General features: G+C 74.2%; 187 protein-coding genes and 4 pseudogenes (1 of these 191 cut by a window edge). 82 read left to right on the top strand and 109 right to left on the bottom strand.

Annotation, left to right across the window (positions count from 1 at the left end; translation table 11 throughout):
* The 5 genes and pseudogenes from ABD223_RS16515 to ABD223_RS16495 all read right to left on the bottom strand — a co-directional run.
* Window positions 1-314 carry the 5' portion of a hypothetical protein gene (locus tag ABD223_RS16515; RefSeq protein WP_344037125.1) on the bottom strand. It extends 328 nt beyond the left edge of the window, so 314 of the gene's 642 nt are visible here — the first part of the coding sequence; the start codon lies at window positions 312-314; its stop codon lies off the left edge, out of view.
* A complete protein-coding gene (locus tag ABD223_RS16510; RefSeq protein WP_344037124.1) occupies window positions 311-886 on the bottom strand; it encodes a pyridoxamine 5'-phosphate oxidase family protein in 576 nt (191 codons plus the stop codon). The genes ABD223_RS16515 and ABD223_RS16510 overlap by 4 nt, the downstream gene beginning before the upstream one ends.
* Window positions 887-1,091: 205 nt before the next feature.
* Window positions 1,092-1,436 carry a YciI family protein gene (locus tag ABD223_RS16505; RefSeq protein WP_344037274.1) on the bottom strand — a complete coding sequence of 115 codons (345 nt, stop codon included), beginning with the start codon at window positions 1,434-1,436 and terminating at the stop codon, window positions 1,092-1,094.
* Between the two features lie 105 nt (window positions 1,437-1,541).
* A pseudogene (locus ABD223_RS16500) lies at window positions 1,542-2,132 on the bottom strand (zinc-binding dehydrogenase); the annotation flags it as partial.
* A 3-nt stretch (window positions 2,133-2,135) separates the two neighbouring features.
* Window positions 2,136-2,480 (bottom strand): alcohol dehydrogenase catalytic domain-containing protein, encoded by a 345-nt coding sequence (locus ABD223_RS16495; protein WP_344037123.1) that lies wholly within the window; start codon window positions 2,478-2,480, stop codon window positions 2,136-2,138.
* A 77-nt stretch (window positions 2,481-2,557) separates the two neighbouring features.
* On the opposite strand from ABD223_RS16495, the gene ABD223_RS16490 reads away from it, so the two are divergent.
* Window positions 2,558-3,439, top strand: a complete 882-nt coding sequence (locus tag ABD223_RS16490; protein WP_344037122.1) for a hypothetical protein — start codon at window positions 2,558-2,560, stop codon at window positions 3,437-3,439.
* Between the two features lie 306 nt (window positions 3,440-3,745).
* Window positions 3,746-4,972 (top strand): hypothetical protein, encoded by a 1,227-nt coding sequence (locus ABD223_RS16485; RefSeq protein ID WP_344037121.1) that lies wholly within the window; start codon window positions 3,746-3,748, stop codon window positions 4,970-4,972.
* 70 nt (window positions 4,973-5,042) lie between these two features.
* On the opposite strand, the gene ABD223_RS16480 is transcribed toward ABD223_RS16485, so the two are convergent.
* Window positions 5,043-6,533 (bottom strand): carboxylesterase/lipase family protein, encoded by a 1,491-nt coding sequence (locus tag ABD223_RS16480; protein WP_344037120.1) that lies wholly within the window; start codon window positions 6,531-6,533, stop codon window positions 5,043-5,045.
* Between the two features lie 97 nt (window positions 6,534-6,630).
* On the opposite strand from ABD223_RS16480, the gene ABD223_RS16475 reads away from it, so the two are divergent.
* A complete protein-coding gene (locus tag ABD223_RS16475) occupies window positions 6,631-7,242 on the top strand; it encodes a TetR/AcrR family transcriptional regulator (protein ID WP_344037119.1) in 612 nt (203 codons plus the stop codon).
* Window positions 7,243-7,307: 65 nt separating this feature from the next.
* Here the strand turns inward: ABD223_RS16475 and ABD223_RS16470 are convergent, their stop codons facing one another.
* Both ABD223_RS16470 and ABD223_RS16465 read right to left on the bottom strand, forming a co-directional pair.
* On the bottom strand, window positions 7,308-7,763 hold the full coding sequence (locus tag ABD223_RS16470; protein WP_344037118.1) for a GNAT family N-acetyltransferase: 456 nt from the start codon (window positions 7,761-7,763) through the stop codon (window positions 7,308-7,310).
* A 144-nt stretch (window positions 7,764-7,907) separates the two neighbouring features.
* On the bottom strand, window positions 7,908-8,264 hold the full coding sequence (locus tag ABD223_RS16465; protein ID WP_344037117.1) for a MerR family transcriptional regulator: 357 nt from the start codon (window positions 8,262-8,264) through the stop codon (window positions 7,908-7,910).
* A gap of 52 nt (window positions 8,265-8,316) precedes the next feature.
* Here ABD223_RS16465 and ABD223_RS16460 point away from each other — a divergent pair, with 52 nt between their 5' ends.
* Window positions 8,317-9,153, top strand: a complete 837-nt coding sequence (locus ABD223_RS16460; RefSeq protein ID WP_344037116.1) for an NAD(P)-dependent oxidoreductase — start codon at window positions 8,317-8,319, stop codon at window positions 9,151-9,153.
* Here the strand turns inward: ABD223_RS16460 and ABD223_RS16455 are convergent.
* Window positions 9,121-10,278, bottom strand: coding sequence for a coiled-coil domain-containing protein (locus tag ABD223_RS16455; protein WP_344037115.1), 1,158 nt, complete (start codon window positions 10,276-10,278; stop codon window positions 9,121-9,123). The two genes, ABD223_RS16460 and ABD223_RS16455, sit on opposite strands and share 33 nt — an antisense overlap.
* 146 nt (window positions 10,279-10,424) lie before the next feature.
* Between ABD223_RS16455 and ABD223_RS16450 the strand changes: the two genes are divergently transcribed.
* Entirely contained in the window at window positions 10,425-11,669 is a 1,245-nt protein-coding gene (locus ABD223_RS16450; protein WP_344037114.1) for a tyrosine-type recombinase/integrase, read from the top strand.
* 62 nt (window positions 11,670-11,731) lie between these two features.
* Here the strand turns inward: ABD223_RS16450 and ABD223_RS16445 are convergent, their stop codons facing one another.
* The 8 genes from ABD223_RS16445 to ABD223_RS16410 all read right to left on the bottom strand — a co-directional run bounded on the left by ABD223_RS16445 (window position 11,732) and on the right by ABD223_RS16410 (window position 20,065).
* Complete coding sequence (locus ABD223_RS16445; protein WP_344037113.1) at window positions 11,732-12,205, bottom strand: hypothetical protein; 474 nt, start codon at window positions 12,203-12,205, stop codon at window positions 11,732-11,734.
* Between the two features lie 64 nt (window positions 12,206-12,269).
* Window positions 12,270-12,671 carry a hypothetical protein gene (locus ABD223_RS16440; protein ID WP_344037112.1) on the bottom strand — a complete coding sequence of 134 codons (402 nt, stop codon included), beginning with the start codon at window positions 12,669-12,671 and terminating at the stop codon, window positions 12,270-12,272.
* Window positions 12,672-12,721: 50 nt separating this feature from the next.
* Window positions 12,722-15,616, bottom strand: coding sequence for an AfsR/SARP family transcriptional regulator (locus ABD223_RS16435; RefSeq protein ID WP_344037111.1), 2,895 nt, complete (start codon window positions 15,614-15,616; stop codon window positions 12,722-12,724).
* A gap of 91 nt (window positions 15,617-15,707) precedes the next feature.
* Window positions 15,708-16,835: an FAD-dependent monooxygenase gene (locus ABD223_RS16430; protein ID WP_344037110.1), complete on the bottom strand. Its 1,128-nt coding sequence runs from the start codon at window positions 16,833-16,835 to the stop codon at window positions 15,708-15,710.
* Window positions 16,832-17,353 carry a TetR/AcrR family transcriptional regulator gene (locus tag ABD223_RS16425; RefSeq protein ID WP_344037109.1) on the bottom strand — a complete coding sequence of 174 codons (522 nt, stop codon included), beginning with the start codon at window positions 17,351-17,353 and terminating at the stop codon, window positions 16,832-16,834. Before ABD223_RS16425 ends, ABD223_RS16430 begins: the two co-directional genes overlap by 4 nt.
* On the bottom strand, window positions 17,350-17,913 hold the full coding sequence (locus ABD223_RS16420; protein ID WP_344037108.1) for a hypothetical protein: 564 nt from the start codon (window positions 17,911-17,913) through the stop codon (window positions 17,350-17,352). Before ABD223_RS16420 ends, ABD223_RS16425 begins: the two co-directional genes overlap by 4 nt.
* Window positions 17,910-18,641 carry a MerR family transcriptional regulator gene (locus ABD223_RS16415; RefSeq protein WP_344037107.1) on the bottom strand — a complete coding sequence of 244 codons (732 nt, stop codon included), beginning with the start codon at window positions 18,639-18,641 and terminating at the stop codon, window positions 17,910-17,912. Before ABD223_RS16415 ends, ABD223_RS16420 begins: the two co-directional genes overlap by 4 nt.
* Before the next feature lie 98 nt (window positions 18,642-18,739).
* Window positions 18,740-20,065, bottom strand: coding sequence for a serine hydroxymethyltransferase (locus tag ABD223_RS16410; protein WP_344037106.1), 1,326 nt, complete (start codon window positions 20,063-20,065; stop codon window positions 18,740-18,742).
* Window positions 20,066-20,140: 75 nt separating this feature from the next.
* Here ABD223_RS16410 and ABD223_RS16405 point away from each other — a divergent pair, with 75 nt between their 5' ends.
* Window positions 20,141-21,052, top strand: a complete 912-nt coding sequence (locus tag ABD223_RS16405) for a PucR family transcriptional regulator (RefSeq protein WP_344037105.1) — start codon at window positions 20,141-20,143, stop codon at window positions 21,050-21,052.
* A gap of 28 nt (window positions 21,053-21,080) precedes the next feature.
* Window positions 21,081-21,509 carry a MarR family winged helix-turn-helix transcriptional regulator gene (locus ABD223_RS16400; RefSeq protein WP_344037104.1) on the top strand — a complete coding sequence of 143 codons (429 nt, stop codon included), beginning with the start codon at window positions 21,081-21,083 and terminating at the stop codon, window positions 21,507-21,509.
* A 43-nt stretch (window positions 21,510-21,552) separates the two neighbouring features.
* On the opposite strand, the gene ABD223_RS16395 is transcribed toward ABD223_RS16400, so the two are convergent.
* From ABD223_RS16395 to ABD223_RS16375, 5 genes are all read right to left on the bottom strand, one after another.
* Window positions 21,553-22,839: a M20/M25/M40 family metallo-hydrolase gene (locus tag ABD223_RS16395; RefSeq protein ID WP_344037103.1), complete on the bottom strand. Its 1,287-nt coding sequence runs from the start codon at window positions 22,837-22,839 to the stop codon at window positions 21,553-21,555.
* Between the two features lie 183 nt (window positions 22,840-23,022).
* Window positions 23,023-25,308 carry an ATP-binding protein gene (locus ABD223_RS16390; protein ID WP_344037102.1) on the bottom strand — a complete coding sequence of 762 codons (2,286 nt, stop codon included), beginning with the start codon at window positions 25,306-25,308 and terminating at the stop codon, window positions 23,023-23,025.
* A gap of 622 nt (window positions 25,309-25,930) precedes the next feature.
* Complete coding sequence (locus ABD223_RS16385; RefSeq protein ID WP_344037101.1) at window positions 25,931-27,142, bottom strand: acyl-CoA dehydrogenase family protein; 1,212 nt, start codon at window positions 27,140-27,142, stop codon at window positions 25,931-25,933.
* On the bottom strand, window positions 27,142-28,272 hold the full coding sequence (locus ABD223_RS16380) for a phosphotransferase family protein (protein WP_344037100.1): 1,131 nt from the start codon (window positions 28,270-28,272) through the stop codon (window positions 27,142-27,144). Before ABD223_RS16380 ends, ABD223_RS16385 begins: the two co-directional genes overlap by 1 nt.
* On the bottom strand, window positions 28,269-28,910 hold the full coding sequence (locus ABD223_RS16375) for an HAD family hydrolase (protein WP_344037099.1): 642 nt from the start codon (window positions 28,908-28,910) through the stop codon (window positions 28,269-28,271). Before ABD223_RS16375 ends, ABD223_RS16380 begins: the two co-directional genes overlap by 4 nt.
* 320 nt (window positions 28,911-29,230) lie before the next feature.
* Between ABD223_RS16375 and ABD223_RS16370 the strand changes: the two genes are divergently transcribed.
* Window positions 29,231-30,058 (top strand): NmrA family NAD(P)-binding protein, encoded by an 828-nt coding sequence (locus ABD223_RS16370; RefSeq protein ID WP_344037098.1) that lies wholly within the window; start codon window positions 29,231-29,233, stop codon window positions 30,056-30,058.
* 98 nt (window positions 30,059-30,156) lie between these two features.
* Here the strand turns inward: ABD223_RS16370 and ABD223_RS16365 are convergent, their stop codons facing one another.
* Together ABD223_RS16365 and ABD223_RS16360 are read right to left on the bottom strand one after the other, a co-directional pair.
* On the bottom strand, window positions 30,157-30,726 hold the full coding sequence (locus ABD223_RS16365) for a DUF6886 family protein (RefSeq protein WP_344037097.1): 570 nt from the start codon (window positions 30,724-30,726) through the stop codon (window positions 30,157-30,159).
* A gap of 216 nt (window positions 30,727-30,942) precedes the next feature.
* Window positions 30,943-31,380 carry an Hsp20/alpha crystallin family protein gene (locus tag ABD223_RS16360; RefSeq protein WP_344037096.1) on the bottom strand — a complete coding sequence of 146 codons (438 nt, stop codon included), beginning with the start codon at window positions 31,378-31,380 and terminating at the stop codon, window positions 30,943-30,945.
* A 114-nt stretch (window positions 31,381-31,494) separates the two neighbouring features.
* On the opposite strand from ABD223_RS16360, the gene ABD223_RS16355 reads away from it, so the two are divergent.
* Window positions 31,495-32,067, top strand: coding sequence for a hypothetical protein (locus ABD223_RS16355; RefSeq protein WP_344037095.1), 573 nt, complete (start codon window positions 31,495-31,497; stop codon window positions 32,065-32,067).
* A 351-nt stretch (window positions 32,068-32,418) separates the two neighbouring features.
* Here ABD223_RS16355 and ABD223_RS16350 read toward each other — a convergent pair whose 3' ends face one another.
* The 4 genes from ABD223_RS16350 to ABD223_RS16335 all read right to left on the bottom strand — a co-directional run bounded on the left by ABD223_RS16350 (window position 32,419) and on the right by ABD223_RS16335 (window position 35,274).
* Window positions 32,419-33,720, bottom strand: coding sequence for a Vps62-related protein (locus tag ABD223_RS16350; protein WP_344037094.1), 1,302 nt, complete (start codon window positions 33,718-33,720; stop codon window positions 32,419-32,421).
* A 401-nt stretch (window positions 33,721-34,121) separates the two neighbouring features.
* Complete coding sequence (locus ABD223_RS16345) at window positions 34,122-34,628, bottom strand: hypothetical protein (protein ID WP_344037093.1); 507 nt, start codon at window positions 34,626-34,628, stop codon at window positions 34,122-34,124.
* On the bottom strand, window positions 34,625-34,828 hold the full coding sequence (locus ABD223_RS16340) for a hypothetical protein (protein ID WP_344037092.1): 204 nt from the start codon (window positions 34,826-34,828) through the stop codon (window positions 34,625-34,627). The genes ABD223_RS16345 and ABD223_RS16340 overlap by 4 nt, the downstream gene beginning before the upstream one ends.
* Window positions 34,801-35,274, bottom strand: coding sequence for a hypothetical protein (locus ABD223_RS16335; protein WP_344037091.1), 474 nt, complete (start codon window positions 35,272-35,274; stop codon window positions 34,801-34,803). Before ABD223_RS16335 ends, ABD223_RS16340 begins: the two co-directional genes overlap by 28 nt.
* A gap of 271 nt (window positions 35,275-35,545) precedes the next feature.
* Here ABD223_RS16335 and ABD223_RS16330 point away from each other — a divergent pair, with 271 nt between their 5' ends.
* Window positions 35,546-37,147, top strand: coding sequence for an outer membrane protein assembly factor BamB family protein (locus ABD223_RS16330; RefSeq protein WP_344037090.1), 1,602 nt, complete (start codon window positions 35,546-35,548; stop codon window positions 37,145-37,147).
* A gap of 206 nt (window positions 37,148-37,353) precedes the next feature.
* Here the strand turns inward: ABD223_RS16330 and ABD223_RS16325 are convergent, their stop codons facing one another.
* The 3 genes from ABD223_RS16325 to ABD223_RS16315 all read right to left on the bottom strand — a co-directional run bounded on the left by ABD223_RS16325 (window position 37,354) and on the right by ABD223_RS16315 (window position 40,932).
* On the bottom strand, window positions 37,354-38,031 hold the full coding sequence (locus ABD223_RS16325; protein ID WP_344037089.1) for a dienelactone hydrolase family protein: 678 nt from the start codon (window positions 38,029-38,031) through the stop codon (window positions 37,354-37,356).
* Entirely contained in the window at window positions 38,028-38,888 is an 861-nt protein-coding gene (locus ABD223_RS16320; protein WP_344037088.1) for a S66 peptidase family protein, read from the bottom strand. The genes ABD223_RS16325 and ABD223_RS16320 overlap by 4 nt, the downstream gene beginning before the upstream one ends.
* 112 nt (window positions 38,889-39,000) lie before the next feature.
* The gene (locus tag ABD223_RS16315; protein ID WP_344037087.1) at window positions 39,001-40,932 is read right to left on the bottom strand and encodes a dipeptidyl-peptidase 5; all 1,932 of its coding nucleotides are present in this window, start codon (window positions 40,930-40,932) and stop codon (window positions 39,001-39,003) included.
* Between the two features lie 133 nt (window positions 40,933-41,065).
* On the opposite strand from ABD223_RS16315, the gene ABD223_RS16310 reads away from it, so the two are divergent.
* From ABD223_RS16310 to ABD223_RS16280, 7 genes are all read left to right on the top strand, one after another.
* Entirely contained in the window at window positions 41,066-41,632 is a 567-nt protein-coding gene (locus ABD223_RS16310; protein ID WP_344037086.1) for a DUF3090 domain-containing protein, read from the top strand.
* A gap of 7 nt (window positions 41,633-41,639) precedes the next feature.
* Window positions 41,640-42,434 (top strand): SCO1664 family protein, encoded by a 795-nt coding sequence (locus ABD223_RS16305; RefSeq protein ID WP_344037085.1) that lies wholly within the window; start codon window positions 41,640-41,642, stop codon window positions 42,432-42,434.
* 171 nt (window positions 42,435-42,605) lie between these two features.
* Window positions 42,606-43,346 (top strand): aminoglycoside phosphotransferase family protein, encoded by a 741-nt coding sequence (locus tag ABD223_RS16300; protein WP_417750554.1) that lies wholly within the window; start codon window positions 42,606-42,608, stop codon window positions 43,344-43,346.
* 67 nt (window positions 43,347-43,413) lie between these two features.
* Window positions 43,414-44,217 carry a DUF3097 domain-containing protein gene (locus tag ABD223_RS16295; protein ID WP_344037083.1) on the top strand — a complete coding sequence of 268 codons (804 nt, stop codon included), beginning with the start codon at window positions 43,414-43,416 and terminating at the stop codon, window positions 44,215-44,217.
* Window positions 44,218-44,300: 83 nt separating this feature from the next.
* A complete protein-coding gene (locus tag ABD223_RS16290; protein WP_344037082.1) occupies window positions 44,301-44,729 on the top strand; it encodes an NfeD family protein in 429 nt (142 codons plus the stop codon).
* A 16-nt stretch (window positions 44,730-44,745) separates the two neighbouring features.
* Window positions 44,746-45,975 carry an SPFH domain-containing protein gene (locus tag ABD223_RS16285; protein WP_344037081.1) on the top strand — a complete coding sequence of 410 codons (1,230 nt, stop codon included), beginning with the start codon at window positions 44,746-44,748 and terminating at the stop codon, window positions 45,973-45,975.
* Window positions 45,976-46,130: 155 nt separating this feature from the next.
* Entirely contained in the window at window positions 46,131-47,042 is a 912-nt protein-coding gene (locus ABD223_RS16280) for a hypothetical protein (RefSeq protein ID WP_344037080.1), read from the top strand.
* A gap of 6 nt (window positions 47,043-47,048) precedes the next feature.
* Here the strand turns inward: ABD223_RS16280 and ABD223_RS16275 are convergent, their stop codons facing one another.
* Window positions 47,049-48,425 carry an amidase family protein gene (locus tag ABD223_RS16275; protein WP_344037079.1) on the bottom strand — a complete coding sequence of 459 codons (1,377 nt, stop codon included), beginning with the start codon at window positions 48,423-48,425 and terminating at the stop codon, window positions 47,049-47,051.
* Window positions 48,426-48,576: 151 nt separating this feature from the next.
* Between ABD223_RS16275 and ABD223_RS16270 the strand changes: the two genes are divergently transcribed.
* Window positions 48,577-49,485, top strand: coding sequence for a pentapeptide repeat-containing protein (locus tag ABD223_RS16270; RefSeq protein ID WP_344037078.1), 909 nt, complete (start codon window positions 48,577-48,579; stop codon window positions 49,483-49,485).
* On the opposite strand, the gene ABD223_RS16265 is transcribed toward ABD223_RS16270, so the two are convergent.
* On the bottom strand, window positions 49,473-50,024 hold the full coding sequence (locus tag ABD223_RS16265) for a CGNR zinc finger domain-containing protein (protein ID WP_344037077.1): 552 nt from the start codon (window positions 50,022-50,024) through the stop codon (window positions 49,473-49,475). The genes ABD223_RS16270 and ABD223_RS16265 overlap by 13 nt on opposite strands.
* 26 nt (window positions 50,025-50,050) lie before the next feature.
* On the opposite strand from ABD223_RS16265, the gene ABD223_RS16260 reads away from it, so the two are divergent.
* From ABD223_RS16260 to ABD223_RS16220, 9 genes are all read left to right on the top strand, one after another.
* The gene (locus ABD223_RS16260; protein ID WP_344037076.1) at window positions 50,051-50,233 is read left to right on the top strand and encodes a hypothetical protein; all 183 of its coding nucleotides are present in this window, start codon (window positions 50,051-50,053) and stop codon (window positions 50,231-50,233) included.
* 12 nt (window positions 50,234-50,245) lie between these two features.
* Complete coding sequence (locus ABD223_RS16255) at window positions 50,246-51,001, top strand: TetR/AcrR family transcriptional regulator (RefSeq protein ID WP_344037075.1); 756 nt, start codon at window positions 50,246-50,248, stop codon at window positions 50,999-51,001.
* Between the two features lie 10 nt (window positions 51,002-51,011).
* Window positions 51,012-51,791: a hypothetical protein gene (locus tag ABD223_RS16250; RefSeq protein WP_344037074.1), complete on the top strand. Its 780-nt coding sequence runs from the start codon at window positions 51,012-51,014 to the stop codon at window positions 51,789-51,791.
* Window positions 51,779-52,492, top strand: coding sequence for an SDR family NAD(P)-dependent oxidoreductase (locus ABD223_RS16245; protein WP_344037073.1), 714 nt, complete (start codon window positions 51,779-51,781; stop codon window positions 52,490-52,492). The genes ABD223_RS16250 and ABD223_RS16245 overlap by 13 nt, the downstream gene beginning before the upstream one ends.
* Before the next feature lie 53 nt (window positions 52,493-52,545).
* On the top strand, window positions 52,546-53,247 hold the full coding sequence (locus tag ABD223_RS16240) for a class I SAM-dependent methyltransferase (RefSeq protein ID WP_344037072.1): 702 nt from the start codon (window positions 52,546-52,548) through the stop codon (window positions 53,245-53,247).
* A gap of 57 nt (window positions 53,248-53,304) precedes the next feature.
* Complete coding sequence (locus ABD223_RS16235) at window positions 53,305-53,808, top strand: MarR family winged helix-turn-helix transcriptional regulator (RefSeq protein ID WP_344037071.1); 504 nt, start codon at window positions 53,305-53,307, stop codon at window positions 53,806-53,808.
* A gap of 650 nt (window positions 53,809-54,458) precedes the next feature.
* The gene (locus ABD223_RS16230; RefSeq protein ID WP_344037070.1) at window positions 54,459-55,436 is read left to right on the top strand and encodes a tyrosine-type recombinase/integrase; all 978 of its coding nucleotides are present in this window, start codon (window positions 54,459-54,461) and stop codon (window positions 55,434-55,436) included.
* Window positions 55,437-55,489: 53 nt separating this feature from the next.
* Window positions 55,490-55,990 (top strand): GrpB family protein, encoded by a 501-nt coding sequence (locus ABD223_RS16225; RefSeq protein ID WP_344037069.1) that lies wholly within the window; start codon window positions 55,490-55,492, stop codon window positions 55,988-55,990.
* Between the two features lie 9 nt (window positions 55,991-55,999).
* Window positions 56,000-56,461 (top strand): PPOX class F420-dependent oxidoreductase, encoded by a 462-nt coding sequence (locus ABD223_RS16220; RefSeq protein WP_344037068.1) that lies wholly within the window; start codon window positions 56,000-56,002, stop codon window positions 56,459-56,461.
* A gap of 225 nt (window positions 56,462-56,686) precedes the next feature.
* Here the strand turns inward: ABD223_RS16220 and ABD223_RS16215 are convergent, their stop codons facing one another.
* The 3 genes from ABD223_RS16215 to ABD223_RS16205 all read right to left on the bottom strand — a co-directional run bounded on the left by ABD223_RS16215 (window position 56,687) and on the right by ABD223_RS16205 (window position 59,917).
* Window positions 56,687-57,334, bottom strand: coding sequence for a VOC family protein (locus ABD223_RS16215; RefSeq protein WP_344037067.1), 648 nt, complete (start codon window positions 57,332-57,334; stop codon window positions 56,687-56,689).
* Between the two features lie 46 nt (window positions 57,335-57,380).
* Window positions 57,381-59,408 carry a putative bifunctional diguanylate cyclase/phosphodiesterase gene (locus ABD223_RS16210; RefSeq protein WP_344037066.1) on the bottom strand — a complete coding sequence of 676 codons (2,028 nt, stop codon included), beginning with the start codon at window positions 59,406-59,408 and terminating at the stop codon, window positions 57,381-57,383.
* Window positions 59,409-59,560: 152 nt separating this feature from the next.
* Window positions 59,561-59,917: a hypothetical protein gene (locus ABD223_RS16205; RefSeq protein ID WP_344037065.1), complete on the bottom strand. Its 357-nt coding sequence runs from the start codon at window positions 59,915-59,917 to the stop codon at window positions 59,561-59,563.
* Window positions 59,918-59,986: 69 nt separating this feature from the next.
* Here ABD223_RS16205 and ABD223_RS16200 point away from each other — a divergent pair, with 69 nt between their 5' ends.
* Both ABD223_RS16200 and ABD223_RS16195 read left to right on the top strand, forming a co-directional pair.
* A complete protein-coding gene (locus ABD223_RS16200; RefSeq protein ID WP_344037064.1) occupies window positions 59,987-60,760 on the top strand; it encodes a glycerophosphodiester phosphodiesterase family protein in 774 nt (257 codons plus the stop codon).
* A 213-nt stretch (window positions 60,761-60,973) separates the two neighbouring features.
* Window positions 60,974-62,371 carry an MFS transporter gene (locus ABD223_RS16195; protein WP_344037063.1) on the top strand — a complete coding sequence of 466 codons (1,398 nt, stop codon included), beginning with the start codon at window positions 60,974-60,976 and terminating at the stop codon, window positions 62,369-62,371.
* A 52-nt stretch (window positions 62,372-62,423) separates the two neighbouring features.
* On the opposite strand, the gene ABD223_RS16190 is transcribed toward ABD223_RS16195, so the two are convergent.
* Together ABD223_RS16190 and ABD223_RS16185 are read right to left on the bottom strand one after the other, a co-directional pair.
* A complete protein-coding gene (locus ABD223_RS16190; protein ID WP_344037062.1) occupies window positions 62,424-63,161 on the bottom strand; it encodes a hypothetical protein in 738 nt (245 codons plus the stop codon).
* A complete protein-coding gene (locus tag ABD223_RS16185; protein ID WP_344037061.1) occupies window positions 63,158-63,481 on the bottom strand; it encodes a PadR family transcriptional regulator in 324 nt (107 codons plus the stop codon). The genes ABD223_RS16190 and ABD223_RS16185 overlap by 4 nt, the downstream gene beginning before the upstream one ends.
* A 218-nt stretch (window positions 63,482-63,699) precedes the next feature.
* On the opposite strand from ABD223_RS16185, the gene ABD223_RS16180 reads away from it, so the two are divergent.
* The 4 genes from ABD223_RS16180 to ABD223_RS16165 all read left to right on the top strand — a co-directional run bounded on the left by ABD223_RS16180 (window position 63,700) and on the right by ABD223_RS16165 (window position 66,371).
* A complete protein-coding gene (locus ABD223_RS16180; protein ID WP_344037060.1) occupies window positions 63,700-64,416 on the top strand; it encodes a thymidine kinase in 717 nt (238 codons plus the stop codon).
* A gap of 82 nt (window positions 64,417-64,498) precedes the next feature.
* Window positions 64,499-65,089 (top strand): helix-turn-helix domain-containing protein, encoded by a 591-nt coding sequence (locus tag ABD223_RS16175; RefSeq protein ID WP_344037059.1) that lies wholly within the window; start codon window positions 64,499-64,501, stop codon window positions 65,087-65,089.
* Window positions 65,086-65,562, top strand: a complete 477-nt coding sequence (locus ABD223_RS16170) for an NUDIX hydrolase (RefSeq protein WP_344037058.1) — start codon at window positions 65,086-65,088, stop codon at window positions 65,560-65,562. The genes ABD223_RS16175 and ABD223_RS16170 overlap by 4 nt, the downstream gene beginning before the upstream one ends.
* 464 nt (window positions 65,563-66,026) lie before the next feature.
* Window positions 66,027-66,371 (top strand): RNA polymerase-binding protein RbpA, encoded by a 345-nt coding sequence (locus ABD223_RS16165; RefSeq protein ID WP_344037057.1) that lies wholly within the window; start codon window positions 66,027-66,029, stop codon window positions 66,369-66,371.
* Window positions 66,372-66,481: 110 nt separating this feature from the next.
* Here the strand turns inward: ABD223_RS16165 and ABD223_RS16160 are convergent, their stop codons facing one another.
* Window positions 66,482-67,282 carry a polyprenol monophosphomannose synthase gene (locus tag ABD223_RS16160; RefSeq protein ID WP_344037056.1) on the bottom strand — a complete coding sequence of 267 codons (801 nt, stop codon included), beginning with the start codon at window positions 67,280-67,282 and terminating at the stop codon, window positions 66,482-66,484.
* On the bottom strand, window positions 67,257-68,879 hold the full coding sequence (gene lnt, locus ABD223_RS16155; RefSeq protein ID WP_344037055.1) for an apolipoprotein N-acyltransferase: 1,623 nt from the start codon (window positions 68,877-68,879) through the stop codon (window positions 67,257-67,259). The genes ABD223_RS16160 and lnt overlap by 26 nt, the downstream gene beginning before the upstream one ends.
* A 328-nt stretch (window positions 68,880-69,207) precedes the next feature.
* Here lnt and ABD223_RS16150 point away from each other — a divergent pair, with 328 nt between their 5' ends.
* Window positions 69,208-69,393: a PspC domain-containing protein gene (locus ABD223_RS16150; RefSeq protein WP_344037054.1), complete on the top strand. Its 186-nt coding sequence runs from the start codon at window positions 69,208-69,210 to the stop codon at window positions 69,391-69,393.
* Here ABD223_RS16150 and ABD223_RS16145 read toward each other — a convergent pair.
* Together ABD223_RS16145 and ABD223_RS16140 are read right to left on the bottom strand one after the other, a co-directional pair.
* Window positions 69,387-70,133 carry a TetR/AcrR family transcriptional regulator gene (locus tag ABD223_RS16145; protein WP_344037053.1) on the bottom strand — a complete coding sequence of 249 codons (747 nt, stop codon included), beginning with the start codon at window positions 70,131-70,133 and terminating at the stop codon, window positions 69,387-69,389. The two genes, ABD223_RS16150 and ABD223_RS16145, sit on opposite strands and share 7 nt — an antisense overlap.
* A gap of 22 nt (window positions 70,134-70,155) precedes the next feature.
* Window positions 70,156-70,509: a GntR family transcriptional regulator gene (locus ABD223_RS16140; RefSeq protein WP_344037052.1), complete on the bottom strand. Its 354-nt coding sequence runs from the start codon at window positions 70,507-70,509 to the stop codon at window positions 70,156-70,158.
* Between the two features lie 68 nt (window positions 70,510-70,577).
* Between ABD223_RS16140 and ABD223_RS16135 the strand changes: the two genes are divergently transcribed.
* Together ABD223_RS16135 and ABD223_RS16130 are read left to right on the top strand one after the other, a co-directional pair.
* Window positions 70,578-70,979: a hypothetical protein gene (locus ABD223_RS16135; protein WP_344037051.1), complete on the top strand. Its 402-nt coding sequence runs from the start codon at window positions 70,578-70,580 to the stop codon at window positions 70,977-70,979.
* 96 nt (window positions 70,980-71,075) lie between these two features.
* The gene (locus tag ABD223_RS16130) at window positions 71,076-72,281 is read left to right on the top strand and encodes an MFS transporter (RefSeq protein WP_344037050.1); all 1,206 of its coding nucleotides are present in this window, start codon (window positions 71,076-71,078) and stop codon (window positions 72,279-72,281) included.
* Window positions 72,282-72,285: 4 nt separating this feature from the next.
* Here the strand turns inward: ABD223_RS16130 and ABD223_RS16125 are convergent, their stop codons facing one another.
* The 9 genes from ABD223_RS16125 to ABD223_RS16085 all read right to left on the bottom strand — a co-directional run bounded on the left by ABD223_RS16125 (window position 72,286) and on the right by ABD223_RS16085 (window position 81,634).
* Window positions 72,286-72,867, bottom strand: a complete 582-nt coding sequence (locus tag ABD223_RS16125; protein ID WP_344037049.1) for a DinB family protein — start codon at window positions 72,865-72,867, stop codon at window positions 72,286-72,288.
* A gap of 83 nt (window positions 72,868-72,950) precedes the next feature.
* Window positions 72,951-73,337 carry a 3-aminobutyryl-CoA ammonia lyase gene (kal, locus tag ABD223_RS16120; RefSeq protein WP_344037047.1) on the bottom strand — a complete coding sequence of 129 codons (387 nt, stop codon included), beginning with the start codon at window positions 73,335-73,337 and terminating at the stop codon, window positions 72,951-72,953.
* Window positions 73,334-74,080 (bottom strand): lysine 5,6-aminomutase subunit beta, encoded by a 747-nt coding sequence (kamE, locus tag ABD223_RS16115; RefSeq protein ID WP_344037045.1) that lies wholly within the window; start codon window positions 74,078-74,080, stop codon window positions 73,334-73,336. The genes kal and kamE overlap by 4 nt, the downstream gene beginning before the upstream one ends.
* Window positions 74,077-75,741 carry a lysine 5,6-aminomutase subunit alpha gene (kamD, locus tag ABD223_RS16110; protein WP_344037043.1) on the bottom strand — a complete coding sequence of 555 codons (1,665 nt, stop codon included), beginning with the start codon at window positions 75,739-75,741 and terminating at the stop codon, window positions 74,077-74,079. The genes kamE and kamD overlap by 4 nt, the downstream gene beginning before the upstream one ends.
* A gap of 59 nt (window positions 75,742-75,800) precedes the next feature.
* Window positions 75,801-77,300, bottom strand: a complete 1,500-nt coding sequence (locus ABD223_RS16105) for an amidohydrolase (protein ID WP_344037273.1) — start codon at window positions 77,298-77,300, stop codon at window positions 75,801-75,803.
* A 56-nt stretch (window positions 77,301-77,356) separates the two neighbouring features.
* Window positions 77,357-78,373, bottom strand: coding sequence for an L-erythro-3,5-diaminohexanoate dehydrogenase (gene kdd / locus ABD223_RS16100; RefSeq protein ID WP_344037041.1), 1,017 nt, complete (start codon window positions 78,371-78,373; stop codon window positions 77,357-77,359).
* Window positions 78,374-78,610: 237 nt separating this feature from the next.
* A complete protein-coding gene (locus ABD223_RS16095; protein ID WP_344037040.1) occupies window positions 78,611-80,119 on the bottom strand; it encodes a tripartite tricarboxylate transporter permease in 1,509 nt (502 codons plus the stop codon).
* On the bottom strand, window positions 80,112-80,663 hold the full coding sequence (locus tag ABD223_RS16090; protein ID WP_344037038.1) for a tripartite tricarboxylate transporter TctB family protein: 552 nt from the start codon (window positions 80,661-80,663) through the stop codon (window positions 80,112-80,114). Before ABD223_RS16090 ends, ABD223_RS16095 begins: the two co-directional genes overlap by 8 nt.
* Window positions 80,660-81,634 carry a Bug family tripartite tricarboxylate transporter substrate binding protein gene (locus tag ABD223_RS16085; protein ID WP_344037036.1) on the bottom strand — a complete coding sequence of 325 codons (975 nt, stop codon included), beginning with the start codon at window positions 81,632-81,634 and terminating at the stop codon, window positions 80,660-80,662. The genes ABD223_RS16090 and ABD223_RS16085 overlap by 4 nt, the downstream gene beginning before the upstream one ends.
* A 179-nt stretch (window positions 81,635-81,813) precedes the next feature.
* Here ABD223_RS16085 and ABD223_RS16080 point away from each other — a divergent pair, with 179 nt between their 5' ends.
* Complete coding sequence (locus tag ABD223_RS16080) at window positions 81,814-83,385, top strand: ATP-binding protein (RefSeq protein WP_344037035.1); 1,572 nt, start codon at window positions 81,814-81,816, stop codon at window positions 83,383-83,385.
* Window positions 83,382-84,050, top strand: a complete 669-nt coding sequence (locus ABD223_RS16075; protein WP_344037034.1) for a response regulator — start codon at window positions 83,382-83,384, stop codon at window positions 84,048-84,050. Before ABD223_RS16080 ends, ABD223_RS16075 begins: the two co-directional genes overlap by 4 nt.
* A gap of 27 nt (window positions 84,051-84,077) precedes the next feature.
* Here ABD223_RS16075 and ABD223_RS16070 read toward each other — a convergent pair whose 3' ends face one another.
* Window positions 84,078-84,443 carry a hypothetical protein gene (locus ABD223_RS16070; RefSeq protein WP_344037033.1) on the bottom strand — a complete coding sequence of 122 codons (366 nt, stop codon included), beginning with the start codon at window positions 84,441-84,443 and terminating at the stop codon, window positions 84,078-84,080.
* Between the two features lie 183 nt (window positions 84,444-84,626).
* On the opposite strand from ABD223_RS16070, the gene ABD223_RS16065 reads away from it, so the two are divergent.
* Both ABD223_RS16065 and ABD223_RS16060 read left to right on the top strand, forming a co-directional pair.
* The gene (locus tag ABD223_RS16065) at window positions 84,627-86,372 is read left to right on the top strand and encodes an ATP-binding protein (protein WP_344037032.1); all 1,746 of its coding nucleotides are present in this window, start codon (window positions 84,627-84,629) and stop codon (window positions 86,370-86,372) included.
* Window positions 86,373-86,559: 187 nt separating this feature from the next.
* A complete protein-coding gene (locus ABD223_RS16060; RefSeq protein ID WP_344037031.1) occupies window positions 86,560-87,099 on the top strand; it encodes a hypothetical protein in 540 nt (179 codons plus the stop codon).
* A 96-nt stretch (window positions 87,100-87,195) separates the two neighbouring features.
* Here the strand turns inward: ABD223_RS16060 and ABD223_RS16055 are convergent, their stop codons facing one another.
* From ABD223_RS16055 to ABD223_RS16045, 3 genes are read right to left on the bottom strand one after another with little or no spacing between them, the layout of a single operon-like run.
* Window positions 87,196-88,734 carry an alpha-amylase family protein gene (locus tag ABD223_RS16055; RefSeq protein ID WP_344037030.1) on the bottom strand — a complete coding sequence of 513 codons (1,539 nt, stop codon included), beginning with the start codon at window positions 88,732-88,734 and terminating at the stop codon, window positions 87,196-87,198.
* A complete protein-coding gene (locus tag ABD223_RS16050) occupies window positions 88,731-89,690 on the bottom strand; it encodes a TIGR03885 family FMN-dependent LLM class oxidoreductase (RefSeq protein WP_344037029.1) in 960 nt (319 codons plus the stop codon). The genes ABD223_RS16055 and ABD223_RS16050 overlap by 4 nt, the downstream gene beginning before the upstream one ends.
* Window positions 89,691-89,746: 56 nt before the next feature.
* Window positions 89,747-90,247, bottom strand: coding sequence for an FxsA family protein (locus ABD223_RS16045; protein WP_344037028.1), 501 nt, complete (start codon window positions 90,245-90,247; stop codon window positions 89,747-89,749).
* A 108-nt stretch (window positions 90,248-90,355) separates the two neighbouring features.
* Here ABD223_RS16045 and ABD223_RS16040 point away from each other — a divergent pair, with 108 nt between their 5' ends.
* Complete coding sequence (locus ABD223_RS16040) at window positions 90,356-91,741, top strand: KamA family radical SAM protein (protein ID WP_344037027.1); 1,386 nt, start codon at window positions 90,356-90,358, stop codon at window positions 91,739-91,741.
* Window positions 91,742-91,754: 13 nt separating this feature from the next.
* Here ABD223_RS16040 and ABD223_RS16035 read toward each other — a convergent pair whose 3' ends face one another.
* Window positions 91,755-92,687 carry a Gfo/Idh/MocA family protein gene (locus ABD223_RS16035; protein ID WP_344037026.1) on the bottom strand — a complete coding sequence of 311 codons (933 nt, stop codon included), beginning with the start codon at window positions 92,685-92,687 and terminating at the stop codon, window positions 91,755-91,757.
* Window positions 92,688-92,852: 165 nt separating this feature from the next.
* On the opposite strand from ABD223_RS16035, the gene ABD223_RS16030 reads away from it, so the two are divergent.
* The 3 genes from ABD223_RS16030 (at window position 92,853) to ABD223_RS16020 (ending at window position 95,986) form a co-directional block, all read left to right on the top strand.
* A complete protein-coding gene (locus ABD223_RS16030) occupies window positions 92,853-94,067 on the top strand; it encodes a cytochrome P450 (RefSeq protein ID WP_344037025.1) in 1,215 nt (404 codons plus the stop codon).
* A 31-nt stretch (window positions 94,068-94,098) separates the two neighbouring features.
* A complete protein-coding gene (locus tag ABD223_RS16025; protein ID WP_344037024.1) occupies window positions 94,099-94,944 on the top strand; it encodes a carbohydrate kinase family protein in 846 nt (281 codons plus the stop codon).
* Between the two features lie 79 nt (window positions 94,945-95,023).
* Entirely contained in the window at window positions 95,024-95,986 is a 963-nt protein-coding gene (locus ABD223_RS16020; RefSeq protein ID WP_344037023.1) for a winged helix DNA-binding domain-containing protein, read from the top strand.
* A 34-nt stretch (window positions 95,987-96,020) separates the two neighbouring features.
* Here the strand turns inward: ABD223_RS16020 and ABD223_RS16015 are convergent, their stop codons facing one another.
* Window positions 96,021-96,428 carry a helix-turn-helix domain-containing protein gene (locus ABD223_RS16015; protein ID WP_344037022.1) on the bottom strand — a complete coding sequence of 136 codons (408 nt, stop codon included), beginning with the start codon at window positions 96,426-96,428 and terminating at the stop codon, window positions 96,021-96,023.
* A gap of 83 nt (window positions 96,429-96,511) precedes the next feature.
* Here ABD223_RS16015 and ABD223_RS16010 point away from each other — a divergent pair, with 83 nt between their 5' ends.
* A complete protein-coding gene (locus tag ABD223_RS16010) occupies window positions 96,512-97,465 on the top strand; it encodes an NADP-dependent oxidoreductase (RefSeq protein WP_344037020.1) in 954 nt (317 codons plus the stop codon).
* A 144-nt stretch (window positions 97,466-97,609) separates the two neighbouring features.
* Here ABD223_RS16010 and ABD223_RS16005 read toward each other — a convergent pair whose 3' ends face one another.
* Entirely contained in the window at window positions 97,610-100,612 is a 3,003-nt protein-coding gene (locus tag ABD223_RS16005; protein ID WP_344037018.1) for a carbohydrate binding domain-containing protein, read from the bottom strand.
* 182 nt (window positions 100,613-100,794) lie between these two features.
* On the opposite strand from ABD223_RS16005, the gene ABD223_RS16000 reads away from it, so the two are divergent.
* The gene (locus ABD223_RS16000; protein WP_344037016.1) at window positions 100,795-103,098 is read left to right on the top strand and encodes an ATP-binding protein; all 2,304 of its coding nucleotides are present in this window, start codon (window positions 100,795-100,797) and stop codon (window positions 103,096-103,098) included.
* A 55-nt stretch (window positions 103,099-103,153) separates the two neighbouring features.
* Here the strand turns inward: ABD223_RS16000 and ABD223_RS15995 are convergent, their stop codons facing one another.
* Both ABD223_RS15995 and ABD223_RS15990 read right to left on the bottom strand, forming a co-directional pair.
* A complete protein-coding gene (locus tag ABD223_RS15995; protein ID WP_344037015.1) occupies window positions 103,154-104,398 on the bottom strand; it encodes a cytochrome P450 in 1,245 nt (414 codons plus the stop codon).
* Window positions 104,399-104,744: 346 nt separating this feature from the next.
* Window positions 104,745-105,206, bottom strand: coding sequence for a MarR family winged helix-turn-helix transcriptional regulator (locus ABD223_RS15990; protein WP_344037014.1), 462 nt, complete (start codon window positions 105,204-105,206; stop codon window positions 104,745-104,747).
* A 70-nt stretch (window positions 105,207-105,276) separates the two neighbouring features.
* Between ABD223_RS15990 and ABD223_RS15985 the strand changes: the two genes are divergently transcribed.
* The 6 genes and pseudogenes from ABD223_RS15985 to surE all read left to right on the top strand — a co-directional run bounded on the left by ABD223_RS15985 (window position 105,277) and on the right by surE (window position 114,384).
* Window positions 105,277-106,326, top strand: coding sequence for an LLM class flavin-dependent oxidoreductase (locus tag ABD223_RS15985; RefSeq protein WP_344037272.1), 1,050 nt, complete (start codon window positions 105,277-105,279; stop codon window positions 106,324-106,326).
* A 330-nt stretch (window positions 106,327-106,656) separates the two neighbouring features.
* Window positions 106,657-110,436, top strand: a complete 3,780-nt coding sequence (locus ABD223_RS15980) for a Pls/PosA family non-ribosomal peptide synthetase (protein ID WP_344037013.1) — start codon at window positions 106,657-106,659, stop codon at window positions 110,434-110,436.
* Window positions 110,433-111,704: a M1 family metallopeptidase gene (locus tag ABD223_RS15975; RefSeq protein WP_344037012.1), complete on the top strand. Its 1,272-nt coding sequence runs from the start codon at window positions 110,433-110,435 to the stop codon at window positions 111,702-111,704. The genes ABD223_RS15980 and ABD223_RS15975 overlap by 4 nt, the downstream gene beginning before the upstream one ends.
* A 159-nt stretch (window positions 111,705-111,863) precedes the next feature.
* A pseudogene (locus tag ABD223_RS43855) lies at window positions 111,864-112,678 on the top strand (NsdA family TPR-like regulatory protein).
* 45 nt (window positions 112,679-112,723) lie between these two features.
* Window positions 112,724-113,647 (top strand): 1-phosphofructokinase family hexose kinase, encoded by a 924-nt coding sequence (locus ABD223_RS15960; RefSeq protein WP_344037009.1) that lies wholly within the window; start codon window positions 112,724-112,726, stop codon window positions 113,645-113,647.
* Window positions 113,632-114,384 (top strand): 5'/3'-nucleotidase SurE, encoded by a 753-nt coding sequence (gene surE, locus ABD223_RS15955; RefSeq protein WP_344037008.1) that lies wholly within the window; start codon window positions 113,632-113,634, stop codon window positions 114,382-114,384. The genes ABD223_RS15960 and surE overlap by 16 nt, the downstream gene beginning before the upstream one ends.
* A gap of 49 nt (window positions 114,385-114,433) precedes the next feature.
* On the opposite strand, the gene ABD223_RS15950 is transcribed toward surE, so the two are convergent.
* A complete protein-coding gene (locus tag ABD223_RS15950; protein WP_344037007.1) occupies window positions 114,434-115,081 on the bottom strand; it encodes a TetR/AcrR family transcriptional regulator in 648 nt (215 codons plus the stop codon).
* Between the two features lie 103 nt (window positions 115,082-115,184).
* Here ABD223_RS15950 and ABD223_RS15945 point away from each other — a divergent pair, with 103 nt between their 5' ends.
* Entirely contained in the window at window positions 115,185-116,111 is a 927-nt protein-coding gene (locus ABD223_RS15945) for a zinc-binding dehydrogenase (RefSeq protein WP_344037006.1), read from the top strand.
* A gap of 22 nt (window positions 116,112-116,133) precedes the next feature.
* Here ABD223_RS15945 and ABD223_RS15940 read toward each other — a convergent pair whose 3' ends face one another.
* The 8 genes from ABD223_RS15940 to ABD223_RS15905 all read right to left on the bottom strand — a co-directional run bounded on the left by ABD223_RS15940 (window position 116,134) and on the right by ABD223_RS15905 (window position 124,774).
* Window positions 116,134-116,274 carry a hypothetical protein gene (locus ABD223_RS15940; RefSeq protein ID WP_344037004.1) on the bottom strand — a complete coding sequence of 47 codons (141 nt, stop codon included), beginning with the start codon at window positions 116,272-116,274 and terminating at the stop codon, window positions 116,134-116,136.
* Between the two features lie 109 nt (window positions 116,275-116,383).
* Window positions 116,384-118,624 carry a rhamnogalacturonan lyase family protein gene (locus ABD223_RS15935; RefSeq protein ID WP_344037003.1) on the bottom strand — a complete coding sequence of 747 codons (2,241 nt, stop codon included), beginning with the start codon at window positions 118,622-118,624 and terminating at the stop codon, window positions 116,384-116,386.
* A 306-nt stretch (window positions 118,625-118,930) separates the two neighbouring features.
* The gene (locus tag ABD223_RS15930) at window positions 118,931-119,251 is read right to left on the bottom strand and encodes an L-rhamnose mutarotase (protein WP_344037002.1); all 321 of its coding nucleotides are present in this window, start codon (window positions 119,249-119,251) and stop codon (window positions 118,931-118,933) included.
* Window positions 119,252-119,273: 22 nt separating this feature from the next.
* Entirely contained in the window at window positions 119,274-121,163 is a 1,890-nt protein-coding gene (locus ABD223_RS15925) for a DUF6807 family protein (protein ID WP_344037001.1), read from the bottom strand.
* The gene (locus tag ABD223_RS15920) at window positions 121,160-121,696 is read right to left on the bottom strand and encodes a hypothetical protein (RefSeq protein WP_344037000.1); all 537 of its coding nucleotides are present in this window, start codon (window positions 121,694-121,696) and stop codon (window positions 121,160-121,162) included. The genes ABD223_RS15925 and ABD223_RS15920 overlap by 4 nt, the downstream gene beginning before the upstream one ends.
* A 2-nt stretch (window positions 121,697-121,698) precedes the next feature.
* Window positions 121,699-122,526 (bottom strand): carbohydrate ABC transporter permease, encoded by an 828-nt coding sequence (locus tag ABD223_RS15915; protein ID WP_344037271.1) that lies wholly within the window; start codon window positions 122,524-122,526, stop codon window positions 121,699-121,701.
* Window positions 122,527-122,528: 2 nt separating this feature from the next.
* Window positions 122,529-123,482 carry a carbohydrate ABC transporter permease gene (locus ABD223_RS15910; RefSeq protein ID WP_344036999.1) on the bottom strand — a complete coding sequence of 318 codons (954 nt, stop codon included), beginning with the start codon at window positions 123,480-123,482 and terminating at the stop codon, window positions 122,529-122,531.
* Window positions 123,483-123,484: 2 nt separating this feature from the next.
* A complete protein-coding gene (locus ABD223_RS15905; RefSeq protein ID WP_344036998.1) occupies window positions 123,485-124,774 on the bottom strand; it encodes an ABC transporter substrate-binding protein in 1,290 nt (429 codons plus the stop codon).
* Window positions 124,775-124,957: 183 nt separating this feature from the next.
* Here ABD223_RS15905 and ABD223_RS15900 point away from each other — a divergent pair, with 183 nt between their 5' ends.
* The 4 genes from ABD223_RS15900 to ABD223_RS15885 are packed head-to-tail and all read left to right on the top strand — an operon-like array spanning window position 124,958 to window position 129,653.
* Window positions 124,958-127,222 carry a rhamnogalacturonan lyase gene (locus ABD223_RS15900; protein WP_344036997.1) on the top strand — a complete coding sequence of 755 codons (2,265 nt, stop codon included), beginning with the start codon at window positions 124,958-124,960 and terminating at the stop codon, window positions 127,220-127,222.
* 9 nt (window positions 127,223-127,231) lie between these two features.
* Complete coding sequence (locus tag ABD223_RS15895) at window positions 127,232-127,915, top strand: carbon-nitrogen hydrolase family protein (protein WP_344036996.1); 684 nt, start codon at window positions 127,232-127,234, stop codon at window positions 127,913-127,915.
* 46 nt (window positions 127,916-127,961) lie between these two features.
* Window positions 127,962-128,831: a DUF4231 domain-containing protein gene (locus tag ABD223_RS15890; protein WP_344036995.1), complete on the top strand. Its 870-nt coding sequence runs from the start codon at window positions 127,962-127,964 to the stop codon at window positions 128,829-128,831.
* A gap of 33 nt (window positions 128,832-128,864) precedes the next feature.
* Entirely contained in the window at window positions 128,865-129,653 is a 789-nt protein-coding gene (locus ABD223_RS15885) for an SDR family NAD(P)-dependent oxidoreductase (RefSeq protein WP_344036994.1), read from the top strand.
* A 54-nt stretch (window positions 129,654-129,707) separates the two neighbouring features.
* On the opposite strand, the gene ABD223_RS15880 is transcribed toward ABD223_RS15885, so the two are convergent.
* Window positions 129,708-130,532 carry a bifunctional DNA primase/polymerase gene (locus ABD223_RS15880; protein ID WP_344036993.1) on the bottom strand — a complete coding sequence of 275 codons (825 nt, stop codon included), beginning with the start codon at window positions 130,530-130,532 and terminating at the stop codon, window positions 129,708-129,710.
* Window positions 130,533-130,892: 360 nt separating this feature from the next.
* On the opposite strand from ABD223_RS15880, the gene ABD223_RS15875 reads away from it, so the two are divergent.
* Window positions 130,893-132,065 (top strand): cytochrome P450, encoded by a 1,173-nt coding sequence (locus ABD223_RS15875; RefSeq protein WP_344036992.1) that lies wholly within the window; start codon window positions 130,893-130,895, stop codon window positions 132,063-132,065.
* A gap of 121 nt (window positions 132,066-132,186) precedes the next feature.
* Window positions 132,187-132,759, top strand: a complete 573-nt coding sequence (locus tag ABD223_RS15870; RefSeq protein WP_344036991.1) for a hypothetical protein — start codon at window positions 132,187-132,189, stop codon at window positions 132,757-132,759.
* 738 nt (window positions 132,760-133,497) lie between these two features.
* On the opposite strand, the gene ABD223_RS15865 is transcribed toward ABD223_RS15870, so the two are convergent.
* Together ABD223_RS15865 and ABD223_RS15860 are read right to left on the bottom strand one after the other, a co-directional pair.
* On the bottom strand, window positions 133,498-133,872 hold the full coding sequence (locus tag ABD223_RS15865; RefSeq protein ID WP_344036990.1) for an ATP-binding protein: 375 nt from the start codon (window positions 133,870-133,872) through the stop codon (window positions 133,498-133,500).
* 378 nt (window positions 133,873-134,250) lie between these two features.
* Complete coding sequence (locus ABD223_RS15860; RefSeq protein ID WP_344036989.1) at window positions 134,251-134,538, bottom strand: hypothetical protein; 288 nt, start codon at window positions 134,536-134,538, stop codon at window positions 134,251-134,253.
* A gap of 24 nt (window positions 134,539-134,562) precedes the next feature.
* Here ABD223_RS15860 and ABD223_RS43535 point away from each other — a divergent pair.
* Both ABD223_RS43535 and ABD223_RS15855 read left to right on the top strand, forming a co-directional pair.
* Window positions 134,563-134,811: pseudogene (locus ABD223_RS43535) on the top strand (cytochrome P450); the annotation flags it as partial.
* Between the two features lie 217 nt (window positions 134,812-135,028).
* Window positions 135,029-137,173, top strand: coding sequence for a SpoIIE family protein phosphatase (locus tag ABD223_RS15855; protein WP_344036988.1), 2,145 nt, complete (start codon window positions 135,029-135,031; stop codon window positions 137,171-137,173).
* A gap of 149 nt (window positions 137,174-137,322) precedes the next feature.
* On the opposite strand, the gene ABD223_RS15850 is transcribed toward ABD223_RS15855, so the two are convergent.
* The 4 genes from ABD223_RS15850 to ABD223_RS15835 all read right to left on the bottom strand — a co-directional run bounded on the left by ABD223_RS15850 (window position 137,323) and on the right by ABD223_RS15835 (window position 142,592).
* Window positions 137,323-139,170, bottom strand: a complete 1,848-nt coding sequence (locus tag ABD223_RS15850; RefSeq protein WP_344036987.1) for an ABC transporter ATP-binding protein — start codon at window positions 139,168-139,170, stop codon at window positions 137,323-137,325.
* Window positions 139,171-139,291: 121 nt separating this feature from the next.
* On the bottom strand, window positions 139,292-140,305 hold the full coding sequence (locus tag ABD223_RS15845; RefSeq protein WP_344036986.1) for a TerC family protein: 1,014 nt from the start codon (window positions 140,303-140,305) through the stop codon (window positions 139,292-139,294).
* A gap of 267 nt (window positions 140,306-140,572) precedes the next feature.
* Window positions 140,573-140,863, bottom strand: coding sequence for a hypothetical protein (locus ABD223_RS15840; protein WP_344036985.1), 291 nt, complete (start codon window positions 140,861-140,863; stop codon window positions 140,573-140,575).
* A 115-nt stretch (window positions 140,864-140,978) separates the two neighbouring features.
* Window positions 140,979-142,592, bottom strand: a complete 1,614-nt coding sequence (locus ABD223_RS15835) for an alpha/beta fold hydrolase (RefSeq protein WP_344036984.1) — start codon at window positions 142,590-142,592, stop codon at window positions 140,979-140,981.
* Window positions 142,593-142,837: 245 nt separating this feature from the next.
* Between ABD223_RS15835 and ABD223_RS15830 the strand changes: the two genes are divergently transcribed.
* Window positions 142,838-143,761 (top strand): FAD-dependent oxidoreductase, encoded by a 924-nt coding sequence (locus tag ABD223_RS15830; protein ID WP_344036983.1) that lies wholly within the window; start codon window positions 142,838-142,840, stop codon window positions 143,759-143,761.
* Between the two features lie 41 nt (window positions 143,762-143,802).
* Here ABD223_RS15830 and ABD223_RS15825 read toward each other — a convergent pair whose 3' ends face one another.
* Window positions 143,803-146,994: a LamG-like jellyroll fold domain-containing protein gene (locus ABD223_RS15825; protein WP_344036982.1), complete on the bottom strand. Its 3,192-nt coding sequence runs from the start codon at window positions 146,992-146,994 to the stop codon at window positions 143,803-143,805.
* Between the two features lie 280 nt (window positions 146,995-147,274).
* Complete coding sequence (locus tag ABD223_RS15820; RefSeq protein WP_344036981.1) at window positions 147,275-149,215, bottom strand: cellulase family glycosylhydrolase; 1,941 nt, start codon at window positions 149,213-149,215, stop codon at window positions 147,275-147,277.
* Window positions 149,216-149,481: 266 nt separating this feature from the next.
* Between ABD223_RS15820 and ABD223_RS15815 the strand changes: the two genes are divergently transcribed.
* Both ABD223_RS15815 and ABD223_RS15810 read left to right on the top strand, forming a co-directional pair.
* On the top strand, window positions 149,482-150,771 hold the full coding sequence (locus tag ABD223_RS15815; RefSeq protein ID WP_344036980.1) for a cation:proton antiporter: 1,290 nt from the start codon (window positions 149,482-149,484) through the stop codon (window positions 150,769-150,771).
* A gap of 502 nt (window positions 150,772-151,273) precedes the next feature.
* The gene (locus ABD223_RS15810; RefSeq protein ID WP_344036979.1) at window positions 151,274-151,969 is read left to right on the top strand and encodes a hypothetical protein; all 696 of its coding nucleotides are present in this window, start codon (window positions 151,274-151,276) and stop codon (window positions 151,967-151,969) included.
* Between the two features lie 62 nt (window positions 151,970-152,031).
* Here the strand turns inward: ABD223_RS15810 and ABD223_RS15805 are convergent, their stop codons facing one another.
* The 4 genes and pseudogenes from ABD223_RS15805 to ABD223_RS43530 all read right to left on the bottom strand — a co-directional run.
* A complete protein-coding gene (locus ABD223_RS15805) occupies window positions 152,032-152,400 on the bottom strand; it encodes an STAS domain-containing protein (RefSeq protein ID WP_344036978.1) in 369 nt (122 codons plus the stop codon).
* Between the two features lie 700 nt (window positions 152,401-153,100).
* A complete protein-coding gene (locus ABD223_RS15800; protein WP_344036977.1) occupies window positions 153,101-153,370 on the bottom strand; it encodes a hypothetical protein in 270 nt (89 codons plus the stop codon).
* Window positions 153,367-154,179: a hypothetical protein gene (locus ABD223_RS15795; RefSeq protein ID WP_344036976.1), complete on the bottom strand. Its 813-nt coding sequence runs from the start codon at window positions 154,177-154,179 to the stop codon at window positions 153,367-153,369. The genes ABD223_RS15800 and ABD223_RS15795 overlap by 4 nt, the downstream gene beginning before the upstream one ends.
* Before the next feature lie 67 nt (window positions 154,180-154,246).
* Window positions 154,247-154,594 (bottom strand): annotated as a pseudogene (locus ABD223_RS43530) (hypothetical protein); the annotation flags it as partial.
* Window positions 154,595-154,916: 322 nt separating this feature from the next.
* Between ABD223_RS43530 and ABD223_RS15790 the strand changes: the two are divergent.
* The 6 genes from ABD223_RS15790 to ABD223_RS15765 all read left to right on the top strand — a co-directional run bounded on the left by ABD223_RS15790 (window position 154,917) and on the right by ABD223_RS15765 (window position 159,572).
* Complete coding sequence (locus tag ABD223_RS15790; protein WP_344036975.1) at window positions 154,917-155,291, top strand: hypothetical protein; 375 nt, start codon at window positions 154,917-154,919, stop codon at window positions 155,289-155,291.
* Window positions 155,292-155,378: 87 nt separating this feature from the next.
* A complete protein-coding gene (locus ABD223_RS15785) occupies window positions 155,379-156,464 on the top strand; it encodes an S-(hydroxymethyl)mycothiol dehydrogenase (RefSeq protein WP_344036974.1) in 1,086 nt (361 codons plus the stop codon).
* A complete protein-coding gene (locus tag ABD223_RS15780; RefSeq protein WP_344036973.1) occupies window positions 156,464-157,093 on the top strand; it encodes an MBL fold metallo-hydrolase in 630 nt (209 codons plus the stop codon). The genes ABD223_RS15785 and ABD223_RS15780 overlap by 1 nt, the downstream gene beginning before the upstream one ends.
* A 40-nt stretch (window positions 157,094-157,133) precedes the next feature.
* Window positions 157,134-157,934: an alpha/beta fold hydrolase gene (locus tag ABD223_RS15775; protein WP_344036972.1), complete on the top strand. Its 801-nt coding sequence runs from the start codon at window positions 157,134-157,136 to the stop codon at window positions 157,932-157,934.
* Window positions 157,935-157,961: 27 nt separating this feature from the next.
* Complete coding sequence (locus ABD223_RS15770) at window positions 157,962-159,260, top strand: PP2C family protein-serine/threonine phosphatase (protein WP_344037270.1); 1,299 nt, start codon at window positions 157,962-157,964, stop codon at window positions 159,258-159,260.
* Between the two features lie 87 nt (window positions 159,261-159,347).
* Window positions 159,348-159,572, top strand: coding sequence for a hypothetical protein (locus tag ABD223_RS15765; protein WP_344036971.1), 225 nt, complete (start codon window positions 159,348-159,350; stop codon window positions 159,570-159,572).
* 10 nt (window positions 159,573-159,582) lie between these two features.
* Here the strand turns inward: ABD223_RS15765 and ABD223_RS15760 are convergent, their stop codons facing one another.
* On the bottom strand, window positions 159,583-160,752 hold the full coding sequence (locus ABD223_RS15760) for an extracellular catalytic domain type 1 short-chain-length polyhydroxyalkanoate depolymerase (RefSeq protein ID WP_344036970.1): 1,170 nt from the start codon (window positions 160,750-160,752) through the stop codon (window positions 159,583-159,585).
* 208 nt (window positions 160,753-160,960) lie between these two features.
* A complete protein-coding gene (locus ABD223_RS15755) occupies window positions 160,961-164,356 on the bottom strand; it encodes an ATP-binding protein (RefSeq protein WP_344037269.1) in 3,396 nt (1,131 codons plus the stop codon).
* A 140-nt stretch (window positions 164,357-164,496) separates the two neighbouring features.
* On the opposite strand from ABD223_RS15755, the gene ABD223_RS15750 reads away from it, so the two are divergent.
* Together ABD223_RS15750 and ABD223_RS15745 are read left to right on the top strand one after the other, a co-directional pair.
* Window positions 164,497-165,369, top strand: coding sequence for an alpha/beta fold hydrolase (locus ABD223_RS15750; RefSeq protein WP_344036969.1), 873 nt, complete (start codon window positions 164,497-164,499; stop codon window positions 165,367-165,369).
* 80 nt (window positions 165,370-165,449) lie between these two features.
* A complete protein-coding gene (locus tag ABD223_RS15745; RefSeq protein ID WP_344036968.1) occupies window positions 165,450-166,859 on the top strand; it encodes an FAD-dependent monooxygenase in 1,410 nt (469 codons plus the stop codon).
* Here ABD223_RS15745 and ABD223_RS15740 read toward each other — a convergent pair.
* Both ABD223_RS15740 and ABD223_RS15735 read right to left on the bottom strand, forming a co-directional pair.
* Entirely contained in the window at window positions 166,843-169,578 is a 2,736-nt protein-coding gene (locus ABD223_RS15740) for an ATP-binding protein (protein WP_344036966.1), read from the bottom strand. The genes ABD223_RS15745 and ABD223_RS15740 overlap by 17 nt on opposite strands.
* A gap of 334 nt (window positions 169,579-169,912) precedes the next feature.
* A complete protein-coding gene (locus ABD223_RS15735; protein ID WP_344036965.1) occupies window positions 169,913-170,056 on the bottom strand; it encodes a hypothetical protein in 144 nt (47 codons plus the stop codon).
* Between the two features lie 45 nt (window positions 170,057-170,101).
* Here ABD223_RS15735 and ABD223_RS43525 point away from each other — a divergent pair, with 45 nt between their 5' ends.
* Complete coding sequence (locus tag ABD223_RS43525) at window positions 170,102-170,437, top strand: acyl carrier protein (protein ID WP_380647714.1); 336 nt, start codon at window positions 170,102-170,104, stop codon at window positions 170,435-170,437.
* Here ABD223_RS43525 and ABD223_RS15730 read toward each other — a convergent pair.
* Genes ABD223_RS15730 through ABD223_RS15715 form a run of 4 tightly spaced genes read right to left on the bottom strand, consistent with a single transcriptional unit; the run spans window position 170,427 to window position 188,273 of the window.
* Window positions 170,427-170,981: a GNAT family N-acetyltransferase gene (locus ABD223_RS15730; protein WP_344037268.1), complete on the bottom strand. Its 555-nt coding sequence runs from the start codon at window positions 170,979-170,981 to the stop codon at window positions 170,427-170,429. The genes ABD223_RS43525 and ABD223_RS15730 overlap by 11 nt on opposite strands.
* 41 nt (window positions 170,982-171,022) lie before the next feature.
* Window positions 171,023-171,928 carry a class I SAM-dependent methyltransferase gene (locus ABD223_RS15725; RefSeq protein ID WP_344036964.1) on the bottom strand — a complete coding sequence of 302 codons (906 nt, stop codon included), beginning with the start codon at window positions 171,926-171,928 and terminating at the stop codon, window positions 171,023-171,025.
* Complete coding sequence (locus tag ABD223_RS15720) at window positions 171,925-177,681, bottom strand: amino acid adenylation domain-containing protein (protein ID WP_344036963.1); 5,757 nt, start codon at window positions 177,679-177,681, stop codon at window positions 171,925-171,927. Before ABD223_RS15720 ends, ABD223_RS15725 begins: the two co-directional genes overlap by 4 nt.
* Window positions 177,678-188,273: an amino acid adenylation domain-containing protein gene (locus ABD223_RS15715; protein WP_344036962.1), complete on the bottom strand. Its 10,596-nt coding sequence runs from the start codon at window positions 188,271-188,273 to the stop codon at window positions 177,678-177,680. Before ABD223_RS15715 ends, ABD223_RS15720 begins: the two co-directional genes overlap by 4 nt.
* A gap of 125 nt (window positions 188,274-188,398) precedes the next feature.
* Here ABD223_RS15715 and hppD point away from each other — a divergent pair, with 125 nt between their 5' ends.
* Together hppD and ABD223_RS15705 are read left to right on the top strand one after the other, a co-directional pair.
* On the top strand, window positions 188,399-189,436 hold the full coding sequence (gene hppD, locus ABD223_RS15710) for a 4-hydroxyphenylpyruvate dioxygenase (protein ID WP_344036961.1): 1,038 nt from the start codon (window positions 188,399-188,401) through the stop codon (window positions 189,434-189,436).
* Window positions 189,437-189,456: 20 nt separating this feature from the next.
* Window positions 189,457-190,752, top strand: coding sequence for an aminotransferase-like domain-containing protein (locus ABD223_RS15705; protein WP_344036960.1), 1,296 nt, complete (start codon window positions 189,457-189,459; stop codon window positions 190,750-190,752).
* Here the strand turns inward: ABD223_RS15705 and ABD223_RS15700 are convergent.
* On the bottom strand, window positions 190,724-191,974 hold the full coding sequence (locus ABD223_RS15700) for an MFS transporter (RefSeq protein WP_344036959.1): 1,251 nt from the start codon (window positions 191,972-191,974) through the stop codon (window positions 190,724-190,726). The two genes, ABD223_RS15705 and ABD223_RS15700, sit on opposite strands and share 29 nt — an antisense overlap.
* 99 nt (window positions 191,975-192,073) lie before the next feature.
* Here ABD223_RS15700 and ABD223_RS15695 point away from each other — a divergent pair, with 99 nt between their 5' ends.
* From ABD223_RS15695 to ABD223_RS15685, 3 genes are read left to right on the top strand one after another with little or no spacing between them, the layout of a single operon-like run.
* On the top strand, window positions 192,074-192,295 hold the full coding sequence (locus ABD223_RS15695) for an MbtH family protein (protein WP_344036958.1): 222 nt from the start codon (window positions 192,074-192,076) through the stop codon (window positions 192,293-192,295).
* Window positions 192,292-193,302, top strand: coding sequence for a pyridoxal-phosphate dependent enzyme (locus ABD223_RS15690; protein ID WP_344036957.1), 1,011 nt, complete (start codon window positions 192,292-192,294; stop codon window positions 193,300-193,302). The genes ABD223_RS15695 and ABD223_RS15690 overlap by 4 nt, the downstream gene beginning before the upstream one ends.
* Before the next feature lie 14 nt (window positions 193,303-193,316).
* Window positions 193,317-194,327, top strand: coding sequence for a CE1 family esterase (locus ABD223_RS15685; protein WP_344036956.1), 1,011 nt, complete (start codon window positions 193,317-193,319; stop codon window positions 194,325-194,327).
* Window positions 194,328-194,332: 5 nt separating this feature from the next.
* Here the strand turns inward: ABD223_RS15685 and ABD223_RS15680 are convergent, their stop codons facing one another.
* The 9 genes from ABD223_RS15680 to ABD223_RS15640 form a co-directional block, all read right to left on the bottom strand.
* Window positions 194,333-195,529, bottom strand: a complete 1,197-nt coding sequence (locus ABD223_RS15680; protein ID WP_344036955.1) for a cytochrome P450 — start codon at window positions 195,527-195,529, stop codon at window positions 194,333-194,335.
* Window positions 195,530-195,560: 31 nt separating this feature from the next.
* Window positions 195,561-197,351: an AfsR/SARP family transcriptional regulator gene (locus ABD223_RS15675; protein WP_344036954.1), complete on the bottom strand. Its 1,791-nt coding sequence runs from the start codon at window positions 197,349-197,351 to the stop codon at window positions 195,561-195,563.
* A 50-nt stretch (window positions 197,352-197,401) separates the two neighbouring features.
* The gene (locus tag ABD223_RS15670; RefSeq protein ID WP_344036953.1) at window positions 197,402-198,532 is read right to left on the bottom strand and encodes an alpha-hydroxy acid oxidase; all 1,131 of its coding nucleotides are present in this window, start codon (window positions 198,530-198,532) and stop codon (window positions 197,402-197,404) included.
* 573 nt (window positions 198,533-199,105) lie between these two features.
* Complete coding sequence (locus tag ABD223_RS15665; RefSeq protein ID WP_344036952.1) at window positions 199,106-200,443, bottom strand: cytochrome P450; 1,338 nt, start codon at window positions 200,441-200,443, stop codon at window positions 199,106-199,108.
* Window positions 200,444-200,523: 80 nt separating this feature from the next.
* The gene (locus ABD223_RS15660; RefSeq protein ID WP_344036951.1) at window positions 200,524-200,745 is read right to left on the bottom strand and encodes an MbtH family protein; all 222 of its coding nucleotides are present in this window, start codon (window positions 200,743-200,745) and stop codon (window positions 200,524-200,526) included.
* Between the two features lie 25 nt (window positions 200,746-200,770).
* Window positions 200,771-201,685, bottom strand: coding sequence for an esterase/lipase family protein (locus ABD223_RS15655; RefSeq protein WP_344036949.1), 915 nt, complete (start codon window positions 201,683-201,685; stop codon window positions 200,771-200,773).
* Between the two features lie 29 nt (window positions 201,686-201,714).
* A complete protein-coding gene (locus ABD223_RS15650; RefSeq protein ID WP_344036948.1) occupies window positions 201,715-202,863 on the bottom strand; it encodes an FAD-dependent monooxygenase in 1,149 nt (382 codons plus the stop codon).
* Window positions 202,860-205,100 carry an SDR family NAD(P)-dependent oxidoreductase gene (locus ABD223_RS15645; RefSeq protein ID WP_344036947.1) on the bottom strand — a complete coding sequence of 747 codons (2,241 nt, stop codon included), beginning with the start codon at window positions 205,098-205,100 and terminating at the stop codon, window positions 202,860-202,862. The genes ABD223_RS15650 and ABD223_RS15645 overlap by 4 nt, the downstream gene beginning before the upstream one ends.
* Window positions 205,097-218,542: a non-ribosomal peptide synthetase/type I polyketide synthase gene (locus ABD223_RS15640; protein WP_344036946.1), complete on the bottom strand. Its 13,446-nt coding sequence runs from the start codon at window positions 218,540-218,542 to the stop codon at window positions 205,097-205,099. Before ABD223_RS15640 ends, ABD223_RS15645 begins: the two co-directional genes overlap by 4 nt.
* A gap of 426 nt (window positions 218,543-218,968) precedes the next feature.
* On the opposite strand from ABD223_RS15640, the gene ABD223_RS15635 reads away from it, so the two are divergent.
* Both ABD223_RS15635 and ABD223_RS15630 read left to right on the top strand, forming a co-directional pair.
* Complete coding sequence (locus ABD223_RS15635) at window positions 218,969-220,381, top strand: cytochrome P450 (RefSeq protein WP_344036945.1); 1,413 nt, start codon at window positions 218,969-218,971, stop codon at window positions 220,379-220,381.
* 141 nt (window positions 220,382-220,522) lie between these two features.
* A complete protein-coding gene (locus ABD223_RS15630; protein WP_344036944.1) occupies window positions 220,523-222,115 on the top strand; it encodes a carboxylesterase/lipase family protein in 1,593 nt (530 codons plus the stop codon).
* 111 nt (window positions 222,116-222,226) lie between these two features.
* Here ABD223_RS15630 and ABD223_RS15625 read toward each other — a convergent pair whose 3' ends face one another.
* Together ABD223_RS15625 and ABD223_RS15620 are read right to left on the bottom strand one after the other, a co-directional pair.
* Window positions 222,227-222,622 (bottom strand): hypothetical protein, encoded by a 396-nt coding sequence (locus tag ABD223_RS15625; protein ID WP_344036943.1) that lies wholly within the window; start codon window positions 222,620-222,622, stop codon window positions 222,227-222,229.
* Window positions 222,623-222,759: 137 nt separating this feature from the next.
* Window positions 222,760-223,224 (bottom strand): SDR family NAD(P)-dependent oxidoreductase, encoded by a 465-nt coding sequence (locus ABD223_RS15620; RefSeq protein WP_344036942.1) that lies wholly within the window; start codon window positions 223,222-223,224, stop codon window positions 222,760-222,762.
* 100 nt (window positions 223,225-223,324) lie between these two features.
* Here ABD223_RS15620 and ABD223_RS15615 point away from each other — a divergent pair, with 100 nt between their 5' ends.
* Window positions 223,325-223,495 carry a TetR/AcrR family transcriptional regulator gene (locus ABD223_RS15615; protein WP_344036941.1) on the top strand — a complete coding sequence of 57 codons (171 nt, stop codon included), beginning with the start codon at window positions 223,325-223,327 and terminating at the stop codon, window positions 223,493-223,495.
* Between the two features lie 187 nt (window positions 223,496-223,682).
* Here the strand turns inward: ABD223_RS15615 and ABD223_RS15610 are convergent, their stop codons facing one another.
* Window positions 223,683-224,246 (bottom strand): NADPH-dependent FMN reductase, encoded by a 564-nt coding sequence (locus ABD223_RS15610; RefSeq protein ID WP_344036940.1) that lies wholly within the window; start codon window positions 224,244-224,246, stop codon window positions 223,683-223,685.
* A gap of 89 nt (window positions 224,247-224,335) precedes the next feature.
* Between ABD223_RS15610 and ABD223_RS15605 the strand changes: the two genes are divergently transcribed.
* A complete protein-coding gene (locus tag ABD223_RS15605; RefSeq protein WP_344036939.1) occupies window positions 224,336-224,998 on the top strand; it encodes a TetR/AcrR family transcriptional regulator in 663 nt (220 codons plus the stop codon).
* Between the two features lie 30 nt (window positions 224,999-225,028).
* On the opposite strand, the gene ABD223_RS15600 is transcribed toward ABD223_RS15605, so the two are convergent.
* The 6 genes from ABD223_RS15600 to ABD223_RS15575 form a co-directional block, all read right to left on the bottom strand.
* Window positions 225,029-226,210, bottom strand: a complete 1,182-nt coding sequence (locus tag ABD223_RS15600) for an MFS transporter (protein WP_344036938.1) — start codon at window positions 226,208-226,210, stop codon at window positions 225,029-225,031.
* Between the two features lie 33 nt (window positions 226,211-226,243).
* Window positions 226,244-226,795, bottom strand: a complete 552-nt coding sequence (locus tag ABD223_RS15595; protein WP_344036937.1) for a Chromate resistance protein ChrB — start codon at window positions 226,793-226,795, stop codon at window positions 226,244-226,246.
* A 67-nt stretch (window positions 226,796-226,862) separates the two neighbouring features.
* Complete coding sequence (locus ABD223_RS15590) at window positions 226,863-227,999, bottom strand: lanthionine synthetase LanC family protein (RefSeq protein WP_344036935.1); 1,137 nt, start codon at window positions 227,997-227,999, stop codon at window positions 226,863-226,865.
* Window positions 228,000-228,081: 82 nt separating this feature from the next.
* Window positions 228,082-228,264: a hypothetical protein gene (locus ABD223_RS15585; RefSeq protein WP_344036934.1), complete on the bottom strand. Its 183-nt coding sequence runs from the start codon at window positions 228,262-228,264 to the stop codon at window positions 228,082-228,084.
* 44 nt (window positions 228,265-228,308) lie between these two features.
* Window positions 228,309-228,491 carry a hypothetical protein gene (locus ABD223_RS15580; protein WP_344036933.1) on the bottom strand — a complete coding sequence of 61 codons (183 nt, stop codon included), beginning with the start codon at window positions 228,489-228,491 and terminating at the stop codon, window positions 228,309-228,311.
* 15 nt (window positions 228,492-228,506) lie between these two features.
* Window positions 228,507-230,686 (bottom strand): lantibiotic dehydratase (locus ABD223_RS15575; RefSeq protein WP_344036932.1); only part of this gene is annotated, 2,180 nt, incomplete at its 5' end.

Below are 230,686 nucleotides of genomic sequence, written 5' to 3'. Positions count from 1 at the left end.
ACCGCCTCCCGCTCCTCGGCGGGCCACCCCGCGAAACCGGGGTTGGCGAAGCCCCGCACCACCATCGGGTCGGGCGCCTGCTCGAACCGCCGCAGGAGCCGCGGCGCCAGGCGGCGCACCAGCAGGTCGTACTGCTCCGGCGGGTCGAAGTGGTCGGGCGTCTCGCGGCCGAAGGCGCCGACCAGGTCGTCCGGCACCAGCGCCGGGTCACCGGCCAGCGCCACCAGGTCGCCCTCGGAGTAGCAGGCCTGGCAGCCGTGCACCACGCCGGGCGCGGGCACCCGGGCGAAGACCGCGTCGAGGTCGGCGGTCACCGCGGCGGGAGGGGCAGCGGCAGCGCGGGCAGCCCGTCGATGCTGGCCGTGTTGTGCTCCTTGCCCGCGCAGTAGGCGGCGAACTCCTCGTCGGTCTTGCGGCCGAAGTACTCCGCGTGCAGCGTGCGCTCGCCCTGGTAGTCCATGAGCGGCACGGCGAACCCGCACGTGTCGCTGATCAGCTTCGCGGTGACCACCACGACGGCCCGCAGCGCGGGTCCGTCGGCGTCGCCGAACCCGGCGACCAGCCCGGGGAAGCGCGGGTCGTCGCGGAACACCGGCTCGCCGTCGCCGTGGACGCGCACGATGTTCGGCGGACCCTCGAAGGCGCACCACATGAGCGTGATCCGCCCGTTCTCCCGCAGGTGCGCGAGGGTCTCCGCGTGGCTGCCCCCGAAGTCGAGGTAGGCCACCCGGTGCTCGTCGAGCACCCGCCACGTGCCCCGACGACCCTTCGGCGAGAGGTTCACGTGCCCGTCGGCCGCCAGCGGCGCGGTGGCCGTGAAGAACAGCGGCTGCGCCTCGATGAAGTCCCTCAGCCGTCCTTCGATCCGCTCATAGATCTTGCCCATGGGCTGAGTATCACCGAAGGGGGGTGCGGGCGACGACGACAAAACCCGTGATCCAGGCGCCGGCCCCGGTGGGCGCGGCGGTCACCCGCCACGGCTCCCCCCACGCCGCGGGGAACTCCGGCCGCGATCGGGCACGGCAGCCCACGCGGCAAGACCTCCTCGGAAGAGGTCTTGCCGCGTGCGGGTCCGGCCGGTGCCCGGGGCGTCAGCCCTGGAACGGGCGGACCTCGATCGGCAGGGTGATCGCGTGCTGGAGCCTGCGGCCCCACTCCAGCGCGGCGTCCAGGTCGGGGGCCTCGATGATGGTGAAGCCGCCCAGGTACTCCTTGGTCTCCACGTACGGGCCGTCGACCACCAGCACGCCGCCCTTGCCGTCCGGGCGCAGCGTGGTGGCGGTGTCGGGGGCGTGCAGGCCCGCGCCGAACACCCACGCGCCGGCCCGCCGCATGTCGTCGTTGACCGCCTCCACGTCGACCATGATCTTCTCCAGCACCTCCGGGTCGGGCACGCCGCCGGTCGGCTGGACCACGCTGAGCAGGTACTTGGCCATCTCGTCCTCCTGGGTGAGCGTCTTCCCACCCCCTATACGAACGGCCCCGGCCCGGTTCGACACCCGGGGCGGGAAAATCTCCTGGACCAACCCGACGAGCTTGCCGACCCGGCGGCCGTGCTCCAGGTCGTCGTGCGCCAGGCGGATGTCCTCCAGCCGGTAGACCGTGGTGGGGCCGAGCGCGGTCTCACCGCCGGCGACCTGGTCGAGGAAGCGTTGGAGCACCTCGGCGGGCAGGTCGGAGCTCTCGCCGCCGTAGGCGGTCAGCCGCACGCCCTTGGGCAGGTAGCCGATGGGGTAGAAGTCCGGCACGACCCACTCGTCGGAGAGCATCCCGGTGAAGCAGACGGTGCCGTGCACCCGCGTCGCGGCCAGGGTGTCGGGCAGGGTGGGCGTGCCGACCAGCTCCAGCGCCGCGTCCACGCCCTCGGGGAACAGCTCGCGCACCCGGCCCGCCACCTGCCCGTCGTCCAGCAGCGGGTGGGTCACGCCGTGCTCGCGCAGCACGTCGAGCCGGTCGGCGCGGCGCGTCGTGGCCAGCACGGTGGCGCCCAGGTCGACCGCCAGCGCGGTGGCGGCGAAGCCGAGCGCGGACGTGCCGCCGCGGATGAGCAGCGCCTGCCCCGCCCGCAGGTCCAGGCCGGTGGTCAGCGAGCCGTAGGCGGTCTGGAGGGTCTCGGGGATCGCGCCCAGCACCTCTCACGGCAACCCGGACTCGAAGGGCACCAGGACCTCGCGCGGCACGACGGTGTACTCGGCGTACCCGCCGTCGAACACCCGGCCCATGCCGCCCATCATGGCCGCGACCCGCTGCCCGATCGGCAGGTCGCACTCGCTGTCCACCACGCCGACGGCCTCGATGCCCGGCACGCGCGGGAACGTGACGCCCTCGGCCAAGCCCAACCGCGTGTGCAGCTCCGACCGGTTGAGCCCGAAGGCCGCGACCTTGACCCGCACCCACCCCGGCGGCGGTTCGGGCACCGGCAGCTCGGCCACGACCAGGTTCTCCACCGGACCCGGCCCGCTCAACACGACCGCCCGCATCGTGCCGGTCCGACTCCGAAGACGTCGCCGGCGCGGTGGTCGCCCGGGTTCTGCGGTCGTGGTCGCGCTGGAGCGCGGTGGAGCACGAAGGGGCCTACCTGCGCAAGGCGGTGGTGAACGAACTGGGCCGGACGTCGAGGAGGCAGGCCGCCCGCCGGCTCGCGGAGACGCGGTGGGCGTGGGACGCGATCAGGGACCGACCGCGTGATTCCGTCGCCGACACCTACGAGCACGCCTGCGAGTCCGACGGCGTGACGCAGTGCCTGACCACTTTGCCGGACCGACGCCGACAGGTCCTGGAATGGCTCTACCTGGCCCAGGTGGCGGGGTGGCGCCCCGCGGACATCGCCCGGGAACTCCGTTTGCGGCCCGCGACCATCCGGTGCCAACGCCGGCACGCGCGCCGTGACCTGACGCCGTTCCTCTTCGGCGCGGAACACGAGCACAGGCGGTGGTTGCGCCACGGGCAACGCGTCCACGAGACCTTCGGCGACGGGGTCGGCGGACGGGCACTGCCCCGTCCCGTCATCGCCGACGGGTGGACGCGGCTCAGGGCGGGCGGCCTGAAGCCGGACCGGGGCACGCTGGTGGAACTCGTCGACCCCGACGAGCTGCGACAGCGCCGGGCGCCCGCTGGAGCCGGGTGGCCCGTCATCGCGGCGATGATCGATCTTGCCGCGCGCAACGACCTGCCGGCGGTGGTCGTCGACGCCGACCAGGTCGTGCTGCACCGCGGCGGCCACCGTGGCGCGATGGCCGCCGCGGACCGGGTCGGGTTCGTGGAGGGCGCGCGCTGGGACCTCGCGCACGCCGGTCTCACCGCGGTGGGGCTCGCCCGCGCCCTTGGCGCCCCGGCCACGGTGAACCGCTGGGAGCACTACTTCCCCGACCAGCACGGGCTGTGCTGCGTGGCGATCCCGGCGCCGGTCGAGGGCGGCCGGCACATCACGCATGCGTGACCACGTGGGAAGCGCCCGGCGTCGGAGCCCGTGACGTGCCGGCCGCTCGGAAACGACAGGGGAATTCCGTTGCCCTGAATAGGTGACGCAGCTTCCACATGACCGGCCAGTCCAATTCCACTGGAAAATACTCTTTTGGTCGATCGGTGCCCCCCCTGTCAGGTGACCTACGGGTTCGCCGAGGTTCCGTCGCCGTCCTGTGTTTGCTACGTTCATTCTTCGCTTGACATATGCGCGAACAGGGGGAATTGAATAATGATGCACGCCATACGACCCATAATCCGCATCGGCAGGTCACTCGTGGCGGTGACCGTCACCGTGGCCGCCGTGGGCTTCGCGGCATCACCGGCTGCCGCGACACCTGCCGACGCGACACCTGCCGACGCGACACCTGCCGACGCGACACCTGCCGACGCGACAGCGCCCCTGCCCGGCGACACCTGCACGGCGGCCGACCTCGGTGTGCGCCACCCGTACGTCAAGACCACCGAAGTGTCCCCGACGATCACCCACTTCAAGGGCTGGTACGTCACCCAGGGCACCACCGGCTCCCACACCGTCACCACCAGCACCGAGACCGTCATCTCGGTCGTCGTCACCGGCACCGCCACCGTCGAGGGCAGCTTCGGCGTCGACGCCCTCCAGAAGGTCGGCGCGAAGCTGGGCCTGGAGGTCAAGGTCACCTACACCTCCACCAGCAGCGAGTCGAACGCGGTCGTGTGGAACTTCAGCCAACCCGCTTACTACGGCGTCTACAAGGGCACCAAGAAGGTCACCGGCACCTACGGGAGCCTCAACTGCAACCGCGCCCAGCAGGGCGACGGCAGCTGGGCGTTGAAGTGGATCGAGGGGCCAGGCGGCGGCAGCTTCACCACCTACACCACCCTTGAGGAAGGCGCGGTGCGCTGCGAGGACACGGTGCCCGCGAACAGCATCATGGCCAAGGCGAAGAGCCTCCTCGACTGCGGCTCACCCGCCGGGCACGCGGCGGCGCCGACGGCGAAGCACACGCAGGACCGTCCCGTGCAGCACCCGGCCCCCACCGTCGGCGCCACGTCCGCCGGGGACGGCGTGCGGGCCGCTCTCAGCTGCGGGACCGGCGTCTACAAGATCGACGTCCCCGGCCAACCCCTGAACTGGAGTGCGCCGCTCCTGCCCAACGACGGCATCCGCCTGCGCAAATCGACGGTCTTCAGCGCCCACCTGGACAACTGGCGGCTGTGCAACGTGACGGAGAACAACGGGGTCCTCGAGGCGTCCCTGTGGAACTGGGGCAACGGCGGGTGCGCGACCATCCCGGCGAACAGCGCCAACCAGGAGCGGGCCCACCTCACGACGGCCACCTGCGTGGAGGACGACCTCCAGCGGTTCTACATCTACCGCGACGTGCCCGGCAGCTCGAAGATCGGTGTGCAGAACAAGTACACCGGTTCCATGATGGGCTACGACCGGTACGCGGACGGGGAGCTGATCCGGCAGTACTCCAGCGGCAGGCAGGACGGCACGGGCACGTACACCCTGACCGGAGTCTGACCGCGCCCTCCCCGTGTACGCGGTCCCGTGGTGCGAGACGCGGAAGAGGCCATGCCCTCGCCGGCGACGATTACAAGAGATCGAAGGGGGCGGGGGAGTGGCCTTCCCAGATCCGGCGGGATGCCTGTTCGGGGTAGGGCAGGGTCTTCGACTCGGTGTCCAGGACGCGGGTGAGGTGCTCGCCGGGCCGGTGAGCGGACCAGCCCGCGTCGCCGGTGGTGACGAAGCGGACCCACGCCTGCTGGAGTTCGCGGGAGAGCGCGACGGCCTCGGGGGTGGGCTCCTCGCCGATGAGCCGGGTGCCGACGGGGCTGTCCAGCGTGCCGAACGCCAGGGGCACGTCGAGGCTGTGGCAGGCGCCCAGGATGCCGCCGAGGGCCGGGGCGGCCCAGCACAGTTCGAACAGGTACGAGGTGCCGCCGGCCGCGGCGTTCGCCTCGGCCAGCTGCTGTGACGGCATGCGGAAGAGGGCGTCGGAGTACACCGCCTCCACCAGCTCCTCCGGGCCTGCCTGCGGGAACGCGGCACGGTAGGCCCGCGCCCCGTCCGGCTGCGGGGCGAGCAGTTCCAGGGCTGCGTGGGCGTCCTCCTCGGTGAAGGTGCCGTACCGTCCGCTCATGACGCTGAAGTACCGGAATTCGTCCCGGGTGTGGCCGACGAGCAGTTCGGTCCCGCTCGCGCGCGCGCCGGTCAGCGCGGGCCAGGGCGTTTCCGGGAGGACCTCGCCGTCGACGACGGGGCACAGCGCGGTGCCGGTCTCCGTGAGGCGTCCCCAGCTCTCCCGGTGCGCGTGGAGGCCGGCGTTGAAGGAGGTGAGCTCGGCGGCCAGGCGCCACGGGTCGATGTCGCGCAGGGCCTCGGCGGTGGGGGCCGTCGCGCCGAGCCGGTCCGCGAATGCGGCGGTGACCTGCCGTGCCAGCGCGGGGGTGCTGTGCAGCCCCGGCACCGAATGCGCGATGGCCCGCCGGAACAGGCCGCGCGCGGACTTCATCGTCAGCAGGGCGGCGACCGAGCCCGCCCCGGCGGACACCCCGCCCACGGTGACCCGGCCGGGGTCGCCTCCGAAGGCGGCGATGTTGCGCTGCACCCACTCCAGCGCCGCGATCTGGTCGAGGAACCCGCGGTTGGGCGGCACGTCGTCGAGGAACGCGAACCCCTCCGCGCCCACGCGGCAGTTGATGGTCACCACGACGACTCCCGCCTCGGCCAGCGCTGCGGGGTCGTACATCGGGTCGCTCGACGCCGCCGCGAGGTAGCCGCCCACCGGGATCCACACCAGCACCGGCAGTCCCGCCGCGCCGGGATCCGGAGTGCCGATGTTGAGCGTCAGCCAGTCGGTGCCCTGCGGGGGCACGTCGATCGGCAGGGACAGCGGCACCACGGGGCCGAACTCGACCGCCTGCCTCGTCCCCTCCCAGCGGTGCGGCGGCGCGGGCGCTGCGAAGCGGAGCGCTCCGACCGGGGGCTGGGCGTAGGGGATGCCGCGGAACACCGCGTGCCCCTGCCGCCGGCGCCCCTGCACCACGCCTTCCGTGGTCCGCACCTCTGGCTGTTCGGACACGACGACCCCTTCCCCCGAGTGGACCCCAGGATTATGGGTCAGCTGTATTATGTCAAGTGTATTGGAACAGTCCCGGGGCACGAGGGAGGGGCCGGCGATGCCGAAGCAGGTGGATCACCGCGGACGCCGCGAAACGATCGCCCGCGCACTGTGGCGGGTGGTGGAGCAGCGCGGCGTCACACAGCTGACGATGCGCGTGGTGGCGCAGGAGGCGGGCATGTCACTCGGGCAGTTGCAGCACTACTTCGCCTCCCGGACCGCCATGCTCTCCTTCGCCATGGATTTCGCGTCCGAGCAGACCTCGGTGCGCGTGCACCAGGGGCTCGACAAGCTCGGTGACCGCCCGCACCCCCGTGACGTGCTGCGACTGACGCTCGCGGAAATGCTCCCCCTGCACGCCGACGCCCGCGCGACCAGCCGGATGAGCGCCGCCTACGTCCTGGAGGCGCTGCACGACGAGGCCGTGCACGAGCAGGCGCGCCGCGGCCTCGCCCAAGGGCTGGCCCTCGTCGAGCAGTTGGTCCGCCAGGCGATCGCCGACGGGCACATCGACTCCGACCGAGACCCGGCGACCGAGACCCACCTGCTCCTCGCCCTCACCGGCTTCACCTCCCTGATCGAACTCGACGTGATCGAGCCCCAGGCCGCGCTCGCCGCAATCGACGTGCATCTGGACCGGCTGTTCAGGAGTACGCGACCCGCGCGGTAGCGCAGCCCGGCGTCGTTGGCGCGGTGGACCCCGCCCGAAGGCCTGCCGGACGGCGCCGCTCCCGTTCAGCCCGGGACCAGGCCGGGGTGCCCGAACTGGGCGATCCGCAGACCGCCCTCCACCACGACCGTGTCCACCAGCCGGAACCCCAGCCCCTCGTACAGCTCGATCGCGGGGGCGTTCGCGGCGCCCGTCGACACGATCGCCGGCCCGCCCTCGGCCAGCACCTGCTCGACCAGCCGCCGGGCGAACCCGAGCCGGAAGTGGCTGGGCGCTACGCACAGCCGGTCGATGTCGAGCACCCCGTCGACCCGCGCGTACCCGACGAACGCCACCAGCACGTTGTCGACGAAGCCGCCGAGCCAGCGCAGCGGCAGCGCCCGCAAGTCCTCGGCCGTCTCATTCAGCGCCGGGATCGACGCGGTGCCGATCAGCTCGGCCTCCACGGCGTAGGACTGCCGGCCGAGCTCGTGGACGGCCGACACCGTGGCGTCGTCGGTCATGTCCAAGGGGACGATCATGCGGACCACCGCCTGACTGTGCGTGGGAGAGGTAGGCCGAAGATTGCCATTCGGTGATCCGTTTAACCACGATGACGTGCGGCGCGGCAAGGACGGGAGCGAGAAGAGGCGCCGTTGCGAGGCCGAGCGGCGGGTGTCCGCGCCTCAGCCCGCCCGCCGGCCGGCGATGAACGCGTCCAGGTTGGCGCGGGTGGCCTCCAGTTCGCCGATGGCCTCGTCGATCCGCTCCCGCTGCCGCACCAGCCCTTCGACCAGCCCGGGGCAGTCGGGGGTCAGCAGGCCGTCGACGTCGACGACGCACGGCAGCACCTGCTGGATCTGCGCGGTGCTCAGACCGGCCGCCAGCAGGACCCTGATCCGCCGCACCGCGGCCACGTCCTCGTCGTCGTACACGCGGTAACCGCTGGGCCTGCGCCGAGGGGTCAGCAGACCTTGCTCCTCGTAGTACCGCAGGGCGCGTTCGCTGACGCCCGACCGCCGCGCCAGTTCCCCGATCCGCATCGCCGCTCCAGGCTTGACCCTCACGTCAACGTGAAGGTTTAGCTTAGCCGGCATGACCTCAGTGACCGTCCTCGGACTCGGCCCCATGGGACACGCCCTGGCCGCCGCGTTCGCCGCCGCCCACCACACCACGACCGTGTGGAACCGCACCCCGGGTCGGGGTGACGACCTCGACGCCACCACCGCCGGCGCCGCGGCCGAGGCGATCGCGGCCAGTCCGCTCGTCGTCGTGTGCGTACGCGACCACGAGGCGGTGCGGTCGGTCCTCGACGCCGACGCGCTCCAGGGCCGCACCCTGGTCAACTTCACCGGCGGCTCGCCCCGGCAGGCCCGCACGATGGCGGCTTGGGCGGAACAGCACGGTGTCGACCACCTCGACGGCGTGGTCGTGGCGACGCCCGAACTCGTCGGCGGCCCGGGGGCGACCCTGTTCTACAGCGGGCCGAGCCACGTCTACGAGGCGCACCGGTCCACGCTGGCCGCGCTCGGAGGGAACGCGAACCACCTCGGTGAGGACCCCGGTCGGGCCGCCGCGTTCGACGCGTCGTTGCAGGACCTGTTCTGGACGGCGATCAGCGGCGTGGTGCACGCCTTCGCGCTCGCCGCCGCGGAGGGCATCGACGCGAACGACCTCGCCCGGCACGCCAAGGCCGTGCTCGGCCTCTTCCCCGACCTGGTCGACCACATCGCCGACCAGGTCACCGCGGGGCGCTTCCCCGGTGACTCGTCCACGATCACCGCCGCGGCGGCGGCCATGGACCACGTCCTGGACACCATCCGGGCCAACGGCCTCGACAACGGCGTGCTCGGCGCCGCGCGGGCCGAGGTGCGACGCGCGATCGACGCCGGGCACGGGTCAGAGGGCTTCGCCCGGCTCGCCGCGCTGTAGCTCGTCCCGCTCGTCCCGGTGTGACCCGGCGCGTTCGCGCGCGAGCAGGGAGACGGTGCGCAGCACCGCGTCCACCTGTTCCACCTGTTCCGCCGCCTGCTCTGTAGACGCGTCGACCCCGGCGTCGTGGAACCTCCCGACCGCGTCGGAGATGCGGTCGAGCAGCGTCCGGTAGTGGTCGCGGTCCCGGCCGAGGCGGTCGGCGCGTTCGGTCTGGGCGCCGAGTTCGGCGACCCGCGCGTCGTGCCCGGCCCTCAGCGCGGCGGTGTCGGCGCGGGCCTGGTCGACGCGGCGCTCGGCGTCGGCGGCGATCCGCTCGATCCGCTGCTCCGCCTCGCCGCGCACGCGCTCGACCGCCTGCTCGGCCGCCTGGAGCCGGTGGTCCTGCTCGGCCAGCCGGTGGTGCAGCGCTTTCAGCTCGGCACGCAGCTCCGCGGCCTGTTCGCGGGCCGCGGTCTCCCCGGCGGTCGCCGCCAGCACCCGCTGGTCGGCCGCCGCGGTGATGGCCGTGACCGTGGCGGCGGCGGTGGTGGCCGCCTGCTCGGCCTGGCGGTGGGCGGCGTCGCGTTCGGCGGCGACGCGCGCCAGTTCCAGCTCGGTCCCGCGTTGGGCGGCGACGGCCTGGGCACGGGCTCGCAGTGCCTCGGCGTGCTCCTCGCGGGCGGTGCGGGCGTCCGCGAGGGCCGCGTCCCGGGCGGTCTCGGCGGCGACCTTGTCCTGTCCGGCCCGTTCGGCCTGCTGCGTCGCCGCCTCGCGCAGCCCGCGTTCACGGGCGGCCTCCGCCTCCGTCCGCTCGACCTGCTCCGCGGCGGCGGTCAGTTCGGTCGCCGCGGAGGTGCGCAGGTCTTCCAGGGCGGCGGCGAGCGCGGCCATCGGTTCCAGCACGCGTCCGGCCGCGTCGACGAAGGCGCTCGCCGCGCCCGACAGGTGCGGCACGGCGGTCTTGCCCAGCGCCTCGGTCAACGCGGCCTCGGCCCCCGCCAGTTGCTTGCAGGTGTGGCCGCCGGGCCACTCGCGCTCGGGGCAGTACTCGAACGGCCGCCCGCCGCGGGGGCCCGGCGGCGGGAGAGGAGCGCGGCAGCGGCCGAAGGCGCACAGCGCCGCCCTCTCCGGAGCTTGAGTCATGATCAAATCCTAGTAACTAGTTGTACAACATGCAACCCAGGGTTGTAGATATATAACTTCAACCTAACTCAGCTACAGAAGGAGGCTTTTGTAGCTAAGATGGATTACGACGGTCAGGACTACGCAGAGACAGGTATGCGGACACTGTGAGTGACATCGAGCGGGCGTCGGGCGATGGGGTCGACACCCGGAAAACCGGGGGCCCCCAGGACGGGCCCTGGCCCGGGGTGGAGGACCCCGCCGGGTTGCTGGGGGAGATCGCCGAGTGGCTCGCCGCCTACGGCAACGCCGCGACCCGCCGCACCTACGCCGAGGGGCTCGGCCTGCCGGTGGGGGCCGCCGACATCCGCGAGTGGACCGGGCACGACGACCCGGCCTGGGCTCACGCCGTCCTGAAGTACGCCACCGCGCTGGGCCTGTCCCTGCACCCCGTGGGCGATCGGCACCGGCCACCGCCCGCGCCGCGCGGGCGGCTGCGGCACCTGCACTGGTTCCGCTGGTGCGCCCAGCGGGGACTGGACCCGCTGCGGGCTCGTTCGACCGACGTGAAGACCTGGCTCGCCCAGCTGGCGGACGCCGGCGCGGCGGTGAGCACCCGCGACCGGCTGCTGGCCACCGTGAAGGCGCTCTACACGCACCTGGCCGACGCCGGACTGGCCACGGGCAACCCGGCGGCGCTGGACCGGCGCAGGCTCGGCCTCGTCATCGCCCGCGACAGCGCCACCAGCACCGTCACCCTCACCATCCGGCAGGTCCGCGCCCTCTACACCGCCGCCGTGGCGCCCCGCCGCGGTGCGAGCCCGGTCGACACCACCCGCGCGGGTGCGGTCGTCGCCCTGTTCACCCTCGGCCTGCGGGTCAGCGAGATCTGCGGCCTCGACCGCGCCGACCTGCACGTCACCCGCGGTCGCCGCGCGCTGCGCGTGGCGGGCAAGGGCGGCAAGACCCGCATCGTCTACCTCCACGCGCTGGCCGACACCGCCCTGATGGACTACCTGCACCACCGGGACAGCCGCAGCACCGAGGTGGTGCGGGCGCAGGGCCAGGCCGCGTGGCGTGCCCAACCGCTGCTGACCACCCGCACCGGCAACCGCTACCAGCGCCAGGCGCTGTGGCAGCTGCTGCGGCGCACCGCCGCCTCGGCGGGTGACGCGCTGCGCGACGTCGCCGACGCCATGCACCCGCACGCGCTGCGCCACTTCTACGTCACCACCGCCGTGGAAGCGGGGGCGGAGATGGTGCACGTGCAGGCCGACGTCGGCCACAGCAGCCTCGACACCACCGAGCAGGTCTACAACCACGCCGCCCGCGACCCCGCCCGCAGCGCCGCCGACCTGGTGGGACAGGCCCTGCTCGCGCCCGAACCCACCGCCGGACCATTGTCACCGTGACGAAAAGCGGTGGGGTCCCGGGTTGAACGGGAAACGCGCTGAAAGGCCGAACCGGGGACACGCTATCCGGCATGATCGTCGGGCCGGCGGAGCAGGCTGACGGCGGCGGCGACCGCGAGGGCGAGGCGCACGGCGTTGCCGATCTCCCACACCACCACGGCGGAGCGCACGTCGGCGACGCTCGCCGCCGGGTCGCGCAACGTCGGGTTGACCACGCCGACCAGGACGCCCGTGCCCGCCGCCGCGATCGTCACCAGGACCGCGGCCCGCAACACCGCGCGCCGCGAACCCGCCCCGCCCCGGTGGGTGCGCACGACCAGCGCCCACAGGAGCACCAGCAGGGCGACGACGGCCGGGACGAAGTAGAACACCGGGCTGCCCACCGCGAACTCGTCGGGCACCGAACCGGGCGGCAACCGCCACACCCACGGCATCAGCACGACCGCCTCGTACAGGTTGCCGAAGCCCCACCAGGCGATCAGCACGACCACCGCGGTGACGTGCGGGTGGTGGGCGGGTTGTCGCGACGGTTCCACGGAGGTCTCCTCGGGAGCGGACGGTGGGGCCGCCGAGGTGACGGCCCCACCGGTCATGACGCGGTCAGCACCACACGGTGATGGCGTCGGCCTTGTCCTCCCAGGGACCCAGGACGACGTTGAGCCCGGCGCCGATCTCGGCGAGGATCACCCAGTGGTCCGGCTGGCTGTCCCAATCGTTCCAGTTCCAGAGGGTGATGGGGTTCCCGTGGGTCCGGACCGAGGACGTCTGGTTCTGCATCCAGCCGTCGAGCATGTGCGGGCCGCAGCCGTTGGCGTCCCAGGTGGGACCGTCGAAACCGGGCCACGCGAACAGGCACGCCTCGCCGTAGTCGCAGACCTGGTTGCCGACCCCCGCGATGCCGACCTGGGCCTCGGTCGAGGCGGTGGAGGCCGAGGCGGTGCCGAACGTCGTCGTCGCGGCCATCGCGGCCGCCACCACCGCACCGGCGAGCAGTTTGCGCATGATCACTTTCCCCCTTGATCGTGCTGGTCCGAATCCGTTCGAGGGGAACGCTAGGGCGAAGCGGGCCCGGTGCCCTGTCGTCCCGCTTGCACCGCGCTGTCACCGGCCCGACCGCCGGTCAGCAGGTCGCGGAGTTCGTCGGCGTGCTCGTCGTGGTCCCCGGCGGGGCACCGCTCGTACGCCGCGCGCCACACCCGCACCGCCTCGTCGCGGTCGCCGGCGGCTTCCAACTCCCGGCCCAGCGAGATCCGCAGGGGCACCGCGAACCGGGTCGCCTGGGCCTCGTCGGCGACCGCGACGGCCTCGCGGTAGGTGTCGGCGGCCGCCGGGTGGTTCCCGGTGGCCGACTGGAGCTCGCCGAGCGTCATCAGCGCGACGGTCAGCCGGGCGGGCTCGCGGCCCCCGCGCAACGCCGCGATCGCCTCCCTCGCACGTTCCTGCGCCTCCTCGTGGCGGCCCAGGCCGCCGAGCGAGTGGGCGAGGTTGTTCATCGCCATGCCGGCGGACACCGGGTTGCCCAACCCCAGGTGGAGGCCGATCGCCCGTTCGAGCGCGTCGACGGCCTCCTCGAACCGGTTCACGCCGTTGTACGCCGATCCCAGGTTGAGCAGCGAGGTCGCCTGCTCGTGGCGGTCGCCCAGGCGCTCGAACACGGCCAGCGCCCGCCGGGAGGAGGCGATCTGCTCGTCGGTGTGACCGGTGTGGTTGTAGCCGGTGCCCACGCCGTTGCGGCACTTGCCCTCCAGGAACGCGTTGCCGGCCGTCGCCGCGCTCCGGCACGCGGACTCGCCGAGCGCCACGATCTCCCGGTGGTGGCCCCGGATGTAGGAGTGGTGCCAGACGAGCTGGAACAGCGCCGCCGCCTGTTCGTGCAGGCCGTGCCCGTCGACGTCCAGGACGAGTCGTGCGTTGGTGACGCGTTCCCGGTCGAACCACGCGATCGCCTCGTCGCGGTCGGCGAAGTCCGGCGCGGGGACCTCGCCCGGCTCGGCCCGCGGTACCGGCACGCGGTGCGGTTGGCTGGTCAGGTGGGCCCTGGCCCGTTCGGCGGTGCGCAGGTGGAGACGCATCAGCCTGGCCACCGCGGCCCGCGTGTCGCTCCGGCGCGCGGCGTGGTCCCGCGCGTACTGGCGGAGCAGGTCGTGCAGCTCGTACCGGCCGGGCGCCCGCTGCCGCACGAGGCTCGCCTCGACCAGTCGCCCCAGGGCCGCGGTCGTCGTGGCGGGCGGCAGGCCGGCCAGCGCCGCCGCGGCGGGCCTGCCGATGTCGTCGCCGGGGTGCAGGCCGAGGACGTCGAACAGGCCGGCGGCCTCGCGGTCGAGCGCGTCGTAGGACCAGTCGAAGACCGACCTCAGGTCGGTGTCGGTGTCGTCCTGCGCGGAGACCGACAACGCGGTCAGCCGGTCGCGCTGGTCGGCCAGCTCGTCGCGCAGGGACGCCAGCGACCACTCCGGGTGCCGGGCGGCCTGGTCGGCGGCCAGCCGCAGCGCCAGCGGCAGTCGCGCGCACAGCTCGGTGATCGCCGTGACGGCGTCCGGTTCACGTTCGGCCCGCTCGACGCCGACCGCGTCGGCGACCAGGTCCAGCGCCTCGGCCGGGGTGAGCAGGTCGAGGGTGATGTGCCGGGCTCCTTCCCGCGCGGACAGGCCGCGCAGCTTGCGCCTGCTGGTCACGATGACCAGCGATCCGCTGCCGGGCAGCAGCGGCCGGACCTGTGCGCTGTCGCGCGCGTTGTCCAGCACGACCAGCACCCGGCGGGCGGCCAGCTCGCTGCGCCACCGCGCGGCGCGTTCGTCGACGTCGCGGGGCAGCCGGTCCGCGGCCGGGTGGAGCGAGCGCAGCAGCGCCTCCAACGCGTCCAGCGGCGACACGGGGGAACCCGGGCCGTAGCCGCGCAGGTCGAGGTGGAACTGGCCGTCCGGGAAGTGGTGCTTCACCCGGTGGGCCCAGTGCACGGCCAGCGTCGTCTTGCCCACCCCCGGTGAGCCGTCGATCGCCGAGATCACGATCGGCCGCCCGGTGGCCGCCGGGTCGAGCACGGGCCCGATCAGCCGGTCCAGGGCGTCGGTCTCGCGCTCCCTGCCGACGAACCCGCGGATGTCGGTGGGCAGCTGACGCGGCACCGGGGCCGCCCCGGGCGGGTGTTCGGGTCCGGACGGTCGGGCGGGTCCGAGTGGACGTGCGGGTTCGGTCGGGCCGGTGAGCGCGGCGTCGTCGGCCAGGATCGCCTGGTGGAGTTCCGCCACGGCCCGCCCCACGTCGAGCCCCAGCTCCTCGCGCACGGCGCTGGACACCGCCCGGAACGCCTCCAGCGCCTCGGCGCGCCGCCCGGTGCGGTGCAGCGCGAGCATCAGCCGGGTCCACAGCGACTCCCGCAACGGGTGCGCGGCCGTGAGACCGCGCAGCTCGGCGATGACCTGGGCGTCGCGCCCCCGCGCCAGGGCGAGGTCGAGCGCGCGTTCCCGAGCGGTGAACCACAGCTCGGCGACCTGGGCGCCGACCTCCGCGCGCAACGCGGGCGACGGCACGTCCTCCAGCGGGGCGCCCCGCCAGAGCCGCGCGGCGGAGCGCAGCAGCGCCGACTCGCGCTCCTCGTCGCCGTCCTCGGCGGCCCGCGCGGCGAGCCCGACCAGCTCCCGCAGCCGCAGCAGGTCGAGGTGCTCGGGCCCGGCCCGCAGCAGGTAGCCGCCCTCGGTGGTCTCGATCAGCCGCGTGCCGAGCCGCCGCCGCAGCCGGCTGATCAGCGTCTGGACCCCGTTGCGGACGTCCTGCGGCGACTCGCGCGGCCACGCGTGGTGCAGCAGCTTCCACACCGGGACCACGTCGTTGGCCGAGAACGCCAACGAGGCGAGCACGACCCGCTGCCGACCGCGCACCTCCACCGGCCCGGCCCCGGTCTCGACCTCGAAGGGCCCCAGCACCCTGATCCGAACCTGTTCCGCCACGCCCCGAACCCCCTCGGCGGCCTCCCCGACCGCACCCCCGAGCGTGCCACGACCGGCGGACGGGCGGGTGCCGGTCGCGGATCCCGGCCGGTCAGGCGAGGGTGACCGGTTTGCCCACCAGGCTCGTGGTGACCAGCCGGTCCACCCCGGGCAGGTGCGACAGCCGCATCGCGACCCGCCGGGCGCGCAGCCGCAGCGGCGAGGCGGGCAGGAACCATTGCGCGCCCGACCGGGCGACCCGCTGCCGGTCCTCCACCACGGGACGCCAGGCGCGCTCGTAGGCGGCGGGGTCGTCGAGGTGCGCGGCCAGCACCCACGCGCCGCCGATGCCCAGTGACGCGCCCTGGCCGGCCAGCAGCGACACCGCGCCGCAGGCGTCGCCCGCGAGCACCACCCGCCCGGACGACCACCGCGGCAGCTCCACCTGGGCGACCTGGTCGTAGTAGAGCTCCGCCGGGCAGCGCGCCAGCGCCCGGGGCACCACCCAGCCCAGCGAGCCGTAGGTCTCCAGCACCGCGGCGCGGGGGTCCTCGGGCAGTTCCGGCGAGGACGTGCGGTGCACGGTGAACGCGGCCACCCGCCCGTCGCGCAGCCCGTAGAACCCGACCTGGCGGCCGACGGTGTCGGTGAGGCAGAACCGGTCGCGCACCAGCTCGTGCACGTGCGGGTCGTCGAACACGAACGCGGCGGTGTGGAAGCCGAGGTGGCGCAGGTGGCCCTCGCCGAACACCAGCCGCCGCACCGCCGAGTGCACGCCGTCCGCGCCGACGAGCAGGTCGCCGGTGGCGGTCGTGCCGTCGGCCAGGCGCGCGGTCACCCGGTCGGCGTCCTGCTCGACGCCGACGACGCGGGCGCCGAACCGCAGCCCGACCGCTGCCGGCAGGTCCTCGCGGAACGCGCGTTCGAGGTCGGGGCGCATGATGCTCAGCAGCCGCCCGTCCACGGCGCGGGCGACCCGGTCGAAGCGCATCCCGGCGACCCGGCGGCCCCGGTCGTCGAGGTAGGCGGCCTCGACCACCCGGTAGCCCAGCTCGCGCAGCCGGGGCAGCAGTCCCATGCGCTCGGCGGCGTCGTAGCCCGGCCCGAAGAAGTCGATCATGTACCCGGCGGTGCGGGGCGCGGGCGCCTGTTCCAGGACCACGACGTCGTGGCCGAGGGCGCCCAGCCGGTGGGCCAGGGCCAGGCCGGCGATGCCGGCGCCGCTGATCAGGACCCTCATCGCAGCGTCCTCCCCAGCACCGACGCGACCGTGTCGAGGGGCGGGTCGGGGGACAGGGCGCGGTGCAGCAGCACGCCGTCCAGGGCCGCGGCGAGCACGGCCGCGGTGCTCTCGGGCGTGGGCACGCCGCGGCGTGCCAGCCAGGCGGCCAGCTCGGCGCGGAACTCGACCAGCACCTCCCGCACGGCCTCGCGCAGCACGTCGTCGCGGGTGGCGGCGAGGATGGTCTCGATGAACAGCTCCTGGCCGCTGTGCCCGTCCAGCGCGCCCAGCAGCGCGGCCAGCGCCTCGTCGGGCGTGGCCGAGTCCTCCAGCAGGCGGGGCAGCTCGGCCAGGGCGGCGCGCAGCGCACCCACCGAGGCCTCCACCAGCACCGCCCGCAGCGAGTCGAAGTGGTAGTGCACCACCCCGGACCCGACCCCGGCGCGGTCGGCCAGCACCCGCGTGCTGACCGCGCCCCACCCCTTCTCCGCGATGAGTTCCGTAGCCGCGTGCAGCAGCCGTTGTCGCACCGTCATCGGACGATCGTACTGGACGATCGTCCAAACCGGGTGCGGGCCGCTCCGATCGCGGTCACGGCGGTGTCCGGGTCCTCGGCGCGGAAGCTGATCCTGGTCACCAGGCCGTCCGGTCGGCGCACCCGGAGCGGCCGGGACAGTTCGAGGTGCACGTCGGTCTGGTTGCCGACCGACAGGACCAGTTCACCGTCGTCGACGTGACGGGGTTTGCCGGTGTGGGAACGCCAGTGGGCCCGCACCGAGGTGATCGCGTCGAGCGGGACGCGCACGGCGAACCGGCCGCCGTCGCGCAGCAGCAGGGCGTCGTGGCCGACGACGTGCGGGTGGACCACGAGCCCCGCCGCCGCGGAGAGCACGCTCACCAGCGCCACCGCGTCCAGCACGTGCAGCCAGGGCCACCGGACCAGGAGGCCGACCGCGACCGCCTCGACGACCACCACACCGGCGAGCACGAGCGACGTGCGGACCTGGCCGCGGGCGTAGTCCAGGGCGACGTCGCCGGGGCCGACGCCGACGCGCCGCCGGCACAGCCACCACCACAGGCCCTTCAGTCCCGTCACGCCGTGCCCGCCCGTCGCAGCACCCGCCGCACCACCTCGGCCTGCGCCGGGCCGAGGGTGTCGAGCACGGCGGCGGCGAACGGGCCGCCCGCGTCGCCGCCGGCCAGCAACTCGGCGGGCAGCGCGGCGGAGAGGTCGGCGGCCAACGCCTCCACCCGCGGGTCGTCGACCTCGGCGTCGGCCAGCGCGGTGAGGCGTTCGCCCAGCTCCTGGTCCCGCCGCGCGGCGGCGGGGTCGGCGGCGCGGTCCCGCAGCGCGGCCACGACCCGGTCGCGGTCGGCGCGGGTCGCGGTGGTGTCCATCAGCGCCAGCAGCTCGCGCTCCCGATCGGCCAGCGGTGTGGGAGGCCGGTCGGCCAGGTCGTCGAGCAGGGCCAGCAGCTCGGGCGCGACGGCGTCGTCGGCGTGCGGCCCGGTCCGCTCGATCAGCCCGGCCAGGCGGGCCCGCCGCTCCCTCAGCCGGGTCTCCTGCGCGGCCAGGTCGCCGTCGAGCTCGACGAGGATCTCGTGCAGGTCGCGGCCGTTGCCGAGGGCGTCGCGCACCTCGTCCAGCGACAGGCCCAGCTCGGTGAGCCTGCGGATGCGGGCCAGCACGACGACGTCGCGCAGCCCGTACTCGCGGTAGCCGTTGGCTTGGCGCGCGGGTTCGTCCAGCAGTCCGCGCTGGTGGTAGTGCCGCACCGCCCTGGTCGACACGCCCACCAGGGCGGCGAGTTCTCCGATTCGCACGCGACCAGTAGAAACCCCGACGTCGCGACAAGGTCAAGTCCTCGACGCGGGCGCTGGTGGCCGCGACGGGTCCGTTCGCCGCGGCCACCAGCCGGTCCTCAGCCGCCGGCGGTGCGCGCGTTGACCTCCCGGCGCAGGGCGATCGCGTCGGCGCGCACCCGCTCGGGCGACTCCCGGGCGATCAGGGCGCGCCGCACCAGGTCGGCGATCGCGGGCTGGTCGTCGGGGGTGAACCCGCGGCGGGTGATCTCCTGGGTGCCGATGCGCAGGCCGCGCAGCCCCTCGTCGATGCGCTGCCAGGGCAGGCTGATGCCGGACAGGTAGACGCCCGCCTCGCCGAGCAGCGCGGCGGCCGCGTCGCCGCCGCCCAGCGGCAGGGCGTCCACGGCCAGGTGGTGGGAGCGGGTGAACACGCCGTCGTGGCGGGCCACGTCGATGTCGCGCTCGAACAGCGCCGCGCCCAGCGCCTGCGCGTTGGCCACGCACGCCCGCGCGTACCCGGCGCCGTGCTCGGCCAGTTCGGCGGCGGTGACGGCGAGCGCGCCGAGGCGGCCGGCGTCGTAGTTGGCCAGCATCCCGGGGTAGACGACGGTGGAGACCCGTTCGGCCAGGTCGGGGTCGCGGGTGGCGACGCAGCCGCCGGAAGGGCCGCCGAAGGACTTGTAGGTGGAGAAGGTCATCAGGTGCGCGCCCTCGTGCAGGGGGCGTTGGAACACCCCGCCCGCGACCAGGCCGGCCACGTGGGAGGCGTCGTAGACCAGGATCGCGCCGACCTCGTCGCAGGCGGCCCGCACCGCGGCCACGTCGTGCGGGAACAGCATCAGGCTCGCGCCGATCACCACGATCCGGGGCCGGTGCACGCGCAGGAACCCGGGCAGCCTGTCGTAGTCGATGTCCAGCTCGTCGGGCAGGTAGGGCAGGTCGACCACGGTCAGGCCGCGGATCGCGGGCACGCCCTGGGCGTGGTGGCTGGCGTGGCCGCCCGCGAACTCGGGCAGCACGGCGATCTTGTCGCCGGCGCGGGCGAAGGCGGTGTAGACGGCGAGGTTGGCCAGGGTGGCGCTGGGCAGCCGCACCTCGGCGAAGTCGGCCTCCACCAGGGAGGCGACCAGCATCGGGGCGAGCACCTCCAGGGTGTCCAGGTGGTCCAGGCCGACCTGGTACTTCTCGCCGGGCCAGCCCATGCTGGGCCGGCTGGACACCGGGACCGAGCCCGCGGCCGCGGCGGCGGGGCTGAGCACGTTGGTGCCCGCGTAGAGCACGATGCCGTCGTCGTCGAACTGGGTGGCGTGGGCGTCGAGGGCCTTGCGGACGGTGTCGGCGACACCGTCCGCGCTCAGGTCGGCGGCGACGGCCGCTTCGACCTCGGCGAGCCTGCGCCGCGCCCGCGGTGAGGCCCAAGGTGCGATCCTGCTGTTCGTCACGGTGCGGAACGCTAGGGCGTCCGCCGCGGTCGGGGCGACCGTCGGGCGGAGGGAGTTGTTCCTACAGTTGTCGGAATGCAGGAGCTGCTCGACGAGCTGTCCCGTGAACTGGGGCGCGGCGTGTCGGTGGACGACGTGGCCGGGCGGGTGGTCGCGCACAGCGCGCAGACCGACGAGGTGGACCCCGCGCGGGTGCGGGCGATCCTGACCCGGCGGGTGCCCGCGGACGTGGCGGCGTGGCAGGAGCTGCACGGCGTGACCACCGCGACCGGCCCGGTGCGGGTGCCGGCCAACCCGGAGCTGGGGTTCCACGAGCGCGTGGGCTACCCGCTGCGGCACCAGGGCGTACTGGTGGGCTACCTGTGGGTGCTGGGCGGGCCGGCGGGGGCGGACGTGACCGGGGTGGACCTGACCGAGGTGGACCTGTCGGGGCGGCTGCCCGCGCTGGCCGCGCAGGTGCCCGCCGGGGAGCGGGGGCCGGTGCGGGTGGTGGTGGCGCTGGAGCCGCGCGCGGTGCGCACGGTGCCGGTCGGCGAGCCGCTGCCGGAGCTGCCGGGGCACGTCGGGGTCAGCGACCCGCACCCGCCCGACCGCGCGGGCGAGGCCTACCGGCAGGCGTTGGCGGCGGCGGAGCTGGCGCGGCTGGACCCGGCGCTGCCCGACCGGGTGGGGTTCGCCGACCTGGGCGCCTACCGGCTGCTGCTGGGCGCCGCGCCGGAGGAGGTGCTGGCCGGGTTGTCGGAGGTGCAGCTGCGGACGCTGGAGACCTACCTGGACGCCGGGTGCGACGCCCGCGCGACCGCGGAACGGCTGCACCTGCACCGCACCAGCCTGTACTACCGGCTGGGCCGCATCGCGGAGCTGACCGGCCGCGACCTGGCCGACGGGCGGGTGCGGCTGGAGCTGCACCTGGCGCTGAAGATGGCCCGGCTGGCGCGCCGCACGTGGGTGCCGAACACGCCCCGGCCGACCGACGCCCCACGATAGGGTGACCGCTCCGACGTCGAGGAGTGACGTGCCTGACGACCTGGGTCTGCTGCTGTTCCTGCCGCACCGCGAGCTGGAGAACCGGGTCTTCGCCGCGCTGGCCGAGGCCGGGTTCGACGACGTGACGCCCGCGCAGGCGCGCGTGTTCCGGCGCATCGGCCGCGACGGCTCGCGACTGGCCGAGCTGGCGGAGGCCGCGCAGGTGGCCAGGCCGACCGCGGGGTTCCTGGTCGACCAGCTGGAGCGGGCGGGCTACGTGGAGCGCACGTCCGACCCGACGGACGCGCGGGCCCGGTTGATCCGGGTGACGGAGCGGGGGCTGGCGGCGTGCTCGGTGGGGTTGGCGGCGACCGCGGAGGTGGAGCGGGAGTGGACCGCGCACCTGGGCGCGCGGCGGATGGCCGCGCTGCGCGACGCGCTGGGCAGGCTGGGCGAGATCACCGCGCCCTGCCCGTAGTAGTCCCGGGTCCCGGCCCCCTGCTCCCGGTCGCCGCCGGTGTTCAGGACGACATGAAGCGGTCGAGCACGCGCGCGCCGAAGCGCAGGCCCTCCACCGGCACGCGCTCGTCCACGCCGTGGGTCATGGCCCGGTAGTCGAAGCCCTCGGGCAGGAACAGCGGCGCGAAGCCGTAGCAGTCGATGCCCAGCTTGCTGAAGGCCTTGGCGTCGGTGCCGCCGCCCATGCAGTAGGGCACGACCACGGCCTCGGGGTCCTCCGCGCGCAGCGCCGCGGCCATGGCGTCGAACGCGGGGGAGTCCACGGGCGCCTGCACGGGCGGCTGGTGGTTGAGGAACTCGCGCCGCACGTCGGGGCCCAGCACGGCGTCGACGGAGGCCAGCAGTTCGTCCGCGGTGCCGGGCAGGGTGCGCACGTCGACCTCGGCGGTGGCGCTGCCCGGCACGACGTTGACCTTGTACCCGGCCTGGAGCACGGTGGGCGTGGTGCTGTTGCGCACGGTGTTCTCCACCAGCTTCGCGGCGGGGCCGAACCGGGCGATGGTGGCGTCCACGTCGTCCCAGTCGACCGGCACGTCCAGGGTGGCGGCGACCTGCTCGATGAACGCCCGCACCGGCGGGGTGAGCCGCACGGGGTGCTCCAGCGCGGCGATGCGGCCCAGCGCGCCGATCAGCTTGACCACGGCGTTGTCGTCGTTGCGGCGCGAGCCGTGCCCGGCGCGCCCGGTGGCGGTCAGCCGCAGGTGGGCGGTGCCGCGCTCGGCGGTGCCGATGGGGTAGACGCGGTGCGGGCCGACGCGGTGGGAGAAGCCGCCGGACTCGCTGATGGCGGTGGCGCAGCCGGCGAAGAAGTCGGCGTGGCGCTCGACCAGCCAGTGCGCGCCGTACCCGCCGGTGTCCTCCTCGTCGGCGACGAAGGCCAGCACGACGTCGCGGCGCGGGCGGCGGCCCTCGCGGGACCAGGCGCCCAGCACGGACAGCACCATGGCGACCATGTCCTTCATGTCCACCGCGCCGCGGCCCCACAGGTAGCCGTCGCGCTCGACGCCCGCGAAGGGCGGCACGCTCCACTCGCCCGCGTCGGCGGGCACCACGTCCAGGTGGGCCTGCACCAGCAGCGCGGGCAGGTCGGGGTCGGCGCCAGGCACGCGGGCGAGCACGTTGGCGCGCCGCGGCGCGGGTTCGAGCAGGGTGGCGGGCACGCCGACGGTCTCCAGGTGACCGGCGACGAACTCCGCGGCCTCCCGCTCACCGGCGGACTCGCCACGACCGTAGTTGGTGGTGTCGAACCGCAGCAGGGCGGCGCACAGGTCGACGACGTCCTCAGCCACGGACCACCCCCGCCGCGGTGGTGGTCCCGGCGCGCCTCACCCCGTCTTCCGTGATCAAGATCCTTCGCATTTCCTCAACGTACCCCGGAGCGGTCGTCCGTTCACGTGGTCGTGCGCACAGTCGTTGCCCGTTCACGATAGGTCGGGCGCTCGCCGTTCCGACCCGCGACGCGGGGAGCGGTATCAACTGTCAGCGCCAGCGCGGCTGATGCCGTCGAGATGGTCGATTTGGCTCTGGACACGTTGAGCATCGCTGTCACGGCCCTGCTGCCGGTACAGCTCCAACACCTCCTGCCACACCGTGCGGACCTGGTCGTGATGACCGAGGGCGGCGTGGGCATGACCCACGCGGTCGAGGATCTCCACGAGCATGTAGGCGTCGCCGAGGCCGCGCAACAGGGTGACCGCCTGGTGATAGTGGTCGAGGGCCTGGCGGTGGTCGCCGATGCGGTGGGCGATCAGCCCGAGGCTGTCCAAGGTGGCTGCTTCACCCTCGGGGAAGCCATGTCGGCGGTGCAGGACGAGGGCTTCGAGGCAGTGATCCCGGGCGGCGTCGTAGTCACCCAGGTGAACGAAGTGCCAGCCGACCGCGTTGAGCGCCACGGCTTTCCGCACCGGCTGGTCGAGGTCGCAGTAAAGGTCCAGGGCACGGCGGGCGTGTTCCAAGGCCTGCTGGTGGTTCCCCTGTCGCTCCCAGGCCTGCGCCAGCGCGTAGTGGGTGTTGGCGCTCTGGAGGGAGTCGTGGTGGTGCTCGGCGTGAGCGAGGGCCTGACGCAGGTGCCCGGCTGCCTGCTCATACCACCCCAGTTCGGCGTAGGCGCGCCCGAGGCGTCGGTGGGCGAGGATGCCGGCGGCAGGGTCGGGCAGATGGGCGGCGGCGTGCACAGCAGCCTGCCACACGGCCAGGTCGTCGTGGCGATGTCCCCGCCGGATGTGGAAGGTGTCCAGAGCCCAGGCCAGGTGCAAGACGACCTGGTGACGACCGTGTGTGGCGGCGGCCTGCTGGGCTGCCAGCAAATGGGAGTGCCAGGTGTCCAGCCAGGCCAGCGCCGCTGCGGGGTCGGGTAACGGGTGGGGACGAGCACCGGGGACGGGCGGGTCGAGCCGGATTGGCTCGGCGTGGGGGTTCAGGAGCTGGTCTGCGGCGTGAGCGGTGTGCAGGTAGAAGTCGACTGCCCTGGCCAACGCCGCCTCTCGCACAGGCTTTGACAGGTTGTCGCGAGCTGTGGTGGTGGCGTAGGCGCGGACCAGGTCGTGCATGGTGTGCCGCCCGCCTGGGCGCCGTTCGAGCAGCGACGCCTCCTCCAGCGCGGACAGGGCCCTGCGAGCGCGGGCCGGGGGCAGGGCGGTGAGGGCGGCGGCGGCGAGCAGGGTGGTGTCGGTACCGGGGGCGATCCCGAGCAGGGCGAACACGGTGCGCTGCTGTTCGGTGAGGTGTCGCAGGGACCACGAGAGCACGGCCGGCAGGCTGGCGGCGGGGTCGGTGTCGTGGTCGAGCATCTCCAGCCCGAGTTCGCGCACTTCGGCGGCGACTTCGGCCAGCGGGGTGTGGATGCGGGTGTCGACGGTTCGGGCGATGATCGACAACGCGAGTGGGTGACCCCCGCACAACCCGACCAACTCGTCTACAGCCTCGGGTGCGGCGGCGGTCCGGTCGGCCCCCAGGCGGTCCGCCAACAGGACACGGGCCTCGTCACCGGTGAGGATGCCCAGGGGAAGGTGGCGGGCGCCGTGCCGGTCGATGAGGGAAGCAAGCCGAACGCGGCCGGTGACCAGCACCGTGCAGGTCGGCGAGCCGGGCAGCAGGGGCACGACCTGCTCGCTGGCGGCGGCGTTGTCCAACACGATCAGCATCCGCCGCCCGGCCACCAGGCTGCGGTACAGCGCTGCCTGCGCGTCGAGGTCGGTCGGGATGCGATCGGGATCGACCTCCAGTGCGTCGAGAAACCCGCGGACCGCCACCGCCGGCTCCATCGGCTCACCCACAGGGCTGAACCCCCGCAGGTCGACGAACAACTGCCCGTCGGGAAACCGGTCCAGGTGCCGGTGCGCCCACGCCAATGCCAACCACGTCTTGCCTATCCCGCCCACCCCACCGATCGCCGAGACCAGCACCGTCGTCCCGGCGCCTGCCAAGCCGGCGGGCGGATCAGCGGTGGCCGGTCCCGCTTCGTCGATGTCCGACCCGCGCCACCCGGCGGTCAGGGCGCGGTCCAGCCGGGCCAATTCGCCCGCTCGCCCGGCGAGCAGGCCCGGCGCGGCGGGCAGTTGCCGCGGCACCACCGGTGCGGGCGACGGGCGCGCGGTGTGCAGGTGCACCCCGCCGTGCACCGCACCGGTTTGCAGCGCCACGCTTGCGATGCCCGACATGGTGTTGCGGACATCGGCAGGGCCGTTGTCACCCGTGTCGGGCATCGGGTCGCTTGACACGGGGTCATCGGGCTGCCGCAGTCCGGGCGTCACCACCACCGACCACCCCACTTGGTCGTCGACCTTGGCACCAGCGTGGCATCGCGCCACCGCTGCGCCGACTGGCAGCGGCGGAATTCACCCGACCGTGCCCGTCCTTTCCGCACAACGACGGTTCCACTGGCCAGGGTGCCGACCCATCGGGCCTCCGAGCCCCTGACAGCCGGACGTGCGCGGCCCGCCGCATCTCCGCCTATTCCTGGTCGTGCTCGCCCAAGTCGCGGTGAACGCCGGCGAGGTGACGCTGGGTGCAACCCACATGGACCTCGCCCACCACCACCCGGTCCAGTTGTTCGGGCTTGCACCATCCCAACAGCAGTGCGGTCAGTTCCCGAGCCCCGACGCCGCGGCCGGGGCGGCCTGCTCGGCGGTGGTTCGGGAGTGCGCGGCCGCCGAATCAGGAAAGGCGGGTGAGTCGACCGACGCACCTCGTGGGCCGATTCGCCGGCAGCAGGGACAGGCGCTCAGCCGCGTCCACCGCATGGCAGGTACCAGTCCGGCAAACGGGTCAGGGGCGCGTGTTGCTCCGGCACGGGCTCGTCGCGCGTGGCCATCGACAGCCCACCGCAATGCCGGGTGATGACCGCCGACCCGTGGTCCGGCGATCATCACCCGGACGTGGTCACAGGTAGCGCTTGAGCTCCCGCTTGGCCAGCGACATGCGGTGCACCTCGTCGGGCCCGTCGGCCAGGCGCAGCGTGCGCGCCGAGGCCCACAGCTCGGCCAGCGGGAAGTCCTGGCTGACCCCGCCCGCGCCGTGCGCCTGGATGGCCTTGTCCAGCACCCACTCGGCCATCAGCGGGGTGGCGATCTTGATGGCCTGGATCTCGGTGTGCGCGCCCTTGTTGCCGACGGTGTCCATCAGCCACGCGGTCTTGAGCACCAGCAGCCGGGCCTGTTCGATGCGCACCCGGGACTCGGCGATCCACTCCTGGACCACGCCCTGGCGGGCGATGGGCCCGCCGAAGGCGACGCGGCCGACCGCGCGGCGGCACATCAGCTCCAGGGCGCGCTCGGCGATGCCGATCAGCCTCATGCAGTGGTGGATGCGGCCGGGGCCCAGGCGGGCCTGGGCGATCGCGAAGCCCTCGCCCTCGCCGGCGATGAGGTTGCCGGCGGGCACGCGGACGTCGTCGAACACGATCTCGGCGTGGCCGCCGTGGGAGGCGTCGGTGTAGCCGAACACGTGCATGCCGCGCTCGACGCGCACGCCCGGGGTGTCGCGCGGGACCAGGATCATGGCCTGCTGGCGGTGCCGCTCGGCGTCGGGGTCGGTCTTGCCCATCACGATGAAGATCGCGCAGTCGGGGTTCATCGCGCCGGAGGACCACCACTTGCGGCCGTTGACCACGTAGGAGTCGCCGTCGCGCTCGATGCGGGTGGCGATGTTGGTGGCGTCGGAGGAGGCGACCTCGGGCTCGGTCATGCAGAACGCCGAGCGGATCTCGCCGTCCAGCAGCGGCCGGAGCCACCGCCGCTTCTGCTCCTCGGTGCCGAACATCGCCAGCACCTCCATGTTCCCGGTGTCCGGTGCGGCGCAGTTGAGCGCCTCCGGGGCCAGGTGCGGGCTGCGGCCGGTGATCTCGGCCAGCGGCGCGTACTGGAGGTTGGTCAGCCCGGCGCCGTGCTCGTCGTCGGGCAGGAACAGGTTCCACAGGCCCTGGCGGCGGGCCTCGGCCTTGAGCTCGGCCAGGACCGCGGGCCGCGCCCACGGGTCGGCGGCCTCGGCCAACTGCCGCTGGGCGACGGGTTCGGCCGGGTAGACGTGCTCGTCCATGAACCGCAGCAGCCGTTCGCGCAGCTGTTCGGTCGTGGTGTCGTAGGCGAAGTCCATCAGCGCTCCCCTGCGCTCGCGGCGAGTCCCTGCCGGACCAGCGGCAGGGTGAGTCGGCCGATCTGGTCGAAGCCCGCTCCCACGGTCTTGCCGCGGGTGAAGCGGAAGTGGATGCCTTCGAGGATGACGGCGAGCTTGAAGTAGCCGAACGCGGTGTACCAGGCCAGGCCGTCGACGTCGGCGCCGCTGCGCTCGGCGTAGCGGGCCACCATCTCCTCGGCGCTCGCGAAACCGGGCAGCGTGGGCACGGTGCCGGTGATCGGGTCGTCCTCGACGCCCACGCCGTTCCAGTACACGCACAGCAGGCCGAGGTCGGCCAGCGGGTCGCCCAGGGTGGCCATCTCCCAGTCCAGGACGGCGCTGATGTCCAGCGGGTCGGTGGTGACCAGGACGTTGTCCAGTCGGTAGTCGCCGTGCACGATCGTGGTGCGCCGGGTGACCGGGACGGTGGCGGCCAGGTGGTCGCGCAGCTCGTCGATGCCGGGCAGCTCGCGGCTGCGGGAGGACTCCAGCTGCTTGCCCCAGCGGGACACCTGGCGGTGCAGGAACCCCTCGGGGCGGCCGAAGTCGGACAGGCCCACCTCGTGCGGGTCGACCGCGTGCAGGTCGGCCAGCACGTCGACCAGCCGGTCGGACAGGGTCTCGGCGAGGTCGGGGGTGAGCCAGGGGCACTGGTCGCGGTGCCGCAGCGCCACGCCCGGCACCTCCTGCATCAGGTAGAACGGCGCGCCGAGGACCTCGGTGTCGGTGCACAGCAGCTCGGCGCGCGGCACGGGCACGGCGGTGTCGGCGAGGGCGGAGATGACCCGGTGCTCACGGGCCATGTCGTGGGCGGTGGCCAGCACGTGCCCGAGCGGCGGGCGGCGCAGCACCCAGCGGTGCTCGCCGTCGGTGACGCGGTAGGTCAGGTTGGAGCGGCCGCCGGGGATCAGCTCGCCGGTCAGCGGGCCGGTGCCCAGGCGGTCGGCGAGCCGGTCGAGGTCCAGGCCGGGCAGCGCGGCCGTGCCGCGGGAGTCGACCGCGCCGGGGTCGGGGGTGCCCGGTTCGCCGGTACCGAGTTCGGTGATGCCGGGTTTGGCGGTGCCGTGGGAGTCGGTGGTGCTGGGTTCGGTGGCGTGCGGTTCGGTCATGCTCGGGCTCCCCTGAGCCGGTCGATCACCGCGCGCGTGGAGTCGGCGTCGGTGTGGCGGTGGGCGTGCAGGCCGACGGCGCGGGCGCCTTCGACGTTGACCTGCGCGTCGTCGAAGAACACGCACCGGTCGGCGGGCAGGCCGATCAGGTCGAGGGTGTGCTCGAAGATGCGCGGGTCGGGCTTGCGCAGCCCGACGCGGCCACTGATCACGATGGTGTCGAACAGCTCCAGCAGCAGGTCCTGCGGGTAGCCCTCGCCCCAGCTGTTGGACAGCAGCACGGTGGTCAGGCCGTCGGCGCGCAGCTCCCGCACGAGGTCGACCATCTTGGGGTCGGGGTTCGCGCTGCCGAACATGCGGCGCAGCAGGCCCTTCGCGGCGACCTCGCGCCCGTCGAGGGTGACCAGCTCGGCGGCCAGCAGCCCTTCGAACTCGGCGACGGACAGCTCGCCGGTCTCCAGCCTGAACACCGGGTTGCCCGGGGCGGCGTCGCGCCCCATCCAGCCGCGCATGGTCACGCCGTAGCGGTCCCGGTCGATGTTGTCGGCGGTCAGCCACTCGTCGATGAAGTCGGGCACGGAGACCGTGAGCACCCCGCCCCAGTCCAGCACCACCGCGTCGATGCGCCGTTCGTCCACGTCGCGAGGGTACCGACCGGTCGGTATGTCAGCAAGGGGCCGTGGCCGGAACCCGGTCGCCCTTTCCTCGTCGAACCGCCACTCCCTCCTCGCCGCGAACAGGACCATTCCACGTCGCGAACTTCCCGACAATCCCTGCACGGTTGGCATCACCGCAGGTCAGGCTGTCGTGATTGATTTCTGTCGCCAGCGCGCGCAGAAACGTGAACGCGGTGTTCGCGTTTGACAACCCGACATTTCTTCCGACACCCTCCTCCCAGTCGATCCGATTCGTTCTCCAAGCCTCTCACCAGGGCTTGTTCGTCATGCCCGGAGGAATGATGCCGATCCTGGTCACCGGTGCGACCGGCACCGTGGGTGGTTGCGTGGTCCGCAGGTTGCTCGCCGCCGGTCACGCGGTGCGCGCCCTCACGAGGAATCCGTCCGCCGCCCGGCTGCCGGCCGGGGTCGAGGTGGTGGCAGGCGACTTCGCCGACCCGGCGTCGCTGGTCCCGGCGTTGCGCGGGGTGGAGCGGGTGCACCTGGTGGCCATGGACGGTGACGGTCCGGCGATCGTCGACGTCCTGGTCGAGGCGGGCGTGCGCCGCCTGACGCACCTGGGGCACGACGACCCGAGCCGCCCCGACGACGACCCGCTGGAGTCCTGGCACCGCGTGCTGCGCAAGGCGATCGAGTCCTCGGTGCCGGAATGGACGCACCTGTTCCCGGGCGAGTTCATGGCCAACACCCGGGAGTGGGCGCCGTCGATCCGCGCGGAGGGCGTGGTGCGGGCCCCGTTCGGCGACTGGCGGAGCACGCTGGTGCACGAGGACGACATCGCCGCCATCGCCGTGGAGGCGCTGCTGACCGACGACCACGTCGGCCGCACCTACCAGCCCACGGGCCCGGAGCCGGTGGGGCGGCGTGACGCGGTGCGGATGATCGGCGAGGCGATCGGGCGCGAGCTGCGCTTCGACGAGTTGACCCCCGAGCAGGCCCGCGAGCAGTGGCAGGACGTCTACCCGCCCGAGATCGTGGAGTGGTTCCTGGAGATGGGCCGCTACCCCGAGGGCAACAGCTGGGTGTCACCGGACGTGGAAGAGGCCCTGGGACGTCCCGGTCTGACCTTCGACCGGTGGGCCCGCGACCACGTCGCCGACTTCACCTGACCCCTGACCCCTTGGCCCTGCGCCACCTCTGCGCGATCACCTCCACTCACGACCTGTTCCCAACCGATCACCTCCGTCTCTGACGTGTCCCCAACCGATCACCCCTGTTCCTGAACCGCGTTCTCCAGGACGGCTCTTTCCAGGACGGCGTTCTCCTGGACGGCATTGCGCAACCGGATGCCGCTGAACCCGAGCGTGCTGGCCGCGACCCGCCGCCACGACGGCCACAGGTTGGCCACCACCCGCAACTCGATGCCGGCCTCCTCGTGCAGGGCCAGCAGGTCCCCGACCGGTTCGGGAGCCCCGAGCGGCTCGACGGCCTCGGTGGCCACGTGCGCGTGAGGCGGGTCCCCGAACGGTCGGAACGGTGCGGCGTCGAACCGGTAGGCGTACAACCGCACCGCCTGAACCCGCCTCAACCACCCGTACTCGACGGCGTGCACGCGCGACGCACCCAGCCAAGCCCGATCCTCGGCGTCGGTGGTCGGCTCCACCCAGGCCAGGACCCGAGGGCACTGGCGCGGGAACCAGTAGTCGGGCGCCCTCGTGCGGTCGACCGCCCAGACGTAGGCGTCGGGCTGCCGTGCGGTGGCGGCCACGTGCGGCCGGAAGCGTGTGATGGTCGGGTCTTCCGAGAAGTGCAGCACTTCCCCCGGCGCCGGTCGCATGGTCGGCGATCCTGGCGGAGAACCCGGCGGGGTGTGAACCGGGTTTTCCGCCGTCGACCGATCGACCAAGCCATCACCGAGCCCGTCACAAGCCCTCGCGTCGGCCGCCGAGCCCGTCACGCCGGCCACACCCCTGTCACGCCGGCCACACCAGCTGGCTCCGCGAGCCCGTCGCGCCGGTCGCCGACGTGCCGCGTCAGTCCACCACCTGCCGGATCAGGCGTTGATCTGCTTGGGCTCGTTGTCGGTGTTGCCGATGGCGATCTTGCGCGGCTTGGCCTTCTCCGCGATCGGGATGCGCAGGGTCAGCACCCCGGACTGGTAGTCGGCCTTGATGTGGTTGACGTCGAGGGTGTCGCCGAGGAACAGCTGGCGCGAGAACACGCCCAGCGGCCGCTCGGAGACCTGCATCTCGATCCCTTCGCCCGTCCGGCTCGGGCGCCGCTCGGCCTTCACGGTGAGGACGTTGCGCTCCACGTCCAGGTCGATCGCGTCGACGGTGACACCGGGCAGGTCGAACTCCACCACGAACTCGTCCCCGGCGCGGTAGGCGTCCATCGGCATGGGCGTCGGCCGCGACCAGGTGCCCGGTCCGGTGAAGAACTGCTGCGCCAGCCGGTCCAGTTCCCGGAAGGGGTCGGTGCGCATCAACATCGGGGAACACCTCCTGATCGAGTAGTCGTCTGCTGCGGTCAATGCGCTGCGCCACCATTTCTACCACGTCGTCAAGACGTTGACAACCCATCATGTCGTCGGTATGTTGACTTCATGGCGATCAACGATTACGAGTCCGTCCGGGCTGCCGCCACCGGCGAGGACCTCAGTGCGGGTCAGGTGCTGTCCGCGCTGGTCCTGCTGCGGCGGCTGCGCGAGGAGCTGTCCGGGTGGGAGCCCCAGCTGATCGCCACGGCACGGGAGTTGGGCGCCAGCTGGGCCGAGTTGGCGCCCGCGCTCGGGGTGGCCAGTCGGCAGGCCGCCGAACGCCGGTACCTGAGGTTGCGCCCCTCGGAGCTGGGTTCGACCGCCGAGGGCAGGGTGCGTGCGGAGCGGGACAAGCGCGCGGGCGACCGCGCGGTGTCCGTGTGGGCGCGTGACAACGCCGCGTCGCTGCGCAGCCTGGCCGGTCAGGTGGGCCGGGTGGACGTGGTGGTCCGCAACGCGTTGGCGGAGGACGACGCCGTCGCGCTGATCGGCCCGCTGGTGGACGCCCTGTCCAAGGTTCGAACGGTCAACCCCGAGTTGGCCGACGAGATCCAGTCGCTGAGCGACCGGGCGGAGGAGGTGCGACGCGACACCCAGGAACTGAGGAACAACAAGGGCCTGCGTGACGGCTCCGCGTGATGCCCATGCGCTTGGCACCTCCGTGCTTGATACCTGAGCGCTCGGTCCCACGTGAGTTCAGCGCGACTGAAGTTTGATCATGACGAATCCACGGCTTTTCGGCATGTGCCGCTCAGGATCACCTCGGGTTCCCGGGTGTGGTCCGGTCTGAGCCGGAGACGTTGGAGCTGTGGCCGGGTGGAGGCTGTTCGGCGGGCGAAGGTGGGGACCGTCGTCGTGTCCGGAGCTGGTTGACGGCGTTCGGGGGGAGTTGGCGGGACTGGTGGCGGGTCCGGGGCTACTTGGCTGGAGACGTGGTCCCGAAGGACCGTCCGCACCCCGGATTCCCCGGGGTGCGGACGGTCCGCGAGGTCAATCGGTGACGGTGTGGCTGATGTCGGTGCCCGCGGGGTACTGCTGGTTGACGTAGTTGGAGGTCTCGAAGATCAGGCTGGTCTCGCCGACCTGGCTGCCGTCGGCGCGGAAGCTGCGGATCTCGTGGGTTTCCGACCACAGGGCGCCGGAGGTGTGTGGCGGTGTGACCAGGGAGTGGGTCTTGGTCTCGGAGCGCAGGACGGTGACGCTGCGACGGCGTTCGTAGCCCAGCTCGACCGTGGTGCTGACGCTCGCGCCCAGTCCCAGTCCCTTGACCTCGATGCCGGCGCTGGCGGAGACGGTGACGCCGGTCTTCTTGGTGAACGCCTCCTCGTCGGTGCCGGACACGCCCGTGGTGATGGCCCTACTGTCGGTGTGGGGTTCGCTGCTGCCGTTGTAGCGGTGGAGCTGGCTGGTGTAGAAGCGTCGGCGTTCCAGTGTGTAGAACGGCGAGTGCTCCAGTTGCCACGCCGGGGCGCGGTGGGGGTCGCGGACCACGGTGCACGGGATGACCACGACGCGGTCGATCACCGGCTGGGTCGTCTCCGGCGGGGCGTCGTGCGAGGTCAGGGTCGGCCGCTGCGGGCCGTGGGACTTCACCACCGAAGCGGGCAGGTCCAGCACCCAGGTCGTGTCCTCCGGGCTGGGCGGGCTGTGGTGGCCGTAGGCGGTGAAACCGCCGGTGGGCAGCAGCAGCCGCTCGATGCTGTCCTCGGGGTAGCCCGGTGCCAGGATCGGGTACAGCGACACGTCGCGGTCCGCGCCGGTCCCCTTGTCCGACCACAGCAGCGGACCGAGCGTGCCGCGCCGGACGTACTCGTGTCCGTTGTAGGTCTTGCGGATGCAGGTGATCTCGGTCAGCGGCGGTTTGCCGTGGCCCTGCCACATCACGTCGCCCAGCGCGACGTAGCCGGCCGGGGGGACCGGCCGCCACACCGAGCCGTCCTTGTCCGCCCCGGAGCCCGCGTCGGTCCAGATCAGCCGGTAGTCGGTCGGGTGCGCGAACATCCGGGCGGCGGCGTCGACCTCCCGGACCATCACGGTGCCGTGGTTGCCGCTGATGTCGTTGTGGTTGCTGCCGTTGCCCAGGTGCGCCAACCGCCGCCATCCCGTCCCCGGCGCGACCGGGCTGAAGAACGAGCCGTGGTAGTCCCCGCCCGACCCCCGGTCGTCCCAGGTTCGCGTGTAGCGGGAAACGACGCACACCTCCAGCGGTCCGAAGCGCTTCACGACCAGCGCACGCTCCGCAACGTCCGGTGTGCCGTCGGCGGCGGTGCTGTCCGCGAGATCCTGCGACATTACGAAACCCTCCATGTGGTTACTCAACGCATCCGATTCGGCACTAAACGCAATCAATGCTGATGTGGGGGCACATCACCCGTTGGTGAAGACCCGATCCGTGGGTGGAAGCGATCTTCGCCGTGGGTCACCGCGACCGACGGGCATTGGCGTGACGGAACGGCGGGACGGCCCGGTGAGACACCCCTGAGCGCTACCGCCTGAAGACGGACCTCACTCACGACCCACCGGCGGGTGTCCCCACGGTGCCGGGGCAGACGCGCGGGCCGGGCGAGGCCGACAAGGCCACGTCCGACGGCCGGGTGCTCCAACGCCGGTTCGACACAGGCGGTGTTCCGGGTGACGACCGCGTTCACCACTGTCCTGCACTTCGGGCCGGCTGCACGACTCCCGGGCCGCGTTCAGCGGTCGGGGTTGTCGATGGCGCGTTGGAGGATGTTGAGCGCGGTGTCTGCGTAGGCCGTCGCGGTGGTGGGGTGCAGGTCGAACATGGTGGCCAGGTGCAGTGGGTCGCCGCCGGTGGCCAGGGCTTCGGTGAGGATGCGGTCGCCGCGGATGTGTTCGAGGTGGACGCCGCGCAGCAGCAGGTGTTTCTTGAGGTAGAAGTGGCTGACCGGGTTCTGGTCGAGCGCGGTGTGCGCGGAGACGAGCAGGTGCGGGTTGGTGGTGCGTGGCCAGGTCGCGCGGCGGTGGGCCAGCCAGTCGAGCAGGGCCTCGCGGACGAAGTCGCCCAGGGCGTGGCGGTGGCCGGCGATGGTGATGCGGTGGGCGGCGAGGTCGATGTGGTCGAGGCGGATCTCGCGGGTGGTCTTGGCGCGGGCGGCGTGGACTGCGGCCAGGGCGACGACCAGCCGTTGGGCCGGGGTGACGGCGGTCTGCTGGACGGCGGTGATCTCGTCGTCGGTCATGGGCAGGACTTGGCGGTCGGGGTCGCGGCCGACGCGGACGTCGCTGGCGAAGCCGGGCGGCAGTTCGGCGCCGGCCCGCCACCGCCGGGCCGGGGTGTGACCGCCCAGGTCTGGCCGACCGCGCGGACCTGCTCCTCGGTGGGCGCGGCGGCGGCCTGGCGCTCGGGGATCATCAGGTCGCCGACCTGGCAGTCCAGCACCGTGCAGAGCACAAGGTGCCCAGCTCCCAGTGCACGTCGTCCAGGTTGAGCATCCGCAGCTCGTTGATGCGCAGGCCGACGTCGGCGGCCAGCCGCGCCACGGTGTAGTTGCGGGCGGCCGGGGCGAACTTGCGGGTGGCCGACAGCTCCTGGCGCCACCCGGCGAACAGCTGCTCGATCTCGGCCTCGGTGGGCGGGATGCGCAGCTGCGGCTCCACCGAGCGGCTCGGCCGGTTCGCCTCGTCCAGCGGGCACTCCACCGGCCGCCCGCTCAGGTTGTAGACCTCGGCGCGGTGGCGCAACTCCAGGAAGTCGAAGTACAGCGTCAGCGCACCGGCTCGGCCCGTGCGCGTCGACGCCGCCACCGTGCGCAGCTCCCGGCCGAAGTAGGCGTCGGCGTCGGTGGGCCGCATCTCCCACAACGGCCGGCCGAACCACTCCCGCATCGCCTCCAGGTGGCCGGCGTCGTTGCGGATCGTGCTGTCGGCCAGGCCCGACGACGCCCGCGCCGGCGCGAACTCCGCCGGTCGGTGCGGCTGTCGGTGAGAAGGCCGGCGGTGGCCGGGGCTAGTCGTTCACGAGTGCGGGCGGATCAACCGATCGGCTGGGTCGGGGGTCAACCTTCTCCCGAGGGCATTCGGTCCGTTCTCCTGTCGTGAGTCCTTCGTCCCGCTGCCACGGTGGAGTTGTTTTCCACCAACGGCAGGGGGAGATGGGATGACGATACGGAAACGGGTCGTCGCGTTGGTCGGGGTCGCCTCGTCGGTCGTGTTGCTGGGCGCGGGTGCGACTTCGGCTTCGCCGCACCGGTCGGGTGACTGGGCGACGTGGTCCAGGGATGCGGCCGGGTCGCGGTACGCGGCGGGCGAGTGGCGGATCACCCCGCACAACGTGCGGGGCTTGAAGCTGAAGTGGGCGTTCGCCTTCCCGCGGTCGGCGGCGCCGGTGCGCAGCCAGCCCGCCGTGGTCGACGGGACCACGTTCTTCGGCGGGCCGGACGGGAAGTTCTACGCCCGGGACGCGCGGACCGGGGCGGAGCGGTGGACGACGGACCTGTCCGGTGTCGCGCCGGGTGCGCGGCCGGCCATCGTGTGGGACAGCCCGTCGGTGTCCGGTGGGCGGGTCTACTTCGGTGACCTGCGGGGTTATGTCTACTCGCTGGATCAGGGCACCGGTCGGGTGGTGTGGGCCCAGCAGGTCGACGCGCACCCGGCGGCGACGGTGACCAGTTCGCCGATCGTGCACGACGGGAAGGTCTACGTCGGCACGTCCAGCGGGGAGAACGCGGCCAACGGGTCGGACGGTTCGGACGACCCGAACTACCCGTGCTGCACCTTCCGCGGGCACGTCGACGCGCTCGACGCGCGCACCGGTGAGCTGGTGTGGCGGCACTACACGGTGCCCGAGCCGCGGGCGGTGGGCACGTGGCCCAGCGGGGCGACGCGTTATGAGCCGTCCGGGGTAGGGGTGTGGAGTTCGCCGGTGGTGGACCCGCGCACCGGTACGGTCTACGTGGGCACGGGGCAGAACTACACCGGCAGCGCGGGCGATTTCGACACGATGCTGGCGCTGGACCACCGGACGGGTGCGGTGAAGTGGCGCAACCAGGTCACCAAGGCCGACACGTGGCGGGGGTTGTGCAACAGCCCCGATCCGCAGGGGTTCTGCCCGGGGTTGGAGGACGGCTCGGCGCTGGACTACGACATCGGGGCCACGCCGAACCTGTTCACCGCGGGTGGGCGCAAGCTGGTCGGCGTCGGGCAGAAGCTGGGCGTCTACCACGCGTTCGACGCGGTCACCGGTGAGGTGGTGTGGCGTCGTCAGCTGGGTGTGCCGTGGCCCAGCGGCGGCATCGGCGGCATCCAGTGGGGGTCCAGCTTCGACGGCCGGCGGCTCTACGTCGCGACCTACTTCGCCGACCCGGGCACGCTCTTCGCGCTCGACCCGGCCACCGGTCGGGTGTTGTGGGAGACGCCCAACCCGGCGGACGGGTGCACCACCGGCGGTGCGGCCGACCACCCAGAGGTGTGCACGTTGGGGCACGGTCCCGCGGTGACCAGCAGCCCCGGGCTGGTGTGGGAGGGCAGCAACGACGGCAAGCTGCGCGCGTACTCGGCGCGTGACGGCCGGGTGCTGTGGACCTACGACACGGTGCGCGACTTCACCGGCGTCAACGGCCTGCCCGGCCGGGGCGGCACGATCTCCGGTGGTGGCGGTGGCGCGGTGGTGTCCGACGGGATGGTGTACGTGCAGGCCGGGTACTCGCCGGAGTACCCGAACCCGGACGGCGGTGACGTGCTGCTGGCGTTCGGCCGGTGAGTGCGCGGTGAGTGCGCGGTGAGTGCGCGCGTGAGTGTTCACGCCGGTGAGCGCTGTCGGTGAGCGCCTCGGTCCCGGTCCCGCCGGCAGGAAACTCGGTGAGACCGGGACCTGGACCGAAGCCAGGGCCAGGGCCAGGGCCAGGGCCGGGGTCGGGGTCGGGGTCGGACGAGCGGGTGGGCAAGTAGGTGGCGCGGGGCCCGAGGTCAGGTGGGCAGGGTGCGGGCCAGGAAGCGGGTGGTCAGCTCCCACGCGGCGGCTGCGGCCTCGGGGTCGTGGAACTGCGGGGCGACGTTGTTGTGGAAGGCGTGCCCGGCTTGTTCCTGGACGTGGATCTCGGCGTTGGGCAGGGCGGTGACCGCGTCGACGACCCGCTGCACGGCCGGGCGGGGGATGTAGGGGTCGCGGCCGCCGAAGTGGAACTGGATCGGGCAGGTGATCTTGTCGGCCTGGTCGAGGCGGTCGGGCACGCCGGAGCCGTAGAAGGACACGGCGACGTCGGGGTCGGTGGCGGCGGCCACCTCGTAGGCGATGGACCCGCCCAGGCAGAAGCCGAAGACGCCGGCTCGGCCGGTGCGGGCGCGCAGCCGGTGCAGGGTGGCGATCACGTCGGACACGCCCAGGGCGGGGTCGAAGCGGCCGGCGACCTCCATGGAGGCGGCGACTCCTGCCTCGTCGTGGGCGGAGGACCAGCCGGGCGCCACGCGCCAGAACAGCTCGGGCACGGCGACGACGTAGCCGAGCGCGGCGAGGTCGGCGGCCACGGAGGTGAGGTAGTCGTCCAGGCCGAAGATCTCCTGGACCAGCACGAGGCCGGGGCCGGTGCCCGTGGCGGGTTCCCAGACGGGCGCGTCGAACGCCCCGTCGGCTACGTCGATCTTCACGTGTCCACGGTTACCACACCGGTGTCGCCGTCGATCTCCACCGACACGCCCAGGGGCACGGTGAGCTGCCCGGCGCAGTGCCCGAAGCAGGTGTCGGCGACCACGGGCACGCCCAGTCGGGTGAGGCGGTCGGCGAGCACGGGGGCGACGTCGCCGCAGCCGGTCCAGGAGCCGAGCACGATGCCGGCGACGCGGTCGAACCAGCCCGAGTTGAGCAGGTCGGTGAGCATCCGGTCGACGCGGTAGGGCTCCTCGTTGACGTCTTCGAGCAGCACGATCGCGTCGTCGGGCGGCGGTGTGCGCAGGAGGCTGAGGGTGCCGCCGACGGCGGTGCCGCGGGCCGTGCCGGGCGCCATGCCCGCGCCGCGGTAGGAGGTGACGCCGGTGAACAGGGCGCGGTGCAGGTGGTCGCGGGCGGCGGTGTCCTCGACGAAGGCGGTGGTGCCGATCATCGGGCCGAACCAGGTGGGGATGCCCGCCTGGCGGAACCTGTCGTGCAGGACGGTGGTGTCGCTGGAGCCGAGGAAGACCTTGCGGTGGGTCGACAGGGCGGTCCAGTCGAGCAGGTCGGCCATGCGGGCGCTGCCGTAGCCGCCGCGGGCGCACAGGACGCCGGCGACGTCCGGGTCCAGCCACGCCTGTCGCAGGTCGTGGGCGCGGTCGGTGTCGTGGCCGGCGAGGTGGGGCAGGGTGGGGTGGGTGGCCAGGGCCGAGGGGGCCACGCGGACGTCGAGGTCCCACTTGCGCAGCCAGGCCACGCCCGCGTCCAGCCGTTCCGCGGCCACGGGGCCCGCGGGGCTGATCACGACCACGCGGTCGCCGGGGTGCAGCAGGGGTGGGCCGCCGGTCGGGGTCACGGGCGTCCCGCCGCGGTCGGGACGGCGACGTCGTCGAGCGGGTGCCCTGCGCCGACACCCGGGCCAGGACCCCGGCCATCACCCGGTGTCCGGTTCCCCGTGGTCGGGCGGGTCATCGGCGCAGGTCCAGGACCGGAACCCCGGGTGGGGTGAAGCCGAGCACCTGTCCGTAGAACGACAGTTCCGCCTCCAGCGCCGCGATGATCGTCGCGGCCTTGCGGAACCCGTGCTGTTCGCCCTCGAAGGTCAGGTAGGCGTGCGGGATGCCGGTGCCGTCGAGGGCGGCGGCGAAGCGGTCGGCCTGCTCGGGTGGGCAGATCTCGTCCTCCAGGCCCTGGAGCAGCAGCACGGGTCCGGTCAGCCGGTCGACGCGGTGGGCCGGGGACCGCTCGGCGTACCGGTCGGCGGTCTCGGGCCAGGGTCCGACCAGGCCGGTGACGTACTGGGACTCGAAGTCGTGGGTCTCGCCGCCGGTTCCGGTCCAGCCGGCCAGGTCCAGGATGGGGAAGGCGACCATGCCGCACCGGTAGGTCTTGACCGAGGTCAGGGACGCCGCGGAGGTGAAGCCGCCGGCGCTGCCGCCGCGGATGGCCAGGCGTTGGCCGTCGGCGGTGCCCTCGTCGGCCAGGGCCTGGGCGACGGTGGCGCAGTCGTTGACGTCGACGACGCCCCACTGCTCGCGCAGCCGTTCGCGGAACGCGCGGCCGTAGCCGGTGGAGCCGCCGTAGTCGACCGCGACGACGCCGATGCCCCGGCTGGTGAAGTAGGCGACGTCCAGGTCGAGCACGGGCAGGTTGCGGCCGGTGGGTCCGCCGTGGACGTGCACCAGGTACGGGGGTCGTTCGTGCCCGGGGTGGGTGTAGTCGGGGTTGTGGGGCGGGTAGACGTGGGCGGGGATGTCGCCGTCGGGGCCGGTGAAGACGCGCTGCTCGGGTGTCGGCAGGTAGGCCGCCAACCCCGCCGACCCGGTCGTCCCGGCGGTGTCGTGGCCGGTGTGGGTGGTCAGCTCGCCGGTGGACAGGTCCAGTGACACCACGGCGGTCTCGGTGTGCGGGCCGGCGGCGGCGCCGACGACCACGCCGTCGTGCACGGCCAGCTGGCCGTGCCAGGTGGGCAGGTCCACGTCGACGTCGGTGACGGTGCGGCTGCGTTCGTCGAGCACGGCCAGCCGCCCGGCGGCGAGCACGGCGTGGCGGCCGCCGCCGATGGTGGCGAACCAGCGGTTGCCCAGCCGCCACTGAGGGCCGCCCAGTTCGCGCTGGACGGGGGCGAGGTTGACGGCGTGCCCGTGCGGGTCGATGCGGTGCAGGTTCCACCAGCCGTCGGGGTCGGTCAGGGCCAGCAGGTCCTCGCCGTCCCACTCGACCTGGCAGACGGCCTCGGTGGGGCCGCCGGCGACGACGCGGTGGTCGGGTGAGCCGACCTCGGCCACGCACAGCTCGGTGCCGTCCCAGGGCATGCGGGGGTGGTCCCAGCCGATCCAGGCGTAGCGGCGGCCGTCGGGTGACAGGCGGGGGCCGGTCATGAAGTGGTGGCCGGCGGCGAGCACCCGCGGCGGGGAGCCGTCCAGGGGCAGGGCGACGAGGTCGCGGCGGACGTCGGTGCGGGTCGGGCCGGTGGAGGTCTCGCGCACGCACCACACCTCCCGGCCGCCGGGGCCCGCGGTGAGGTCGGCGTAGCGCAGGCCGTGGCGGCTGCCGGGTGCGGGGCTGATCGGCTCGGGGCGGGGGTCGTCGGGGTCGAACAGGTAGACGCGCTGGTCGTCCCAGTGGGTGAAGGCCACGCGCGTGCCCTCGGGTGTGTCGAGCACCACCCAGGGTCGTCCGCCGTACTCGTGGACGCGGTTGCGCACGTTCCACGGGGGCGGCAGCAGGTCCTCGCCATCGCGCACGAGGGCGACCCGGCCGCCTTCGGCGGGGCGTCCCTCGGTCCACCACGGCCGGCCCCGGTGCAGGTCGACCCAGTCGACCCCGCCACCGGCCGCGGCGGCGCGGGCCGCGGTGACGGGTGAGTTCCACGTTCCGCACGGTGCGATCTCGACCACCCCGGCACCCTATCCGCACGCCTGGTCCGGCGGTGTCGGGCGCGGGTCGCCGGGGCCCGCCGGGCGGGTGGGCGGCGGAAAACCCGGGGCAGGGCTGCCGATCTTGCTCGGGTGGCCTAGGGTCGTCGTTGTCATGGCACGCGTCATCCACGTATTCCGCCAACCCGACCGGTTCGTCGCCGGGACCGTCGGGCAGCCTGGCGAGCGCACGTTCTACTTGCAGGCCTCTGAGGAGGCTCGGCTGGTCAGCGTGGCGCTGGAGAAGCAACAGGTCGCCGTACTCGCCGAGCGCATCGGCTCGCTGCTGGAGGAGGTGCACCGGCGGTTCGGCGCGGAGGTTCCCGAGGACGTGCCCGAGGACCTCCGGGACACCGAACCGCTCGCGGTCCCGGTCGAGGAGGAGTTCAAGGTCGGCACGATGGGGCTGGGCTGGGACGCCGAGTCCCGCGCGGTGGTCATCGAACTGCTCGCGATCACCGAGGAGGAGGTCGACGAGGCGGTCGTGCTCGACGACACCGAGGAAGGGCCCGACGCGGTGCGGGTGTTCCTGAGCCCGGTGGAGGCGCGGGCGTTCGCCGAGCGCGCGGAGCGGGTGGTCAAGGCGGGTCGCAAGCCGTGCCCGCTGTGTTCGGAGCCGTTGGACCCGGAGGGGCACGTGTGCCCGCGGCAGAACGGCTACCGGCGCTCGGAAGAGGGCTGAGGGGCGCGTGCGGCCGGGCGACGAGGGGGTGCTCGACCTGCTGACCCGTGGCCGCATCGAGGTCGAGGGCCGGTTGGTGGACGCCTCCAACGCGACGCTGTTCTGCCGGATCGGCCTGGACGGCGCGACCGCGCAGTGCGTGTACAAGCCGGTGCGCGGCGAGCGGCCGCTGTGGGACTTCCCGGACGGCACGCTGGCCGGTCGCGAGGTGGCGGCGTTCCTGGTGTCGGAGGCGTCGGGGCTGGGCCTGGTGCCGCCGACGGTGCTGCGGCCGGGTCCGTTCGGCGCGGGCATGGTGCAGCTGTGGGTGGAGACCCGCGAGGACGACGACCTGGTCGACATCGTGGCCGAGGAGCAGGTGCGGCCGGGGTGGCGGGCGGTGCTGCGGGCGCACGACCGCTTCGGCGAGCCGGCGGTGCTGGTGCACGCCGACCACCCGCGGGTGGCGTTGATGGCGGCGTTCGACGCGGTGGTCAACAACGCCGACCGCAAGGGCGGGCACGTGCTGCACTCGGTGGACGGCGCGGTGTACGGGGTGGACCACGGGATCTGCCTGCACGCCGAGGACAAGCTGCGCACGGTGCTGTGGGGCTGGCTGGGCGAGGCGTTGCCGGAGGAGGCGGTGGAGGCGCTGCGCCGGCTGCGGTCGGGTCTGGACGGGGAGCCGGGCGAGGCGTTGCACGAGCACCTGACGCGCGCGGAGGTGCGGGCGTTGGCGGAGCGGGTGGACAAGCTGCTGGCGGCGGGGGTGTACCCGGAGCCGTCGGGTGAGTGGCCGGCGATCCCCTGGCCGGCGTTCTGACGGCCTGATCGCGGCGTCCGCCGGTGGCCGAGGTCCCGGTGGTGGCGCACGCGGAGGTGGGGACGTGGCGGAGTTCGTCCTGGGGGTGGACCGTTGACGGCGGGCGAAGTCACCGGGAGTGGTGTTCCCGGGAACGGTGTTGGCGCGGGTGACGGGGGCTTGGCGCGGCGGATGGAGCGCCGCTTCGGCCAGGGGGTGCGGCCGTGGCTGGTGGGGTTGTCGTCGCTGGTGGCGGGCCTGTGCGCGGACTGGGGACTGGAGGCGGAGCGGCCGTTGAGCGGCGGCACGTCGCACGCCCTGCTGTGCCGGCGCGGTGGTGAGCCGGTGGTGTTGAAGGTGACGCCGGAGCCCGCTCTGGCCGTCGCGGAGTGCGCGGCGCTACGGGCGTGGGAGCCCTCGCCGCGGGTGGTGCGGGTGCTGCGGGCGGATCCGGGGCGGGGCGCGCTGCTGCTGGAGGGCCTGGTGCCGGGAACCCCGGCGTCGGACGGTCCGGGGCTGCTGGAGGTGCTGCGGGGGCTGCACGTGCCGGCGCCGGAGGGGTTCCCGCCGTTGGCCGAGCGGGTGGACTTCGTGTTCGGGATCCTGGCCCGCCGCCACCCGGGTGACCACTCGCGGGCGCACGAGGAGGCGTCGCGGCTGGCACGGGACCGGGTGCCGCGGGTGCTGCTGCACGGCGACCTGCACCCGGGCAACGTGCTCGACGCCGGGCCGCGGGGGCCGGTGGCGATCGACCCGCGGGCGTGCGTGGGTGACGCCGCCAGTGACGCGGTCGACTTCGCCTACCTGCCGGGTGACGACCTGGAGCGGCGCGTCGAGTGGCTGTCGGCGGTGGTCGACGGCGACCGGTTGGCGGCGTGGTGCCGGGTGTACGCGGCGTTCTACCCCGACCACCCGGCGGTGCGGCGGGCGTAGGGCGGGCGCGCGGTCGCCGCCGGCGATGGTCGGTGGCGACGGTCGGGGGGCGGTAACGTCGCGCGGCGTGCGATCACAGGATTACGGCCGGGATGTGCTGTCGGGGCGCGAGCGTCGGGTGGTGCCGGAGGTGGCGGCCGAGGTCGGGCTGGTGGTGGAGGACCCGGCGTCGGGGTTCTGCGGCGCGGTGGTGCGCTTCGAGTCGGGCGGGGTGGTGCTGGAGGACCGGCACGGCCGGCACCGGGTGTTCCCGCTGCGCCCGGCGGCGTTCCTGGTGGAGGGCCGGCCGGTGACGCTGGTGCGCCCCGCGCCCGCGCCGGCCGCGCCGAGGCGGTCGGCGTCGGGTTCGGTGCGGGTGGAGGGCGTGCGGGCCCGCACGGCGCGGGACAGCCGGATCTGGGTGGAGGGCGTGCACGACGCGGAGCTGGTGGAGCGGGTGTGGGGCCACGACCTGCGGGTGGAGGGGGTGGTGGTGGAGCCGTTGGACGGGGTGGACGTGCTGGCCGCGCGGGTGGCGGGGTTCGGCACGGGCCCGGGGCGGCGGCTGGGGGTGCTGGTGGACCACCTGGTGGCGGGCAGCAAGGAGTCGCGGCTGGTGGCGGAGGTGCGCGACGAGCACGTCCTGGTCACCGGCCACCCGTTCGTGGACATCTGGCAGGCGGTGAAGCCGTCGTCGGTGGGGATCGCGGAGTGGCCGCGGGTGCCGCGGGGGGTGCCGTGGAAGGAGGGGGTGTGCGCGGCGCTGGGCTGGGGCGAGCCGTGGGAGGGGTGGCGTCGGGTGCTGGCGGGGGTGTCGGGGTTCCGGGACCTGGAGACGCCGCTGCTGGGCGCGGTGGAGCGGTTGATCGATTTCGTCACCGAACCGGGCTGAGGCCGGGCGGTCGTGACCGGGTTTTGACCTCGCCGTGAGCCTTGTCGCGGCACGGGGCTTCCCGGGGGTGTAAGGATGGTGGTGTGGCCGCGTCGTTGATCTGGTTGATCCTCGGTGTCGTGCTGGTGGCCGCCGAGGTCCTGTCGGGTGATTTCGTGCTGGTCATGCTCGGGGTGGCCGCGCTGGGCGCGGCGGGCGCGGCCGGGTTGGGCGCGCCGGTGCTGATCAGCGCGGTGGTGTTCGGTGTGGTGTCGTTGGGTCTGGTGCTGGGCGCCCGGCCGGCGATCAAGCGGCGGATGGCGCTGGGCACCGGGCACAGGTCGGGGATCGAGGCGCTGGTCGGCAGCACCGCGGTCGTGGTGTCGCGGGTGGACGCGCACGGCGGCACGGTGCGGATCGGCGGCGAGGTGTGGTCGGCGCGGTCGTTGGACCGCGGGGTGGTCGAACCCGGCGGGGAAGTGACTGTTGTGGAGATCTCGGGCGCGACCGCGGTGGTGCTGTCCGGGGCCTGAGCGGAGGCTGGAGCCTGTGACCACCACGTTGATCGTCATCGCGGTGCTGGTGCTGTTCGTGTTGATCGTCACGGTCAAGTCCGTGCTGGTGATCCCGCAGGCCACGGCCGCGGTGATCGAGCGCCTGGGCCGCTACCGCACGACCGCGGCGCCGGGCCTGAACATCCTGGTGCCGTTCTTCGACCGGGTGCGGGCGCGCATCGACCTGCGCGAGCAGGTGGTGTCGTTCCCGCCGCAGCCGGTGATCACGCAGGACAACCTGACGGTGTCGATCGACACGGTCGTGTACTTCCAGGTGACCGATCCGCGGGCGGCGGTGTACGAGATCTCCAACTACATCGTGGGCGTGGAGCAGTTGACGACCACGACGCTGCGCAACCTGGTGGGCGGGATGAGCCTGGAGGAGACGCTGACCTCCCGCGACCAGATCAACAACCAGCTGCGCGGGGTGCTGGACGAGGCGACGGGCCGGTGGGGCATCCGGGTGGCGCGGGTGGAGCTCAAGGCGATCGACCCGCCGCCGTCGATCCAGGACTCGATGGAGAAGCAGATGCGCGCGGACCGGGAGAAGCGCGCGATGATCCTGAACGCGGAGGGTCAGCGGGAGTCGTCGATCAAGACCGCGGAGGGCCAGAAGCAGTCGCAGATCCTGGCCGCGGAGGGCGCCAAGCAGGCGGCGATCCTGGCGGCGGAGGCGGAGCGGCAGTCGCGGATCCTGCGGGCGCAGGGTGAGCGGGCGGCCCGCTACCTCCAGGCGCAGGGTCAGGCGAAGGCGATCGAGAAGGTGTTCGCGGCGATCAAGGCCGGGCGGCCGACGCCGGAGGTGCTGGCCTACCAGTACCTCCAGACGTTGCCGCAGATGGCGCAGGGTGACGCGAACAAGGTGTGGCTGGTGCCGTCGGACTACGGCAAGGCGCTGGAGGGTTTCGCGCGGATGCTGGGCGCGCCGGGTGAGGACGGTGTGTTCCGGTACGAGCCGTCGAAGGAGGAGCCGCCGGTGTCGACGCCGGAGGCCGACGACGAGTCGGTGGCGGACTGGTTCGACACCGCGCCGGACCCGGCGGTGGCCGAGGCGGTGCGGGCGGCGGAGGCGGTGGCCCGCAAGGAGGTGCCGGGTCCGCTGGAGACGCCCGGTTCGCTGTCGTCGGGGTCGTCCGCGGCCGGCGGGGCTCCGGGGTCGTTGTCGGCAGGTGGGCCGTCGGCGCGGGAGCTGGGCGGCGGGGTGGCCGAGCCGCCACGGGGGTGACCCCCGGTTGGTGATCTTGCTCGCACCGGGTGGGTGTCGGGGCGTCGGCGTGGGCCGGCGCCCCGTCTTTTTGCGGTGGTGGCGGGCGGTGTGATCACGGGACGGGCGTCCGGGTGGGCGTCGTGGGCGGGCGCGGGGTGCGGTTGGATGTCGCGGTGCACGCTTTAGCGACCCGCGCCGCGACCGCGTTGGCCCCTTCCGGCGCCCCGTGGGCGGCGCGGTGGGACGAGCTGGCCGCGGTGGTGGCGGGGTTGTCGGACCTGGTGCGCGGTGGTCCGGGCGCGCGGCAGGCGGCGCAGGACGTGGCGGAACTGCTGGTGGCGGCGGTCGCGGAGGATCGGGAGCACCGGGCGGCGTTGGCGGAGCTGGTGGACCGGGTGGTGGACCTGCACGCGGTGGCGTGCGCGTCGGACCCGCCGGAGCCGGTCGGGCTGGCCGAGTGGCTGCTGTGGTTGCAGACGGGGTTCGCCGAGCCGCCGGAGGTGCGGTTGTCGGCTTACGCGGGGGCGTTGGGCGCGGAGGGGTTGGCGCTCTACCGGGCGGAGGCGGTGGCGCGGTTCGAGCGGCTGCCGGTGATCGGGTTCGGCCGGACCGGGACCTACGACCGGGAGCGGTGGGCGCTGCTGCGGGTGGTGGAGGAGCTGGCCGAGCACACCGGTGACGTGGACCTCCAGGTGTTGGTGTTGTCGCGGGACCTGTCGTCGGGGTGGCACTACCTGCGGGTGGCGACGGTGCTGCGGGACGCGGACCGGTCGGAGGAGGCGCTGGGGTGGGTGCGGCGCGGGCTGGTGGCCACGGGTGGTCGGGGCGCGGCGGCCCGGTTGGTGGACCTGGGCGTGGACGAGTGCCTGCGGGTGGGGTGGGTGTCGCGGGCGGTGGAGCTGCGGCGGGACCTGGTGCTGGCGCACCCGGTGTGGGAGGCGTGGGAGCGGCTGCGGTCGTTGGCCGCGGGGCTGGGGATGTGGCCGGCGGTGCGGGAGGAGGTCCTGGCCCGGTTGTCGGCGCCGGGCGCGCCGTCGGGGGCGGTGGAACTGGTGCGCCGGGCGACCGGGGAGCCGTCCCGCTGACCGCGTTCAGGGTGTGGTGGGTGGGCGGCGGTCGGTCCAGGGCCGGGCCCGTTGGAGTTGGCCGGCGGCGGTGAGGATGGTGGGTTCGCCGTCGGGCGCGGCGACGAGCTGCACGGACAGGGGCAGGCCGGTGCGGGTGTGGCCGGCGGGGACCGCGGCGGCGGGGTTGCCGGTGATGTTCCACAGGGGCAGGAACGTGGTCAGGCGGGCGGCGGCGAGCAGGGCGGCGGTGGTGGGCAGGCGGCGCCACTGGCCCACGCGCAGGGGCGGGCGGGTGAGCACGGGGGTCAGCAGCAGGTCGTGGTCGGCGAAGACGCGGTTGGCGTGGTCGGTCAGGCCGGGTTGCTGGGCTAGGGCGGCGCGCACGGCGGGCGCGGGCAGGGAACGGCCGAGGGCGGCCACGGCGCGGGTGGCGCGGTCGAGGCGGTCGGGCCGGTCGAGGGTGGCCTCGGTGTCGGCGGCGTGGTGCAGGTAGCGGGCGGCGAACCCGGTGGAGCCGGCCAGTTCGCGCAGGTCGGGGTCGAGGCGGGTGACGTCGTGGCCGAGGTCGGTGAGCAGGCCGGCGGTGTCCAGGACGGCGTCGCGGACGTCCTGGTGCAGGCCGATGCCGGGGCCCCAGGGCCGCAGGGACACCGCGACGCGCAGGGTGCGGTGGGCGGTGACGGCGGCGGTGTGGTCGCGGCCGGGCGCCAGGACGTCGAGCAGCAGGGCGGCGTCGCGGACGTGGCGGGTGATGGGTCCGGCGGCGACGAGTCCGCCCCAGGTGTGGGTGCCGGGGGTGAGGGGGACGAGGTCGCGGTGGGGTTTGAGGCCGAACAGGCCGGTGCAGGCCGCGGGGATGCGGATGGAGCCCGCGCCGTCGGTGCCGATGGCGGCGCCGACGAGGCCCGCGGCGACGGCGGCCGCTGATCCGCCGCTGGAGCCGCCGGGGGTGTGCCCGGGTGACCAGGGGTTGCGGGTGGCGCCGGCCCAGGTGGTCTCGGTGTGGGGCCACAGGCCGAGTTCGGGCATGCGGGTGCGGCCGACGATGACGGCGCCGGCGGCGCGCAGGCGGCGGACGATCTCGGCGTCCGCGGGCGCGGTGGTCTCGACGGCGGCGGTGCCGCGGGTGGTGGGCAGCCCGGCCAGCGGGATGTCCTCCTTGACCGCGACGGGCACGCCGAGCAGGGGCGCGTCGTGGCCCCGGGCGCGCAGGGCGTCGGCGTGCTCGGCGTCGGCGAGGGCCTGGCGGGCGAAGACGAGGCGGAAGGCGTTGAGCCGGCGGTCGTGGCGGTCGATGCGGCGCAGGCACTCGGTGACGAGGTCGCGGGCGGTGAGCGCGCCGGAGCGCATCAGCTCGGCTTGTCGCGCGGCGCCGGCGAAGCACGCGTCGGTGAGGTCCATGTGCGCACCCTAGGGCAGGGCCGGCGTGCGCGGTGGTGGTTGCGGGCCGGGTCCGGGCGCCGCGGTTCGAGGGCGGCCGCCGGGTGCTTCGGTGTGCCGGCTTCGGGTGGGCCGGGGGCGCCCGGGTCCGGGGTGGGGGCATGATCGGGGTATGTCCTCGTGGCTGGTTCCCGTGGCGGTGGCGGTGGTCGTCGTGGTGTGGGCCGGGGTGCGGCACGCGCGGGCGGCGCAGGCGGACGCGTTGCTGGACGAGCACGCCCGGCGGCGGCTGGCGCCGGGCGTGGCGGCGGTGTCGCCGGTGTCGGTGTGGCGGGAGGCCAACCGGTTGTTCCGGTCGGGGGACCGGGAGGGGCTGTTGCTGCTGGCCGAGATCGGCCGGCAGGTGCCGCGGCGGCGCCAGGCGGTGGTGGACGCGTGGTCGGCGGCGTTGCGCGGCGGGGTGAGCCGGGGCCTGGACGTGGCGTGGCGGTCGGCGGTGCAGCGGGAACTGGTGTCGCACCTGCGGCCGGGTGGTGATTTCTGGCCGGGGATGGACGTGGTGGCGCCGGGGGCGATCCTGGTCGACCTGGACCTGTCGGGGTGCCGGGTGGGTCGGGTGGACCTGGTGGGCGCGGTGTTCGTGGGGGACGCGCGGTTCGAGGCGGCGACGGTGACCGGGGACGCGGATTTCTCCGGGGCGCGGTTCCTGCGGCACGCGGTGTTCACCGACGCGCTGTTCGCGCGGTCGGCGTCGTGGTCCCTGGCGGTGTTCACGGGCAACGTGTCGTGGCGGTCGGCGCAGGTGGCCGGTGATCTGGCGGCGTCCGGGGCGAAGGTGTCCGGGCGGGCGGACCTGCGCGGCGCCGAGGTGCACGGCACGGCGGACTTCCGGGGTGCGCGGTTCGGGGGCCGGGCGCTGTTCGGCGGGGTGGTGCTGCACCGGGACGCGTTGTTCGGGCACGTGTGGTTCCGGGGGCGCACGGACGTGGGGTCGGCGTTGATCGGGGAGTCGGCGGAGTTCGGGCACGCCCGGTTCGGTCGCCGGGTGCTCAGCGGGGACGGGGGCGATCAGCGCACCTGACCCGCCGGCGCCGCGCCGGCCCGGTCGGTGTGGTGCCGGCGGCGGTGGTCGGCGACGTGCACGCGGTTGGCGCAGCGGGTGGTGCAGTAGCGGCGGCGGCCGTTGCGCGAGGTGTCGACGTAGGCGGTGCGGCAGTCCGGGCGGGCGCAGCGACCCAACCGGGCGGGGTCGTCGCAGACCGCGTGCGCGAGGCCGGCGGCGGTGAAGGCGCGCACGCGGTGCGCGGTGGGCGCGTTCTCGGGGGCGAAGTGCAGGTGGGGCGCCCGCTGGTCGTGGGTGGAGATGTAGGGCTTGCTGGCCGTGCCGGCGAGCAGGGCGTTGACCAGGTCGACCTGGTCGGGGGTGTGGTCGAACACCGGGGACAGGCGGGCCGCCCAGTCGGTGAGCTCGCGGGCCTGGGCGGCGTCGAGGGCGCCGAGGGGCTTGTAGCCGTGGTCGCGCAGCAGCCGCAACAGGTCCTCGGGGCCGCTGCGGGGGTCGGCGTTGACCAGGGCGGCGGCGAGCGCGGCCGCGGAACCACCGTAAGGGTTGAAATGCACTGAACCATGACACCACGCTGGGCGGTGTGAACTCCAGGTGCCCCGCGTGCGGGTGGCCCAGTGCCGAGCGCGTCTACCCGGTCTCCTCCCACCCGGTGTCCTCCCGCCGGGTGGTGGACTACGTGCGCTGCGTGTGCGGGGTGTGGCTGGTGCTGGAGGCGGGGCGCGTCGTGGCCGCCGCGGGCGGGGCCGGATCGGAGGTCGACTAGGGTCCCCTCCTCGTGAGTGGCCGCCGGGAGTCCAACCGCTGGGAAGCCGACCGCCGTCGAACCGGGAACCGGGAGCCCGGCGACCAACCCGGTGGACGTCGTCGGTCCGACCGCCGTCGGGAACTGCTGTGCGACTGCGCGATCTCGGTCCTGGCGGCCGAGGGCGGGCGCGGCCTGACCCACCGGGCGGTGGACCGGGCCGCGGAGGTGCCCGAGGGGACGACGAAGAACTACTTCCCGACGCGGGAAGCGCTGCTGGAAGCCGCGGCGGGCCGCATGACGCTGCTGCACGCCGAGGCGGTGGGCCGGTTGCGGGAGACCACACCACGGGGGATCACCCCGGCGGAGGTGGCGCGGCTGTACCCGGGATTGCTGCGACGGGCGGTGCGGGAGGACCCGACGCAGCTGCTCGCGATGGTGGAGCTGTACCTGGAGGCGGTGCGCCGACCGGGGGTGCGGGAGGCGTTGGGGCGCATGGCGGTGTCCAACGCGCGGGCCTCCGCGGGGTTGCACGCGGCGGCGGGTCTGCCGGGTTCGCCGCGCGGCGCGGGGGTGCTCGACGCCTACTTCCTGGGCATGGCCGTGACGTTGCTGGCACTGCCGGAGGAGGCGGTGCGCGCGATGGGCATGGACGACCTCCAGGCGCTGGGCTCGGAGCTGTTCCGGGCCGCCGTCCCGGAAGCCGCCGACCCCGCTCCCGCCGACCCCGGCGACGCCGTGCCCGGCGACGAGGGGTTCGCTGCCGCCGGCGGCGCCCCGGCCCCGTAGGTTCGGCCCCATGGTGATCAGGGGAACGGACGACGTGGTCGAGGGGACCGCGGCCGGGGTGCGGTACGTGGCGCTGCCCCCGACGGACGACAGAACCGGGGACGACCGGGCAGGGGAGGACCGGGCAGGGGAGGACCGGCAGCCGGGCGACCGGGTGGTGCTGGTGTGGCACCTGCTGGGCGAGCCGGGCAACCCCCGGGACATGGCGACGGCACTGCCGCTGCACGGCGTGGACGCCTGGCGGGTCTACCCCGCCCTGCCGGTGACCGAGCCCGACCCGGCCCGGTCGGACGTGGTGACCTCCTGGTACGCGCCGCTGGTCGAGTCCTCGGTCGCGGCGGTGCCCGCGCTGCTGGAACACCTGCGCGACGCCTTGGGCGTGAACCCGGGACCGGTGGACCTGGTGGGTGGTTCGGCGGGCGGGCACGTGGCGCTGCTGACCGCGGCACGCGGCGTGACACCGGTGCGCCGGGTGGCGGTGGTGAACCCCGCCGTGACCGCCGAGTCCGTGGTCGCCGCGTCGACGGAGCACGTCGGACTGCGCTACGAGTGGTCGCCCGAGGCCAGGCGGGTGGCACGGGAGCTGGACGTGTCCGCCCACGCGCCGCGATGGCGGACACCCCTGCTCGTGGTGCGCGGCGAACAGGAGTACCCGGCGTTCCGACCGGTGCAGGACGCCCTGGTCGACACCGTGCCGGACGCACGACTGGTGGAGGTGCCGGGCCTGGCGCACATGCTGGTCTCGCACACGCACGAGGTGGACGCGGAGGTGACGGCATGGCTGGCCTGATCGTGGTGACCGGCGGGAGCCGGGGCATCGGCGCCGCGGTGGTGCGCCGCGTCGCGCGCGAGGGCAACCGGGTGGTGATCGGCTACCGCACCGCCCGCGAACAGGCCGAGGCGCTGGCCCGAGAGGTCGGCGGGGTCGCGGTGCGCGCCGAGGTCTCCGAGGAAGCCGACGTGGAGGAGCTGTTCGACACCGCCGCCGAACTGGGCCGGGTCACCGGCGTGGTGATCAACGCCGGCATCACCAGCCCGGTCGGCCCACTGGCGCAGCTGCGCACCGAGGACCTGCGCCGCGTCCTGGAGGTCAACGTCGTGGGCGCGCTGCTGTGCGCCCGGCGCGCGGCCCGCGACCTGCGCGAAGGCGGGTCGATCGTGTCACTGTCCTCCGTGGCGGCGACCCTCGGCGCGCCGGGGGAGTACGTGCACTACGCGGCGAGCAAAGCCGCGGTCGAGGCGATGACCGTCGGCCTGGCCAAGGAACTGGGACCGCGGGGGATCCGGGTCAACGCCGTCGCCGCCGGCACCGTGCGCACCGGGATCCACGAGCTGTCCGGCGTGCCCGACCGCCCCGACCGGGTCGCCCCGCTCATCCCGCTGGGCCGCCCCGGCGAACCGGAGGAGATCGCCGAGGCCGTCGCCTGGCTCCTCGGCGACGGCGCCTCCTTCACCACGGGCGCGGTCCTGAAGGTCAGCGGAGGACTCTGAGCACCCGGTGCCCGTCCGGGGTGCCAGCACACCGGACGGGCACCCGCACCGCGATGATCACACCGCCCCCAACCCGCACCACCCCCGACACCAACCACTCCCAGCCCAGGAACCGCCACCACGTGGACCGCGACCACCCCACCGACTTCATCCGCGCCGCCACCACCCTGCGCACCCCACCCCTCACCCCCGAACTCCGCCTGCACACCGCCGACGACGTCATCACCCTCTGGCAGGACACCGGCACCACCGAACCACCGTTCTGGGCCTTCCCCTGGGCAGGCGGCCAAGCCCTCGCCCGCCACCTCCTCGACCACCCCCACCTCGTCGCCGGCCGCACCGTTCTCGACATCGCCTCCGGCTCCGGCCTCGTCGCCCTCGCCGCGGCCCACGCGGGCGCCCACGTCACCGCCAACGACATCGACCCCCTCGCGGCCGCCGCCATCGCCCTCAACGCCGCCGCCAACCACCTCACCCTCCACATCACCACCGACGACCTGCTCGACACCACACCCACCGTCGACGTCCTCCTCGCCGGCGACGTCTTCTACGACCGCGACATGGCCGCCCGCTTCGAACCCTTCCTCCTCGCCGCCCACCACCGCGGCGCCCTCGTCCTCGTCGGCGACCCCCAACGCTCCTTCCTGCCCCGCCACTGGACCCCCGTCCACGCCTACCGCGTCCCCGTGCCCCCCGACCTCGAAGGCGTCGACACCAGGACCACCACCGTCTGGCGCCCACCCGACCCCGCCTGACCACCCTGCGCGTCGCCGCGCTCCACCCAAAAGCAACAGCACTGTTACATTAGGGGAGTGGACCACCGATCCTTCCTCGGCACCCGCCTGCGCCACCTGCTCGACCAACTCGACGGCGACATCGCCCGCATCTACACCGACCTCGGCCTACCGGACTTCCGCCCCCGCTACACCCCGATCATCCAACTCGTCCACACCCACGGACCCCGATCCATCCGCTGGCTGGCCGACACCATCGGCATCACCCACTCCGCCGTCAGCCAAACCGTCAACCAGATGCGCCGCGACGGCCTCGTCGACCTCGTGCCGGGGGAGGACGCCCGCCAACGCCTCGTCCACCTCACCGACCACGCCCACACCCTCAAACCCACCCTCGACGCCGAGTGGCAAGCCACCAACGCCGCCACCCTCCGCTTCGACGCCGAACTCCCGCACTCCCTGTCCGACACCATCGACGCGGCACTGCGCGCACTCGCCGACAAACCCATGCGCGACCGCATCCACGAACACCTCGACCCACCACCCACCGAACCGACAGGGAAGCAGCACCCCAACATGTGATCCCCGCACGACTTACTTAACATAATGTAGATTATCGGCCTTACGGCACAGGGCGCTGACCAGGCCATCCAGGACGAGGGCCGCCCACGGGCACCCAACGCGCACCGCGCACACCGATACGTCGCGAACGCGCGCGCCCGCAGCCACGCGCACCGGCCGGCGTCGAGCGCGCACCGCCGGACGCCTCGACGGGCAGGAGGCCGAGCCGCCCGGGAGCCGGGAGTGCCCCGACGGCCGCGACGAAACCAGGCCTCGCCGCACCACCCTTGATACGTCACAGTGACGTATCAAGGGTGGTGAAACCGGAGGCGCGAGCGCCGCGCACCGCGTCACGTGCGACACCGCCGTGATGATCAACGCCCTGGCGCCTGCCCGGCCTGTGCGGCACCGTGCACCCGCAAGCCCTCGACGCCCACGTCCGAGCGTCACCCGGCGCGCGCACGTCGTGCATGACGTCGCGAGGCCGACCTGGAGATCGTCGGAGGGCGCCGGAAGTGGCATCCCCCGGTCGGGGCTCCATCCCCTTCCGGACCCGTAATTCATGGATAATCGGCATTATCCATGAATCAGCACGGTTGTCGGGGGGATCCGCGTGGGTGGGACAGCTCGATCGCCCGGTTTTGTCGGTGCGGTGCGGTAGGAAGATCGACATGCGTGTTCTCGCTGCCCAGGAGTCGTTCTTCCTCGCCCGTCGCCCGCGCAAGGACTCCCCTCACACGACGGCCGCGTACCGGCGTGACCTGGCGGGGATCACGGTGTTGTTGGCGGAGGCGGTCTCCACTCCCCCGGACGAGCTGGTGGTGGAGGACTTGACGGCGGGGAACCTGCGGGCGGCGTTCGGGGTGTTCGCGGATTCGCACGCGAAGTCGTCGGTGTTGCGGGCGTGGTCGACGTGGAACCAGTTCTTGACGTTCTGCGTGGCGGAGGAGTTGGTGGCGGGGAACCCGATGGGTGCGGTGGCGCGGCCGAAGACGCCGCCGTTGGTGCCGAAGCCGTTGCGGGGTGAGGACACGCCGGAGCGGTTGTTGGCGGCGGCGGCGGAGGGGGTGCGGCGTGGGCGTGATCCGTGGCCGGAGCGGGATGTGCTGGTGTTGGCGTTGGGGTTGGTGGCGGGGTTGCGGTCGGCGGAGATGCGGACGTTGACGTTGGGGTCGGTGGTGGGGCGGCCTGGTGAGCGTCGGTTGCACGTGGCGGGCAAGGGTGGTCGGGATCGGTCGGTGCCGATCGAGCCGGCGATGGATCGGGTGATCGAGGGTTATCTGGCGTCGTGTCGGGCGCGTTTTCCTCGGGCGCGGTTCGATCGGGGGTCGGCGTTGGTGCGGGATCGGCATGGTGAGCCGATCGGTCGGGGTGGTTTGGAGTATTTGGTGCGGTCGTGCTTCCGGTGGGCGGGGTTGCACGACCGGGTGCCGTCGGGGGCGAGTTTGCACGCGTTGCGGCACACGTTCGCGACGCGGTTGGCGGAGGACGGTGCGTCGGCGTCGGAGATCATGGCGTTGTTGGGTCATGCGTCGTTGGCGACGTCGCAGAACTACATCGAGGCGACGGCGCGGGAGCGGCGGGCGGCGGTGGCGGGGAATCGGACGTACGTGTCGTTGGGGCGGTTGCCGGGTTCGGGGCGGGAGTAGGCGGGGGTCTCCCCCGGTGTCGGGTTGGTGTGGGGGTGGTTGTGGTGGGTCGGGTGGTGTTGGTGGGGTATGACGCGGCGTGGCCGGGGTTGTACGAGGTGGAGGCGCGGCGGGTGCGGGCCGCGTTGGGTGTGTCGGTGTTGGGGTTGTGGCACGTGGGGTCGACGTCGGTGCCGGGGTTGGCGGCGAAGCCGGTGGTCGACGTGGTGTTGGTGGTGGCTGATTCGGCGGATGAGGGTGCGTACGTGCCGGCGTTGGAGTCGGTGGGGTACGTGTTGCGGTTGCGGGAGCCGGAGTGGCGTGAGCACCGGATGTTCAGGGGGCCGGGTGCGGCGGTGAACCTGCACGTGTTCACGGTGGGTGATCCGGAGGTGGGGCGGATGGTGGCGTTCCGTGATCGGTTGCGGGTGTGCGGGGCGGATCGGGTGTTGTACGAGGGGGTGAAGCGGGAGTTGGCGGCGCGGGAGTGGGAGTGCTTGGAGGGGTATGCGGAGGCGAAGTCGGGGGTGGTGGCGGAGATCTTGGGTCGGGCGGGTGGTGGGGTGTGCTCTTAGGGTGGGGGTATGCCGAGGGTTGCCACTGTCGAGACGGTGTCTCGTGAGGGTTTGTTGGAGTTCGTGCGTCCGCGTCATCGGGCGTTGTTGGTGACGCGGCGTGGTGGTGGCGGGGTGCAGCTGTCGCCGGTGACGTGTGGGGTGGACGGGGAGGGTCGGGTGGTGGTGTCGACTTATCCGGGGCGGGCGAAGGTGCGCAATGCGCGTCGTGACGAGCGGGTGTCGTTGTGCGTGTTGTCGGATGATTGGGATGGTCCGTGGGTGCAGGTGGACGGGCAGGCGGAGGTGTTGGACCTGCCGGGGGCGTTGGAGCCGTTGGTGGAGTACTTCCGGTGCATTTCGGGTGAGCACCCGGATTGGGAGGAGTACCGGGCGGCGATGGTGCGGCAGGGGAAGGTGTTGATCCGGGTGTCGGTGGATCGGTGGGGTCCGGTGGCGACGGGTGGTTTTCCGCCGGGGTTGGGTGGCTGATCGTCGGGGTCCGCTCCCCTGTGGGCTGCGGTGTTGTGCCCGTGTCGCCGAGTTGCGCGGTCTCCGTCCGGAGGAGCTGGGCGGCAGGGGCTCGACGGGTCCTGGATTCCTGCTCCGAGGGCGTCTGCGCGACGGTCTGGTCGTGTGTACCGGGTGCGGGGTCGTGGCGTCGAGGCCCGGTGTGTGGAGGTTGAACTCCGCTCCCCCGGGTGTCGTCGGGTGGTTTTAGCGGTTGGCCCAGGTGCCGCCCCAGCCGGTGGGGTTCTCCAGGATGGCGAAGGTGTTGCCGGCGGGGTCGGTGAGGGCGGCGACGGTGCCGGTGGGGACTGTGGTGGGGCCGATGAGGGTGGTGCCGCCGAGTTGTTTGGCGGTGTGGGTGGTGCGGGTGGTGTCGGTGACGGCGTAGTAGCGGGTCCAGCCGCCTTCTGCGGTGGTGAGGCGGCCTGCTACGGGGCGTGGGTTGTCGCCGGTGGTGTCGTAGAGGGTGAATTCGGCGTGGGGGTCGCGGGTGGTCCAGCCGAGTTCGGTGGTCCAGTGGTGGTCGTCGGTGGGGCCGTGGTGTTCGACCCAGCAGGGTTCGCCGGGGCGGGGTGGGGGCGCCCAGGGGCCGTGGAGGACTCGGCCTCGGTCGGTGGTGGCGCCGTGGTGGAGGTCGCGGGGGTGGGTGTCGGCGAAGACGATGCGGGTGCCGGTGTCGCCGGGGTGGATGCGGGTGGCGAGGCGGTCGCCGACCCAGCCGGTGAAGGCGCCGTCGGGTTCGGCGATGAGGATCCAGCCGAGGAGGTCGGCGTAGAACTCGGCGACGGGTTGGGGGTCGGGGGTGGCGAGTTCGATGCGGCGCAGGCCTCGCGAGGGGTGGTGTGTTCCGGGCACGGCGGGTGGTGTTCCCCTCGGGCGGTGGGTGGTGGGGCGGGTCGGGTCAGGGGTGTGCCCCATCTTCGGCAGCGGCCAGGTGGGGCGACAATGCGCCGTTCGGCGTCTTCGGTTGGTCCGCGAGGACGTGGGCGAGGGGTATGGGGCGGCCGAGGTGGAAGCCTTGGCCGACGCGGACGCCGAGGCGGGTGAGGACGTCGACCTGGGCGGGGCGTTCGACCCATTCGGCGACGGCGGAGAGGCCGAGGCCTCGGGCGATTTCGATGATGCCGGAGACGAGGACGGCGTCGGTGGAGCGTTCGTCGATGTTGCGGACGAATTCGCCGTCGATCTTGATGCCGGTGATGGGGAGGTGTTTGAGGTGGACGAAGGAGCCGAAGCCGGAGCCGAAGTCGTCGAGGGTGATGCGGCAGCCGAAGGCGCGTAGTTGCAGGGCGAGGGCGCGGGCGGCGTCGAGGTTGGTGACGGCGGCGGTTTCGGTGATTTCGAGGCCGAGGCGGCCGGGTGCGACGCCGGCTCCGGCGAGGCGGTCGAGGACGAAGCCGGCGAAGTCCTCGTCTTCGAGGGTGCGGCCGGAGACGTTGACGTTGAAGCGGAGTTCGGGGTCGGGGTGGGTGATGAGGGCGTCGATGGCGGTGGAGAGGACCCAGCGGTCGATGTCGAGGACGAGGTCGCTGCGTTCGGCTTCGGGGAGGAATTCGGCGGGGCCGAGTGGGGGTTGTTGGCCGTCGTTGAGGCGCAGGAGCAGTTCGTGGCCGAGGGTGCGGCCGGTGGCGAGTTGGACCATGGGCATGGCGTGGAGTTCGAGGCCGCCGCGGTCGAGGGCGGTGCGGAGGCGGTCGAGGACGGAGACGCGTTTGGCGGTGTCGGCGTAGTGGCCGGGTTCGTAGACGGTGACGCGGTTGCGGCCTGCGGCTTTGGAGGCGTAGAGGGCGAGGTCGGCGTTGGCGAGGACGAGTTCCCAGGTGTCGCCGGGGCCGTATTGGGCGACGCCGGTGGAGACGGTGATGCGGGAGGCGGCGCCGACGAGGGGTAGGGAGGCGACGGCGTCGCGGAGGGTGTCGGCGGTGTGGGCGGCGCGGGTGAGGTCGTGGTCGGGCAGGACGACGGCGAATTCGTCGCCGCCGAGGCGGCCGATGAGTTGGGTGGGGTCGAGGCGGGAGCGCAGGGCGGTGGCGAGGGTTTTCATGAGTCGGTCGCCGACGGCGTGTCCGCGCAGGTCGTTGACGTCTTTGAAGTTGTCGAGGTCGAGCAGGAGCATGGCGCCGGAGCCGCCGGTGGCGAGTCGGCGTTCCAGTTCGCGGGTGACGGCGCGGCGGTTGGCGAGGCCGGTGAGGGGGTCTTGTTCGGCGAGGGCGAGGAGTTCGTCGTGGACGCGGCGGGCGCGGGTGATGTCGTGGGCGGTGCCCAGGACGCGCAGGGGTGTGCCGTCGGTGTCGGTTTCGACTTCGCCGAAGCACTCGAACCAGCGTTCGGTGGTGTGGTCGGCGAGGGTCATGCGGTGGGTGTAGGTGAAGCCCGCGCCGGTGCGCATGGCTTCGGCGAGGGTGGTTTGGATCATGGGCAGGTCCTGGGGGTGGACCAGGGTGGTGTAGGTGTCGAAGTCGAGGGTGGTGCCGGGTGGGAAGCCGAAGAGGGCCAGGAGGGTGTCGGACCAGGTGACGCGGTCTTCGGGGACGCGCCACTCCCAGGTGCCCATGCGGCCGAGGACCTGGGCGCGGCGCAGGGCGTCGGCTTCGTGGGTGGCTTCGAGTTCGCGGTCGCGCCAGGCGGTGACGTCGGCGACGCGGTAGAGCAGGCGTCCGTCGCCGAGGGGGTGGCAGGCGACTTCGAGCCAGCGGTGGCCCTGCCAGTAGGCGCTGGGGGTGAGCAGGGCGATGCCGGCGCGGGGGCCTTCGGGGGTGCCGGGGAGCAGGGTGGGCAGGGCGATGCCGGGGGCTTGGTCGGCGGGGATGCCGAGGAATTCGGCCAGTGCCGGGTTGACCCAGGTCAGGGCTCCGTGGGGGTCGGTCACGCCGAACCCCACGTCGGCCCGGTCGAGCACCTCGCGGTGCAACGCGCCGTCGCCGTTCACGCGTTCCTCCTCGCCACCCCGGGCGTCATGATGGTGGAGATCACGTGGCGCGGGCAAGCCGGGGCCGGGTGGTCCGGGGCGGCGGGGTGATCTCGGGTCGGGTGATCCGGGGTCGGGGGTACCGGGGTCGGCTGGTCCCGGGGGCGGGGTGCTCAGCGCAGCCGCTCCAGGCCTCGGGCGGTGTGGACGAGTTCGTCGGCGAGTCGGCGCAGTTCGGCGCGGGCCGCGCCGTCGGCCGCGGCGGTGGCGACGTCCTCGGCGGCGCAGCGCAGCTGGAACAGCCGGTCCTGGAGGTCGGCCAGCTCCCCCGCGGAGAGCACGACGGCGTCCTCGGGCAGCCCGCCGCGTTGGACGGCGGCGCGGCGTTCGTAGGCGCGTTGCCGGCAGGGTTGGGCGCAGTAGCGGCGTGGACGGCCGATCCGGCTGCTGTCGGGCAGGCGTCGCCCGCACCAGGCGCAGTGCCTGGCTTCTTCCCGGCGTCCCGCGACGGCCTCGGTCACCAGCTCCATGGCGGCCGACGGTATCCCGCTACCCACCGGTCACCGCAACGCCACGCCGCCAGGGCAGACTCTGCCGTTGTGACCGCGACCCACCCGTACCTGACCGGACCGCACCCGCGCGCCTACGCCCACCGGGGCTGGCACCTGGACGAGCTGGCCGGGATGGAGAACTCGCTGTCGGCGTTCACCAGGGCTTCCCGGGAGGGGTTCCGCTACCTGGAGACCGACGTGCACGCCACGTCGGACGGCGTGGTCGTGGTCCACCACGACGCGGTGCTGGACCGCACCACCGACCGGGTGGGCGCGGTGGCGGGGCAGCCGTGGTCGGTGGTGTCGGGGGCGCGGGTGGGCGGCCGGGAGCCGATCGCGCGGCTGGAGGACCTGCTGGAGGAGCTGCCGGAGGCGCTGCTCAACATCGACGTGAAGGCCGACGCGGCGGTGGAGCCGGTGTTGGGGGTGTTGCGGCGGACGGGCGCGCTGGGCCGGGTGTGCCTGGCGTCGTTCTCCGACCGGCGGTTGGCGCGGTTGCGGCGCCTGGGCGGGCCGGGGCTGTTGACGTCGATGGGGCCGCGCAACGTGGGCGCGCTGTGGGCGGCGGGGCGGCTGCGGGTGGCGAACCTGCCGGTGCGGGGCATGATCGCGCAGGTGCCGGCGGTGCAGGGCCGGTTGCGGGTGGTCGACGGGCGGTTCGTGCGGGCGGCGCACCGGCGGGGGTTGGAGGTGCACGTGTGGACCATCGACGAGGAGCCGGTGATGCGCGCGCTGCTGGACCTGGGGGTGGACGGGCTGGTCACCGACCGGCCGGACCGGTTGCGGGAGGTCCTGGCCTCGCGCGGCGCCTGGACCTCCTGAACCTCGTGGACCCGACCCTCCAGGCCCTGAACCGCTGAGCCCGGAACCGAACTCCCGGGGCCCGTTCCCGGGGCGCCCGTCCCCCGGTCGGCCCCCTCCCCCGACGCCGCGACCGGCCCCGGTTGTCCGGCGGGCGCACATCGGCGGTCCGGAAGGCAACAGGTTGGTGGTGATCACCACCAACGGGGGAACCACCGGCTACAGTCCGCCTCCATGAGCGTGGCCGACAGCACCACCCCCGCGGTGGACCGCAAGCGCGAACAACGCGGCTGGACCTGGTACGACTGGGCGAACTCGGTGTTCCCCACCTCCGTGGCCCTGGTGTTCCTCTCCGGTTATCTCACCGCGGTGGCCGAAGAGGCGGCCAAGGCCGACACCGCCCGCAACGGGCCCGCGGCGTGCGCCGAGTCGGCCCTGCGCGCCTGCGACATCAGCCTGTTCGGCCTGTACTTCCCGGCGGGGTCCCTGTGGGGCTACCTGCTGTCGGTGGCCACCGTGGTGCAGGTGCTGGTGCTGCCCCTCATGGGTGCGATCGCCGACCGCACCCAGAACAAGCGCCGGATGCTGGGCGCGCTGGCGTTCGCCGGTTCGACCGCCACCGTGGCGCTGTCGTTGGTCTCCGGGGACAACTGGCACCTCGGCGTGGTGCTGTTCATCCTCGGCAACATCTGCTACGGCGCGTCCGTGGTGGTCTACTACGCCTTCCTGCCCGAGATCGCCGACCCCGACGAGCGCGACGCCGTCTCCGCCCGCGGCTGGGCGTTCGGCTACCTCGGCGGCGGCATCGCCCTGGCCGTGCACCTGGCCCTGTTCGTCGGCCACGACGCGATCGGTCTGTCCGAGTCCGCGGCCGTGCGGATCGCGTTCGTGCTGTCGGGCCTGTGGTGGGCCGGGTTCACCCTCGTCCCCCTCGCCCGCCTCAAGCGCCACCAGGCGCCCCACGGCACCGAGTCCGGGGCCTCGGTGATCACCGCCGGGTTCACCGAACTGCGCGCCACCGCCCGCCAGGCCCGCATGTTCCCCCTGACCCTGGCGTTCCTGGCCACCTACCTGATCTACACCGACGGCATCGCCACCGTCGCCAACGTCTCCGCCCAGTACGGCCGCGACGAACTGCTGCTCGACGAGACGGTCCTGATCACCACGATCCTGATCGTGCAGTTCGTGGCGTTCTTCGGCGGCGTGCTGCACGGCCGCCTCGCCCGCTCCTGGGGCGCCAAGCGCACCATCATGGTCAGCCTGTGCGTGTGGATCGTCGTGGTCGGCGCCGCGTTCTTCGTGCAGGCCGGGCAGCAGGTGCAGTTCTACGCCCTGGCCGCCGGCATCGGCCTGGTCCTGGGCGGCACCAACGCCCTGTCCCGCTCCCTGTTCAGCCAGATGATCCCGCCGGGCCGCGAAGCCCAGTACTTCTCCCTCTACGAGGTGGGCGAGCGCTCCACCTCGTGGCTGGGCCCCCTGGTGTTCGCCGGCGTCGGGCAGGCCACCGGCTCGTTCCGGTTGGCCATCATCAGCCTGGTGATCTTCTTCGTGGTCGGGTTCGTGCTGCTGATCTTCGTGCCGGTGCGGCGGGCCATCATCGCCTCCGGCAACCCCGTGCCCACCAACGTCTGACACCCGGCGAGGGGTGCGGCCACCGGACCACGGCCGCCGCACCCCCACCCGGTCAGCCGCCGGCCGGGGCCCGCCGGCGTGCGGCGCGCCACGGGCGGAACACCGCGACCACCGCCGCGGCCACCACCCAGGCCCACAGGAACGACAGCCACGACAACCACACCGCCGCCGGCGACCACGTCTGCCACACCACCGATCCGACCACCACACCCGCCACCGCAGGCGCCCACCACCGCGACGACGGGCGCGGCGCCTCGGCGTGGAACCCGACGACCACCGCCGCCGCGGTGATCCACACCGGCAGCGCGAACAGGGCCGTCCACCACCACGACATGCCCGAGGCCACCGCGAACACCCACGGCGCCGCGGCCAGCACCCCCGTCACGGCCGCGGCCACCCGACCCACCGCCCGGTACCCGGCCACCAGCGCCGCGAACGCCACCACCACCGGCACGTCCGCCCACCAGGCCACCTGCACCGGAGCACCGGCCAGCAGCACGGCCGACGCGACCTGGCCGACCATCGCCAGCTGCGCGACCAGGCCGGTCAGCCCGACCAGGCGCACCAGCTCCCCCGCCGGCCGGCGCGCGCCCAGCCGCACCCGCACCGCCAGCCCCAGCGTCGCGGCCGCCTCGCCCCACCCCGGCCAGCCGTGCTCCAGGTCCAGCTCGTCGTCCCGGTCGGCCAGGAACAGCCCGACCATCTCCTCCTCGCGCTCGGCCCGGTACCAGCCCGGCAGGACCCGCAGCAACGCCCGGTACCTGCGCTCCAGCCTCGACGACCCGCTCACAGCGCCCCCCTCGCCCGCAACACCGACGACGCCGCCCGCACGTTCGCCGACAGCCGCGCCACCTCCGCCGACAACTCCCGCACCCCCGTGTCGGTCAGCCGGTAGTACCGGCGCAGCCGACCCTGGTGCACCTCCTCCCGATCCGGCTCGGCCCACCCGTCGGCCACCAACCGGTCCAGCACCCCGTAGAGGGTGCCCACCCGCAGCCGCACCCGGTCCTCCGAGAGCTCCTGCACCGCGCGCACGATCGCGTACCCGTGCAGCGGTTGCTCCGCCAACGCCGTCAACACCAGGAACGCCTGTTCCGACAGACCTTTCACACCACAGGTTATATCGCGTCGCGGTATATCTCGTCGAGCGAAACCCGTTTGCCTCCGTGCTGGTGTTGGGGTGTGCAGGTCGGACTTCGGCACGCCGCTACGTGTTGCGTTCGGGCAACACTGAAGTCATGGAAACGCCGAACAAGGCCGATGACCCCGGGACGATCACGACGGGCCGCGCCACCACACCCCCGACCGGCGCACTAGGGTGGCCCGCCGTGGAACCCACCAACCCTGCCCAGGACCCGACCGACGCGCTGTCCCCCGTGCCCCCACCCGGCACCGGACACGCCCTGTCCCCCACCGGCAGGCTGAGGTTCTTCTTCGGCCCCATGGACTGCGGCAAGTCCACCCTCGCCCTCCAGATCGACCACAACCAGGCCCGCCAGGGCCGCCGCGGCCTGCTGCTCGTCCGCCACGACCGCTCCGGCACCCCCACCATCTCCAGCCGCATGGGCCTGGCCCGCACCGCACTGGAGGTCCACGAGGACATGGACCTGTGCACCGTGGTCCGCGACCACTGGGCCCGCGGCGCCCGCATCGACTACCTCATCGTCGACGAAGCCCAGTTCCTCTCCCCCGACCAGGTCGACCAGCTCGCCGAACTCGCCGACGACGCCCGCCTCGACGTCCACTGCTTCGGCCTGGCCACCGACTTCCGCAGCGCCCTGTTCCCCGGCTCCCGCCGCCTGTTCGAACTCGCCGACGAACTCCACGCCATCCAGGTCGAGGTCCTGTGCTGGTGCGGCCGCCCCGGCCGGTTCAACGCCCGCGTCCACGACGGCGAGGTCGTCCGCGCCGGCGACACCGTCATGGTCGCCGACACCGCCGTCACCGCCGACGAGGTCCGCTACCAGGTCCTGTGCCGGACCCACTACCGCACCGGCGACCTCGGCCCCGCCACCGTCGCCGGCCGCCAACTCAGCCTCACCTGACCCGACAGGCGCCCGCGCGCCGGCGGCACGACACCACCCTGTCCCACAATGGACAAACACCGTTGCCGGAACAGGGACAACCATGGACGACGTGCTCGACAAGGTCGGCGAACGACTCCGCCACATCCGCACCACCCGCGGCGCCACCCTCGCCGACCTCGCCGCCGCCACCGGCATCTCCAAGAGCACCCTCTCCCGCCTGGAGTCCGGCCTGCGCAAACCCAGCCTCGAACTGCTGCTGCCCATCGCCCGCGCCCACCGCGTGCCCCTCGACGAACTCGTCGGCGCGCCACCCGTCGGCGACCCCCGCATCCGCCCCGTGCCCGTCCGCCGCAACGGCATGACCATCCTGCCCCTCACCCAGCAACCCGGCGGCCTCCAGGCCTACAAGATGATCATCCCGCCGCGCGGCGAACCCGACCCGCGCACCCACACCGGCTACGAGTGGCTCTACGTCCTGTCCGGCCGGCTCCGCCTGGTGCTCGCCGACCACGACGTCGTCCTGGCCCCCGGCGAGGCCGCCGAGTTCGACACCCGCCTGCCCCACTGGTTCGGCCCCGCCGACGACGAACCCGTCGAGATCCTCAGCCTGTTCGGCAAGCAGGGCGAGCAGATCCACATGCGCACCCACCGCAAGACCCGACCCACCCGCACCGCCACACTGGAACCATGACCGGCAAGCGCAGCGCGGGCATCGTCCTGCACCGCCACCACGACGGCGAACTCCAGGTCCTGCTCGGCCACATGGGCGGCCCCTACTGGGCCGGCAAGGACGCCGGCGCCTGGTCCATCCCCAAGGGCATGCCCGAGGACGACGAGGACCCGCAGGCCACCGCGCGCCGCGAGTTCACCGAGGAACTCGGCCTGCCCCTGCCCGAGGGCGAGCTGCGCCCCCTCGGCGAGGTCCGCCAGGCCGGCGGCAAGGTCGTCCAGGCCTGGGCCCTGGCCGGCGACCTGGACCCCGAACAGGTGATTCCCGGGACCTACACGATGGAGTGGCCCCGCGGCTCCGGCCGGTTCCGCAGCTTCCCCGAACTCGACCGCGTCGCCTGGTTCCCGCTGGTCGAAGCCAAGGAGAAGATCGTCAAAGCCCAGGCCGAGCTGCTGGAACGCCTCCACCGGGACGTTGCGTTCGGGCAACACTGAAGCGATCGTGGCTGCAAAGCGGTCGGGGCGGAGTTTGAGAGCCGTCATCAGGGGTGATACATCCTCGTGTCCGCCACCGACCTCCACCGCGCCTCCGCTCGGCGCGCCGAGCCGCCCTTAGACCCGAGGGAATCACTTTCCGTGACCGCAAACATGACGGGCGTCACTACTGCTGAGTTAAACCCGGCGTAACGTCGCCCTGCGTGTTCGGTCTAAGCTGTCGCAGCCGCACGACCTCTGCCAGGATTACGCCATCCGTGTGATGAACTGATCCGGCAGCTGGATAACGCGTCACGATCCGCCCGCGATTGCATCCCCAGGGAGGAAGCCTTCGTTGACAGGTGAAAGACGTCACTGTGGGCTACGACGACCGTGACACCGGGAACGAACGGAGCAATCCGATCGTTGCACTCGGTAGCAACAAAGCCTGGGCACCGCCCTGAGCCGAGCGAAAGGACACCGCCATGGCCGACCGCGTTCTACGGGGTAGCCGGCTCGGAGCTGTCAGCTACGAGACCGACCGCAATCACGACCTCGCCCCGCGCCGGTCGGTGCGGTACGCCTGCCCCAAGGGCCACGACTTCGAGGTCCCCTTCTCCGACGACGCCGAGATCCCCCACACCTGGGAATGCCGGCTCCACGGCCAGGAGTCGAAGATCATCGACGGCGCCGAGCCCGAGGCGAAGAAGATCAAGCCGCCGCGCACCCACTGGGACATGCTGCTGGAACGACGCACCATCCCGGAGCTGGAGGAGCTGCTCGACGAGCGGCTGGAAGAGCTCAAGGGACGGCGCACCCGCACCGCCTGAGCCGACACGCGTGGAGGGGCCCGCCGGAACGATCCGGCGGGCCCCTCCACGTCCGCGCACCCGGGCGTCGAAGCGCGACCCCACCGCGTCCGACTTCACCGCGTCCGACTTCACCGGGCCCGACGGCCGCCCACGGTGTCCGCCTTCGACGCGAACAGCCCCCGCAGCTGCGTCGCCCGGCGCCGCACACCCCACTTGGTGACCCGCCACAACGCCTCGCGCACGATGTTGCCGCTCATCTTCGACTCGCCGATCTCCCGCTCGGTGAACGTGATCGGCACCTCCACCACCCGGTAGCCCAGCTCGATCGCCCGCCACGCCAGGTCGATCTGGAAGCAGTAGCCCTGCGAGGCCACCGTGTTCAGCTTCAGCCGCTCCAGCACCCCGGCGCGGAACGCCCGGAACCCGCCCGTGATGTCCTTGACCTTCGCGCCCAGCGCCAGCTGCGAGTACAGGTTCCCGCCCCGCGAGATCAGCTCCCGCGACTTCGACCAGTTCACCGTGCTGCCGCCCGGCACGTAGCGCGACCCCAGCACCAGGTCGGCCGACCCCAGCGCGTCCAGCAGGCGCGGCAGGTCCTCCGGGGCGTGCGAGCCGTCGGCGTCCATCTCCACGACCACCGCGTAGCCGTGCTCCAGGGCCCACCGGAAACCGGCCACGTAGGCCGCGCCCAGACCCGCCTTCTCCGTGCGGTGCATCACGTGGACCCGGTCGTCGGCGGCCGCCATCTCGTCGGCCACCCGACCGGTGCCGTCCGGGCTGCCGTCGTCCACCACGAGCGCGTGCACCCCGGGCAGGGCCGCGTGCAGCCGCTTCACGATCCTCGTGATGTTGTCCCGCTCGTTGTAGGTCGGGATCACCACCAGCACCGGCCCGAGCTCGTGGTCAGGCCGCGCCTGCTGGTCCGCCATCCGTTTCCTCCTCGCCGACACCCGCACCAGGGGTCGGACGCGATCGTCGTCGTCTCATTGCCAGGCTGAACGCCGCGGCCGAAAGGCCCAAGGCGGTCATCACCCACTCGGGCCACGCGCCGAGCCGGGTCGCCAGCGTAGCCTCCCGCCCCAACGAGACCTCGGACACCAGCGCGTCCGGGGTGAACATGCCGGTCCGCCGCGTCACCGAACCGTCCGGCGCCACGATCGCGCTCACCCCGCTGGTCGCGGCCACCACCACCGACCGGCCGTGCTCCACCGCCCGCACCCGCGACATCGCCAGCTGCTGGTAGGTCATCTCCGTCCAGCCGAAGGTGGCGTTGTTGGTCGGGATCGCGATCAGGTCCGCCCCCGCCCGCACCGAGTCCCGCACCACCCCGTCGAACGCCACCTCGTAACAGGTGTCGATCGCCACCTGCACCCCCGCCATGGTGAACCCCTCCGGGTCGTGGCCGGGCTGGAAGTTGCTCGCCCGGTCCACCGCGCTGGTGAAGATCCGGAAGAACTCCCGGTAGGGCATCGTCTCCCCGAACGGCTGGAGCTGCCGCTTGGTGTAGGTGTCGGTGGCGCCCCGGCCCGGCTCGAACAGCACCACGGTGTTGCGCGGCAGGTTGTCGCTCCGGTCGACCAGCACCGCGCCGACCGCGATGGGCGCGTCGATCGACGCCACCGCGCGCTGGATCTGCGCCGCGGCGTCGGCGTTGCGGAACGGGTCGATGTCGGAGGCGTTCTCCGGCCAGATCACCAGGTCGGGCTTGCGCACCCGGCCCGCCCGCACGTCCTCGGCCAGCTGGAGGGTCCGCGCGACGTGGTTGTCCAGCACCGCCCGCCGCTGGGCGTTGAAGTCCAGGCCCGCGCGCGGCACGTTGCCCTGCACCGCCGCCACCACCGCCGTCCCCCCGGACGGCTCGACCCGCGCCAACGGGGCCACCACCGGACCCGCCGCCAGCGGCAGCACCACCCACACCGCCGCACGCCACCGCCCGCGGACCGGGCGCGCGCGCACCAGGTGCGCCGCGCCGAACCCCGTCAACGCCACCGCGAACCCCACCAGCGGCGCCCCGCCCACCGAGGCCAGCGGCAGGTACCAGCCCTCCGGCTGCCCGAACGCGATCTTGCCCCACGGGAACCCGCCGAACGGGAACACCGACCGCAACGCCTCGTCGGCCACCCACACCAGGGCCATCCACACCGGCGCGCCCGGCAGCCGCGACACCAGCGCCACCACCGCCGCGCCCACCGCGATCAGCGCCGCGCACATCAACGCCAGCGGCAACCACGCGACCACGCCCACGAACTCACCGGTCCACCGCAACAGCGGCACCGTGAACCCCAGCCCCCACACCAGCCCCAACCCGAACCCGACCCGCGCCCGCCGCCCGTGCAGCAGCACCCCCAGCACGGCGAACCCCAGCGGCGCCAACCACCACGCCGTGCGCGGCGGGAAGCTCAGGTAGACCGCCACCCCACCGGCGGCGGCCAACACCACCTGCGACAACGCGCCGCCCACGTACCGGCGGCGGGGAGCGGGGGCGTCGGCGGCGGGCGATCCCGGCGCCACGATCGGTGCGACCACCAGATCAGCCTACGAGCCCGCCCACGGCGCCCCGCAGCGCGGGCGACCCTCGACGCGGGCGGTGTTCGGGGAGAGCGGTGTTCACCCGACGCGGTAGCGGTAGGCGATCGGCGTGAGATCCGCCTCCACCCGCCACGGGTGCACCACTCCCCCACCCGCCGGTCCGGCTCCATGCCGCTGACACGACCGGGTGACCCCTGACAGGGCGGTCCTGCCACCGCGACGTGTTGATCAAGGAATGGTTGCCCTGGGATTGCGAGCCCGCCGCCGGGGGTAAATCAGGGTCGTCACCGATGCCAGGGGACTCGAACGCGGGGATGGTGGAGTCATGACCACGTTGACCAGGCCGCAGAACCAGAAGGTGATCGCGGGTGTGTGCGCCGGGCTGGCCGCGCGCTACGGGTGGAAGCCCAACACCGTCCGGCTGTTGTTCGTCGTGTCCTGCCTGCTGCCGGGACCGCAGTTCCTCGTCTACCTCGTGCTGTGGGTGATGATGCCCAAGCGGCCCTACTGACGGGACCGCACCAGCGCCTCGATGCCGTCCAGCACGCGTTCCAGGCCGAAGGTGAACGCGTGCTCGCCGTGGTAGGCCGCGCCGTGCTCCTCGCCGGCCGCGGCGCCCACGCGGGCCGCCAGCGGGAAGTGGTCGGGGTCGAGCACCGCGGCCAGGAACGGCGCGGCGGCCCGCCACCACTGCTCGTCGGTCAGGCCCGTGCTCCGGCGCACCAGCTCGGCCTCCACCGCGACCCGCGCGGCCGACCGCACGTGCGCCAGCACCAGGTTGAGCACCGAGTCCATCTCCACGTCGGTCAACCCGATGCCGTCCACGGCGCGCAGCTCGTAGTCGTACTTGGCCACCACGTTCGGCCCCAGCACCGCCCGGTGCGCCACCACCTCCAACAACCACGGGTGGCGCAGGTGCAGCGACCAGTTCTCCCGCGCGATCGCGGCCAGCCCGGACCGCCACCCGCCGGGCTCGTGGGGCGGACGGGCGGTCTCCGCCTGCACCGCGTCCACCATCGCGTCGAGCAGCTCCGACTTGCCCGGCACGTGCGTGTACAGCGACATGGTGCCCACGCCGAGCCGGTCGGCCACCCGCCGCATCGACAGCGCGCCCAGGCCCTCCGCGTCGGCCAGCTCCACCGCCGCCGCCACGATGCGGTCCACCCCGAGGTCCTTGCGCGCGGCGCGCTCGTGGGTGCGCCACAGCACCGCCAGGGTCCGGGCCGGGTCACCGCCGCGTTCGGTCGCCACGGGCGATCACCCTACGTGGGGTCTAGCCGGCCAACGCGGCCCGCACGATCTCCAGCGCCTCCTCCGCGGTCAGGCCCTGCTCGCGCGCCGTGGCCGCGTAGGCGCGGGCCGCGCGCAGCACCCGTTCCCGGCTGCGCTCGCCCGCGGCGCTGACCACGGTGCCGGCTCTGCCGCGGGTCTCGATGAGACCCGCCTCCTCCAGCTCGCGGTAGGCGCGGGCCACGGTGTTGACCGCGATGCCCAGTTCCGCGGCCAGCGCGCGCACCGTGGGCAACCGGGCGCCGGCGGCCAGCTCGCGATCGGTGATCTTGCGGGCCAACTGGGACCGCACCTGTTCGTAGGGCGGCGCGGTGGAGGCCGGGTCGATGCGGATCACACCGTCGATAGTGGCAGAGCGCGACCGCCGAGTCGCCGTGCCACCACGGTCGGTGGCAGGGTTTGTCCATGCCCCCCGCGGTTCGGCTGCTCGCGGCGGCGACGGCCCTCGCCCTGGCCGCCGCCGCGGTGGTGGCGCTGCCGGCGCGCCAGCGCGTGACCGGCGAACCCACGGCCTACTGCACCGACCTGCGACTGCTGTTCGGCACCGACGAGGACATGCGCGCGGCCGCCGACCGGCTGCGCGGCGACCCGAGCGTGCGCGAGGTCCGCGAACAGCGCACCAAGGCCGACAACCACCGGATGCTCACCGGCGCCTCCGACCCCGAGGGCACGGCGCTGACCCCGGCGTCGCTGCGGGTCGTCGAGGCCTTCGGCGTCGACCCCGCCGACCTGGCCGACCGGCTGCGCCACGAGCACCGGGTCAACCTCACCGACGCCTGCCTCGACGCGGACGACGTGGACGGCTGAGACCGACGGGACCGCCGCCGCCGACCGCCGGTTGATCAACGCCCCGCCCACCCGGTTGGATCTCCGGGACACCCGGTCGGGCGCGAGGGGGCAGCGGTGGGGCGGCGGTTCGGGTGGTTGTGGGCGTCCTACGCGGTCAACGCGTTCGGCACGCGGTTCGCCTTCGACGCCCTGCCCCTGATCGCGGTCCTCGTGCTCCACGCCGGGCCGGCTCAGGTGTCGGCGCTGGCCGCCGCGGGGCTGGCCGCGGGCGCGGCGGTGGCGGTGCCGCTGGCGTCGTGGCTGGAGTTCCGGCGCAAGCGGCCGGTCATGGTGGCGATGGACCTGCTGCGGTGCGCGGCCGTGGGCAGCGTGCCCGTCGCGTTCGCGCTCGACCGGCTCGGCTACGCCCACCTGCTCGTCGTCGCGGTCGTGGTGGCCGCGGCCGACATCGCCTTCCAGGCCGCGTCCGGCGCCTACCTCAAGTCGCTGGTGGCGCCCCGCGACCTGCTCACCGCCACCGCCCGCCTGGAATCCACCGCCTGGACCGCCACCGCGCTGGGACCACCGCTGGGCGGCGCCGCGTTCGGCCTGTTCGGGCCGGTGACCACGGTCGTGGTCAACGCGGCGAGCCACCTGCTCTCGGCGACCGGGCTCGGCGCGATCGGCGGCGGCGAACCCAGTCCGGTCCGCACCGGCGCGCCCCGGGCCGGCGACCTGGTCGAGGGCTGGCGGCACGCGCTGACCCACCCGGCGCTGCGGCCGCTGCTGCTCAACACCGCCCTGGTCAACGCCCTGATCATGGCGTCCTCGCCGCTGCTGGCGGTGCTGATGCTCGGCGAGCTGGGGTTCACCGCCTGGCAGTACGGCCTGGCGTTCGCCGCGCCCTGCGTCGGCGGCCTGGTCGGCTCGCGGCTGTCCCGTCGCCTGGTCGCCCGGTTCGGCACGCACCGCGTCCTGCTGGTCTCCGGGGCGCTGCGCGCGTGCTGGTCGGTCGGGCTGGTGCTCGTCCACCCCGGGCCCGGCGGCCTGGTGCTGGTGATCGCGGTCGAACTCGCCCTGATCACCAGCGCGGGCGTGTTCAACCCGGTGTTCGCCGCCTACCGGCTCGACCGGCTGCCGCCCGACCTCGTCGCCCGCACCCTGGCCGCGTGGATGATCACCACCAGGCTCACCACCGCGGCCGTCACCGCCCTGGGCGGCCTGCTGGCCGCCCTCGCCGGTTCCCGCGTCGCCATCGGCGTCGCCGGGGTGCTGCTGCTGGCCACCCCGCTGCTGCTGCCCCGCCGCGCCCCGGCCGACCCCGGCGTCACCGTGCCCTGACCCGTCAGGACCGGGACGCCGCGCCGTGCCGGTAGAGGTCGCGCAGCAGCAGCACCTCCGCGCCGTGGTGCAGCACCTCCCGGTTGACGTGCAGCACCAGCGCCGCCAGCGGGTGCTCCGCGTACGGGCCCTCCGCCGGACCGCACGGTCGCGCCAGGTCCCGCTCCCCCAGCCCCGCCACCCCGTCGCGCCACCGCGCGTAGGCCTCGTCCAGCCGCGCCAGCGCCCCCGCCGCGGTGGCCGGGTAGTCGAAGGTCTCGTAGCCCACCGGCGGGCCGCCGAAGTGGGAGGCCGCCCGCGCGCCGAGCACGCCGACGACGAGGTGCGCCAGCCGCCAGGAGATGGTCGTGACCGGGGCCGGGACCGGTTCGGGCACCGCGAACTCCAGCACGAGGTCCCCGCCGCCCACCGCCATCGGCGCGGTGGACGCGCCGCGGGGCCGCACGCTCCAGCACCCGGCGACCGGCTCCCACGCGTACTCCTCGTCGCCCAGGCCGTCCAGCCGGGGCCGCAGGTGGTGCTGCCAGTGCCAGTCCAGCTGGTCGACCAGCTGCGAGGTCCAGTCGATGCGCGTGTCGGTGCCCATGACGCCGACGCTAGGACCCATCGCGGACGACTACCGCCCTCGATCGGCAGCCCTCGATCACCGGCCCAGGATCGACGCGGCGGTCACCTCGGCGGCGCGACCACCGTGCCCCGCGCCCGCGTGGCCACCACCGGCGGGTCGAGCACGTCGGCCGCCGACGGGCCCCGCTCGGGCGCCGACCGGCACACCACGCGCAGCTCGAACTCCAGCTCCCTCGACCGGGTGCCCACCCGGACCAGGGTGGCGGTGGCCTCCAGCACGTCACCGGCCCGGACCGGGGCCAGGAACTCCACGGCGGAGTAGCCCGCGAACAGCCCCTCGTCGGCGTCGGTGCGGATCAGCAGCTCCGTGGCCACGTCGCCGAACAGGCCCAGCCCGTACGCGCCGTCCACGAGGCTGCCCCCGTAGTGGGCGTGCGAGTGGGGCACGTACCGCCGATGGGTGACGGCGAAACCCTCGGTCGGGCTCACGCGTTCTCCTTCCGCTTGGACCGCACCGCGTGCACCAGGTAGCTGGCGACCTCACCGGGCGTGGTGCCGCGCCCGAACACCCGGTCCACGCCCAGCTCGTCCGCCATCAGCGGGTCGAACCGGGGTCCGCCCGCGACCAGCAGCGGCCGCCGCGCGCCCATGGCCTCCCGGAACGCCGCCGACATCTCCCGGGTGTTGAGCACGTGCGCGTCGCGCTGGGTCACCACCTGCGACACCAGCACCGCGTCGGCCTTCTCCGCGCGGGCCTTGCGCACCAGCTCCGGCACCGACACCTGCGCGCCCAGGTTCACCACCCGCAGCTCCCGGTAGTACTCCAGGCCCTTCTCCCCGGCGAAGCCCTTGACGTTGAGGATCGCGTCGATGCCCACGGTGTGCGCGTCGGTGCCGATGCAGCCGCCCACCACCACCAGCTTGCGCCGCAGCAGCTTCTTCAGCGCCCCGTTGACCTCCGAGGGCGAGAGCAGCGGGTACTCCCGCTCCACCACCCGCACCTCGTCCAGGTCCACGACGTGGCGCACCGAGCCGTAGACGACGAAGAAGGTGAAGTCCGCGCCGATGGGGTGGGAGTGCACCACCATCGCCGGGTCGATGCCCATCTTGTTGGCCAGCTGCTGCGCCGCGCCGTCGGCGCGGGGGCCGAACGGCACGGGCAGCGTGAACGAGGTCTGCACCATGCCGTCGCCGGTGGTGTCGCCGTAGGGCCGCACGTGCCGCTTGCTCACCGCGCCACCCCCGCCCGCCCCGAACCCGGCCGCCCTGGACCTGGCTGTCCCGAACTTGGCTGTTCCGGTTCCGGCTGTTCCGGCGTGGCGCCGGTCAGCCCGGCCTCCAGCAGCTCCGCCGCCGGGTTGACGTAGTCCTCCGCCTTCTCCACCACGCCGTCGGCGCCCCTGCCGCCGTCGGCGGGGCGCTTCATCAGGCCGAAGGTGCCCTCGGCGATGGCGGTCAGCAGACCCCGGTCGACGATGCGCCCCAGCAGGTCCACCGCCTCGCCCAGGACCTGGTGGGCGCGCTGGGCGATGAACCCGTCCGGCGCGGGCCGGAAGTCCTCGGCCAGCCCGCCCGCCGCGCCCAGCACGTAGCGGACGTTGGCCAGCGCCAGGTCCCGGTCGGACAGGAACGGGGTCACCACGGCCTCGGTCATCATGCCGACCAGCAGGATCGACTGGCCGGTGAGCACGCCGGCGAGGTTGAAGAACCCGTCGAGCAGGTAGCCGTGGAACACGTCGCCGGTCATGTGCTTGGTCGGCGGCATCCACTTCAGCGGCGCGTCCGGGAACAGCTCGCGGGCCAGCAGCGCGTGCGCCAGCTCCAGCCGGAACGACTCGGGCACCGCCGGGTTGATCTCGAAGGCGTGGCCCAGGCCCAGCAGGTGGTCGGGCAGCCCGGCCTCGTGGGCGAAGCGCTCGTTGAGCAGCTGGGACACCGTCACGGTGTGGGCGGCGTCCACGGCGTCGGCGGTGGTGAGGTAGTTGTCCTCGCCGGTGTTGATGATGATCCCGGCGCGGGCGTGGACCTGCCGGGAGAAGCGCTGGTCGACGAAGGTGCGCACGGGGTTGATGTCGCGGAACAGGATCCCGTACATCGAGTCGTTGAGCATCATGTCCAGCCGCTGCAACCCGGCCAGCACGGCGATCTCGGGCATGCACAGGCCCGAGGCGTAGTTGGTCAGCCGCACGTAGCGGCCGACCTCCTTGGACACCTCGTCCAGCGCGGCCCGCATGATGCGGAAGTTCTCCTGCGTGGCGTAGGTGCCGGCGAAACCGTGGTGGGTGGCGCCCTCGGGCACGTAGTCGAGCAGCGACTGGCCGGTGGAGCGGATGACCGCGATGACGTCGGCGCCGGCGCGGGCCGCGTTGCCCGCCTGCACGACGTCCTCGTCGATGTCGCCGGTGGCCACGATCAGGTAGATCCACGGCCGCCGCGGCGGGTCGCCCAGCCTGGCCACCAGCCGGTCGCGCTGCGCTCGGTTGCGGTCGACGGTGCGCAGGCCGCGGGTGACCGCGGCGGTGGCGGCCCGGCGGGCGCGGTCCCGGTCGCGGCCGGTGGGCAGCTCGTAACGGACCTGCCCGGCGGCGGTGGCCTCGGCCAGCTCGGTCAGGGAGGGCAGGCCGTGGCGGCGCAGGGCGTGGAAGACCGGCAGGGCGACGCCGTGCTCCAGGCCGCAGTGCTCGCGCACGGTGTCGACGACCCGGTTGACCCACGGCACGTCGCCGGCGCGGTGGGTGGAGTCCGCGCCGGTGATGCCGGCCAGCCGGAGCGTGGCGCGCTCGACCGCCACCGTGGTGTGGGCCTTGGCCAGGGCCACCACCGGTTCGGCGGCGCGCGCGGCCAGGGCACGCGCCCCGGCCACCACGCGCGGGTCCAGGTCGAGCAGCGCCATGTCTCACGTCCTCTCGGCGGATCGGTTCGCGCGGGTCGCGGCGGCCACGCGGCAGGGCTTCACGACAGGACTCCCGCGTCGTGCGCGGTGCGCCCGCGCAGCACGGTGCGCAGGCACGTCGGCGCGGGCCCGTCCAGCGCGGGCAGGGCGGGCACCCGGGAGCGCGGGTCGGTCGACCAGCGCTGCACCCGCGAGTCCGGGGCGGCGACCTCCAGCTCGCCGGCCTCCCACACCGCGTAGGTGGCGGGCGCGCCGGGCTGGAGGGTGCCGGTGAGGCCGTCGTCGACGCCGGCGGCGCGCCAGCCGCCGCGGGTGTGGGCGTTGAACGCCGCCCGCGGCGAGATGCCCGAGCCGTCGGTGCGGTGGCGCGCCGCGGCGCGCACCGCGGCCCACGGGTCCACCGCGGTCACCGGCGCGTCCGAGCCCAGCGCCAGCACCAGGCCCGCCGCGGCGAGCCGGGAGAACGGGTTGAGCGCGGTGCCCCGCTCGACGCCCAGCCGCTGGGCGTACATGCCGTCCGGGCCGCCCCACTCGCGGTCGAACAGCGGCTGCACCGAGGCGACCACGCCGTAGGCGGCGAGCCTGGCCGCCTGCTCGGCGGTGATCATCTCCAGGTGTTCGAGGCGGTGCTTGCGGGCGGCCAGCGCGGGCGCGCCCACGACCGCGGCGGCCTGGTCGAAGCCCTCGACGACCGCGGCCACGGCGGCGTCGCCGATGACGTGGAAGCCGCCCTGGAGCCCGGCCCGGGTGCAGGTCACGAGGTGGGCGGCGATGGCGTCGGCGTCCAGGTACAGGGCGCCGGAGGTGTCGGGCGCGTCCGCGTAGGGCGAGCACAGGGCGGCGGTGCGCGACCCCAGCGCGCCGTCGACGAACAGGTCGCCCGCCAGGCCGCGCACGGGCAGGTCGACCGGCTCGGGGCCGCCCCAGTAGCCGACGACGTCGAGCAGGTCGGTGGCCAGCAGGTCGGCCAGGTCGTCGAGGCCGGAGATGTCGGGGCCGGCGCACTCGTGCACGGAGGCGATGCCGCGGGAGGCGGCGTGGCGCAGGAACGCCGCCTGGGCCGCGCGGCGCCGGTCGGCGGGGATGGCGTCCCTGGCCGCGCCGCGCACGTGGTGGTGGGCGGCGCGGGACAGCGGCCCGTCGGGCGAGAAGCCGTCGGCGTCGCGGGCCGCGGGCGCCAGGTCCAGCAGGGCGGTGGAGGCCAGGGCCGAGTGGACGTCGACGCGGGAGAGGTAGACGCGCTTGCCGCCGGCGGCCTCGTCCAGCTCGGCGCGCGTCGGGGGCCGCCGGTCGGGCCACCGCGTCTCGTCCCAGCCGTGGCCCCACACCAGCGGCCCCTCGGCGGCGCGCACGGCGTCGAGCAGCTCGCGCGACGACCGGCAGCCGGTCAGGTCCAGGCCGGTGAGCAGCAGGCCGGCGGAGGTGGCGTGCACGTGGGCGTCCACGAAAGCGGGCGCGACGAACGCGCCGCCCAGGTCGACGACCTCGGCGCCGGGGTGCAGGGCGCGGCCGACGGAGTCCTGCCCCAGCCACACCACGGTGCCGTCGGTCACGGCCATCGCGGTGGCGTCGGGGTTGCTCGGGCTGTGGATGCGCCCGCCCACGAGAAGAGTAGTCACGCCTGCTGAGTCTGCCTGTGCTCGAACAGGCCGCGCACGGCAGGCTCGGTGCGCACCAGGTCCAGGGCGAACGCGGCGTGACCAGGCACGTAGCCGTTGCCGACGAGCATCTCCACGTCCGCGGCCAGGCCCTCGGCGCCCAGCGCGGCGGCCGGGAAGGAGGTGGCCATGGAGAAGAACACCACGGTGCCGCCGGCGGCGGTGGCGAGGATGGCGCCGTGCTCGCAGCCGGGCACGTCCACGCACACCACGGTCACCTCGACGGGCTCGCCCACCGCGGCGGCCACGGCGACCGGGTCGCGGGCGTCGGCGACGACCACCTCGTCGGCCAGCCCGGCGGCGCGCACCGCGGCGGCCTCGCGGTCGGTGGGCACCAGCGCCACCAGGCGGTCGGCCCCGGCGCGGCGGGCGGCGGCCAGCGACAGCGACCCCGACTTGCCGCCGCCGCCCAGCACCAGCACCGAGCGGGCGTCGCGGCGGCGCACCACCCGGTCGGTCAGGGCGGGCGCGCCGCACACGTCGAGCACCGACAGCGCCAGCGCGTCGGGCAGGTCGTCGGGCAGCACGGCGGCGATGGAGCGGCCGAACAGCACCGCGGTGCCCGCGCAGGGCGCCTGCTCGTCCGCGCCGTCCCAGCGCTCCAGGTCGTCGGTGATGCGCAGCGGGGTGAGGGTGAGCGAGACCAGGGTGGCGATGCGCTGCCCGGCGCGCAGGCCCAGCGGCGAGTCCGGGCCGACCTCGCGCACCACGCCCAGCAGCATGCCGCCCGACCCGGTCACCGGGTTCTGCACCTTGCCGCGCTCGGCGACGATGTCCAGCACCGCCCGCCGCACCCCGGCCACGCCGTGCGCCTCGCGCAACTGCCGGTAGGAGGCGGCGTCGAGGTTGAGCCGCTCCACGTCGACCAGGACCTCGTCCGGCCCGCACACCGGGGTGGCGTCCAGCCGCCACGCCTGCTGCGGCAGCACGCCCGCGGGTTCCAGGACGCGGTGCAGACCATACGGCGAAGTCATGGAAATCCTTCGGTCCAGGACAGTGCGACCCGGATATCTTCACGCGAAGTGTCAATCTTGCGCAAGAGACCGCAGCCGTAGGCTCGTGGGCATGAACGACAGCGAGGACGTGGTGATCCGGGACCTGCCCGCCGACGTCGTCGCGGTCGGCAACCCCGCGCGCGTGGTGCGCACGCTGGGCACCTGACCGCCGAACGCGCCGGGGACCCCGCGGTCGGGATCCCCGGCGCACCCGTCTCAGGCGGGCGGCGCCGCCGCCGGCCGGGCGGATCGCCGCCGCAGCCGCAGCACCGCCGCGGTCACCAGCGCCACCGCCAGCAGCACGTAGGCCGCGGCCGCGAACGGGCTGGTCACCAGCGCCGACAGCTCGCCCTGGCTGATCTGGAGGGTGCGGCGCACCTGCTCCTCGGCCATCGGACCCAGGATCAGCCCCACCACCAGCGGCGCCACCGGGTAGCCGTGGCGGCGCATGAAGAACCCGACCAGGCCCACCACCAGCAGCACCACCAGGTCGTCCGCCACGAAGTTCACCGAGTAGGTGCCCAGCGCGGCGAACAGCAGGATCCCCGCGTACAGGTAGGGCCGGGGGATGCGCAGCACCTTCACCCAGATCCGCACCAGCGGCAGGTTGAGCACCAGCAGCATCACGTTGCCCAGGTACAGCGACGCGATCAGCGCCCACACCAGCGCCGAGTCCTGCGTGAACAGCAGCGGGCCCGGCTGGATGCCGTAGCTCTGGAACGCGGCCACGATGACCGCCGCGGTCGCGGTGGTCGGCAGGCCCAGGGTCAGCAGCGGCACCAGCACCCCGGCGGCCGCGGCGTTGTTCGCGGCCTCCGGACCGGCCACGCCCTCGATGGCGCCGCGCCCGAACTCCTCGGGCCGCTTCGACAGCTTCTTCTCCGCCGCGTAGGACAGGAACGTCGACACGTCCGCGCCACCCGCGGGCACCGTGCCGATCGGGAAGCCGATGGCGGTGCCGCGCAGCCACGGCTTCCACGAGCGCCGCCAGAACTCCCGGTCCATCCACTTGCCGTCGACCGGCACCACCTCGATCGGGCCGTGCCGCAGCCGGGCCGCCACGTACAGCGCCTCGCCGACGGCGAACACGCCGACCGCGACCACCACCACGTCGATGCCGTCCGACAGCGTGGACACCCCGAGGGTGAACCGCTGCTGCCCGGTGAGCGTGTCGGTGCCGACCAGGCCCAGGAACAGGCCGGCCGACAGCGACGCCAGGCCCCGCACCGGGGAGGCCCCCAGCAGCGCGGCGACCGTGGTGAACGCCACCACCATCAGCGCCACGTAGTCCGCCGGGCCCAGCTTCACCGCGTACTCGGCGATGGTCGGGGCCAGGGCGGTGAGCAGCAGCGTGGCGATGGTGCCCGCCACGAACGACCCGATGGCCGCGGTGGCCAGCGCCGCCGCGCCGCGCCCGGCCCGCGCCATCCGGTTGCCCTCCAGCGCGGTGACGATCGAGGACGACTCGCCGGGGGTGTTGAGCAGGATCGAGGTGGTCGACCCGCCGTACATGCCCCCGTAGTAGATGCCCGCGAAGATGATCAGCGCGGCCGCGGGCTCCAGGGAGTAGGTCAGCGGCAGCAGCAGCGCCACGGTCATGGCCGGTCCGATGCCCGGCAGCACACCGACGGCCGTGCCGAGGGTGACGCCCAACAGGGCGTAGAGCAGGTACTCGGGCTGCGCGGCGGTCGCGAAGCCCTCCAGCAGGGCGGCCCAGTCACCCATCGAGCAACGGCACCCCCTCGAAGATCCCGGCGGGCAGCGACAGGCCCAACCCGGAGGCGAACACGACCTGCGCCACCAGCGCCAGCACCACCGCGACCGGCAGCGCCTTCCACCACACCGCGCCCAGCGTCCAGGCCGCGCCCAGGAACAGCACCGCGCCCGCGACCGGCCAGCCGACCGGCTCGATCAGCACCAGGTGCGCCACCAGCACCGCGACCAGCTTGGCCACGGTGAGCCAGTCGGTGCGGGCCGACGGGTCGACGTCCTCGGCGTCCTCGGCCGGGCCGAGCCTGCCGCGCAGCACGGCCACCAGCGTCGCCAGCCCGGTGGCCAGCAGCAGCGCGCCGACCGCGTACGGGAAGGCGCGCGGCCCCACCGTCCCGGCCTGACCGGCCGCGGGGATCGCGGGGGTCTCCAGCAGGGTGAACACCCCCAGCGCCACGACCAGCGCGGCGAACGCGCCCTCCTCGACCTTGGCGGCCGTGCGCGCCCGCGGCGGGCCGGCGACCGGCCCGACGTCGGGCGCGGAACCGGGGGCGGTCACTTGACCAGGCCGATTTCCTCCAGGATCGGCTTGATGCGGCCGATCTCGGTGGTCAGGAAGGTGTTGAAGTCGTGGCCGGTCTGGAAGGTGTCGGTCCAGCCGCGCTTCTTGAGCTCGTCCTGCCACTGCGGGCCGGCGTGCATGTCGGTGACCAGCTTGACCAGCCGCTCCTTGGCCTCCACCGAGATGGAGCCGGGCGCGACCACGCCGCGCCAGTTGATCAGCTCGACGCCCGTGCCGAGGGTCTTGAAGGTCGGCGCCTTGACCTCGGGGTGCTCCTTGGGGCCGGAGGTGCCCAGGGCGCGCAGCTTGCCCGCCTTGATCTGCTCCAGGTACTCGCCGACACCGGAGATGCCCGCGTCGACCTGGCCGCCCAGCAGAGCCGCCAGCGACTCGCCGCCGCCGGAGTAGGCGATGTAGTTGAGCTTGGCCGGGTCGATGCCCTTGGCCTTGAGCAGCATGGCGGCCAGGATGTGGTCGGTGCCGCCGGCCGAGCCGCCGGTGATCGACACGCCCTGGCCCTTCTCGTCGACGGCGGCCAGCAGGTCCTCGATGGTCCGGTGCGGCGAGTCGGCCGGGACCACCACGACCTCGTCCTCGGCGGTCAACCGGGCGATGGGGGTGGTGTCCTCCAGGCGCTTGTCCACGCCGGCGGTCTCCACCGCGCCGACCATGACCAGGCCGGTGATCATCAGGTAGGACTCGGAGCGCTCGTTGGCCAGCTTCTGGAGGCCCACCGTGCCGCCCGCGCCGCCGACGTTGCTGACCTGCACGGAGTCGACCAGCTCGGAGCCGGTGATCGCCGCCTGCATCGACCGGGCGGTCTGGTCCCAGCCGCCGCCCGGGTCGGCCGGGGCCATGATCTCCAGCCGGTCGATGTCGCCGCTCGCCGTGCCGCCGCCACCGCAGCCCGCGAGCGCCAGGCCCGCGGCGACCGCGGTCGCGAGGAGTCGGGTGCGTCGTCCTGCCATCAGGTCCTCCGTGTTCCACCCCGGGCGCCGCCCGGCCGTCTCCCGACCGGCGCCGTCGCCGTCGGTGGCCGCGAACGCTAAGAGCCACGAACGGGTGAACAGGGGCAATGGTCGTAAGGGCCGTATTGGTCGTTTAGGTCGTGGCCCGGCTCACAGGCCATGGGTCAGAATGTCGCCTCATGCGCCGCCGTTCGGTCCCCCTGGGTGTCACCCTGCTCGCGTTGCAGGTGGTCATCGTGCTGGCCACGGTGTGCGCGGCGGGCCTGATGGCGGCCAAGCTCCAGAGCGACCGCATCCGCGAGGCCTACAAGGACCGGATGCTGTCGGTGGCCGAGAGCGTGGCGCGGCTGCCCTCGGTGGTGGAGGCGTTCGACTCGCCCGACCCCAGCGCGACCATCCAGCCGCTGGCCGAGCTGCTGCGCAAGGCCTCCGGCGTGACCTACGTGGTGGTCACCGACCACAACGGCGTCCGCTACGCCCACCCCGACCGGCGGCGCATCGGCGAGCGGGTCTCCACCGACCCCAGCACCGCGCTGTCCGGGCAGGTGTTCGTCGGCACCGAGACCGGCACGCTGGGCACCTCGCTGCGGGCGAAGGTGCCGGTGCGCTCGGACTCCGGGCAGGTGCTGGGCATCGCGTCGGTGGGCATCCTGGAGAGCGAGCTGGCCGCCGACCTGGCCGAGGACCTGCCCGAGCTGACCGGGTGGCTGGCCGCCGCGGCGCTGGTGGGCGTGCTGGGGGCGGCGCTGGTGACCCGCATGGTGCGCAAGCGCACGTTCCGGCTGGAGCCCGCGGAGATCGCCCAGCTGCTGGAGACCCGCGACGCGATGCTGCACGGCATCCGCGAGGGCGTGGTCGCCGTGGACGAGCGGGAGCGGCTGGCGCTGGTCAACGACGAGGCGGTGCGGCTGCTGGGGCTGACCGAGGACCCGACCGGGCGGCCCGCCGCGCAGGTGCTGGAGCACGGCGGCCTGCTGGACCTGGTGCTCGGCGGCGACGACGTGGTCGACCGGCCGGTGCTGGCCGGCGAGCGCGTGCTGGTGGCCAACCGGATGACCGCCCGCACCCAGGGCCGCCCGGTGGGCGTGGTGCTGACCCTGCGCGACCGCACCGAGCTGCACGACGCGCTGCGGGAGCTCGACGGGCAGCGGACCGTCACCGAGGTGCTGCGGGCGCAGGCGCACGAGTTCACCAACCACCTCCACGTCATCGGCGGCCTGGTCGAGCTGGACCGCAAGGAGGACGCCGTGGCCTACATCGAGCGGGTCGGCGGGACGGGGTCGGTGACCTCGGGGATCCTCGGCGGCGCGATGGCCGACCCGGCGCTGGCGGCGCTGCTGCTGGCCAAGTCGTCCACCGCGCACGAGCGCGGCGTGGCGCTGCGGCTGGACCCGGCCTCGGAGGTGGTCACCCGCACCGGCGACGACGCGCTGACCGTGTTGGGCAACCTGGTGGACAACGCCGTGGACGCGGTGCGCGCGGGCGGGACCGTGCGGGTGCTGGTGCGGTCGGGCGAGGGCGGGGTGCGGGTCGTGGTCGACGACGACGGCCCGGGGGTGGAGCGGTCCGAACGCGGGCGGATCTTCACCCTGGGTGTGAGTTCGAAGGCGCCGCGCGGCGCCCACGGTCGAGGGATCGGACTGGCGTTGGTGTCGAGGGTGGTGACCCGGCGCAGCGGCCGGGTCGAGGTGTCGGACTCGGAGCTGGGCGGCGCGTCGTTCGACGTGTGGCTGCCGGAGGCGGTCCGATGAGCGTGCGCACGCTGGTGGTGGACGACGACTTCGCGGTCGCCGCCGTGCACCGCGGGTTCCTGGCCTCGCTGCCGGAGTTCACCGTGGTCGGCGAGGCGCACGGCGGCGCGGAGGCGCTGCGCGCGGTGGAGGCGCTGCGGCCCGACCTGGTGCTGCTGGACATCCACCTGCCCGACATCTCCGGGCTGGAGGTGCTGGCGCGGCTGAGGTCGCGGTCCGGGCCGCAGGTGGACGTGATCGCGGTGACCGCGGCGCGCGAGCGGGAGACCGTGAAGCTGGCCATGTCCCGCGGGGTCGACCACTACCTGGTCAAGCCGTTCACCCGGACCGCGTTCCTGGACCGGATGCGGGAGTACCTGGCGCGCCGCGCCGAGGTGAGGCGGCTGGGGCCGTGGCTGGACCAGGACGAGGTGGACCAGCTGCTGCAACACCGGCCGCGCGCCGCGCTGCCCAAGGGCCTGTCGGCGGTGACGCTGCGACTGGTGCTGGACACGCTGCGGACCACCTCCGACGACCTGTCCGCGCAGGAGGTCGGCGACCGGGCCGGGTTGTCGCGCGTCAGCGCCCGGCGGTACCTGGAGCACCTGGTCAGCGTCGGGAAGGCCGAGGTGCAGCCCCGCTACGGCATGGCCAACCGCCCCGCCCACGGTTATCGGCTGACCTGACCCCGCACTCCGGTGATCACCCGGTGGTCACGTCCGGCGGTGTCTGCGCGATGCTGTCGGCGCGACCCGGCCGCGGTCCGGGTGCTGGAGGTGTTCGCCGACGCGGACCTCGTGCGCGAGGAGATGGAGAACGAGCTCCAGGGGCTGGTGGAGGGCACAGCCGTCGAGCGGGACCTGCTGGGCCTGCTCACCGCCGCGGGCGATGGCCTCACCGCCGCCGACCTGGCTGCGCTGGTCGAACCGGCCGACTTCACCGAGTGGCAGGTTCGACGGCACGCCGTCGGACGCCGCCCTCGCGCGCGCCACCGCCCTGTGCACCGACGCGGCCCGCCACGACCGCCTGCTGGCCCTCACCGGCGGCGACACCGCGGCCCTGGCCCAGATCACCGCCACCTTCGACAGGCACCTCGCCCGGACCCCGCCCGACCTCTGCACTGCGACCACCTCACCGGCCGCAACACCTCCATCCCCCCTGAGATCCCCTCCCTCTGGGTGCGGTGCGGGCGGCCTCGCCACGCCATCGCACTGGCTCTGTCCCTGAGTTCGCACTACCTGCAGGCCCGCGCGCTGGCGGCGGTGGGAGCGGCCCTGGTCCGGGCCGGACACCGGGACGAGGCGGTCGAGGTGTTCGACCGGGCGGTCGAGCTGCTCGGCCACATCACCGACCCCCACGTGCGCGCGCAGTTGGAGGAGTCGGCGATCGCGGGACTGGTCGCCGCGGGCCGTCACGACCGGGCTTTCGAGGTGGCCGACGGTGCCGCGGCAGGAGTCCTCCGCAAGCCCTGGGCCGCGTTGATCGGGGCACTGGTCGCCATCGGGAGGCACGACCTGGCGGTCGAACCGTTCAGATCCGCCGTCGACCGGATGGAGTGGCACGACGCGGTGAAAGCGATGTCCGGCGGGCGCATCGACCCGGAGTGCCACGACCGCGCCCTGGCTTCGACCCACCACATCCCGGAGCACCACCTGCGGAACGAGGTGACAGCGGAGCTGGCTGCCGCCGCGGCCGGGAGCGGATTGCTCGACCGGGCGGTGTCCACGGCCCGCTCCATCACCGAGCCGCACGCGCGAAGCCGGGCGTTGGCGGCAGTGGCCGAAGCGTTGACCGACGCCGGGCTGCCCGACCAAGCCACGGCGGTGCTCGGGGAGGCGGTGGCCTCCGGGCAGGCGGATGGCGAGGTGCACCGGTACGGCCCGGCGCTGGCGGCGGTGACCGACGCGCTGGTGGGAGCCGGGCGGCACGACCGGGCCACCGCTCTGCTCACCGGGGCGTCGGTCACCGCCGAGGGCATCGGTGCGCCCGTCCAACGGGTCGAGGCGCTCGCGGTGGTGGCAGGGGCGCTGGTCCGGGCCGGTCGGCGCGACCAGGCGGTCACGGTGGCCGACCGGGCGGCGGCCCTCGCCGGGGACATCACCGATTTCTCCTCGTACGACCGGGCGGCGGAGGCCGCGGTGCGGGCGCTGGTCGGAGTGGACCTGCACGACCGGGCCGCCTCGACCGCCCGGACCGTCACCGACCCGGGCCGACGAGCCCAGGCGTGGGTGGTCGTCGTGCGGGCCGCGGTCCGGGCGGGGTTTCCAGGTCGGGTGGCTCGGGCGCTGGACGGGGTGGAATCGGCGCTCGACCACGCCGCCGAAGCCGATCGACAACAGAGCGTCCCCCGGTTCCGTCGACGGGACCACGTGGCGGCCACGGTGGTGGAGACGTTCGCCGCCGCCGGTCGCCCCGGCCGAGCGGTGGAGGTGGCCGGGTCCGTCACCGATCCCGCGGTGCGGGACCGGACGTGGGCGGCGGTGGTGACGGCCTTGACCGGAGCCGGGCTGCACGACCAGGTCACCAAGGTGATCGGGACGATCGAGGACGCCAACCTGCTCACCCGGGCGTGGTTGGCCGTGGCCGGGACGAGGTCCCACGACGAGGCGCTTCGGGCCCTGCGTTCGGCCGAGGCCGTCGCCGGGACCGCCACCGAGGTCCACGACCGGGTCGACGCGCTGACGGCGGTGGCCAGGGCGCTGGCCGATCGCGGCCGCCGCGACGAGGCGGCGCGGGTGTTGGGCCGGGTGGCCGCGGAGGTCGGCTCGATCACCGGAGTGCACCGGCGGGCGCGGGCGCTGGGGACGGCAGCGGAGGCGTTGGTCCGGGCCGGTGATCGGGAGGGCGCCGTGCCCCTGCTGGTCTCGGCGCTGCGGACCGGTCACTGGCTGGACGCGCTGCCCGGCCTGTGCGCCGTCTCGGTGGGCACTGCCGCCGACCTGTTCGTCGAGTACGACGCCCTGATGCGCCCGCCACCACCGGCCCCCGCCAATCCCGTTACCACATGACGAACAGACGGAAAATCTCCCACTTGGCCGCTGTGCCGAAAGCCGCCGGCTCGTAACGTGTCGCGCGGGACGTCCCCTCCCGCGACCGCCGCCCTCGCACTCCGACGGCCGCGGGTGTCCCGTAGCCCACCCTGCTCTCGACCCGGCGCCCCCGGGTCCACGAGGGCTGCCCGCCGAAAGGACACCCATGCGCACCAGCAGGTTCCGCGCCGCGCTCGTCGCCGCGGCCGCCGCTCTGCTCGCCGTCGCCGGCGCCACCACCGCCTCGGCCGCCCCCGCCGGCCAGGACCCGGTGTTCCAGCCCGCCGCCGACACCCCGGTCACCGCCCTGGTGACCAAGCTGACCCACGCCCAGGCCACCTCCCGCCTGCGCGCCGCCGGCATCTCGTGGACCTCCAGCGGCGGGTGCAGCGACCGCTACAACTCGACCTGCACCTCGTTCGAGCAGGTCAACCTGCCGACCATCCAGGGCGCGGAGACCCTCAAGCGCGCCACCGGCTGCGCGCTGACCATCACCGGCGGCACCGAGACCGGCCACGCCAGCGGCACCTACAGCCACTGGAACGGCTACAAGCTCGACTACCGGCTCTCCAGCTGCCTGGACTCCTACGTCAAGAACACCTTCACCTCCATCGGCGGCAGCAAGTGGCGGTCGGGCTCCGGGAACATCTACTACCTGGAGGGCAACCACTGGGACGTCACCTACTACAACTGCGGCGGCTGCTGAGACCGCGGACCGCGCCGGCGCGTGAGGCGCCGCCGACCCGACCGGGACACGGGTGTCCCGCGCCCCCGGAGGCTGAGGGACGCGGGACACCCGCGGTCAGACCTGGCGGAACCAGCGGCAGCCGTAGGGGCCCAGCTCGACGCGGGCCACCCCGTCCTTCACCGGCACCGTGCCGTCCACCAGCAGGTCGGTCAGGTCGCCGTCGAGCCTGTCGACCTCCACGGTCGCGTCGCGGTCGGCCAGGTTGTGCACCGCCACCACGGTGCCGCCGTCGATGTCGCAGCGGTGGGCCAGCACGCCCGGCTCGGCGGTGTCGAGCACCTGGAAGGCGCCCCACGCCAGCTCCGGGCACTCCCGGTAGCGCTCGACCAGCAGCCGCACCCAGGACAGCAGCGAGTCCTCGTCGCGGCGCTGCTCGGCCTCGGCGTCCCACCACATGGGGGCGCGCACGGCCTCCCGGCCCTCCAGCGACAGGTCCTCGGTCATGCCGACCTCCTCGCCGTAGAACAGCACAGGGGTGCCCGGCAGGGAGAACAGCAGGCTGTAGACCATCTTGATCCGACCGAGGTCGCCGCCCAGCATCGACGGCAGGCGGCGGCGCAGCCCGCGCCCGTAGAGCTGCATGTCCTCGTCGGGGCCGAAGGCGGCGAACACCTCCTGGCGCTCGGGTTCGGTGAGCTTGTCCAGGGTCAGCTCGTCGTGGTTGCGCACGAACGTGGCCCAGTGGCAGTCGCGCGGCGGCTGCGGCCGTTCCTTGAGCGCGTGCGCCAGCGGGCTGGCCTCCTGGCGCGCCAGCGACAGGAACATCTGCTGCATGCCGATGAAGTCGAAGCACATGTGCAGCTCGTCGCCCACGCCGTCGTTGCGGCCGAAGAACTTCATGGTCTCGGTGTAGGGCAGGTTAACCTCGCCCAGCAGCACCGCCTCGCCGTTGCGCCGCGACAGGAACGCCCGCAGGTCACCGAGGTAGTCGTGCGGGTCGGGCAGCGCCTCGACCGGCGCCTCCAGCAGGAACGGCACCGCGTCCACGCGGAACCCGGACAGGCCCAGCTCCATCCAGAAGCCCATGACGCGGGCGATCTCGTCGCGCACCGCCGGGTTGGCCACGTTCAGGTCCGGCTGGTGCCGGTAGAACTTGTGCAGGTAGTACTTGCGCGCCTTGCGGTCGTAGGTCCACAGCGACTTCTCCTTGTCGGGGAAGACGACGCCCTCGTCCGCGTTGGCCGGCTTCTCGTCGGCCCACACGTACCAGTCGTGCCGCGGCGATTCGGGGTCGCGGGCCTGCTGGAACCAGGGGTGCTGGTTCGAGGTGTGGTTGACCACCAGGTCGGCGATCACCCTCATGCCCCGGTCGCGGGCGGTGCGCACGAGTTCCACGAAGTCGCCCAGCGTGCCCAGCCGCGGGTCGACGTTGTAGAAGTCGGTGATGTCGTAGCCGTCGTCGCGGTCGGGCGTGGGGAAGAACGGCATCAGCCACAGGCAGGTCACGCCCAGCCGGTGCAGGTGGTCGATCTTCTGGATCAGGCCCCGGAAGTCGCCGTAGCCGTCGCCGTCGGAGTCGTGGAAGGTCTCCACGTCCAGGCAGTAGACGACGGCGTTCTTCCACCACAGGTCCGCGGTGCGGGTCAGCTTCACGCCCGCACCTCCGGCAGCACGTGCTCGCCGAAGGCGTCCAGGAACCGCTCCTGCTCCACGCCCACGTGGTGCAGGTAGATCTCGTCGAAGCCCAGGTCGGCGTACTCGCGCAGGGTCTTGGCGTGCCGGCCGAGGTCGGCGGAGATGTTGACCACGCTCGCCACCTGCTCGACGGTGACGTGCTCGGAGACGACGTCGAAGGTCTCGGCCAGGTCGAGGTCCCAGCACACCGGCGGGGCGAACACGTTGCTGCGCCACTGCTCGTGCGCCAGCGCGGCCGCCTCCTGCTCGGACCCGGCCCAGCTCAGGTGCACCTGGAGGTGCAGCTTGCCCCGGCCTCCCGCCTCGCGGTAGGCGTCACGCATCCGCTCCAGCTGCTCGACGGGCGCGTTGACGGTGACCAGCCCGTCCGCCCACTCCGCGCACCAGCGGGCGGTCGCCTCGCTCACCGCCGCGCCGATCAACGGCGGCGGTTCCTCCGGCCGGGTCCACACCCTGGCCCGGTCGACGGTCACCAGCCCCCGGTGGGTGACCTCCTCGCCCCGCAGCAGCGCCCGGATCACCTCGACGCACTCGCGCAGCCGGGCGTTGCGGGTGGCCTTGTCCGGCCACACCTCGCCGGTGATGTGCTCGTTGCTGGCCTCGCCGCTGCCCAGCGCCGTCCAGAACCGGCCCGGGTACATCGCGCCGAGCGTGCCGATGGCCTGCGCGATGATCGCCGGGTGGTAGCGCTGACCCGGCGCGTTGACCACCCCGAAGGGCAGGCCCGTCGACTGGAGCGCGGCGCCTAGCCACGACCAGGCGAACGCGGACTGCCCCTGCCGGGCGCTCCACGGCGAGAAGTGGTCCGAGCACATGGCCGCGTCGAAGCCGACCTCCTCGGCCCGCTGGACGGTGGCCAGGAGCGCGCTGGGGTGGACCTGTTCGTGCGAAGCGTGCACACCGATGACCGTCATGCCGCTTCACGTACCCAACGTCCGCTTCGGCGACACCCCTCCGACCGCGGCGGGCGTCAGCGCAGCTCGGGCCGCCCCGGAGGCTCCGACCGCACGTCCACCACGTCGCCCCGCACCACGGCGCCGTCGACCACCGCCCCGTCGACCACCGCGCCGCCGGCCATCGGGTCGCGCCCGTGGCGCAGGTTGAGCACCATCGCCCGCTCCCGCTGCTCAGCCCGCCGCGCCATCCGCCCGCCGATCAACCGCCGCACGGGCGGGAACAGCAGGAACAGGCCCGCGATGTCGCTGACGAAACCCGGCACGATGATCAGGAACGCCGCCGCGGCGATCAGCACGCCGTCGGCCACCTCCCGGTGCGGCGCCCGCCGGGTGCGCAGCGCCTCGGAGAACGCCCCGAGCGCCCGCGTCCCCTCCCGCCGCAGCAGCACCGAGCCGGCCACACCACCCAGCAGCAGCAGCCCGAAGGTCGTCAACGGGCCCCAGGCCCCGAAGGCCGCCACCAGGGCGGTGACCTCGACGACCAGACCGATCACCAGTACCGCGAACACGCGCATACCCCACTCAACGCACGACCACCCCAAAACGCTCCCCGCCGAAATATTTACGCCGAACCGGCCTTCTGGCAGCATATCTTCACGCCACTCACGCTGTAGGGAGTACGGATGACTGCGCTGCACGAGGTTGCCCCCGTCACGGCCACACCCCAGCCCTACACCTACACGCGCCGCGAACTCGTCGAACCCGACTGGCGCCGCTTCCCCGGCTGGCGCCACGTCACCGACGCCCAGTGGCGCGACGCCCAGTGGCAACGCGCCCACTGCGTCAAGAACCCCCGGCAGCTCCGGGACGTCACCGGCGACCTGCTCACCGACCGCTTCTACGACGACCTCACCGCCGACCAGCACCACTCGGCCACCATGTCGATGCTGCTCCCGCCCCAGATGCTCAACACCACCGCACCCGACGCCCCGCTCGACCCCGACGGCTTCACCACCGCCTTCCTCGCCGACCCCGTCCGGCGCTACATGCTCCCCGTCGCCTCCGACCGCGACCCCGACTGGCCCAGCCACCCCCACTCCACCCGCGACTCCCTCCACGAAGCCGAGATGTGGGTCGTCGAAGGCCTCACCCACCGCTACCCCACCAAGGTCCTCGCCGAACTGGTCTCCACCTGCCCCCAGTACTGCGGCCACTGCACCCGCATGGACCTCGTCGGCAACTCCACCCCCCAGGTCGCCAAGCACAAGCTCGCGCTCAAACCCGTCGACCGCCAGGACCGGATGATCGACTACCTCAAGCGCACCCCCGGCGTCCGCGACGTCGTCGTCTCCGGCGGCGACGTCGCCAACGTCCCCTGGCCGCAACTGGAGCACTTCCTCATGCGGCTGCTCGACATCGACACCGTCCGCGACGTCCGCCTGGCCACCAAGGCCCTCGCCGGACTACCCCAGCACTGGCTCCAGCCCAAGGTCGTCGAAGGACTCGAACGCGTCGCCCGCACCGCCGCCCGCCGAGGCGTCAACCTCGCCATCCACACCCACGTCAACCACGTCCAGTCGGTCACACCCCTGGTCGCCGAAGCCGCCCGCACCGCCCTCGAAGTCGGCGTCCGCGACGTGCGCAACCAGGGCGTGCTCATGCGGGGCGTCAACGCCACCCCCGACGACCTGCTCGACCTCTGCTTCGCCCTCCAGGGCGAAGCCAACGTGCTGCCCTACTACTTCTACATGTGCGACATGATCCCCAACGCCGAGCACTGGCGACTCGCCGTCTGGGAAGCCCAGGCGCTCCAGCACGCCATCATGGGCTACCTGCCCGGCTACGCCACCCCGCGCATCGTCTGCGACGTCCCCTACGTCGGCAAGCGCTGGGTCCACCAGCTCCACGACTACGACCGCGAACGCGGCATCTCCTACTGGACCAAGAACTACCGCACCGGCATCGAACTCGACGACGACCAGGCCCTCGACCGCCGCCACCCCTACTACGACCCCATCTCCACCCTCGGCGACACCGGCCGCCACTGGTGGACCCAACACCGCGACTGACCACCCACCCACCTCACCCGCCGGCGCCACCCCGCGCACCGCCGCCCGCGTGCAACGCCGTCAACCCCGCCGCCACCTCGAACCCCAGCACCGGGTCCGGCCGACCCGACAACAGGCTCGCGTACAACGGCCGGTAGTGCGCGACCTTCCGCGGCGTCCGACCGTCACTCCCCCACGACGCCACCAACTCGCCACCCCGGCACGCGAACCCCGTCATCGCCGTGTGGTCCAACCACACCTCCACCTCGCCGCACACCACCACGCTCGACTTGCTGCTCGCCCCCGTCCGCCAGTCCACCCGCAACCGCGCCACGCCCTCCGCGCCACGCGACCGGAACCCCACCACCGCCCACGCGCTGTCCGCCCCGTCCCGCAACGACACCACCGCCGCCGGCTCCACCAACCGCGCCAACACCGTCAGCTGGTTGATCCCCGAATCCGTCCACGGCGACACGTACGACGCGAACGCGCCCCGCCCCCGGCCCACGTACGGGTCGCAGAACAACGACGTCGCCCCCGTCACCGGACCCCACTCCGGGTGCGCCGCCACCAGCGCCGCCGCCCACTCCACCTCCGGCGAGAACGCGAAGTGGTGCGCGGTGAACACCCGACCCGGACCCGACTCCGCCAGCCGCGCCAACGACGCCACGTCCAGCGCCAACGGCTTCTCCACCAGCACCCGCGCCCCCGACGACCCCAGCACCAGCGCCGCCAGCTCCACGTGCGAGTCCGCCGGCGTCGCGACCACCACCAGGTCCGGCCGGTGCGCGGCCAACGCCTCCGCCGGGTCGGCGTGGTGCGGCGGGGTCGCGCCCCGGAACACCGGCGGCCCGGCCACCGGGTCCGCGGTGAACTCCAGGTCCACGTCCGACCGCTCCGCCAGCACCTCCAGGTGCGTCGCCGCGATCGTGCCCACGCCGATCAGGCCCACCTTCGTCTTCGCCACTCTGTGGAGTATTCCTGACCACCTGGAAGAGGTGTCCTGTCACCAGATAAGGCGAGTTTAAGTCAACACTAAAGTTACAGAGCGAAGTACACGAAAGAGTCTCGGTTACGCCATTGCGCTGGCGCGCCTGGTGCCACGCCGCGTGGACTGGACAGACTGGCGCCCATGACCGATCCCGCCCTGGCGCTGCCGGCCCACGACCTGTTCTCCCCCGAGGCGATGGCCGACCCCACCTCGCTGCTGCACCGGATCCGCGCCGAGTCCCCGATCAGCGCGATCCCCCGGCTCGACGCCTACCTGTTAACCCGGCACGCCGACATCGTCGCGGCGCTGAAGGACCGCCGCCTGGTCCCCGCGAACATGACGCAGATGCTCGACGCGTTCAGCCCCGAGGAGCAGGAGGAGCTGACCCCGCTGCGCCTGTCCGTCGAGCTGTGGATGGGCCACACGAACGAGACCGACCACGTGCGGTTCCAGCAGCTGCTCAAGCGCTACTTCACCCCCGCCACCGTCAACGGCCTGCGCCCGCGCGTGCGGGAGCTGACCAACGAGCTGCTCGACGCCGCGGCCGACCGCGGCCGAATGGACGTGATCACCGACCTGGCCTACCCGTTGCCCGCCAACGTGATCGCCGAGATGCTCGGCATGCCCACCGGCGACCGCGAGCGGCTCCAGGCCTGGTCGCGGGACATCGTGGCGATCTTCCAGCTCGCCGACGTCGACCGGCTGCGGCGCTCGCAGCGCAGCGTGCTGGAGATGCAGGACTACGTGCGCGAACTGGTCCGCGAACGCCGCGGCGACCCGCGCGACGACCTGATCAGCATGTTCATCGCGGCCGAGGCCGAGGGCGTGGTCACCGAGGACGAGATCGTCGCCAACTGCGTGCTGCTGCTGTTCGCGGGCCACGAGACCACCGCGGGCCTGATCGCCAACGGCCTGGTGCTGCTGCTCGACCACCCCGACCAGCTCGCGCTGCTCAAGGACGACCCGTCGCTGACGCCCGGCGCGGTCGAGGAGATGCTGCGCTGCGACGGCCCGGCGAGCCTGATCGTGCGGCAGAGCACCGAACCGTTCACCCTCGGCGGCCTGGAGCTGCCCGCGGGCAAGCGGTTCTACCTGGCCATGATGGCGGGCAACCGCGACCCGGAGGTCTTCCCCGACCCCGACCGCTTCGACATCACCCGCAAGCCCAACCGGCACACCGCCTTCGGCCTGGGCGCGTTCTACTGCCTGGGCGCGGCGCTGGCGCGGGCCGAGGCCGACGAGTGCTTCCGCGTCCTGCTGGAGCGCTGCCCGGACCTGCGCCTGGAATCCGCCGAGCGGGCGCCGGCGCCGCCCCTGACCCACCGGCTGACGTCCCTGGTCGTGTCGTTCCGGTAGGGGGTGATCCCCGCCCGCCACACTGGGCGTCATGCGCAAACCGAAGGTGTTCGTGGCGGGGCCCGTGTCGTGGAACCGGTTGGTGCTGCTCGACCGGTTGCCCGAGGCGCGGCCCCACACGACCTTCGCCACCGGCCACCGGAGCACCGTCGGCGGCACGTCGGCGGGCAAGGCGCTGAACCTGGCCTCGCTCGACGCCGAGGTCATCCTGCGCACGGTGGTCGGCGACGACGAGCCCGCCCGGGAGGTGCTCGCCGTGCTGGCCGACGCCGGGGTGGAGGTGATCGCGGAGACCGTCGAGGGCGCCACCGAGCAGCACCTCAACCTCATGGACCCGCACGGCGGCCGCGTGTCGATCTACCTGGAGCTGCCCGTGCTGCGGCAACCCCGGCACGACGAGCGCGCGCTCGCCGCGCTGGCGGAGGCCGACGTCGCGGTGATCGACCTGGCCGAGCACGCCCGGCCGCTGCTGGCGCGGGCCCGGGAGGCCGGCGTGCCCGTGTGGTGCGACCTGCACGACTACGACGGCGTCTCCGGGTTCCACCGCGACTTCCTCGACGCCGCCGACCGCGTGTTCCTCAACGACGACGGGTTCGCCCACCACGACGCGCTGCTGGGGTTCCTGGACTCCCTCGGCAAGCCCGCCGTGGCCACCCTCGGCGCCGAGGGCGCGGTGGCCGTGGAGGACGGGCAGGTGCGCACCGCGCCGGCCGCGCCCGTCGAGCGGGTCGTGGACGCCAACGGCGCGGGCGACGCCTTCTTCTCGGGCTTCCTGGTGGCCCACGTGGGCGGCGCCGACATCGGCGCGGCGCTGTCCGCGGGCGCCGAGCAGGCCGCCCGCTGCCTGCTCTCCCCCGACCTGGCGCCCCGGACGTAACTGTCAAGTCTTGCTGAAAGTCCTTGCAAGGTCTTTCCTTCCGGTGCGCGTGTCACCCACCGGAACGGAGAGGAACGACATGGAGGGCCACCCCGGCGAGGTGACCGCCGGCCGGGTGAGGGCGCTGCGCATGCGGGCGCAGCGCCTGACCGAACCCGCCCGCAGCCTCGTCGAACTGCTGCGCGACGTGCTCGCCGTGCAGGCGCAGGACCCGGTCGCCGCCGGGCTGGCGGTCCGCGCCCGCACCACCGGCCTGTCACCCGCCGACCTGCGCGCCGCGCTGGAGCGGGGCGAGGTGGTGCGCACCTGCGCCATGCGCGGCGCCGTGCACCTGGTGCGCCGCGAGGACGCCGGCCCGCTGGTGGCGCTGCTCGGCCCGGTCAACATCGCCCGCGGCCGGTGCCGCCGGCTGGAGCTGGGCCTGACCGACGAGGTGTGCGAGCGGGCGCTGGCGGCGCTGCGGGAGGTGCTCACCGAACCCCTGACCAGGGGCGCGGTCGTCGCCCGGCTCACCGAGGTCGGCCTGCCGCTCGACCCCGCCGGCCCCGCGCCCGCCCACCTGCTCGCCTACGCCGCCAACCGCGGCGTGCTCTGCGCCGGCGAGGCGACCTACCGCCTGCTCCCCCGCACCGACGACGCCCCGTACGACGTGCCCGACCTCGTCCGCCGCTACCTGCGCGCCTACGGCCCCGCCACGGCCGAGGACTTCACGGCCTGGAGCGGCCTGCCCGCCGACCGGGTGCGCGCCGAGGACTTCCCCGACCGGGTGCCGGACGTGCCCGGGCTCGACGGGGTCGTGCGGCTGCTCGGCCCGTTCGACACCTTCCTGCTCGGCTACCGCGACCGGGACCTGCTGCTCGACCCCGCGCACGCGCCGCTGCTGCGGACCGCGGGCGGCGTGCCCGGACCGCACGTGGTGGTGGACGGGCGCGTGCACGGCACGTGGCGGCGGCGCGACGGGCGGGTCGTGGTCGAGCAGTTCGGCCACATCCCGGTGTCCCAGCTCGACCTGGAGGTCGAGTCCGTGCTGGCCTGGCCCTGACGGTCGGCGGCCCGACCGGGCTCCCGCGCCGGGGTCAGCGGACCGCCGGGGCCGGCGGCGCGACCACCTCGCGCAGCTCGGCGGCGGCCCGGGCGACGAGCCCGGGGAAAGTCGGCCCGGGTCGGCCGGCCAGCGGGACGTGGCGCGCCGGGAGATCGCGATCGCCACGTCGACGGCGAAGCGCGCCTCGCCGGGGTCGACGCCGCGGCGTTCGAGCTCCCGGGTCGGCCGCCTCGGTCCGGGCGACGAGGTGGGCTTCGAGCTCGCCGCCGGCGAAGAGGACTTCCCGCTCGTCGGGGAAGCAGCGGTAGAAGGAGCGCTCGGTCAGGCCGGCGGCACGCGCGATCTGCGCGACCGCGGTGGGCTCGAACCCCTGCGCCTCGAACAGCTCCAGCGCCGCGCGTTCGAGCCGGCCCCGCGCGTCGGACTCCCATCTCGGCATGCCCACGAGGTCATGGCAGCAGGGGCTGTCGTCGTCTGCCAGGTTTGATGGCAACAGGTGCTGTCACCACTCGGGGGATCGTCATGAGGGCTCTTCAGTTCGACCGGTTCGGCTCCCCGGACGAGATCGTGCTCCGCGACGTCCCGGAACCGGAGCCGGGACCCGGCCGGATCCGGATCGCCGTGCGGGCGTGCGGCCTCAACCCGGCCGACTGGGCGGTGGTCGACGGCCTCCTCGCCGACCGGTTGCCGCCGCTGCCGCGCGGGCTCGGCCTCGAAGTCGCGGGCGTCGTCGACGCGCTCGGCGAGGGCGTCACCGGCGTCGGGATCGGCGATCGCGTGTTCGGCCCGGCGACCCTCGACGGCCCGACGGCCGGGGCCGCCGAGCACGCGCTCATGGCGGCCTGGGCGCGCACTCCCCCGGGCGTCACCGACGAGCAGGCCGCCGCGCTGCCGGTGGCGACCGAGACCGCGTGGCACGCGCTCGACGACCTCGGCGTCCAGCCGGGCGAGCTGCTGCTCGTCCACGGCGCGGGCTCCACCGTGGGCGAGGCGGCGGTGCGCCTCGCGCTGCACCGGGGCGTCCGGGTGATCGCCACCGCCGGGCCGGCGCGGGCCGCCGCGCTGGAGGAGGTCGGTGTCAGGGCGACCGGCTACGGCGACGGCGTGGCCGAGCGCGTCACCGCGCTGGCGGGGGGCCGCGTCGACCGCGCCCTGGACGCGGCCCCGACCGGCGGCCGGGTCGACCGCGCCGACCGGGTCAGCCCGGCCGGCGGCGCGCTGCCGACCCTGATCGGGCTGACCGGGGACCCCGACCGCGTCCTCACCGTCTCCGACTTCGCCGCCGCGACCGACCTGGGCGCCCGGAGCACCCGCATCGAGCTGCGCTACGACCGGCTGGGCGAGTTCGCCCGGCTGGCCGCCGAAGGCGTCCTGGCCGTGACGGTCGCCGGCGCCTACGCGTTCGACCGGGTCCGGGAGGCGGCCGAGCTGAGCCGGTCCCGCCGGTCCGGCGGCAAGCTCGTGCTCGTCCCGTGATCGCCTCGCCCGGTCGGGCGGGCCGTGCCCCGGCGAGGAGCACGGTCCGCGCCCGGTCCGCTGCGGAGGTCGTCCGCTCCTGCGCGCGGCGGTGTGGGAACCGGCGGACCGGCGGCCTCGGGGCGCGCCCGCCCGCCGGTGGCCTCACCGCAGGTACGGGCCGTCCGCGCCGACCTTGCCCGGCGCCGGGTTGCCCGGCAGGTCCAGCACGTAGACCCGCAGGTTGCCCTTGCCGCCCGGCGACGCGGTCAGCGCGCCGCCCGACACGACCCGCACGTCGCCGGTGACCGCGTCGCGGTAGGTGCCGTCGGGCACGCCGGTGAACGTCGCCGACCCGGACACCGCGACCAGGGCGAAGCTGTCCACCCCGCCCGCGGTGTAGCGGCGCTTGAACGCCATGCCGCCGTTGACGCCCTCGGTCGAGTACTGGCCCTTCTGGAGCGCGGGCACGGCCCGGCGGATCTGGTTGAGCCGCTGCACGTGCTTGACCAGCGGCTGGTCCAGGGTGGCCGCGACCGGCCCGGACGCCGAGGACACCACGCCGAAGTCGGCGGCGGTGACGCTGCCCGCGACGCGGTCGCCGAAGTAGGCGCGACCGGTGGTGGCCAGCGGGCAGGTGGGGCCGCAGTCGATGCGCGCACCCGCCTGGAACTCGACCTCCGAGCCGTAGTACAGGGTCGGGATGCCGCGGAAGGTCCACATCAGGCTCATGTTCTCCGCCCACGCGTCCGTGCCGCCCGCGTAGCGCACGCTCGACTTGTTCGGCCCGTAGTCGTGGGAGTCGACGTAGACCACGTTGTAGGTGGCGTCGTTGGTGGCGTCGTCGGAGTCCTTGCCGTTCCAGAACGCGTTGGGCGCGTCGCCGAAGTTCATGTGCACGCGCATGTCGATGATGTTCATGCCGGAGTTCTTCGAGTGGTCGGGCGCGTGGTAGGCGTTGCCGTCGAGGAAGGCGTTGCGGCTGGTCGGCTGGTTGCCGGTGCCCTGGGCCTGCTCCCAGTCGTACTGCTCCAGGGCGGCGGTGGCGTCGTCGGCGCTGTAGTCGCGGCGCTCCTCCCAGGTGAAGAACTGGGCGGAGTGGTTGACCGAGCCGCGGTTCCACTTGTCGTTGACGAACGCGGCGACCTCGCCGAAGACGAAGAAGTCGCGCCCCTTGTCGCCGAACCTCGCCGTCGCGCGCTGCTGGATCGCGGGCAGGAACCGGCGGTTCCAGGTCACCCGCGGCACGTGCACGGCGGTGTCCACGCGGAAACCGTCCACGCCCATGTCGATGAACCGGTTGTAGGCGTCGATCAGGTACTTCTGCACGATCGGGTTCTCGGTGTTGAAGTCGGCCAGGTCCTCGTGCAGCCAGCAGGAGCGGGCGTCCTCGCCCTCCCAGTTGCCGATCCAGCACCGGTGGTAGAGCTGGGCGGGGAACATGCCGGAGGTGGGGCTGGGCCACTGGCAGCCGTAGGTCCGGTAGCCCTCGGGGCTGGTGTGCCGCGTCGGCTTGCCCCAGTCGAGGCAGGTGTTGCCCGCGGGCGCGGTCGTGGACCACAGGTCGCCGTTGTAGTAGGACTTGCCGGTGGTGGGGTCGATGGTCAGGCCGTCGTACTCGAAGCCCTGCACGGGCTGGTCGTAGTACCAGCTCCACTGGTCGTCGCGGACGCCGAACACCTTGGCCTGGAATAGGCCCTTGGCGCCCCAGCGGGAGCTGTGGTTGTAGACCACGTCCTGGTAGATCTTGATGCCCTTGGCGTGGGCGGCGTCGATCAGGTCCTGGTAGGTCGCGCCGGGCGATTCCAGGCGCGGGTCGACGCGGTGGAAGTCCCAGCCGTGGTAGCCGTGGAAGTCGTAGTCGGAGCGGTTGAGCACGACCGGCGTGATCCAGACGGCGGAGAAGCCCAGGCCCTTGATGTAGTCGAGCTTGTCGACCAGGCCCTGGAAGTCGCCGCGGAACATGGGGTCGCCGTTGGCGGCGTTGCCGGAGCGGACGTGCTGGCTGCCGCCGCGGTTGTTGGCGGTGACGCCGTCGTTGAAGCGGGCGGTCATGACGAAGTAGATCGAGTCCTCGCGCGGGTCGCCGCCCAGGGGCGTGCCGCCGGGTGGCGCGGGCGGCTGGTCGCCGGTGGTGACCGACACGCGGTCGGTGGCGGCGGACCTGTTGCCCGCGGCGTCGTAGGCGCGCAGCGAGTAGGTGTAGGTGGTGTCGGCGGTGAGCGGGCCGTCGGCGAATCCCACCGCGCCGGTGTTGCGGACAACGGCGCCCAGCGCGCCGCCGGTCCGGGTGACCTCGTAGCCGGCGACCGCGACGTCGTCGGTGGCCGCGGTCCAGGTGAGGGTGACGGTCAGGGCGGAGGCGGTGGCGCGCAGGCCGGTCGGCGCGGTGGGCGCGGTGGTGTCCTGCGCGGGAGGGGGACCGCAGGGGTCGGCGGCGTTGGGGGTGACCACGCCGTCCACGACCGTGGAGCGGCCGGTGCCGAGGGTGTGGTCGCGGCCGCCGTTGTTGTCCCACTGGCCGGAGCCGTTGGTGAACGCGGCCCTGAGGCCGGTGGCGGCGGCCAGGTCGATCGAGGCCCGCGCCCAGTCCGCGCAGGCCCGCGTCATGTCGACGCCGGGCACGGTGGTCCAGGAGCCGCCGTGGGGTTGGTAGTGGATCTTGGTGGTGGTCCAGCCGCGGGACTTGGTGGAGTAGTAGACCTCGGCGTGGTTGCCGGCGCCGGGTTCGGGCTCGGGGTCGGGGTCCGCCGGACAGGGGTCGCCGGACCGGACGACGCCCGAGGAGACGTTGACCGTCCCGGCGTCGAGGTCGTAGTCGTGCCCGTTGTTGTTGTCCCAGGCGCCGGAGCCGTTGGTGAACACGGCCACCAGTCCGCTCGCGCCGCCCAGGGCGGCGGTCCGGCGGACCCAGCCCGCGCAGGCGGCCGGTTCCATCCGCTCGCCGGGCGCCGCGGTCCACGGACCGTTGCGGGGTTGGTAGTGGAGGTAGGCGGTCGTCCAGCCGGACGGCAGCCGGTAGAACACCGTGGCCTCGCCGGCCGCCGCGGCCGCCGGCTTCGGCGCCGGCGCGGCGGTGCCGCCGGGCGCCGCCCACAGCGAACCGATCAGGCCCAGGGCGGCCAGGAGGGCCCCGGCGCGTCGTCGTGATCGCGATCTTGCTCGCATCGCTGCTCCCGTCACGCTTCTTTGCGCAAGGTAGTGCAATTGTTTGCAGGCTAGACCTGGCCTGATTGACTGTAAATGGATCTACTAGGGGTTATCGCGGACGATCTTTGCAACTGTTTGCAGACCCCACTGTTTCGTCGATCTCACGCAGGTACCACGGACGGGTGTCGTACCGTGTCCCGATGACCGAGCGGGGCCAGGCAACCGGTGGTGTGCCGCGGGCGCTGAGTTCGTTCGTCGGGCGCAAGGAGCTCCTCGGCGAACTGCGCCGCAAGCTCGGCGTCTCACCGCTGATCACGCTCACCGGGGTGGGCGGCGGCGGCAAGACGCGGCTGGCGCTGGAGCTGGCCGGGCAGGTGCAGCGGGCCTACGACGACGGCGTGCGCGTGGTCGAGCTGGCGCCGGCGCGCGGCGGCGACCCGGAACTGCTGGCGCAGGTCGTGCTCAGCGCCGTGGGCGTGCCCGACCAGGCGACCACCACGCCGCTGGACACGCTGGTGGACTACCTGCGGTCACGGCGGGTGCTGCTGGTGCTGGACAACTGCGAGCACCTGGTCGAGCCGGTCGCCGAACTGGTGCGGGCGGTGCTCGGCGCGGCGCCCGGGGTGCGGGTGCTGGCCACCAGCCGGGCGCGGCTGCGGGTGCCCGGCGAGGTGCTGGTCATGGTGCCGCCGCTGGAGGTGCCCGCCGAGGACGCTCCGGTGTCGTCGGCCTGCGAGTCGGTGGCGCTGCTGGTCGACCGCGCCGAGGCGGGCGTGCCGGGGTGGCGGGTCACGCCGGAGAACTGGCCGGACGTGGTGCGCGTGCTGCGGCGGACCGCGGGCATCCCGCTGGCGATCGAGCAGGTCGTGGTGCGGATGCGGTCCATGCCGGTGTCGCTGCTGGCCGACCGGCTCGACGACGTGATGCGCGTGCTGACCGCCAACGACACCACCAGGGTGGCCCACCACCAGACCATGGCCGCGATGATCGACTGGAGCCACGCCCAGTGCACGCCCGCCGAAAGGCTGCTGTGGGCGCGGCTGTCGGTGTTCGAGGGCGGGTTCAGCCTGCCCGCGGCCGAGGCCGTGTGCTCGGGCGGCGAGCTGGACCGCGACGAGGTCGCCGACGCGCTGGCCGGGCTGCTGGACAAGTCGATCGCGCTGCCCTCCGCCGACCGCAGCCGCCACCACCTCCTGGAACCGCTGCGGCAGCACGGCGCGGCCCGGCTGCGCGACTCCGGCGAGCGGGCGGACGTGCGCGCCCGGCACCAGGAGTTCTTCCGGCAGGGGGCGACGCGGCTGGCGGGCGGGTTCGCCGGGCACAACGAGGCCGCGCTGCTGGCCGCGGTCGACCTGGACATGGCCAACCACCGGGTGGTGCTGGCCGACCTGATCGGCGACCCGGCGTCCGCGCACGCGGGCCTCCAGATGAGCGTCGACCTGGCCCGCACCCGCTGGTACACCTACGCCGGTCGATTACCGGAGGAGCGGTTGTGGCTCGGGCGCGCGCTGGCCGCGACCCCCGCGTCCGCGGACCCGCTGCGGGTGAGCGCGATGGCGCTGGACGCCTGGATCGCGCTGTGCCTGGGCGTGGACCGCGCGCAGGTGGCGCGCCGCGTCGAGGAGCTGACCGGGCTCGCCGAGGAGGTGGGGGTCCCGCTGCCGCCGGTGACGTTCGTGCGCGGCGCCTACGCGGTGCTCGCGCTGGGCGAGATCGAGGGCGTGGAGCTGCTGCGGCAGGCGCACGAGGGGTTCGGCGCGATGGGCCCGCACTTCGCGGTGGACCACCACCTGGCGCACATCCTGCACACCGTGTCGCTGGTGCTGCTGGGTTCGCGGGAGCAGGCCGAGCCCGCCGCGGAGGAGTTCTTCGCCGAGTGCGAGCGGCTGGGCGCGCTGTGGGGCCTGAGCTGGGCGCACTGGTGCCGCAGCGTGGTGCAGACCCGGTGGGGCTCCCCCGCCCGCGCGCTGGACGTGCTGCGGGAGGGCCTGCGCGTGCAGCGGGCGATCCGCGACAAGTGGGGCCCGCTGTGGACGATCGAGGCGCTGGGCTGGGCGCACGCCGAGGCCGGCGACGCGGCCGCCGCCGCCCGGATGCTCGGCCTGGCGCACGGCCTGCACCGGGTCACGGGCGTGCGGGTGGACGGGCTGGTCCCCTTCGCCCGGTTCAGCGACCGCGCCGCGGCGCGGGCCAGGTCGGCGCTGGGCGACGCCGCGTTCGAGCGCGCCTACGCCAACCCGGCCGAGTCGGTGGAGCAGGCGCTGGCCGCGGTCCTGGACGCGCCGGAGCCCGCCGGGCCGCGCGACAGCCGCCCGGCGGGGCTGACCCAGGCGGAGTGGAACGTGGCCAGGTTGGTGGGCGGCGGTTTGTCCAACCCGGAGGTGGCCGACCGCCTGGTCATCTCGCCCGCCACCGTGCACACCCACCTGACCCGCATCTACCGCAAGTTGGACATCGCCAACCGGCACCAGTTGATCACCCTGCTGGCCAACCTCGCGGAGTGACACTGCGTGGCGGTGCCGGGCCGAGCGCGTTCCCCCAGTCGAACGGACATCGGCGTCAGGGCTCCAGGATCACGGGCACGGAGGAGAAGGTGTTCGGCACGACCTTGTCGTCGCGGGTGAACTCCGCGGCGTCGCCGGCCAGGCGGGCGTTCGGGAAGCGCTCGCGCAGGGCGGTCAGCGCGGCGCGGGCCTCGATGCGGGCCAGGTGGTGGCCCAGGCAGTAGTGCAGGCCGTGGCCGAACGCGGCGTGCCCGAGGGCGGCGTTGCCGCCGGTGGCCACGCGGTGGGGGTCGAAGCGGGCGGCGGTGGGCCCGTGGACGCCCGGGTCGCGCCCGGCGGTGCCCAGGCCGATCATGATGATCGCGCCCTCCGGCAGCACCGCGCCCGGCAGGTCGATGTCGGCGGCCACGCGGTAGTGCGGGGTGACCCGGACCGGCGGGTCCCAGCGGGCCGCCTCCTCCACCGCGGCGGCCACCGCCTCCGGGGTGGTCAGCGCCTCCCAGGCGCCGGGCAGGGCCAGCAGCGCGGTGATGGAGTTGCCGATCAGGCCCGTGGTGGTCTCGTGACCCGCCACCACCAGCAGGATCGCGGTGGTGAGCAGCTCCTCGGGGCTGAGCCGCTCGCCGTCGGCGCTCGCCTGGAGCAGGGCGCTGAGCAGGGCGTCGTCGGGGCGCTCGCGCTTGTACTCGATCAGTCCCGCCAGGTAGCCGAACATGGCGTCGGAGGCGGGCACGACCAGTTCGGGCCGCTCGGTCATCATGTCCGCGGTCCAGCGGTTGAGCTGCCCGCGGTCCTCCGGCGGCACGCCCAGCAGGTCGCAGATCACCGCCAGCGGCAGCGGGAACGCCAGCCGCTCGATCAGGTCGGCCTCGCCGGGCATCGCGGCGACCATGTCGGCGGCGGTGCGCTCCACCACCGGGCGCAGCGCCTCGACGCGGCGCGGCGTGAAGGCCTGCGACACCAGGGCGCGCAGCTTGCGGTGGTGCGGCGGGTCGGTGTTGAGCATCGACGGGCCGATGATCCGCGACAGGTCGGTCGGGCGGCCCTTGTCGGCCAACTGGTGCTGCATGGCCGCGCGCAGCCCGGTGGCGTCCTTGGACAGCCGGTTGTCGTTGAGCAGCGTGCGCGTGGCCTCCAGGCCCATGGTGGTGACCAGCACCTCCAGGCCGTTGGGCAGTTCGGCCGGGTGCGCCGGCCCCCGTTCGGCCAGGGCGTCCTCGTGCGCGTGGTGCTGCCAGCCGCGCAGCGAGCCGCCTACCAGGGCCTGCCGATCAGGGGCGAACTCCGCCGTCAGCTGCACATCTTCTCCTCACGCGAGCTTCCCGTTCAGCGTCCACCTTGGTCGGGGAGCGGTCGCACGCGCATCCACCGACATCCGTATTCGCGGCGGGCACGTACGGATGTCGACGTACACCGCGATGGGGGTGTGGGTACGGAAGTGGATACGGATGGTTGCTGATGTGCGCGTGGACGCCCGTGCGCGAAGCTGGACGCGTTCGGCACCCCGACAGCCGAACACCCACCGGACAGGCGGAAGGGTGGGCCGCCGTCCGGTTCCCGGGGGAGGGGTCGCACCAAGCGCGGCCCCTTCTCCCGTCGGCGGCCGGCCGGCCCGAGCGCGCGGGGGGCGCGCAGGTCAGGGCCGGTCAGCCGTCGGCGGCTATCCGGTCGAGCACGCGGTGCAGCACCCGACCCAGCAGGTCGGCCTCCTCGGCGGACAGCGCGTCGAACAGGTACCGCCGCACGGTGGCCACGTGCCCCGGCGCGGCGCTCTCGATCGCCGCCCGCCCCTCGGCCGTCAGCCGCACCATCGAGCCGCGGGCGTCCTCGGCGCACTCCTCGCGGACGACCAGCCCGCGCTTCTCCATGCGCGCGACCTGGTGGGACAGCCGGCTGCGCTCCCAGCCGACCAGCCGGCCCAGCTCGCGCGAGCGCAGCACGCCGCCCGGCGCTTCCGACAGGGGCGCCAGCAGGGCGTAGTCGGCGTTGGACAGGCCCGAGTCGCGTTCGAGCTGCCGGTCCAGCGCGCCGTGCAGCTCGCGGTGCACGGCCAGGTACGCCCGCCACACCGCGGCCTCACGCTCGTCGAGCCACCGCGGTTCGCCCATGGGGCCAAACTAGCAAGATGTTGACGCGTCATCAAACACGCGTTACTTTGTTGACGTGTCCGCAAATGGTATGCAGCTCGGCGTCTACAGCTTCGGTGACCGGCACCCCGACCCGGTGACCGGCGAGCAGGTCCCCGTCGCCGACGCGCTCCGGCAGTCGCTGGAGCGGATCAGGCTGGCCGACGAGCTGGGGCTCGGCTTCTACGGCCTGGGCGAGCACCACCTGCCCACCTACTCGATCTCCAACCCCGGCACGGTGCTGGCCGCGGCGGCGAGCGTGACCGAGCGGATCACGCTCAGCAGCGCGGTCACCGTGCTCAGCACCGAGGACCCGGTCCGGGTCTACCAGCAGTTCACCACCCTCGACCAGCTCAGCCGGGGCCGCGCCGAGCTGCTGGCGGGCCGCGGCTCGTTCACCGAGTCGTTCCCGCTGTTCGGCGCGAGCCTGGAGGACTACGACGAGCTGTTCGAGGAGAAGCTGGCGCTGCTGCTGCGACTGGACCGCGAGGACCCGATCACCTGGTCCGGACGGTTCCGCGCGCCGCTGGAGGACGCGCACGTCTACCCGCGCCCCTACGGCGAGCGGCTGCGCATCTCGGTGGGCACCGGCGGCAACCCCGAGTCCTCGATCCGCGCGGGCCTGCTCGGCGTGCCCGTGGTCTACGCGGTCATCGGCGGCGAACCCGAGCGCTTCGCCCCGCTGGTCGACCTGTACCGGCGGGCGGGCGAGGCGGGCGGCCAGGAGGGGCTGGAGGTGACGATGAGCGCCATCGGCCTGATCGCCCGCCGGTCGCAGGACGCCAAGGAGGCGTTCTACCCGTACTGGCTGGAGACGATGAAGTACGGCGCGCGGGCGCGCGGCTGGTCGGTGCCCTCCCGGGCCGAGTACGACGACTGGGCGCGCGGTGCGCGGTCGATCTTCGCGGGCAGCCCCGAGGAGGTCGCCGAGCGGCTGGTCTCCGTGGGCCGCCTGGTCGGCGCCGACCGGTACGCCATGCAGATGGACTGGTCGGGCGTGCCGCACCGGCTGGTGATGGAGGCGATCGAGCTGCTCGGCACCGAGGTGATGCCCCTGGTGGAGAAGGAGCTGGGCGCGCCCTCGCGCCGGGACGGGTCGTGACGCCCGTCGGTGGCCGCCGCGCCCCGAGCCGCTTCTGCTCGCGGTCCGCTCCGGCGGCGCGGCGTTCGCCGACGGGGTGGTCCTGACGCCGCGCGGCGCGGACCTGCGGGCGCGTTTTCGGCCGGCCGCGGCGTCGTGACCGGGTGTGACACCACCCACTCGGCATCGCGGCGCTGCGACGATCGCGTTAATCCCCGGTAAAGTTGCTCTTCGGCGGTTCCGCGGTCGCGATCGCCGAGGCTGCCCGACCGGTCCCCACCGGGTGTGCGAGCAGCCGTTCCCACCCCGGAGGACCATTTCAGTGCGTTCGTGCCCCACCGGTGACACCCGGTGACCACCGCCCACGACACCACCACGCTGATCGACGTGCCGGCTCTGTTCCGCGCCGGTCCCGCCGCGCCCGCGCGCACCCTGCTGGACGTGCTCGCCGACACCGCGCGCCACCACCCCCACTCCCCCGCCCTGGACGACGGCGCCACCTCGCTGACCTACCGGGACCTGCTCGGCGAGGTCGACGCGCTGCGCCGCGACCTCGCCGCGGCGGGCATCGGGGTCGGCGACCGCGTCGGCGTCCGGGCGCAGTCCGGCACCGCCGGCCTGTACGTCGCGGTGCTGGCCGTGCTCGCGGCGGGCGCCGCGTACGTGCCGGTCGACGCCGACGACCCGGACGAGCGCGCCGACCTCGTGTTCACCGAAGCCGGCGTCTGCGCCGTGCTCGGCGAGCGGCTCGTCCTGCGCGGCACGCCGATGGGCCTGGTCGGCGCGCCCGGCCCGGACGACGACGCGTGGATCATCTTCACGTCCGGTTCGACCGGCAAGCCCAAGGGCGTCGCGGTGTCGCACCGCTCGGCCGCCGCGTTCGTCGACGCCGAGGCCCGGCTGTTCCTGCCCGAGGACCCGATCGGCCCGGACGACCGCGTGCTGGCCGGCCTGTCGGTCGCGTTCGACGCCTCCTGCGAGGAGATGTGGCTGGCCTGGCGCCACGGCGCGTGCCTGGTGCCCGCGCCGCGCGCGTTGGTGCGCACCGGGTTCGACCTCGGTCCGTGGCTGGTGGAGCGCGAGATCACCGTGGTGTCCACGGTGCCGACGCTGGCCGCGCTGTGGCCGGTGGACGCGCTGGACGACGTGCGGCTGCTGATCTTCGGCGGCGAGGCGTGCCCGCCGGAGCTGGCCGAGCGGCTCGCCGTGGACGGCCGCGAGGTGTGGAACACCTACGGCCCCACCGAGGCCACCGTGGTGGCGTGCGCCGCGCGCCTGACCGGCGAGGGCCCGGTGCGGATCGGGTTGCCGCTGGACGGCTGGGAGCTGGCCGTGGTGGACGCCGCCGGCGCGCCGGTGCCGATGGGCGGTTCCGGGGAGCTGGTGATCGGCGGCGTCGGCCTGGCCCGCTACCTCGACCCGGCCAAGGACGCGGAGAAGTTCGCGCCGCTGCCCGCGCTCGGGTGGTCGCGCGCCTACCGCAGCGGCGACCTGGTGCGCGCGGAGCCCGAGGGGCTGCTGTTCCTCGGGCGCGCCGACGAGCAGGTCAAGCTGGGCGGGCGGCGGATCGAGCTGGGCGAGGTGGACGCGGCGCTCCAGGCGCTGCCCGGTGTCGCCGGCGCGGCCGCGGCCGTGCGCACCACCAGGGGCGGCAACCAGGTCCTCGTCGGCTACGTGGTCGCCGGCTCCGACTTCGACCAGGACGAGGCGTCGGCCCGGCTGCGCTCGGCGCTGCCCGCGGCGCTCGTGCCGCTGCTCGCCACGGTGGACACGCTGCCCACCCGCACCTCCGGCAAGGTCGACCGCGCCGCCCTGCCCTGGCCGCTGCCCGGCGCGGACGACACCACGCCCACCGGCCTGGTCGGCACGCAGGCGTGGCTGGCCGAGCAGTGGGCCGAGGTGCTCGGCTCCCGGGTGACCGACCCCGACGCCGACTTCTTCGCCCGCGGCGGCAGCAGCCTCGGGGCGGCCCAGCTGGTCTCGCTGATCCGCACCCGCCACCCCGGCGGCTCCGTCTCCGACATCTACCAGCACCCGACGCTGCGGGCGCTGGCCGCGCGGCTCGACGAGCTGTCCGGGCACCGGGCCGCCACCCGCGAGGTCGCGCCGACGCCGCGGTGGACCGGCGTGCTCCAGCTGCTGCTGCTCGTGCCGCTGACGAGCCTGGTCGGCGCGCGGTGGTCGGTGCTGCTGGCCGCGTTGGGCACCGTGCTCGGCCTGACCGCGCCGGTGTCCTGGTGGTGGATCGCGGGGGGCTGGCTGCTGTTCGTCAGCCCGCTCGGCAAGATCGCCATCGCCGCCGGCGGGGCGCGCCTGCTGCTGCGCGGCGTGCGACCGGGCACCTACCCGCGCGGCGGGCACGTGCACCTGAGGCTGTGGACCGCCGAGCGGCTGGCCGCGTTCAGCGGCGCGGCCGACCTCGCCGGGTCGTGGATCACCCACTACGCCCGCGCGCTGGGCGCGAAGGTCGGCCCGGACGTCGACCTGCACTCGATGCCGCCGGTCACCGGGCTGCTCAAGCTCGGCCGCGGCAGCGCGATCGAACCCGAGGTCGACCTGTCCGGGCACTGGCTGGACGGCGACCGGCTGCACGTCGGCCGCATCCGGGTCGGCGCGGGCGCGGTGGTCGGGGCGCGCAGCACCCTGTTCCCCGGCGCCCGGGTCGGCAAGCGGGCCGAGGTCGCGCCCGGATCGGGTGTCACCGGTTCGGTGCCCACCGGTCAGCGGTGGTCGGGCGTGCCGGCCACGCGCGACGGCAAGGCGGCCCGGCCCGGCCCGCGCCCGCCGCGGTCGCGCTGGTGGAAGTTCGCCTACGGCGCGACCACGTCCGCGCTGGGGCTGCTGCCCGCGGTGGCGGCCGCGCCCGCGGTGCTGCTGGTCGTGCGCGAACCGCTGACGCTCGGCTCGGCGCTGCTCGCCGCGCCGCTCGCCGCGGTGGTGTGGCTCGGCGCGTACGCGCTGCTGGTGCTGGTGTCGGTGCGGCTGCTCGGCCTCGGGTTGCGCGCGGGCTCGCACCCGGTGCACAGCCGGGTGGCGTGGCAGGCGTGGACCACCGAGCGGTTGATGAACATGGCCCGCGTCGCGCTGTTCCCGCTGTACGCGAGCCTGTTCACGCCCGTGTGGCTGCGCGCGCTGGGCATGAGGGTCGGCCGCCGGGTCGAGGCCTCGACCGTGCTGGCCCTGCCGAAGATGACCACCATCGGTGACGGCGCGTTCCTCGCCGACGACACCATGGTGGCCTCCTACGAGCTGGGCGGCGGGCGGCTGCGCATCGCCGCCGCGCGGGTCGGCAAGCGGGCGTTCCTGGGCAACTCGGGCATGACCGCGCCCGGCCGCGCGGTGCCGAACCGGGGCCTGGTCGGCGTGCTGTCGGCCACGCCGCGCAAGGCCAAGGCGGGCAGCTCCTACCTGGGGATGCCGCCGATGAAGCTGCCGCGCGCGGCCGAGGAGGGCGACCAGAGCCGCACCTTCGACCCGCCGCGGCGGCTGGTGGTGGCGCGGGCGCTGGTGGAGCTGTGCCGGGTCGTGCCGGTGATGTGCCACGTGGCGCTGGTGATCGGCGTGCTGTTCGCGTTGCGCGAGCTGGGCCCGCTGCTGGCCGGACCGGTGGTGCTGGCCGCGGGCGTGGCGGCGTGCGCGGTGGCGGCGGTGGCGAAGTGGCTGCTGGTCGGCCGGTTCCGGGCGCGCGAGTACCCGCTGTGGAGCGGGTTCGTGTGGCGCAACGAGCTGGCGGACACCTTCGTCGAGGTGCTGGCGGTGCCGTGGCTGGTCGGTTCGGCGGGCGGGTCGCCGGTGATGGGGCTGTGGCTGCGGTCGCTGGGCGCCCGCGTCGGCCGCGGCACGTGGGTCGAGTCGCACTGGTTCCCCGAGGCCGACCTGGTGGGCCTGGGCGACGGCGCGACGGTCAACCGCGGGTGCGTCGTGCAGACCCACCTGTTCCACGACCGGATCCTGCGCATGGACCGGGTCGAGCTGGCCGCCGGCGCGACGCTGGGCCCGCACGGCATCGTGCTGCCCGGCGCGCGGCTCGGCGCGCACACCGCCGTGGGCCCGGCGTCGCTGGTCATGCGCGGCGAGCACGTGCCGGCGGGCACGCGGTGGCTGGGCAACCCGATCTCCGCCTGGCGATGACCGGACCGTACCTGCCGGACCACGGCGACGACGGCTACCGCGTCGAGCACTACGACCTGGACCTGGACTACCGGCCGCACACCGGCCGGTTGGCCGGGCGCGCCGTGCTGTCCGCCGTCGCGGCGACCCGGACGAGCCGACTGGTGCTGGACTTCGGCCCGCTGGCGGTGAGCCGGGTGCTGGTGGACGGCAGGCCCGCCCGGTTCACCCACGGCGGCGGCAAGCTGCGGATCCGCCCGCAGCGACCGGTGGAGGGCCCGTTCACCGCCGAGGTCCGCTACGCGGGCACCGCGCGGCCGGTCCGCACGCGCCACTGGGGCGAGCTGGGCTGGGACCACCTCGCCGACGGGGCGCTGGTGGCGAGCCAGCCGATCGGCGCGTCGTCCTGGTTCCCGTGCAACGACCTGGTGCGGGACAAGGCGGCCTACCGGATCGCGGTGACCGCGCCGTCGCACTACACCGTGCTGGCCAACGGCGTGCTGGTCGACGGGCGGGCCGGCGGCAGCACCACCACGTGGGTCTACGAGCAGGCCGAGCCGATGGCGACCTACCTGGCGTCGGTGCAAATCGGGGTGTACGAGCGGATCGCGCTCGCCGACGACCAGGACGTGCACGCGCCGGCCCGGCTGCTGCGCGCGGCCCGCCACGACTTCGCCCGGCAGCCGTTGATGGTGGAGGTCTTCGAGGAGCTGTTCGGCCCCTACCCGTTCCGCCGGTACCAGGTCGTGGTGACCGACGACGAGTTGGAGGTGCCGGTCGAGGCGCAGGGCCTGTCGGTGTTCGGCGCCAACCACGTGGACGGGCGGCGCGGGTTCGAGCGGCTGGTCGCGCACGAGCTGGCGCACCAGTGGTTCGGCAACAGCGTGGGCCTGGCCGACTGGCGCGACATCTGGCTCAACGAGGGCTTCGCCTGCTACGCCGAGTGGCTGTGGTCGGAGCGGTCCGGCGGCCCGAGCGCCGCGGTGCTCGCGTCCCGGGCCCACGCCGGGCTGGCACGACTGCCCCGGGACCTGCGACTGGGCGATCCGGGCGTGGCGAACATGTTCGACGACCGGGTGTACCGGCGAGGCGCGGTGACGCTGCATGCGTTGCGCGAGCGGTTGGGCGACCAGGACTTCTTCGCGGCCGTGCGGGACTGGACGGGCACCTTCCGGCACCGCACCGCGACGACGGCCGATTTCGCGGCGGTGGCGCAACGGCACACGGCCCTGCCGCTGGAGGTGTTCTTCCGGTCGTGGCTGGAGGGCTTCGCGTTACCCGCGCTGTGAGCGGGGGTTCTGGTGGTCGGGCTTCCTCGACGAATGGCGGACACCGGATGTACCTCTTCGGTATATCGCGCGACTCGCGCAGGTCGAAACCGCTGAGAGCGGAAAGGCGCCGCCAGGCGGCAGGACCACCGGTACGGCGGCGGTCTCTCCGCTCGGGCGGTGGTCGCTCAACTGTCGACGTCCGCCGAGCTGACCGAAGGGGTGTTCGCGACCGAGCGCGCCCGGAACGAACTGCTCTCGGCCGTCGCCGAACTGGCCGACACCGCCGCCGGGGTGTGCTTCGACTCGGGGTTGCACGGCCACGCCGAGCGGGCTTTCCGGTTCGGTGCCGGCTGCGCCACCGAGTCCGGTGACTGGTCCATGCGCGCGAAAGCGCTGTCCGGTCTCGCCAATCTGTCGGTGCACCGGGGGAGGCGGACGAAGCGCTCAGCTTCGCCGAACTCGCGTCGGTGCGCGCAGACCGCTTGAGCCCGGAGGTCGCCGCCGTCGTGCACACCCGCCGTGCTCGCGCGCCGGGTCTCGCCGGGGCCGACTGCCGGGCGGCGGTCAGGGAGGCCGAAGACCTGTTCGCGGCCGCCACCCCCGGGAACGAGCCCGCCTGGATCGCCTATTACGACCGGGCGCACCTGGCACGCGATTCCGGGCGGGCGCTCCTGCACTCGGCGCTGAACGGCGGTGAGCACGAGGAGGCCCGCGCGCGGCTGGCCGAGTCCGTCGCCCGGTTCCCGGAAGGGCACTCGCGGGGCAAGGCCCTGGCCAAGGCCAACCTGGCGGTGCTCACCATGGCGCGCGACGACCCCCACCACGCGGTCGCGTTGGGGCACGACGCGCTGGAGTCCCTCGGCGGGGTGCGCTCCGATCGCGTCGACGCCGCGCCGAGGCAGCTCGCCACCGCCGGACGACGGCACGGCCGCTTGGCCGACGTGCGAGAGCTGAACCGGCGGGTCGCTCGGGTCGTCGGCACCGGGAAATGATCCCCTCATGCTTCGGTTGCGCCGCTATGGGGTAGATGTCCGTTTATGACGGGTCGAGTGGTGGTGTTCGCGCCGTCGCCGGAGTTGACGGTGACGGTGGAGGAGCTGGACGGCGCGCCGGACATCCACGTCCACGCGGGCGGGCAGGGCGTGTGGCAGTCGAGGATGATCGAGTCGCTGGGCTCGGAGGTCGTGCTGTGCGCGGCGCTGGGCGGTGAGACCGGGCACGTGCTGCGCCACCTGATCGGTGTGGAGCTCAAGGCCCGCGAGGTGGCCGCCCGCAACGGCGGGTACGTGCACGACCGGCGCGACGGCGGGCGCGACCAGGTGGTGCGGATGCCCGCCGACGCGTTGACCCGCCACGAGTTGGACGACCTGTACGAGATGACGCTCGTCGAGGGGCTGAACGCGGGCGTGGCCGTGCTCAGCGGGCCCGCCGAGCACGACGAGCCGGTGCCGGACTCGGTGTACGAGCGGTTGACCCGCGACCTCGGCGGCAACGGGTGCCAGGTGGTGGTGGACCTGTCCGGCGGGCGGCTCGCCGCCGCCATGGAGGGTGGTCCGGCGGTGGTCAAGGTCAGCCACACGGAGCTGACGTCCGACGGGTACGCGAAGTCCGACGACCTGGCCGACCTGGCGGAGGGGTGCCGGGAGATCGCGACGAAGTCGGGCGCGCGGGCGGTCGTGGTGTCCCGGGCCGCCGAGGAGACGCTGGCGCTGATCGAGGGGTCGTTCTACCTGGTCGAGGTGCCGGCGCTGTCCCCTGTGGACACTCGGGGCGGTGGCGACTCGATGACCGCCGGGCTGGCGGCCGGGCTCTCCCAGGGCCGGTCGCTGGAGGAGTCGCTGCGGCTGGGCGCGGCGGCGGGCGCGGTCAACATCACCCGGCACGGCCTGGGCACCGGCAGCGGCGACGTGGTGAGGGAGCTGACCGAACGGGTAACCCTGAAGCCATGGAACGCGGCGTGAGGGTGCTCATCACCAATGACGACGGTATCGACTCCCCCGGTCTGCACGCCTTGGCGCGCGGCGCGCGGGACCACGGCTGGGACGTGGTGGTCGCCGCGCCCGAGCGCGAGGCCAGCGGCACCAGCGCGGGCCTGACCGCCGCCGAGGACGACCGCCGGGTGCGCGTGACCCGGCGCGAGCTGCCCGGTCTGCCGGGCGTGCCGGCGCACGCCGTGGCCGCCCACCCGGGCCTGATCGCCATGGTCGCGGCGCAGGGCGCGTTCGGCGACCCGCCGGACGTGGTGCTGTCGGGGGTGAACCGGGGCGCGAACGTCGGTCGGGCGGTGCTGCACTCCGGCACGGTCGGCGCGGCGCTGACCGCGTCGATCAACGGCGTGCGGGCCATGGCGGTGTCGCTGGACGTGCCGCTGGACGGCGGGGCGGAGCACCACTGGGACGCGGCGGTCGCGGTGGCGGCGCGGCTGTTCGACCGGCTCGCCGCGCTGCCGCCGGGCGCGGTGCTCAACCTGAACGTGCCGAACCGGCCGGAGGTCGGCGAGCCGAAGCGGGCGAGCCTGGCGGAGTTCGGCGCGGTGCAGAGCCGGGTCAAGGACACCGACGACGGGTCGATCGACCTCACCTCGGTGCTCGTGGAGGGCGACCTGGCGCCGGGCAGCGACGCGGCGCTGCTGGCCGAGGGGCACCCGACGGTGACGCCGCTGCGGTCGGTGAGCGAGGAGCCCGGTATCGACCTCTGACATCCCGGAACGGCTGGGGGCCCGCGCGGATGCGGGCCCCCAGCCCTGTTCAGCGCCCTGTCGGACCCGTCGGGCGCAGGGGCGCGTCCAGGCCGGCGGGCACGGCGCCCCAGGCCGCGACCACGTGTTCGCGCAGGCCCTCACGGGTGGCGGGGCCGGCCGCCCAGGCCTCCTGCGCCCGGTGGAACACGGCGATCAGCACGTCGATGGCCAGCAGCACCGGCAGGTCCTCGGGCAGGTCGAAGCGCTCGCGCAGCACGGCGAGGGCGGCGCGGGTGGTGCGGTCGCAGAAGTACAGGCCGTCCGCCTCGATCGACGGGTTGCGCTCGGCCAGCCTGCGCGAGAGCAGCACGCGGTGCGGCCAGTCCGGCTCGGTCAGCCCGTCCAGGGTGGTCAGCAGCACCCCGCGCAGGAACTCCGCCAGGGTCGGCTCGCCCTCGGGCTCCACCACGGCCAGCTCGCGCAGGAAGAGCGTCCACAGGTCGTGCAGCGGTGCGTTGACCAGGTCCTCCTTGCCCGCGAAGGTGCGGAAGAACGTGCGCTTGGAAACCTCGACCGCGTCGCACAGCTCGTCCAGCGTGGTGGCGGCGAACCCGCGTTCGGTGAACAGGCGCAGCCCGGTGGCCAGCAGGGCTTCGCGCGTGCGCTGCTTCTTGCGCTCGCGCAGCGGCGGGCGGGCGTCGGAGGTGGTGCTCACCGGGCGCAGTCTAATCGAGGAACCGAAAGCCCCTGATAGGCTTATGCCACTCAGTGGCACTTTCTCGCCGGCACCCGCCGGCGCTCCCGGGAGGACACCCGCCATGCGCGCCTTGCTCGTCGACCACTCCACCCCCTCGGGCCTGCGCCTCGGCGAGGCGCCCGACCCCGTGCCGGCCCCGGACCAGGCGCTCGTCCGCGTCACCGCGACCTCGTTGAACTCCGGCGAGGTCAAGGGGCTGGTCCCCGGCTCGCCCGACGGCGCGGTGCTGGGCTGGGACGCGGCGGGGGTGGTCGAACGCGCCGCCGCCGACGGCTCCGGTCCCGTGGCGGGCACGCCGGTGTCCACGCTGGACCTGGCGGGCGGCTGGGCAGAGCTGCGGGCCGTGCGCACCGACCTGCTCGGCGCCCTGCCCGCCGGGGCCGACCTCGGTGCGATGAGCACGCTCCCGGTCGCCGGGCTGAGCGCCCTGCGCGGCCTGCACCGGCTCGGGCCCCTGCTGGGTCGTCGGGTGCTCGTCACCGGCGCGACCGGCGGCGTCGGCCGCTACGCCGTGCAGCTGGCGAACCAGGGCGGCGCGCACGTCGTCGCCGTCACCGGCGACCCGGACCGCCACGGCGCGGGCCTGCGCGCCCTCGGCGCGCACGAGGTGCTGGCCGACCCGGGCGAACTCGTCGACGCGGTCCACGGCGTGCTGGACCTGGTGGGCGGGCCGCAGATGGTCCGGGCCCACGGCAGGCTCGCCGGGCGCGGCACGCTGGTCTCGGTCGGCCGCTCGTCGGGTGAACCCGCGACGTTCCCGTCGGAGGCCTTCGAGGGCATGGGGACGCACGACCGGGCGATCACCACGTTCTTCCTGCTGGACTGCCCGGACCTCGGCCCGGACCTGACGTGGCTGGCCGAGCGGGTGCACGCGGGTTCGCTGGACCCGAACGTGACGTGGCGGGGCAGCTGGCGCGAGGCCGACGACGCGCTGTCGGCGCTGGTGGAGCGGCGGTTGCACGGCAAGGCCGTGCTGGAACTGGACTGAACGGGCCGGGGGCGCCGGCCCGTCACCACGGGCGCTGGTCCTCGGCGACGGGCTCCGAGACCGGCTCGACCCGCTCCGCGTCGGTCTGGGTCGCGGCTCCGGTGAGCAGGTCGGGACCGCCCCACTGGGAGCCGTCGGATGTGCCCAGTCGGTGCTTGCCCATGGTCTTACCTCCACTCGATTCATGGACAAGTACCCCGTTCGGGTCGCTCCACACTCGAACGGACTATGGCCCGCCTCACACGAGGCGGGCCATGGTCTGCGCAGCGTGATCAGCCGGCGTAGTGCACGTCCGGCCAGGGCGGGGTGGCCATGCCGCCGCCGATGTGGAAGCTGGGGTGCGGGGGCTGGTTGTAGGCGGTGTTCTGCCAGGCGATGGCGGCCCGGTACTGCGTGTCGTGCATGAGGGTGGGGATCCGCCGGTCGGTCTGGTTGGGGGTGGAGTAGATGCGCAGCGCACTGTTGTCGCTGGTGCGCCAGACGACTTCCTCGCGCCAGTCGCCGAGGATGTCGCCGGAGAGCGCGGGGGTGGACTTGGTGCCGTTGTTGGAGGCCACGCCGGAGCCGGTGAGCAGGCGGGTGTCGCCGCCGGTGCCGTACTTGTCGACGCGGGTCTGGTCCAGCAGCTCACGGGTGGGGTCGCCGTCCCACCAGATCAGGAAGTTCGCCGAGGAGGGCTTGCGGCCGACGTTCGCGCCGCTCGGGCTGCGCAGGTTGCCGTCGGCGTTGGACCAGGACTCCGCGCCGGGGCTGCCGGCGTAGATGTCCCCGGACACGCCACGGCCGTTGTCGCTGCCGCTCGCGGTGGTCCACAACCGCTGCCCGGTCCGGGCGTCGGCGAACCACGAACCCGGCTTCGAGGTGTCCTCGGAGACCTTGAAGTACTCCAGGCCGGGACGCGACGGGTCCAGGTCGCCCACGTGCCCGGCGTCGCCGTGACCCAGACCCGTGGTCCACAGGCCCCGGCCGTTGTCGTCGATGGTGGCCGCGCCGTAGACGATCTCGTCCCGACCGTCGGCGTCCACGTCCGCGACGCTCAACGAGTGGTTGCCCTGGCCCGCGTAACCGGAGTTGCCCGAGGCGTTGGAGTCGAACGTCCACCGCTTGACCAGCTGGCCGTTGCGGAAGTCCCACGCCGCGACCACGGCGCGGGTGTAGTAGCCGCGGGCCATGATCAGCGACGGACGTGCGCCGTCCAGGTACGCCGTGCCCGCCAGGAACCGGTCCACCCGGTTGCCGTAGCTGTCACCCCACGAGGCCACCGTGCCCCGGGGCGGGTCGTAGTTGACCGTGGACATCGCCGCGCCGGTCTGGCCGTTGAACACCGTCAGGAATTCCGGGCCGGACAGAATGTAGCCGCCGGAGTTGCGGTGGTCGGCGCTCGCGTTGCCGATCACCGTGCCCCGACCGTCACGCGTGCCGTCGGCGGTCTTCATCGCCACCTCGGCCCGACCGTCACCGTCGTAGTCGTAGACCTGGAACTGCGTGTAATGCGCACCCGCGCGGATGTTGCGACCCAGGTCGATGCGCCACAACCGGGTGCCCTGAAGGGTATAGGCGTCGATGAAGACGTTGCCCGTCACACCGGACTGGGAGTTGTCCTTCGCGTTGTCCGGATCCCACTTCAGCACGAACTCGTAGTCACCGTCACCGTCCAGATCACCCACACTCGCGTCGTTGGCGCTGTACCCCGAACCCGGCGACTGGATCGGCACATCCCGATACCCCGCACCGAACGACAACGACGCCGGCGACGCCGGCTGCTCCGCACCGTTCACCACCGCGCGCACGGTGTAGGAGGCATCCGCCGCCGCGCCGCCGTCGAGGTAGTTCGTCGACGCGGTGACCGGCGACGAGTTCACCCTCGTGCCACCCCGGTAGACGTTGAACCCCACATCCCGCGGATCACCCGCCAACAACCGCCAGCTCACCAGGTTCCCGCTGCCCGACCGCACGCTCACCACACCGCGGTCCAACCGCTCCACCTGCTTGCGACCCGTCGGATCGACCGGAGCGGGAGCCGAAGTGGTGGTCGTCGTAGTGGTAGTGGTGGTCGACGTCGTCGTACTCGTGGTCGTGGTGGTCGTCGGGTCGACACCGCCCGTGCACGTGGTGCCGTTGAGCGTGAACGACGACGGCATCCCCACCTCCGTCCCGCTCATCGTGCCGTTGAACCCGAACGACGCCGAACCACCCGTCGGGATCACCCGGTTGTGGTCCACGTTGGACGCCGTCACACCCGCACCCGAAGCGGAGAACACCGCGTTCCACCCCTGGCCGAACCGCTCGGAACCGGGGAACGTCCACCCCAGGCTCCACCCGTCCACCGGGTCGCCCAGGTTCCTGATCGTGACGTTGGCGGAGAACCCGCCCTGCCACCTGTTCTGCACCGTGAAGTCGACCCCGCAGCCCGGGGCGGCCGACGCCGACCCCGCGATCACGAAGCCGCCCGTCAGCGCGCTGATCGCCGTGGCGGCGACGATCGCCCGCACTCCGAACGAGTTGGTGAGCACCGTTGCTCCATTCGTCCTCGGATGACCTGGGAGCGCTCCCAGACGGCGGCGGGGTAACGCCCTGCGCGACATCACAGCACCGCGCCGAGCGCGGCGTCAAGGATGAAACGATTCATGCACCGTCTCGAACGGCGGTAGGACCACCTGGCGGGACCAGGCGTTTTCGGCGGCTACAACGGTTCAACGCCTGAACCAATGGGCGGGTGGCCCTGCCCGAACTCCCGCACCACCGGCTCCGGTGTGGACAGCCACCGGGCCGGTGGCGCGCGGCGGCCCGGATGGGGGTCGTCCCGGTGGCGCGGGGTTTCAGTCCAGGTGGAAGACCTCGGCGAGCGGTCGCATGGCCTCGTCGGGGTCCTCGCCGTCCAGGGCGGTGAAGTACTCGGCCATCTCCGCCTGCCACCGGTCGTTGACCTCGCGGTCGCGCATGCCGCGCCGGGCGGCGTCCCAGTCCGGGGTCTCCAGGTAGCCGACGAGGAGGCCGTCGTCGGCCAGGAAGAGGGTGTAGTTGCCCCAGCCGGTCTCCCGCAGCGCCTCGCGCATCTCGGGCCACACCTCGCGGTGCCGCTCGCGGTACTCCTCCAGGCGCTCCGGGCGGACCCGCAGCAGGAAGCACACACGTCGCACGCCTACCTCCGGAATCGGTCGTTCACACGGGACTGTCGGGTCGGGGCGCGGGCCAGGGGGCCCGCAGCTCCTCGGGGACGCGCACGCCGTCGTGGAACGCGGCCCGCACGGTGATCTCGCGCGACCGGCCTGGTCCCAGCACCAGCGGCCGGTCCCAGGCGAGCGCCGAGCCGATGCCCTGGTACTGGCCGACCCGGACGAACCAGGGGTCGGTCGGTCCGGACAGCAGGGCCGTCCACGGCCGGCGCGCGTCGGTCACGACCACCGCGAGCCACGCCGCCGGACGCCCGTTGACCTGCTCCTCCCCCGCGCCGTCGGGGGTGAGCACGTGCACGGTCCCCGGGTCGAGGTCGGGCAGCCGCCAGAACCAGCCGCCGTAGCCCGCGCCGGCGCGGCCCTTGCTGCCGGGGCTGTGCAGCACGACCTCGGCGTCGGCGGACAGCACGCTGGTCCACTCCAGCTCCCAGCCGCCCTCGACGAGCCGGCGGCGCACCCGCCGGCGCTCCGTGAGCAGCACCGCGCCGGCGGAGTCGCACCAGGCCAGCTCGTCGGGGCCGACCTCGCGGACCACGCCCAGCTCTCCGGGCACGTACCCCTGGCCGGGGACGTAGTTGCGGCCGCCCCAGAGGTTGACGCCGTTGACGTCGGGCAGGGCCAGGCCGATGCCGCGGTGCCACGGGTGGTCGTCGGGGTGCTCGCCGGTGACCACGACCCCGCCGAGGGTCCGCACCGGGTGCAGGGCGGGCCTGGGCACGACCAGGGGCAGTCGTCCGGCGTCCCGGCCGTAGCGGGCGGCGGCGCCCAGCGGCGACCACGGCACCTCCAGCTCGCCGAAGGTGCGCAGCCCCTCGGCGGCCCGGGTGACGGCGTGGTCGACGCCGTCGACGTCGACCCGGTTGCCGCTGCGGCGCAGCCACGACGGGTCGATGAGGACCGGGTCGGGCGCGGTGCGCACGGCTTCCAGCACGCGCATGAACGCGCCGGTGTCGACCAGCGGCGCGATCAGCGGCACGGCGGGGTCGGCCAGGTGGTCGAGCAGGTTGGCCAGCGGGGTGTCGTGCCCGAACCGCTCCTCGACGCCGTCCACCACGAGCGCGTGCCGCGTGTAGTGCAGCTCGGCGCGCTTGCGGGCGCCGTGGACGACGAGCACCGGTTCCCGGGCGACCTCGGCGCACAGGGTCACCGCGACCACCACGGGCGTGCCGCGGCGGGTGCGCAGCCGCAGGCACGAGGTGTCGTCGGCCTCGATGTCGCGGGCGCGCAGCAGCTCCAGCTCGATGTCGGCCACGTCGTCCACGCCGGTGCTGCCGTCGAGGGCCAGGGCGGTGGCGATGCCGTGGGCGAACGGGTTGGTCAGGGCGCCGTCGACGACGGGCGCGCCGTCGAGGGTGCGGCGGCCGGCCCAGGGCGCGCGGGTGTAGTAGGAGTCCTCGCGCGACCACGTGCCGCGCACGCCGATGCCGCGGACCTCGCCCAGCTCCCCCGAGCGCGCCAGGTGCGCCAGGCGGCGCAGCGCGTGCGAGCCCAGGCTCTGGAAGCCGACCTGCACCGCGCGGCGCGCCGACCGGCGCAGCAGGTCGCGCCAGTCCTCCAGGGTGGGCGTCGGCGGTTTCTCCAGCAGCAGGTGCGCGCCCGCGGCCAGCACGCGGTGGGCCAGGTCGACGTGGGTGTGGATGGGTGTGGAGACGATGCCGATGACGGGACCTCCCGCCGCGCCGGGCGCGGGCAGCAGCGCGCCCAGGTCGGCGGACACGGGTCGGTCGCCGACGAGCCGCCGGGCCTCGGCGTCCAGGGGCGCGACCTCGCACACGCCCGCCAGCTCCAGCCGCCCGGCCGCCTCCAGGGCGGCGATCTCGCGCAGGTAGAGCCGCCCGTACCCGGAGGCCCCGGCGAGCACCACGCGCGGCGTCACCGGCGTTCCACCGCGACCGCGGCGAGCACCAGCAGGCCGGGCGCGACGACCGCGAACGCGGGCGCCTGCGCGACCACCAGCGCGACCACGGCCAGCGCGCCGGCCAGGTAGGCGTACCCGGCGGGGTCGAGCGGCGGCCGGGCGAGCAGCGCGGCCCAGCGGTCGCCCGGCGACCACCGGGCGGCGGTGCGCAGCAGCACCAGCGCCGCGGCGGCCAGCGCCAGGCCGATCACCGGTCCCAGGGCCGCCGCGCCGGGCAGCCCGCCGGCCAGGGCGAGCAGGTCCAGCGCGCCCACCACGAGCACGGCGAGCGGCGCGAGCACCGCGACCGGGTCGCGCACGGCCCGCCCCAGCAGGACGGCGAAGCGCCGCGCGGTCGGCGTGCGACCGCCCTCGACCAGCTCCCGCAGCAGCACCGCTCCCGCCGCCAGCGCGGGCACGGCCGTGACCAGCGGCAACGCCGCCAGGCACACCAGCACCCCGATCAGCAGCACCTCGGCCAGCAGTGCCAGCGGCCGCGCCCACGCGTTCATCGCTACCCCTTCAGCCCGGAGGTCGCCACACCGTCGACCAGGAAACGCTGGAACGCCAGGAAGAACAACCCGATGGGCAGCAGCGCCAGCACCGACATGGCGAACATCGGCCCGAACGCCGACTCGGTCGCCTGGTCGATGAACAGCTGGAGCGCCAGCGGCAGGGTGAACTTCTCCGCGTCGTTGAGGTAGATCAGCTGCGAGAAGAAGTCGTTCCAGGTCCAGATGAAGGTGAAGATCGCGGTGGTGATCAGCGCCGGCCGCAGCAGCGGCAGGATCACGTGCCGGAAGGTGCCCACCGGTCCGCAGCCGTCCAGGGTGGCCGCCTCGTCGAGCTCACGCGGCAGGGTGCGGATGAACTGCACCATCAGGAAGATGAAGAACGCGTCGGTGGCCAGGAACTTGGGCAGCACCAGGGGCCAGAACGTGTTCACCATGTCCATCTGCTGGAAGATGACGTACTGCGGGATCAGCACCACGTGGTGGGGCAGCATGATGGTGATCATCATGAAGCCGAACAGCGGTCCCCGGCCGCGGAAGTGCAGCCGCCCGAACGCGTAGGCCGCCAGCGAGCACGACACCACGTTGCCCACCACCGCGCCGACCGAGATCAGCAGCGAGTTCCCGAAGTAGTGCAGCACGCCGAACTCGCCCACGCCGTCGAACACCTGCGCGTAGTTGTCCCCGGTCGGCTCCCGCGGCAGCAGCGACAGCGTGGACAGCACCTCGGTGGCGGGTTTGAACGAGGTGGACACCAGCCACACCAGCGGGTACAGCAGCACCAGCAGCACGCCGATCACCACGACGTGCCACAGGACCCTCCTCGACAGCGTCACCGGTCCTCCCCCGCGTAGAACACCCAGCGCTTGGAGCTGCGGAACACCAGGGCGGTCAGCAGCGCCACCACGACCAGCAGCACCCAGGCCATGGCCGAGGCGTAGCCCATCCGGAAGTCGGTGAACCCGCGCTGGTACAGGTACAGCGGGTAGAGCAGGGTCGAGTCGCTGGGCCCGCCGCGCCCGCTGCTGACCACGAACGCGCCGGTGAAGGCCTGGAAGGCGTTGATGGTCTCCAGCACGAGGTTGAACAGGATCACCGGCGAGAGCATCGGCAGGGTGACGCTGAAGAACCGCCGCGCCGGGCCCGCGCCGTCGATCGCCGCCGCCTCGTACAGCTCGCGCGGCACCTGCTTGAGCCCGGCCAGGAAGATCACCATGGGCGCGCCGAACTGCCACGCGGCCAGCGCCACCAGGGTGAGCAGCGCGTACTGGGGCTGGTCGACCCAGCCGCCGGTGTCGATGCCGAGCCAGGCGAGCGCGCTGTCGACGGTGCCGTCGGTGGAGAACAGCGCCCGCCACGCCAGCGCCACGCTCACGCTGGCGCCCAGCAGCGACGGCGCGTAGAACGCCGACCGGTACAGGCCGACCCCGCGGCGGGGCCGGTTGAGCAGCAGCGCCACCGCCAGCGCCAGGGCCAGCTTGAGCGGCACGGAGAACAGCACGTACTTGGTGGTGGTCCACGCCGCGTGCCAGAACCGCTCGTCGCCGGTGAACATGGTGACGTAGTTGTCGACGCCCACCCAGTCCGGGGCGTCGAACAGGTCGTAGTCGGTGAACGACAGGTACAGCGAGGCGGCCATCGGGCCGATGGTCAGCAGCACCGCCCCGACGATCCACGGCGACAGGAACAGGTAGGCGACGCCCTGGCCGCGCCGCCGACGCCCGCGCGAGGGCGTCGGCGGCGGGTCGTCCCGGGCCGGTGGCCGGGTGAGCACGGACTGGGTCACGGTCAGGACCCCAGGGACTGCTCGGCGTCCTGGACGACGCGCGCGGCGGCCTCGGCGACGCCGACCCGGTTGAAGATCACGTCGTCGTAGGTGCGCTGGAAGTCCCGCTTGACGGCCGAGGAGCCGGTGGGCCAGGCGCCGAAGGCGGGCCCGATCTTGTCCTTCTGGGCCTCCTCGTAGTCGCACACCGCCTTGCTGGCCGCGGTCGAGCCGGCGCAGACCTGGGCGCGGATGTCCTGGTTGGGCGGCACGCCGCGGGACGCGCCGAGCAGCTTGCCCGCCTCGGGGTCGTTGAGCAGGAAGTCCAGCAGCTTCACCGCGGCCTCCTTGTGCTCGGAGCGCCGGGCGACGGCGAAGGACACCGGTGGCAGCGCGGCCATGCCGCTCTCGGCGACGTCGCTGGGCAGCGGCGCCAGCTTGAGGTTGGGCCCGAACGCGCCGAAGTAGCCGGTGATGGTGGAGTCGTAGCCGATCTCGGAGGCGGCCTGCTTGGTGACGATGCCGGAGTTCTGCACCGAGCCGTCCATCTTGGTGGTCACCTCGGCGGGCGACACGCCCTTGCCGGGTCGCAGGGCGCCGATCATCTCCCAGTACTCGGTCAGGTCCTCGACGGTGAAGCCGAGCTCGCCCTCCGGGGTGTAGAGCTGCTTGTCGTGCTGGCGCAGCCAGACCTCGAACCAGTCGACGGCCCAGCCGAAGTCGGTGGTGCCGGCGACGGTCCCGGCCGCGCCGACCTTGCCCATGGCGTCGGCGAACTCGGCCCAGGTCCACTTCTCGCCCGGCGCGGTCGGCACCTTCGCGCCCGCCGCCTCGAAGTGGGTGGGGTCGAAGACCAGGACCTGGGTGGTGGCGCCGGCGGCCACGGAGTACTGCTTGCCGTCGACCTTGCCGCCCTCCAGCAGGTTGGCGGGGATCTTGTCGACCTTGAGCGACTTGCCCGCGTACTCGTCGAGCTCGGCGAGCACGTTGCGGCTCGCGTACTCGCCCAGGGTGGCCCGGTCCAGCTGGAGCAGGTCGGGCCCGGCGCCGCCGGCGACCTGGGTCGACAGCTTCTGGAAGTAGGCGTCGTAGCCGCTGTACTCGGTCTCGACCCTGATGTCCGGGTTGCGCCGCTGGAACTCGTCGACGGCGGCCTTGGTGACCCCGGCGCGGTCCTCGTTGCCCCACCAGACGAACCGCAGCGTCACCGGCCCGTCGCCCGGGTCGCCGCCACCGCACCCGGCCAGCGCGGCGGTCGTCGTCAGCAGCCCGACCAGCAGACCGGCCGCGCTCCGGCGAGACACTCGTCCCATCGCCCTCACCTCTCGTTTGAATCGGTTCAAACAACGTAGGTGAGGCGCATCACCACGTCAAGGATAGCGCTTTCCTAGTGAGACCTCAAAGAGTTCCCGAGGGCTTGCCTTTCGCCTTGAAACGGTTCATCGTGTGGCGTCGTCACGCACCTCGCGCACCGTCGCGCCCCCTGGAGGCCGCCGATGACCCGTTCGCGTCCACGTCGCCTGCTCGCCGCGCTGGCGGCGGCCACACTCCTGATCTCCGCTCCCCCGGCGACCGCCGCCGCCGCCGGCGGCGGCGGTCCCCGCCTGGAGCGCCTCGACCGGGGTCTGGTGGCCGTGCGCACCGACACCGGGGTGTTCCTCAGCTGGCGGCTGCTGCGCCACGAGGTCACCGGCCACACCGCCACGGGCCTGGCCGGCCCGGCGTTCGCGGTCTACCGCGACGGCCGCCGGGTCGCCACGGTCACCGACAGCACCAACTTCCTGGACCGGGAGGGCGGTTCGCACTACCGGGTGGCCCCGCTGGTGCGGGGCGTGCCGATCGGGGTGAGCGGCGCGGTGTCCCCGTGGGAGGGCGGCCACCACGACCTGCCGCTGCGCAAGCCCGCCGACGGGGTGACCCCGGCGGGCGAGGCGTACACGTACTCGGCCAACGACGCGAGCGTCGGCGACGTGGACGGCGACGGCGACTACGAGTACGTGGTGAAGTGGGAACCGTCCAACTCCAAGGACGTCTCCCAGGTCGGCTACACCGGGCCGACCTATGTGGACACCTACCGGTTCGACGGCACGCTGCTGCACCGGGTGGACCTGGGCGTGAACATCCGCTCGGGCGCGCACTACACCCAGTTCCTGGTCTACGACTTCGACGGCGACGGCCGCTCGGAGATGATGCTCAAGACCGCGCCGGGCACCTCGGTCACCTCCTACGACCGGCGCGGCCACGCGGTGCGGCGGCACGTGACCATGCCGCGCGAGGACGTGCGGGCGGGCTACTCGCACCGCGACGACTACCGGCTCGACGCCGCCGGCTACCACGAGCACCTGGTCCGGGTCTTCCGCGGCTGGCACGAGCACCCCGAGGTGGTGGCGGGGCGCTGGCCGGCCACCCTGGAGCAGGCCTTCGGCATCGAGCCGCGCTACGCCTACCCGCTGTCCGACGCGGACGCGCGGGCGCTGGTGGACCACTTCGTGGACGTCTACGCGCCCTCCCGCAGCACGCGCAACAACCTGCGGGCGTTCGCGGGGTTCGTGCTGTCCGGCCCGGAGTACCTGACGGTGCTCGACGGGGCCACCGGCCGGGAGCTGAAGACCGTCAGGTACGAGCCGGGTCGCCACGACGACGGGTTGATGTGGGGCGACTACGCCCTGGCCCGGATCGAGCCGGGCAACCGGGTCGACCGGTTCCTCGCCGGGGTGGCCTACCTGGACGGCAAGCGGCCCTCGGCGGTGTTCGCCCGGGGCTACTACACGCGCAGCACCGTGGCCGCCTACCGGTGGGACGGCCGGGACCTGCGGCGGGACTGGTTCGTCGACAGCGGCTGGACGCCGATGGCCAACCCGTTCAACGACCCGGTGCACGGCCGCGACGGCACCTCGCCCGAGCACGGCCGGCTGACCACCCAGGGCGCGCACTCGCTCAGCGCCGCCGACGTGGACGGCGACGGCAAGCAGGAGGTCGTGTACGGGGCGGCCACCATCGACCACGACGGGTCGCTGCGCTACAGCTCGTTCGGCGTGCTGCCGCCGGGCAGCGCGAACCCCGGCGAGTCGGCGCGGCTGGGGCACGGCGACGCGCTGCACGTCACCGACGTCGACCCGGCCCGACCCGGCCTGGAGATCTACATGGTGCACGAGGGCGGCCGCTCCGCCCCCTACGGCTACACGCTGCGCGACGCGTCCACCGGTGAGGTGATCTACGGCGGCTACACCGGGGCGGACACCGGGCGCGGCATGGTGGGCGACGTGCTGCCGGACGTGCCGGGGCTGGAGACCTGGGCGTCGGCGCCGGGCGGCGCGGGCGCGGTGGGCCTGTGGTCGGCCGACGGGCGACGCCTGTCGGACGCCATCCCGGGCACCAACCAGAGCATCCGGTGGGCGGCCGACCTCACCACGCAGGTCGTGGACGGCTCGGGCGCGGCGGAACCGACCGTGCGGGACTGGCGGCGCGGCACGCTGCTGACCGCGACCGGCACGCTGACCAACAACGGCACCAAGGGCAACCCGTCGCTGGTGGCCGACGTGCTCGGCGACTGGCGGGAGGAGCTGGTGGTGCGCACGGCCGACAGCTCGGCGCTGCGCGTGCACGTGAGCACGGAGGTGACCGCCCACAAGATGTACACCCTGATGCACGACCCGCAGTACCGGGTGGACGTGGCGCGGCAGCAGACCACCTACAACCAGCCCGCCTACCCCGGTTTCCACCTCGCGTCGGACACCGACTGGTCGGAGGTGCCGCGCTAGGGTTGAGGTGTGATCACCATCGCCGTCGCGCAGCCGCGCTGCACCGCCTACGACGTGGCCGCCAACGCGCAGGCCCACGCGGAGGTGGTGCGCGCGGCGGGCGCGCGCGTGGTGGTGTTCCCGGAGATGTCCCTGACCGGCTACCACTTCGACGCGCCCGAGGTGTCGTTCGACCTGCTCGAACCGCTGGTGCGGGCGTGCGCGGAGACCGGTTCGGTGGCGCTGGCGGGCGGCCCGGTGGCGGGACCGTCCATCGGGGTGCTGGAGGTGTCGGGCTCCGGCGCGCGGGTGGCGTACCGGAAGGTGTGCCTGGGCCCGCTGGAGGCGGTGTGCTTCGAACCCGGCCCCGGGCCGGCGGTCGTGGAGGTGGACGGGGTGCGGCTGGGCCTGGCCGTGTGCCGCGACACCGGCGTGCCCCGGCACGCCGCGGACACCGCCGCCCTGGGCGTCGACGCCTACGTGGCGGGCGTGCTGGAGCACGAGGAGGACGGCGGGGTGGTCGACCAGCGGGCGCGGCGCGTCGCGGGCGACCACGGCGTGTGGGTGGCGACGGCGAGCTTCGCCGGCTCGACCGGCGAGGGGTTCTCGCGGGCCGCGGGCGGTTCGGGGATCTGGGACCCCTCGGGCGAACCGGTGGCGACGGCGGGCCCCGGCGTCGGGGCGGTGGCCTCGGCGGTGCTGGGCAGGCGGTGACCCGGTCGATCAGCGGGGACGCGGGCGTCCCGGTGCGGGAGGGTGGATGACCAACTCCGACTTACCCGGTTTCTTCCAGGACGCCGACGCGGCGGCGCGCCGCGGGCAGCGGCGCACCCTGCGGTGGAACCGGATCAGGCTGGTGGCGACGGTGGCGGCCGCGGTCGGCGGCGCGCTCCCCTGGAAGATCGGGTCGTTCGAGTTCTGGGCGGCCGTGGCGGTCGCCGGCTTCGCGGTCGCGCTGGCGGTGGAGATCGTGCTGCTGGCCACCCACCCCGAACGGGACTGGTTCAACGGCCGCGCGGTCGCCGAGTCGGTGAAGACGCTGGCCTGGCGGTTCGCCGTCGGCGGCGACCCGTTCCCGGCGACCGTGCCGCCGAAGCAGGCGCGGACCGAGCTGCGGCGGCAGGTCGCGGCCGTGCTGCCGACCGGCGAGGGCCGGCTGGCCCTGGGCTCCGACGACCCCTGCGCCACCCCCGGCATGACCGGCCTGCGGGCCCGGCCGTTCGCCCAGCGCCGCGCCGCGTACCTGGCCGAACGGGTGCTGGACCAGAAGAGGTGGTACGCCGACAAGGCCAGGACCAACGAGCGGCGCGCCCTGCTGTGGCGGCTCGTGCTGGTCGTGGGCGAGCTGACCGCGCTGGGGCTGGCCGCGTGCCGGCTGGCCGGGCTGTGGGACCTCGACCTGTCCGGTGTGATGGCGGCGGCCGTGGCGGGCGGCGCCGCGTGGCTGGGCCTGCGCCGGCACTCCGCGCTGGCCAGCGCGTACGGCAGGGCGGCGGCCGAACTGGCGCTGGTCCACGACCACCTGGTCGACGTCGACGAGGACGAGTGGCCGGCCGCCGTCGCGCAGGCCGAGGGCGTCATGACCGACGAGCGCACGCTGTGGCTGAACACGCGGCCCTCCGACCAGTGAGCGGCGCGACCCCGGCGTGGTTAGGGTCGCCCGGTGGACGTGGCGGTGGTGACCGGGGCGGCGCGCGGGTTCGGGCTGGAGATCGCGCGGCGGCTGCGCGGGCGCGGGTACCGGGTGGTGCTGGCCGACGTGGACGAGTCGGTCACCGCCGCGGCGGCCGGGCTCGACGGGCTCGGGGTCGTCGCGGACGTCCGGGCCCCGGCGGCGCACCGGCAGGTCGCGGCCCGCGCCGCCGACCTGGGCCGGCTGTCGCTGTGGGTGAACAACGCGGGGGTGCTGGTCACCGGCGCGGCGTGGGAGCACGACGACGACGCGGTGCGGCGGCTGGTCGAGGTCAACGTGCTGGGCGTGGTGCACGGCAGCCGGGTGGCGGTCGAGGCGATGCGCGGGCACGGCGGCACGCTGCTCAACGTCTCGTCGATGTCGGCGCTGGGCCCGGTGCCGGGACTGGCGCTGTACGCGGCGACCAAGGCGGCGGTGCTGAACTTCGGGCTGGGCCTGCAAGGGGACCTGGCGCGGGCCGGGGTGCCGGTGCGGGTGCTGACGTGCTGCCCGGACGCCGCCGACACCGACATGGTCCGGGAGGTCCGGTCGGACCCGGCCTCGGCGGTGCTGTTCTCCTCCATCGGAGGGCTGCTGACGGCGGCGGAGGTGGCCGACCGGGCGGTGGGCATGCTGGACGGGCGCCGCCTGGTGCGGGCGGTGCCGGCGCACCGGGCGGTGATGGCGCGGGCGGGCGCCGCGGTGCCGACGGTGGGGTTGCGGGCGATCGAGGTCCTGCGACGGCTGGGCGAGCGCCGACGCCGGCGCGCCGAGGGCTAGATCCGGGGCAGTGCTGAGGGCTTCAGCCGGTGGTCAGCCGGTGGACAGCTGGGGTCAGCGCAGCGCGCGGGGTCGGCGGCGGCCCAGCGCGAGACCGTTGCCGATGTGGTGGCGCGCTTCCCGACCGGTCCAGCCCTCCACCCCGTCGTGCGCCGAAGCCGCGTCGAGCAGCAGGTCCGCCGCGGCGCGCTCGTCGAGCCAGCCCGCGCCGACCAACTCGCCCAACCGGCAGGCGGCCGTGAACACCACGTGGGCCCGGACACCCGGCCGCGCACCCCGCACCCGGTCCAGCTCGCCGGCCACCGCGGCATCCCGATAAGCGCCGACCCGGCGCGACGAGGAGCGCTGCACCGGGATGTCGACGACCTCCTCGGACGGCGGCGGCGCGAGCACGTCGACCAACCAACCCGGCGCGGGCGCGACGGGCAGGTCCCGCAACACCCGGTAGCGGTGGTCGCCGACGCGGGAACCCGCGGCCACCACGTAGCCGCCGATGCCGCGGGTGTCGACGTGCGGGGCCACCTTGCCGACGGTGTTGCCCAACGGCACCTCCGGGGCGAGGAAGTACCGGTGCTCTCCCCCGCCCGCCGTGGCCACGCTGTAGGTGTCCCGCGGATCCTCGGCGCCGTGCTGCCAGGCGCGGCGGGCGAACGCCTCGCGACCGTGGGGCACGTCCAGGTCGACCACGAGCAACCCGGCCGGACCGCAGGCGATGCCGACGTTGCAGGGGCGGCGGACCCACCACCGCCGGATGCGGTCGCGGTCGGTCGTGGCCTCGCGCTCCCAGCCCCGCAGGGCGGGCGCCTTCCCGTGCGGGCGCAACGGGATCACCGGCCAGCCGCGCGCCGCCGCGGCCAACGCCTCCCGGTACCTGGTCATGCGCTCCCCCTCCCGGTCGCGCGGCGGGGGAAGCACCGCTGCCGCATCCAGTGTGCCCGCCCCGAGGGGTCCGCGACACCGCCGGGAGGGCGTTCCACGCAGGTCGCTCCGGGTAGCCGAACGCGGTGCGCGGCGAACGTCCGGCGCAGTCGGCGCACGCGGTCGCCGCGAGCAGCACCAAGAACCCGTTCCGTTCCGACCCGACCCGGACCCCCACCGCCCCCACGCCCCGAACCTGCCGACCGTGATCCACCCCCGACCCCGGTACGAGCACGCCCACCCGGGCACACCCCTCGGACGCACCCTGGCTCGCCGCCGGTCGCCGGCCCTACGCTCGGAGGTCGATCACCGGAGGCGCCCGTGGACGAGGCTCGCAAAGTCGATCGCGGCAGCACCGACGTGGGCTGCCCCGTCCGACAGGACCCCGACGGGACGTGGCGGATCACCGGCTACGCGGCAGGACGGGCGTTCCTGCGCGCCACCGGCACCGTGCAGGCCGGGCTGGGCGTGGAAACCGTGCAGCGGATGCCCGCCCGCGTCCGGCGACCGGTGCTCTACCGGGACGGGCCCGAGCACCGCGAACACCGCCGCCAGACCGCCCGGTTCTTCACACCCCGGCGCGTGGACGAGACCTACCGGCCCATCGCCGAACGCGTCGCGGACGACCAGGTGCGGCGACTGCGCGCGGCCGGCGAGGTCGACCTGGCGGACCTCGCCTTCCGGCTGGCGATCGACGTGACCTCGGCGGTGATCGGGCTGACCGAGAGCAGACCAGGCATCCAGGCGCGACTGGAGCGGTTCTTCCCCGAGCGGTTCGGCACACCCGGGTTCACCAGCCCGCGCGGGCTCTACTGGGTGGGGCGGCAGGTGCACAACTGGTCGGCGTTCTACCTCGCCGACGTGCGACCGGCCGTGCGCGCCCGCCGGACCCGGCGACGCGACGACCTGATCTCGCACCTGCTGGACGAGGGGTGCCACAGCGGCGAAGTCCTGGGCGAGTGCCTGACCTTCGCCGCGGCCGGGATGGTCACCACCCGCGAGTTCGTCGTGGTCTCGGCCTGGCACCTGTTCACCGACGACGCCCTCCGCGCCCGCTACCTGGCCGCGGACGAACCGGGGCGGTTCGCCGTGCTGCACGAGCTGCTGCGACTGGAACCGGTGATCGGCCACCTGCGGCGGCGCACCACCGAACCCGTCGAGCTGCCGGGACCGGACGGACCGGTGACCGTGCCCCCGGGCGCGCTGGTCCAAGTGGACGTGCACACCACCAACCTCGACCCCGACGCGGCAGGACCGGAACCACTGGCCGCGCGGCCCGGCCGCCCACTCGCCGACGGCACCGCCGCGACCGGGCTGACCTTCGGCGACGGAGCACACCGCTGCCCCGGCTCGCACATCGCGGTGCTGGAAACCGACGCGTTCCTGACCAGGCTGTTCGCCCAGGAAGGACTGCGGATGACCAACGCGCCGCGGGTGACGTTCAAGGAGGAGATCGCGGGTTACGAGCTGCGCGGCCTGCGCGTCGCGATCTGACCCGAGCACGGCGCGGTTCGCCGGACCGCACTCGGGTAACCGGGTGATGGGTTCACTCTTTCAGGGAATGAACGGCTGGGTCGCCACGGAGCGCATCGACGTTGTGGCACCGTGAGTCGCGATGGGGCTGTTCATGGCAGAGGGCGACCTGGTCGCACGGTTCACGCGCCGGCTGCGGTTGTTCGACGCCAACGCCGACGACGTGGTGCGCAGGCGAGACGTGGTGGCGGTGGCCGAACGGCTGGTGCGCGGGTTCCGGCTCGACCCGAGGTCCATCGGCGCGGAACGCGTGCGGACCGCCTACGAGGTGCTGTCCCTGGTCCTGGTGTCCGACTTCGGCGACGCGGCGCGCGACGAGGTGACCGGGACCGGGTTCGCGACGGCGCTGACGGCGGCACTGGCGGCGGACCCGCGACGAACGGCCGAGCTGGGCGCCCGCATCGCGCGAGCCGACGCGCTCGCGGTGCGCGAGTGCCTGGCGCGGATCGGCGCGCAGGTCAAGGCGGAGCAGGTCGCGGAAGTGGTCGTGGCACTGGGCGCGCACCCCGGCGACCTGCCGGTGATCCAGCAGGCCCTCGAACGGGACGGCGCGCTGCTGCCGCTGGCATCGGCGGAACGGGTGTTCGCCGACTACTTCACGGGCAGCGGCGACCCCCGCCTGTACGGCCGCCTCCAGCAGGCCGACCGCCCTTGACCGCCGGGCCGCCCTCAGCCGCCACGTTCCCTCCAGTCGCTGCCTCGCCCTCGGCCGCCGCCGTCCCGATGTAACACGATCGAGTTCACTCACACCCGAAAACCCCTGCGGCACAAAGCCCCACGCTAAGATCACAGCAGGCGCTCCCCTGCCGTAGCGCCGATTCCGAGGGCGGTCGTCCTCACCCCTTACCGTTCGACCGCGGTCGCCGGCCGCCCGAAACCTCCTACGCCGCAACGCTTCCCGCCGCGCCGGACGCCTCCCGCCCCGATCCCGCATCTACCAGGAAACACCCATGTCGTGCAGGAGAAAATCCACCCTAGTCGTACTGCTCGGCCTGGGCGTCGGCGCGCTCACCGCAGGCGCCTTCGCCACGCTGTACACAATGGACGATGGCCGACCGGCGGAGGCGGACCGCGGCGCGTGGATCACCCCGACGGTGCCCCGGATCGACCCGATCGACCGCACCACGAGCGGCCAAGCACCACGCTGGAGCGGGCTCCGAGAGGCCTTACCGTGACCCCGCGCTCGTCTTTGGTTGCGCCGTTGAGGCCGTCTGTGACAGGTCGGCGAGACCGGCCACAACGCTCTTCGCAGTGTTGCCTTCAAGCAACACTGAAGCAATGAAGGATTCTGAACAGTCAGGATGTCGAACAGCCAGGATGGTGAACAGCCAAGGCGAGGTTCGGCTCCGCCCGAGCGGTTGTCAGTTCAAGCGGTTGTCGGTCCAAGCGGTTGTCAATCCCGGAAGGCGATCTCGGCCCACACGGTCGTGTTGCGTCCCTGCGACACCACACCCCAGCGCTCGGACAGCGCGGCGACAAAGGCCAGCCCCGCGGCGGTCTGCCACGACCCGCTCGGGCGCAGGGCGCGGTCGCGCACGCTGACCACCAGGCGTTCGCGCCAGCGGTCGAGGACCAGTTCGATCACGAACGGCGGTGAGGCGTGCTGCCGGGCGTTGTCGAACAACTCCCCCACCACCACGCCGACGAGCAGCACGTCCGGCGCGGGCCAGCCGTCGATCCGGTCGCGCAGCCACGCGGCGACGTCAGCGGGTGAGGTGGTGTCCTCGTCCTGGACGACCAGCACGGCGGTGTTGTTGCCGGCGGTCACGACTCACGCCCAATGGTGTCGAGCGGGACAGCGTCGAGCGGGTGAACCGGTACCGGCTGGCGGGTCGCGAGGGAGGACACGTACGAGCCTCCCACGCGCGCCCACAACCGGACCTGACGAATGTCTTGCGATCCAGCGAAAGGAGACGTGTCAGAGCGATGCCCCCAGGTCCCGCGCGGAGCAACCGACGCCAGCCGGTCGGCACGAAGGCTCCGACACCGGGCTATCGGCCGCTGGCTGCCACCGCGGTCCCGCAGGACGTGTCGGTGGCCGCGCTGTGCCCGGACGGGGCCGTGCCGGGGGTCACGTCGGTGGCCGCGCCGCCGGAGGCGCCGGCAGGCTGCTCCAGCCCGCGTTCCACGCCGACCGGTTCCCCGCCTACGGGCGCACCACGTCGGGCCGGATCACCGCCCAGCTGGACTCCTGGCACGACGGGCAAGTGCTCGACGTGGGCGCCGAGATGGCCGGGCTGACCACGACCGTGCTGACCGCGACCATGTTCTCCGACACGCTCCCGCCCGCGCGGCTGCGGCAGTTCCGGCGGGACGCGGACGCGCTCGTCTCGACCACCCTGCCCAGGATGCTCCCGCCCCCGGCGCTGATCCGCCTGCCGATCCCGGTCAACCTGCGCTTCGCCCGCTCCCGCGACCGGCTCCGGGCGGGCACCGAGGAGATCGGCGGTTCGACCCCGACCGCTGGGACCCGGACGCGCGCCCCGCTCCCCCGCGCACCGCGTTCCTGCCCTTCGGCCACGGGGCGCGCAAGTGCATCGGGGACCGGTTCGGCCTGGTCGAGGCGACCCTGGCCCTGGCCTCCACCGCGGCCCACTGGCGCCTCACCCACCCGCCCGGCGAGGAGGAGGTGCGCGCCGCCGCGTCCGTGGTGCTGCGCCCCCACCACCTGCGGATGCGCGCCACCCGGCGAACCCCGGCACGGTGATCCCGGCACGGCGACCCCGGCACGGCAGTCCCGGTACCGCGACCCCGGCGCGGCGACCCCGGCACAGTGACCCCCGCGCGGCGACCACGGCACGATGACCCCGGGTCGTGGTCGCGGCGGGCGGCACCGCGAACCGCTTGCGAGGACCCGATCGCGCGCACCGGTCCTCCAGCCCTGACGAGCAGAGCCGCGCTCACGACCCTAGGCTGGGCCGATCATGGATTTCGATCCCGAGTCGACGCTCACCCAGGCGGGCGACCCGGCTGCCGTCGTGGCCTGTTTCGAGGACCTGCCCGCCGCGGTGTGGGCGTTCCGCGGACCCGACCTGGTGGTGGTCGCGGCCAACCGCGCGGCACGCGCCTCCGTCGGCCACCGGCCCGACCTCGTCGGCCGGCCGGTGCGCGAGGCTGTTCCGGAGGCGGCCGGTCACCAGGTCTTCGACCTGATCGCGCAGTGCTACGCGAGTGGTCGAAGAGTGGTGGGCGACGAGCGGCGGGTGCCGGGCGACCGGAACGGCGACGGGCGGACGGAGGAGGGTTTCGCCACCCTCACCTGTCTGCCTTCGCATGACGAGCACGGCGCGGTCACCGGGGTGGTCGTGCACGTGGTGGAGGTGACCGGGCAGATGGCCACGCGACGCAGGGCCGAGCAGCACCACCAGGCCGCGCAACACGTGGTGCACACGTTGCAACGCGCCCTGCTGCCCGACGTCCTGCCGGTCCTGCCCGGCGTGCGGCTGGCCGCCCGGTACGTGGTCGCGGACGACGAGCAGGCAGCGGGAGGCGACTGGTTCGACGCCGTGCCCATCTCGGGAGCACGAGAAACAGGACAGGAAGAACAGGCAGGCGGGCAGGCCGCGCGGCGGGCGGAAGCGCAGGCAGAAGGGCCGGCGGAGCGGTCGTCGGGTCGGGCGGCTGGTGAGCGGGCGGATTCGCGCGCGGGTGAGCCCGTGGCTGGGCGGACGGGTGGGCCAGTGGCCGGGCGGACGGGCGGGCGGGTGGTCCTGCTCGTCGGCGACGTGGTCGGGCACGGTGCCGCCGCCGCCGCGATGGGACAGCTGCGCACGGTCGCGTTGAACGCGCTGTGGTCGGGCGCGGACGTCGAGGCGGTGGTGGCGCAGCTGGACGCCTTCGCCGCGCGCCTGCCGGAGACCCGCGCCGCCACGGTGTGCCTGGTGGAGCTGGACACCGCGACCGGTGAGTTGCGCGGTGTCAGCCGCGGGCACCCGCCCGCGCTGGTGGTCTCCGCCGGCGGCACGACCCGGTTCCTCGCGGGTCCCGGCCACGACGCCCCGCTCGGCGTCGGCAGGCCTACGAGCACGCTGTGGCGCGACCGACTCGACCCGGACGACGCGCTGCTGCTGTACTCGGACGGCCTGGTCGAGCGCTCCGGACGTCCGCTGGCGGACGGCCTGTCGGCGCTGGTGGAGGCGTCCGCGGACGCGCTGGGCCGGCCGGCCGACGAGGCGGGCACGTCGCCGACGAACCCGGCCGACCGGCTGTGCGCGGCCGTGGTGGAGCGCCTGGGTCGGCTCGGGTACGAGGACGACGTGACGGTCCTCGTCGCCCACCTCCTGGACCGGCGGCAGCCGCCCCTGCACCTGGAGCTGCCCGCGAAGCCGGCCGCGCTGACGTGGCTGCGGCACGGGGTCGCGGACTGGCTCGCGGCACTGGACGTCGACGACGACCGGGCGTTCGCGGTGCAGCACGCGATCGGCGAGGCGGTCACGAACGCCGTCGAGCACGCCTACGCCGACGGGCCGGGCGAGGTGGTGGTCGACGCGCACCTGTCCGACGACGGCTTCGCCGAGTTCGCGGTGACCGACCGGGGCCGGTGGCGGCCCGTGCCCGAGTCGCCGGGCGGGCGGGGGCGCGGGCTGGCGCTGATGCGCCACTTCGCCGACCGGGTGGAGGTGGAACCGGCCGACGGGGGCACCACCGCGCGGATGGCCTTCAGGCTGACCCGCGTGCCGCACCTCGACTACCCGGAACGACGCGCGGCCCGTTCCGCGGACGCGCTGACCATCGACCTGCGGCGCGGACCGCACCCGGTGCTGACGGTGCGCGGGCCGGTCGACGCCCAGACCGTGGAACTGCTGCACACCGCCCTGCTCGACGCGAGCCGCGGTGGCGGGCGGCCCTTGGCGGTCGACCTGACCGGGGTGACGCACCTGGCCAGTGCCGGGGTCCGGCTGCTGCACGAGGTCGCGGCCGAGTTGAACGTCGAGCTGATCGCGCAGGCGGACAGCGCGGCGGGGCAGGTGCTGGCGCTGACCGACCTGCGGCACCGGACCGAGCTGCCCGGTCAAACCGATCAGCTCGACCGGGCCGATCAAACCGGCCCGCCTGATCTGCCCGGGTGATCCGGCCGACCCGGGCGATCCGACCGACCCCGGCGCGGCGGCGGCCGGAGGTCGGTCAGCGGCCCGCGAGGTCGGTCGGAGGCCCGCCGGAGACTGGTCAGAGGTCGACCAGAGGCCGTTCAGAGGCCGGCCGGTTCGCCCGCTGCGCCCTACTGGGAATCCACAGTGGACAACTCCGCCCCGGTGTCTTCGAGGAAGCCGCCCGACTGGTGCCGCCACAGGCGCGCGTACGCGCCCTTCGACGCGAGCAACTCGTCGTGCGTGCCCTGCTCGACGATCCGGCCGTGGTCGAGCACGACCAGCCGGTCCATGCGGACCACGGTGCTGAGCCGGTGCGCCACCACCAGCGCGGTGCGGCCGTCCATGAGCTGCCAGAGGGCTTCCTGGACGAGGACCTCGCTCTCCGAGTCCAGCGCGCTGGTCGCCTCGTCGAGCAGCAGGATCGGCGCGTCGCGCAGGATGGCCCGCGCGAGCGCCACCCGTTGGCGCTGACCGCCGGACAGCTTGACGCCCCGCTCGCCGACCAGGGTGTCGAACCCCTCGGGCAGGGCCTCGGCGAACTCGGTGACGTGCGCGGCTCGCGCCGCGTTCCGCACCTCGGCGTCGGTGGCGCCCGGTCGGGCGAACGCGATGTTCTCGCGCAGGGTCCGGTGGAACATGGCCGGGTCCTGCGGCACGTACGCCATGAGGCTGCGCAGGTCCGCCTGGCGCAGCTGGGCGATGTCCTGGCCGCCGATCAGGATTCGGCCGCCCTGGATGTCCATCAGCCGCAGCAGCAGCCGGGTGAGGGTGCTCTTGCCGCCGCCGGACCGGCCGACCAGCCCGATCCGGCTGCCGCCCGCCACGGTCAGGTCCAGGCCGGTGAACAGCGGTGGCGCGCCGGCGTGGGCGAAGGTCACGTCCTGGAAGCGGACCTCGGCGGTGGTCGGGCGCAGCGGCACGGGTTCCACCGGGTCCACCACCTCCGACGGGGTGAGCAGCAGCTCGGCGAACTGGGCCGCCTCGGTCAGGGAGCTCTCCAGCCGCCGGTAGATGTTGTTGAACTCGAACATGATCCGGGTCGCGTTGGTGAAGTAGGTGAAGGCGACCACGATCGCCTCCACCCCGAGCGCCCCGCCGCTCAGGCCCACCGCGAGCAGCAGGCCCAGCGCGTTGGTGAGCACGGACATCGGCGCGATGATCGTGTCGATGCGGAGGTTCGCGTAGTCCCAGGACCGGATGGTGATCCGGCGCTGCTCGGCGGCGCGCTCGCGGTGTTCCGCGCCCTCGCGGTCCTCGGCCGCGAAGGCCCGCACCGCATCCATGTTCGACAGGGTGTCGGCCACGTGGCCGGACACCCGGGCGATGGCCGCCTCCCGCTGGTCGACCAGCTGCTGGCGGCGGCGGATCAGCGGGATGACGACCAGGCAGGTGACCGCGATGAGGCCGATCAGCACGAGCACCAGCACCGGGTGGTAGCTCCACAGCACCACCGATGCGAACACCAGCGGCACGACGTTGGCCAGCACGGAGAAGGCCAGGGCGTCGATGAACTGCTCGAACCTCCCGGCGAAGCTCAGCACCCGCTTGGTGAGCGAGCCCGCGAAGTTCTCGTGGAAGAACGCGGCGTCCTTGGCCAGCAGCTCGTCCACGCCCAGCACGGACAGGTGCTCGATGCCTCGGCCGTCGATGCGGTTGAGGCAGTGGATCCCGATCCGCCACAGGGTTTCCGCCAGCAGCACCAGGCCGGCGAAGCCCAGCACGTACGGCAGCGCGGCGGCGGTGTCGATCTCCGCGCCGGAGGCGATGCGGCCCGCGAGGGCGGCGATCACCAGCGGCGGCAGGTAGTACAGGCAGATGTTGCCCAGGGCCGGCAGGAGGAGCGCGGGTAACGCGGTCTTCTTCTGGCGTTTGATCTCGAACAAGTAGTAGCGCAGCGCGAGCAGTAAGGCCGTTTTCCTGGTGGGTGGGTCCTGGTCCGGTTTTTCCGCGTCGCCACGTGCGCCGGGCGCGGTCATCCGTCTCCCTCCGGAGGGGTTGCGAAGTCGGGACCGGCCATGCTGCCGCAGCGGGTGCGTCCGGAGCGATCGAATATCGGCGGGCGCGGACCCGCCCGGTGCGGTCCGCGCCGAGCCGTCGTCAGCGGGTGCCGCCGTCCTCCTCGCCCTTCGGGCGGGCGGCGCGCAGCGAACCCGGGTGGGCCTTGGCGGCGGGGTCGCGGCGGGTCTTGAGCAGGCTCGCCACCGTGACCACGACCAGGATGGCGACGATCACGCCGAGGCTGACCGGGGTCGGGATCTCGGGCACGTCGGGCGAGAGGTCCACGTGCGCCCAGTGCAGGATGAGCTTCACACCGATGAACCCGAGGATGACCGCCAACCCGGTCGACAGGTAGACCAGCCGGTCCAGCAGGCCCTTCACCAGGAAGAACAGGGCGCGTAGGCCGAGCAGCGCGAACGCGTTGGCGGCGAAGACGATGAACGGCTCCTCGGTCACGCCGAACACGGCCGGGATGGAGTCCAGCGCGAAGAGCAGGTCGATGCCGCCGATGGCGACCAGCACGATGACCAGCGGCGTGCCGACGCGCTTGCCGTTCTCGCGGGTGAACAGCCTGCCGCCCTGGTACTCGGTGGACAGCGGCAGCAGGCGCCGGGCGGTGCGCACGACGGCGTTGTTCTCCACGTCCGGGTCCTCGTTGCGGTGCCGGAACAGCTGCACGGCGGTGAAGATCAGCAGCAGGCCGAACAGCAGGAACATGAACGAGAACAGCGACAGCAGGGTGGCGCCGACGGCGATGAAGATCGCGCGCATGATCAGCGCCAGCACGATGCCGAAGGTCAGCACCTTGTGCTGGTGCTCCTCGGGCACCGCGAACGTGGTCATGATGATCACGAACACGAACAGGTTGTCGACCGAGAGCGACTTCTCGACGATGTAGCCCGCGAAGTACTCGGTGCCGAACTCACCGCCGTGGGCCATCCACATCCAGACGCCGAACCCGATGGCGACCAGGATGTAGAACACCGACCAGGCGGTGGCCTCGGCGAAGCCGACCTTGTGCGGGCGGACCGCGGCGAGCACGAGGTCCACCGCGAGCAGCACCAGGATGAGCCCCACGGTGACCACCCAGGTGGTGGCGTCGATCTCAAGCACCCGGTTCCTCGCTTTCCCTGATCACCCGTCGCGTACGAATCGGACATTAGAGGCAAACGGTGCCGCTGCGCCAACCGGCGCACCGAGGGCACACCGAGATGGGATCGCATCCCGGAGCGACGCGCATCTCGTGAGGCCCGATGACCTCCGGGTTCACCCACCGGCGGGGCGTTCCGTGATCTGCGCCGCGGCGACCGTTCGCCCGTCGACCGACCGGGTGGCCGCCGGGCACGAGCGGGACCCTTGACCGCCGCGCCGGCGACCCGCTCAGGGGCGCGGGCGCACGCGCGTCCAGCGCCGGCCCCGCTGCGCCCTCGGCGTGGTGGCGGCGACGCACTTCGGGCACAGGTGCAGGCCGTGGTCCGACGTCTGTTCGAGCCACACGGCGTCCGCCCAGCCCACGTGCTGGAACCGGGCCAGCCGGCTGCGGCCGAGTGCCTGCCCGCACAGCGTCTGGTTGGTGCCCGGCGTCCACGCGTGCACGTCACCGGACGGCTGCCGCACGCCGTCCTCGTCGACCCACTGGCTGGACGCGGCGACCGCCGGCGCTGTGCTCATGGGTGCGGTGTACCCGCCGACCGCCCGACGACGCGCCGGTGGCCCGGACGGCGGGTGCCGTCCGGGCCACCGAGGGGCTCCGCGCCACCAGCGGTCCGGGCCACCGGGGCCCGCGTCAGTAGCCGGGGCCCTTGAACTTCTTCTCGTCGACGAAGTCGCGGACCCGCGACTCCAGGTCGAGAGCTGGGGTCGGGCGCTCGGCGTCGGCGCTCGCGGCGAACGCGCCGTCGGCCGGGACGTCCGGGCGCGGCGCGCCGGGGCACTCCGCGCGGCTGCCCGGCAGCACGCCGTCGACCAGGTAGCGGTCGACCAGCGCGGTGACGCACTCGTTGCGGGCGTACAGGCCGTGCGTGCCCTCGTCGGACACCGACACCAGCGCGTCGTTCAGCCTGGTCGCCATGGCCGGCCCGCCGTCGTAGTGCGTCTGCGGGTCGGAGTCCGCCTGGACCACCAGGCCGACCGGGTACCTGGTCCGCTTGAGGTCGGTGACCTTGTCGGTCGGCTTGAAGGTGCGGAACGTGCACTCGGTCGGCGCGGCGCGCAGCACGCCGAACCCGTACGGGTACTGGTCCCGGTAGCGCCGCATGTCGTCGTAGTAGGTGTTCAGGTCGGTCGGCCAGTCGGCCTCGCAGGTGACGGTCTGGAACACGCCCGGCACGGTCTGGGCGATGCCCAGCTCGTAGAGCGCCTTCGTCGCCCTGGCCGCGTCCGACACCAGCTCGGGCGCGACCTCCTCGCCGAGCACGTCGCGCCGGATCAGCGCCATGTCCTCGGCCAGCAGGTCCCAGATCTCGCGGTACCGGGCGTTGCTGCCGACCACCACGTCCCAGGTGCTCTGGTCGACGTAGCCCTGCCACGGCTCGACCGCCAGCCTGGCCGACAGGTCCTCGCTGGTGGCGAAGACCTCGGCGGCCGTGGCGCCGAAGCCGTAGCGGCTGTCGCGCTCGGCGACCCAGGCGAAGAACTCGTCCACGTTGTCGCGGATGGCCCGCGACTGGGCCTTGAACTGCTCGCGCCAGATCCACTCCGGGTGCACCGAGGAGTCCAGCACGTTGCGGTCGAGCTTGGCCGGGAACAGGGTGCCGTACACCGCGCCGAGGTAGGTGCCGTAGGAGAAGCCCAGGTAGTTGATCTTCTTCTCGTCCAGCACGGCCCGGATGACGTCCATGTCGCGGGCGGTGTTCGGGGTGTTGATGTACGGGCGGATGCCGCCCGCGGCACGGGCGCACGCGTCCTCGGCGGCCCGCGCGGTGGCGGTCCAGTTCGCGAACTCCGCGTCGGTCGGCCGCGTGGTGAGGTTCCCGACCTGGTCCGCCGCCTCGCACAGCAGCGGGCTCGACTTGCCGACGCCGCGCGGGTCGAACCCGATCAGGTCGTAGCTCTCGGCGATCCGGTTGGCCTCGAAGTACAGCGGCATGTCGAGGCCGGCGCCGCCGGGTCCGCCGGGGTTGAGCAGCAGCACGCCGCGGCGTTTGGCCGGGTTCTTCGCGGGCAGCTTGCTGATGGCCACCTGCAAGCGTTCGGCGTTCGGCTTCTTGTAGTTCAGCGGGACCGTGATGGTGGCGCACCGCAACTCGGCGAACCCGTCGCACGCGGCCCAGTTCACGTCCTGCTCGTGGAATTCGGTCAGACCCGCGGCCGAGGCCGCGGGGGCGACCGCGACCAGGCCGGACACGGCCACCAAGGCGGAGCCCACCGCCGTGGCGAGCCGTTTCACCCTGCTTGTCATCTCTTGTTTCCCCCTCATCCAGTCAGGACGGCACCCAAAAGCTAGGGAAGGCGGCAATGGCGTCGAAAGGTCCGAAAGTCTGGTGCCTGCTGTGACGCGGAACTCATCGGATGAGTGGGTGAATCGAGGTCGGCGCGGATTGCCGAAAGCGCCATATCATTTTTCCCGGAAGTGTTCACCGTGATCCGGGGCGTGCTTCGTAACCGCTTTCAACGGGGGGTGCGACGAGCCGTCATGATGTCCCGGTGAAGACATCGCTCGAAGTCACCGTCATCGGTGGCGGGGTCATCGGGTACACGTGCGCGCACGAGCTGGCGCGCGCCGGGCACGAGGTCACGGTGATCACCTCCGACCCGCCCGAGCGGACCACGTCCGCGGTCGCGGCGGCCGTGTGGTTCCCCTACTCGGCCGCTCCCGCCGACGCGGTGCTGCGGTGGGGCGCGGAGTCGCTGCGCGCCTTCGGCTCGCTCGCCGAGGACCCGGGCACCGGGGTGTCGCCGCGGTCCGGCCTGGTGCTGCACCGCACCGCGTCGCCGGACCTGTGGTGGACGGGGGCGGTGCCATCGGCGGAGACCGTCGCCGAGGGGCTGCCCGCCGGGGTGGTGAGCGCGACGCGGTGCACGCTGCCGGTGGTCGACATGGACCGGTACCTGGCGTGGCTGGTGGCGGCGGCCGGGGTGCGCACGGTCGTGGGCGAGGTGCGCGACCTGGCGGAGGTGCCGGGCGCGGTCGTGGTCGCCGCCGGGCTGCGGTCGGGCGGCCTGGTCGGCGACGACGGGCTGTTGCCGGTGCGCGGCCAGGTCGTCCGGGTGGCCAACCCGGGCCTGACCGACTGGCTGATCGACGAGGACAACCCGGCCGGGCTGACCTACGTGGTGCCGCGCGCGGCGGACGTGGTGTGCGGCGGCACGGCCGACCGGGGCGAGCACTCGGTGGAGCCGTCGCCCGAGGTGGAGGCCGCGATCCTGGCGCGGGCGGGCGAGCTGGCGCCCGAACTGCGGGGGGCGCCGGTGGTGAGCCGGGCCGTGGGGCTGCGGCCCGCCCGGTCGACCGTGCGGCTGGACCGGGTCGTCCGCGACGGCCGGGTGGTGGTGTCCTGCTACGGCCACGGCGGCGCGGGCGTCACGCTGTCCTGGGGGTGCGCGGCCGACGTGGTGGCCCTGCTGTAGGCGGGCGGTGGGCCGGGCTCCCCCGGCCCACCGCCCGTCGCTCAGCCGTTCGCGTGCAGCCCGGCCACCTCGGCGTCGCCGAGGGCCCGGTCGAACGCGCGGACCTCGTCCACCGACCCGTGCCAGTGGTCGGTGGGCCGACCGGCGTACTTCGCCCGGCCGATGGTCAGCGGACCGGTGCTCACCTCGTCCGGTCCCGCCGGGGTGGTCGCCACCCGCTGCCCGTCGACGTACAGGCGCTGTTCGCCCGCCGCCTCGTCGCGCACGCCGACCAGGTGGTACCAGCGGCCCAACTCCGGGTTCACCGCGTGGGTGGCCCGCCGGCCGCCCGGCGTGCTGAACGCGAAGTTGCCCTGGCCGTACTGGAGGTAGAACGGGTTCTCGGTGCGCCGGCCGTCCTGGCTGACCGCGGTGGCGTAGTTGCCCGGCAGCGCGTCCAGGGCCACCCACGCGGACACGGTGTAGCTGCCGCGCGTGTCGAGGACCGGCCCGGTGGTGCCGGCGAAGTCGCCGTCGCCGTCGAACCTGAGGGCCTGCCCGCGCGGGCCCGGCGCGTACGCCGCGTCCCCGTTGAGCGCGACCGGGTTGCCGCTGCCGCTGGTGTCGTCGCCGTTGCCGTCCAGCGACCACGTGCCGCGGCCCGGGTAGACCCGCTGCCCGGCGGCCGCGCCCGCGGCGAGCACCCGGCGGTTGACCTCGCGCACCGGCCCTGGGTCGACCTTGATCTCACGCCGGTCGTAGGTCCAGAAGCCGTTCAGCTCCGTCTCCACGTCGGTGATCTGGGTGTAGACCGAGCCGGAGAGCTCCGCGCCCGCGCCCTCCAGGTAGTAGGTCTCGGTGTTGGACGCGTACTTCGCGGTCAGCGCCGCCTTGTCCGCCACCCCGCTGTAGATCGCGGCGGGCGCGCCGGGCCACTGGTGGCCGGGCGTGCGGAGGGTGAACCCGCCGTGCTCGCCGTCCATCGCCGCCCGCGTGGCGTCCGGCCACGGCGCGTGGTTGTTGAGGTAGTCGTGGTGGTCGATGACCTCGCCCTTGCCGGAGTCGCCCTTGGACGCGCAGCAGTTGACGCCGCTGTGCGCGTTGACCACCCGGGACGGGTCGGCCGCCTTGACCGACTCGGCGATGCGGCCCGTCTCCTCCCGGTCCCACTCGCCCCAGCCCTCGTTGAACACGATCCAGCCGATGATCGAGGGCGAGTCGTGCAGCTGCTCCATCGCGCGGCGCCCCTCGGTGAGGAACGCCTGCTGCCCGGTCTCGTTCGTGACGTTGACGTTGACGAAGTCCTGCCACACCAGCAGGCCCAGCTTGTCGGCGTGGTGGTACCAGCGGGCGGGTTCGACCTTGATGTGCTTGCGCACGGCGTTGAACCCGAGGTCCTTCTGCGCCTTGAGGTCGAACAGCAGGGCCTCGTCGCTGGGCGCGGTGTTCAGGCCGTCGGGCCAGAAGCCCTGGTCGAGCATCGCCAGGGAGAACACCGGCTTGCCGTTGAGGACCAGCTTGGGGAAGCCGCCGACCTCCTGCACGCCGACCGAGCGCATGCCGAAGTAGCTCTTCACGGCGTCCCGGCTCGACCCGTCCACGAGGCTGACGTCGAGGTCGTAGAGGTACGGGTCCTCCGGGGTCCACAGGCGCGGGTTCGGCACCGGCAGGGTCAGGTCGGCGTTGGGGCGGCCGGTGACCTCGCCGACCCGCTTGCCGCGGTGGTCGCGGGCGGTGACCTTGACCGTGGCGCGGGTCGTGGCGGTCGCCGAGGACACCCGGACCGCGAGGGTGCCCGCGGTGATGTCCGGGGTGGTCTTCACGTCGTCGACGGCCCTGTCGGGCACCGGCTCCAGCCAGACGGTCTGCCAGATGCCGGACGACTGCGTGTAGACGATGCCGCCGGGCCTGCGCGACTGCTTGCCGATCGGCTGGTTGTCACCGGTGGTGTCGGTGACCGCGACGACCAGCTCGTGCTTTCCGCCGCCGCGCAGCGCGTCGGTGACGTCCGCGGTGAACGCGGTGTAGCCGCCGGTGTGCTCGGCGACCAGCGTGCCGTCCACCCACACCCTCGCGTGGTGGTCGACCGCGCCGAAGTTGAGCTTCAGCCGCTGGCCGCGCCCGATACCCCAGTTGCCGGGCACGGTGAACGTGCGGCGGTAGAACATGTGGTCCTCGTGCCGCTCCAGCCCGGACAGCTGCGACTCGACCGGGAACGGCACGATGATCCGCTCCGGCAGCCGCTCGCCGAAGGTCGGCTGCTGCCCGGCGGTGGCGGCGGCGAACTCCCACGGGCCGTTGAGGTTGAGCCAGTCCTCGCGCACCTGCTGCGGGCGCGGGTACTCGGGCAGCGGCCGGTTGGTGTCGACCTCTTCGCCCCACGGCGTCTTGAGCCGGTGGGTGGAGGTGTTGGTCGCGTTGCGGATGATCTCCGGCACCGCCTCGCCGGCGACGGCCAGGCCGCCCTCGCCGTCGTAGGTGACGCGGACGCGCTGGCCCCGCTGGATCGCCGCCGGCACCTCGACGACGACCTTGGTCCGGTCGCCGCGCGCGAGGCTCGCCCGGCCCAGGGGGAACGGGACGGTGTCCACCTCGACCTTGAGGTGGGCGGTGAGCGCGCCGAGGGCGGTCACCGGGCGGTCGAAGTCGAGTTCGACGCGGTCGCGCGAGGCGGTCGGCCGCACCGGGTAGACCGGGAAGTCGGTGGGCGGCAGGAAGGCCGACTCGGGCACGGGCTGCTTGGCCAGCGCGGGGGTCGACCAGCGCAGGTGCATGTTCGCGCCGCCGACGTCCTGGAACATCTCCAACCGGAAGTCGTGCTCCCGGCCGGCTTCCAGGCGGATCGGCGCGCTGTGCTGCTCGACGTCCCAGTCGCCGACCCAGTGGTCGATCACCGGGTTGCCGTCGAGGAACAGGCGGAAGCCGTTGTCGCCGATGGCGTGGAAGGTGTAGTCGCCGGTGGCCGGGGCGGTGAGCCTGCCGGTCCAGCGGGCGGTGGTGTGCTCGGTGCGCCCGGTCAGGGCGGCGAACGTGCTGGTGAGGTCGCTGAAGTCGACGTCGGGGTCGAGCGTGGTGCCGCCGGGTTCGGCGAAGTCGCGCGCACCGGGCGCGGACATGCGGAAGTACTCGCCCTTCAGGCCGTGCACGAGCGGTGCGGGGTCGCCCTCGGCGGGCTCGGCCCTGGCGGGCAGGGCTATGGCAGGGACGAGGAAGAGGCTCAGGAGGAGGACGAAAAGCCGGTGGGCAGGGCGCATGCGGGTTTCTCCTCGGGCTCGGCGGTGAGACCCATCACAGCTCCGCTCATCTATCCACATCGCCGCTCAGAAGACAACAACAAACTTCACATTTGGGAGCGCTCCCACGGCAGGATCGCCCAACTTCCGCCAGAGGTCCAGGCCAGTTGGGGTGAGGAGGGCAGAGGGGCGGGTGGCGGGACGACGAAGGGCCGGTGCGACCGCGGATCTGGTCGCACCGGCCCCGGTGGTGCACCGGGCGCGGACGGGGGTGCCGTCCGGCCGCGCCCGGTCCGGCGGGTCAGCTCGCGGTGCAGCTCACCACGGTGACGCCGCCGGTCGCCTGGCCGTTGGCGACGAAACCGAACGTCGCACCGGCCGAGGGCGCCAGGGAGCCGTTGTGGGCGGCGTTGGTGACCGTGCTGCCGGTCAGCGTGCCGTTCCACAGGCTGGTGATGGTGCGGCCGCTCGCGACGGCCAGTTCGACGCTCCAGCCGCGGAGGGCGGGGGTGCCCGTGTTGGTCACCGTGACCTCCGCCTGGAAGCCGCCCTGCCAGCTGTTGGCCGCGCGGTAGGTGGCGGTGCAGCCCGAACCGCCGCCGCCCGTGCCCGGCTGGGTCGTGGCGGTCACCGCGGCGGACGCGGTGGAGAGGTTGCCCGCCGCGTCCTTCGCCCGCAGCGCGTAGGTGTAGGTGGTGTTCGGGTTGAGCCCGGTGTCGGTGTAGGTGGTGCCCGACGCGGCGCCGACCTTGGTGGCGCCGCGGTAGACGTCGTAGCCGACCACGCCGACGTCGTCGGTCGCCGCGCGCCACGACAGCGCGACCGACGACGAGGTGATGGCGCCGACGGTCACGGCGGACGGTGCGCTCGGGGCCGTGGTGTCGACCGGGTCGCCGCCGGTGTAGCGCTCGCCGAGGCTGATGCCGGTGGTGCTGCCCTCGCCGCCGAGGCGGACCTGGTGGTCCAGGCTGACGAACTTGCCGCCGTGCTGCCACAGGGCGGGCTTGAGCAGCGCGTACTTGGTCTCGTCCCAGGTCTTCCAGTCGTCGAGCAGCAGGCCGCCGGTGTCACCGGAGTTCGGGTTGAGCACCCAGAACGTCTGGTGCAGGCCCTCCTCGACGATCAGGTCGCGCAGCGCGGCCATCCACCGGTCCTGCCGCTCGTCCTGGCCGAGCCGGCCGCCCCACTCGCCGATCAGCAGCGGCGCAGTGCCCTGCTCGTGGATGTAGAGCCAGTTCGGCCGCCACACGTCGTTGATCAGCGATTCCTTGGTGAACGGCTTGTCGAACCACGGCTGGTTGAACACCAGCGGGCCGTAGTCGTGCGGCGAGTAGACCAGCTGGTCCTGGTTCGCGCCGAGGTTGACCGGGTGCTGAGCCACGCCGCGCAGGTTCCCGCCCCACCAGGTGTGGTGGTAGTTCGGCGACAGGTCGGGGTCGGTGTCGGGCGACTGCCAGGTCTCGCCGGCGCGCGGGTAGACCTCGACGCCCTCGCACAGGATCAGCACCTTCGGGTTGATCGCCAGGATGCGCTTGCCGGCGGTCTCGCAGACGTGCTTCCAGTTGTCGACGTCGGTGGAGCTGTCCCACTTGGCGCGCGGCGGCTGGTTCGGCGTGCCGTGCGGCTCGTTCTTGACGTCCATCGCGACGATGGTGTCGTCATCCTTGTACCGCTCGGTGACCCACTCCCAGGCCTGGTAGAACAGCTCGGTCGTGACCGTGCCCTTGTACCAGACGGGGTGGACGTGGCCGGAGTTGTCGGCCTCGGCGCTGTGCACGTCCAGCAGCACCTTCAGCCCGTAGCGCTCGCACAGCCGGAGCCAGTGGTCCCACACCTGGAGGCTGTTCAGGCCCGTCAGCTCCGGGTTGACGAAGGTGTTGACGTTGGGCGCGGCCGCCTGGCCGTTCTTCCACTCCAGCAGCAGCTGGGTGGAGATCGGCACCCGGACGACGTTGATGCCGCGGTCGGCCATCGACTTGGTGACCTCGGCGATGTTCGCCGACCACAGGCCGTGGAACACCCGCTCGGTGGCGTTGAAGCCGAACCAGTTGGCGCCGGTCAGCCAGACGCGGTTGCCCGCCTCGTCGACGATCTGGTTGCCCTCGACGTGCAGCCAGTCCTCCTGGGGAGCTGCCGCGGCGGCGGGCGTGGCGGCCGCGTGGGCGGACACCGCCAGCGCCGCTGCCGCGACGAGCGCCGCCGCCCGGCGCCACCGCGCCTGGCCTGAACCTGTCGTTCTCATGTGCTGCTGTCCCGACCTTCCGACGTTGGAACCCGGTTTCGACGCGGCTGCGCCGGTCGCGCTCCGGCGGCGGTGTTTCTGGGAGCGCTCCCAGCCCGGCGTAGTGTAGGCATCCACCCCCGTTTGGCAACATCCCCGCACGCACAGTTGTCCTCTGTGGAACCACTGGTCCGATCAGGTGACGAGCACCGTTCACGTTCTGGTGTTTTGCCGGCGGGGGCCCGGGTACCTGACTGGTCCGACACGACGTCCCAGGAGGTACTCCGGTGGAACTCGGCCCCGCCTTGTACGCGGGTGCGGGCCTGGTCACGCTGACCGCGGCGCTGCTGCCCCGGCTGCTGGCGAAGGCGCCGATCTCGATGCCGATGGTGTTCCTGGGCGCGGGCGCGCTGGCGTTCGGCGTGGCCGACCCGCTGCCGGACGTCGACCCGCTCCACCACGGACCGCTCGTGGTGCACCTGACCGAGCTGTGCGTGATCATCTCGCTGATGGGCGCGGGGCTGGCGCTCAACCGACCAGTCGGCCGCCGGCGGTGGGCCACGACGTGGCGGCTGCTGGGCGTGACGATGCCGCTGACCATGGTGGCGGTCGGGGTGCTCGGCTGGGGGCTGCTCGGGTTCGGCGCGGCGGCCGCGGTGCTGCTCGCGGCGGTGCTGGCGCCCACGGACCCGGTGCTGGCCGGCGAGGTCCAGGTAGCCGAGCCCGCCGAGAACCCGGAGTTCGACGAGGACGAGGCGCGGTTCGCGCTGACCTCCGAGGCGGGCCTGAACGACGGGCTGGCGTTCCCCTTCACCTACGCGGCCGTGGCGATCAGCGCGGTCGGCCTGGCGCCGGGCGGCTGGCTGCCCGAGTGGGTCCTGGTCGACGTGCTGTGGCGGCTGGCCGCGGGCGTCGGCATCGGGCTGCTGGTCGGGTGGCTGCTGGGCCGGTTGTTCTTCTCCGCGCCGTCGAAGAAGTTCAGACTGGCCGAGCACGCCGAGGGGTTCGTGGCGCTGGCGGCGACGTTCCTGGCTTACGGGGTCGCCGAACTGGTGGAGGGCTACGGCTTCATCGCGGTGTTCGTGTGCGCCTGCACGGTGCGGGCCGCCGAGCGCCGCCACGACTACCACCACGTGCTGCACCAGTACGTGGAGCAGATCGAGCGGCTGCTCACCGTGCTGATCATCATCCTGCTGGGCGGCGCGGCGGCGTCCGGGCTGCTCGCGGGCACGGGGTGGCGCGAGGTGCTGCTCGCGGCGCTGGTCCTGCTGGTGGTGCGCCCGGTGGCCGGCCTGGTGGGCCTGGCGGGCGGTCGCACCGGGCCGCGTGAGCGGATGGCGATCTCGTTCTTCGGCGTGCGCGGGGTGGGGTCGCTGTTCTACGTGGCCTACGCGCTGGAGGAGGGCCACTTCGCCGAGGAAGGCGCGATCTGGCGGGTGGTGGCGCTGGTGGTGATCGGCTCGATCGTGCTGCACGGCCTGTCGGCGACGCCGGTCATGCGAGTGCTGGATCGTCGGCGCGACCGCGAGGCGAGGCGGAACGGCCACCCGGACGAGGCGGCGGACACGCCGGTCTGACCCCCCGACCCGACCTGCCGACTCGATCTCCCGGCTCGACCTCCCGACCTGACGAAGCCGGTCCGGCGAGGCCGTGCCCGGCCGCGCGCCGGAGCAGGTGTGACGTCCCACCTCGCCCCGGCGCACCACCTCGGTCCCCGGACGGGCGTGGAACCTCCCCCGTTCCCCTTCAGGTCCCTCCCTGACCTGCACCGATCCTGATCCACGACAGCCCCTGGGACAACGCCGCCGGTCGGCCGCTCCAAGACCGCGAACCTTGCCGGTGGTCGGCAAACAAGGGCAGGTGGTAGCCAGGTTCGCCCGATGGTCGTAGCGCGGTTACTCCGGGTCGTTGCCGGATCCCGGCAAGCCGGTGGGCCGGCCCGCCGTCAGGCCCGCCACGTCCAACCCGGTTCCGCTTCGGCTCATGGCGCCCAGTTTCGCAATCCGCCGCGGATGATCCGCACGGTTCCTCCACAGCCCTGCCCCGGTCCGTCCACACCGGTCGTCCACCATCGTCCGCGTGGAGCACTGGTGGCGGGTGGCGTTGGTGGCGGCGGCGGTGGCGATGGGGGTGTTCGCGGCGGGAGTGGCGCCGACCGCGCTGTTCGGCGTGGCGCCGGTCCTGGCGTGGTGCGCCGACCCTCGGCGGTCCCGGCGGGTCGGGGCGCCGGTGGGCTCGGCGCTGCTGGTGCTGCTGGCGTGGTTCACGCTGCCGCACGGCCTGGGGTGGTCGGGGCGGTGGGTGCCGTCGGCGGCCGAGGTGTGCTGGCTGTACCCGCTGCTCGCGGCGGTGGTGTGCCTGGTGGGTTCGCGGGTGGGCGCGCGAGGGGGTGCGCGGGTGGACCGGTGGCGGCCGGGCTGCGTGCCGTTGGCCGCGGTGGTGTTCGTCGGGTTCGCGCTGGCCCTGGGTGACCTGGTGCTCTTGGACGAGTCACGGCCCGGCGACGAGGGCGTCCTGCCCGGTCCGGCCGGGGTGCGGGTCGTCGAGGTGGCCCCGGTGTGCGGTTCCGGTGGCTGCTCGCGGGTGGCGACCTTCGGAGGTGGGCGGGCGGCGGTGGAGGCGCACCTGCGCTCGCGGGGCTTCACCACGCCTTCGGCGTACGGCGGCGGCGACACGAGGTGGGTGTGCCGGGTGACCGGGGTGGTGGTGGAACGGCGGGCGTGCGCGGGGGTGCGGGAGGCGGGCGCGGTCCTGGTCACCTGGCGCGTCGACTGACGCCGACAACGCCCGTGGCCGCGACCCGCCGCCCCCGATCCCCCGGTGGGACCGAGCCCGGTTCACCTGGCGGCCAGCGCCTGGTCCAGGGTGGGGTGGACCACCAGCAGGTCGCCCAGGCCGGTGAGCTGCACCGAGCGCATGGCGGGCGTGGTGTCCGTGGCCACGATCCGCAGCCTGGTCTCCGGCACCGCCTGGTCGTGCGCGGCGATCAACGCCGCCAGGCCGGCCGAGGCCAGCAGGGCCACTCCTCGGAGGTCGACCACCACCACGGCCGGCGGCTCGCGCAGGACTTCGTCGAGCACGCGCCGCAGCTCCGGGGCGGTGATCGCGTCCACCTCCCCGGCTACCGACACCACCACCGCGTCGGGGCGGTAGTGGACGTCCACGGCGAACTGCTGCGGGTCCGAGGGCTCTGTCGAGGCGTGCACGTCGTGGTCGCCTTTCGTCCGGTTCTCACCGCCCGAGCGCGGCCAGGTGAGTCGCTCCGGGCCACGCCCCATCGTCACCCACCCGGAGGAGTACCGCCATTCAGCGGCTCGTCCCGCTGCCGACCGGGCGGACCACGCGGACCACGTGCCGGGCGTGCCGGTGGATCTCCCTGAGTTCAGGGATCTCCGGTCCGGTCGCTTTCGCGAGGCTCTTGGACAACGCCCGGAACGCGGGCCGACGAGGGGAACAACGATGAAGGTCGAGAACCTGGCGGCCGGCGCCGCCATCGCGGCGGCGGCCGGTCTCACCGGGGTGCTGGGCGCCGGCCCGGCGACGGCGGCGCCCGCCCCGTCCGCGGTCTCGGCCCAGCGCGCGGCGGCGGCGTGGCACCAGGTGGAGATGTGGTACGACATGGGCAACTGCATCTGGGCAGGGTCGTACAAGTCGTACCCCACCCCACCACCTGCGCCTACGGGCAGCTGGGCGGCACCGGTCCCTACGGCTACGTGCCGGATCACCACCAGCTCGGTCCTGGTCAGCGAGTCCCAGCCCGTGGTGGCGGGGCGACGGCGGTCGCGAGGCCCCCGGCGCATCCCGTGCCCGCGCATCACGGCGCCGATCCGCCGGGTCTCCTCCACCGCGCCGCGCTCGTCGAGGGCGTCGAGCGCCTGGCGGAACAGCGGGCGCGCCCGCCCCACCTCACCGGCGGCGGCGAGCGCGGCGCCGGTGGCGGAGGCGGTGCCGGACCGCGGCCTCGGTCCCCTCGGTGACCCGGTGCGCCAGGTCGGTGTCGCGCACCGCCGGCGCCAACCGGACGAGGTCCGGCGGCGCGGTCCAGTTGGTGTGCAGGAAGCGCAGTTCGGGCAGCAGGTCCCAGGCGCGGGCCGCGGCCGCGGCGGCCTCGGCGGGCCGGCCGCGGGCCTCCAGCAGCAGCGCCTCCACCCACAGCACCCAGTCGGCGCCCTTCACCGCGCCGCAGGCCCGCAGTTCGGCTCGGGCCTGGTCGACCAGTTCGGCGGTGGTGGGTGGCCCGCGCGTCGGCGAGCCGGTCCGCGTCGACCTGGGCGACGCCGAGGCACAGGTCGGCGATGAGGAAGCCGTCGAACGACGTGGTGGTCGGTGAGGCCATCGCCGTGCTCTCCAGGCCCAGTGCCAGGGCCCGGTCGACCGCGCCGGCGGCGCTGGCGCCCAGGGTGAGCGTCATCAGCGCGGTCGCCTCGGCCACCGCCTTCCCGGACCGCCGCGCGGCGTCGAGCGACCTGCGCGCCTGGGCCACGGCGTCGGCGACCCGCCGGCGGCACGTCCTCGTACAGGGCCTGGCGGAGCATCTCGTGCCGGAACGCCAGGCGCTCGCCGGAACCGTCCACCACGCCGGTGGCCAGCGCGGGGCGCAGGTCGGCGAGCAGGTCCACCGCCTGCCTGCCGCTGACCGCCGCCAGTTCGGCCGCCAGGCACGAGGTGCCCAGCACGGCCATGAGCCGCAGCAGGTCGAGGGTGGTCTCCGGCAGGAAGCTGTACCGCAGCAGCAGCGTCTGCCGCAGGTCGGGCGGCACCACGGCGGCGGAGGTGTCCACCTCGTTCCCGGTGCGCCGCAGCACCTGCCGCTGGTCGAGCGTCCTGAACTGCTCCAGCAGGAACAGCGGGTTGCCGCCGGCGGCCTCGGCCGGGCGCCGCAGCCCCGCGCCGGGCGCCGCGCCCAGTGCCCGCTCCAGCAGTTCGGCCGCCGCGTCGGGCGACAGGCCGGCCAGCCTCAGCACCCTCCCGTCGGACGCGATCAACCGGTCCAGGAGCCGGTCGACCTTCCTTGCGGCGCGGCGCCGGGCGCAGCGTGCCGACGACCAGCAGCGGCCGGTCGGCCAGGTGCCGCGCCAGGGCGCCGATCGCGGTCAGGGTCGAGGTGTCGGCCCAGTGCAGGTCCTCCAGCGCGAGGGCCACGGGCGCGCGGGCGGTGCGCTCCTCGAACCACTCGACGATCGCCTCGATCACCGTGAACGACTCGTCGCCCGGCCCCGGCCGGCCCGCGGTGGCGCGCGCCGCCACGTCCAACGCGGTGTGGAAGAGGTCGCCGTGCCGGTCGCCCGGCAGCAGGTCGGTGAACACGCTGAACAGGCGCCGGGCGTCGAGTTCGTGCGCCGCGCCGGTGAACAGCTCGAACCCGCGTTCCCGCGCGCCGGACCCGATCTCGCGGAGCAACCGGCTTCCCTATCCCCGGTTCACCCTCGCCGAGCAACGCCGTCGCCCGGCCGGACAGGGCGAGGGTGAGGGCCGCTCCCGCGTGCCCGAGTTCCGCCGCGCGGCCCATCAAGGGAAGCACCATCCCCACACGCCCCTCCCGCGGCCGCGGTGCGACGCCCCCACGTCGGCATCACCACGGCCGGAACGTCGAGCGTAACAACGGGTTCCGGGGTGTCGTGGGGTGATGGCCCGGATACGTTCGGGGACGGAGTCCCGTGCCGGCCGGGGCGCCCCGGCTCCGGCCAGCGGTTCCGCGTGGTGATGATCTAGCATCCGCTGGGTGGACCGGACGAGGTTGGGCGCGTGGGCCGTGGTCGTGCTGGCGGTGGCGCAGGCGGTCGCCTCGCTGGTGTCGGTGCGCCCGGACGAGCTGAGCGTCGTCGGCGCCCTGCTCAACGCGGCGGCGGGCGTGTCCGCGGGGTGGCTGCTGCTGCGCCCCGGGCGCAGCCGGTGGCCGCTGACCGCGTGGGCGGCCGGGTTCTTCGGCTGGCACGCGCTGGGCCTGGTCACCCTGGCCGGCGTGGTCACGACCGAGTTGGACGCGGTGTTCGCGGGGTCGTGGCCGAGGGAACCCGCTACCGCGTACCAGGCGGTGCTCGCCACCCTGGCGGGTTTCGCCGTCCACCTGCTCCTGCCCCGGCCCGCGAGGGGTTGACCCCGCGTCCGGGCCGGGTCGGCGGCGCCGGGCAGCACTCACCCGGGTAGCACTCACTTGGGCAGCACTCATCGAGGAGGCAATCCAGTGGCACAGACGGTCCGCGGCGTGGTGTCGCGCAGCAAGGGCGCGCCGGTCGAGTTGGTCGACGTCGTGGTGCCCGACCCCGGTCCCGGTGAGGCGGTGGTGCGGGTGCAGGCGTGCGGGGTGTGCCACACCGACCTGCACTACCGGGAGGGCGGGATCAACGACGAGTACCCGTTCCTGCTCGGCCACGAGGCCGCCGGGGTCGTGGAGTCCGTGGGCGAGGGCGTCACCGACGTCGCGCCGGGCGACTTCGTGGTCCTGAACTGGCGGGCGGTGTGCGGCGCGTGCCGGGCGTGCCTGAAGGGCAAGCCCTGGTACTGCTTCAACACCCACAACGCCGCCCAGCCCATGACCCTGGCCGACGGCACCCCGCTCTCCGCCGCGCTGGGCATCGGCGCGTTCGCGGAGAAGACCCTGGTCCACGCCGGCCAGTGCACGAAGGTCGACCCCCGGGTGTCACCGGAGGTGGCCGGCCTGCTGGGCTGCGGCGTCATGGCCGGGCTGGGCGCGGCGGTCAACACCGGCAACGTCGGGCGCGGCGACTCGGTGGCCGTGATCGGCTGCGGCGGCGTCGGCGCGGCGGCGGTGGCCGGGGCGAACCTGGCCGGGGCCACCACGGTCATCGGCATCGACCTGGACCCGCGCAAGCTGGAGTGGGCGCGCGGGCTGGGCGCCACGCACACCGTCAACGCCTCCGACGAGGACGTGGTCGAACGGGTGCGGGAGCTGACCGGCGGGCACGGCGCGGACGTCGTCATCGACGCCGTCGGCCGACCGGAGACCTGGGAGCAGGCGTTCCACGCCCGCGACCTGGCCGGCACCGTGGTGCTGGTCGGCGTGCCCACCCCGGACATGCGCATCGACATGCCCCTGATCGACTTCTTCTCCCGCGGCGGCGCGCTGAAGTCCTCCTGGTACGGCGACTGCCTGCCCTCCCGCGACTTCCCCTACCTGATCGACCTCCACCTGCAGGGCCGGCTGGACCTGGGGGCGTTCGTCACCGAGACCATCGCCCTGGACCAGGTCGAGGAGGCGTTCGCCAAGATGCACCACGGCGACGTGCTGCGCTCGGTGGTGGTGTTCTGATGACCGTTCGCGTCGACCGCGGCGTCACCCGCGGCACGTTCACCCTGGACGGCGAGACCTTCGACGTGGACAACAACGTCTGGGTGATCGGCGACGACGACGAGTGCGTGGTCATCGACGCGCCCCACGACGTGGAGAAGATCCTGGACGTGGTGGGCGGGCGGACCGTGCGCGCGATCCTGGCCACCCACGCCCACGACGACCACGTCCGCGTCGCGCCCGCCCTGGCCGAGGCGACCGGCGCGCCCGTGCTGCTGCACCCCGACGACCTGGTGGTGTGGCGGTTGACCCACCAGGAGGCCGAGCCCGACGGCGAACTGGCCGACGGGCAGGTCATCGACATCGCGGGCACCGGCCTGCGGGTGCTGCACACCCCGGGCCACTCACCCGGCGCGTGCTGCTTCCACGTGCCCGAGCTGGGCGCGGTGTTCACCGGGGACACCCTGTTCCGGGGCGGGCCCGGCGCCACCGGCCGGTCCTTCTCGGACTTCGACACCATCATCGGCTCGATCTCCCAGCGCCTGCTGACGCTGCCCGCCGACACGGTGGTGCACACCGGGCACGGCGACGACACCACCGTGGGCGCGGAGGCGCCGCACCGATCGGACTGGATCACCCGGGGCCGGTGACCGGGGCGCGGGTTTGGCTGTCACCTGAAGCGGTGAACCGGTGGGCGTGATCACCGCGAGGGGCACGGACGTGCCGGACAGCCGACAGCCGCACCGGGTCCGCCGGGACGGTGGTGTCCGCAGCCTGGAGCCCTCCCCGGGAGCCGGGGAGGACGGGCCGGTGGTCGTCCTGGTGCCGGGGCTCGGCGCGCTGGGCTACCTGCTGGACGCGCTGGCGGGCTGCGGCGGGTGGGCGCGGTCGTTCCTGCTGGACGTGCCGGGGTTCGGGCACCACCGGCCCCGGCCGTGCGCGGCGGAGGTGCCGGCGGTGGCCGAGGCGGTGGCGAGGTGGCTGGACCTGGTGGTCGGCGACACCCCGGTGGTGCTGGTCGGCCACTCGACCGGGGCGCAGGCCGCGCTGCACGTCGCCGCCGACCACCCCGACCGGGTGGGCGCGCTGGTGCTGATGGGTCCGACGTTCCCGCCCGAGCAGCGGCGGTTGCCGGGCCTGCTCCGGGGTTGCGCGCGCAACTCCCGGCGCGAGCCGCCCGGGTTGCTGCCGGTGACCGTGCCGTATTACGTGCGCGGCGGGCCCCGCGACCTGGCCCGGTTCGTCCGCTCCGCCCAGCGCGACCGGCCCGAGCAGGTGATCACCGGGGTGCGCTGCCCGACGCTGCTGGTGCGGGGCGAGCACGACGCGTTCTCGCCGAGGGGCTGGGTGGAGCGGCTGGCCGCGGCCGCGCCCGACGGGTGGTCGGAGACGACGTCGGGCGCCCACACGTTCCCCTACCAGCACGGCGGGGCCACCTCGGCGCTGATCGCGCGGGCGGCCCGGCGGGCGGGTCTGCTCGGTGACGGTTGAAACCGGCCGCGGTGGCTATCCGTGACCATGGACGCGGAGCCGACCTCAGCGGACCCCCGGGCCGCGGGGCCCGGGGCGGTGGACCTCACGACGGCGGATCGCGGGGTCGTGGACCCCGCGGCGTGGCACGGCGTGCTGCGGCGGGTGATCGACGGCTCCCACCTGGCCACCGCCGACGACCTGACGCCCCTGCTCGACAAGGCCACCGCGCCCCTGGGGGTGTCGGTCCGGCTGTACGTGGTGGACCTGGCCCAGCGCCTGCTGCACCCCGTGGCGGGCGGCCCGGAGCTGCCGGTCGACTCGTCCGAGGCCGGCCGGGCCTACCGGGACCTCGAGATCATCGGCGCGCCGTCGCCGTCGCCGTCGCCGTCCCGGCTGTGGCTGCCGCTGCTCAACGGCACCGAGCGGCTGGGCGTGGTGCGGGTGGACCTGCCCGAAGGCGCCGACCCGGCCGACACCGAGCTGCGCGCGCACTGCTGGACGCTGGCGGGCCTGGCCGGTCACCTGGTGCAGAGCAAGCAGCACTACAGCGACCTGTTCCACGTCCTGCGCCGCACCAAGCAGCTGACCGTGGCCTCGGAACTGCTGTGGCAGATGCTGCCGCCGCAGACGTTCGCCTCCGAGCGGGTCGTGGTGACCGCGGCCATGGAGCCCTACGACGAGGTCGGCGGTGACGGCTACGACTACGCGGTGAGCGCCGACCGTGCGTACGTGGCGCTCATCGACGCCATGGGCCACGACATGAGCGCGGGCCTGACCACGACCGTGGCCCTGGCCGCCACCCGCAACGCCCGCCGCGGCGGGCTGGGCCTGGTCGAGGCCGCCGAGCTGGCCGACCGGAGCATCACGAGCCAGAACTCGATCGGCAGGCTGAGCTTCGCCACCGCCCTGCTCGCCGGGCTGGACCTGCACACGGGCGTGTTGGAGTACCTCAACGCGGGCCACCCGCCGCCGGTGCTGTTCCGCGACGGGCGCGCGGTGGGCCAGTTGGAGGGCGCGTTGCGCACCCCGCTGGGCCTGGGGCACCTGGAGCAGGCCCCGGTGCGGCCGGCGACGGCGCGGTTGCGGCCGGGTGACCGGGTGCTGCTCCTCACCGACGGCATCGTCGAGGCCCGCAGCCCGTCGGGCGAGCTGTTCGGGCTGGACCGCCTGGTCGGGCTGGTCGAGGAGCACGAGGCGGCCGGGATGCCCGCGCCGGAGACGCTGCGGCGCGTCACCCGAGCGGTGCTGGAGCACCAGCGGGGCCGGTTGCAGGACGACGCCACCCTGCTGCTGCTGGAGTGGAGCCCGGACCGCGCGCACGTGCTGCTGCCTTCATCAGTGTGACCTGCGTGGTTGCCGCGCCGGTGGCCGGGTATCCGACCGGGGCGCCACGCGGTCGGCGCGGCTGATCCGGCGTCGGAGGTGTTGGTCATGGCTCATCCGTCCCTCCCCCAACCAGGTTCGATCGTCACCTACCTCAACCCGGACGTGCTGGCCCCCGAGACGTTCCTGACCGGGGTGGTCCTCGGGGCCCACGTGGTGGACCCCGAGACCGACCGGTCGTGGTTGTCGTTGCTGCTGCCCGACCGCTCCACGTTCGTGCTCGACGCGGCGAACATCGTCGAGGTCCAGCCGTCGGGCAGCGCCGAGCCCTGAGGGCGCGGTCCTACAGCGGCGAGCAGTCGGGCTTGTCGGTCCAGCCCGCCGCGCACCGGTAGAGCGTGAAGGCGGCGCGGTAGCCGTAGCGCGCGCCCAGGGTGGTGTAGCCGGTGACGCCGACCCGGCCGGCGACGTAGTGCTCGGTCGCGGTGCCGGTGGCGGTCGCGGTGTACGGGGGCTTCGGGGCGCCGCTGGTCGACGTCGGGGTCGTGGTGGGCGAGCCGGCGTCCAGGCCCCAGAAGCGGCCCATGTGGTAGGCGGAGCAGATGTTCACGTCCAGGACGTAGGCCCCCGCCGCGCCGCACTGGGCGGCGCCGGCGCCGGGGTCGACCGGGTGGCCGTGGCCCATGCCGGTGATCCGGTACAGCTCCACCACGCCGCCGTACGCGCGGCGCGGGTAGCCGGCGACGGTGTCGCTGACGTCGGGCACCTGGTCGGTGCCGTTGACGTCGGTCCACTGCTCGACCAGCTCGTCGGCGTTGGCGGGTGCGACGGTGGTGTCGGCGGTGCCGTGCCAGATGGACACCTTCGGGCGCGGTCCGCCGGTGTGGGCGGCGCGGACCTTGTCGCCCCACTGGGCCGGGGTGAGGTCCACCCCGGGGTTCATGCAGCCGTAGGCCTGGACGACCGAGGTCGCGCAGCCGTGGGGCAGACCGGCGACCACGCCGCCGCCGGAGAAGACGTCGGGGTAGGTGGCGAGCATGACCGAGGTCATCGCGCCGCCCGCGGACAGGCCGCTGACGTAGGCGGTGGTGGCGCCGACGTCCTGCCGGGTGCGGTCGACCATCTGCTTGACCGACAGCGGTTCGCCCGCGCCGCGCCTGGTGTCGCCGGGTTCGAACCAGTTGAAGCAGGAGTTGAGGTTGTTGGCCGCGCGCTGCTGCGGGAAGACCACGGAGAAGCGCCACTGGTCGGCCAGCTTCGCCCAGCCGGTGCCGGTGGCGTAGGCGGTGGCGTTCTGGGTGCAGCCGTGCAGCGCCACGACCACGGGGCGGCCGGCGGGCAGGTCGTCCGGCACGTAGCGGAACATCTGGAGGTTGCCGGGGTTGGTGCCGAAACCGGTCACCTCCTGGAGCGAGGCCGCGCGGGCGGGACCTGCCGTGGACAACCCCACGACGGCGAGCGCGGCGGCCAGCGCGGCGGCGAGGACCGCGGTGGCGGGGCGACGAGCGGGCATGACGCGACCTCCCCGTTGAGGTGAGTGACGGCCGTCACTCGCGTTGCGGTGAATGGTAGGGACCGCCGGAGCCGGTGCGCCGTGGTGCGCGCCACCACTGCCGGCGGCGGCCGGGTATCGGCGCGCCACACTCCACTCAGGACACCGGGTGGGTGAGGGAGTCGGGGCACCGGACGGGTGAGGTTCACGACATCGGGCGGGCGGGGGTTCAGGACACCGGGCGGTCGAGGGCGGTTCGGGCGGCGGCGGCCCAGTGCGGCGCGCCGGCGCGTTCTGCCACGGCCAGCGCGTGGCGGTAGTGGTCGGCGGCCAGGCGGTGGCGGCCGAGGGCGCGGGCCAGGTCGCCGAGGTGGTGGGCCACGGGCCGCAGGGTGAGCATCCCGCTGCCCGCGCCCGCCAACTCGTCGGCGGCCGGTTCGAGGTCCGCGTGCAGGCGCTCGGCGGCCGGCAGGTCGGCGCGGCGGACGGCGATGGTGGCGTGCAGGCAGGTGCGGGCTTCGTAGAGCAGGTCGCGGGGCGAGTCCGGGACGTCGGCGCCTGGTTCGAACAGGGGGCGGCACCAGGGTTCATAGGCCCCGAAGCCCGTGTCGGGGTCGGGGTCGGGGCGTTCGCCGCGCTGGAGGCGGTGGCACAGCAGGGCGAACGGCAGGATGCCTTCGTCCACACCGGACATGCCGGTGCCCGCCAGGCGGGCGGCGGCGGCCCGGTAGGCGGCTTCGGCGCCCTGCCCGGTGACACCGGTCCGCAACGCCCGGTACCAGCGGGTGAACACGCCGACCAGGGGCAGCCGGTGGTCCTCGCCCAGCCGGTCGGCCGCCGCGGCGTGGTGGTCGGCGGTGGCGAAGTCGGCCAGCGCCGAGTGCGCCTGGAGCAGGACGAGGTGTCCGAGCACCTCGAAGGTGACCAGGTCGTGGCGGCGGGCCAGGTCGACCAGTTCGGCGCCGGTGCGGGCGCGGTCGGGGGCGAGGCCGGCGCGGTGGAACGACTGCATGAAGCGGGCGTTGAGGGCGAAGGCCAGCACCGCCGGGTCGGCCGACTCGCGGGCCAGCGCCTCGGCCTCGCGGGCGGCGGCGCGGGCGCGGTCGCCGCCGGTGGCGCGCAGTTCCAGGGCGAGGGTGGCCAGCAGTCGGCTGCGGGTGGCGGTCCGGTCGGGCGGGAGGGCGGCCAGGGTGCGTTCGGTGATCTCGGCGATCCGGTGGGCCAGGGTCGGGTCGTCGTGGTCGGTCCAGACGGCGGGCACGTCGAAGGCGGCGATCACGCGGGCGGTCAGCTCGGGGTCGCCCAGGCCGTCCGCGAGGGCGAGCGCCTCGGCGCGGTGACGGCGGGCCCGGTCGAGGTCCCCGGTGACGGCCTGGGTGCGGACCATGCCCATGACCAGTTCCAGCCGGGTCGCCGGGTCGCCCGCACGGCGGTCGGCGGCGGATGGGTGGTCGGCGGTGGACGGGTGGTCGCCCGCGCGGTGGTCGACGGCGGGCGGGCGGTCGACGGTGAGTGGGTGGTCGCCCGCGCGGTGATCGCCGGCGGGCGGGTGGTGGTGGTCGGCGGCGGGCGGGTGGTCGTGGGCGGCTGCCCGGTCGTGGGCGGCGAGCGCGGCCCGCCACAGCCGGGCCGCCTCGTGCGGGGCGCGGTGGCGTTCGGCCCGTTCGGCCGCGGCGCGGGCGTAGTGGGCGGCGCGGGCGTCCGTCCCCGGGCTCTCGGCCAGCAGGAAGTGGTGGGCCAGCGCGTCCACCGCGTCCGGGCGGAGCCGTTCCAGCACTTCGCCGGTGTCGGCGTGCCAACGGGCCCGGCGCGAACCGGACACGTCCTGGTAGAGGGTGTCGCGCACGAGCGCGTGGGCGAACCTGAACCGCCCCGGGCCGCGTTCGACGAGGAACCCGCGCCGGGTCGCGGTCTCCGCCGCGTCGAGCACGCCGGGGCCTGCCAGGGCGGCCAGCAGCTCCAGGTCGAGGTCGGCGCCGACCACGGCGGCCCGCCGCAGCACCTCGCGGACCGGCTCGGGCAGGCTCGCCAGGCGGTGGCGGACCACGTCGCGCACGCCCGGCGGAACCGACTCGGCCCAGGACGGGCCCTCGGCCGCGGCCAGCCGGGCCAGCTCGCGGACGAAGAACGGGTTGCCGCCGCTGCGCCGGTGGATCGCGGTCGCGGTGGCGGCGTCGACGTCCCGACCGGTCGTGGCGCGCACCAGGTCCGGCACCGCGGCCACCGGCAGGCCGCCGAGGTAGACGCGGGTCGGTTCGGCGCGGGCCACGCGGCCGAGCAGGTCGGACAGGGCGGCGGGGACGTCGGTGGTGCGGTAGGTCGCGATCGCCAGGACGGGGTGGGCATCCGAGTCGGTGACCACCGAGGCGAGCAGGGCCAGGGTCTCCTCCCCCGCCCAGTGCAGGTCGTCGAGCACCAGCAGCAGCGGGGCGCGGCGGGCGACCCCGGCCAGGTGGGCTCCGACCGCGCGGTGCCGGTGGAAGCGCGCGACCAGCGGGTCGCCACCACCGGCTTCCCCACCACCGGTTTCCCCGTCGCCTGCCGGGAAGCCGTGGCCCGCAGCGGCGAGGGTGTCCAGGACCTGGCTCCACGGCCACGCCGCCGGCAACCCCTCCGCGTCCGGGTTGGCGCCCCACGCCGTGGTCCACCCGCGGGCCGCCAGGCGCGCGGCGAACGCCTCGGCCAAGGCGGTCTTGCCCGCGCCGGCATCACCGGAGACCAGCACCAGCACGGGCCGCCGCCGCTCGACAGCCCGCTCGGCCGCACCACCCAACCCGGCCAGCTCGTCATCGCGGCCGACCAACCCCGGCACGTCCCCGCGCCCCGCCGACCGCGCCACACCCCCGTCCCGACCGGCAGGGGCCTCCTCCCCGACCTCGACGAGGTGAGGCGCGTGGGCCAGGATGTCGGCCTCCAACCGCCGCAGGTCAGGGCCGGGGTCCACCCCCAGCGCCTCGGCCAGCCCCTCCCGCGCCCGGCGCAGCGCACCCAGCGCGTCACCCTGCCGCCCCGCCCGGTACAGCGCCAGCGCCAGCAGCCGCCAGGCGTCCTCCCGCCAGGGGTGCCCCTCGACGTGCGCCTCCAGGTCCGGCACCGCCACCGCGGCCCGCCCCAGCTCCAGCAGCGCGCCCGCCCGCCGCTCCAGCGCCAGCAGCCGCAACTCGTCCAGCCTGGCGACCTCGCCCCGCGCCCACGCCAGGTCCGCGAACTCGGCGTACGCGGGTCCGCGCCACCACCCCAGCGCCTCCTCCACCCGCGCCAGCGCCGCACCCGCCGACAACCCACCCACTTCCGCCACGGCCGCCTCGAACCGCCACGCGTCCACCGCGCCCGCCTCCGCGCGCAGGGCGTACCCGGGCGGCGCGGTCACCAGCAGCCGGGCCGGCGCGCGTGGCGGCCGGTCGGGTTCCAGGGCACGCCGCAGCGCCGCCACGAACGTCCGGACCGCGCCCACCGCACCGCCGGGCGGTTCCTCCCACAGGTCGTCGACCAGGGTTTCCACCGGCACGACCCGACCGCGCGCGAGCAGCAGCCGCGCCAGCACCGCCCGGTGCCGCGACCCGCCCACCCCCACCGGGCCCCGGTCGTCCTCGACCACCAGCGGACCCAGCACGCCGAACCGCACCGACACCGACCTCCCCTTGAGCCGCGCACTCTAACCCGCGCGGACCGGCCCGGCAGCGCCGCTCACCCGTTGCTGATCGACCGCTCATCGACCTCATCGACGCTGGTGGCAAGGCACCGCACCAACCCGAAAGGCCGACCATGCAGATCCCCGGATTCCACTACCGACGGGTGACCGTCGCCGACGGCGTCGCGCTCAACGTCGCCACCGCGGGCGAAGGCGACCCGGTCGTGCTGCTGCACGGCTTCCCCCAAACCCACCTGATGTGGCGGCACGTGGCCACCGACCTCGCCGCCGACCACACCGTCATCTGCCCCGACCTGCGCGGCTACGGCGACAGCGACAAACCCGCCGACACCGACGGCCGCACCTACGACAAGCGCACCATGGCCGCCGACGTCGTCGCCCTCGCCCGCCTGCTCGGCCACGACCGCTTCGCCCTCGCCGGCCACGACCGGGGCGCCCTGGTCGCCTTCCGCGCCGGCCTCGACCACCCCGACGCCGTCAGCCACCTCGCCCTGCTCGACACGCTGCCCACCCTCGACACCTGGGACGTGCTGCACGGCGCGACCGCCGCGGTCGCCTTCCACCTCTACCTCATGGCGCAGCCGCCCGGCCTGCCCGAGCAGCTCATCGCCGCCGCGCCCGACGCCTTCTTCGGCCACTTCCTCGACGGCTGGACCCGCTCACCCGACGCCATCCCGGCAGACGTGCGCGCCGCCTACCTGGCCGCGTCCCGCGACGCCGTCACCTCGATCGTCGCCGACTACCGCGCCACCGCCACCACCGACGTCGAGCACGACGCCGCCGACCGGCGCGCCGGCAACCGGCTCCGCATGCCCGTCACCGTCCTCCAGCAGGACTGGGGCGCCGCCCTCGGCTACGACGCCACCGCGCGGTGGCGGGCCTGGGCCGACGACCTGGAGCACACCACCGTCTCCTGCGGCCACTTCATGGCCGAGGAAGCACCCGCCGACACCGTCAAGGCCCTGCGGGACCTGATGGGCCGCTGAACCGCCGCTGTCACACCCGGGCCGCGCGCCGGCAGCGCGCTGCCGGCGCCCTGGCAGCGCACCCCGCCACCGTGCCCGGCATGGACACCCGAGTTCTCATCGCCGGAGCCGGACCGACCGGCCTCGCCCTCGCCTGCGACCTGGCCCGACGCGGGGTCGAGCACCTCGTCGTCGACCGCGACCCCGGCACGTTCGCCGGTTCCCGCGGCAAGGGCCTCCAGCCCCGCACCCTGGAGGTCTTCGCCGACCTCGGGGTGGTCGACCGGGTCCTCGAACACGGCGGCCCGTACCCGCCCATGCGCGCCTGGCGCGGCCGCGAGGTCGTGTGGGAGCGGTCGATGCACGAGGTCGCCGCCCCTCGGCACGGCGTGCCGTACCCGAACCCGCTGATGCTGCCGCAGTGGCGGACCTGCCGGATCCTGCGCGAACGGCTGGCCGAGCTGGGCGGCCGGGTGGAGGCGGGCGTGGAGCTGACCGGGTTCGAGCAGGACGGCTCCGGGGTCACCGCGCGCCTGGGCGACCGGCGGGTGCGCGCCGAGTACCTGGTCGGCGCGGACGGCGGCCGGAGCGCGGTGCGCCGGGGGCTGGGCGTCGGCTTCGTCGGCGAGACCGACGAGGACCACCGGCAGCTGATCGCCGACGTGCGGATCTCCGGCCTGGACCGGGACCACTGGCACTTCTGGGCCGACGGGGACTCGGACCGGCCGGTGCTCGGCGCGTGCCCCCTGGCAGGCACCGACAGCTTCCAGGTCGTCACCACGCGCCTGGAGCACGCCTCGGTCGAGGGCTTCCAGGCCCTGCTCACCGAGGCGTCCGGGCGCGACGACCTCGTGGTGAGCGACCTGAGCTGGTCCAGCTCGTGGCGGCCCAACGTGCGCATGGTCGACCGCTACCGGGTGGGCCGGGTGTTCCTCGCGGGCGACGCCGCCCACGTGCACGCGCCGACCGGCGGCCAAGGCCTGAACACCGGGGTGCAGGACGCCTACAACCTCGGCTGGAAACTGGCCCTCGGCGCGGAGGAGCTGCTGGACAGCTACGAGGCCGAGCGGATGCCGGTCGCCGCCGAGGTGCTGGGCATCAGCAGCGCCCTGTTCGGCCGGGTCCTCGCGGGCGGCGAGGACGCGATGGACCGCAGCGACCCGGCGCTGCGGCAGCTGGGGGTGAACTACCGCGGCAGCGCGCTGTCGGTCGAGCTGCGGGCGGAACCCGGGTCCGTGCGGGCGGGCGACCGGGCGCCGGACGGGTGGTGCGGCGCCCGGCGGGTGCACGCCGTGCTGGCCGGACCGGGGTTCACCGTGCTGACCTTCGGGCGGGCCCGCTACGACGGCGCGTACGCGGTCACCGACGCACCGGCCTTCGACGTGCGGGGCGACGCGGTCGCGGTGGTCCGCCCCGACGGCCACATCGGGTTGTTCGCCGACGACGCCGAGGAGGTCGGCGCCTACCTGGACCGGTGGTCGCGGGGCATCCGGGTCACGGCACCCCGGTGATGGCGGCCCTCAGGCCGGGGTTGTCGGTGCCCCGCGCCCGCCCGGCCCGCTCCAGCAGGGCGACCGCCGCCGCGCGGTCGCCCCTGGCCGCGCACCACGCGGCCTGGTCCTCCAGCACGAACGCCAGCGCCGGGCCGTCGTGGCTGCGGAGGGCGAGGGCGACCGCGATCTCGTGGTGCTCCCCCGCCAGGTCCACCTCGCCGACCGCGGTCAGCGTCTTGGCGTAGTTGCTGTGCGCCATAGCCCGGAACTGGGTGGTGGCCGCCGAGGGGTCGAGCGCCAGGGCGCCCCGGTGCTGTTCGAGGGCGGTCGCGGTGTCGCCGCTGAGCCTCGCCAGCTCGGCCAGGCCGTTGCGCACGCGGGCCAGGGCGAGCGGGTCGTCCTCGCGCGTGGCGGCCCGCTCCGCCCGTTCCAGGTCGAGCCGGGCGCGGTCGAGGTCGCCCGTGCGGGCCCGCAGCCCCGCCGACTGCACCAAGACCATCACCGGGACGGCGGGCGCGAGGCTCATGGCCTCCGACAACGAGCGCAACGCCTCGGCGGTGGCGCCGCGCCCGGACTGGAGGGCCGACAGGAACATCAGCGGGTAGGCCAGGCCGATGTGGTCGCCGACGTCCCGGAAGCCCCGGGCCGCGGCGGCGTAGTGCTCCTCGGCGCGGGCCGCGCCGCCGTCGCCGATCTCCGCGGCGGCGTAGCCCTTCAGCAGCTCGCCCGCCGCGCGCCGCCACGGGTCGGCCGAGGCGGTGAGCCGGTCGGCGATCGCGGTCAGGCGGGCGCGGTGGGCGTGGTCGCCGAGCGCGGCCACGACCAGGGCGGCCGGCTCGTCGCGGGCCGCGAGGCGGTCCAGCAGCTCCGGGGTCGGGTCGAGCAGGCCGCGGGCCAGGTCGGAGTCGGTGCCCGCGGCCCAGCTCCGGGCCTCCGCGAGCTGGGTGCGCACCAGCCAGTGCCACAGCCGGGCCGCGAACAGCCGCGGCGACATGGCCAGGTCCAGGTTCGCCCGCTCGGCGGTCAGGCGGTCCGCCCACTCCCGCTGCCCGGGGCCGCGCAGCCGCGGTTCGGCCCGTTCGGCCAGCTCGGTGTAGTGGGCCGCGTGCCGGGCGCGGACCTCCGCGAGGTCGACCGGCTTGGCCGCCGCGTACTCCCGGACCGTTTCCAGCAGCCGGTAGCGCTCGTCGACCTCGACCACGAGCGACTTGTCCACCAGGGACGCCAGCTGGTCGAGCGAGCCGCCGGCGACCCGCTCGACGGCGTCCGCGGTCGCACCGCCGGCGAAGACGGAGAGCCTGGTCAGCAGCGTGCGCTCGGCCTCGTCGAGCAGGTCCCAGCTCCAGTCGAGCACCGCGCGCAGCGTGCGGTGCCGGGCGGGACCGGCGCGCACGCCCCGGTCGAGCAGGCCGAGCCGGTCGCCGAGGCGGCGCGCGAGCTGCGCCGGGGTGAGCGAGCGCAGGCGGGCGGCGGCCAGCTCGATCGCCAGCGGGATGCCGTCGAGCGCCCGGCAGACCCGCGCGGTGGACTCGTCGGGCGCGAACCCCGGCCGGACGGCCCGCGCCCGGTCGGCGAACAGGGCGACCGCCTGCGCCTCGGGCAGCGGGCCGAGCGGGCGCAGCACCTCGCCGGTGACGCCGAGCGGTTCCCGGCTCGTGGCGAGCACGCGCAGTCGGGGGCAGCGGGCGAGCAGGTCGGCGGCGAACTCCGCGACGCCGTCGACCAGGTGCTCGCAGTTGTCCAGCAGCAGCAGGCCCTCGCGGTCGGCCAGGGCGTCGGCGGGTTCGTCGGTGGTGCCGAGCGCCACGCGGACCGCGAGCCCGATGGCGTCCGCCGCGACCACCGGTGAGAGGTCGACCAACCACACCCCGTCCGGCGCGGTCGCGAGGACGCGTTCGGCGACCTCGACGGCCAGGCGCGTCTTGCCCGCGCCACCGGCGCCGGTGAGCGTGACCAGCCTGGCGCCCGCGAGCGCCCGGACCACCTCGTCGAGCTCGCGGTCGCGACCGACGAAGCTGGTCAGCCGGGCGGGCAGCGGCGACCGCCGAACCGGCGCGCGCAGGGCCTGCCGGTGGGCTTCGCGCAACTCGGGGCCCGGGTCCGCGCCCAGCTCCTCGGCCAGCACCGCGCGGGCGCGCTCGTGGGCCGCGAGGGCTTCGGCCTGGCGGCCACGCGCGCACAGGGCGCGCACCAGGCGGGCGTGCAGCCCCTCGCGCAGCGGCGTCGCGGCGACCAGCTCCTCGATCTCGGCGATCAGGTCCGGCGCGCCGCCGGTCGCGAGGTCCAGGTCGATGCGGGCTTCGAGGGCGCTGAGCCTCAGCTCGGCCAGGCGGGCGACCGGCGCCCGCGCGAAGTCGGCGTCGACGACGCCCGCCGGCAGCGCGCCGCGCCACAGGGCCAGCGCCTCGTGCGGTCGCCCCTCGGTGACGGCGCGGGCGAAGACCTCGGCGTCGATGTCCTCGCGCGGCACGTCCAGCCGGTAGCCGGTGGGGTGGGAGCCGATCGCGTCCCGGCCGAGGACCCGGCGCAGCCTGGCGACCAGGGACTGGAGGGCCGCGGCGGGGTCGGCGGGCGCGGCATCCGGCCACAGGTCGGCGATCAGCCGGTCGGCGGTGACCACCCGGCCCGCGTCGACGACCAGCCGGACCAGCAGCGCGCGCAGCATGGCTCCGCCGAGGTGGACGGGCGTGCCGTCCGGGTCGGTGACCTCCAGGCGGCCGAGCACCCTGATCCGCACGCCGCCATTCTCGCAGGGGCGGGGTTCGGAGCCGACCCGGCGGCGGGAAGGCGCACGCGGCGGGCGGGCGCGGGGAAGCCCACCTGTGGACGGACGGGCGGCGGCGGGCGACGACGGAACCGCGATCGGACCAGGCCGTCACCGACGCGACGCCGCTGCTCCAAGTCGCGGACGGCGACGGCCTCCCCCGTGCGCCCGCTGCCCTCGGCGGCCTCCCGGCGCCGCACCTGCCGCCGCGGGTGAGCGAGGTGCTGCCCGGCATCGGCGTCGCGGTCGGGCAACGCCTGGTCGATTCGGCGCCTCCACAGCGGTGGTGGCTGTGCCGGTGTGCGGTTCACGGGGTGATGATCTCCAGGACCACCTGGCCGTAGAGGCCGGACAGGGTGCCCAGGCCCAGGTTGCACAGCAGGCTCGCGCTGCTGGGCGGGGTGCACGTGAGGTTGAGGCCCGCCGCGGCGGCCGTGCCGGGACCGGGCACCCGCCGACCTGGTAGCGGTCGTAGGTGTCGGCCTCCGGGTAGCGGATCTGCGCGCCGCTCGGCACCGGTGACGGGTGGGACTGGAGCACGAACCGGGAGTCGTCGCGGACGTACCCGGAGGAGGTCGACGCGAACCGGCCGCTGCGCGAGTTCGGCTTCGACTCGCTCGGCGCGGTCGGCCTGCGCAACCGGCTCGCCCGCGCCACCGGGCGCAACCTGCCCGCGGGGCTGGTCTACGACCACGACCCTGGTCAAGGAGTCGCACTTCCACGTCGTGGAACCCCGACGAGCGCACGCTACCTGGCCGTCGCCGTGAAGCTCCGCCGCTGGGGCGAGGTCCCGGGCAAGGGCGCGGGCGCGGTCAGCGCCTTCACCGACTGAGCTCGGCGTCGCCCGCCCGCCCCCGGCGGTAGTCGGGGGCGAGCAGGCCGAACAGCAGGTCGTCGACCCACTCCCCGCGCAACCACGTGTTCTCCCTCCGCAGCCCTTCGCGCCGGAAGCCGACGCGGTCCAGCAGGCGCGCGGACGCGGTATTGCGGGGGTCGCACTCCGCCGAGACGCGGTGCAGTCCCCGGTCCAGGAGCAGGTGCCGCACCACGCGCTCGACGGCCTCGGTGGCGTAGCCGCGCCCCTGGAACGGTGTCGCGAGGCTGAAGCCGATGTCGGCCTGCCCGCGGTTCTCGTGCAGGTTGACGCCGATGTCGCCGATCAGCTCGCCGTCGAGCGCGATGGCGTACGGGAACCACCCGACCCGATCCGGGTCGGCCGCCGCGTGCCGCGCCACGGCGGCGGCGGCCTGCTCCAACGACAGCGGTGTGTCCCACGCCTGGTAGCGGGCCACCTCGGGGTCGGAGCGGTAGGCGGCGAACGCCTCCGCGTCACCCGGGCGGAACCGCCGCAGGACGAGCCTCTCGCTGACCAGCATCACCGACGGCTTTCTGTGTGGGACCACCTGTGCGCGGGGACTCAGCCCTTGCGCAGCACGTAGCACTGGAAGAGGGCGTGCCCGGACGGGGTGGCGCCCGAACGCTGGACCGGCGTCAGCCCCGTCATCTCGCACCACTGGCTGCTGATGAGGATCGGGGTGTGGCCGAGCAGCACGACGTGGCCGCCCTCCCGGCACCTGCTCGCGGCGGCTGCGAGCAGGTCGTGGGCTTGGCCGGTGCCGACGACGAACGCGTTGAGGTGCCGGCAGACCACCAGGTCGGCGCTGCCCTCCGGGATCGCGGGCCGGATGCCGTCGCCGCAGTGCACCTCGTCGAGCCTGTCCCGCGCGCGGCCCACCATGTCGGGACTGAGGTCCTGGCCGATGGTGAGGGTCCCCGGGAACCGGCGGCCGACGGCCTGGAGGAACGCGCCGGTCGAGCACGCGGCGTCGTAGGCGACCCCGCCCCGGAACCCCAGCTCCGCGAGCCGGTCCGGCACGTAGTCGCGCAGGACCTCCTCGGCGCGGTCCAGCTCGCGGGCCGACTCGTCGGTCACCTCCCAGCCTCCCTCCTCGGTCTCGCGGACGCGGTCGCCGAGTTGCGCGTACGGGTAGTACAGGTCCGTCATGGGGTCGGCGACGGCCGCGGCGAACAGCTCGGCCTTCTCCGCGTCGCCCAGCGGGCGGTGGAACACGGCCACGTGGTCCTCGGCCACCTGATCGCGCTCCACCACCCCCAGCAGCATGCGCGCCTCGACGAGGGTGCACTTGAGCCGCTCGGCGGGCCGACCGTCCCGGTCGGGCCCGGGGTAGGCGGCCTCGGTCTTGCGGCCGACCAGGCGCACGCCCGCCGCGTCCAGGAAGAACAGGTCGTACGGCTTGCCCTCGGCGTAGGTCTCCACGACCCGGTCCGGCGACTGCCGGGCCATCTGCGACAGCGCGGTCACCGCTCTCCCCCCAGCGCCCGGCGGATCGCGGCCGCCGTGCCGGACACGTGATCCTCGTCGAACAGCCGCTCGTGCGTGCCGGGCACGGGCTCGACGACCAGGCCGGGCAGCAGGGTGCGGTCCCAGCCGCGTGCGCGCACGGCGTCGCGGTCGTCGTCGGTGGCGGTCACGAGCAGGCACACGCGGTCCCGGTAGGCCGGGGGCACGTACTCGGCGGCGAGGGCGCCGTTGTGCAGCAGCTCCTCCGCGATGTCCACACCCTCCGGGGAGTCCGGGTCCACGCCCAGGTCGACCAGCCGCTGCCGGACGCCCTCGCGGGGGTCCCCGGTGCGCACGACGGCGTTGAGGTTGTGGCTGTCGATGAGCAGCAGGTCCGACACGGAATCGCCGTGCGCGGTCATCTGCCGGGCCATCTCCAGCGCCACCACGCCGCCGAAGGACCAGCCGCCGAGGCGGTACGGCCCCTCGGACTCGGTGGTGCGCACCCACTCGACGTAGCGGGTGGCCATCTCGGCGAGGGTGGCGAACCGGTTGTCCGACTGCCCGAAGCGCGGGTCGGACAGGACGTGCAGGCGCACGTCGGGCAGCAGCGGCGCCAGCCCGTGGTAGGGCAGGGCCAGGCCTTCACCGGGGTGCACGAGGACCAGCACGCCGCCGGTCGCCTCCGGGTTGAGGGTGTTGACGTAAGCCGACCCAGAACCCGCGACCGGGCCGAGCAGCTGCTCGGCGAGCCCGGCGACGGTGGGCGCCTTGAGGATGTGCGGCACGTCGCAGTGCACCCCTTCCGGCAGGTTGTCCCGCAGTGCCCGGAGCAGCCGCACCACCAGCAGGGAGTGGCCGCCGAGCTCGAAGAAGTCGTCGTGCGCGCCGACGCCGGTGATGCCCAGCACCTCCTCCCAGCAGCGCGCGACCAGCTTCTCCAGCTCGGTGCCCGGTGGGCGGGACGTGGTGGTCGCCGCAGGTCGGGGCCCGGAGCCGGCCAGGTCGAGCAGCAGGCCCTGGTCCACCTTGCCGTTGCCGGTCACCGGCAGCACATCGAGCACCACGAGCCCGCCGACCATCCAGTCCGGCAGCCGTTCGCGCAGCCAGCGCCGCAAGTCGTCGGCGTCGAGCAGGGTGCCGGTCCGCGGCGCCGCGAACGTGGTCAGCCGGCCGTCGCGGGCGACGGTGACCGCCTGCCGCACCGCGGGGTGCCGCTCGGCGGTGCGGTCCACCTCGACGGGCTCCACCCGGTGCCCCCGCACCTTCACCTGCCGATCGCGCCGGCCGAGGAACTCCAGGCCGCCGTCGGTGCGCCACCGGGCCAGGTCGCCGGTGAGGTAGAGGCGCTCCGCGCCGAAGGGGTTCGCGGGGAACCGCCGCGCGGTCAGCTCCTGGTCGTCCAGGTACCCGGCCCCGACCGCGATCCCGGCGACGGCCAGTTCGCCGACGCAGCCGACGGGCAGCTCACGCAGGTGCTCGTCCACGACGTGCACGGTGGTGTTGTCGATCGGCCGGCCGATCGGCACGCGTTCCCGCAGGCCGTCTTCCGGCACGCAGGTGTGGTGGGTGACGCTGATCGACGCCTCGGCCGGACCGTACGCCTGGTGCAGCCGGGCGGCCAGGCCGGACCCGGTGAAGGCGCGGACGATCGCCGGTGTGACGGCCTCTCCGCCGGAGAGCACGTGCTCCAGACCCGCGCAGCCGGCGGCCTTGGGGCTGTCCAGGAACGCGGCGAGCAGGCTGGGCAGGAAGTGCGCCACGGTCACCCGTTCCGCGACGATCAGCTCCGCCAACGCGTCCGGGTCGAGCACGACGTCCTGCGGCGCGGTCACGACCGCACCCCCGTGCGCCAGTGGGAAGAACACCTCCCAGAGCGCGATGTCGAACGCGGTGCCCGCCGTGGCGAGCACGCGCGGCGGCTCGGGCGTGGGGAACGCCCGGCCGGACCACAGCACCCGGTTCACCATCCCGACCTGGGGCGCGAGCACGCCCTTGGGCCCGCCGGTCGAGCCCGAGGTGTAGACGACGCAGGCGTCGCGGGTCGGGTCGGCCGAGCCGGGCGGGCTGGTGGACGGGGCTGTCGGCGAGGTCACCGCCCCGTCGGGGTGGACGACCGGCCACGCCTCGAACCCGTCCTGGTCCGCCGCCGTCACCACGGCGGCCACGCCGGCGTCGGCAGCCACCGCCCGCCGCCGCGCCCCGGGGTGGTCGGGGTCGAGCAGCACCGGCACCGCGCCGCTCCGGTAGGCGGCCAGGATCGCGGTCACGTAGGCCGCTGAGCGTGGCAGGCAGATGCCCACCAGGTGCCCGACACCCACGCCGGCCTCGACCAACCGCCCGGCCAGCGCGCTCGCGCGGGTGTCCAGCTCGGCGTAGTCGATCATGACATCGCCCTCCACCACGGCCGGCGCGCCCGGCGTGACCTCCCGGTGGCGCAGGAACAGGTCGAGCAGGGACGGCGGGGTGTCGTCGTCGCGAGCCGTGTCGTTCCAGCGATCGAGCAGCTCGCGGTCCGCGGCCGGGAGCAGTTCCAGTTCGCGCAGGCGCGCAGCCGGTCGGCGGCACAGCTGTTCGATGAGCAGCCCGAAGGTTTCGATGAACCGGTCCACCTGGTCCCGGGTGAAGTGCGTGGTGTCGTAGTTGAAGTGGAACGCCAGCTTCCGCAGCGGCAGCACGATGAGGCCGATGGGGTACTCGGTCTTCTCCTGCGCGTGCAGATCGATGATCCGGATGCTCAGGTCGTCGCCGGGCAGGTTGTCCTCGGGGTAGTTCTCGAAGGCCACCAGGTTGTCGAAGACCCGGCCACCGGACAGCCGCTCGCCGGAGGCCCACGACTTGATCTGGGCCAGCGGCACGTGGCCGTGCGCCGCCGTGGTGGCCAAGTCGCGGTGGATGTTCTCCAGCAGCTCGGTCACCGTCCGGTCCGGGTCGAGCCGGATGCGCAGCGGGATCGTGTTGATGAAGATGCCCACCATGTGCTCCGAGCCCTCGAGCTCCGGCGGGCGGCCCGCGATGGTCAGGCCGTGCACCACGTCCCGCGCGCCGGACTGGAGCGCGAGCAACATGCTCCACGCGGCCTGGCTGATCGCGTTGGTCGTGACGCCGTACCCGCGGGCCGCCTCGTTCACCAGCCGCGTCAACTGCTCGGAGAACTCGTGGACGACGGTGTCGAACCCGCCCTCCTGGTCCGCGGGGGCGGTCGAGAACGGACTGGGCGTCAGGTCCCGCAGGTACTCCCGCCAGAACCGCTCGGACTCCTCGCTGCGCGCGGTCCTCGCGCGGATCCAGCGCACGTAGTCCCGGTAGGGCCGGACCGGCTCCAGCCGCAGCTCGCGACCGTGCACCAGCTCCTCGTAGCCCCGGAACACGTCACCCCAGATCAAGGACAGGCACCAGCCGTCGAGCAGGATGTGGTGGTGGCTCCACAGCAGGTAGTGCCTGCCGCCGCCGAGCCGCACGAGGGTCAGTCGGTACAGCGGGCAGTCGGCCAGCGAGAGCCCGGCGGCCCGGTCGTCGGCCAGCAGCCGCTCCAGCAGTTCCGCGTGGCGGTCGGCGCTCTCGCCGGACCAGTCGTGCACCGCCCACGGCGGCGCGATGTCGTCCCGCACGTACTGGAGCGGCTCGGTCCGGTCGTGCCAGTCGAAGCCGGTGCGCAGGATCTCGTAGCGGTCGGCGACCCGCCGCCATGCCTCGCGCAGCACGTCCTCGTCGGTCCCGCCCACCAGCTCCAGCACGTTCTGGTTGAAGTAGGCGTCCGAGTCGGGCCAGAACAGGCCCCGGAAGAGCATGCCCTCCTGCATCGGGGCCAAGGGGTAGACGTCCACGACGCCGGGGCGCGCGCGCACCTCCTCCAGGTGAGCGGGGTCGACGCCGGCCAGCAGCGCCTCGTCGTCGTCGCCGCGTGGTTCGGCGACGACCGGGCGGCCGGCCGCCTCGTCGGCCGCGGCGGCCATGCCCCGGACGGTGCGGCGGGTGAAGATGTGCTGCACGTCGAGCCTGATGCCCTGGCGCTGTGCCCGCGCGGCCAGCCGCATACTCGACACCGAGTCGCCGCCGGTGCGGAAGAAGTCGTCGTCCAGACCCGGTTCGGCGCCGTCCACCAGTTCCGCCCACAGCGCGGCGATCGCACGCTCGGTGGGGGTTTCGGGCGCGGCGGACGACCGGGAGGCCACCGCGACCTCGGGCAGCGCCGCGCGATCCACCTTGCCGGAGGAGGTCAGCGGCAGGGCGTCCAGCCACACCAGCTGCGACGGCACCTGGTAGGCGGGCAGGGTGGCGGACAGGCGCGCCAGCACGTGCGCGTCCGCCTCCTCGGCGCCGCCGGCCGCCTCGGGTCGGCCGGCGACGAAGCCCACCAGCCGCTTGGCCCCGGCCTCGCCCCGCAGCACCACGGCCGCTTGCCGGACCAGGTCCGACTCCAGCAGCGCGGCCTCTGTCTCGCCCAGCTCGACGCGGTAGCCGCGCAGCTTGACCTGCCCGTCGCGCCGCCCCAGGTACTCGACCGCGCCGTCCGGCCCGAACCTCGCCCGGTCGCCGGTGCGGTACAGGCGTTCGCCGGGGCCGCCGAACGGGTCGGGCACGAACTTCTCGGCGGTGAGCGCGGGCCGCCCGAGGTAGCCCAGCGCCACGGCCTGCCCACCGATGCACAGCTCGCCCTCCGCGCCCACCGGCAGCGGTGACAGGCGGTCGTCGAGCACGTAGACCCGGGTGTTGTCGATCGGTGTGCCGATGGGCACGAAGGGCCGCTCGTCCTCGCCGTCCACCGGCCAGTGCGTGACGTCGATGGTGGCCTCGGTGGGCCCGTAGAGGTTGTGCAGCGCGCAGCGAGGCAGGCGCCGGGTGAAGTCCACGGCCACCGGCTTGGGCAGCGCCTCGCCGCTGGAGATCGCCACCCGCAGCGCACGGGCCTGCTCGACCCCCTCCACGTCCAGGAACGCGGGCAGCAGCGAGGGCACGAAGTGCAGCACCGTCACCGACTCGGCGCGGACGAGCCGGACCAGCGCGGCGGCGTCGCGACGGGTCTCGTGCGGGACGACCACCAGGCGGGCGCCGCTGATCAGCGGCAGCAGCTGCTCCCACACGGACACGTCGAAGCCGAAGGACGTCTTGTGCAGGACTACGTCGTCGGGGCCGACCTCGTACTGGTCGCGCATCCACAGCAGGCGGTTGACCAGGCTGCGGTGGTCGACCGCCACGCCTTTGGGGCGGCCGGTGGAGCCGGAGGTGTAGATGACGTAGGCCGCGAGGGCGGACCCCGGGAACGCGATCGGCTCCGCGGTGGCCACGTCCGGGGACGGCCGGTCGACCGGCACGACCGGTCCGTCGTAGGCGCCGACCGCGCTCTCGCGCGTGGCCGTGTCGGTGATCAGCGCCGCCGCTCCGGCATCGACCAGCAGGAACTCCAGTCGCTGCGCGGGCAGTTCCGGGTCGAGCGGCAAGTACGCGGCACCCGCGTGCAGCACGCCGAGGACGGCGACGACCCGATGGTCCGACGGGGGCAGCGCGATGGCCACGACGTCACCGGGCCGCACGCCCGCACCGGCCAACCGCAGCGCCAGGTCGGCTGCCGCGGCGTCCAGCTCCGCGTAGGTCAGGGTCGTGTCCCCGAAGGTCACGGCCACGCGCGCGCCGTGGTCGGCGGCCTGCCGCCGCACGAGCTCGTGCACTCCCACGTCGGCGGGGAAGTCGCGGGCAGTGTCGTTCCACGCGGCCAGCTGCGCGGTGGTCTCGTCGGCATCGTCGGCGAACAGGTCGCGCACGCGGAAGGTCACGGGTTCCTTCTCCCCTCGGGATCGCCGCTCCCGGCGATCCGCTCCAGCAGGTGGGCCAGGCGGCGGACGAGTTCGCCCGCCTCGGCGGAGGTCAAGGCGTACTCCTGGTGGGTCAACTCGAAGGTGAGCCGTTCATCGGGCAGCACGGTCAGCGAGACGGCGAACTCGGTGCTCTCCACCGCGCGGACCACCCGCAGCGCCCCATCGGCGCCCAGTGCCTGGCCCGTGCGGTCACCGGGGTAGTTCTCGAACACCACGATGCTGTCGAACAGCGCGTCCGAGGCCCCGACCCAGCTGCGGACGCGGCCCAGCGGGTGGGCGGCGTGCTCGTAGGTCTCCACCAGGTCCTGCTGGATCTGCCGGAACAGCTCGGGCAGCTCGCCGTCGGCGTCCACGCGCACCCGCAGGGGCACCGTGTTCAGGCAGAGGCCGACCATCCGCTCGGAGTCGGGCAGCTCGTCCGGTCGCAGGGACATGACCACGCCGAACACCACGTCGTCGCTCGCGCAGCGCAGCCCGAGCACCAGCGACCACGCGGCCAGCACCACGGAGTGCAGCGTGGCGCGGCTGCGCTCGGCGAGTCGGCTCAGCGCCCGCGTCGCCGCTTCCGGGAGGTCGGCGGTGGCCATCGACGCGGAGCCCGCGTGGTGCGCGGAGCGGGGGCGACCCAGGCGGGTCGGGGCGGCGCCGGCCAGCCGCCGCCGCCAGAACTCCGCGCCCGCCTCGTCGTCACGGGTGGACAGCCACGACAGGTAGGCGCCGTAACCGGGTCGGCGCGGCGGCGCCCAGGCGGGCCCGGCGGTGTAGGCCGCGGCCACGTCGGCGAGCACCAGCGGCAGGCTCCAGCCGTCGAGGAGGATGTGGTGGTGGCTCCACAGCAGCCACCGGCCCGCCTCCCCGCCGTCGATCCAGTGCCAGCGCTGCTGGCCCGGCGAGGACAGGTCGAACGGCTCGCCGCGGTCCGCGTCCAGGACCTCGCCCGGACCCGTCCCGGCCACCGCGTGCCGGCGCCAGTCCACCGGCGGGCCCGCGCCGACGACCTGCACCGGTTCCTCCAGCCCGGCGTGGACGAACGCGGCCCGGAACACGTCCGTGTGGTCCACCACCCGCTGCCAGGCCGCGCGCAACCGGTCCTCGTCCACGTCGCCGTCCGCGGCGAACAGGATCTGCGTGTGGTAAGCGGCCGCCCCAGGGCGGGCGAGGTGCCAGGCCAGCATGCCCTGCTGCGCCGGGGACAGCGGCAGCACGTCGCGTACGCCGGCGGCGGCGGTGAGCATCTCGCGCAGCCGGTCACCCGGCACGTCCACCGCCGGGAAGTCGGCGGGCACGGCGGCGACGCCGAACGGCCCCTCCAGCAGGGGTGCCAGGTCCGACAGGGCGGCGCGCAGCCCCTCGGCGAGGGAGTCCACCGCGGACCGGGAGAACCGCTCGCGGTCGTACAACCACTCCACCCACAGGCCGCGCTCGTCGACGCCGGCGATCACCTCGATGCCGCGCACGCCGACCTGCTCGGCGGCGTACGCGCCGATCGACTGCCGCTCGGCGCGGGCGAACAGGGCCGAGCCGCGGCCGCCCGAGGTGACGCCGAGGTAGTTGACCACCAGGTCCGGCTCGGCCTCGGGGTCGGTGTGCAGCAGGCCGTAGCCCACGCCGCCGTCCGGGATCGCGCCCAGGGCTTCGCGGACGGCGTGCAGGGCGGCGGCCGGCTCGTCGGCGGGCACGTCCACACGCACGGGGTGGACGGCGGTGAACCAGCCGACGGTGCCGGTCAGGTCGGGCCAGCCGGGCGGCCCCGAGCGGCCGTGAGCCTCGCGCAGCAGGACCACCCGGGGGTTCCCGGTCCACCGGGCGACGACGCGGACCAGGCCGGCCAGCAGCAGCTCCTCCGGCCGCAGCCGGTGCCGGGAGGCCGCCGCCGACAGCGCCCGCGCGGCCGGCTCGCCCAGCGCCGACTCCACCGACCCGACCCCCGCGCCGTCACCGGCCGTCGAGGGCAGCCGGGGCAGGTCCGCGAGCTGGTCGCGCCAGTGGGCGCGCTGCCTCGGGGTGTCCAGCGCGGCGGTGAGCGCGGGCAGGGCGCGGGCGAAGTCCGCGAACGGCGTGACCGGCGGCGGCAGGACCACCTCCTCGCCCCGCGACACCTGCCGGTAGGCGGTGTCCAGGTCGGACAGCACGGTCTCCCACGAGGCCGTGTCGACCGCCACGTGGTGGGCGATCAGCAGCACGACCTGCGCGCCGCCCGGCCGTTCGCCGAGGAGCGCGACCAGCAGGGGACCGTGGTCGACGTCCACCGCGCCGTGCGCGGGCGCGGCCAACTCCCCCACCGAGTCGTCGTCGAGCGGCGCGTCGGCCACCAGCACCGCCACCAGGGCGTCCGCGGGCGGGGCGAGGGTGGCGTGGTCCTGCCTGCGCCCGTCCGCCCACACCGGGCGCAACCGGAACGCGTCGTGGTGGGCGGCCACCGCCCGCAGCGCGGCCCGCAACGCCGCCGGCTCGACCCGTTCGGCGGGTTCGGTCAGCACGGCCTGGTTGAAGTGGCCGGGCCGGGGGCCGGCGGCGGACAGGAACCGCCGCTGCGCGGGCGTGAGCCACACCCGGTCGTCCGAGGTCGCGGGCTGCGGCGCGGCGGGCGCCTCGACCGGGCTCGCGGAGGCCGCCAGGTCGGCCAGCGACGCCGCGCGCAGCACCCGGCCCAGCTCCACGCGCAGGCCCGCCGCGCGTGCCCTGGCCACCACCCGGATCGCGCTCACCGAATCGCCGCCGAGGTCGAAGAAGTTGTCCGCCGGCCCGATCTCCCGGTCGCCCGGGACGGGGAGCACCTGCGCCCAGATGGCGGCCAGGTCGCGTTCCGCGTCGGTGCCGGGCCGGGCGGGCGACGAGGCCGGGAGGGGCGCGGGGACCTCGTCTGGTTCGGGCAGGGCGCCGACGTCCAGCTTGCCGGTGGGGCCGACCGGCAGTGCCCCCAGCACCACCAGGTGCGCCGGCACCATCGCGCGGGGCAGCCGCTCCCGCAGCGCCCGGCGCACCTCGGCGCGCAGCCGGTCCGGGTCGGCCCCGGGATCGGTCGGCACGAGGTAGCCCACCAGGCCGACCACGCCCTCCGCGTCCTCGCGGGGCAGCACGGCGCAGGCGGCCACGGCGGGGTCCGCCGTCAGCGCGATCTCCACCTCGTGCGGTTCGACGCGCACGCCGAGGACCTTCACCTGCCGGTCGGCCCGGCCCACGAACTCCAGGCCGCCGTCCGGGTGGTGGCGGGCCAGGTCGCCGGTGCGGTAGGCGCGGGCGCCCGGCATGTCCGAGAACGGGTCGGGCAGGAACCGCTCCGCCGTCGCACCGGGCCGGCCGAGGTAGCCGCGGGCCACCACCTCGCCGCCGAGGAGCAGCTCGCCCACCACGCCCACCGGCACGGGCCGGCCGTGGGGGTCGAGCAGGTAGACCCGCGCGTCGGGCAGCGGCCCGCCCAGCGACACCCGGTCCGGCACGGGGTCGTCCGGGCTGCGCCAGTGCGTGACGATGATCGACGCCTCGGTCGGGCCGTAGGTGTGGTGCAGGGCCGCCGACGTCCGGGCGGCGAACCGGGCGGGCAGGCCGGGCGAGAGCCGCTCGCCGCCGCACACCACGTGCCGCAGCGAGTCCGCGGGCCCCTCCTCCAGGTAGTGCTCCAGCAACGTCGGCACCAGGTGCAGCACCACCACGCGCTCCGCGGCCACCAGTTCCGCGATCGCGGTGACGTCCCCGTGCCGCTCCTGGTCCAGCACCACGAGCCGGCCGCCGCTGGTCAACGGGTGGAACAGCTCCCACAGCGAGATGTCGAAGCCGACGGCCGCGACCTGCGCCAGGGCCTCGCCCGGCCCCAGCGGGTACGTGCGCCGCGACCACATCAACTGGTTGGCCAGGCCGTGGTGCGTGCACTGCACGCCCTTGGGCTCCCCGGTCGAGCCGGAGGTGTAGGCCACGTACGCGAGGCGGTCGGGCGCCGGCGGGCGGACCGGGGCGGGTGCGCCCGGCCCGAGGTCGGCGACGGTCAGCAGGGGTGTTCCGCCGAAGAGCGGGTCGGTCCGGTCCGCGACCACGGCGTGCGGGCGGCAGTCGGCGAGGATCCGGCGGTGCCGTTCGGCCGGTTGCGCGGGGTCCAGCGGCACGTACGCGCCACCGGCCTTCCAGATGCCCAGCACGACGGCGGGCAGCTCCGGGCACCGACCCAGCCGCGTGGCCACCAGGCCCTCGGCGGGCAGCCCCCGGTCGCGCAGCCACGCGGCCACCCCGTCGGACAGCGCGTCGAGCTCCCGGTAGGTCAGCCGCCCGGTGGACGCGGTCACCGCCGTCGCGTCCGGGGTGCGGGCCACCCGGTCGGCCACCAGGGCGAGCACGTCGGCGGGCCGGTCCGGCCGGTGCTGCGCGTTCAGGTCGACCAGCAGCCGCCGCCGCTCGTCCGCGTCGAGCAGGTCGATCGACGACAGCGGGGCGTCCGGCCGCTCGGCGACCTCGGTGAGCAGGTGGGCCAGGGCCGCAGCGAGGTGCCCGACGCCCGCCGGGCCGAACAGGTCCGCCGCCGCGCGCAGCTCGACGGCCGGCCCGTCCTCGCCCGGGCGCGCGGTGACCTCCAGGTCGAACGCGCCCAGCGCCGGCGTCTGCGGCACGGTCCGCGCGGTCACGTCGCCGAACGCGGTGGTCTCGGGCGCGGCGGCCTCGTCGAGGTCGAAGACGACGTGGCTCAGACCGCGCCGGCTCAGACCGAGGTGCCGCACGATCTGCTGGGTGGGCGTCGAGCGGTGCTCGAACACGGCGAGGACGGCGGCGCGCGTGCGGGCGACCTGCTCGGCGAACGAGCCGGCCAGGTCCACCTGGACGCGCACGGGCAGCACGTTGACCAGCGGCCCGAGCACCCCGGCCACGTCGGCGTCGTCCCGGTCGGCCACGGGTGTGCCGATCACGAGGTCGGACTGGCGGCAGCAGCGGGCGAGCCACGCGTGCACCCCGGCGAGCAGCGTCATGAACGGTGTCGCCCGCTCCCGCCGGGCCAGCTCGGCCAGCGCGGCGGCGGCCGCGGGCGGCAGCGGCACGCGGGCGCTGTGGCGGCCGGGATCGCGGGGCTCGGCGGGCCGCCGGTCGGCGGGCAGATCCATCCGCTCCGGCGCGCCGCGCAGCGCCTCGGCCCAGAACGCCAGCTCCTCCTCGTCCGGGGGCTCGGCCCGGTCGGCGGCGGCCAGCGCCAGGAAGCTCGGCGCGGGCGGCAGGTCGACCGCCCGGTTCGCGGTGCGGGCCGCGTACAGCTCGGCCAGTTCGCGCACGAGCACGCCCGCGGACCAGCCGTCCCCGGCGATGTGGTGCAGCACGACCACGAGCGCGGCGTCGTCCGGGCCGAGCCGCAGCAGGGTCCAGCGGACCGGCGGCGCGGCCCGCAGGTCGAACGACTCGGCGACGAGTTCGCGCACCCGCTCGTCCAGGTCCGCGGCGGGCGCGTCGAGCACCCCGAGCGGGACCGGCGCGTTCCCGGTCGACCGCCACTCCGGGCCCTCCGGTCCGTCGACGAGCACGCTGCGCAGCAGGTCGTGCCGGGCGGCCAGGGACGCCGTCGCCCCGGCCAGGTCACGCTCGGACAGCGGACCGGACAGCCGCAGCACGATCGGCAGGTGGAACGTCCCTCTGCCGCTGGTCGCCGCGTGCGCCCAGATGCCCAGCTGCGCCCAGGACAGGGGGGCCGAGTCCGGCGCGGGGTCCGGGACCGCCCCGATCGGAACCGCCGCGGCGGCCGCGGCAGCCGCGGTGGCCGCCCACGGCGCGAGCGCCTCGATGGTGGGGTGCTCGAACAGGTCCGGCACCCGCAGGCGGGGGTAGCCCCGCGCGCGCATCCGGCGCACCAGGTCCATCGCCAGCAGCGAGTGCCCGCCCAGCTCGAAGAAGCTGTCGCGCACGCCCACCCGGGCCACCCCGAGCACGTCGGCCCACACCGCGCTCGCCACCCGCTCGCGGTCGTCCCTCGGCGCGACGAAGTCGACGGGCTCGTCCGGCGCGGCCGTGAGCGCGTTCCGGTCCACCTTCCCCGTGGACGTGTGCGGCAGCGCCCGGCTCACCACGACCGCCGAGGGCACCATGAACGCCGGCAGCCGACCGGCCAGGTGCGCCCGCACCGCCTGCCCGTCCACCCCGGGCGGCGCGGCCACGTGGCCCTCCAGGCGTCCGCCGCGCAGCACCGCGGCCGCCTCGGCGACGCCCGGCACGGCGGCGAGCGCGCTCTCCACCTCGTCCAGCTCGATCCGGTAGCCGCGCACCTTCACCTGCCGATCGGCCCGGCCGACGAAGTGCAGCGCGCCGTCGCGGCGGACGGCCAGGTCCCCGGTGCGGTACATGCGCTGCCCGCCCCCGGCGACCGGGTCCGGCAGGAACCGCTCGCCGGTCAGGCCCGGCCGGTGGGCGTAGCCCCGGGCGAGGCCCGAGCCGGCCAGGTACAGCTCGGCCACCACCCCGTCCGGGACCGGCGCGAGGTAGCGGTCCAGCAGGTAGGCCCGCGTGTTCGCGGTGGGACCGCCGATCGGGACGCCGCCGCCGGGCACGAGGTCGACGGCGGTGGCGCCGATCGTGACCTCCGTGGGTCCGTAGGCGTTGACCAGGCGGACCGCGTGCGGCAGGCGGTGCCAGCGGTCCACCGCCGCCCGGTCGACCTGCTGCCCGCCGATCACCACCAGCCGCACCGACGACGGCCACGCCGGTCCGTCCTCGTCCAGGGCGGCGACGAGCCGTTCCCAGTAGCCGGTGGGCAGGTTCGCCACCGTCACGCCCCGCTCCGCGCACAGCGCGACCAGGGCCTGCGCCGAGGTGGCCGACTCCTCGTCGCGCAGCACGACGGCCGCGCCGGCGGCCAGGGTCGGGAACACCTCCTCCACCAGCACGTCGAAGGTGACCGCGCAGAACTGCAAGGCGCGGTCACGCGCGGTCAGCCCGTACTCCCCCACCGCCCAGCGCACGTGGTCGGCCAGCGCGCGGTGCTCGATCACCACGCCTTTCGGCTCGCCCGTCGACCCGGAGGTGAAGATCACGTACGCGGCGTCGCCCGGCGACGGCTCCGGCAGCGGCCCGGGGTGCGCTTCGCCCGCCGGCCCGGGGGACACGACGACGGCGTCGGCGAACCGGTCGGCGTCGGCGGCGACCACCAGGCGCGCCCCGCTGATGTCGAGCTGCCTGGCGATGCGGTCATCCGGGTCGTCCGGCGACAGCGGCAGGAACGCGCGACCCGCGGCGAGGACGCCGAGCAGCGTCGCCACCAGGGCGGTGGAGCGCGGCAGGCACACGCCGACCACGTCGCCCGGCCTGCCGCCCGCGGCCCTGATCCGGGCCGCCACGGCGTCCGCGTGCCGCACCAGCTCGGCGTAGCCGGTCACCACCGCCCCGTCCACCACGGCCGGCGCGTCCGGGTGGCGGGCGGCGGCGGCCCGGACCAGCCCCACCACCAGGGGCGCGGGCGGCTCCACCGGACCCGCCAGGACCGGTTCGACCGGCGCGCCGGTCAACCGGGTGTCGCCGACCCGCACATCGGGGTCGGCCAGGACGTCGTCGACCAGCGCGGTGAACCCGTCCGCGACGAGCGTGGCCGAGGGGACGTCCAGCACGTCGTGGTTGAACTCCAGCTCCAGGTCGATCCCGTCCGGCACCGCCCGCGCGATCAGCGTGAGGTCGAACGCGGTGGTGTGGGACGGTGGGCGCATCGGCTCCGCGACCACGCCGGGCAGCTCCACCGGCACGCCGAGGGAGTCCTCCCACACGAGCATGTGCCGCATGAGCGAGTGGTGCCCGGCGCCGCGCCGCCGGCCCAGCGCGCCGGCCAGCCGCTCGATCGGCGCCGACTGGTGCTCCGCGGCCTCCCGCACCTCCTCGCGGGTCCGGTCGAGCACGTCCGAGAAGCGGGGGTTGCCGCGCAGGTCCGCACGCAGCGGCACGGTGTTGACCAGCATGGTGACCACGTCGTAGGCGCCGGGCTCGTCCCGGCCGTCCACAGGGACCGCGACGACCACGTCGTCGGCATCCGAGAACCGGTGCAGCAGCACCTGGAACGCGGCCAGCAGCACCATGAACGGCGTGACGCCGCGCGCCGCGCACAGCGCGCTCAGCGCCGCGGTCCGGTCGGGCGGCAGCAGCCGCAGCACCCGGCCCGCCCGGTGCCCGTGGTCGACGCGGTGGCGCGACCCGACCGCGAGGTCGCCGTCCAGCTCCGCGCCGTCGAGCCGCCGGAGCCAGTGGGCCAGGTCGTCTTCGGCACCGGTGCGCGGCACCGCCACGGGGCTCGCGGGTGGGTCGAGCCGGGGCTCGCGACCGTCGAGGGCGGAGGCGTACAGCTCGCGCAGGTCCTCCGCGAGCAGCCGCATCGACCACCTGTCGCACACGAGGTGGTGCAGCACCAGCAGGAACACGTGCTCCTCGTCCGCCAACCGCACCAGGCGCGCCCGCAGCAGCGGGGGCCGGCGCAGGTCGAACGGCTCGGACGCCGCCTCCTCGCCCGCTGCCTCGACCCGCGCCTCCCGCTCCGCGGGGTCGAGCGCGCGCAGGTCCTCCACCACGAGCGGCACCCGCGCCGCCTCCTGCACCGCCAGCCGCGCCGGGCCGTCGTCGTCGGCCAACGCGGCGCGGAGCACGGTGTGCCGGCGCACCAGGCCGTCCAGTGCCGCCCCCAGCACCGCCACGTCCACCGGTCCGCGCCACCGGGTCGGCACCGGCACGGTGAACAGGCCGGGGCCGCCGAGGAACTCCTCCTCGAACAGGATGCGCGCCTGGGCGTGGGTCAGCGGCAGCTCGGCGACCGCCTCGTCCGGCGGGGCCCCCACCGGCTCCGGGGCCGTCGCCGCCAGCTCCTCGACGCGCCGGGCCAGCGCCGCCACGGTGCGGGCGCTGAGCACGTCGGCCGGGGACAGCCGCACCCGGTGCCGCCGCCACGCCGCCGCCGCGGTCCGGGTGGCGAGCAGGGAGTGGCCGCCCAGGGCGAGGAAGTCGTCCGAGACGCCCACCGCGTCGAGCCCGAGGTCCCGCGCCCACAGCGCGGCCAGCTCGCGCTCCAGCGGGGTCGCCGGGTCGCCGTCCGGGTCGCCGGCGGGAACCCGGGCCGCCGGCAGCGCGGCGTAGTCGATCTTGCCGTTGGCCGTCAGCGGGAAGCGGTCCAAGCGCACCCAGCGGGTGGGGATGACGGCCTGCGGCAGGCGGTCCGCGAGGTGCGCGCGCAGCTCGGCGGGCTCGGCGGCGCCCTGGAGGTAGGCCACCACGTGCGCACCGTCGGCCAGCCGCACGGCCGCACGGCCGACGCGGGGGTGCTGGTGCAGCAGGGATTCGATCTCGGCCGGGTCCACCCGGTGGCCCCGCACCTTGAACTCGTCGTCCACCCGGCCCAGGAACTCGATCCGGCCGTCCGGCAGCCGCCGGGCCCGGTCCCCGGTGCGGTAGACGCGGCCACCGCCGCGCGGGTCCAGCCCGAGCCAGTCCGGCACGAAGCGGGCGGCCGTCTCGCCGGGCCTGCCGAGGTAGCCGCGGGCCAGCGGGACGCCGCCCACCACGAGTTCCCCGGCCACGCCCACCGGCGCGCGTCGCCCCTCGGCGTCCACGACGGCCACGGCGGCGTTGTGCATCGGCCCGCCCAGCGGGATGCCGCCCGCCGGGTCGTCCACGCGGCACTCGTCGTGCACCACGGTGATGGTGGTCTCGGTCGGCCCGTAGGCGTGCACCATCCGCGCGTCCGACAGCGCGAGCAGCCGGTCCCGTTGCGACGGCGGCACGGCCTCGCCGCCGCACACCACCAGCCGCAGGTCCACCCGGCCGCCGTCGGCCATCCAGTCCAGCAGCTCCTCCAGCACCGACGGCACGAAGTGCGCTGCGGTCACCCGGTGGGCGGTCATCAGCTCGGGCAAGTGGGGCACCACTCCGTGCACCCGGTGCTCGGCGATCACGAGGCGGGCACCGCCGAGGAAGGCGGCGAGCAGTTCCCACACCGCGATGTCGAAGGCCGGTGAGGCGGTCGCCATCAGCACGTCGTCCGGGCCCAGTGGGTACTCGTGCTGCCACCACAGCATCCGGTTCGCCAGGGAGCCGTGGGTGACCAGCACGCCCTTGGGCCGCCCGGTGGAACCCGAGGTGTAGACCAGGTAGGCGGCCCGCTCGGGCTCGGGCTCGGGCCACGGGACGTCCCCCGCGACCTCGTCGCCCTCGGCGTGGACGGGCAGCACGGGCACCTCGACGTCCGGCGCGGCGTCGGCCACGACCGCCGCCGGGCCCGCGTCGGCGAGCACCGCGGCCCGCCGGCCCGCCGGCCACCGCGGGTCCACCGGTAGGTACACCCCGCCCGCGCGGAAGACCGCGAGGCACGCCACGAGCTGGTCCAAGCCGTCCTCGGCCAGCACGGCCACCGGCCGCTCCGCCCCGAGCCCGACCACGCGCAGCCGCCGGGCCAGCGCCGCGGTCCGGGTGTCCAACTCGGCGAACGACAGCGAACCCGCCCCTCGCACGGCGGCGACCCGCGCACCACCCCCGGCCAGCACCGCGGCGATCGACCGCCACAGCCGGCCGGGCCCGTGGTCGACCCGGGCACCGCGTTCCCACTCGCTGCTGTCCGTCATAGTGCTCTCAGGCTATGAACATCGTTTATCAATTCCTTATCCCCGTGTGTGAATCTGAAAACAGATCGATAAGCGCGCCGTCTATAAACGCCACCGGAGAGCGATTCCACGGCTGGAGGTTCGTGATGGCGGCACAGGCAGGCAGCGCGTTCGACGGCATGACGCTCGACCACACCGTGTTCTACGTCGGCGACGCGGACCGCGCGGCGGGCGAACTCGTCGACAAGTACGGGCTGGCGGTGCTCGGCACGACCGAGACGTCGTCGGTGCGCTCGGTCGCGGTGGGCGGCGGCGCCATCCGCCTGGTGTTCACCCAGGCCGTCGCCGACGACACCCCGGCCGCCGCGTACGTGAAGGTGCACGGCGACGGCGTGGCCGACCTCGCGCTGGGCGTCGCCGACGCGCGCGCCGCGTTCGCCGAGGCGGTGCGACGGGGGGCGCGCCCGGTGGCCGAGCCCGCCGAGACCGACGACGCGGTGGTCGCCACGATCATGGGCTTCGGCGACGTGGTGCACACCTTCGTCCAGCGCCCCGGCGGCACGCCCGGCGAGGGCCCGGGGACGACCAGCGGCCTGCGCGTGCTGGACCACTTCGCCGTCTGCCTGGAGGCGGGCAGCCTGGAGCCGACCGTGGAGTTCTACGAGGAGGTGCTGGACTTCCGGGTGGTCTTCGAGGAGAAGATCGTCGTCGGGGCGCAGGCCATGAACTCCAGGGTCGTGCAGAGCACGTCCGGCACGGTCACGCTCACCCTCATCGAACCGGACACCTCGCGCAAGCCGGGGCAGATAGACGACTTCCTCAAGAACCACGGCGGCGCGGGCGTGCAGCACATCGCCTTCGCCACCGACGGCATCGTGGACTCGGTCCGCCGGTTGCGCGCGCGGGGCGTGGAGACGCTCACCACGCCCGCCGCCTACTACGACCTGCTGTCGGACCGCCTCGAACTGACCCGGTACTCCAAGGACGAGTTGGCCGAGCTGAACCTGCTGGTCGACGAGGACCAGGACGGCAAGCTCTACCAGATCTTCGCCCGGTCCACCCACCCCCGGGGCACGTTCTTCTTCGAGATCATCGAGCGCGCCGGCGCGCACACCTTCGGCAGCGGCAACGTCAAAGCCCTCTACGAAGCCGTCGAGGCGGAACTCGGCAGGACCGCCCGCTGAGCGCGCGGGAGGACACGTCGATGGACCCCCTGCGCCTGGGTGACCTGCACGGCTCGTTGACCGACCCGGTGCTGACCGCCATGGAGTTCCTCAACGAGATCGCCAACCACCACCCGGACGCCGTGTCGTTCGCCCCCGGCCGGCCCTACGAGGAGTTCTTCGACGTCGAAGACCTCCACCGCTACCTGCGCGCCTTCCACCGCCACCTGGTCGAGGAGTCGGGCGGGGACGCCGCGCGGGCGCGCCGGACGCTGTTCCAGTACGGCCGCACGAAGGGCGTCGTCCACGAGCTGGTCGCCCGCAACCTGGCCGTGGACGAGGGCATCACCGCGGACCCGGAGTCCATCGTGGTGACGGTGGGCTGCCAGGAGGCGATGCTGCTCGTGCTGCGCGCCCTGCGCGCCGACCCCCGGGACGTGCTGCTGGCCGTGTCGCCGGTGTACGTGGGCATCACGGGCGCGGCCCGGCTGGTGGAGATGCCCGTGCTGCCGGTGCGCGACGGGCCGGCGGGCCTGGACCTGGACGACCTGGTGGCGCGGACCCGACGGGCCCGAGCCGACGGGCTCCGGCCGCGGGCCCTGTACGTGGTGCCCGACTTCGCCAACCCGTCCGGGGCCACGCTGGGCGTCGGGCTGCGGCGCGACCTGCTGCGCGTGGCCGCCGAGGAGGACCTGCTCCTGCTGGAGGACAACCCCTACCGCCTCTTCGGCGCCACCGACGACCGGCTGCCCACGCTGAAGGCGCTGGACGGCGAGCGGGTCGTCTACCTGGGCTCCTACGCGAAGACCGCGTTCCCCGGGGCACGCGTCGGCTACGTCGTGGCCGACCAGCAGGTCGACCTCGGCGACGGCCGGACCGCGCCGCTGGCCGACCAGCTCTCCCGGATCAAGAGCATGGTCACGGTCAACACCCCGCCGGTGAGCCAGGCGTTGATCGGCGGCCTGCTGCTGGAGCACGGGTTCGACCTGGCCAAGGCCAACCTCCGCGAGATCGAGGTCTACCGCCGCAACCGCGCGCAGGTGCTCGGGGGGCTCGCCGCCCGGATGCCCGACGCGGCGGAGCGGGGCGTGCGCTGGAACTCGCCGGCCGGCGGCTTCTTCATCACGCTGACCGTGCCGTTCCCGGTGGACGACCGGTTGCTCGACCACTCCGCCCGCGTGCACGGCGTGCTGTGGACCCCCATGCACCACTTCCACGGCGACGGCAGGCCGCTGCCGCACCTGCGGCTGTCGGTCAGCCTGCTGACGCCCGACCAGGTCGAACGCGGCCTGGACCGGTTGGTCGCGTTCATCGAGGAGCAGCTCGGCGGGCGCTGACGCCCCTGGTCCCGCGCCGGTCGCCGAGCAGCAGCCACCCGGTGGCGCAGCAGGCGACCAGCACGGGCCACGGCCACCCCGGGCCGAGCGACAGCAGGCCGGTGAACAGCACGGGCGCCACGACCATGGCCGCGCCCCAGGACATCTGGTGCGTGCCGAGGTAGCGCCCGCGCAGCCCGGGTGGCGCCAGCCTGACCGCGAACGCGGAGCTGGTGGGGGCGAACAGCAGCTCGGCCGCCGTGAACACGACCACCCCGAGGAACAGGGCGACCAGCGCGGCACCGGTGGGCAGGAACGCCGCCGCGCCCAGCAGCACCATCGAGGCCGCCCACACCGCGGCGGCCAACCGGAGCACCTCCACCTCGCCCCGTCCCTCGGTCCAACGCACCACGGGGCCCTGCGCCAGCACCACCAGCACCGTGTTCACGGTGAACAGCGCGCCCGGCAGCCAGGCGAGGCCGGGCAGCGCGAGCCCCACGTAGGCGGGCACCAGCAGGACGATCGCGTAGACGACGACCACGAAGAACCCGTTGGCGAGCACCAGGCGCTTGAACGGCCGGTCGCGCAGCACCACGCGGTAGCCGCCCTCCGGGCGCGGTTGCGCCGCCGCCCTGCCCCGGCCCGCGAGCGCCCGGGCCTTGGGCCACGTGCCGATGAGCACGCCGATCAGCAGGAAGCTCGCGGCGTTGGCCACCGCCAGGACCCGGTAGCCGTCGACGCCGAACCCGACCACCGAGGCGGCGACGACCGCGCCGAGCCCCAGGGCCGCGTTGCGGGTGGACCTGATGAGGGCGAACCAGCGGGGCTGCTGGTCCAGCCCGGCGAGGTCCACGACGAGCGCGCCCTGTGCCGGGAGCCAGGCCCCGTCAGCCCAGTAGACGAGCGCAGCCGCGAGGACGAGGTGCCACGGCTCGCTCACCCACAGGTAGGCGAGGAACCCGGTGGCGCGCAGCACGTTGCAGCCGACCACGACGGCCGTGGCGCCGAACCGGTCCACCAGCGGACCCGCCATCACCCCGGCCGGCACGCCCGCCAGCGCGGCCACCGAGAGGGCGGTGCCGATGGCGAGGAGCCCGAGGTCGGAGACGACCAGGAAGTAGGGGATGGTGAACGGCAGGAACAGCCCGCTGCCCAGGCTGTCCACGGCGGCCGAGATCCACAGCCGGTGGAGCCCGCGCATCCGGGGGAGCCCGAGCCGCTCCGCGCGGCGGGTGACCGTCATTGGCCGAATGATATGGCCGGATCAGCCCCGCGACAATGATAACGAATCGAAAAGACCATTCACTAGAATGGCCCGGAACACACTGCGTGGAGGTGTCCCGTGCTGGGAGAGAACGAGGATTCCGGCGAATTCGAGGTCGTCGTCAACCACGAGGAGCAGTATTCGATCTGGCCGGCCGACCGGCCGGTGCCGGACGGCTGGCGGACCGCCGGGCAGCGCGGCTCGAAGCAGCTCTGCCTGGAGTGGATCGACGCGAACTGGACCGACATGCGCCCCCTGAGCCTGCGCGAGGCCCTGCGCGGGGCCGAGGACCGGACTTGACGCCTCCGGTCGACGCGTGGTCGGGCGCACCGCCCCGCGTGCCGCTGATCACCACACCCACGCGGCTGCAACCGGTGGACGGCCCGGCCCCGCGCCAGGTGTTCGTCAAGCGCGACGACGAGAACTCCCCCGTGTTCGGCGGGTGCAAGACCCGGGCGCTGGAGTTCGTGCTCGGCGCCGCGCGCGCCGCCGGTGCCACGGCCGTCCTCACCGCGGGCACCGCGGGCTCCAACCACGTGGCCGCCACGTCCCTGCACGCGGGGCTCCTCGGCTTCCGGGTCACCGCCCTCGTGCTGCCGCAGGAGCCGAGCGCGCTCGTGGCGCGCAACCTGCGGCTGGCCGCCGGCGCGGGCGCGCGGCTGGAGCCGGTGCCCGCCGGCGTGTCGGTCCACCCGGACCGGGAGCGGCACCGCGTGGCGGTGGAGGAGCTGCGCGACCGGGGCGAGCGGGTGCACGTGATCCCCTTCGGCGGCGCGGACCCGGTGGCGGGCGTGGCGCACGCGCTGGCCGGCCTGGAACTGGCCGAGCAGGCCCGCGGGCTGCCCGGGCCGCTGCGGGTCTACCTGCCCGCCGCGTCGACGCTCACGGCGGCCGGGGTCGCCGCCGGACTGGCGCTGTCCGGCCTGCCGTTCCGGGTCACGGCCGTGGACGTGGTGGGCAGCTCCTCGACCACCGGTCCCGGGCTGCTGGGACGTGCCCGCGACGTGGCCGCCCTGCTCGGCGGCCCGGCCGACGCGGTGCGGCCGGAGCACGTCCGGCACGTCGGGTACGCGGGCGCCCCCTACGGCGTGCCCGACCCGGACGCGGAGCGCTCCGCCGGCCTGCTGCGCGACGCGGCGGGCGTGGAGGTGGACGAGTGCTACGGGGCCAAGGCGTTCCACCACCTGCTGACCGATGTGGACGATGTCGACGGCACGTACTTGTTCTGGCACACCGGCAACACACGGAAAGCTGAAAAGGAGGTTCTCGGCCCGGTCCACCCGGACCTCGCCTGCTACCTTGGGTGACCATGATCGGAATCGTGCGGCGATGCGGATTCGCCCTGGTCGTCCTGGTCACGTCAGCCGCCTGTGCCGGCGCCGAGCCCGTCGCGCCGCCGCTCGCCACATCGACGACGGCCGACGTGGTGGAGCGGTTCGCCCCGGTCGAGCGCCGCCCCGTCGCGGACGCCACCACCACCGTCCGCGAGGTCGCCGTCGGCGGGCGGACCCGCGCCTACCGCCTGCGCGCCTCGCCCGCGCCCGCGGGCGGCCCGGGCCGCCCGCTCGCGCTCGTGCTGCACGGCAAGGGCGGTTCCGCCGAGGAGATGGAGCAGCACAGCGGGTTGAACACCGCCGCAGACGCCTCGGGCGTGGTCCTGGCCTACCTGGAGGGCGTGGAGGAGGGCTGGAGCGCCTCGCCGGAACCCACCGAGCTGCGCCCGGACCCGGCCGCCGACGTGGACTTCGCCCGCGCGGTCGTGGACGAGTTGACCGGCACCGCGCACGTGGACCCCGACCACGTGTACGTGGTGGGGCTCTCCGAGGGCGGGATCATGGCGCTGCGCCTGGCCGCCGAACACCCGGACTGGTTCGCCGGCGCCGCATCCGTGGCGGGGCAACTGCCGGGTCCCCCGTCCGCGGTGCGGCCGACCGGTCCCGTCCCGGTGCTGTCGATCTACGGCGACGCCGACCCGCTGCGCCCGATCGACGGGCTCGTCGCCGCGTCCTCCGGCACGCCGGCGATCGGCAAGGAGCCGCCCAGGCCGACGATCTCCACCGCCGAGACCGCGGAGGCGTTCTGCCGCGCGGGTGACGCGGGCGAGCGGCGGCGCGAGGAGCTGCCGCCCACCGCTCCGCCGGACGGCACCTCGATCAGCCGGGACACCTGCACCAACCCCGACAGCGGCCTGCGCGTCGTGTCGATCACCGTGCACGGGGGCGGGCACACGTGGCCGGGCGGCACGTTCCCGTACCGGCAGGCCGTCGTCGGCGCCACCAGCCGGCAGCTGTCCGCCGCCGACACCGTCATCGACTTCCTGCTCGGCGGCTGAGCGCGTCACCAGGTGACCGGCAGCTCCACCGGCGAGCGCAGCAGCGAGCCCTGCCGCCACAGCACCTCCTCGGGGGGCACGGCCAGGCGCAGCCCGGGGAAGCGGGCCAGCAGCGAGGTGAGCGCGACCTGGAGCTCGCCCCTGGCCAGCTGGGCGCCCAGGCACACGTGCACCCCGCCGCCGAAGGCCAGGTGCGGGTTGTGCTCGCGTCCCAGGTCCAGCACGTCCGGGTCGTCGAACACCCGGTCGTCGCGGTTGGCCGAGTTGGTGCTGGCCACCACCGCCTCCCCGGCGCGCACCAGCACACCGCCCAGCTCGACGTCCTCGGTGGCGATCCTGGCGAACGCGCCGCCGGAGCCGAGCGGGATGAACCGCAGCAGCTCCTCCACGGCCGAGGGCACCAGCTCCGGCTCGTCCCGCAGCAGCGCCCACCGCTCCGGCCGCTCCAGCAACAGGTACACCGAGCAGGCGAACTGGCTCGCGGTCGACTCGTGCCCGCCGACCAGCAGTGTGATCCCGGTCTGCGTCAGCTCCTTGTCGGTGAGCCGGTCGTCGTCGTGCGCGGCCACCAGCGCGCTCATCAGGTCCTCGCCGGGCTCGCGCCGCCGCTGGTCGGCCAGCTCGCCCAGGTACTCCTCCAGCGCCGCCCGCGCCGCCACGACCTCCTCGCGAGTGTGCGCGGTGGTCGACAACACCGTGGCGGAGAAGTCCCGGAACCGGTAGTGGTCCTCGGTCGGCACGCCCAGCATCTGCGAGATGACCGACACCGGCAGCGGCAGCGCGAGGCTCGACACCAGGTCGGCCGGTGGCCCGGCCTGCTCGACCCGGTCGAGCAGGCCGTCCACGATCTCCTGGGTGCGCGGCCGGAACTCGCGGACCCGGCGGGAGGTGAACCCCCGCGCGATCAGCTTGCGCAGCCGGCTGTGCTCCGGAGGGTCCATGCTGAGCATCGACCCGGCGGGCGCGGCCTCGGGCGTCACCCGCGGCACCTCCTCCCGCCCGGCCGCGCGGGCCCGGCTGAACCGCGGGTCGCTGAGCACGGTCTTGACGTCCTCGTAGCGGGTGATCAGCCAGCAGTCCTCACCGTAGGGCAGCCGGACTCGGAGCGCGGGTTGCTCGGCGCGCAGCGGCGCGTAGCCGGGGTTCAGGTCCAGGCGCACGGGGTCGCCGAACGGGTAGGAGCGCGTGTCGGTTGTGGTCACGGGTCGTTCCTCTCCAGTGGTCCGCGCCGGATCACGGGCCGGTCGTGGCAAGTTCCGCCGCATAGGCGTGGGACAGGCTGGGCAGCCGGTAGCGGGTCTCACCGTCGGCGCCGGAGTCCGCGGGTTCCAGCAGGTGTGCGTCGACCAAGCGCTCCAGCACGTCGTCGGCCTCGGGCGTCGGGCAGCCCAGCAGCGCCGTGGCCGTCCAGGACGTCAGCTCCGGCGTGGGCAGCCCGCCGAGCGCCCGGTACAGGTTGGCGGCCACCGGGTCCAGGCAGCGGGCGCTGGAGGCGAGCCCGTCCCGCAGGTGCTGCCCGCAGCCACCGAGGCCGGACAGCCTGCGGCGCGGGCGGTTCAGCTCGCGGACCATCCTCGGCACCTCCCAGTGCGGTTTGCTGGCCAGGTGCGCGGCGGCCGCCAGCAGCGCGCCCGGCACCCGCCCGCACAGCTCCACCAGCTCGGCCACGGCGTCCGGGGCGCGCGCGGCCCGCTCCTCGCCGACGATGCCGCGCAGCAGCGCCACCGCCTCGCCGGGTTCGAGGCCGCCCAGCAGCAGCGGCACCGTTCCGCTGCGAGCCACCAGCTCACGCAGGGGGTTCCGGGACGTCACCAGCACCCGGCAGGTGGCGGTGTTCGGCAGCAGCGGCCACACCTGGGCCGCGTCGCGGGCGTCGTCCAGCACCAGCAGCATCCGACGGGCGGCCATCATGGTGCGGAACAGCGCGGGTCGTTCGGTGACCAGCGGCACCCGCTCAGGTGGCACGCCCAGGGCGTGCAGCAGGTACGCGAGCACGGCGCCGGGGTCGGCCGGCGGGCGGTGCGGGTCGTGCCCGCCCAGGTCCACGAACAGCTGGCCGTCCGGGAACAGGTCGGCGTGGCGGTGCGCCCACCACACCGCCAGGACGGTCTTGCCAACCCCGACGCCGCCGACCAGCAGCCCCAGCGGCGGCGCGCCCACCTGCCCGTCGGTGGCGGTCAGTCGGTCCAGGACCGCCAGCTCCCCGGTCCGCCCGACGAACGCGCGCGTCGCGGCGGGCAGCTGCGACGGCGGGCGCTCGACCACCGGGCGCTCCTCGTCGCGCAGGATGCGCTCGTGCAGCCGCCGCAGCTCCACCCCCGGCTCCAGGCCCAGCTCCTCGACCGAGCGGCACCGCAGCCGCGCGAACGTCTCCAGCGCCGCGGCCCGGTGGCCGGAGCGGTACTGGGCGACGATCAGCAGGCCGTACAGCCGGTCCCGCAGCGGGTATCGCTCGACCGCCGCCACGAGCCCGGCGACCAGCGGGCGGTGCTCGCCCAGTGCCAAGCGCAGCTCGACCTGCTCCTCGTAGACGACGAGCAGGTTCTCCTCCAGCTGCGCGGACATGTGCTCCGGCGCCGACCCGGTCACGTTCGCCAACACCGGTCCGCGGCGCAGCGCGAGCGCCGAGCCGTACAGCCGCACGGCCTCCACGTCCCGGCCCTGCCGAACCGCCGCCCTCGCCAGGGCCACCAGCTCGTCGAAGTCCAGGGTGTCCAGCCGGTGCCCGCCGGACCGCAGGACGTACCCGGGCGCGACGGTGCCGATCACCTCGTCTTCGACACCGCACGCGCGGAAAGCCTTGCGCAGCGCGGACACGCAGATCGCCACCTGCGTCCGGCTGCTCGACGGTGGCCGGGCGCCCCAGAGCGTCTCGGCCAGCGCGTCCACCGACACCACGCGGTCGGCGTTGAGCAGCAGCGTCGCCAGCACCGTCCGCTGACGCGGTCCCCCGACCTGGACGCGGCGACCTCGGGCCGTCACCTCCAGCGGACCCAGCAGCAGGAACTCCAGCTTCCCGTTCATCCCGTCCTTCGAACCCCGCGCTCCGGCACCGTGCGCGGTCCCCGCGGCGGTCAGGGCGCACCCGGCCCGGTCAGCGCCGTCGCGAGCCCGCGGGCCGCGCCGACGTCGGCGCACCCGGCGAGCAGCAGCGCCTGCGTGAACTCCGCGCGCAGCAGTTCCAGGACCCGCGCCACGCCGCGTTCGCCACCGACCGCGAGCCCCCACAGGACCGGACGGCCGAGCAGCACGCCGGTCGCGCCGAGCGCGAGGGCCCGCAGCACATCCACCCCGCCGCGGACGCCGCTGTCGAACAGCACCTCGCCCGCGCCCGCCACCGCCTCGACGACTCGCGGCAGGGCCACGGCGCTGGGCACCACGCCGTCGAGCTGCCGCCCGCCGTGGTTGGACACCACCACCGCCGACGCGCCCAGCTCGACGCACCTGGTGGCGTCGCGCGGGTCGAGCACGCCCTTCACCACCAAGGGGAGCCGCGTGCGCGTCCGCAACCACTCCACGTCACGCCAACCGAGCGCGGGGTCGAAGGCCGTGCTCGTGTGCTCGGCGACACCGGAGCCGACCTCGCGCCGCTCGTGCGCCCGGGTCACACCGCCGGAGAGGTGGGCGGCCCGGACGTCCGCCGGCAGGGAGAACCCGTTGCGCACGTCCCGCCGCCGGCGGCCCATCACCGGCACGTCCACGGTGATCACGAGCGCCCGGCACCCGGCCGCCTCGGCCCGTGCCACCAGTTCCTCGACCAGGCCGCGGTCGCGCAGCCAGTAGAGCTGGAACCACAGCGTCGCACCGGTCTTCGCGATCTCCTCGACCGCCCGGCTGCTCAACGTGCCCACGGTGAAGGGGACCCCGGCGGCGCCCGCCGCGGCAGCCGTCGCGACCTCACCCCCGGGGTGGGCGAGGCACTGGTACGCCATCGGGGCCACGGCCACGGGCAGCGCGGCCTCCGTGCCCACGAGCGAGGTGCCCGTGTCGGCCACCTCGACGCCCGCCAGCACCCTGGGGACCACGCCCACGCCGTCGAGCGCCGCGCGGTTGGCCGCCAACGTCACCTCGTCGCCGCTGCCGCCCGCGATGAAATCGCGCACGTCCCGGGGCAGCCGCGCAACAGCTGCCCGTTCCACGTCCGCCAGGTCCACCAGGTCTTCCAGGTCTTCCGCGCCGCCATCAGGGGAGTTGCGGACACCCATGGGTCGTGGCCTCCTGGCAGTCGGGCACACCATCTCACCACGCACCGGGAGACAGCGGAAAACATCGATTGAACGGCTCGGCCACACCGGACACCCCTATATCGGAGCCCCATTTCCGGCCAACAAATCGAACTTATCGGCAGCCGATAGGATTGTCAAGCCTTTCCATCGACTACGGCGACCAGGTGACGGGCCACCACAGAACGTGATACCGAACCTTTTCCAGCCATTCGGCGTAAATGACGAACCGGTCCGGCGAGCCGCTCGCCGGACATTAGAGCAGCAGAACTGGCAGGTCAACACCTTACCGGAAGATCAATGTGAAGTTCTGCAATACATTCGACAGCTCCCCGGCCGCGCGGTGCGACCCGGCCCGGACCGATCTTTCCGACCTGCCCGACACCAGACGACCCGGGCACGAAGCGCAGTCGAACCCGCCCGCAGGCGACCCGACGCATTGGACCACCCAGGTGATTCGAAAATCCCCTTGTCACGGTGCGCATTTATCGCTCCTCCGACTCGCGTGCGGTGCGCTTTCCGGCCCGCTCCCCCGACAGGCGCCCCAGGGGGCGGCTACCGCGGCGAGAGGCGGCAGCGGACGGGACTGGTCGCGTGCAGCGTCATGCCCTGGTCGAGGGAGACGTCGGTGTCCAGGCCCTCCAGTTCGAACTCCTGGAGCACCATGGCGAGGGCCTGCACGGCTTCGAGCATCGAGAAGTGCTCCCCGATGCACGCGCGGGGGCCGCGTCCGAACGGGAAGTACGCGTACCTCGGGCGAGCGGCCTCCTCCTCGGGGCGGAAGCGCTCCGGGTCGAACCGCTCGGGGTCCGCCCAGTAGGCGGGATGGCGGTGGGTCACCCACGGACTCACGAAGACGTCGGAGCCGGCCGGGATGCGATACCCCCCGATCTCGCTCTCGTCCACCGCCCTGCGCACGATGGACGGCACGGGCGGGTAGAGCCGCATCGCCTCCTTGAGCACCCGCGTCGTGTACGTGAGCTCGTCGAGGTCCGCGGTGCCGGGCGGACGACCGCCGAGCACGCGGTCGACCTCGGCCCGGGCCCGGGTCTGCACGTCGCGGTGGTGGGCCATCAGGTGCAGCGCGAAGGTCAGCGCGGTCGCGGTCGTCTCGTGGCCGGCCAGCAGGAAGATCAGGACCTGGTCCCGCACCTCAGAGGCCGCGAGCCGGTCCCCCGACTCGTCCCGGACGCGGGCGAGCAGCCCGAGGAGGTCGTCGCCCTCGTCGCGGCCGGCGGCGGAGCGCTCGGCGATGATGCGGTCGCACAGGTGGCGCATCCGCTGGTGGGCGGTCACGTACCCGCGGTCCCACGAGCGGGGCAGGTTGACCGGCGAGACCGTGCGCCGGGCCACGCTCCCGCTGATGACCGGGAAGCTGTCCCGCATGGTGCCGACCGCCTCTTCGACGTCGGCGCCGAACAGGATGCGGGCCACCACCCGCAGCGTGAGCCCGGTCGACTCGTCACGCAGGTCGACCACCCGGTCGGTCCGGTCCCGCCACCGGCGCAGGACGACGCTCACCTCCTCGCGCATGGCGTCGGCGTACTGGTCCACCCGGCGCCGGGTGAACAAGGGCTGGACCAGCCTGCGCTGCCGCCGGTAGGCGTCGTCCTGGCTGGTGAACAGGCCGTCGCCGAAGGACGCCCGGACTTCGACGTAGGTCTTGCTGTCCTTGCGGAAGTTCGCCGCGCCGGTCGCGAGCACCTGCTGGGCGCCCTCGGCGGAGAAGACGCCGTGGAGCGTCAGGCGCAGCCCGGGCGGTCCGGCGACGAACCGGACGACGTCCCCGCACTCCCGCATCCCCCGCAGCAGGACGCCCAAGGAGTCGCGGCGCAGGTCGAACAGTGAGCCGAACAGGCGTGAGCCCGTCGGCGAGGGCGCCAGAGTGGCCACAGGTCCTCCGCTGGTCGAGGTGATCGAGGTGGTCGTTCGTCGGTGTCCGCGGTCCGCCCACCGGTTCGGCGGGCGGGCGGTCAGGCGTCGGGGTCGGGCGTTGCGGTGCGCGGCCGGGCGCTGAGCGGGCGCTGATCGGTCCAGTGGCGCTCGACGTAGTCGAGGCAGGCAGCCCGGGTGTCGTCGGCGTGCACCACCTGCCAGCCCGAGGGCACGGGCAGGTCACCGGGCCACAGGGAGTGCTGCTGCTCGGCGTTCACCAGCACCGAGAAGGTGCGGTCGGAGTCGTCGAACGGGTTCATCGCGGGTCCTCCCGGGAAGGCCGGGTCACTTCCAACCGGGGAAGTACGGGTCGACGCGGAAGGCGGGCACGGATTCGGCGTTGGCGGGGTCCAGGGCGTTGAGCACGTGCAGCCAAGCTCGCTCGTTGTAGACGATGCCCGCGTGTTCGCACAGGTCTTCGGGGCACCCGTCCTGAAGCAGGATGTTGGTGACGTTGTCGCCCTTGAGGAAAGCCTTGTGGTACGGGGTGACGATCTGGTCGTGCTCGGTCATGATCACCGTGTACGTGGGGCCCGGCCGGGTGTCGCCCTTGCCGTAGATGGTTTCGATCATCTCCGAGTCCGGCGCGCCCTGGTCGCACAGCGGGAAGACCTTGCGTGCCATCAGGTGGTAGTAGCGGGGGAACGCGTTGCGCAGCACGTAGGTCAGGGTGCTGAACGACACGCCGTGGTTGGACGGGGCGATGGAGACCGCCTTGTCCACGTTGGTGTAGCCGTCGAGGACGTTGAGGTAGTACTGCATCAGCAGGCCGCCGCCGCCCGAGTGGCCGACCAGGTCGACCTTGTCGACGCCGGTGAGTTCCTTGATCCGCTCGACCTCCTCGGCGAGCTGGAGGCCGCTGACGGCCAGGTCGTCCACGCCGTTGCACGGCACCTCCAGCCGGCCCGCCCACCTCGGCCTGCCCCAGTTCATGGTGAACACGCAGAACCCGTGGTTGCGCAGGAAGGGCGCGCCCGCCTGGAAGTTGAACGACTGGTTGGACATGAAGGCGTGCAGGAGCAGCACCGGGCGAGGGCGCTCCTCGGTCGGCCCGAACAGGGGGTCGTTGGCGCCGGGCGGGGGCTTGCCGGGGGTCATGTAGGCCCGCACGCCCGCGCGCATGTCCCACGGCACCGGGAGCCGGCCGGGCTTGCGCACGCGGGTGGGCTCGGGTGCCTCGGTCGGCTCGGTGATGGACACAGGTGTGCCTCCTCGTTCGAACGCGGGCTTCAGGCGGGCAGGTCGTAGCGCATGGGCGCGATGTTCTGGTTGCGCAGGGCACGCATCGGGACGTGCTGGATGACCAGGTCTCTCAGCCGGGTGGCCAGGGGGTTGCTCATCTGCTCGATCCGGCTCAGCCGCCGGGAGGCGGTCACCAGTCCCCGGGTGCGGTCGCGGCGGTCGGCCTCGTAACGGCGCAGCGCCGCGGCCGGCTCGCCTCCCGCGGCGAGGTGGTGGGCCAGGGCGTGGGCGTCCTCGACGGCCGAGCCCGCCCCCTGGCTGAGGCTGGTGAGCATGGGGTGGGCGGCGTCGCCGACCAGGGTGACCGGGCCGGTGCCCCAGGTGGCGAGGAACGGGCGGTCCTGGGCGGGAACGGAGAGGATGTCGGCCTCCGGGGTGGCGGCGACCACCTGGCGCACCTCCTCCGCCCAGCTCGCGAACGCGGCCTGGACGCCGTGCTTGCCGCCGGTCCAGCGGCGGGCCTGTGGCAGCGGGACGTTCTTGGTGCCCCACCAGTAGACGTGGCCGCCTCCGATGTCGATCAGCCCGAAGCGCTGCCCGCTGCCCCAGTAGTGAGCGGCGCCGCCCGCGGGCAGGCGGGGGTGCTCGAAGGCGGCGGTGGCGATCCAGCAGACGTAGCCGTACTCGCGGACCGGCTGGTCGCCGACGAGCCGGGCCCGCACCGCCGATCGGATGCCGTCGGCGCCGACGAGCACGTCCGCGGTGCGGGTGCCGCCGTCCGCCAGGGTGACCGACACGCCCGCGCCGGTGACGCGGTGGCCGGTGACCCCGGTGCCGTAGCGGACCGGGGTGTCGGCCAGCGAGTCGCGCAGCAGGGCGAGCAGGTCGCCGCGGCGGACGTTGACCACCGGGGAACCCAACTCCTCGGCGATGGACTCGATCGGCAGGTCCCGCATCAGCCTGCCGTCGGTGGTGCGCAGGCAGAAGCTGGTGCACACCCGGCCCACGCCCGCCTCGACCAGGTCGAGGCCCAGGGCGGCGAGGACCTTGGTGGCGTTGGCGGCCAGCCCCAGGCCGCCGCCCTCGGTGCGCGGGCGCGGCGCGGCTTCCAGGACCTCCACGTCGAAACCCCGGGCGCGCAGCGCGACGGCAGTGGTCAGCCCGCCGACCCCGGCTCCCGCGACCAGGACCCTCACCGCCCCTCCCCCGCGGGGAACTGGCGGCGGATCACCGAGTCCAGCACCCGGTCGGGCAGCGCGCGGGCCGCTACCGAGGCGGCCCAGGAGTCGGGCCCGACCCGGTAGCGGGTGCGAGGGCGGCGGGAGGTCATGGCGTGGACGACGGCGGCCGCGACGGTCTCGGGTCGCGTGCGGCTGCGCCGGGCCCGCTCCTCGTTTGCGGCCACGAACTCCTCGAACCTGGACCGGTACAGCACAGCGACCCCGGCCGGCGCCTTGTCGAGCACGTCGCGGGCCGTGTCGGCCACCTTGGACCAGATGGGGGTCATGACGGCGCCCGGCTCCAGGACCGACACGCTGACCGACAACGGCGCCAGCTCGCGGCGCAGCGAGTCGGAGACGCCCTCCTTGGCGAACTGGGACGCGGCGTAAGGGCCCAGGAAGGGGGCGGCGACCCGGCCGATACCGGAGCCGACGTTGACGATGCGCCCGGCCGGGCCCGCGGGTGCGCCCCGGGTCCTGGTGCGCAGCAGCGGCAGGAACTCCTGGGTCACCGCGACCATGCCGACCAGGTTGACCTCCAGCTCGGCGCGCAGCTCGTCCAGCGGCACGCACTCCAGCGGCGCGGACACGCAGGTGCCCGCGTTGTTCACCAGACCGACCAGCCCGGCCCCGTCGGTCTCCCGGCGGACCCGGGCGCCGGCGGTGGCCACCGAGTCCTCCCGGGTCACGTCCAGCACCAGCGGCCGGATCGCCTGGTGCGCCCCGGCGAGCCGGGCCGCGTCGACGTCGGCGCGCACCCCCGCGTACACGGTGAACCCGGCGCGGGCCAGGCTCACGGCGGTGGCTTCGCCCAATCCCGACGAGGCCCCGGTCACCACGATCGCGCCCCGTCCTCCGCTGTTCGCCATCGTCGACCTCTCGTTCCGGCGCCGGGCGCCGCCCGGCGGTGGTGGGAGCGCGGACCGCAGGGCGGCCACCGCGCGGTCGGCGAGGCGCTCGGCCCGCCGTCGGTCAACGGCGCCGGCGACGTGGGTGAAGTTCCAGTGCAGCGCCGAGTGGCTGGTGTTGACCGCGGCGACGAAGTAGCCGCTGACCGAGATGCCCGCGACGAACTGCGCCCCGGACAGCGCGCACTCCCCGACGCGGTCGGGGAAGTCGAAGCGGCCGACGTTGGACAGGCACACGTTGCCGGGTCCGGACCGGTCGATCATCGCGACCACCCTGGCGCTGCCGCCGACCGAGCGGGGTGAGACGAACCGCAGCAGGGAGACCAGCGCGAGGTGGTGGTGGTAGCGCCGGCGGCGGCGCAGGTCCCGCTGGGCGCCGCGGGCGGTGGCCCACAGGTCGTCCGGCTCGACCCGCACGTGCGAGGGGACGGTGGCCACGTAGGCGCCCACGTCCCGGGGATCGACCGGTGGGACGAGGTCGGCGCGGAAGTCCACGGGGGACCCGATGGTGACCGCGCGCGGCGTCCCGGCGGCGTCCTCCCCCGCCAGGGCCAGAGCCAGGGCGGCGGTGAGCGCGCTGTGCACGGTCACGCCCTCGGCACGGCACCGGTCGACCAGCCGGGTCAGCGTCGCGGGGTCGAGTTCGCGGTGCAGCAACCGGGTACGCCGTCGTCCCGGCGGCACCGGGGTGCCCGGCTCCAGTCGCCGGGGGCGTGCCGCCGCCGCGGCGGCACGATCGGCCAGGGAGAGCGCGACCAGGTGCGCCACCCGGGGCAGGCCGTTGACCCGCGCGGGCAGCAGCTCCTCCGGTGGGGGCAGCGGTGCGCGTGGCGGGGCGTCCGCGGGGGCGACAGCCTGCTCCACCAGTTCTCGCAGCAGCGCCAGGGCCGTGGTGCCGTCGGCGATGACGTGGGAGGCGGTGAGCACCACGTCGTGGCTGTCCCCGCCGTGTGCGATGTGGACCAGCCGGATCAGCGGGCCGGTGCGCCAGTCGAGCGGTGTCGCCAGCTCGACCTCGTCGACCTCGTGCTCCCACCGGTCGTAGCGGGTGGCCGCGACCACGCGGACGGGGACGTCGGGACGCGCCGCCGGGACGAAGCGCGGCTCGGGGTCGGCGACGACGGCCACCCGCAGCAGCGGGTGCCGCCGGACCAGGGTCGCGGCGGCCCGCTCCAGGTCAGCGGTGGCGCAGGGGCCGAGCACCCGGACCCGGGCGACGACGTTGAGCGCGGAGAGCTGGTCGCAGACCCAGTACCAGCGCTCCATCGGGCTCAGCGCCCGGCGAACTTCGCCGGTGGGGTTCACCGGACCACCTCCACGCCCGAGTCGGCGCGGCGGGGGTCCTCGGCGCGGTCCAAGCCCTCGCCGAGGGCGGCGGCGACGGCGTGGACGTGCGGCGCGGTCATCATCGACAGGTGGTTGCCGGGGACCTCCAGCACCTCCACCGACTGGCCGGCCCGCTCCCGCCAGCCGTTGCGGGGGTCGGCGAACAGACCACCGGCCGCGCGGTGGGCGATGGCGAGGTTGGCGGGCAGCTCCTCGGCGGCGCGCAGCAGGCGCAGCGGGCGGCGCACCCGCCGCGGCCGGTGGTCGAGCACCGCCCGGTAGTTGGCCCGGAAGACCTCGTAGAGCCTGCGCAGGAGCTGCGGCGAGCCGTCCTCGGGCAGGATGCCGAGCGCCACGCACCGGGCCAAGCCCTCGGCGAAGAGCCGCTCGGGGTCCTCCCCGATCGGGTCCGGGTCGTCGACCAGGTCGCCCCCGCCGGTCGAGTACCACAGCAGCTCGCGGAAGAAGAACCCGATGAGCTGACGCTCCGGCACGTGCGGGCGGGGGCCGTCGCTCAAGGCGACGGTGTCCAGGAGGGTCGCGGTGGGCACCTGTGCCGCACCCAGCGCCTCGGCGATCTCCAGGGCGACGTAGCCGCCGAAGGACCAGCCCGCGATGTGGAAGGAGCCGTGCGGGTGGACACGCCGGATCGCGCGGGTGTAGGCGTCGGCCAGCGCGGGCAGCGAGGTCAGCGGCTCGGTGCCGGGTTCGGCGCCCGCTGCCTGGAGGCCGTACACCGGCCGGTCGCCCGGCAGGAGCGCGGCCAGCTCGCGGTAGCACAGCACGTTGCCGCCGATGGGGTGGACCAGGAACAGCGGCGTCCCGTGCCCGCGCTCGCGCAGGGGGACCACGGGGTCGAAGGCCGGTCGACGGGCGCCGCGGGCCCGGATGACCTCGGCCAGCTCCCGCGCGGTGGGTGCGGCGAGGAAGGTCTGCAACGACAGGTCCACCGCCCAACGACGGGCGATGGTCATCGCGGCCCGGGTGGCTCCGATGGAGGTGCCGCCCGCGTCGAAGAAGCCGGTGTCCACGCCCAGGCGGTCCACGTGGGCGAACTCGGCCAGCAGCCCGGCCACGGCCTCCTCCAGCTCGTCCCCGGGCGCGGCCGGGACCGCCGGGCGGGTGGCCAGGCCGCGCAGCGCGGCGTCGTCGCGCTTGCCGTTGGGGGTCAGCGGGATCGCCTCGACCCAGTGGTAGCGGGAGGGCACCATGTGCGGCGGCAGCTCCCCGCCCAGCCGCACCCGCAGCCTCGCGACGTCGACTCGCGCCGGGTCGCCGACCAGGAACGCCTCCAGCACGGCGTCCCCGCCACCGAGGGCGCGGGCCACCACCGCCACCTGCTCAAGCCCCGGGTGGTCGCCGGCCAGTCGCAGCAGCGCCAGCTCCACCTCGGCGCACTCGACGCGGTAGCCGCGCACCTTGACCTGCCCGTCGGCGCGACCCAGGAACACGATCTCCCCGTCGTGGAGCATGAGCCCCACATCGCCGGTGCGGTAGCGCAGCCGCCCGGAAGGCGCCGCGACGAACCGCTCGGCGGTGAGGCCCGGCCGGTTCTCGTACCCTTGGGCCAGGGACGGGCCCTCGACGTAGATCTCCCCCTTCACCCCCGGCGGCACCGGTCGCAGCCGGTCGTCGAGCAGGCTGACCCCGACCCCCGGAATCGCGGAGCCCACCGGCGGCAGTGGCGGGTGGTCGCTCCCGGCGGGCAGCGAGTGGGCCAGCACCACGTGGGTCTCGGTCGGGCCGTACTGGTTCTCCAGCACCGCAGCCGGGTTGGCCGCGCACAGCGCGCGGATCTCGGGGGTGATGCGCAACTCTTCCCCGGAGGAGACGATGGAGCGCAGCGAGTCCGGGTAGTCGCCGGTGGTGGCGGCGGCCTCGGCCAACGCCTGGAGGGCCACGTACGGCAGGTAAACCCGGTCGACGCCGCTGTCGCGGATCAGCCGCAGGACCGCGGGCATGTCCTGCCGCAAGCCGTCGGCGGGTATGCGCAGGGTGCCACCCCCGCACAAGGTGGAGAAGATCTCCTGGAAGGAGACGTCGAAGCTCAGCGGCGCGAACTGCAGCGTGGTCGTCGCCCGCCCGCCCGACCTCGTCCGGCCGGTGGCGCGCCGGTTCTGCCACTCGACGAGGTTCGCCAGGGCGCGGTGGGGCATGGCCACCCCCTTGGGCTCGCCGGTGGAACCGGAGGTGAACAGCACGTAGGCGATGTCCTCCGGTCCCAGTCGCGGCAGTGGCACGGGGTCGCCGAGGGGCTGGGCCAGCAGCTCGGCGGGGTCGACCACGGCCGCGCCGCCGAGCGCGGTGCGCAGGTCCGGGTCGGCGACCACCCGCCAAGGCGCGGCGATGTCCGCCATGGCGCGGATGCGCGCTTCCGGGTGGTCGGGGTCCAGCGGCACCACGGCCGCGCCGGCGCGCATGACGCCCAGCACCACCGCCACCAGTTCGACACCGCGGCGCATCCGCACCGCCACGCGGGCCCCGTGGGGCATCCCCAGACCCAGGAGCCGCCGGGCGACCGCGTCGGCGGCGTCGGTGAGCGCGCGATAGTCCCAGCGATCGGTGTCGCCCACGACGGCGGTGGCGGCCGGGTGCAGCGCGGCGGCGTGGGCGACCGCCTCGGCCACGTCGCGCCGCCGGGCGGCGGCCAGGTCGATCACGGCGTCGGGCTCCCGGACGATGTCGGCCAGGACGCCGACGAGGAGCCTGCCGAACTCCGCGCACTGCTCGTCCGCGAGCGCTCCGCCGCCGGAGCTCAGCCGCAGGGTCAGCCTGCCGTCGCGCGGGTCCACGACCGCGGTGGTGAGCAGGGTGAAGTTGGTCTCCTCGCGCACGGTGACGTCCACCAGTTCCGCGGCCGGTGACCGCGGGTCGTCCCCGCGCAGGGCCTCGGTGAGGACGTGGTGGTTGACGAAGTTGAACGCGGTCTCGACCACCGCCCCGCCCCGCTCGTCCTGGAGGGCGCTCAGCGGCAGGCGCCGGTGCGGGTAGGACTCGCGCTCCCAGCGCAGGACGTGGTCGACGACCTCGATCCAGGTGCGCGGGCCGACGTCCAGGCGGACCGGGACGGTGTTGAGGAACAGCCCCGCGCCCAGCTCGGCCCCCGCGAGCTCGGGCCGGGTGTGGGTGACGCAGCCGGTGGTGACGTCCTCGACGCCGGTCATGGCCCGCAACGCCAGGCAGTGGGCGGCCAGTAGCAGCGACTTCAGCGGCACACCGCGGCGGCGGGCGAAGTCCTTGGCACAGGCGTCCAGCCAGGCGGGCAGCGCCAGGGTGCGCTGGCCATCGCCGGGTGCGGCCACGTGCGCCCGCACGGACTCGACGGCCGTGGGCCGGGAGTGCTCCAGCACCCGCGCCCAGTGCCGGCGGACGACCTGGTCGTGGGAGGCCGCGTGCTCCGCACGCACCTGCTCGGCCAGCAGCAGCGTCGAGCCGGGGGCGCGTTCGGCGGGCGGGCGACCCGCCACCAGGGCCAAGTGGTCCGCCAGCAGCTCGCCGACCAGGCCGGCCACGCTCCAGCCGTCGAGGATCGCGTGGTGGAAGGCGAACACCAGGTCCACCTCCTCGGAGCCGTCCCCGTGGACGAACACGCGGATGCGGTGCAGGGGCGCGGGCTGGGCGGGGTCGTCGTCCAGCAGCGGGTAGTCGGCGCGGTGCAGGGCGGCCAGGTGCGCCTCGACCTCTCGCTCCGCCGCGCCGGGGTCGGCGGGGCAGTGGACGACCTCCACCGGGTCGGGCACCGCGGTGAGGACGAGTTGGAGCGGGGTGGAGCGACCGGTGAGGTCGAACGTCGAGCGCAGCGCGGGCCGGTTGCGCACCAGCTCCCGGGCGGCGCGGCGGAAGGCGGTCTCGTCCCAGGGCATCCGCAGCCGGTAGCGGAAGACGTCCTTGTACAGGCGCGAATCGGCGCGTTGGCGGCTGTGGAACAGCATCCCCAACTGGAGCCGGGTGGCGGGGAAGGCGTCCTCGACGCCGTGCAGGCCCGCCCGGTCGATCAGCGGCACCAGCTCGAACGGCTCGGTGACGGCGGCCACCCGCGCCGGGCCGGGCAGCCCCCCGTCCAGGTGGGCGGCGAGCGCGGCGACGGTGGGGTTGGCGTGGAACCGGTCCAGGTCGAAGGGCAGGCCGCGCTCCTCCGCCTCGGTGCGCATCCGCAGCACCAGGATGGAGTCGCCGCCGACGGTGAAGAAGTCGTCGTGCACGCCGAAGGCGTCGGTGCCCAGCACTTCGCGCCAGATCCCGGCCAGTGCCTCCTCCAGCGGGTTGCCGGGCCGGTCCGAGCCGTGCTCGCGGCGGCCCGAGGCGGCCAGTGCCCGGCGGTCGACCTTGCCGGCGGCGGTCACCGGCAGCCGGTCCACCCGGACGTACCGGGAGGGCACCATGTACCCGGGCAACCGCCGGCCCAGCGCGTCCACCACCGTGCGCACCAGGTCCGGACCGTCGGCGTGCTCGGTGACGAGGTAGGCGACCAGCCGGGTGCCCGAACCGGCGCCCTCGGGGACGACCGCGGCGGCCGACACCCCGGGGCAGCGGGTCAGGGCGGCCTCGACCTCGCCGGGGGCAACCCGGTTGCCGCGGATCTTGACCTGGTCGTCGAGCCTGCCCAGGTACTCCGCGGTGCCGTCGGCCAGCCAGCGAACCAGGTCCCCGGTGCGGTAGCGGCGGCGCTCGGGGATCGACTCGTCCACCACGAACGCCTCGTCGGTGAGCGCGCGCTGCCCCAGGTAGCCGCGGGCGAGGGCGACACCGGCGATGTTCAGCTCGCCGGGCACGCCGACCGGGCAGCGGCGGCCGGCGACGTCGAGCACCATCAGCGCGGTGTTGTCGATGGGCCGGCCGATGGGAACCCGCGCCACCGGGCCGGAACCCGGCACGTCGAAGTAGGACACGTCCACGGTGGCCTCGGTGGGCCCGTACAGGTTGGTCAGCCGCACCTCCCGGTTGCCCGCGGCGGCGAACACCGCACCGAACCGCTCCGCCAGGACCGGGGTCAGCGCCTCGCCGCTGGCGAAGACCTGCCGCAGCGTGCGCACCCGCGCGGCGGCGCGCGGGTCGGCCTCCAGGTGGTCGAGGAAGGGCCCGAGCATGGAGGGCACGAAGTGCGCGACCGTGGCGCCGTGACGCTCGATCGCGGCGACCAGCTCGCGCGGGTCGCGCTCGACGCCCGCCGGGGCCACCGCCACCGCCGCGCCCGCGTGCGCCCACCACAGCAGCTCCCACACCGAGACGTCGAACGTGGTGGGGGTCTTGTGCAGGACGACGTCGTCGGGGCCCAGCGGGTAGCGGCGCTGCATCCAGGCCAGGCGGTTGACGACCGAGCGGTGCTCGACCATCACGCCCTTGGGCGCGCCGGTGGAGCCGGAGGTGTAGATGACGTAGGCCAGGTCGCCGGGCCGGGTGGTGGTGGCCGGGACCGGGGCGGCGGTGTCGTCCTCCAGGTCCACCGCCAGGGACAGCACCCCGAAGTCGCCCAGGTCGGTGTCGGCGACGGCGAAGCGGGCGCCGCAGTCGTCCAGGATCGTCCGCACGCGCTCGGCCGGGTGGGTGGGGTCGACCGGCACGTAGGCCCCGCCCGCCGCGTGCACCGCGTGGACGGCGACCAGGAACTGCGGGGACCGAGGCAGCACCACCGGCACGCACTCCTCGGGGCGCAGACCCCGCGCGCGCAGCTGCCCGGCCAACCTGGCCACGTGCCGGTGGAACTGCCCGTAGGTCAGCTCGCCGGTGATCCCGTCCGGGTCCGTCCAGGTCAGGGCTCGCCGCTCAGGGGTGCGTCCCGCTTGGTCGGAGAACAGCCGGTCGAGGACGGCGGTCTCGTCGAAGCCCTCCCCCGCGGGGCGCTCGAAGGCGTCGAGGCGGGCGGACTCGTCCGGGCCGAGGATGGGCAGCGCGCCCAGGGGCGCGGCCGGGTCGTCCAGAGCCGCCCGGAGCAGACGGGCGACGTGCCCCGTCACGGCGTCGATGGTGAAGTCGGCGTCGAAGACGTCGGCGGCGCAGAAGACGTCCAGGTGCAGGGAGCCGTCGGACCGGTGCTCGCGGGCGACGATGTTGACCGCGTCAAGGCCGGAGCCGGAGGCGAGCACGGTCAGCTCGACATCGTCGCCGGGACCGTCCTCGGGGACGGTGATGTAGGAGTAGGTGACGTCGAACAGGTCCCGGGCCGGGTGGCCCGCCGAGCGCAGCGCGGCGCGCAGGGCGCCGAGCGCGAACCGCTGGTGGGTCAGCAGCTCGCCGACCCCGTCCGCCACCCGGTCGGCCAGTTCCAGCAGTGTGCCCCGCTCGTCGACGGGCACGTGCAGCGGCAGGACGTTGGTGACGTGCGACATGGTGGCCCGCTCGGCGGGCGTGCGGCGGTTGAGCAGCGGGATGCCCAGCACGACGTCCCCCTCGCGGTGGAGGCGGCGCAGGTAGGCGGCCACGGCGGCGGCGGTCACCGAGAACACCGAGTGCCCGGTGGCGCGGATGCGGTCGATGACGGCGGCGTCCACGCGGGTGGAGTGGCGCAGGCGGCGGTGGGTGCGCGCGGCCGCGGTGCGGGGGAACAGGGCGGGCTGCAACGGGGCTGTCGCGGCGACCAGGGCGTCGCGGTCGGCCTCCCGGTCGGGTGAGCGCCAGTACCGCGCGTCGGCCGCCACCGCCTCCAGGCAGCTCGGTGCCGGGCGCGCCGGGGTCGAGGGCGCCTCGGCGCGACAGAAGTCGGCGATGTCCCCGAGCGCCAGGTTGATGCCCCAGGCGTCGGCCACGACGTGGTGGAACCGGGTGTAGACCACCAGGGAGGTGTCGTCGTCGACCAGGACCACCGTGCGCACCAGCGGTCCGTCCAGGGGCACAGGTGTGTCGGTGGCCCGCTCGATCCACCGCAGGCACGCCCCGGCCGGGTCGGGCTCGGCGCGGAAGTCGACCACCTCGACGTCGGGGTAGTCGGGCCGCACGCGTTGCCGCCACTCGTCGCCGTGGGGCTCCAACCGCAGCCGCATCGCGTCGTGGCGCAGGGCGGTGCGCCGGATGGCGGTCCGCACCCGCTCGACGTCGGTGGTTCCGCGCAGTCGCAGGTAACCGCCGGGCTGGACCGGGGACAGCTCGGGGTAGGCGAGGCCCACGCCCACGATGTCGCGCTGGTAGTGGCTCAGCGGGTGCGTTTCCCCGGTCGGGACGGACTCGGTCGGGACGCGGTCCGGTGGGACTGGCGCGGACGGGGCGGGGTGGTGCGGAACGTAGGTGGGAGGAACGGGGGCAGGTGCTTCGGAGTTGGGCGCTTCGGCGGCCGGGGCGACGAGGGCCAGCAGGTGCTCGGTAAGCGCTGCCGGGGTCTTGTGGTCGATCACGGCGTTGGTGGGCACCGGCAGTCCGGTGGCCCGGCGGAGCCGATTGCGGAAGTCCACTCCGCCCAGGGAGTCGAACCCCATGTGCTTGAAGTGCGCGTCGGGGTCGATCGCCTCGGCCGAGTCGTGGCCCAGCACGGCGGCTGCCGCGGCGCGGACCATCCCGGTCAGCGCCGCGCGGCGCTCGGCCGCGGGCAGGCTTGCCAGGTCCCCGGTCAGGGCCCGCTCCTCCGGGGCGGCGCCCGCGGCGCGGAGGGCCGGCCGGACCGGGCCGCCGAACAGGGCGGGCCGCTCCCCCGCGCGCCCGGCCCGCGGGTCGAGGCGGGCCGGGACCAGCAGCGCCCGGCCGCTGTCGAGGGCGGCGTCGAACAGGGCCAGGCCCTCGGCGGCGGACATGGCGGTGAAACCGGCGCGGCGCAGCCGGGTGAGATCGCGGTCGTCGAGGTGGCCGGTCATGCCTGAGCCGTCCGCCCACAGGCCCCAGGCCAGGGAGGTCGCGGGTAGGCCGCGTTGCCGGCGGTGCTCGGCCAGCGCGTCGAGGAAGGTGTTGGCCGCGGCGTAGTTGGCCTGCCCCGGCGTCCCCAGCACGCCGGCCGCCGAGGAGAACAGCACGAAGGCGGCCAGGTCCAGGTGGGCGGTGGCCTCGTGCAGGTGCCACGCCGCGTCGAGCTTGGGCCGCAGCACGCGGTCGAGCCGCTGCGGGGTCAGGGCGGTGAACACCCCGTCGTCCAGCACGCCGGCGGCATGGACGACAGCGGTGAGCGGGTGCTGCGCGGGCACCGAGGCCGACAGGGCGGCCGATGCCCGTGGGTCGGCGACGTCGCAGGCCACGACGAGGGGGTCGGCCCCCAGCGCGCGCAGGTCGTCCACCAGTGCTCGCGCGGCGGGGGTGTCGGGTCCGCTGCGCGACGCCAGCAGCAGGCGCCGCACGCCCCGGGTGGTGACCAGGTGGCGGGCGAGCAGGCCGCCCAGGACGCCGGTGCCACCGGTGATCAGCACGGTGCCGTCGGGGTCGAGGGGACGCGGGAGGGTGAGGGCGAGCTTGCCGGTGTGGCGGGCCTGGGCGAGGGTCTGGAGCGCTTCGGGGGCCTGCCGCACGTCGCGCACCGACACCGGCAGCGGGAGCAGCGCGCCCCGCCGGAACAACGCGCCCAGCTCGGCCAGGGCGGCTCCGGTCTCCTCCGGGCCGACCTCGGTCAGGTCGAAGTGCCGGTAACGCACGCCGGGGCGGGTCCGGGCGATCGCGTCGGCGTCACGCGGGTCGGTCTTGCCCAGCTCGACGAACTGGCCGCCGCGCGGCAGCAGGTCGAGCGAGGCATCGACGAACTCGTGGGCGAGGGAGTTCAGCACCAGGTCCACGCCCGCGCCCCCGGTGGCCGTCAGGAACCGGTCGCGGAAGTCGAGGGTGCGCGAGCTCGCGATGTGGTCCTCGGCCAAGCCCGCGGCGCGCAGCACGTCCTGCTTCGCGGGGGAGGCGGTGGCGAACACCTCGGCGCCGAGGTGGTGGGCGAGCCGGATGGCGGCCGTGCCGACCCCGCCGGTTCCCGCGTGCACCAGCACCCGCGCGCCCGCGGTGATCCCGGCCGGCCCCCTCAGCGCGAAGTGCGCGGTGAGGAACACCGCCGGGGTGGCGGCGGCCTCGGCGAAGGTCCAGGAGTCGGGGAAGCGGGCGAAGTAGCCGCGCTCGCGCACCACCACCGGGCCGACGCCGTAGAACATGCCCATGACCCGGTCACCGGGCACCAGGTCGCGCACGTCGTCCGCGACCTCCAGCACCACGCCCGCGCCCTCGTTGCCCAGGTCCGCGCCCGGGTCGGGGTAGAGCCCGTGGGCGATCATGACGTCGCGGAAGTTCAGGCCCACCGCGCGCACGGCGACCCGCACCTCTCCCGGTCCCGGCGGCCGCCGGGACTCCGGCCAGTCCGCGAACGCGGTGTTGGCCGCCTCCAGGGTGCCGGCGCCCAGGGTGCGCAGCCGCCAGCCCGGACCTCGCAGCCGGTCGAGCCCCGCGGTGACCGTGCCGCCTGCCGGCGCGAGGCGCGGCACGACGGGTGCGCCTCGCCGGAACGCCACCTCGGTCTCGCCGGCGGCGAGGGCGGCGAGGGCTTCGGGGACGCGGTCGCGCCAGCCCTCCCAGTCGTCCAGGTCCACCAGCGCGACGCGGCCGGGGTGTTCGGTTCGGGCACTGCGCAAGAGGCCCCACGCGGCAGCGTGGGCCAGGTCTTCGACGTCCTCGCCGGGTCCGGTGGACACCGCGCGCCGGGTGAGCACGACCAGGGTGGAGCCCTCGGCGCGCGGGTCCGCCAGCCAGCGCTGCACGAGGCCGAGGACCCCGTCCAGTGCCCGCCGCACCCGGTGCGGGAGGTCCGGGCCACCGGGGATGGTGTCGCGGCGCAGGACGACGGCTCGCGCCGCGGTCCCACCGACCCACGCGGCCCACTCCGTCCACTCGGGGGCGCCCGCCGCGTCCCTCGGCGCGGGCCTCCATTCCAGGCCGAACAGGGAGTCGCGGGCGCCCGCTCCGGCCGCGCGCAGCCGGTCGCGGTCGATCGGTCGCAGGGTCAGCTCCTCGACCGCGCACACCGGCTGCCCGGTCGGGTCGGTCAGCTCCAGCGCGTAGGCGTCCGGACCGGTCGCGATGATGCTCACCCGCAGGGCGGTGGCGCCGACGGCGTGCAGTCGGATGCCCGACCAGGTGAAGGGGAGCCGGATCCCGTCGGCCCCGGTATCGGGGGCGGTGTGCACGAGGGCGTGCAGGGCGGCGTCGAGCAGGACGGGGTGGAGGCCGAACCCACCCGGCTCGATCCCCTCGGGCAGCGCGATCTCGGCGTGGACGTCCGGGCCACGGCGCCAGACCGCGCGCAGGCCGCGGAAGGCCGGGCCGTACCGGTAGCCGCGCGCGGCCAGCCGGTCGTAGGCGTCGGACACGTCCACCGGCTCGGCGCCGGGAGGGGGCCAGGTGGCCTGGCCGAAGGCGGGCGCGGTCGGCGCGGCGGCTCCCAGGGTGCCCTCGGCGTGCCTGGTCCAGGCGACCCCGACGCCCAGCGGGGTGTCACGACAGGAGTAGATCCGCACGCCGCGGCCGTCGGGGGCGTCCCCGGTGACGACGACCCGGAGGTGCACGGCCTCCTCCGCCGGGATCACCAGCGGCTCGCGCAGCACCAGTTCGGCCATGGTCGCGCCGCCCGCCCGCCGGCCGGCGAAGGCCGCCAGTTCGGCCATGGCCGCGCCGGGCAGCAGCACGACCCCGTCGACCGCGTGGTGAGCCAGCCAGGGATGGGTGGACAGGGAGACGCTGCCGATGAGCTGGAGACCGTCGTGCTCGGGGTGGTCGTGTGCGGTGGCCAGCAGCGGGTGCTCCGGCGCGGGCCCGGCCGCGGTCGTCCCGGCGGTGGGCGACAGCCAGAACCTGTGGTGCTGAAAGGCGTACGTGGGCAGCTCGACCGGCGCCCGGTCGCCGAGGCGGGCGGTCAGGTCCACCGGCAGACCCGCGGCGTGCGCCTCGGCGACCGAGGCCAGCAGGCGGCGGGGGCCGCCGTCGTCGCGGCGCAGGCTCCCCACGACCACGACCGGGTCGTCGGCCGGGACGTCCTGGAGCGACTCCTCCATGCCCGCGGTGAGCACGGGGTGCGGGCTGACCTCGATGAAGAAGCGGTGGCCGCGGGCGTAGGCGGCGCGCACGGCTTCCTCGAAGCGCACCGTCTGACGCAGGTTCCGGTACCAGTACGCCGCGTCCAGTTCCGCGCCGTCGACCGGCCCCCCGGTCACGGCGGAGAGGAACTCCAACTCGCAGCGCCTGGGCGCGATGTCGGCGATCGACTCCTGCACCGCTCCGTCGAGCGCTTCCACGTGCGCCGAGTGGGACGCGTAGTCCACGGGCACCCGGCGGACCTGGACGTGGTCCGCCTCGGAGGCGGCGGCGAACTCCTCGATGGCCGCGGCGTCGCCGGAGACCACGGTCGAGCGCGGTCCGTTGATCGCGGCCACCTCCAGCCTGTCCGCCCAGCGCACCAGGCGGGGTACGACATCGGCGACGGGCAGCGGCACGGATGCCATGCCCCCCGTGCCCGCGATGGCGGCGATGGCCTTGCTGCGCAAGGCGACGACCGCGGCGGCGTCACGCAGCGAGAGCGCTCCCGCGACACAGGCGGCGGCGATCTCGCCCTGGGAGTGTCCGATCACCGCGGCGGGTAGCACGCCGAAGGACTGCCAGCAGCGGGCCAGCGAGACCATGACCGCGAACAGGGCGGGCTGCACCACGTCCACCCGGTCGAGGCCGGGTGCACCGGGCTCGCCGCGCAGGACGTCGAGCAGGGACCAGTCGACGAAGTCGGCGAACGCCGCGTCGCACTCCTCGACCGAAGCGGTGAACACCGCGTCCGCGCCGAGCAGGCCGGTCGCCATGCCCACCCACTGCGAGCCCTGTCCGGGGAAGATGAGCACCGCGCCCGCGCCCGCGCGTGCCCGGCTGGTGGCGGGTCCTTCGGCGAGGGCGGTCAGCTCGGCGAGCGCTTCGACGCGGTCGCCCGCCACCAGCACGGCGCGGTGGTCGAACCGGGCCCGGTGGGCGGCGAGGGTGTGGGCGATGTCGGCGAGGTCGAGTCCGGGTCGCTGGTCCACGTGCTCGCGCAGCCGGGCGGCCTGTGCCCGCAGCGCTTGACCGGTGCGGGCCGAGAGCACGAGCGGCACCGCGTCCGCGCGGACGCGGGGCAAGCGCGGGACGTGATCGGCGGACGGGGCCTGCTCCAAGACGACGTGGGCGTTCGTGCCGCTGATCCCGAACGAGGACACGGCCGCGCGCCGGGGCCGGTCGGACGCCGAAGCGGGCCAGGGCACAGCTCCGGTCGGGACGCGCATGACGCCCGTGGACCAGTCGACCGCCTCGGTGGGGCGCGTCAGGTGGAGGGTGCCCGGCACCAGGCCGTGACGGAGGGCTTCCACGGCCTTGATCACGCCCGCGACCCCGGACGCGGCCTGGGTGTGGCCGATGTTGGACTTGATCGACCCGATCAGCAGCGGGTCGTCGGCGGAGTGGGCCGCGCCGTAGGTGGCCAGCAGGGCGCGGACCTCGACGGGGTCGCCGACCCGGGTGCCGGTGCCGTGCGCCTCGACCACGTCCACGTCGGCGGGGGTGAGCCCGGCGTCGGCGAGAGCCGCGCGGATCACCCGCCGCTGGCCGTGCTCGCTGGGCGCGGACAGCCCTTCGGACGCGCCGTCCTGCCCGATCGCGGTCCCGCGCAGCACGGCGAGCACGGGGTGACCGAGGCGGCGCGCGTCCGACAGCCGTTCCAGCACCACCACACCCGCGCCCTCGGCGACGCCGAACCCGTCGGCGTCGGCGGAGAACGGTTTGCTGGCGCCGTCGGGGGCGAGCGCCCCGAGGTGGCCGAAGCCGACGAGGATGCTGGGCGCGCACACCACGTTCGCCCCGCCGGCCAGGGCGAGCGAGCACTCGCCCGCGCGCAGCGCCCGCGCCGCGAGGTGCACCGCGGTCAGCGACGAGGAGCAGGCGGTGTCCACGGTGACCGCAGGGCCCTCCAGGCCGAGCGTGTAGGCGACGCGGCCCGAGGCCACGCTCGGGGTGGTGCCGGTGGTGAGGTGGCCCGCGTCCTTCAGTGCGCCGGCGAACACCCGGGGACCGTACTCCTGGGCCACCACGCCGAAGTAGACGCCGGCGCCACTGCCCGCCAGGGTCGAGGGGTCGATGTTCGCCCGCTCCAGCGCCTCCCAGGACACCTCCAGCAACAACCTCTGCTGCGGGTCCATGGTAAGCGCTTCCCGCGGGCTCACCCCGAAGAACGCCGCATCGAACTCCCCCGCGCCGTCGAGGAAGGAGCCGCCGCGCGCGTAGGTCGAGCCCGGTGTGCCGGTGTCGGTCAGCGCCCGCAGGTCCCACCCCCGGTCGGCGGGGAAGTCGGGGCGAACCGCGTTCCCGCCGCCCAGCACGAAGCCCCACAGCTGCCGCGGCGAGGACAGCGCCCTCGGGAAGCGGCACCCCATCCCCACCACGACGACGGGGTCGGGATCGACCCGGACCACTCCCCCACCCCGGGCGCTCCCGTCGGCCGAGCCTTTGCGCAAGCCTGCGTACAGCAGCATCCTCAGCCCTTCTCTTCAGGCAGGAGCCCGCGCACAGAAGCTTTTCTGTGGTTGCGGAATTTCCCTCGATCGGACCATCCCGAGATTGGTCCTCAGTAGATTCTTGGACCCCCGGTGAATCCCGGATATCACCCGACTATGCCCGGGGTCGCCGCGTAAGGTCAATGCCAGGTCTACCCTCGGGGCGGGACACGCACCCCGAGGGAACGCCGTCAAGATGACCTGTTTGGCGCAACGAATACTGCACACGACCCAACGGACAATTGACGGAACTTTCCCCGGCTTACACGGTCAACCAAAGTTGTCACTCAACCGGAGGAATGTCCGGCGACATGAAGCGTGACCGGCGGGACAAGCGCTTCGGAATGCCGAAGCTTGCGCTGCACACGAAATGCCACAGCCACGACGGCCAGGAGGGCGATTGACATGGCACCACACGGTGAAAAGGCCCGCGCCGAGAACCGCGGACTCGTGGAGATGGGCTCGGACCACTGGCTGGACGCGCTGCTGGGGCGCGCCCCCCGACGCCCGGCCGCGTTGGCCGTGCCACGCGCCGACAGCGCGCTCAAACCGATCCCCGGCGACCGGGGCCTGCCGTTCATCGGGATGGGGCTGCACACCGTGCGTTACGGCCCGGCGTTCCTGCTTGCGCTGATGCGCCGCCACGGCCCGGTGTCGTGGTGGCAGGCGTTCGGTCGCAAGGTCGTCGCGGTCGCCGGGCCGGAGGCCGTGCAGGCGGTGCTGGCCAACCGGGACAAGGCGTTCGCCAGCGGCTGGCCGGCGGTGATCGGCCCGTGGTTCGACGGTGGCCTGCTGGCGATGAACGCGCCCGAGCACCTCGCCGACCGCCGCCTCGTGCAGGCCGCCTACAGCGAGGAGGCGGTGCGCGGGTACCTGCGCCTGATGGTCGAGGACCTGGACGAACGCCTGGACCGGTGGCCGGTCGGGTCCCGGTTCGGACTGGTCAGCGCGGCACGGGAGCTGTCCGGGCAGATCACCACGCGGGCGTTCCTGGGCGTGCCCCACGAGGGCGTCGGGCAGCGGCTGGTCGGCGCGGTGGAGGAGTGCATCCGCGCCGAGACCGCGCTGGCCCGGGTGCGGCTGCCCGGCACGCTGTGGCACCGGGCGCACCGCTCTCGCACGTGGCTCATCCGGTACCTGCACCAGGCGGTGCCCGTGGTGCGGGCCCGCACCACGGGCGAGGACTTCTTCTCGGTGCTGAGCCGTGTCGAGGGGCTCAGCGACCGGCAGGTCGCACTTCACGCGCTGTTCACCGTGATCGCCTCCCACGACACGACCACGGCGGCCACGCTGGCCTCCGTCTACTTCCTCGGCAAGCACCCGGCCTGGCAGGAGCGCGCCCGCGCCGAGTCGGTCGGGGTGGTGTCGCGGGACGCTGCGGGTGTGGACCGGCTCGCCACCTTGGACCTGGTGGTCCGGGAGAGCATCCGGCTGGTGTCGCCGTCGCCGATCCTCATGCGGGTGGCGGTGAAGGACACCGAGGTGCTGGGGCACCACATCCCGGCGGGGCAGCTGGTGTCGGTGTGCACGGGGGTCAACCAGCTGATGCCCGAGCTGTGGTCGCAACCGCACCGGTTCGACCCCGAGCGCTTCGACCGCGGCGGCGACTCGGGACACCGGCTGGCCTGGACGCCCTTCGGCTGGGGCGCGCACAAGTGCATCGGGATGCGACTGGGAATGCTGAAGGTCAAGGCGACCCTGGACGCGTTGCTGCGCCGTTACGAGTGGAGCTACCCGGAGTCCTACGAGGCGCCGTGGAGATTCACTTCGCTACCCGCGCCCAACGACGGGTTGCCCACGGTGCTGCGCCGGGTTTGATCGTCCAATAAAGACTCGATAATCGACACCCGCGCGAACGGACGAGTTTCACCACTGCACCCGATTGTCGCCTTTGGCGCGGTCGGTCTTCTGTGCCATGGTGAGGTGGAGGCGACCGGGACATGCTGATGGGAGAGCGCGATGTGGCGTCGACTGCTGCTGGTCCTGCTCGGGGTGGCGGGACTGGTCTCGGGGATGAGCCAGGCGATCGCCGACCCGGTCGGACGACAGGACTCGGTCGACACCGTCGAGGGACCCGTGCGGGGGGTGGTCGAGAGGGACGTGCGGGTCTTCCAGGGCATCCCGTTCGCCGCGCCGCCGGTCGGCGAGTTGAGGTGGCGCCCACCGCAACCGGTGCAGCCGTGGCACGAGCCGCTGGACGCCGGCAAGCCAGGCAACTCGTGCGCCCAGCCCTCGGACTTCGGCCTGCCGGAGAGCTTCGTCGAGGACTGCCTGTACCTCAACGTCGCCACACCCCGCAGGGGCCGAGGGCTGCCCGTCATGGTGTGGATCCACGGCGGCTCGTTCACCACCGGCGCGGGCGCCGTCTACAACCCCCGCACGCTCGCCGCCCGGGGTGACGTCGTGGTGGTGACCATCAACTACCGCCTCGGCCCGTTCGGCTTCCTGGCCCTGCCGTCGCTGACCTCCGAGTCCCCCGGTTCGCGGTCGGGCAACTACGGCATCCAGGACCAGCAGGCCGCCCTGCGCTGGGTGCAGCGCAACGCCGCCGCTTTCGGCGGCGACCCGCGCAACGTGACGATCTTCGGCGGATCGGCCGGCGGGGCGAGCGTGTGCGTGAACCTGACCTCGCCGACCGCCGCGGGCCTGTTCCACCGGGCCATCGCCCAGAGCTTCAGCTGTGCGAGCGAACTGGCCACCGGCGAGCAGGCCGAAACCGCCGGCACCGAGCTGGCTGTCCGCTTCGGCTGTCCCGACCCGACCACCGCCGCAGCCTGTATGCGCACCAAGCCGGTCCGCGAGCTGACCCTGTCCTGGCCGGGCGGCTTCCCGGTGGTCGGCGGTCGGGAACTGCCCCTGCACCCGCCGAAGGCACTGCGCCTCGACCGCTTCAACCACGTCCCGCTGATCATGGGCAACACCCTTGACGAGATGCGCCTCTACATCGGCCTGGAGTTCGAGGCCCGGGGCAACCCGGTCACCCCGCAGATCTTCGAACGGCGCATCCGCGAGACCTTCGGCGACGCGGCCGACCAGGTGTTCGCCCAGTACCCCCTGGCCGACTTCCCGAGCCCTGCCATCGCCCTGTCGACCGTGGTCACCCACGCGGGAAACACGCTCGCGACCTGCGAGCACCTCGCCGGCTACCGCCTGGTCTCGGCCAGACCGCGCCCCGTGCCGGTGTACGCGTACCAGTTCGCCGAGCGCACGGCCCCGGTGCCGGTGCAACTCCCGGGGCTCGACGAGGGCGCCATGCACGCCACCGAACTCCCCTACCTGTTCGCCGGCGTCTTCGGCGCGCCGCTGACCGGGCCCCAGAGCGGCTTGTCGAACACGATGATCGACTACTGGACCACCTTCGCCCGCACCGGCGACCCCAACCGCAACGGCCTGCCCGACTGGCCACGCCACCGCCCTGGCGCCGGCGCCAACGTCTTGTCCTTGGACATCCCGACGGGCGGTGGCATCCGCCTCACCGACGTGGCCGCGGAAAGCAAGTGCGCCTTCTGGAACTCGATCGGCTTCGGCAACGGCCCACGCCGACCACACTGATGCCCGCCCTGGACGCCGGTCGAGCGGGATCCGCTTGCACAGCGGGCGAAGCCTGCCCGTCCGTGGGTGGCCTTGCGCAGGCCGTGGAGGAAGCGGTGCAGGGCGGGCGGATCATCGGCCGGAACCGCATCCATCCAGGCGTCGAGATCGCGCCCTCGGCGGCGGACGGCTGGTGGTCGGGTCATCGAGGTGGCGACGGTGGTGGGCGGGCAGGTCCTCGGGCTTGCTCGTCGGCCAGGTGACCAGGCGCCACAGTGAGGGCGGGACGCGGTCGGGTCCGGCGCGGCCTTGTCCGAGGCAGCGGACCAGCAGGTTGGCGCTGTCGGGGTAGCCCAGGACGCGAACCTCGGCAAGCAGGTGGGTGACCGGGACGTCGGGTTGCCGCGGCAGGCGGCGGCGCGGGTGGTCGCGGCAGGGGTCGACCGTGCTGCGCCGGCAGGGCGGCGGGCGGCGCAACTGCTCGGCGGAGGGGATGCGGGCGTAGCGCTTGACCGTGTTGAGCGACACGCCGAGTCCTCGTGCGCATTCCAGCAGCCCGATGCCTTGGTCGAGCAGGCCGTGGACCGCGGCGTGCCGCTACAGAGTCCGTTCCGCGGCCCGGGCGCGTCGCCGCGGTCCGACGTACCGGCATGTGCTGCGTGCGGTCACGGTCTTCTTCGCCGCCGCGACCAGGTGCCGGCGACGTACGGCGCGTAGGACGGGGTGCCGACGTGGGCCATCGTGGAGGCGATGTTGACGATCACCCCGCCGCCGTTGCGGCGCAGTGACGGGGTCGCGGTCTTGGTGCCGAGGAACGTGCCGGTGAGGTTGGTGTCGAGCACGCGGTCCCAGACCCGCCGTTCGGTGGACTCGATCGGCGCCGCGGGGTTCTTCTGGACGCCGGCGTTGTCGACCAGGACCGCGATCGGGCCGAACCGGCGTCCGGTCCCGGTGACCGCCGCCGCCCAGGCGTCCTCGTCGGTGACGTCCAGGCGGACGAACAGCGCCCGCTCGCCGAGTTCGGCGGCGAGTTCCTCGCCACGACCTTCGGAGAGCGCGGCGACGACGACGTTCGCCCCCCTCCTGGTGGTAGGCCCGAACGTGGGCGGCACCCTGACCGCCGGTGCCACCGGTGACGAGAACGGTCTGCTTGTCGAAACGCCCCATGACGCGGTCCTCCCTGCGAAAATATGGTGAGTCAAGTGACTCGCCTCGCGTAGAGTGGCGCCCATGACGACGAAGCCCTCGCCCTACCACCGGCGCGTCGCCGAGCAGAAGCGGGCGGCCATCGTCGAGGCCGCCACCCGGCTGTTCCTCGACGCCGGGTACGCCGGCGCCTCACCGGCCAAGGTCGCCGAGGCGGCCGGGGTGTCCGACGGCACGGCGAAGACCACCAACTGAAGCAGCCGTGCGCAACGCGTGAAGGTTGATCGAACCGGCTGCCCCGGCCACGTGGACGCGGTCCGCGGGCTGGTTTTCGAGGCGCTGTCGCCCGAGCAGGTGACACAGCCGCGGTGTTCGCCGGGGCGCTGATCGGCCCGAGCGCGGGCGGCGCGGGCGGGCACGAGACCCGCCCGCGCCACGCCGATCAGGCCGCCGTGTGCGCGGCGACGCGGGCGGACAGGCCGGCCAGCACCTCGCTGAGCTTGGTGGTGACCTCGGGGTCGTCGGCCGGGTGCGTCTCGGCGAAGCGGGTGACCGAGCCCGGCACCGACAGGGTCACGTCGTCGAGCACGACGCCGCCGGCGATGCCCGCGGCCTTGCGCGCCTCGTCCTGCGCCCACACGCCGCCGTACTGGCCGAACGCGGTGCCGATCACGGCCACCGGCTTGCCCTTCAGGTCACCCGAGCCGAAGGGCCGGGACAGCCAGTCGATGGCGTTCTTCAACACAGCGGGGATGGTGCCGTTGTACTCCGGGGAGAACAGCAGGACGGCGTCGGCGCGGCGGGTCGCCTCGCGCAGCCTGGTCGCGGCGGCGGGCGCGATGCCCTCGACGTCGATGTCCTCGTTGTAGAAGGGCACCTCGGCCAGCCCTTCGTACACCTCGATCTCGACGCCCTCGGGGGCGAGCCGGACCGCCGTCTCGGCGAGCTGGCGGTTGTGCGAGCCGGAGCGGAGGCTGCCGACGAGCGCGAGGATGTGGAGGGTCATGGTTCCTGATCTCCCCTGTGGGTGTGGTCGAGCACTGCACCCGACTCAAACGGACCGTGGCCCGTTTCTCTTCCGGTTAGGCTGCCAAGGTGATCGACGCCACTTCTCCGCCACCGGAGCCCGGCGACCGACCAGGGGCTCGCGCCGCCCCGTCGACCGCGTTGCCGGTGCTGGACCCCGGGCCGCGCCTGCGGGCCGACGCGGCGCGCAACCGGGCCCGGCTGCTGGAGGCCGCGGCCGGGCTGGCGGCGGAGCACGGCGCGGCGAACCTCACCATGGAGGCCGTCGCCGCCGCGGCCTCGGTCGGCAAGGGCACGGTGTCGCGGCGCTTCGGCGACCGCGCCGGCCTGCTGCTCGCCCTGCTCGACCACCACGAGCGGCGGTTGCAGGAGGCGTTCCTCAGCGGTCCGCCGCCGCTGGGGCCCGGCGCCGACCCCCTCGCGCGCCTGCTGGCCTTCGGGCCGGCCGTGGTGCGCCACGAGCGCGCCCACCTGGACATGTACCTGGCCGCCGACCCGGCCCCGGCCCGGCGCTTCACCGTGCCCTCGTACCGGTTGCGCCTGACCCACGTGGTGGTGCTGCTGCGGCAGGCGGGCACGACCGCGGACGTGGAGCTGACCGCCCACGCGCTGCTGTCGTCCCTGGACACCGCGCTGGTCGACCACCTGATCACCCGGCGGGGCTTCGACCTGGCGCGGCTGGAGGCCGGGTGGCGCGACCAGGTGGCCAGGGCGGTCGCCGACCTCGCCTGACCGCCGGCCGCGGCGGTCCGGGAGGGGCGGTCAGCGGGTCCGCGCGCGTGCGGTGAGCGCGACCACCGCGGCGATCCCGGCGAGCAGCGCGGCGAGGCCGAGCAGGCCGTGGCCCAGGGTGCCCGCGGTGGCGAGGGCCCCGACCAGCAGGGGGCCGCCCGCGTCGCCGAGCTCGCGGCCCACCTCGGCGGAACCCATGGTCTGCCCGAGCCGTTCCTCCGGGGTGGTGGCGGCCAGGTGGGCGAACCCGATCGGGGTCGCCAGGCCGGTGCCCGCGCCGATGGCGAGCGCGGCGGCCACCAACCCGGCGACACCGGGCAGGACGGTCGCGGCGGCCGTGCCCGCCGCGGCCAGCGCGAGCCCGGTGGCCATGCCCGCGGCGTCCCCGGGGTCGCCGGCGTCGCGGGCGTGCCCGGCCCACGGCTGGACCAGGGAGGCGGTGGCGGCCAGCAGCGACACCACCGCTCCGGTGGCGAGCGGGCCGAGGCCGTGCGCGGCGCCGGCGACGGGCAGGAACCCGACCCCGACCGCGAGGGCGGCGGTCGCGCCCGCCAGCGTGGCGGTCGGCCGCAGGAAGCCACCGGAGCCCAGGCGGCGGGCCAGGTCCAGGACGGTTTGCCGGGTCCGCGGCAGCGGCGGCTCGGCGGGCACCGCGATCGCCGCCCAGACCGCCGCGGCCAGCGCCAGCCCGCCGAGCGCGCCGAACAGCAGCGGGTAGCCGCCGAGGAAGATCAGGACACCGCCCAGGACGGGGCCGAGGGTGTAGCCGAGCCCCTTCCAGGCGCCGTAGCCGCCGAACGCGCGGCCGTGCCCGGCAGGCGGGGACAACCGGGCCACCAGCGCGCCCGCCGCCGGGGAGAACGCCGCCGCGGCGGCGCCCTGGCCGAACCTGGCCACGCCCACCAGCGCGGGGTCTCCGGCGAGCACGAACGCCGTGGAGGCGGCGGCGAAGGCCAGCAGGCCGCCCAGCAGCACCGGGCGCGGACCGACCCGGTCGGCCAGCGAGCCGAACACCGGTTTGAGGACGACCTCCGCGCCGTCGTAGACCGCGAGCAACAGCCCCAGCGCCAGCAGCGAGGCCGCGCCGTCGGCGCCGGTGTAGTCGCCGAGGCTCGCGGCGATGCCGTGCGCGCCGAACGCGGTGACGAACCCCGCCGCGTACAGGGGCAGCAGCCGGCCCCTGGTGGTCCGCACGCGTGATCCGCCGCTCATCGGGGCCTCCGCCGCTCCGCCGCGCCGGCGGGGTCACATCTGGTGCAGGGCACGGAACACCCGCTCGGTGTAGTCGGCCAGCCGGTCGGCGCAGTGCCGGAGCCGCCGCTCGGCCTCGACCGCGGCGGGCGCGCCGAACACGTCCCGGGCCTTGACGTCGCGGTGCCAGCGGCGCAGCCGCTCCAGGCCCTGCTCCTCCTCTTCGAGCTCGGCCATGGTGAACTTGCCGGTGCGGATCTCCTTGTCGATCTCGGCGTCGAACTTGCCGCAGTCGGCCAGGAACTCCGCCCACTCCTCGGACCGCTCGGCGGTGAACAGCGCCTCCAGCCGGGCGGTGTCCGACTCGGCCCGCCCGGCCGCGTCCAGCACCAGCACCTCGCCCTCGCCGCGCCGGGCCAGCTCGACCACCCGCGCCACCCCGTCGGCGAACACCGGGACGTCCGGCACCACCCACGCGCCCTGCCCCAGGGACAGCGCCCCGACGCGGCGCAGTTCCCGCCACACCGCCACCCGGTGCCGGCTGGGCTCGGCGGGCACCCGCACCACCAGCACCAACCACCGGGACGGGTCACGCTGCTCAGTCACACGGGAGAATGTAGCAGCTGTTACATCTCATGAGTCGCGATGCGCCCGTGCCCCGGGAACCGGGCGTTCAGCGCAGACCGACGGCGGGCAGCCAGCCGCGCGGGCCGCCGGACGCGGTGCGCAGCGCGGCGAGCACCCCGGCGGCGCCGGTGAGCAGCGACATGTCGGTGCGCGCGAGGTCGGACACCTCGTCGCCGCTCCGACGCAGGTGGTCCGCCAGGCGTTGCCGCAACGCGGCCGCCTCGGGCAGGCCGGCGTGGGTGGCGAACGCGTCGGCGACCGCCAGCACCCCGGCCGCGCCGTGGCAGACGGCCAGGCGGTCGGACCCGGTGTCGCCGTACAGGTGGAAGTCCTCGTCGTAGTTGTCGCACAGCGACCGCATCGCCGTCGTCGCGAGCACCGCGAACCCCGGCTCGCCCAGCGCGTCGCCCGCCTCCCACAGCGCCCAGGCCGCGCCGGGGCAGCCGTAGCACCACGCCTGCCGCCGCACGGCCCGCTCCGGGGGCGGGGCTCCCCCGGCCGTCGGCCACGACACGACGCCCAACGGGTCGCGGCGCGCCTCGTCGGCCAGCCACCGCCCCAGCAGGCGCAGCGGGTCGGCCACGTCGACCCCGGCGCGGAGCGCCGCCGCCAACGCCACGACGACACCGGGCACGCCGTGCGCCAGCCCCGCGTTGACCCGGCCCTGCATCCAGCTCAGCAGTTCGTGCCCGTCGTACGCGGTGCACCGCAGCCCTTCCACGCCGTTGCCGCACAACGCGGTCAACCGGGCGGCGAACTCCTCCACCCCAGCGGGGTGGTCCGTCGGGACGCAGTGGGCCAGCAGCACGCCGGCCGGTCCGGCGACGAGGTCGTAATCGCCGTAGGCGAGGCCGTCCCGCTCGGCGGTCGCGGGGCGGCGCAGCGCGGCGGAGACGGCGTCGGCCGCCCGGTCCAGGGGCGGGTGGACCGCGGCCAGCAGGCGCAGCCCCACCAGCTGCCCGGCGAGCCCGCCGAACACACCGGGGTGGGCGGGCGCGGCTCGGCGCAGGCCGCCCAGCCAGGCCCGCGCCACGAGCGCGACGACCGGGTCGCCGGGCGGCAGGGTCGACGCCAGCACCACGGGTCCCGGGTCCGGCGTCGGGTCCCCGCGTCCGGCCCACCCGCGCAGGGCGCGGTGCGCCAGGTCGTCCAGCAGGGGGTGCTCCCCCACGGCGTTGACCATCGAACTCCTCCCACGAGGGGTGGGTGGGTCCACTGTGGACCCACCCACCCCGGTTCTCACCCTTGCCCGGTTCCGACCGCGATCAGAACGCGTCGCTCCTGTCGTCGTCGCAGAAGGCGATGAGCGAGCACAGCAGGACGCTGCACTGGTCCTCGCTGAACGCCATCGGCTCCGCGGGGTTGACCAACCGGACCTCGCCGATGCGCTCCTCCAGATCACTGATGAGCGTGTCCAACTCGGCCGGCTCCAGGATCGCCTGCTCCATAGTCGTTGTCTCCCTTCACACCGCTTCGGCCACTTCCACCGCGATCAGAACGCGTCGCTCCTGTCGTCGTCGCAGAAGGCGATGAGCGAGCACGCCAGGACGCTGCACTGGTCCTCGCTGAACGCCATCGGCTCCGCGGGGTTGACCAACCGGACCTCGCCGATGCGCTCCTCCAGATCACTGATGAGCGTGTCCAACTCGGCCGGCTCCAGGATCGCCTGCTCCATAGTCGTTGTCTCCCTTCACACCGCTTCGGCAACTGGTGCCGCTCCCACCCCGCTGGGCGAGGAGTCCGTTTCGCCGGTCACCGGCAGGCGCAGCAGCAGCTGGCACGCCAGGCGGTCACCGGCGGTGTGCGCGCCGTCCTCGACGGGGAAGTCCGCCGGGGTCGGCAACATCTCGGTGAAGAACAGCTCGTCGTGGCCCGCGAGGACCCGGTCGAGCACGCGCAGCGCGGGCAGCCCGGCCAGGTCGACCGGCATCGCCCTGCCACCCGGCGGTCCGGCGAACACCCACCGGGGCAGCGACCGGGTCCGGGCGAGCCGGCCGAGGGCGCGGAACCGCTCCTCGACACCCGCGTCCGGGCTCCACAGCTCGTCGCGCCGGACGCGCCACTGGGCCCGGCTGACGACCAGCGACCCGGCGGTGAGGCGCGGCAGGTGCCGGCGTCCGGGGAACGCCGCGAGCGCGCCCGCCCGGTGCCGGCCGAAGCGGCGCACCTCCGGCGGCCCGGCGACCAGCAGCAGCGAGAGGGCGACGTCCCACGGCGGGAACGGCATCCGGGTGGCGTGGTGCACCGGCCACAGGCGTTCGCCGCCCGCCTCGGCGATCACGGTCCGCCCCTCGCGGCGCAGGGTGATCGCGTCCAGCGGGACGTGCCGCCCGGGGTGCTCCTCCCCGAAGTACGGGCGGTGGTCCGGGTCCCCGGTCCACAGGTCGGTGCAGGCGGGCCGGCGCACGGTGTTGGCCGAGCGGGCGTTGTGCGGCGGGATCAGCACCTCCACCAGCCGGCCGCCTCGGGACCGCTCGAACTCCCGCAGGAACTCCCGGTACGCGGTCACCGGTCCGGGTTCGACGCCGTGCACCAGCCGCAGGCCCCGGGCGAACCGCGCGTCGAGCGTCCCGGCGGGCACCGCGGTGTCCAGCACGGCCGCCGGAGCGCCGGGTCCGGGCGGCAGGGGCCGCAGCAGGCAGTCCACGGGCCAGTCCCGGGAGGGCCGGGGCGCGCCCACCGCGTCGAGCAGGTCGTCGGTCAGCTCCACCGCGCCGCCCGGCTCGTCGGGGCGGTCGGCCAGCCGGCGCAGCAGCGCCGAGTACCCCGAGGCGGGGTCCCGCGCGACCGGCCACGCGCCGCCGTCCGCGGTCGTGGGCCGGTGGTCGGGGCGGTCGGCCAGGAACCGGCGCACCAGGTCCGGCACGGGCGTCGGCCGCTCGTCCAGGAGGTCGTGGAGCGGGGACGGCGGGGCCGGGGCGTCGGCCTTCACCAGGGCGTCCAGCCGCCGCAGCACCCCCACCGCCGCGCGCACGCCCTCCTCGTCCGGGACCGGCGCCGCCCCGGTGACCCGCCGGTGCACGTCGAGGAAGTCGTCGCCCGCCCTCGGTTCCGCCCGCGCCGGGCCCCACGTCGAGGCCCGTTCGACGGCGTCCCGGCCGCGCCGCAGCACGCCCAGCCCGACGAGGTGGTCGAGGAAAGCGGTGAGGGCGGCCCGGCCGTTCGGGTCGTCGGCGCGCGCCCCGAGCAGGGCGGTCGCCACCTCGTCGCCCGGTCGGGGCCCGCCGGCCAGCGCCCGGCGCACGGCGCGCAGCGCCGGGGTGTCCCTGACCCGCACCTCGCGCAACCGCCCCGGTTCCCGCTCGTGCGGGGCCCACGTGACGAGGAACCCGCCCTCGGACCAGTGCAGGCCGGTCAGCGCCAGTTCGCCCGCGCGAGACCCTGCGGTGTGGACGTTGGGCACCTCGTGCGCGGCGAACGCGCCCGCGGTCAGCGGCCCGACCCCGGTCGGGGCCGGGGCCACGTGCCCGAACCAGCTGCGCGGCGTGGTCTTGACCGCCCCGCGCGCGATCAGCCGCCACAGGTGGTCCGCGCGCTGCCGCAGCCGCTTGCCCTCCCACGACTCGCCGGCCGCCAACCGGCGCTCCACGTCCGCCACCAGGTCGGCGGCGTCGTGGACGAGCGCGGCGGACCCGACCGGCGAGGACCGCAGCAGCCGCCAGGGCAGCCCCGCCACCCTGCGCCGCTCGGCGGCCAGGTCGTCGCGCAGCCGCCGGTCCGCCTCCTGCCGCGCACGGGCGTGGACGGCCAGGCGGTCCAGCCCGATCGCGCACGGCGGGTCGACCCGGGCCGCGGCGCGCCGGGCGAGCGCGAGGACGTCGCCGCCGGGCAGCGGGCGGCCACCGTGCGCGGCCCGCCGCACCTCCAGCA

Source organism: Saccharothrix xinjiangensis, assembly GCF_039527585.1.
In the GTDB taxonomy this organism is placed as follows: domain Bacteria; phylum Actinomycetota; class Actinomycetes; order Mycobacteriales; family Pseudonocardiaceae; genus Actinosynnema; species Actinosynnema xinjiangensis.
The sequence above is the reverse complement of the archived record's forward strand: the minus strand, read 5'-3'. Positions and strand labels throughout refer to the sequence as shown.

Excerpts from the sequence above, each read along its gene's own strand:
- ABD223_RS16510 (WP_344037124.1), bottom strand. The coding sequence starts at position 886 with ATGGGCAAGATCTATGAGCGGATCGAAGGACGGCTGAGGGACTTCATC.
- ABD223_RS16505 (WP_344037274.1), bottom strand. The coding sequence starts at position 1,436 with ATGGCCAAGTACCTGCTCAGCGTGGTCCAGCCGACCGGCGGCGTGCCC.
- ABD223_RS16495 (WP_344037123.1), bottom strand. The coding sequence starts at position 2,480 with ATGCGGGCGGTCGTGTTGAGCGGGCCGGGTCCGGTGGAGAACCTGGTC.
- ABD223_RS16475 (WP_344037119.1), top strand. The coding sequence starts at position 6,631 with ATGCCGAAGCAGGTGGATCACCGCGGACGCCGCGAAACGATCGCCCGC.
- ABD223_RS16470 (WP_344037118.1), bottom strand. The coding sequence starts at position 7,763 with ATGATCGTCCCCTTGGACATGACCGACGACGCCACGGTGTCGGCCGTC.
- ABD223_RS16465 (WP_344037117.1), bottom strand. The coding sequence starts at position 8,264 with ATGCGGATCGGGGAACTGGCGCGGCGGTCGGGCGTCAGCGAACGCGCC.
- ABD223_RS16460 (WP_344037116.1), top strand. The coding sequence starts at position 8,317 with ATGACCTCAGTGACCGTCCTCGGACTCGGCCCCATGGGACACGCCCTG.
- ABD223_RS16455 (WP_344037115.1), bottom strand. The coding sequence starts at position 10,278 with ATGACTCAAGCTCCGGAGAGGGCGGCGCTGTGCGCCTTCGGCCGCTGC.
- ABD223_RS16440 (WP_344037112.1), bottom strand. The coding sequence starts at position 12,671 with ATGCGCAAACTGCTCGCCGGTGCGGTGGTGGCGGCCGCGATGGCCGCG.
- ABD223_RS16430 (WP_344037110.1), bottom strand. The coding sequence starts at position 16,835 with ATGAGGGTCCTGATCAGCGGCGCCGGCATCGCCGGCCTGGCCCTGGCC.
- ABD223_RS16425 (WP_344037109.1), bottom strand. The coding sequence starts at position 17,353 with ATGACGGTGCGACAACGGCTGCTGCACGCGGCTACGGAACTCATCGCG.
- ABD223_RS16405 (WP_344037105.1), top strand. The coding sequence starts at position 20,141 with ATGCAGGAGCTGCTCGACGAGCTGTCCCGTGAACTGGGGCGCGGCGTG.
- ABD223_RS16385 (WP_344037101.1), bottom strand. The coding sequence starts at position 27,142 with ATGGACTTCGCCTACGACACCACGACCGAACAGCTGCGCGAACGGCTG.
- ABD223_RS16380 (WP_344037100.1), bottom strand. The coding sequence starts at position 28,272 with ATGACCGAACCGCACGCCACCGAACCCAGCACCACCGACTCCCACGGC.
- ABD223_RS16370 (WP_344037098.1), top strand. The coding sequence starts at position 29,231 with ATGCCGATCCTGGTCACCGGTGCGACCGGCACCGTGGGTGGTTGCGTG.
- ABD223_RS16365 (WP_344037097.1), bottom strand. The coding sequence starts at position 30,726 with ATGCGACCGGCGCCGGGGGAAGTGCTGCACTTCTCGGAAGACCCGACC.
- ABD223_RS16360 (WP_344037096.1), bottom strand. The coding sequence starts at position 31,380 with ATGTTGATGCGCACCGACCCCTTCCGGGAACTGGACCGGCTGGCGCAG.
- ABD223_RS16355 (WP_344037095.1), top strand. The coding sequence starts at position 31,495 with ATGGCGATCAACGATTACGAGTCCGTCCGGGCTGCCGCCACCGGCGAG.
- ABD223_RS16350 (WP_344037094.1), bottom strand. The coding sequence starts at position 33,720 with ATGTCGCAGGATCTCGCGGACAGCACCGCCGCCGACGGCACACCGGAC.
- ABD223_RS16345 (WP_344037093.1), bottom strand. The coding sequence starts at position 34,628 with ATGACCGACGACGAGATCACCGCCGTCCAGCAGACCGCCGTCACCCCG.
- ABD223_RS16335 (WP_344037091.1), bottom strand. The coding sequence starts at position 35,274 with ATGCGGGAGTGGTTCGGCCGGCCGTTGTGGGAGATGCGGCCCACCGAC.
- ABD223_RS16330 (WP_344037090.1), top strand. The coding sequence starts at position 35,546 with ATGACGATACGGAAACGGGTCGTCGCGTTGGTCGGGGTCGCCTCGTCG.
- ABD223_RS16310 (WP_344037086.1), top strand. The coding sequence starts at position 41,066 with ATGGCACGCGTCATCCACGTATTCCGCCAACCCGACCGGTTCGTCGCC.
- ABD223_RS16300 (WP_417750554.1), top strand. The coding sequence starts at position 42,606 with ATGGAGCGCCGCTTCGGCCAGGGGGTGCGGCCGTGGCTGGTGGGGTTG.
- ABD223_RS16275 (WP_344037079.1), bottom strand. The coding sequence starts at position 48,425 with ATGGACCTCACCGACGCGTGCTTCGCCGGCGCCGCGCGACAAGCCGAG.
- ABD223_RS16270 (WP_344037078.1), top strand. The coding sequence starts at position 48,577 with ATGTCCTCGTGGCTGGTTCCCGTGGCGGTGGCGGTGGTCGTCGTGGTG.
- ABD223_RS16250 (WP_344037074.1), top strand. The coding sequence starts at position 51,012 with ATGGTGATCAGGGGAACGGACGACGTGGTCGAGGGGACCGCGGCCGGG.
- ABD223_RS16245 (WP_344037073.1), top strand. The coding sequence starts at position 51,779 with ATGGCTGGCCTGATCGTGGTGACCGGCGGGAGCCGGGGCATCGGCGCC.
- ABD223_RS16240 (WP_344037072.1), top strand. The coding sequence starts at position 52,546 with ATGATCACACCGCCCCCAACCCGCACCACCCCCGACACCAACCACTCC.
- ABD223_RS16230 (WP_344037070.1), top strand. The coding sequence starts at position 54,459 with ATGCGTGTTCTCGCTGCCCAGGAGTCGTTCTTCCTCGCCCGTCGCCCG.
- ABD223_RS16220 (WP_344037068.1), top strand. The coding sequence starts at position 56,000 with ATGCCGAGGGTTGCCACTGTCGAGACGGTGTCTCGTGAGGGTTTGTTG.
- ABD223_RS16205 (WP_344037065.1), bottom strand. The coding sequence starts at position 59,917 with ATGGAGCTGGTGACCGAGGCCGTCGCGGGACGCCGGGAAGAAGCCAGG.
- ABD223_RS16195 (WP_344037063.1), top strand. The coding sequence starts at position 60,974 with ATGAGCGTGGCCGACAGCACCACCCCCGCGGTGGACCGCAAGCGCGAA.
- ABD223_RS16175 (WP_344037059.1), top strand. The coding sequence starts at position 64,499 with ATGGACGACGTGCTCGACAAGGTCGGCGAACGACTCCGCCACATCCGC.
- ABD223_RS16170 (WP_344037058.1), top strand. The coding sequence starts at position 65,086 with ATGACCGGCAAGCGCAGCGCGGGCATCGTCCTGCACCGCCACCACGAC.
- ABD223_RS16165 (WP_344037057.1), top strand. The coding sequence starts at position 66,027 with ATGGCCGACCGCGTTCTACGGGGTAGCCGGCTCGGAGCTGTCAGCTAC.
- ABD223_RS16160 (WP_344037056.1), bottom strand. The coding sequence starts at position 67,282 with ATGGCGGACCAGCAGGCGCGGCCTGACCACGAGCTCGGGCCGGTGCTG.
- ABD223_RS16150 (WP_344037054.1), top strand. The coding sequence starts at position 69,208 with ATGACCACGTTGACCAGGCCGCAGAACCAGAAGGTGATCGCGGGTGTG.
- ABD223_RS16135 (WP_344037051.1), top strand. The coding sequence starts at position 70,578 with ATGCCCCCCGCGGTTCGGCTGCTCGCGGCGGCGACGGCCCTCGCCCTG.
- ABD223_RS16125 (WP_344037049.1), bottom strand. The coding sequence starts at position 72,867 with ATGGGCACCGACACGCGCATCGACTGGACCTCGCAGCTGGTCGACCAG.
- kamD (WP_344037043.1), bottom strand. The coding sequence starts at position 75,741 with ATGGCGCTGCTCGACCTGGACCCGCGCGTGGTGGCCGGGGCGCGTGCC.
- ABD223_RS16105 (WP_344037273.1), bottom strand. The coding sequence starts at position 77,300 with ATGGCCGTGACCGACGGCACCGTGGTGTGGCTGGGGCAGGACTCCGTC.
- kdd (WP_344037041.1), bottom strand. The coding sequence starts at position 78,373 with ATGACTTCGCCGTATGGTCTGCACCGCGTCCTGGAACCCGCGGGCGTG.
- ABD223_RS16095 (WP_344037040.1), bottom strand. The coding sequence starts at position 80,119 with ATGGGTGACTGGGCCGCCCTGCTGGAGGGCTTCGCGACCGCCGCGCAG.
- ABD223_RS16085 (WP_344037036.1), bottom strand. The coding sequence starts at position 81,634 with ATGGCAGGACGACGCACCCGACTCCTCGCGACCGCGGTCGCCGCGGGC.
- ABD223_RS16080 (WP_344037035.1), top strand. The coding sequence starts at position 81,814 with ATGCGCCGCCGTTCGGTCCCCCTGGGTGTCACCCTGCTCGCGTTGCAG.
- ABD223_RS16075 (WP_344037034.1), top strand. The coding sequence starts at position 83,382 with ATGAGCGTGCGCACGCTGGTGGTGGACGACGACTTCGCGGTCGCCGCC.
- ABD223_RS16060 (WP_344037031.1), top strand. The coding sequence starts at position 86,560 with ATGCGCACCAGCAGGTTCCGCGCCGCGCTCGTCGCCGCGGCCGCCGCT.
- ABD223_RS16050 (WP_344037029.1), bottom strand. The coding sequence starts at position 89,690 with ATGACGGTCATCGGTGTGCACGCTTCGCACGAACAGGTCCACCCCAGC.
- ABD223_RS16045 (WP_344037028.1), bottom strand. The coding sequence starts at position 90,247 with ATGCGCGTGTTCGCGGTACTGGTGATCGGTCTGGTCGTCGAGGTCACC.
- ABD223_RS16040 (WP_344037027.1), top strand. The coding sequence starts at position 90,356 with ATGACTGCGCTGCACGAGGTTGCCCCCGTCACGGCCACACCCCAGCCC.
- ABD223_RS16030 (WP_344037025.1), top strand. The coding sequence starts at position 92,853 with ATGACCGATCCCGCCCTGGCGCTGCCGGCCCACGACCTGTTCTCCCCC.
- ABD223_RS16025 (WP_344037024.1), top strand. The coding sequence starts at position 94,099 with ATGCGCAAACCGAAGGTGTTCGTGGCGGGGCCCGTGTCGTGGAACCGG.
- ABD223_RS16020 (WP_344037023.1), top strand. The coding sequence starts at position 95,024 with ATGGAGGGCCACCCCGGCGAGGTGACCGCCGGCCGGGTGAGGGCGCTG.
- ABD223_RS16015 (WP_344037022.1), bottom strand. The coding sequence starts at position 96,428 with ATGCCGAGATGGGAGTCCGACGCGCGGGGCCGGCTCGAACGCGCGGCG.
- ABD223_RS16010 (WP_344037020.1), top strand. The coding sequence starts at position 96,512 with ATGAGGGCTCTTCAGTTCGACCGGTTCGGCTCCCCGGACGAGATCGTG.
- ABD223_RS16005 (WP_344037018.1), bottom strand. The coding sequence starts at position 100,612 with ATGCGAGCAAGATCGCGATCACGACGACGCGCCGGGGCCCTCCTGGCC.
- ABD223_RS16000 (WP_344037016.1), top strand. The coding sequence starts at position 100,795 with ATGACCGAGCGGGGCCAGGCAACCGGTGGTGTGCCGCGGGCGCTGAGT.
- ABD223_RS15990 (WP_344037014.1), bottom strand. The coding sequence starts at position 105,206 with ATGGGCGAACCGCGGTGGCTCGACGAGCGTGAGGCCGCGGTGTGGCGG.
- ABD223_RS15985 (WP_344037272.1), top strand. The coding sequence starts at position 105,277 with ATGCAGCTCGGCGTCTACAGCTTCGGTGACCGGCACCCCGACCCGGTG.
- ABD223_RS15975 (WP_344037012.1), top strand. The coding sequence starts at position 110,433 with ATGACCGGACCGTACCTGCCGGACCACGGCGACGACGGCTACCGCGTC.
- ABD223_RS15960 (WP_344037009.1), top strand. The coding sequence starts at position 112,724 with ATGACGGGTCGAGTGGTGGTGTTCGCGCCGTCGCCGGAGTTGACGGTG.
- surE (WP_344037008.1), top strand. The coding sequence starts at position 113,632 with ATGGAACGCGGCGTGAGGGTGCTCATCACCAATGACGACGGTATCGAC.
- ABD223_RS15945 (WP_344037006.1), top strand. The coding sequence starts at position 115,185 with ATGCGCGCCTTGCTCGTCGACCACTCCACCCCCTCGGGCCTGCGCCTC.
- ABD223_RS15940 (WP_344037004.1), bottom strand. The coding sequence starts at position 116,274 with ATGGGCAAGCACCGACTGGGCACATCCGACGGCTCCCAGTGGGGCGGT.
- ABD223_RS15920 (WP_344037000.1), bottom strand. The coding sequence starts at position 121,696 with ATGAACGCGTGGGCGCGGCCGCTGGCACTGCTGGCCGAGGTGCTGCTG.
- ABD223_RS15905 (WP_344036998.1), bottom strand. The coding sequence starts at position 124,774 with ATGGGACGAGTGTCTCGCCGGAGCGCGGCCGGTCTGCTGGTCGGGCTG.
- ABD223_RS15900 (WP_344036997.1), top strand. The coding sequence starts at position 124,958 with ATGACCCGTTCGCGTCCACGTCGCCTGCTCGCCGCGCTGGCGGCGGCC.
- ABD223_RS15890 (WP_344036995.1), top strand. The coding sequence starts at position 127,962 with ATGACCAACTCCGACTTACCCGGTTTCTTCCAGGACGCCGACGCGGCG.
- ABD223_RS15880 (WP_344036993.1), bottom strand. The coding sequence starts at position 130,532 with ATGACCAGGTACCGGGAGGCGTTGGCCGCGGCGGCGCGCGGCTGGCCG.
- ABD223_RS15870 (WP_344036991.1), top strand. The coding sequence starts at position 132,187 with ATGGGGCTGTTCATGGCAGAGGGCGACCTGGTCGCACGGTTCACGCGC.
- ABD223_RS15855 (WP_344036988.1), top strand. The coding sequence starts at position 135,029 with ATGGATTTCGATCCCGAGTCGACGCTCACCCAGGCGGGCGACCCGGCT.
- ABD223_RS15850 (WP_344036987.1), bottom strand. The coding sequence starts at position 139,170 with ATGACCGCGCCCGGCGCACGTGGCGACGCGGAAAAACCGGACCAGGAC.
- ABD223_RS15840 (WP_344036985.1), bottom strand. The coding sequence starts at position 140,863 with ATGAGCACAGCGCCGGCGGTCGCCGCGTCCAGCCAGTGGGTCGACGAG.
- ABD223_RS15835 (WP_344036984.1), bottom strand. The coding sequence starts at position 142,592 with ATGACAAGCAGGGTGAAACGGCTCGCCACGGCGGTGGGCTCCGCCTTG.
- ABD223_RS15825 (WP_344036982.1), bottom strand. The coding sequence starts at position 146,994 with ATGCGCCCTGCCCACCGGCTTTTCGTCCTCCTCCTGAGCCTCTTCCTC.
- ABD223_RS15820 (WP_344036981.1), bottom strand. The coding sequence starts at position 149,215 with ATGAGAACGACAGGTTCAGGCCAGGCGCGGTGGCGCCGGGCGGCGGCG.
- ABD223_RS15780 (WP_344036973.1), top strand. The coding sequence starts at position 156,464 with ATGACCGTTCGCGTCGACCGCGGCGTCACCCGCGGCACGTTCACCCTG.
- ABD223_RS15770 (WP_344037270.1), top strand. The coding sequence starts at position 157,962 with ATGGACGCGGAGCCGACCTCAGCGGACCCCCGGGCCGCGGGGCCCGGG.
- ABD223_RS15765 (WP_344036971.1), top strand. The coding sequence starts at position 159,348 with ATGGCTCATCCGTCCCTCCCCCAACCAGGTTCGATCGTCACCTACCTC.
- ABD223_RS15760 (WP_344036970.1), bottom strand. The coding sequence starts at position 160,752 with ATGCCCGCTCGTCGCCCCGCCACCGCGGTCCTCGCCGCCGCGCTGGCC.
- ABD223_RS15750 (WP_344036969.1), top strand. The coding sequence starts at position 164,497 with ATGCAGATCCCCGGATTCCACTACCGACGGGTGACCGTCGCCGACGGC.
- ABD223_RS15745 (WP_344036968.1), top strand. The coding sequence starts at position 165,450 with ATGGACACCCGAGTTCTCATCGCCGGAGCCGGACCGACCGGCCTCGCC.
- ABD223_RS15730 (WP_344037268.1), bottom strand. The coding sequence starts at position 170,981 with ATGCTGGTCAGCGAGAGGCTCGTCCTGCGGCGGTTCCGCCCGGGTGAC.
- ABD223_RS15715 (WP_344036962.1), bottom strand. The coding sequence starts at position 188,273 with ATGACGGACAGCAGCGAGTGGGAACGCGGTGCCCGGGTCGACCACGGG.
- hppD (WP_344036961.1), top strand. The coding sequence starts at position 188,399 with ATGGCGGCACAGGCAGGCAGCGCGTTCGACGGCATGACGCTCGACCAC.
- ABD223_RS15705 (WP_344036960.1), top strand. The coding sequence starts at position 189,457 with ATGGACCCCCTGCGCCTGGGTGACCTGCACGGCTCGTTGACCGACCCG.
- ABD223_RS15700 (WP_344036959.1), bottom strand. The coding sequence starts at position 191,974 with ATGACGGTCACCCGCCGCGCGGAGCGGCTCGGGCTCCCCCGGATGCGC.
- ABD223_RS15675 (WP_344036954.1), bottom strand. The coding sequence starts at position 197,351 with ATGAACGGGAAGCTGGAGTTCCTGCTGCTGGGTCCGCTGGAGGTGACG.
- ABD223_RS15670 (WP_344036953.1), bottom strand. The coding sequence starts at position 198,532 with ATGGGTGTCCGCAACTCCCCTGATGGCGGCGCGGAAGACCTGGAAGAC.
- ABD223_RS15660 (WP_344036951.1), bottom strand. The coding sequence starts at position 200,745 with ATGAACCCGTTCGACGACTCCGACCGCACCTTCTCGGTGCTGGTGAAC.
- ABD223_RS15640 (WP_344036946.1), bottom strand. The coding sequence starts at position 218,542 with ATGCTGCTGTACGCAGGCTTGCGCAAAGGCTCGGCCGACGGGAGCGCC.
- ABD223_RS15635 (WP_344036945.1), top strand. The coding sequence starts at position 218,969 with ATGGCACCACACGGTGAAAAGGCCCGCGCCGAGAACCGCGGACTCGTG.
- ABD223_RS15630 (WP_344036944.1), top strand. The coding sequence starts at position 220,523 with ATGTGGCGTCGACTGCTGCTGGTCCTGCTCGGGGTGGCGGGACTGGTC.
- ABD223_RS15615 (WP_344036941.1), top strand. The coding sequence starts at position 223,325 with ATGACGACGAAGCCCTCGCCCTACCACCGGCGCGTCGCCGAGCAGAAG.
- ABD223_RS15610 (WP_344036940.1), bottom strand. The coding sequence starts at position 224,246 with ATGACCCTCCACATCCTCGCGCTCGTCGGCAGCCTCCGCTCCGGCTCG.
- ABD223_RS15600 (WP_344036938.1), bottom strand. The coding sequence starts at position 226,210 with ATGAGCGGCGGATCACGCGTGCGGACCACCAGGGGCCGGCTGCTGCCC.
- ABD223_RS15590 (WP_344036935.1), bottom strand. The coding sequence starts at position 227,999 with ATGGTCAACGCCGTGGGGGAGCACCCCCTGCTGGACGACCTGGCGCAC.
- ABD223_RS15585 (WP_344036934.1), bottom strand. The coding sequence starts at position 228,264 with ATGGAGCAGGCGATCCTGGAGCCGGCCGAGTTGGACACGCTCATCAGT.
- ABD223_RS15580 (WP_344036933.1), bottom strand. The coding sequence starts at position 228,491 with ATGGAGCAGGCGATCCTGGAGCCGGCCGAGTTGGACACGCTCATCAGT.